The sequence below is a fragment of the Qipengyuania sp. SM2507 genome (assembly GCF_053714505.1).
Genome location: NZ_CM132307.1, coordinates 2,426,178 through 2,654,660 on the forward strand (window position 1 = coordinate 2,426,178; position 228,483 = coordinate 2,654,660).

Annotated in this window: 207 protein-coding genes and 4 pseudogenes (2 of these 211 running past the window's edge); 88 read left to right on the forward strand and 123 right to left on the reverse strand. The window is 62.8% G+C overall.

Translation table 11 applies throughout. The features are described 5' to 3' along the window. A protein-coding gene (locus ACWIKC_RS11820) for a complex I NDUFA9 subunit family protein (protein ID WP_454597694.1) crosses the window boundary here: on the forward strand, positions 1–513 show its 3' portion. The gene continues 438 nt to the left of window position 1, outside the view; the window shows 513 of its 951 coding nt (coding positions 439–951); its start codon lies off the left edge, out of view; it ends in the stop codon at positions 511–513. 15 nt (positions 514–528) lie between these two features. Here the strand turns inward: ACWIKC_RS11820 and ACWIKC_RS11825 are convergent, their stop codons facing one another. Both ACWIKC_RS11825 and ACWIKC_RS11830 read right to left on the reverse strand, forming a co-directional pair. Beyond that, the gene (locus tag ACWIKC_RS11825; protein WP_454597695.1) at positions 529–999 is read right to left on the reverse strand and encodes an NfeD family protein; all 471 of its coding nucleotides are present in this window, start codon (positions 997–999) and stop codon (positions 529–531) included. A gap of 7 nt (positions 1,000–1,006) precedes the next feature. After that, on the reverse strand, positions 1,007–2,026 hold the full coding sequence (locus tag ACWIKC_RS11830) for an SPFH domain-containing protein (protein WP_454597696.1): 1,020 nt from the start codon (positions 2,024–2,026) through the stop codon (positions 1,007–1,009). A 181-nt stretch (positions 2,027–2,207) separates the two neighbouring features. Between ACWIKC_RS11830 and ACWIKC_RS11835 the strand changes: the two genes are divergently transcribed. After that, positions 2,208–4,349 (forward strand): PQQ-dependent dehydrogenase, methanol/ethanol family, encoded by a 2,142-nt coding sequence (locus tag ACWIKC_RS11835; protein ID WP_454599494.1) that lies wholly within the window; start codon positions 2,208–2,210, stop codon positions 4,347–4,349. A gap of 39 nt (positions 4,350–4,388) precedes the next feature. On the opposite strand, the gene ACWIKC_RS11840 is transcribed toward ACWIKC_RS11835, so the two are convergent. From ACWIKC_RS11840 to ACWIKC_RS11860, 5 genes are all read right to left on the reverse strand, one after another. After that, complete coding sequence (locus ACWIKC_RS11840; protein ID WP_454597697.1) at positions 4,389–5,276, reverse strand: dienelactone hydrolase family protein; 888 nt, start codon at positions 5,274–5,276, stop codon at positions 4,389–4,391. Between the two features lie 55 nt (positions 5,277–5,331). Then, the gene (locus ACWIKC_RS11845; protein WP_454597698.1) at positions 5,332–6,348 is read right to left on the reverse strand and encodes an NAD(P)H-dependent flavin oxidoreductase; all 1,017 of its coding nucleotides are present in this window, start codon (positions 6,346–6,348) and stop codon (positions 5,332–5,334) included. 49 nt (positions 6,349–6,397) lie between these two features. Next, entirely contained in the window at positions 6,398–7,549 is a 1,152-nt protein-coding gene (locus ACWIKC_RS11850) for a DUF3089 domain-containing protein (RefSeq protein WP_454597699.1), read from the reverse strand. 189 nt (positions 7,550–7,738) lie between these two features. After that, entirely contained in the window at positions 7,739–8,899 is a 1,161-nt protein-coding gene (gene purT, locus ACWIKC_RS11855; RefSeq protein WP_454597700.1) for a formate-dependent phosphoribosylglycinamide formyltransferase, read from the reverse strand. A 10-nt stretch (positions 8,900–8,909) separates the two neighbouring features. Further along, positions 8,910–10,190, reverse strand: a complete 1,281-nt coding sequence (locus ACWIKC_RS11860; RefSeq protein ID WP_454597701.1) for an aspartate kinase — start codon at positions 10,188–10,190, stop codon at positions 8,910–8,912. A gap of 50 nt (positions 10,191–10,240) precedes the next feature. Between ACWIKC_RS11860 and ubiG the strand changes: the two genes are divergently transcribed. Then, positions 10,241–11,002 carry a bifunctional 2-polyprenyl-6-hydroxyphenol methylase/3-demethylubiquinol 3-O-methyltransferase UbiG gene (gene ubiG, locus ACWIKC_RS11865; protein WP_454597702.1) on the forward strand — a complete coding sequence of 254 codons (762 nt, stop codon included), beginning with the start codon at positions 10,241–10,243 and terminating at the stop codon, positions 11,000–11,002. On the opposite strand, the gene ACWIKC_RS11870 is transcribed toward ubiG, so the two are convergent. The 4 genes from ACWIKC_RS11870 to ACWIKC_RS11885 form a co-directional block, all read right to left on the reverse strand. Then, positions 10,980–12,068, reverse strand: a complete 1,089-nt coding sequence (locus ACWIKC_RS11870; protein ID WP_454597703.1) for a glycerophosphodiester phosphodiesterase family protein — start codon at positions 12,066–12,068, stop codon at positions 10,980–10,982. The genes ubiG and ACWIKC_RS11870 overlap by 23 nt on opposite strands. After that, entirely contained in the window at positions 12,050–12,406 is a 357-nt protein-coding gene (locus ACWIKC_RS11875; RefSeq protein WP_454597704.1) for an arsenate reductase, read from the reverse strand. Before ACWIKC_RS11875 ends, ACWIKC_RS11870 begins: the two co-directional genes overlap by 19 nt. A 10-nt stretch (positions 12,407–12,416) precedes the next feature. After that, positions 12,417–12,890 (reverse strand): crossover junction endodeoxyribonuclease RuvC, encoded by a 474-nt coding sequence (gene ruvC / locus ACWIKC_RS11880; RefSeq protein WP_454597705.1) that lies wholly within the window; start codon positions 12,888–12,890, stop codon positions 12,417–12,419. Positions 12,891–13,012: 122 nt separating this feature from the next. After that, positions 13,013–13,759, reverse strand: coding sequence for a YebC/PmpR family DNA-binding transcriptional regulator (locus tag ACWIKC_RS11885; protein WP_454597706.1), 747 nt, complete (start codon positions 13,757–13,759; stop codon positions 13,013–13,015). A 49-nt stretch (positions 13,760–13,808) separates the two neighbouring features. Between ACWIKC_RS11885 and ACWIKC_RS11890 the strand changes: the two genes are divergently transcribed. Further along, positions 13,809–14,567 (forward strand): CPBP family glutamic-type intramembrane protease, encoded by a 759-nt coding sequence (locus ACWIKC_RS11890; protein WP_454597707.1) that lies wholly within the window; start codon positions 13,809–13,811, stop codon positions 14,565–14,567. Here the strand turns inward: ACWIKC_RS11890 and ACWIKC_RS11895 are convergent, their stop codons facing one another. The 3 genes from ACWIKC_RS11895 to ACWIKC_RS11905 all read right to left on the reverse strand — a co-directional run bounded on the left by ACWIKC_RS11895 (position 14,568) and on the right by ACWIKC_RS11905 (position 15,655). Continuing rightward, on the reverse strand, positions 14,568–14,915 hold the full coding sequence (locus tag ACWIKC_RS11895) for a heavy metal-binding domain-containing protein (RefSeq protein WP_454597708.1): 348 nt from the start codon (positions 14,913–14,915) through the stop codon (positions 14,568–14,570). Positions 14,916–15,026: 111 nt separating this feature from the next. After that, entirely contained in the window at positions 15,027–15,263 is a 237-nt protein-coding gene (locus ACWIKC_RS11900; protein WP_454597709.1) for a DUF2312 domain-containing protein, read from the reverse strand. Positions 15,264–15,343: 80 nt separating this feature from the next. Next, entirely contained in the window at positions 15,344–15,655 is a 312-nt protein-coding gene (locus ACWIKC_RS11905) for a DUF1244 domain-containing protein (protein ID WP_454597710.1), read from the reverse strand. A gap of 50 nt (positions 15,656–15,705) precedes the next feature. Between ACWIKC_RS11905 and pyk the strand changes: the two genes are divergently transcribed. After that, positions 15,706–17,160 (forward strand): pyruvate kinase, encoded by a 1,455-nt coding sequence (pyk, locus tag ACWIKC_RS11910; protein WP_454597711.1) that lies wholly within the window; start codon positions 15,706–15,708, stop codon positions 17,158–17,160. Between the two features lie 20 nt (positions 17,161–17,180). Here the strand turns inward: pyk and ACWIKC_RS11915 are convergent, their stop codons facing one another. The 4 genes from ACWIKC_RS11915 to rpoB form a co-directional block, all read right to left on the reverse strand. Further along, positions 17,181–18,548 (reverse strand): glutamate--tRNA ligase, encoded by a 1,368-nt coding sequence (locus ACWIKC_RS11915; RefSeq protein ID WP_454597712.1) that lies wholly within the window; start codon positions 18,546–18,548, stop codon positions 17,181–17,183. 79 nt (positions 18,549–18,627) lie between these two features. Then, positions 18,628–20,952: a putative bifunctional diguanylate cyclase/phosphodiesterase gene (locus tag ACWIKC_RS11920; RefSeq protein WP_454597713.1), complete on the reverse strand. Its 2,325-nt coding sequence runs from the start codon at positions 20,950–20,952 to the stop codon at positions 18,628–18,630. A 271-nt stretch (positions 20,953–21,223) separates the two neighbouring features. Continuing rightward, positions 21,224–25,549: a DNA-directed RNA polymerase subunit beta' gene (gene rpoC, locus ACWIKC_RS11925; protein ID WP_454597714.1), complete on the reverse strand. Its 4,326-nt coding sequence runs from the start codon at positions 25,547–25,549 to the stop codon at positions 21,224–21,226. Between the two features lie 127 nt (positions 25,550–25,676). Further along, a complete protein-coding gene (rpoB, locus tag ACWIKC_RS11930) occupies positions 25,677–29,876 on the reverse strand; it encodes a DNA-directed RNA polymerase subunit beta (protein WP_454597715.1) in 4,200 nt (1,399 codons plus the stop codon). Positions 29,877–30,551: 675 nt separating this feature from the next. Between rpoB and ACWIKC_RS11935 the strand changes: the two genes are divergently transcribed. The 6 genes from ACWIKC_RS11935 (at position 30,552) to ACWIKC_RS11960 (ending at position 33,520) form a co-directional block, all read left to right on the forward strand. After that, positions 30,552–31,133 (forward strand): DUF2975 domain-containing protein, encoded by a 582-nt coding sequence (locus tag ACWIKC_RS11935; RefSeq protein ID WP_454597716.1) that lies wholly within the window; start codon positions 30,552–30,554, stop codon positions 31,131–31,133. Next, positions 31,133–31,369: a helix-turn-helix domain-containing protein gene (locus tag ACWIKC_RS11940; protein ID WP_454597717.1), complete on the forward strand. Its 237-nt coding sequence runs from the start codon at positions 31,133–31,135 to the stop codon at positions 31,367–31,369. Before ACWIKC_RS11935 ends, ACWIKC_RS11940 begins: the two co-directional genes overlap by 1 nt. Positions 31,370–31,434: 65 nt before the next feature. Then, a complete protein-coding gene (locus ACWIKC_RS11945) occupies positions 31,435–31,692 on the forward strand; it encodes a hypothetical protein (RefSeq protein WP_454597718.1) in 258 nt (85 codons plus the stop codon). A 326-nt stretch (positions 31,693–32,018) separates the two neighbouring features. Continuing rightward, on the forward strand, positions 32,019–32,534 hold the full coding sequence (gene rplJ / locus ACWIKC_RS11950; RefSeq protein ID WP_454597719.1) for a 50S ribosomal protein L10: 516 nt from the start codon (positions 32,019–32,021) through the stop codon (positions 32,532–32,534). 83 nt (positions 32,535–32,617) lie between these two features. Then, a complete protein-coding gene (gene rplL, locus ACWIKC_RS11955; protein WP_454597720.1) occupies positions 32,618–32,995 on the forward strand; it encodes a 50S ribosomal protein L7/L12 in 378 nt (125 codons plus the stop codon). A 138-nt stretch (positions 32,996–33,133) separates the two neighbouring features. Next, the gene (locus tag ACWIKC_RS11960) at positions 33,134–33,520 is read left to right on the forward strand and encodes a hypothetical protein (RefSeq protein WP_454597721.1); all 387 of its coding nucleotides are present in this window, start codon (positions 33,134–33,136) and stop codon (positions 33,518–33,520) included. 42 nt (positions 33,521–33,562) lie between these two features. Here the strand turns inward: ACWIKC_RS11960 and ACWIKC_RS11965 are convergent, their stop codons facing one another. Further along, on the reverse strand, positions 33,563–34,105 hold the full coding sequence (locus tag ACWIKC_RS11965; protein WP_454597722.1) for an acyloxyacyl hydrolase: 543 nt from the start codon (positions 34,103–34,105) through the stop codon (positions 33,563–33,565). Positions 34,106–34,287: 182 nt separating this feature from the next. Between ACWIKC_RS11965 and ACWIKC_RS11970 the strand changes: the two genes are divergently transcribed. From ACWIKC_RS11970 to ACWIKC_RS11990, 5 genes are all read left to right on the forward strand, one after another. Further along, positions 34,288–35,703: an MATE family efflux transporter gene (locus tag ACWIKC_RS11970; RefSeq protein WP_454597723.1), complete on the forward strand. Its 1,416-nt coding sequence runs from the start codon at positions 34,288–34,290 to the stop codon at positions 35,701–35,703. A gap of 149 nt (positions 35,704–35,852) precedes the next feature. Continuing rightward, a complete protein-coding gene (gene groES, locus ACWIKC_RS11975) occupies positions 35,853–36,140 on the forward strand; it encodes a co-chaperone GroES (RefSeq protein ID WP_067609626.1) in 288 nt (95 codons plus the stop codon). A 53-nt stretch (positions 36,141–36,193) separates the two neighbouring features. Continuing rightward, positions 36,194–37,837 carry a chaperonin GroEL gene (gene groL, locus ACWIKC_RS11980; RefSeq protein ID WP_454597724.1) on the forward strand — a complete coding sequence of 548 codons (1,644 nt, stop codon included), beginning with the start codon at positions 36,194–36,196 and terminating at the stop codon, positions 37,835–37,837. Between the two features lie 178 nt (positions 37,838–38,015). After that, a complete protein-coding gene (locus ACWIKC_RS11985) occupies positions 38,016–39,827 on the forward strand; it encodes a copper resistance system multicopper oxidase (RefSeq protein WP_454597725.1) in 1,812 nt (603 codons plus the stop codon). Further along, the gene (locus ACWIKC_RS11990; protein ID WP_454597726.1) at positions 39,824–40,786 is read left to right on the forward strand and encodes a copper resistance protein B; all 963 of its coding nucleotides are present in this window, start codon (positions 39,824–39,826) and stop codon (positions 40,784–40,786) included. The genes ACWIKC_RS11985 and ACWIKC_RS11990 overlap by 4 nt, the downstream gene beginning before the upstream one ends. Before the next feature lie 55 nt (positions 40,787–40,841). On the opposite strand, the gene ACWIKC_RS11995 is transcribed toward ACWIKC_RS11990, so the two are convergent. The 6 genes from ACWIKC_RS11995 to ACWIKC_RS12020 all read right to left on the reverse strand — a co-directional run bounded on the left by ACWIKC_RS11995 (position 40,842) and on the right by ACWIKC_RS12020 (position 48,304). Beyond that, a complete protein-coding gene (locus tag ACWIKC_RS11995; protein ID WP_454597727.1) occupies positions 40,842–40,970 on the reverse strand; it encodes a hypothetical protein in 129 nt (42 codons plus the stop codon). A 138-nt stretch (positions 40,971–41,108) separates the two neighbouring features. Further along, a complete protein-coding gene (locus ACWIKC_RS12000; RefSeq protein ID WP_454597728.1) occupies positions 41,109–42,149 on the reverse strand; it encodes an endonuclease/exonuclease/phosphatase family protein in 1,041 nt (346 codons plus the stop codon). Between the two features lie 26 nt (positions 42,150–42,175). Beyond that, positions 42,176–44,431 carry a DUF305 domain-containing protein gene (locus ACWIKC_RS12005; protein ID WP_454597729.1) on the reverse strand — a complete coding sequence of 752 codons (2,256 nt, stop codon included), beginning with the start codon at positions 44,429–44,431 and terminating at the stop codon, positions 42,176–42,178. Between the two features lie 95 nt (positions 44,432–44,526). After that, the gene (locus ACWIKC_RS12010) at positions 44,527–45,516 is read right to left on the reverse strand and encodes a L,D-transpeptidase family protein (protein ID WP_454597730.1); all 990 of its coding nucleotides are present in this window, start codon (positions 45,514–45,516) and stop codon (positions 44,527–44,529) included. Positions 45,517–45,632: 116 nt separating this feature from the next. Continuing rightward, positions 45,633–46,919 (reverse strand): acyl-CoA dehydrogenase family protein, encoded by a 1,287-nt coding sequence (locus ACWIKC_RS12015; protein WP_454597731.1) that lies wholly within the window; start codon positions 46,917–46,919, stop codon positions 45,633–45,635. After that, positions 46,919–48,304 (reverse strand): phosphotransferase, encoded by a 1,386-nt coding sequence (locus tag ACWIKC_RS12020; protein WP_454597732.1) that lies wholly within the window; start codon positions 48,302–48,304, stop codon positions 46,919–46,921. Before ACWIKC_RS12020 ends, ACWIKC_RS12015 begins: the two co-directional genes overlap by 1 nt. A gap of 65 nt (positions 48,305–48,369) precedes the next feature. On the opposite strand from ACWIKC_RS12020, the gene ACWIKC_RS12025 reads away from it, so the two are divergent. Together ACWIKC_RS12025 and ACWIKC_RS12030 are read left to right on the forward strand one after the other, a co-directional pair. Further along, on the forward strand, positions 48,370–48,780 hold the full coding sequence (locus ACWIKC_RS12025; RefSeq protein WP_454597733.1) for a baeRF12 domain-containing protein: 411 nt from the start codon (positions 48,370–48,372) through the stop codon (positions 48,778–48,780). Between the two features lie 175 nt (positions 48,781–48,955). After that, entirely contained in the window at positions 48,956–49,975 is a 1,020-nt protein-coding gene (locus tag ACWIKC_RS12030; protein WP_454597734.1) for a serine hydrolase, read from the forward strand. A gap of 92 nt (positions 49,976–50,067) precedes the next feature. On the opposite strand, the gene ACWIKC_RS12035 is transcribed toward ACWIKC_RS12030, so the two are convergent. After that, positions 50,068–50,319 carry a hypothetical protein gene (locus ACWIKC_RS12035; RefSeq protein WP_454597735.1) on the reverse strand — a complete coding sequence of 84 codons (252 nt, stop codon included), beginning with the start codon at positions 50,317–50,319 and terminating at the stop codon, positions 50,068–50,070. Between the two features lie 209 nt (positions 50,320–50,528). Here ACWIKC_RS12035 and polA point away from each other — a divergent pair, with 209 nt between their 5' ends. Genes polA through ACWIKC_RS12050 form a run of 3 tightly spaced genes read left to right on the forward strand, consistent with a single transcriptional unit; the run spans position 50,529 to position 55,767 of the window. Next, a complete protein-coding gene (gene polA, locus ACWIKC_RS12040) occupies positions 50,529–53,363 on the forward strand; it encodes a DNA polymerase I (RefSeq protein WP_454597736.1) in 2,835 nt (944 codons plus the stop codon). Beyond that, on the forward strand, positions 53,360–54,640 hold the full coding sequence (locus tag ACWIKC_RS12045; RefSeq protein ID WP_454597737.1) for a CHASE3 domain-containing protein: 1,281 nt from the start codon (positions 53,360–53,362) through the stop codon (positions 54,638–54,640). The genes polA and ACWIKC_RS12045 overlap by 4 nt, the downstream gene beginning before the upstream one ends. Before the next feature lie 50 nt (positions 54,641–54,690). Further along, on the forward strand, positions 54,691–55,767 hold the full coding sequence (locus ACWIKC_RS12050; RefSeq protein WP_454597738.1) for a mechanosensitive ion channel family protein: 1,077 nt from the start codon (positions 54,691–54,693) through the stop codon (positions 55,765–55,767). Between the two features lie 43 nt (positions 55,768–55,810). On the opposite strand, the gene ACWIKC_RS12055 is transcribed toward ACWIKC_RS12050, so the two are convergent. Then, positions 55,811–58,117, reverse strand: a complete 2,307-nt coding sequence (locus ACWIKC_RS12055; RefSeq protein ID WP_454597739.1) for a CDC48 family AAA ATPase — start codon at positions 58,115–58,117, stop codon at positions 55,811–55,813. A 340-nt stretch (positions 58,118–58,457) separates the two neighbouring features. Between ACWIKC_RS12055 and ACWIKC_RS12060 the strand changes: the two genes are divergently transcribed. The 5 genes from ACWIKC_RS12060 (at position 58,458) to ACWIKC_RS12080 (ending at position 63,153) form a co-directional block, all read left to right on the forward strand. After that, positions 58,458–59,165, forward strand: a complete 708-nt coding sequence (locus tag ACWIKC_RS12060; protein WP_454597740.1) for a CoA transferase subunit A — start codon at positions 58,458–58,460, stop codon at positions 59,163–59,165. Further along, the gene (locus ACWIKC_RS12065) at positions 59,162–60,103 is read left to right on the forward strand and encodes a hypothetical protein (RefSeq protein WP_454597741.1); all 942 of its coding nucleotides are present in this window, start codon (positions 59,162–59,164) and stop codon (positions 60,101–60,103) included. The genes ACWIKC_RS12060 and ACWIKC_RS12065 overlap by 4 nt, the downstream gene beginning before the upstream one ends. After that, positions 60,103–60,753 carry a CoA transferase subunit B gene (locus tag ACWIKC_RS12070; protein WP_454597742.1) on the forward strand — a complete coding sequence of 217 codons (651 nt, stop codon included), beginning with the start codon at positions 60,103–60,105 and terminating at the stop codon, positions 60,751–60,753. The genes ACWIKC_RS12065 and ACWIKC_RS12070 overlap by 1 nt, the downstream gene beginning before the upstream one ends. 79 nt (positions 60,754–60,832) lie before the next feature. Next, the gene (locus tag ACWIKC_RS12075; protein WP_454597743.1) at positions 60,833–61,972 is read left to right on the forward strand and encodes an NAD(P)H-dependent flavin oxidoreductase; all 1,140 of its coding nucleotides are present in this window, start codon (positions 60,833–60,835) and stop codon (positions 61,970–61,972) included. Between the two features lie 38 nt (positions 61,973–62,010). Further along, positions 62,011–63,153 (forward strand): CaiB/BaiF CoA transferase family protein, encoded by a 1,143-nt coding sequence (locus ACWIKC_RS12080; RefSeq protein WP_454597744.1) that lies wholly within the window; start codon positions 62,011–62,013, stop codon positions 63,151–63,153. A gap of 27 nt (positions 63,154–63,180) precedes the next feature. On the opposite strand, the gene metK is transcribed toward ACWIKC_RS12080, so the two are convergent. The 6 genes from metK to hisS all read right to left on the reverse strand — a co-directional run bounded on the left by metK (position 63,181) and on the right by hisS (position 70,742). Further along, the gene (gene metK, locus ACWIKC_RS12085) at positions 63,181–64,392 is read right to left on the reverse strand and encodes a methionine adenosyltransferase (protein WP_454597745.1); all 1,212 of its coding nucleotides are present in this window, start codon (positions 64,390–64,392) and stop codon (positions 63,181–63,183) included. 41 nt (positions 64,393–64,433) lie between these two features. Then, complete coding sequence (lnt, locus tag ACWIKC_RS12090) at positions 64,434–66,014, reverse strand: apolipoprotein N-acyltransferase (RefSeq protein WP_454597746.1); 1,581 nt, start codon at positions 66,012–66,014, stop codon at positions 64,434–64,436. A gap of 38 nt (positions 66,015–66,052) precedes the next feature. After that, on the reverse strand, positions 66,053–66,919 hold the full coding sequence (locus tag ACWIKC_RS12095; protein WP_454597747.1) for a DUF4167 domain-containing protein: 867 nt from the start codon (positions 66,917–66,919) through the stop codon (positions 66,053–66,055). Positions 66,920–67,153: 234 nt separating this feature from the next. Beyond that, complete coding sequence (gene prmC, locus ACWIKC_RS12100) at positions 67,154–68,014, reverse strand: peptide chain release factor N(5)-glutamine methyltransferase (RefSeq protein WP_454597748.1); 861 nt, start codon at positions 68,012–68,014, stop codon at positions 67,154–67,156. Further along, complete coding sequence (prfA, locus tag ACWIKC_RS12105) at positions 68,011–69,078, reverse strand: peptide chain release factor 1 (protein WP_454597749.1); 1,068 nt, start codon at positions 69,076–69,078, stop codon at positions 68,011–68,013. The genes prmC and prfA overlap by 4 nt, the downstream gene beginning before the upstream one ends. A gap of 386 nt (positions 69,079–69,464) precedes the next feature. Beyond that, positions 69,465–70,742 (reverse strand): histidine--tRNA ligase, encoded by a 1,278-nt coding sequence (gene hisS / locus ACWIKC_RS12110; RefSeq protein WP_454597750.1) that lies wholly within the window; start codon positions 70,740–70,742, stop codon positions 69,465–69,467. Positions 70,743–70,950: 208 nt separating this feature from the next. Between hisS and ppa the strand changes: the two genes are divergently transcribed. Continuing rightward, on the forward strand, positions 70,951–71,514 hold the full coding sequence (ppa, locus tag ACWIKC_RS12115; protein WP_454597751.1) for an inorganic diphosphatase: 564 nt from the start codon (positions 70,951–70,953) through the stop codon (positions 71,512–71,514). Between the two features lie 12 nt (positions 71,515–71,526). On the opposite strand, the gene ACWIKC_RS12120 is transcribed toward ppa, so the two are convergent. The 3 genes from ACWIKC_RS12120 to ACWIKC_RS12130 form a co-directional block, all read right to left on the reverse strand. After that, positions 71,527–72,924, reverse strand: coding sequence for a mechanosensitive ion channel domain-containing protein (locus tag ACWIKC_RS12120; RefSeq protein WP_454597752.1), 1,398 nt, complete (start codon positions 72,922–72,924; stop codon positions 71,527–71,529). Then, positions 72,921–74,267 (reverse strand): TldD/PmbA family protein, encoded by a 1,347-nt coding sequence (locus ACWIKC_RS12125; RefSeq protein WP_454597753.1) that lies wholly within the window; start codon positions 74,265–74,267, stop codon positions 72,921–72,923. The genes ACWIKC_RS12120 and ACWIKC_RS12125 overlap by 4 nt, the downstream gene beginning before the upstream one ends. Positions 74,268–74,362: 95 nt before the next feature. Continuing rightward, on the reverse strand, positions 74,363–74,755 hold the full coding sequence (locus ACWIKC_RS12130; RefSeq protein ID WP_454597754.1) for a hypothetical protein: 393 nt from the start codon (positions 74,753–74,755) through the stop codon (positions 74,363–74,365). Positions 74,756–74,965: 210 nt separating this feature from the next. Between ACWIKC_RS12130 and lptB the strand changes: the two genes are divergently transcribed. The 5 genes from lptB (at position 74,966) to ACWIKC_RS12155 (ending at position 80,391) form a co-directional block, all read left to right on the forward strand. Beyond that, positions 74,966–75,781: an LPS export ABC transporter ATP-binding protein gene (gene lptB, locus ACWIKC_RS12135; RefSeq protein WP_454597755.1), complete on the forward strand. Its 816-nt coding sequence runs from the start codon at positions 74,966–74,968 to the stop codon at positions 75,779–75,781. Positions 75,782–75,816: 35 nt separating this feature from the next. After that, the gene (rpoN, locus tag ACWIKC_RS12140; RefSeq protein WP_454597756.1) at positions 75,817–77,301 is read left to right on the forward strand and encodes an RNA polymerase factor sigma-54; all 1,485 of its coding nucleotides are present in this window, start codon (positions 75,817–75,819) and stop codon (positions 77,299–77,301) included. Positions 77,302–77,529: 228 nt separating this feature from the next. After that, positions 77,530–78,225, forward strand: coding sequence for a response regulator transcription factor CtrA (ctrA, locus tag ACWIKC_RS12145; RefSeq protein ID WP_454597757.1), 696 nt, complete (start codon positions 77,530–77,532; stop codon positions 78,223–78,225). Between the two features lie 95 nt (positions 78,226–78,320). Next, the gene (gene trmB / locus ACWIKC_RS12150) at positions 78,321–79,034 is read left to right on the forward strand and encodes a tRNA (guanine(46)-N(7))-methyltransferase TrmB (protein WP_454597758.1); all 714 of its coding nucleotides are present in this window, start codon (positions 78,321–78,323) and stop codon (positions 79,032–79,034) included. A gap of 127 nt (positions 79,035–79,161) precedes the next feature. After that, positions 79,162–80,391: a tyrosine-type recombinase/integrase gene (locus ACWIKC_RS12155; RefSeq protein WP_454597759.1), complete on the forward strand. Its 1,230-nt coding sequence runs from the start codon at positions 79,162–79,164 to the stop codon at positions 80,389–80,391. Here the strand turns inward: ACWIKC_RS12155 and ACWIKC_RS12160 are convergent. Both ACWIKC_RS12160 and ACWIKC_RS12165 read right to left on the reverse strand, forming a co-directional pair. Continuing rightward, positions 80,369–80,596, reverse strand: a complete 228-nt coding sequence (locus ACWIKC_RS12160) for a GDCCVxC domain-containing (seleno)protein (RefSeq protein ID WP_454597760.1) — start codon at positions 80,594–80,596, stop codon at positions 80,369–80,371. The two genes, ACWIKC_RS12155 and ACWIKC_RS12160, sit on opposite strands and share 23 nt — an antisense overlap. After that, the gene (locus ACWIKC_RS12165) at positions 80,596–80,991 is read right to left on the reverse strand and encodes a hypothetical protein (protein WP_454597761.1); all 396 of its coding nucleotides are present in this window, start codon (positions 80,989–80,991) and stop codon (positions 80,596–80,598) included. The genes ACWIKC_RS12160 and ACWIKC_RS12165 overlap by 1 nt, the downstream gene beginning before the upstream one ends. 67 nt (positions 80,992–81,058) lie before the next feature. Here ACWIKC_RS12165 and ACWIKC_RS12170 point away from each other — a divergent pair, with 67 nt between their 5' ends. Continuing rightward, entirely contained in the window at positions 81,059–81,463 is a 405-nt protein-coding gene (locus ACWIKC_RS12170; RefSeq protein ID WP_454597762.1) for a MerR family transcriptional regulator, read from the forward strand. Between the two features lie 9 nt (positions 81,464–81,472). Here the strand turns inward: ACWIKC_RS12170 and ACWIKC_RS12175 are convergent, their stop codons facing one another. Then, entirely contained in the window at positions 81,473–82,813 is a 1,341-nt protein-coding gene (locus ACWIKC_RS12175) for a dihydrolipoyl dehydrogenase family protein (protein WP_454597763.1), read from the reverse strand. 238 nt (positions 82,814–83,051) lie between these two features. On the opposite strand from ACWIKC_RS12175, the gene ACWIKC_RS12180 reads away from it, so the two are divergent. Together ACWIKC_RS12180 and ACWIKC_RS12185 are read left to right on the forward strand one after the other, a co-directional pair. Continuing rightward, positions 83,052–85,187: a TonB-dependent receptor gene (locus ACWIKC_RS12180; RefSeq protein WP_454597764.1), complete on the forward strand. Its 2,136-nt coding sequence runs from the start codon at positions 83,052–83,054 to the stop codon at positions 85,185–85,187. Next, entirely contained in the window at positions 85,187–86,281 is a 1,095-nt protein-coding gene (locus tag ACWIKC_RS12185; RefSeq protein WP_454597765.1) for a PepSY-associated TM helix domain-containing protein, read from the forward strand. Before ACWIKC_RS12180 ends, ACWIKC_RS12185 begins: the two co-directional genes overlap by 1 nt. 56 nt (positions 86,282–86,337) lie before the next feature. Here the strand turns inward: ACWIKC_RS12185 and ACWIKC_RS12190 are convergent, their stop codons facing one another. The 6 genes from ACWIKC_RS12190 to ACWIKC_RS12215 form a co-directional block, all read right to left on the reverse strand. Then, entirely contained in the window at positions 86,338–86,931 is a 594-nt protein-coding gene (locus ACWIKC_RS12190) for a GntR family transcriptional regulator (RefSeq protein WP_454597766.1), read from the reverse strand. Next, positions 86,928–87,794 (reverse strand): phytanoyl-CoA dioxygenase family protein, encoded by an 867-nt coding sequence (locus tag ACWIKC_RS12195; protein WP_454597767.1) that lies wholly within the window; start codon positions 87,792–87,794, stop codon positions 86,928–86,930. Before ACWIKC_RS12195 ends, ACWIKC_RS12190 begins: the two co-directional genes overlap by 4 nt. Then, on the reverse strand, positions 87,791–88,402 hold the full coding sequence (locus ACWIKC_RS12200; RefSeq protein ID WP_454597768.1) for an acyl-homoserine-lactone synthase: 612 nt from the start codon (positions 88,400–88,402) through the stop codon (positions 87,791–87,793). The genes ACWIKC_RS12195 and ACWIKC_RS12200 overlap by 4 nt, the downstream gene beginning before the upstream one ends. A gap of 122 nt (positions 88,403–88,524) precedes the next feature. Further along, the gene (locus ACWIKC_RS12205) at positions 88,525–89,421 is read right to left on the reverse strand and encodes a LuxR family transcriptional regulator (protein WP_454597769.1); all 897 of its coding nucleotides are present in this window, start codon (positions 89,419–89,421) and stop codon (positions 88,525–88,527) included. A gap of 93 nt (positions 89,422–89,514) precedes the next feature. Beyond that, positions 89,515–90,057, reverse strand: coding sequence for a DUF2285 domain-containing protein (locus tag ACWIKC_RS12210; protein WP_454597770.1), 543 nt, complete (start codon positions 90,055–90,057; stop codon positions 89,515–89,517). Between the two features lie 22 nt (positions 90,058–90,079). Further along, positions 90,080–90,316: a transcriptional regulator domain-containing protein gene (locus ACWIKC_RS12215; RefSeq protein WP_454597771.1), complete on the reverse strand. Its 237-nt coding sequence runs from the start codon at positions 90,314–90,316 to the stop codon at positions 90,080–90,082. Positions 90,317–90,723: 407 nt separating this feature from the next. On the opposite strand from ACWIKC_RS12215, the gene ACWIKC_RS12220 reads away from it, so the two are divergent. From ACWIKC_RS12220 to ACWIKC_RS12230, 3 genes are all read left to right on the forward strand, one after another. After that, the gene (locus tag ACWIKC_RS12220; protein ID WP_454597772.1) at positions 90,724–91,308 is read left to right on the forward strand and encodes an RNA polymerase sigma factor; all 585 of its coding nucleotides are present in this window, start codon (positions 90,724–90,726) and stop codon (positions 91,306–91,308) included. Positions 91,309–91,433: 125 nt separating this feature from the next. After that, positions 91,434–93,788, forward strand: a complete 2,355-nt coding sequence (locus tag ACWIKC_RS12225) for a TonB-dependent receptor plug domain-containing protein (protein WP_454597773.1) — start codon at positions 91,434–91,436, stop codon at positions 93,786–93,788. Next, positions 93,788–95,935 carry an Atxe2 family lasso peptide isopeptidase gene (locus ACWIKC_RS12230; RefSeq protein ID WP_454597774.1) on the forward strand — a complete coding sequence of 716 codons (2,148 nt, stop codon included), beginning with the start codon at positions 93,788–93,790 and terminating at the stop codon, positions 95,933–95,935. Before ACWIKC_RS12225 ends, ACWIKC_RS12230 begins: the two co-directional genes overlap by 1 nt. Here the strand turns inward: ACWIKC_RS12230 and ACWIKC_RS12235 are convergent. From ACWIKC_RS12235 to trbB, 14 genes are all read right to left on the reverse strand, one after another. Next, positions 95,921–97,648, reverse strand: coding sequence for an asparagine synthase-related protein (locus tag ACWIKC_RS12235; protein WP_454597775.1), 1,728 nt, complete (start codon positions 97,646–97,648; stop codon positions 95,921–95,923). The genes ACWIKC_RS12230 and ACWIKC_RS12235 overlap by 15 nt on opposite strands. Beyond that, positions 97,645–98,259 carry a lasso peptide biosynthesis B2 protein gene (locus tag ACWIKC_RS12240; protein ID WP_454597776.1) on the reverse strand — a complete coding sequence of 205 codons (615 nt, stop codon included), beginning with the start codon at positions 98,257–98,259 and terminating at the stop codon, positions 97,645–97,647. The genes ACWIKC_RS12235 and ACWIKC_RS12240 overlap by 4 nt, the downstream gene beginning before the upstream one ends. Positions 98,260–98,322: 63 nt before the next feature. Continuing rightward, positions 98,323–98,460 (reverse strand): benenodin family lasso peptide, encoded by a 138-nt coding sequence (locus ACWIKC_RS12245; protein ID WP_305930824.1) that lies wholly within the window; start codon positions 98,458–98,460, stop codon positions 98,323–98,325. Positions 98,461–98,754: 294 nt separating this feature from the next. Next, positions 98,755–98,997, reverse strand: a complete 243-nt coding sequence (locus ACWIKC_RS12250) for a DUF2274 domain-containing protein (protein ID WP_454597777.1) — start codon at positions 98,995–98,997, stop codon at positions 98,755–98,757. Beyond that, on the reverse strand, positions 98,994–100,163 hold the full coding sequence (locus ACWIKC_RS12255) for a TrbI/VirB10 family protein (protein WP_454597778.1): 1,170 nt from the start codon (positions 100,161–100,163) through the stop codon (positions 98,994–98,996). The genes ACWIKC_RS12250 and ACWIKC_RS12255 overlap by 4 nt, the downstream gene beginning before the upstream one ends. After that, a complete protein-coding gene (gene trbG / locus ACWIKC_RS12260; protein ID WP_454597779.1) occupies positions 100,160–101,146 on the reverse strand; it encodes a P-type conjugative transfer protein TrbG in 987 nt (328 codons plus the stop codon). Before trbG ends, ACWIKC_RS12255 begins: the two co-directional genes overlap by 4 nt. After that, entirely contained in the window at positions 101,146–101,826 is a 681-nt protein-coding gene (trbF, locus tag ACWIKC_RS12265) for a conjugal transfer protein TrbF (protein WP_454597780.1), read from the reverse strand. Before trbF ends, trbG begins: the two co-directional genes overlap by 1 nt. 6 nt (positions 101,827–101,832) lie before the next feature. Continuing rightward, a complete protein-coding gene (trbL, locus tag ACWIKC_RS12270) occupies positions 101,833–103,155 on the reverse strand; it encodes a P-type conjugative transfer protein TrbL (RefSeq protein WP_454597781.1) in 1,323 nt (440 codons plus the stop codon). 1 nt (position 103,156) lies between these two features. Continuing rightward, positions 103,157–103,465, reverse strand: coding sequence for a putative entry exclusion protein TrbK-alt (gene trbK-alt / locus ACWIKC_RS12275; RefSeq protein WP_454597782.1), 309 nt, complete (start codon positions 103,463–103,465; stop codon positions 103,157–103,159). A 6-nt stretch (positions 103,466–103,471) separates the two neighbouring features. Further along, positions 103,472–104,218 (reverse strand): P-type conjugative transfer protein TrbJ, encoded by a 747-nt coding sequence (gene trbJ, locus ACWIKC_RS12280; protein WP_454597783.1) that lies wholly within the window; start codon positions 104,216–104,218, stop codon positions 103,472–103,474. Continuing rightward, positions 104,215–106,677, reverse strand: a complete 2,463-nt coding sequence (trbE, locus tag ACWIKC_RS12285) for a conjugal transfer protein TrbE (RefSeq protein WP_454597784.1) — start codon at positions 106,675–106,677, stop codon at positions 104,215–104,217. The genes trbJ and trbE overlap by 4 nt, the downstream gene beginning before the upstream one ends. 3 nt (positions 106,678–106,680) lie before the next feature. Next, positions 106,681–106,956 carry a VirB3 family type IV secretion system protein gene (locus tag ACWIKC_RS12290; RefSeq protein WP_454597785.1) on the reverse strand — a complete coding sequence of 92 codons (276 nt, stop codon included), beginning with the start codon at positions 106,954–106,956 and terminating at the stop codon, positions 106,681–106,683. After that, positions 106,956–107,276: a TrbC/VirB2 family protein gene (locus tag ACWIKC_RS12295; RefSeq protein WP_305930870.1), complete on the reverse strand. Its 321-nt coding sequence runs from the start codon at positions 107,274–107,276 to the stop codon at positions 106,956–106,958. Before ACWIKC_RS12295 ends, ACWIKC_RS12290 begins: the two co-directional genes overlap by 1 nt. A gap of 8 nt (positions 107,277–107,284) precedes the next feature. Further along, positions 107,285–108,265, reverse strand: coding sequence for a P-type conjugative transfer ATPase TrbB (gene trbB, locus ACWIKC_RS12300; protein WP_454597786.1), 981 nt, complete (start codon positions 108,263–108,265; stop codon positions 107,285–107,287). A 414-nt stretch (positions 108,266–108,679) separates the two neighbouring features. On the opposite strand from trbB, the gene ACWIKC_RS12305 reads away from it, so the two are divergent. Continuing rightward, positions 108,680–109,135 carry a BsuBI/PstI family type II restriction endonuclease gene (locus ACWIKC_RS12305; RefSeq protein ID WP_454597787.1) on the forward strand — a complete coding sequence of 152 codons (456 nt, stop codon included), beginning with the start codon at positions 108,680–108,682 and terminating at the stop codon, positions 109,133–109,135. Between the two features lie 149 nt (positions 109,136–109,284). Here ACWIKC_RS12305 and ACWIKC_RS12310 read toward each other — a convergent pair whose 3' ends face one another. From ACWIKC_RS12310 to ACWIKC_RS12320, 3 genes are read right to left on the reverse strand one after another with little or no spacing between them, the layout of a single operon-like run. Next, positions 109,285–110,151 carry an Eco29kI family restriction endonuclease gene (locus ACWIKC_RS12310; protein WP_454597788.1) on the reverse strand — a complete coding sequence of 289 codons (867 nt, stop codon included), beginning with the start codon at positions 110,149–110,151 and terminating at the stop codon, positions 109,285–109,287. Positions 110,152–110,153: 2 nt separating this feature from the next. After that, positions 110,154–111,335, reverse strand: a complete 1,182-nt coding sequence (locus ACWIKC_RS12315; protein ID WP_454597789.1) for a DNA cytosine methyltransferase — start codon at positions 111,333–111,335, stop codon at positions 110,154–110,156. Beyond that, on the reverse strand, positions 111,332–111,775 hold the full coding sequence (locus ACWIKC_RS12320) for a very short patch repair endonuclease (protein ID WP_454599495.1): 444 nt from the start codon (positions 111,773–111,775) through the stop codon (positions 111,332–111,334). Before ACWIKC_RS12320 ends, ACWIKC_RS12315 begins: the two co-directional genes overlap by 4 nt. A gap of 271 nt (positions 111,776–112,046) precedes the next feature. Between ACWIKC_RS12320 and ACWIKC_RS12325 the strand changes: the two genes are divergently transcribed. From ACWIKC_RS12325 to ACWIKC_RS12340, 4 genes are all read left to right on the forward strand, one after another. Then, positions 112,047–113,150 (forward strand): hypothetical protein, encoded by a 1,104-nt coding sequence (locus tag ACWIKC_RS12325; protein WP_454597790.1) that lies wholly within the window; start codon positions 112,047–112,049, stop codon positions 113,148–113,150. Positions 113,151–113,221: 71 nt separating this feature from the next. Further along, on the forward strand, positions 113,222–115,384 hold the full coding sequence (locus ACWIKC_RS12330) for a Mov34/MPN/PAD-1 family protein (protein WP_454597791.1): 2,163 nt from the start codon (positions 113,222–113,224) through the stop codon (positions 115,382–115,384). Next, entirely contained in the window at positions 115,377–116,567 is a 1,191-nt protein-coding gene (locus ACWIKC_RS12335; RefSeq protein WP_454597792.1) for a patatin-like phospholipase family protein, read from the forward strand. The genes ACWIKC_RS12330 and ACWIKC_RS12335 overlap by 8 nt, the downstream gene beginning before the upstream one ends. An 11-nt stretch (positions 116,568–116,578) precedes the next feature. Then, positions 116,579–117,406 carry a ComEC/Rec2 family competence protein gene (locus ACWIKC_RS12340; protein ID WP_454597793.1) on the forward strand — a complete coding sequence of 276 codons (828 nt, stop codon included), beginning with the start codon at positions 116,579–116,581 and terminating at the stop codon, positions 117,404–117,406. Between the two features lie 208 nt (positions 117,407–117,614). On the opposite strand, the gene ACWIKC_RS12345 is transcribed toward ACWIKC_RS12340, so the two are convergent. The 24 genes from ACWIKC_RS12345 to ACWIKC_RS12460 form a co-directional block, all read right to left on the reverse strand. Continuing rightward, entirely contained in the window at positions 117,615–118,535 is a 921-nt protein-coding gene (locus ACWIKC_RS12345; RefSeq protein WP_454599496.1) for a HEPN domain-containing protein, read from the reverse strand. Between the two features lie 178 nt (positions 118,536–118,713). Then, on the reverse strand, positions 118,714–119,145 hold the full coding sequence (locus ACWIKC_RS12350; RefSeq protein WP_454597794.1) for a CopG family transcriptional regulator: 432 nt from the start codon (positions 119,143–119,145) through the stop codon (positions 118,714–118,716). After that, complete coding sequence (locus tag ACWIKC_RS12355) at positions 119,142–121,139, reverse strand: conjugal transfer protein TraG (RefSeq protein WP_454597795.1); 1,998 nt, start codon at positions 121,137–121,139, stop codon at positions 119,142–119,144. The genes ACWIKC_RS12350 and ACWIKC_RS12355 overlap by 4 nt, the downstream gene beginning before the upstream one ends. A 98-nt stretch (positions 121,140–121,237) precedes the next feature. Beyond that, the gene (locus ACWIKC_RS12360; RefSeq protein ID WP_454597796.1) at positions 121,238–121,921 is read right to left on the reverse strand and encodes an RES family NAD+ phosphorylase; all 684 of its coding nucleotides are present in this window, start codon (positions 121,919–121,921) and stop codon (positions 121,238–121,240) included. A gap of 19 nt (positions 121,922–121,940) precedes the next feature. Continuing rightward, positions 121,941–122,372, reverse strand: coding sequence for an antitoxin Xre-like helix-turn-helix domain-containing protein (locus ACWIKC_RS12365; RefSeq protein ID WP_454597797.1), 432 nt, complete (start codon positions 122,370–122,372; stop codon positions 121,941–121,943). 72 nt (positions 122,373–122,444) lie between these two features. Next, positions 122,445–124,214 (reverse strand): relaxase/mobilization nuclease domain-containing protein, encoded by a 1,770-nt coding sequence (locus ACWIKC_RS12370; RefSeq protein WP_454597798.1) that lies wholly within the window; start codon positions 124,212–124,214, stop codon positions 122,445–122,447. 213 nt (positions 124,215–124,427) lie between these two features. After that, a complete protein-coding gene (locus ACWIKC_RS12375; protein ID WP_348336210.1) occupies positions 124,428–125,108 on the reverse strand; it encodes a lytic transglycosylase domain-containing protein in 681 nt (226 codons plus the stop codon). A gap of 4 nt (positions 125,109–125,112) precedes the next feature. Beyond that, on the reverse strand, positions 125,113–125,445 hold the full coding sequence (locus ACWIKC_RS12380; protein ID WP_348336209.1) for a DUF736 domain-containing protein: 333 nt from the start codon (positions 125,443–125,445) through the stop codon (positions 125,113–125,115). Then, complete coding sequence (locus ACWIKC_RS12385; RefSeq protein ID WP_348336208.1) at positions 125,442–126,023, reverse strand: S26 family signal peptidase; 582 nt, start codon at positions 126,021–126,023, stop codon at positions 125,442–125,444. The genes ACWIKC_RS12380 and ACWIKC_RS12385 overlap by 4 nt, the downstream gene beginning before the upstream one ends. Continuing rightward, a complete protein-coding gene (locus ACWIKC_RS12390; protein ID WP_454599497.1) occupies positions 126,020–126,703 on the reverse strand; it encodes a DUF2840 domain-containing protein in 684 nt (227 codons plus the stop codon). Before ACWIKC_RS12390 ends, ACWIKC_RS12385 begins: the two co-directional genes overlap by 4 nt. Next, positions 126,703–127,584: a replication initiator protein A gene (locus tag ACWIKC_RS12395; RefSeq protein WP_348336206.1), complete on the reverse strand. Its 882-nt coding sequence runs from the start codon at positions 127,582–127,584 to the stop codon at positions 126,703–126,705. The genes ACWIKC_RS12390 and ACWIKC_RS12395 overlap by 1 nt, the downstream gene beginning before the upstream one ends. Before the next feature lie 6 nt (positions 127,585–127,590). After that, complete coding sequence (locus ACWIKC_RS12400) at positions 127,591–127,863, reverse strand: helix-turn-helix transcriptional regulator (RefSeq protein WP_348336205.1); 273 nt, start codon at positions 127,861–127,863, stop codon at positions 127,591–127,593. A gap of 525 nt (positions 127,864–128,388) precedes the next feature. Continuing rightward, positions 128,389–128,610, reverse strand: coding sequence for a hypothetical protein (locus ACWIKC_RS12405; RefSeq protein WP_454597799.1), 222 nt, complete (start codon positions 128,608–128,610; stop codon positions 128,389–128,391). Positions 128,611–129,088: 478 nt separating this feature from the next. Further along, positions 129,089–129,475 carry a single-stranded DNA-binding protein gene (locus ACWIKC_RS12410; protein WP_348336203.1) on the reverse strand — a complete coding sequence of 129 codons (387 nt, stop codon included), beginning with the start codon at positions 129,473–129,475 and terminating at the stop codon, positions 129,089–129,091. A gap of 279 nt (positions 129,476–129,754) precedes the next feature. Beyond that, positions 129,755–130,024 carry a hypothetical protein gene (locus tag ACWIKC_RS12415; RefSeq protein WP_454597800.1) on the reverse strand — a complete coding sequence of 90 codons (270 nt, stop codon included), beginning with the start codon at positions 130,022–130,024 and terminating at the stop codon, positions 129,755–129,757. A gap of 60 nt (positions 130,025–130,084) precedes the next feature. Then, positions 130,085–130,438, reverse strand: a complete 354-nt coding sequence (locus ACWIKC_RS12420; RefSeq protein WP_348336200.1) for a hypothetical protein — start codon at positions 130,436–130,438, stop codon at positions 130,085–130,087. 709 nt (positions 130,439–131,147) lie between these two features. Beyond that, positions 131,148–131,819, reverse strand: coding sequence for a DUF2231 domain-containing protein (locus ACWIKC_RS12425; protein ID WP_454597801.1), 672 nt, complete (start codon positions 131,817–131,819; stop codon positions 131,148–131,150). Positions 131,820–132,046: 227 nt separating this feature from the next. Beyond that, a complete protein-coding gene (locus ACWIKC_RS12430; RefSeq protein WP_454597802.1) occupies positions 132,047–132,763 on the reverse strand; it encodes a PepSY domain-containing protein in 717 nt (238 codons plus the stop codon). 42 nt (positions 132,764–132,805) lie between these two features. Further along, entirely contained in the window at positions 132,806–133,246 is a 441-nt protein-coding gene (locus ACWIKC_RS12435) for a YybH family protein (protein ID WP_454597803.1), read from the reverse strand. A gap of 103 nt (positions 133,247–133,349) precedes the next feature. Next, positions 133,350–134,696, reverse strand: coding sequence for a copper resistance protein B (locus tag ACWIKC_RS12440; protein ID WP_454597804.1), 1,347 nt, complete (start codon positions 134,694–134,696; stop codon positions 133,350–133,352). Then, on the reverse strand, positions 134,693–136,501 hold the full coding sequence (locus ACWIKC_RS12445) for a copper resistance system multicopper oxidase (RefSeq protein ID WP_454597805.1): 1,809 nt from the start codon (positions 136,499–136,501) through the stop codon (positions 134,693–134,695). Before ACWIKC_RS12445 ends, ACWIKC_RS12440 begins: the two co-directional genes overlap by 4 nt. 56 nt (positions 136,502–136,557) lie before the next feature. After that, complete coding sequence (locus ACWIKC_RS12450) at positions 136,558–137,118, reverse strand: RNA polymerase sigma factor (protein ID WP_454597806.1); 561 nt, start codon at positions 137,116–137,118, stop codon at positions 136,558–136,560. 5 nt (positions 137,119–137,123) lie between these two features. Continuing rightward, positions 137,124–137,558 (reverse strand): periplasmic heavy metal sensor, encoded by a 435-nt coding sequence (locus ACWIKC_RS12455; protein ID WP_454597807.1) that lies wholly within the window; start codon positions 137,556–137,558, stop codon positions 137,124–137,126. A 3-nt stretch (positions 137,559–137,561) separates the two neighbouring features. Then, positions 137,562–137,858 carry a hypothetical protein gene (locus ACWIKC_RS12460; RefSeq protein ID WP_348336190.1) on the reverse strand — a complete coding sequence of 99 codons (297 nt, stop codon included), beginning with the start codon at positions 137,856–137,858 and terminating at the stop codon, positions 137,562–137,564. Positions 137,859–138,054: 196 nt separating this feature from the next. Between ACWIKC_RS12460 and ACWIKC_RS12465 the strand changes: the two genes are divergently transcribed. Together ACWIKC_RS12465 and ACWIKC_RS12470 are read left to right on the forward strand one after the other, a co-directional pair. Next, entirely contained in the window at positions 138,055–138,696 is a 642-nt protein-coding gene (locus ACWIKC_RS12465) for a class I SAM-dependent methyltransferase (RefSeq protein WP_454597808.1), read from the forward strand. Further along, positions 138,693–139,157: a DUF411 domain-containing protein gene (locus ACWIKC_RS12470; RefSeq protein ID WP_348336187.1), complete on the forward strand. Its 465-nt coding sequence runs from the start codon at positions 138,693–138,695 to the stop codon at positions 139,155–139,157. Before ACWIKC_RS12465 ends, ACWIKC_RS12470 begins: the two co-directional genes overlap by 4 nt. Before the next feature lie 260 nt (positions 139,158–139,417). Here the strand turns inward: ACWIKC_RS12470 and ACWIKC_RS12475 are convergent, their stop codons facing one another. Beyond that, positions 139,418–139,660 (reverse strand): hypothetical protein, encoded by a 243-nt coding sequence (locus ACWIKC_RS12475; RefSeq protein WP_454597809.1) that lies wholly within the window; start codon positions 139,658–139,660, stop codon positions 139,418–139,420. Between the two features lie 57 nt (positions 139,661–139,717). On the opposite strand from ACWIKC_RS12475, the gene ACWIKC_RS12480 reads away from it, so the two are divergent. The 11 genes from ACWIKC_RS12480 to ACWIKC_RS12530 all read left to right on the forward strand — a co-directional run bounded on the left by ACWIKC_RS12480 (position 139,718) and on the right by ACWIKC_RS12530 (position 147,909). Beyond that, positions 139,718–140,101: an AlbA family DNA-binding domain-containing protein gene (locus ACWIKC_RS12480; RefSeq protein ID WP_454597810.1), complete on the forward strand. Its 384-nt coding sequence runs from the start codon at positions 139,718–139,720 to the stop codon at positions 140,099–140,101. A gap of 336 nt (positions 140,102–140,437) precedes the next feature. After that, complete coding sequence (locus tag ACWIKC_RS12485) at positions 140,438–141,721, forward strand: APC family permease (protein ID WP_454599498.1); 1,284 nt, start codon at positions 140,438–140,440, stop codon at positions 141,719–141,721. A gap of 112 nt (positions 141,722–141,833) precedes the next feature. Further along, positions 141,834–142,580 carry a glutaredoxin family protein gene (locus ACWIKC_RS12490; RefSeq protein ID WP_348336182.1) on the forward strand — a complete coding sequence of 249 codons (747 nt, stop codon included), beginning with the start codon at positions 141,834–141,836 and terminating at the stop codon, positions 142,578–142,580. Beyond that, positions 142,577–142,990: a potassium channel family protein gene (locus ACWIKC_RS12495; RefSeq protein ID WP_348336180.1), complete on the forward strand. Its 414-nt coding sequence runs from the start codon at positions 142,577–142,579 to the stop codon at positions 142,988–142,990. Before ACWIKC_RS12490 ends, ACWIKC_RS12495 begins: the two co-directional genes overlap by 4 nt. Beyond that, positions 142,987–143,532, forward strand: coding sequence for a DUF305 domain-containing protein (locus tag ACWIKC_RS12500; RefSeq protein WP_454597811.1), 546 nt, complete (start codon positions 142,987–142,989; stop codon positions 143,530–143,532). Before ACWIKC_RS12495 ends, ACWIKC_RS12500 begins: the two co-directional genes overlap by 4 nt. After that, positions 143,529–144,017 (forward strand): DUF6692 family protein, encoded by a 489-nt coding sequence (locus ACWIKC_RS12505; protein ID WP_454597812.1) that lies wholly within the window; start codon positions 143,529–143,531, stop codon positions 144,015–144,017. Before ACWIKC_RS12500 ends, ACWIKC_RS12505 begins: the two co-directional genes overlap by 4 nt. A 109-nt stretch (positions 144,018–144,126) precedes the next feature. Beyond that, the gene (locus ACWIKC_RS12510) at positions 144,127–144,831 is read left to right on the forward strand and encodes an NAD(P)-dependent oxidoreductase (RefSeq protein WP_454597813.1); all 705 of its coding nucleotides are present in this window, start codon (positions 144,127–144,129) and stop codon (positions 144,829–144,831) included. A 125-nt stretch (positions 144,832–144,956) separates the two neighbouring features. Further along, entirely contained in the window at positions 144,957–145,952 is a 996-nt protein-coding gene (locus tag ACWIKC_RS12515; RefSeq protein WP_454597814.1) for an FAD-dependent oxidoreductase, read from the forward strand. Between the two features lie 4 nt (positions 145,953–145,956). Further along, complete coding sequence (locus ACWIKC_RS12520) at positions 145,957–146,646, forward strand: FAD-dependent oxidoreductase (protein ID WP_454597815.1); 690 nt, start codon at positions 145,957–145,959, stop codon at positions 146,644–146,646. 70 nt (positions 146,647–146,716) lie between these two features. Beyond that, positions 146,717–147,160, forward strand: coding sequence for a beta-lactamase hydrolase domain-containing protein (locus ACWIKC_RS12525; protein WP_454597816.1), 444 nt, complete (start codon positions 146,717–146,719; stop codon positions 147,158–147,160). Continuing rightward, positions 147,157–147,909: an MBL fold metallo-hydrolase gene (locus ACWIKC_RS12530; protein WP_454597817.1), complete on the forward strand. Its 753-nt coding sequence runs from the start codon at positions 147,157–147,159 to the stop codon at positions 147,907–147,909. The genes ACWIKC_RS12525 and ACWIKC_RS12530 overlap by 4 nt, the downstream gene beginning before the upstream one ends. A 38-nt stretch (positions 147,910–147,947) precedes the next feature. Here the strand turns inward: ACWIKC_RS12530 and ACWIKC_RS12535 are convergent, their stop codons facing one another. The 4 genes from ACWIKC_RS12535 to ACWIKC_RS12550 all read right to left on the reverse strand — a co-directional run bounded on the left by ACWIKC_RS12535 (position 147,948) and on the right by ACWIKC_RS12550 (position 153,661). Next, positions 147,948–149,465 (reverse strand): multicopper oxidase family protein, encoded by a 1,518-nt coding sequence (locus tag ACWIKC_RS12535; RefSeq protein ID WP_454597818.1) that lies wholly within the window; start codon positions 149,463–149,465, stop codon positions 147,948–147,950. 85 nt (positions 149,466–149,550) lie between these two features. After that, on the reverse strand, positions 149,551–152,115 hold the full coding sequence (locus tag ACWIKC_RS12540) for a vitamin K epoxide reductase family protein (RefSeq protein WP_454597819.1): 2,565 nt from the start codon (positions 152,113–152,115) through the stop codon (positions 149,551–149,553). A gap of 85 nt (positions 152,116–152,200) precedes the next feature. Beyond that, on the reverse strand, positions 152,201–152,644 hold the full coding sequence (locus tag ACWIKC_RS12545; RefSeq protein WP_120108371.1) for a CBS domain-containing protein: 444 nt from the start codon (positions 152,642–152,644) through the stop codon (positions 152,201–152,203). 558 nt (positions 152,645–153,202) lie between these two features. Continuing rightward, entirely contained in the window at positions 153,203–153,661 is a 459-nt protein-coding gene (locus tag ACWIKC_RS12550) for a MerR family DNA-binding protein (protein WP_120108368.1), read from the reverse strand. A gap of 322 nt (positions 153,662–153,983) precedes the next feature. Here ACWIKC_RS12550 and ACWIKC_RS12555 point away from each other — a divergent pair, with 322 nt between their 5' ends. The 9 genes from ACWIKC_RS12555 to ACWIKC_RS12595 all read left to right on the forward strand — a co-directional run bounded on the left by ACWIKC_RS12555 (position 153,984) and on the right by ACWIKC_RS12595 (position 165,242). Then, on the forward strand, positions 153,984–154,346 hold the full coding sequence (locus ACWIKC_RS12555; RefSeq protein WP_133305250.1) for a hypothetical protein: 363 nt from the start codon (positions 153,984–153,986) through the stop codon (positions 154,344–154,346). A 673-nt stretch (positions 154,347–155,019) separates the two neighbouring features. Beyond that, a complete protein-coding gene (locus ACWIKC_RS12560) occupies positions 155,020–156,255 on the forward strand; it encodes a TolC family protein (RefSeq protein ID WP_454597820.1) in 1,236 nt (411 codons plus the stop codon). Between the two features lie 8 nt (positions 156,256–156,263). Then, a complete protein-coding gene (locus tag ACWIKC_RS12565) occupies positions 156,264–157,760 on the forward strand; it encodes an efflux RND transporter periplasmic adaptor subunit (RefSeq protein WP_454597821.1) in 1,497 nt (498 codons plus the stop codon). Beyond that, on the forward strand, positions 157,757–160,924 hold the full coding sequence (locus ACWIKC_RS12570) for an efflux RND transporter permease subunit (RefSeq protein WP_454597822.1): 3,168 nt from the start codon (positions 157,757–157,759) through the stop codon (positions 160,922–160,924). Before ACWIKC_RS12565 ends, ACWIKC_RS12570 begins: the two co-directional genes overlap by 4 nt. Beyond that, positions 160,903–161,298 (forward strand): copper-binding protein, encoded by a 396-nt coding sequence (locus tag ACWIKC_RS12575; RefSeq protein ID WP_454597823.1) that lies wholly within the window; start codon positions 160,903–160,905, stop codon positions 161,296–161,298. Before ACWIKC_RS12570 ends, ACWIKC_RS12575 begins: the two co-directional genes overlap by 22 nt. 327 nt (positions 161,299–161,625) lie before the next feature. After that, positions 161,626–163,983: a heavy metal translocating P-type ATPase gene (locus ACWIKC_RS12580; protein WP_454597824.1), complete on the forward strand. Its 2,358-nt coding sequence runs from the start codon at positions 161,626–161,628 to the stop codon at positions 163,981–163,983. A 48-nt stretch (positions 163,984–164,031) separates the two neighbouring features. Then, positions 164,032–164,511: a hypothetical protein gene (locus ACWIKC_RS12585; protein ID WP_454597825.1), complete on the forward strand. Its 480-nt coding sequence runs from the start codon at positions 164,032–164,034 to the stop codon at positions 164,509–164,511. 197 nt (positions 164,512–164,708) lie between these two features. After that, the gene (locus ACWIKC_RS12590; RefSeq protein ID WP_454597826.1) at positions 164,709–164,906 is read left to right on the forward strand and encodes a hypothetical protein; all 198 of its coding nucleotides are present in this window, start codon (positions 164,709–164,711) and stop codon (positions 164,904–164,906) included. An 18-nt stretch (positions 164,907–164,924) separates the two neighbouring features. Beyond that, positions 164,925–165,242, forward strand: coding sequence for an SPW repeat domain-containing protein (locus ACWIKC_RS12595; protein WP_348336154.1), 318 nt, complete (start codon positions 164,925–164,927; stop codon positions 165,240–165,242). A gap of 428 nt (positions 165,243–165,670) precedes the next feature. On the opposite strand, the gene ACWIKC_RS12600 is transcribed toward ACWIKC_RS12595, so the two are convergent. From ACWIKC_RS12600 to ACWIKC_RS12640, 9 genes are all read right to left on the reverse strand, one after another. Continuing rightward, the gene (locus tag ACWIKC_RS12600; protein WP_454597827.1) at positions 165,671–167,632 is read right to left on the reverse strand and encodes an FTR1 family protein; all 1,962 of its coding nucleotides are present in this window, start codon (positions 167,630–167,632) and stop codon (positions 165,671–165,673) included. A gap of 105 nt (positions 167,633–167,737) precedes the next feature. Continuing rightward, positions 167,738–169,063 carry a cytochrome P450 gene (locus ACWIKC_RS12605; RefSeq protein ID WP_454597828.1) on the reverse strand — a complete coding sequence of 442 codons (1,326 nt, stop codon included), beginning with the start codon at positions 169,061–169,063 and terminating at the stop codon, positions 167,738–167,740. Between the two features lie 20 nt (positions 169,064–169,083). Next, positions 169,084–169,824: an MBL fold metallo-hydrolase gene (locus ACWIKC_RS12610; RefSeq protein WP_454597829.1), complete on the reverse strand. Its 741-nt coding sequence runs from the start codon at positions 169,822–169,824 to the stop codon at positions 169,084–169,086. A 280-nt stretch (positions 169,825–170,104) separates the two neighbouring features. Then, positions 170,105–170,545: a DUF411 domain-containing protein gene (locus tag ACWIKC_RS12615; protein ID WP_454597830.1), complete on the reverse strand. Its 441-nt coding sequence runs from the start codon at positions 170,543–170,545 to the stop codon at positions 170,105–170,107. Positions 170,546–170,600: 55 nt separating this feature from the next. Further along, the gene (locus ACWIKC_RS12620) at positions 170,601–171,254 is read right to left on the reverse strand and encodes a peroxiredoxin (RefSeq protein ID WP_454597831.1); all 654 of its coding nucleotides are present in this window, start codon (positions 171,252–171,254) and stop codon (positions 170,601–170,603) included. Between the two features lie 223 nt (positions 171,255–171,477). After that, complete coding sequence (locus tag ACWIKC_RS12625) at positions 171,478–172,524, reverse strand: cysteine synthase A (protein ID WP_454597832.1); 1,047 nt, start codon at positions 172,522–172,524, stop codon at positions 171,478–171,480. Then, a complete protein-coding gene (gene lspA / locus ACWIKC_RS12630) occupies positions 172,521–173,009 on the reverse strand; it encodes a signal peptidase II (RefSeq protein WP_454597833.1) in 489 nt (162 codons plus the stop codon). Before lspA ends, ACWIKC_RS12625 begins: the two co-directional genes overlap by 4 nt. Positions 173,010–173,464: 455 nt before the next feature. Further along, the gene (locus ACWIKC_RS12635) at positions 173,465–174,103 is read right to left on the reverse strand and encodes a cation transporter (RefSeq protein ID WP_454597834.1); all 639 of its coding nucleotides are present in this window, start codon (positions 174,101–174,103) and stop codon (positions 173,465–173,467) included. Then, on the reverse strand, positions 174,100–174,807 hold the full coding sequence (locus tag ACWIKC_RS12640; protein WP_454597835.1) for a class I SAM-dependent methyltransferase: 708 nt from the start codon (positions 174,805–174,807) through the stop codon (positions 174,100–174,102). The genes ACWIKC_RS12635 and ACWIKC_RS12640 overlap by 4 nt, the downstream gene beginning before the upstream one ends. Before the next feature lie 69 nt (positions 174,808–174,876). Between ACWIKC_RS12640 and ACWIKC_RS12645 the strand changes: the two genes are divergently transcribed. The 3 genes from ACWIKC_RS12645 (at position 174,877) to ACWIKC_RS12655 (ending at position 178,770) form a co-directional block, all read left to right on the forward strand. After that, entirely contained in the window at positions 174,877–175,284 is a 408-nt protein-coding gene (locus ACWIKC_RS12645) for a MerR family transcriptional regulator (RefSeq protein WP_454597836.1), read from the forward strand. A 454-nt stretch (positions 175,285–175,738) separates the two neighbouring features. Then, positions 175,739–177,379, forward strand: a complete 1,641-nt coding sequence (locus ACWIKC_RS12650; RefSeq protein WP_454599499.1) for an acetolactate synthase large subunit — start codon at positions 175,739–175,741, stop codon at positions 177,377–177,379. Beyond that, a complete protein-coding gene (locus tag ACWIKC_RS12655; protein ID WP_454597837.1) occupies positions 177,376–178,770 on the forward strand; it encodes an aldehyde dehydrogenase family protein in 1,395 nt (464 codons plus the stop codon). Before ACWIKC_RS12650 ends, ACWIKC_RS12655 begins: the two co-directional genes overlap by 4 nt. A 185-nt stretch (positions 178,771–178,955) precedes the next feature. Here ACWIKC_RS12655 and ACWIKC_RS12660 read toward each other — a convergent pair whose 3' ends face one another. The 13 genes from ACWIKC_RS12660 to ACWIKC_RS12720 form a co-directional block, all read right to left on the reverse strand. Then, complete coding sequence (locus tag ACWIKC_RS12660; protein WP_454597838.1) at positions 178,956–179,897, reverse strand: cation diffusion facilitator family transporter; 942 nt, start codon at positions 179,895–179,897, stop codon at positions 178,956–178,958. A gap of 9 nt (positions 179,898–179,906) precedes the next feature. Next, the gene (locus ACWIKC_RS12665; RefSeq protein WP_454597839.1) at positions 179,907–180,788 is read right to left on the reverse strand and encodes a hypothetical protein; all 882 of its coding nucleotides are present in this window, start codon (positions 180,786–180,788) and stop codon (positions 179,907–179,909) included. 14 nt (positions 180,789–180,802) lie between these two features. Then, on the reverse strand, positions 180,803–180,964 hold the full coding sequence (locus tag ACWIKC_RS12670) for a hypothetical protein (protein ID WP_454597840.1): 162 nt from the start codon (positions 180,962–180,964) through the stop codon (positions 180,803–180,805). Beyond that, positions 180,961–181,986 (reverse strand): sodium:calcium antiporter, encoded by a 1,026-nt coding sequence (locus ACWIKC_RS12675; protein ID WP_454597841.1) that lies wholly within the window; start codon positions 181,984–181,986, stop codon positions 180,961–180,963. The genes ACWIKC_RS12670 and ACWIKC_RS12675 overlap by 4 nt, the downstream gene beginning before the upstream one ends. Beyond that, positions 181,983–182,612 carry a cation diffusion facilitator family transporter gene (locus ACWIKC_RS12680; protein WP_454597842.1) on the reverse strand — a complete coding sequence of 210 codons (630 nt, stop codon included), beginning with the start codon at positions 182,610–182,612 and terminating at the stop codon, positions 181,983–181,985. The genes ACWIKC_RS12675 and ACWIKC_RS12680 overlap by 4 nt, the downstream gene beginning before the upstream one ends. After that, the gene (locus tag ACWIKC_RS12685) at positions 182,609–182,995 is read right to left on the reverse strand and encodes an STAS/SEC14 domain-containing protein (protein WP_454597843.1); all 387 of its coding nucleotides are present in this window, start codon (positions 182,993–182,995) and stop codon (positions 182,609–182,611) included. The genes ACWIKC_RS12680 and ACWIKC_RS12685 overlap by 4 nt, the downstream gene beginning before the upstream one ends. Positions 182,996–183,034: 39 nt before the next feature. Beyond that, the gene (locus tag ACWIKC_RS12690; RefSeq protein WP_454599500.1) at positions 183,035–186,289 is read right to left on the reverse strand and encodes a CusA/CzcA family heavy metal efflux RND transporter; all 3,255 of its coding nucleotides are present in this window, start codon (positions 186,287–186,289) and stop codon (positions 183,035–183,037) included. A 64-nt stretch (positions 186,290–186,353) separates the two neighbouring features. Then, the gene (locus ACWIKC_RS12695) at positions 186,354–187,538 is read right to left on the reverse strand and encodes an efflux RND transporter periplasmic adaptor subunit (protein WP_454597844.1); all 1,185 of its coding nucleotides are present in this window, start codon (positions 187,536–187,538) and stop codon (positions 186,354–186,356) included. Positions 187,539–187,549: 11 nt separating this feature from the next. Next, positions 187,550–188,803: a TolC family protein gene (locus tag ACWIKC_RS12700; protein ID WP_454597845.1), complete on the reverse strand. Its 1,254-nt coding sequence runs from the start codon at positions 188,801–188,803 to the stop codon at positions 187,550–187,552. A gap of 63 nt (positions 188,804–188,866) precedes the next feature. After that, complete coding sequence (locus ACWIKC_RS12705; protein WP_454597846.1) at positions 188,867–189,319, reverse strand: hypothetical protein; 453 nt, start codon at positions 189,317–189,319, stop codon at positions 188,867–188,869. Positions 189,320–189,440: 121 nt separating this feature from the next. Continuing rightward, entirely contained in the window at positions 189,441–190,382 is a 942-nt protein-coding gene (locus ACWIKC_RS12710) for a DUF2493 domain-containing protein (RefSeq protein ID WP_454597847.1), read from the reverse strand. A gap of 297 nt (positions 190,383–190,679) precedes the next feature. Further along, on the reverse strand, positions 190,680–191,105 hold the full coding sequence (locus ACWIKC_RS12715; protein ID WP_454597848.1) for a hypothetical protein: 426 nt from the start codon (positions 191,103–191,105) through the stop codon (positions 190,680–190,682). Positions 191,106–191,116: 11 nt separating this feature from the next. After that, the gene (locus tag ACWIKC_RS12720) at positions 191,117–192,052 is read right to left on the reverse strand and encodes an ArdC family protein (protein ID WP_454597849.1); all 936 of its coding nucleotides are present in this window, start codon (positions 192,050–192,052) and stop codon (positions 191,117–191,119) included. Positions 192,053–192,286: 234 nt separating this feature from the next. Between ACWIKC_RS12720 and ACWIKC_RS12725 the strand changes: the two genes are divergently transcribed. From ACWIKC_RS12725 to ACWIKC_RS12755, 7 genes are all read left to right on the forward strand, one after another. Then, entirely contained in the window at positions 192,287–192,640 is a 354-nt protein-coding gene (locus ACWIKC_RS12725) for a hypothetical protein (protein WP_454597850.1), read from the forward strand. A 66-nt stretch (positions 192,641–192,706) separates the two neighbouring features. Further along, entirely contained in the window at positions 192,707–193,930 is a 1,224-nt protein-coding gene (locus ACWIKC_RS12730) for a TolC family protein (RefSeq protein WP_454597851.1), read from the forward strand. A gap of 1 nt (position 193,931) precedes the next feature. Then, a complete protein-coding gene (locus tag ACWIKC_RS12735) occupies positions 193,932–195,173 on the forward strand; it encodes an efflux RND transporter periplasmic adaptor subunit (RefSeq protein ID WP_454597852.1) in 1,242 nt (413 codons plus the stop codon). A 13-nt stretch (positions 195,174–195,186) separates the two neighbouring features. Beyond that, on the forward strand, positions 195,187–198,336 hold the full coding sequence (locus ACWIKC_RS12740) for an efflux RND transporter permease subunit (RefSeq protein ID WP_454597853.1): 3,150 nt from the start codon (positions 195,187–195,189) through the stop codon (positions 198,334–198,336). Positions 198,337–198,438: 102 nt separating this feature from the next. Next, positions 198,439–199,095, forward strand: a complete 657-nt coding sequence (locus ACWIKC_RS12745) for a HupE/UreJ family protein (RefSeq protein WP_348336366.1) — start codon at positions 198,439–198,441, stop codon at positions 199,093–199,095. Positions 199,096–199,119: 24 nt separating this feature from the next. Then, positions 199,120–199,737: a transmembrane anchor protein gene (locus ACWIKC_RS12750; protein WP_454597854.1), complete on the forward strand. Its 618-nt coding sequence runs from the start codon at positions 199,120–199,122 to the stop codon at positions 199,735–199,737. Positions 199,738–199,767: 30 nt separating this feature from the next. Next, on the forward strand, positions 199,768–201,102 hold the full coding sequence (locus ACWIKC_RS12755; protein ID WP_454597855.1) for an MFS transporter: 1,335 nt from the start codon (positions 199,768–199,770) through the stop codon (positions 201,100–201,102). A gap of 81 nt (positions 201,103–201,183) precedes the next feature. On the opposite strand, the gene ACWIKC_RS12760 is transcribed toward ACWIKC_RS12755, so the two are convergent. The 3 genes from ACWIKC_RS12760 to ACWIKC_RS12770 form a co-directional block, all read right to left on the reverse strand. Beyond that, the gene (locus tag ACWIKC_RS12760) at positions 201,184–203,154 is read right to left on the reverse strand and encodes a ParB/RepB/Spo0J family partition protein (protein ID WP_454597856.1); all 1,971 of its coding nucleotides are present in this window, start codon (positions 203,152–203,154) and stop codon (positions 201,184–201,186) included. Positions 203,155–203,259: 105 nt separating this feature from the next. Further along, entirely contained in the window at positions 203,260–207,507 is a 4,248-nt protein-coding gene (locus tag ACWIKC_RS12765) for a strawberry notch-like NTP hydrolase domain-containing protein (RefSeq protein WP_454597857.1), read from the reverse strand. Between the two features lie 75 nt (positions 207,508–207,582). Continuing rightward, positions 207,583–208,497 (reverse strand): DUF7146 domain-containing protein, encoded by a 915-nt coding sequence (locus ACWIKC_RS12770; RefSeq protein WP_454597858.1) that lies wholly within the window; start codon positions 208,495–208,497, stop codon positions 207,583–207,585. A gap of 198 nt (positions 208,498–208,695) precedes the next feature. On the opposite strand from ACWIKC_RS12770, the gene ACWIKC_RS12775 reads away from it, so the two are divergent. Beyond that, the gene (locus ACWIKC_RS12775; RefSeq protein WP_454597859.1) at positions 208,696–209,037 is read left to right on the forward strand and encodes a helix-turn-helix domain-containing protein; all 342 of its coding nucleotides are present in this window, start codon (positions 208,696–208,698) and stop codon (positions 209,035–209,037) included. 75 nt (positions 209,038–209,112) lie between these two features. Next, the gene (locus ACWIKC_RS12780) at positions 209,113–210,300 is read left to right on the forward strand and encodes a type II toxin-antitoxin system HipA family toxin (RefSeq protein ID WP_454597860.1); all 1,188 of its coding nucleotides are present in this window, start codon (positions 209,113–209,115) and stop codon (positions 210,298–210,300) included. 337 nt (positions 210,301–210,637) lie between these two features. On the opposite strand, the gene ACWIKC_RS12785 is transcribed toward ACWIKC_RS12780, so the two are convergent. Beyond that, a complete protein-coding gene (locus ACWIKC_RS12785) occupies positions 210,638–211,075 on the reverse strand; it encodes a hypothetical protein (protein ID WP_454599501.1) in 438 nt (145 codons plus the stop codon). Positions 211,076–211,087: 12 nt separating this feature from the next. Beyond that, positions 211,088–211,390 carry a hypothetical protein gene (locus ACWIKC_RS12790; RefSeq protein ID WP_454597861.1) on the reverse strand — a complete coding sequence of 101 codons (303 nt, stop codon included), beginning with the start codon at positions 211,388–211,390 and terminating at the stop codon, positions 211,088–211,090. An 86-nt stretch (positions 211,391–211,476) separates the two neighbouring features. Here ACWIKC_RS12790 and ACWIKC_RS12795 point away from each other — a divergent pair, with 86 nt between their 5' ends. After that, positions 211,477–212,484, forward strand: a complete 1,008-nt coding sequence (locus ACWIKC_RS12795) for an IS110 family transposase (protein ID WP_454597862.1) — start codon at positions 211,477–211,479, stop codon at positions 212,482–212,484. 299 nt (positions 212,485–212,783) lie between these two features. After that, on the forward strand, positions 212,784–213,386 hold the full coding sequence (locus tag ACWIKC_RS12800) for a YggS family pyridoxal phosphate-dependent enzyme (protein WP_305930760.1): 603 nt from the start codon (positions 212,784–212,786) through the stop codon (positions 213,384–213,386). Between the two features lie 85 nt (positions 213,387–213,471). On the opposite strand, the gene ACWIKC_RS12805 is transcribed toward ACWIKC_RS12800, so the two are convergent. Then, complete coding sequence (locus tag ACWIKC_RS12805) at positions 213,472–216,231, reverse strand: TonB-dependent receptor (RefSeq protein WP_305930750.1); 2,760 nt, start codon at positions 216,229–216,231, stop codon at positions 213,472–213,474. Positions 216,232–216,332: 101 nt separating this feature from the next. After that, a pseudogene (locus ACWIKC_RS12810) lies at positions 216,333–216,853 on the reverse strand ([protein-PII] uridylyltransferase); the annotation flags it as partial. A 117-nt stretch (positions 216,854–216,970) separates the two neighbouring features. Here ACWIKC_RS12810 and ACWIKC_RS12815 point away from each other — a divergent pair. The 5 genes and pseudogenes from ACWIKC_RS12815 to ACWIKC_RS12835 form a co-directional block, all read left to right on the forward strand. Then, the gene (locus ACWIKC_RS12815; RefSeq protein ID WP_340324280.1) at positions 216,971–217,252 is read left to right on the forward strand and encodes a phage integrase N-terminal SAM-like domain-containing protein; all 282 of its coding nucleotides are present in this window, start codon (positions 216,971–216,973) and stop codon (positions 217,250–217,252) included. Further along, positions 217,230–217,841: a tyrosine-type recombinase/integrase gene (locus ACWIKC_RS12820; RefSeq protein WP_340324279.1), complete on the forward strand. Its 612-nt coding sequence runs from the start codon at positions 217,230–217,232 to the stop codon at positions 217,839–217,841. The genes ACWIKC_RS12815 and ACWIKC_RS12820 overlap by 23 nt, the downstream gene beginning before the upstream one ends. Positions 217,842–217,850: 9 nt before the next feature. Beyond that, positions 217,851–219,038, forward strand: a pseudogene (locus ACWIKC_RS12825) (IS91 family transposase). 409 nt (positions 219,039–219,447) lie between these two features. Next, positions 219,448–219,552, forward strand: a pseudogene (locus ACWIKC_RS12830) (IS630 family transposase); the annotation flags it as partial. Positions 219,553–219,710: 158 nt separating this feature from the next. Then, positions 219,711–220,127: pseudogene (locus tag ACWIKC_RS12835) on the forward strand (integrase core domain-containing protein); the annotation flags it as partial. A 173-nt stretch (positions 220,128–220,300) separates the two neighbouring features. Here the strand turns inward: ACWIKC_RS12835 and ACWIKC_RS12840 are convergent. Beyond that, positions 220,301–221,053, reverse strand: a complete 753-nt coding sequence (locus ACWIKC_RS12840; RefSeq protein ID WP_454597863.1) for a class I SAM-dependent methyltransferase — start codon at positions 221,051–221,053, stop codon at positions 220,301–220,303. 175 nt (positions 221,054–221,228) lie between these two features. Continuing rightward, positions 221,229–221,717 (reverse strand): VTT domain-containing protein, encoded by a 489-nt coding sequence (locus ACWIKC_RS12845; RefSeq protein ID WP_305930748.1) that lies wholly within the window; start codon positions 221,715–221,717, stop codon positions 221,229–221,231. A gap of 396 nt (positions 221,718–222,113) precedes the next feature. On the opposite strand from ACWIKC_RS12845, the gene ACWIKC_RS12850 reads away from it, so the two are divergent. The 4 genes from ACWIKC_RS12850 to ACWIKC_RS12865 all read left to right on the forward strand — a co-directional run bounded on the left by ACWIKC_RS12850 (position 222,114) and on the right by ACWIKC_RS12865 (position 227,295). Continuing rightward, on the forward strand, positions 222,114–225,065 hold the full coding sequence (locus ACWIKC_RS12850; protein WP_305930747.1) for a TonB-dependent receptor: 2,952 nt from the start codon (positions 222,114–222,116) through the stop codon (positions 225,063–225,065). A 216-nt stretch (positions 225,066–225,281) separates the two neighbouring features. Then, positions 225,282–225,890 carry a TetR/AcrR family transcriptional regulator gene (locus tag ACWIKC_RS12855; RefSeq protein WP_305930746.1) on the forward strand — a complete coding sequence of 203 codons (609 nt, stop codon included), beginning with the start codon at positions 225,282–225,284 and terminating at the stop codon, positions 225,888–225,890. A 107-nt stretch (positions 225,891–225,997) separates the two neighbouring features. Further along, the gene (locus ACWIKC_RS12860) at positions 225,998–226,903 is read left to right on the forward strand and encodes an alpha/beta fold hydrolase (protein ID WP_305930745.1); all 906 of its coding nucleotides are present in this window, start codon (positions 225,998–226,000) and stop codon (positions 226,901–226,903) included. Next, positions 226,900–227,295 (forward strand): hotdog fold thioesterase, encoded by a 396-nt coding sequence (locus ACWIKC_RS12865; protein ID WP_305930744.1) that lies wholly within the window; start codon positions 226,900–226,902, stop codon positions 227,293–227,295. Before ACWIKC_RS12860 ends, ACWIKC_RS12865 begins: the two co-directional genes overlap by 4 nt. 40 nt (positions 227,296–227,335) lie before the next feature. Here ACWIKC_RS12865 and ACWIKC_RS12870 read toward each other — a convergent pair whose 3' ends face one another. Then, on the reverse strand, positions 227,336–228,483 hold the 3' portion of the coding sequence (locus ACWIKC_RS12870; protein WP_454597864.1) for an efflux transporter outer membrane subunit. The gene runs 328 nt beyond the window's last position; the window shows 1,148 of its 1,476 coding nt (coding positions 329–1,476); the start codon falls outside the window, past its right edge; it ends in the stop codon at positions 227,336–227,338.

Here is a 228,483-nt window from a genome sequence, read left to right on the forward strand (position 1 = left end):
GCCTTCCCGCAGGCGACGATCCTGCGACCCTCGATCCTGTTCGGCAAGGACGACGCCTTCCTCTCGATGTTCGCGCAGATGATCCGCTTCGTGCCGGTGCTGCCGGTGTTCGGCCCCGAGGCCGAGCTGCAGCTGGTCTATGTCGACGACGTCGCCGAAGCGGTCGCGGTGGCGCTCGAGGATCCCGGCCAGCACGGCGGCCAGATCTTCGAGCTGGGTGGCCCCGAGCGGCTGACCATGATGGAGATCAACCGCCGGATCGCCGCCGCGCAGCGGCGCAAGCGCACCTTCCTGGCGATGCCCGATGCGGTCTCGGGCGCCTTCGCCGCGCTCCCCGGCACGCCGATGGGCAGCGATCAGTGGGAATTGCTCAAACAGGGCAGCGTGGTCTCGGGCAAGCAGCCCGGCTTCGAGCAGCTCGGGATCACACCCAAGCCGCTGGACCTGTTCCTCGACAAATGGATGGTGCGCTATCGCCGCCAGGGGCGCTTTTCCGACCGCGCCGCCTCCTGACCATCGCGCCCGGCGTCAGGCCTTGCCCGCGGGGTCCTGGTCGATAATCAGCCCGACAGGCTCGACCAGCAGCTCCGACCCGTCGCTGCCGGTGATCCGCACCCGCTCGCCTACCGCCATGTCCGGGCCGCGCGCGATCCATTCGCTGTCGCCGACCTTTATCCGCCCGCTGCCCGAGACCAGCGCCTGCGTGACCAGCGCGGTCTGGCCGGTCAGCCGCCCGCCGCGATTGTTGAGCAGCGGATCCGAGCTGACGATCGGACGGTCGCGCAGCATCCGCCGCGCGGAGAAGGCGAAGATCAGCGAGAGGAAAATGAAGCTGGTGACCTGAACGGCGAGCGAAGGCAGCGCGACCAGCGTGATCACCCCGGTCGCCAGCGCGGCCATCGCCAGCCACATCAGATATACCCCCGGCACGACCATCTCGAGCCCCGCCAGGATCAGCCCCGCAGCGAACCAGAACCAATGGGCCTCGATCCCGTCCACTTGGCCCTCAGCCCTGCGAGGGGTCGTTGGAGGAAGGCACGCTCGCGCGGCGTACCGGCTGCGGGCGTTGCGGGCGCGGCTGGGGTATCGGGGTCCCGGTATCGACCGTGCCCTGATTGTCGCCGAATGTGCCGCGCACCAGCTCGCCGATCCCGCCCAGCGAGCCGATCAGCTGGGTCGCCTCGACCGGGAACAGGATGGTCTTGGCGTTGGGGCTGTCGGCGAATTTGCCGATCGCCTTGGTGTATTCCTGCGCGACGAAATAATTGATCGCCTGGTTGCCCGACTGGGCGATGGCATCGGAAACCAGCTCGGTCGCCTTGGCCTCGGCCTGCGCCGCACGCTCGCGCGCCTCGGCGTCGCGGAAGGCCGCCTCGCGCTTGCCCTCGGCCTTGAGGATCGCAGACTGCTTGTCGCCCTCGGCGCGCAGGATGCTCGACGCGCGGTCGCCCTCGGCCTCGAGGATTTCGGCGCGCTTCAAACGCTCGGCCTTCATCTGCCGCGCCATCGCCTCGGAGATGTCGAGCGGCGGGCGGATGTCCTTGATCTCGACGCGGGTGATCTTGACTCCCCAGGGCGAGGTCGCGTGATCGACCACCGAGAGCAGCCGCGCGTTGATCTCGTCGCGCTTGGACAGCGTCTCGTCGAGATCCATGCTGCCCATCACCGTGCGCAGATTGGTCGTGGTGAGCGCCATGATCGCCTGGTAGAGATTGGAGACTTCATAGGCGGCCTTGCCCGCATCGAGCACCTGGAAGAAGACCACCGCATCGACCCCGACCATGGCGTTGTCGGCGGTGATGATTTCCTGACCGGGGATGTCGAGCACTTGCTCCATCACATTGACCTTGCGCCCGACGCGATCGATCAGCGGGATGATCAGGTGGAGGCCCGGCTCGGCCGCGATGGTGTATTTGCCCAGCCGTTCGATGGTGTAGACGTAGCCCTGTTTGACGACCGTGACCGCCATCACCAGGAAGATGAACAGCACCAGCACCGCCAGCGCCATAAAAATCAGACCACCCATCGCATTCGCTCTCCTTGTTGAAGGCGAGCCTACCCCATCGCGCGCCTCGGGCATAATCGAAAACGTTTCGGCCTGATGGACAAGTCCTGCGCGTCGCGGCAGGGTGGCAACCGAGAGGCGACCGGACACCGGCGCCCGGGGAGAGGGTGACATGCGAAATCTGGGATACGCCGCTCTGGCGATGCTCGCGCTGGCGGGCTGCGGCGACATGCTATCGCAGGAAAGCGACGGCGGGATCGACGCCATCAGCCTCGTCAATGCGGGCGACGACTGGGCCAATTGGATCACCCACGGGCGCACCTATTCCGAACAGCGCTTCTCGCCGCTCGACCAGGTGAACCGCGACAATGTGGGCGAGCTGGGTCTCGCCTGGTTCGCCGATATGGACACCGCGCGCGGGCAGGAGGCCACACCGCTGGTGATGGATGGCAAGCTCTACGTCACCACCGCCTGGAGCAAAGTAAAAGCCTACGACGCGGCGACGGGCGAACCCCTGTGGGAGTATGATCCCGAGGTGCCCGGCGAAACCGCGGTCAAGGCCTGCTGCGACGTGGTCAATCGCGGGCTTGCCGCCTGGGGCGACCGGTTGTTCCTGGGCACGCTCGACGGGCGGCTGGTCGCGCTCGACCGCGACACCGGGGCGGTCGAATGGGAGAAGGTCACCGTCGATCAGGACCAGTCCTACACCATCACCGGCGCGCCGCGCGTGATCGATGGCAAGGTGCTGATCGGCAATGGCGGCGCCGAATTCGGCGTGCGCGGCTATATCGCCGCCTATGACGCGGCCGATGGCGCGGAACTGTGGCGCTTCTACACCGTGCCCGAAGGCGACGAGGACGAGGATTCCGAGGCGCCCGAATATCTCAAAGCCGCCGCCGCCACCTGGAGCGGCGATGTGCTCGGCAGCGATACCGGAATCGGCGGTGGCGGTACGGTATGGGATTCGATGGCCTACGACCCCGAACTCGACCTGCTCTACATCGGCGTCGGCAATGGCAGCCCGTGGAACCGCGCCTATCGCAGCCCCGGTCCCGATGGCCGCGGCGAGGGCGACAATCTCTATCTCTCCAGCATCGTCGCGATCCGCCCAGATACCGGCGAATATGTCTGGCACTACCAGACGACGCCGGGCGAAACCTGGGACTACACCGCCACCCAGCACATCATCCTCGCGGATATCGCAATCGATGGCGAGGAGCGGCAGGTGCTGATGCAGGCGCCCAAGAACGGCTTCTTCTACGTGCTCGACCGCGCGACCGGCGAATTCATCTCCGCCAAGGCCTATATCCCGCAGAACTGGGCTTCGGGGATCGATGCCGAGGGGCGTCCGATCCAGAACGAGGCGGCGCGGATCGATGTGACCGGCAAGCCCGCGATGGTCATGCCCGGCCCGCTGGGCGGCCACAATTGGCACCCGATGGCCTGGCACCCCGGCGAAGGGCTGGTCTATATCCCGGCGTTCGAGGCGGCGACGATCTACGCCCCCGAGGCCAACTGGAAGCCCGACCGCGCGCGCGGCTTCAACGTCGGCTTCGATCTGGGCGCGGGCGATCTGCCGCCCGATCTGGGCATCCGCCGCGAGGTCTATGGCACGGTCAAGGGCAAGCTGCTCGCCTGGGACCCGGTCAAACAGGAGGCGCGCTGGGAGGTGGAATTCCCCGGTCCGTGGAACGGCGGCCTGCTCGCCACCGGCGGGGGCCTCGTGTTCCAGGGCAATTCCTCGAGCGAATTCAGCGCCTATGACGCCGCCGACGGCAGCAAGCTGTGGAGCTTTGCGGCGCAGACCGGGATCGTCGCTCCGCCGATCACCTATACCGTTGCAGGCGAGCAATATGTCGCGGTGCTTGCCGGCTGGGGCGGCGCCTATTCCATTTCCGCCGATGGCGGGCTGATCGACGATCAGGGCCCGGTGCGCAACATCAGCCGGCTGCTGGTGTTCAAGCTGGGCGCCGACGGCGCGCTGCCCGAGATGCCCGAGCTAGCCAGCCTGCCGCTCGATCCGCCGCCCAGCCGCGCCAGCGCCGCCACCATTGCCGAGGGCGGCAAGCATTATGCCCGCTATTGCGCGGTGTGCCACGCGCCCGCCGCAGTGGGCTCGACCGTGCTGCCCGATCTGCGGCGCAGCGGCACGCTGTCGAACCGGGACGCCTTCCTCGCGGTGGTCCACGACGGCGTACTGTCGAGAAACGGCATGGCCAGCTTCGCGCAATCGCTGACCAAGGAACAGATCGACGCGATCCGCGCCTACATCATCTTCCGCGCCAACCAGGACAAGGCGATGGAAGCGGAAACGGCGAAAAGCGAACGGGTGGCGGCGCGCTAGCCCCCAAATTTCGGGCTTAGGCCTGCGCGCCGCCCCGCGTCAGCCGAGCCGGGCGGTGTAGAGCGCCAGCAGGTTAGCCCAGGCCCGCTCGGCCTGCGTCCGGTCGTAGGCCGGGGAATCAGGCACGGTCCAGCCGTGGTCGGCGGGATAGACCTCGACCTCGGCGCTGACGTTCGCCGCCTGCGCGGTCTGGCGCAGCACCGTCTTGACCTCGGGGCCTTCCGCATCGTCGTCCTGCGAAATGGCGAAGATATAGCCGGTCTCGGGGGTGCCCTCGAGCAGCGCATGCGGGCTCATGGGATTGTCCTCGACGACCAGACCGCCGCCGTGGAAGCTCGCCGCCGCCTCGACCCGCGAAGGCACAGCCGCTGCGGTCCACACCGTGAACGGTCCGCCCATGCAATAACCCTGCGTGCCGATGCCGCGCGCGGTATCGACGCTGGCCTGCCGGTCGAGCCAGCCGACGATCGCGCGCGCATCGCGCATGATCGGTTCGGCGGTGAGCTTGCCCCGCCACGGGCCGACCTTGCCGAAACCGCCGCCTGCGCGGAAAGCGGCGAAATCCTCGAACTGCTCGCCAGCGACATCGCGGTAATAGGGATTGACCACCAGCACCGCATAGCCGCGCTCGGCCAGCCGCCGCGCCATCATCCGGAAGGCGTCGCGCAGGCCAGCGATATCCGGCCAGACCACCACCGCCGGATGGCGACCGCTGGCGGGGTGGACGAAGAAGGCATCGGCCTGGCCATCGGGGGTCGCGATCGTCACCGAGCTTTCGGCCAGCCCGCCGCCGCCCAGCGCGGCATCGCCGACGCCGCCGTCCATCCCGGTGCAGGCGGCGAGCGCCGCGGAGCCGCTCAGCACGGCGAATTGCCGCCTGTTGAAGCGCGGCAGGTTGCGTCCGTCGAATTCACCGTCCTTGCACATCGTCACTCTCCTCGTGTTGTCGTCAGCCTTTAGCGTCGGCCCCTATCTCCGGCCACTATCTCCGGCTTAGGGCACCCTCGCTCTGCGCCATCAGCTTGGCGATGATGTCGGCCACCGGTTCTTCTTCCTTGAGCATCCCGACCGACTGGCCCGCCATCAGGCTGCCGTTCTCGACATCGCCATCGATCACCGCGCGGCGCAAGGCGCCGGCCCAGTAATGCTCGATCTGCAATTGCGCCTCGCCCATCGCGATTTCCTCGCGGTCGAGCGTGCCGGCGACTTCGCGCTGCTTGTCGGTGAAGGCCTCGCTGCCCTTGTTCTTGAGCGCGCGCACCGAGATCACCGGGAGCCGCGGATCGAGCTGGACGCTGGCCACGGCATCGCGCGCATTGGCGCGGAAGAAGGCCTTCTTGAAATTGGGATGCGCGATGCTCTCGGTGGCGCAGGCGAAGCGCGTGCCCAGCTGGACCCCGGCCGCGCCCATTTCCAGATAGCCCGCGATCGCCTGCCCGCGCCCGATCCCGCCGGCGACGAAAACCACGTGGTCTTCGGCCAGCTCGGGGAGCATTTCCTGCGCCAGCACGCTGGTCGAGACCGGGCCGATATGGCCGCCCGCCTCCATCCCCTCGATCACCAGCGCATCGCCGCCCGAGCGCAGCAACTTCTTGGCCAGCGCCAGCGTCGGCGCAAAGACGATGACCTTGGCGGGGTTCTTGCCACCCTTGATCGCCTCGACGCTGCCCTTGGGCGGGATCCCGCCCGCGAGCACGATGTGGCCCACGCCGTGGCGTTCACAAACCTCGATGAGGTCGAACAACCCGGGGTGCATGGTGATGAGGTTGACGCCGAAGGGCTTGTCGGTGCGCTTTTTCGTCTCGGCGATCTCGGTGTCGAGCAGCTCGGGGGTCATCGCGCCGCAGGCGATCACGCCGAAGCCGCCGGCGTTGGAGATGGCGGCAACGAGATTGCGCTCGGACACCCAGCTCATCGCCCCGCACATGATGGCGTATTCGGTGCCAAGGAATTCTGCGCCGCGCTGCATCAACCGGTTGGTTCTGGGAAAGTCGTTCATGCTGCGCGCACTTAAGGGCGCACGCGGCACGGGGCAAGTGCATGCCGGATCAGCGCGCCGCTGCCCAGCTTGCGTGCTGTCGCCGAGTCAGCTCCACCAGGTCGCCCATGACCACCGGCATGTCGAGCAGGTGCAGCCCCCAGTCATCGAGCCGCATCCCGCCCGCGAATACATCGCCGGTGATGTCATCGACGCGCCGGTCGACCGGATCGCCGCGGACTGTCACCGCGAGATAGTTCGCGCCGTCCCGATTGGCGCAGCTCGCCTCAATCAGTCCCGGCACCGAAACGAAATTGGTCGTCGGCAGCGGCTCGCCCACGACCCATTCGGTCATCGGCCTGCTCGCGGTGCCGACCCCTTCGGTCGAGAAGATCGCATCGGCCTCTGCGCCCTTGCCGAGCAGTGCGGCGGGGTTGACGCAGAGCGTTTGCATCCCGGCATTTTGCGCCCGCCCGAAACGGCTTCCGGCGGGCGGCGGTACATTGTCGCGGAAGGTGACGTAGGTCACCACGCAGCCGTGCTGCTCGGCGCTGGCGCAAGGCGGCATCCAAGCGAAGTCGCCCACCGCCGGGTCGTTCGCCGAGCGCTCGACATTGGTGCCAATGAGCAGGGCCGAAACTACCTTGGCGCGCTCCTCCGCCGAAGTCATCGTCTTGAGCAATTGGCCGAGCATCCCGCTGCCTTGGCTGTGTCCGATCAGCACCACCCCGCGCCCGTCGTTGTCGTTGGCGAGGTAGCTCTTCCACGCGGCCTGCACGTCGCCAAAGCCAAGCGCCCGGTCGGGAACCGGCTCGGTGCCGCCGGCCATCAGGTTGCGCAATGCGGTCAGCGTGACCTGGCGGTAGAGCGGCGCGAACACCCGGCAATGTTTGCGGAACCTCGCGGCCTGCGCGTGCGCCACCGATAGCTCTTCGGCACCTGCGATCATGTCGCTGTTGCCGCCCGGATCGTTCGAAACGGTCGGGTAAACATAGAAGCAATCGAACGCACGGTCCGCATCGGGCACCAGCGGTTCGGCGCGCATCGCGCCGTTCGCCTCGATCACCGTGAGCGATTGGTCGGTGGCGCAGGCGTCGATCCGATCCGGCTTGCACAACCAAGCGGTATCCTGCGAATAATCGGGGGCTTGGCTCTCATCAGCCAAGGCTGGCGCGGCCGTGAGCGCGAGCACCGCAGCGGACATCCATGCGAGTTTCATCATACCTCTCCTCCTGCTGATTAGAGGATGCGGTATGCCGCGGCGACAGTAAAGCGCAATTTCACCGGACGCGCGGGCACGCTGCATTCGCGCCGGCTCTTGCCCGCGCCCGCCGATCTGTTTCAGCTAAAAGCCCGTCGCTTTTCCGGTACCGGGCCGCCTCATGAACGTGATGATGTTCGGTGGATGGCTTCAGTCGCCGTAGACGATTCGCACCCGTCCCGCCGCAGCACAGGCCTTGCGGCGGGCGGTGTCGATATCGCCAGCCGCCGCCAGCGCGACGCCCATCCGGCGGTAGGGGCGCGCCTCGGGCTTGCCGAAGATGCGGATGTCCGCGCCCTCGGCCATCGCCTCCGCCAGTGATTCATAGCGCAGGCTCGCGCTGTCGCGCTCGGCCAGGATGACCGCCGAGGCCGCGGGGCGCGCACGGATCGATTCGGGGATCGGCAGCCCCATCACCGCTCGGGCGTGGAGATCGAATTCGGAGAGGTTCTGGCTCAGCAGCGTTACCATCCCGGTGTCGTGCGGGCGCGGCGAAAGTTCGGAGAAAATCACCTCCTCGCCCTTCACGAAGAACTCGACGCCATAGAGCCCGTAGCCGCCAAGCTCCTCGACCACCGCGCGCGCCATCTCCTGCGCGCGGACTATGGTGGCGTCGGCCATGGGCGCAGGCTGCCAGCTTTCGCGATAATCGCCGCGCTCCTGCCGGTGGCCGATCGGCGGACAGAAGCTCACCCCGTCCTTGTGGCGCACGGTCAGCAGCGTGATCTCGTAGTCGAAATCGACGAACTGCTCGACGATCACCCGGGCACGATCGCCGCGCATATTGGCGACCGCGTAATCCCACGCCGCCTCGAGCCCCGCCTCGTCCTGCACCGTGGTCTGGCCCTTGCCCGAGGACGACATGACCGGCTTGACCACGCAAGGGAAACCGGTGTGCTCGGCTGCAGTGCGAACCTCCTTGAGGTTCTTGGCGTAAAGATAGCGCGAGGTCGCCAGCCCCAGTTGCTGCGCGGCGAGATCGCGGATCGCATCGCGGTTCATCGTCAGCTGCGCGGCGCGCGCCGACGGCACCACGGTGAAGCCTTCGGCTTCCAGTTCGGCCAGCACCTCGGTGCGGATCGCCTCGACCTCGGGAACGATATAATCGGGCCGGTGCCGCAAGGCCGCCTCGCGCAGCTTCTCGCCGTCGAGCATCGAGAACACCTCGCGCGCATCGGCCATCTGCATCGCGGGCGCGTCGTCATAGGCGTCGCAGGCGATCACATAAGCGCCCAGCCGCTTGGCCGAGATCACGAATTCGCGCCCCAGCTCGCCCGAGCCGAGCAGGAGGATTTTGGCGGTGTGGCTCATCGCGTTACCCTCAGGCCGCCTCATCCGGCGCATCCAGCCCGTAGGCGGTGTGCAGCACGCGCACCGCGAGCTCGGTCTCGTCCTCGTCGATCATCACGCTGACCTTGATCTCGCTGGTGGTGATCGCCTGGATGTTGATCCCGCGATCGGCGAGCGACCGGAACATCGTCGCCGCGACACCCGCGTGGCTCTTCATGCCGACGCCGACCACCGAGATCTTGGCGATCTTGCTGTCGGTGATGATGCGGTTGAAGCCGATTTCTTCGCGGCGGTCCTCGAGCAGCGCCTGCGCGCGCGCCAGATCGGACTGCGGCACGGTGAAGGTGACATCGGTCTCGCCCTTGTCGCGGCCGACGTTCTGGATGATCATGTCGACATTGATGCTCGCCTTGGCGAGCGGGTCGAAGATATGCGCCACCGAGCCGGGCCGGTCGGGGACGCGGGTGAGGATGATCTTGGCTTCGTTCTTGTCGTGCGCGATGCCGGTCACGTGCTGGCGTTCCATTTCGCCCTTCTCCACCAATGCGTTCATTTCTTCTTCCGAGACGATCATCGTCCCGGGGTAATCGTCGGCCGAGGCCGCATCGTCGTCGACGAAGCTGGAGAGCACCTGGACGCGGACATTCTCCTTCATCGCCAGCCCGACCGAGCGGGTCTGGAGCACCTTGGCCCCGACGCTCGCCAGCTCGAGCATTTCCTCGTAGGTCACCGCGCGCAGCTTGCGCGCCTTGGCGACGATCCGCGGATCGGTGGTGTAGACGCCATCGACATCGGTGTAGATGTCGCAGCGGTCGGCCTGCACCGCCGCGGCCACCGCCACCGCCGAGGTGTCCGAGCCGCCGCGCCCCATGGTGGTGATGCGGTTGTGGTCGGAAACCCCCTGGAAACCGGGGATGACCGCGATCTCGCCGCGCTCCATCGCCGCGATCAGCCCCTCGCCATCGATGCTCTCGACCCGCGCGCTGGCGTGGCTTTCGATGGTCTTCAGCGGCAATTGCCAGCCCAGCCAGCTGCGCGCCGGGCAGCCGATCGACTGCAGCGTCAGCGCCAGCAGACCGGCGGTCACCTGTTCGCCGCTGGCGACCACGACATCGTATTCCGCGGGATCGTAAAGCGCGTTGGCCTCGCGGCAGAAATTGATCAGCCGGTCGGTCTCGCCCGCCATCGCGGAAACCACTACCGCGACCTGGTTGCCGCCCGCGGCCTGCTTGCGCACGATATTGGCGACCCGGCGGATCCGCTCGGTCCCCGCCATCGACGTGCCGCCGAATTTCATCACGATCCGTGCCAAGCGCGCACCTCTTGCTGGTAAGCTTCGTTGCGCGCTGTTACGGATCGCGCATGAGCGATGCAACAGCGCGGACGCGAAGCAATCCTTTCGGCGCGGCAACCATCCGCCCCGAAGAGGCGGCGCATTTCGGTCGGCTGGCCGCCGACTGGTGGAACCCCAGGGGCAGTTCGGCGATGCTTCACCGGCTCAATCCGGTGCGGCTGCGCTTCATCCGCGCCGGGATCGACCTGCACTGGGGCGGCGATGTCCGCGACCGGCAGCCGCTGGCGGGTAAAGCCGCGCTCGATGTCGGCTGCGGCGCGGGGCTGCTGTGCGAACCGCTGGCGCGGCTGGGCGCGGAAGTGACCGGGGTCGATGCCGCTCCGGAGAACGTCTCCGCGGCGGCGCTTCATGCCGAGGGCACGGGGCTCGATATCCGCTATCTGTCCGGCGAACTGGCCAGCCTCGATCTGGGGCAGTTCGATCTTGTCACCTGTCTCGAAGTGCTCGAGCATGTTGCCGACAAAAGCGCCTTTATTGTCGAACTCGCTTCGACATTGGCGCCCGGTGGGCTGTTGGTCGTGTCGACACCCAATCGCACCGCGCAATCGCGGGTCTTGCTGGTCGAGGGCGCCGAACGCCTCGGCATGGTCCCGCGCGGGACGCATCACTGGGACGATTTCATCACCCCCGAGGAGCTGGAACCCCTGCTGGCCGACGCCGGGCTCGAGGTGGTGACGACCAGCGGGATCGGTTTCCGCCCCGACAAGGGGCTGCACCTGTCCGAAGACACAGCGCTCAACTACATCCTCACCGCGCGCCACCGGGAATAGCGCAGCCGGGCTGCACCGCCCCGCCCCGCCAGTCGAGCGCGCGCGCGGGATCGTCGGCGAAGACTCCGTCCACACCCGCCGCCGCGAGCATGGCGTAGAGCGTCGCATCGCAGCCCACCGCCCCCTCGTTGGTGCCGAGCCGCAGCGGCGCAGGGAGAAAGACGTTCTCCTTGCGCAACGTCCAGGCGTGGACCGCCAGCCCTGCCGCCTTCGCGTCGGCGATCACCGCGGTCGCGCTGCCATCGGGCGAGAGCAGCAGCGGGATCGCCGCGCCGATCCCGTCGGCATAGGTGGCGATCTCTGCGAGCCCGGCGGGCGCGAGCATGTCGGCATAGCGCATATCGGGCTCGTCCGCCGGTCCGCCCTCGGCCGCAACCAGCTGGATCAGCCGGAAATCGGTTCGCTGGGCCAGCCGCCGCAGAGGGGCGATCTCGAAGCTCTGCAGGAACACCGGGGCATCGGCGCCCGCATAGCCTGCCTCGCGCAGCGCCAACACCAAAAGGTCGACCGTATCGATCCCGGCGTTCTGCAGCAGGAAATTGGGGTGCTTGAGCTCGGGATAGATACCGATGCGGCGGCCTGTTTCGGCCTCCTTGGCGCGCACCAGCCGCACGATCTCGGCGAAGGTCGGGATCTGGTAAAGCCCGTCGTAACGGACATTGCCCGGGCGCACCGAGGGCAGCCGCTCGACGACGCGCAGCGTGCGCAGTTCGGCCAGCGTGAAATCCTCCGCGAACCAGCCCGAGACCATCTGCCCGTCGATCTCCTTGCTCCGGCGGCGATCCTCGAACTCTTCGCGCGTGGCGACATCGGTGGTGTCGGACAGCTCGTTCTCGTGCCGCGCGACCAGCACCAGATCGCTGGTCGCGACCAGATCGGGTTCGATGTAGTCCGCGCCCGCATCGATCGCGCGCTCATAGGCGGCCAGCGTGTGCTCGGGCCGCTCGCCGCTCGCCCCGCGATGGGCGATCACGAGCATGCCCTCGCTCGTCGGTTGTGCAGCCAGCGGCGGTGCGACCAGCGCGGCAAACGCCGCGGCGGCGGCGATCAGAAAGCGGCGTCCCATTCATCCTCCTTGAACCCGACCAGCAGGCCGCCCGCATGCTCGACCCCATATTCGACTATCGGGCGCTTGATCATGCTCGGATGGGATTGCAGCAATGTGACGGCCTTGGCCGCATCGATATCCGCCTTGTCGGTCTCGTCCAGCTTGCGGAAGGTGGTCCCGCGCCGGTTGAGCACCGTGTCGACCCCTTCGGTCTCGATCCAGCGCGCGAGCTGCACGGGATCGGCGCCCTCCTTTTTGAAGTCGTGAAAGACATGGTCGAGCCCGCGCGCATCGAGATATTTGCGCGCCTTCTTCACCGTGTCGCAATTGGGAATACCGTAGAGGTGGATGGTCATCGAAGCTCCGTCAGCCTGGTCTGGTCAGATTTGCATCGGCGATCGCCACCGCCAGCGCGTCGGCGGCGTCGGCGCCCGCGATCGCTGCGCCTGGCAGCAGGATCTTGAGCATCGCCTGAACCTGAGATTTTTCCGCCGCACCGGTACCGACCACCGCCTTCTTCACCGCGCGTGCGGCGTGTTCGCTGACCGACAGCCCGGACGCCCCGCACGCCGCCAGCACACACCCGCGCGCCTGCGCCAGCTTGAGCGTGGACTGCGGGTTCTTGTTGACGAACACCTCCTCCGCCGCGGCGCGGTCGGGGGAATGCGCGGCGATCACCGCTGCGATCTCGCGATAGAGGTGGGCCAGCCGCTCGGCCATCGGCGCCTTGGGATCGGTCTTCACCTGCCCGTTGGCGAGATGAATCAGCCGCGATCCCTGAGCGCGGATCAGCCCCCAGCCGGTGCAGGACAACGAGGGGTCGAGGCCGAGTATAATCATGATGCCTCTCTGCCCGCACCTAGATGCCCACTGGGTTGCAGTATGGTTATCATCGAAGGCAGGGAAAACGGGCTACCGAGCAGCTTTGGAAGCCCATTTTCGCCAAGGATCCGCCGCGCAGATCACCCCTCGAGCTTCTCCATCACCTCGTCGGAAATGTCGTAATTGCCCCACACCGTCTGGACATCGTCGTCGTCGTCGAGCGCATCGATCAGCTTGAGCAGCGTGCCCGCGCTTTTCTCGTCCATATCGACGGTGAGGTTGGGTTTCCACGCGAGCTTGACCGTCTCGGCCTCGCCCAGCGCCTTTTCCAGATCGGTGGCGACCTGGTGAAGATCTTCCGCCGCGGTCCAGATTTCGTGGCCGTCCTCGGTCGAGGCGATGTCGTCGGCGCCCGCTTCCATCGCCGCCTCGAGGACCTTTTCCTCGCTGCCGGCATCCGCGGGGTAGACGATGTAGCCGAGCCGTTCGAAGCCATGCTGGACGCTGCCCTCGGTGCCCAGATTGCCGCCATGCTTGCTGAACGCGGTGCGGACCGAGGTCGCGGTGCGATTGCGGTTGTCGGTCAATGCCTCGACGATGATCGCGCTGCCGCCCGGGCCGTAGCCTTCGTAGCGCACTTCCTCGTAATTATCCTCGTCGCTGCCGCTGGCCTTGTCGATCGCGCGCTGGATATTGTCCTTGGGCATCGACTGCGACTTGGCGGCGTTGACCGCCAGCCGCAGCCGCGGGTTCATGTCCGGATCGGGCGTCCCCATCTTGGCCGCGACGGTGATTTCGCGGCTGAGCTTGGAAAACAGGTTGGACCGTTTCTTGTCCTGCGCACCCTTGCGGTGCATGATGTTCTTGAATTTGGAATGGCCTGCCATGGGTATCGCTTGATAGTTGTGGGAGGGATCAGAAGGTCGCAATAGCCGCATGACAAGCGTGACGACAAGCCTTGGCGAGGCGAATTCCGCCCGCGAGGAGTGGCGGCGTTTCGCCGCCTTCCTCAAGCGCCCCGCCCTGCCCGCCCGCGCCCGCCCGCGGAGCGGCGCGAGCCTGCGCGCGGTGCTGCGCATGCTGGGGCTCGATTTCGCGATGATGGCGGTGTTGATGGCGCTCGCGACGGCGGTGGTCGCCGCCGGCGTCGACCTGCCCGAAACCGCGCTCGAGACTATCGACATCTCGTTCCTGATCGTGGCGCTGGTGGTGATCGGCGCGCCGTTGCTGGAGGAGATCGCCTTCCGAGGCTGGCTGTCGGGTCGGCCGGGTCATGTCTTCGGGCTGCTGGCGCTCGTAGCGGGCCTGGGCGCCCTCGCGGCGATGCCGGCGCTGGGCGATACGACCGGAGTGGCGACGGGCATTGTGATCATTGCATGCCTGGTGTTTTTCCCCGGCCTCGCCCTGCTGATCCTCTGGCGCTTGCGGCGCCGCGACGCGATGGGCTGGTTTACCCGAGCATTCCCGCTGTTCTTCTGGCTCAGCACCGCGGCGTTTGCCTGCGTCCACCTGTTCAATTTCGACCGGGGCAGCCTCTATGTCCTGCTGCCGCTGGTGCTGCCGCAATTCGTGACGGGGTCGATCCTGGGCTATCTGCGCGTGCACTATGGGCTGTGGGCGGCCATGCTGCTCCACGCCCTCCACAACGGCACGGCCATTGCGCTGGTCCTGGCCGGCACCCTCCTGGCAGGTTGATCAGATGCGCACAGCGGTCCCGCTGGCGCTGACCATCAGCATCGAACCGGTATCGCCGATGACCTCGTAATCGAGATCGACCCCGACGATGGCATTACCGCCGCGGCTGCCACATTCGGCTTGCAGCTCCTGGATCGCCTTCTCGCGCGCCTCGGCCAGAATACGCTCGTAGCTTCCCGAGCGCCCGCCCACGATGTCGCGAATATTGGCGAACAGATCGCGAAACAGGTTCGCACCGACGATCACCTCGCCGGTCACGATCCCGAGATATTCCTGAATCGGACTGCCTTCGATCGTCGGGGTGGTGGTGACGATGATCCCGCGTGCATCTTTCCAGGGGCTTGCCATGGACTGTCTCCTCTTGCCTGATCGCGTGCCGCCTACCTTTAGCGATAACTGCGGCCTTACACCGTGTTGCTAAGGTAGAGCACGCCCCCGATCAAGCCTCACCCACCGCCATCAGCCCATGCCGAGTGCGGCCTTGTAAGTCTCGAGGATGGTTTCCTGTTCGGAACGATCGTCGGGCTTCATCTTACGCAGCCGGACGACCTGCCGCATGATCTTGGGATCGTAGCCGACCGCCTTGGATTCGGCGTAGACGTCGCGGATATCGTCGGCGATGCCTTTCTTTTCCTCTTCGAGGCGTTCGATGCGCTCGATCAGCAGGCGCAGGCGGTCGTCGGTGGCTTCGGCCATGGTTGAATGCTCCAATGGAAATGAGAATCGGTTGCGGGCCTGCTAGCCGACCGCACCGGGTCGGTGAAGCCGCGGCCGCGCTATTCCACGCGATTCTTCGCCACGCTCTCCTCCATCCGCCGCAATTGCTCTTCGGTCGCGGGCGTCTGGCGGGTCGCTTTCCACTCCTCCACCGGCATCCCGTGGATCAGCGCGCGCGCTTCAGCCTTGTCGCCGGCATAGCCTGCATCGCGGATCCAGTCGGACAGGCAGTTGCGGCAGAAGCCCGACAATCCCATCAGTTCGATATTCTGGGCGTCGTGGCGGTGTTGCAGATGCCGGACCAGCCGGCGGAATGCGGCGGCGGCGACATCGTCGGGGAGGGCATCGAGCGGATCGGCATTCGTGGTCATGGCGCGGCTTCATCCTTGAGTTGCAACAGAGGCCTGTCATAGCGAAGCCTATGAGAAAATTCGATCCGCGCGGCCGCAAGGTCAAGATCCTCGCCACCCTCGGCCCCGCTTGCAGCGACCCCGACGTCATGCGTCGGCTGTTCGAAGCCGGGGCCGACGCTTTCCGCGTCAACATGAGCCATGGCGAGCATGAAACGCACGCCGAGGCCATCCGCAACATCCGCGCGCTGGAGAAGCAATTCGGCCGCCCGATCCCGATCTTCGCGGACCTTCAGGGCCCCAAATTGCGCGTTGGCAAGTTCAAGAATGGCAAGGCGGTCATCCGCCATTCCGGCCATTTCACGCTCGACCGCGATCCCACGCCCGGCGACGAGACGCGGGTCGAGCTACCCCACCCCGAACTGTTCGGCCTGCTGGAAAAGGGCCAGCGGCTGTTGATCAACGACGGCAAGATCCGCTTGCGGGTGATCCGCGCCGATAAGGACGCGATCCTGTGTTCGGCCGAGGTCGGCGGGGTCATTTCCGACCGCAAGGGCGTCAACGTGCCCGACGCGGAGATTCCCATCCCCGCGCTTACCGAAAAGGATCGCAGGGACCTCGCCTTCGCCTTGTCGCAAGGCGTGGACTGGATCGGGTTGAGCTTCGTCCAGCGACCCGAAGATATCGCCGAGGCGCGCAAGCTGATCGGCGGCAAGGCGGCGCTCTGCGCCAAGATCGAGAAGCCGATGGCGATCCGGCGGCTCGACGAGATCGTCGAGCTGGCCGACGGGATCATGGTGGCGCGCGGCGATCTCGGGGTCGAACTTGAACCGCAGGAGGTGCCGCCGTTGCAGAAGCGGATCGTCAACACCGCGCGGCTGGTCGGCAAGCCGGTGATCGTGGCGACGCAGATGCTCGAATCGATGATCGAAAGCCCCGCCCCGACCCGCGCCGAAGTCTCCGACGTGGCCAATGCGGTCTATGACGGCGCCGATGCGGTCATGCTCTCGGCGGAAACCGCCGCGGGCGAATGGCCCGAAGAGGCGGTCACCATCATGCATCGCATCGCGGTCCAGGTGGAACGCGACGAAGGCTATATCGAGCGGGTGCGCTTTCTCGATACCCCGCCCGACCGGACCACCGCCGATGCGCTGGCGCATTCCTGCATGACCGTGGCCGACACGGTTTCCATCAAGGCGATCACGGTGTTCACGGGATCGGGTTCGACCGCTCGCCGCGTCGCCCGCGAACGGCCCTCGGTGCCGATGATGGTGCTGACGCCGTCTTACGAAACCGCCCGCCGCGTGGGCCTGCTATGGGGTGCGCATGCGGTCGTCACCCGCGATATCGGCAGCTTCGAGGAGATGATCGCCAAGGGCAAGCGCATGGCTTTGCGCCATCGTTTTGCCACCGGCGGCGACAAGCTGATCGTACTGGCGGGAGTTCCCTTCGGCACGCCGGGATCGACCAACCTGCTCCACGTCGTCACGCTGACCGGCAACGAGCTGGAGAAATACGAGGGCTGAGCCCCGCGCCTGCGAGCCGGTTACCCTCGCGCGGCGCTCTCCAGCCTCACTCTCGCTTCGGCCTCGCCGATCAGCGGCAGAAGCTCGCCCATATCGGGGCCGTGGCCCTTGCCGGTGAGCGCCAGCCGCAGCGGGAGGAACAGCGGCTTGCCCTTGCGCCCGGTACTCTCCTTGAGCCGGGCGGTCAGCGCGTGCCAGGGATCCTCGCCCCATTCGAGCGCCGTAGCCGCCTGGTCGAGAAACGCCTTGTCCTCCGGCGAGAAGTCGCAGGGCTCGATGGGCCCGGTGACCAGTTGCCACCAGTCCCGCGCCTGTGAGATTGTCTCCAGATTCGGCCTGATGGCGTGCCACCCAGCCTCGTCCATTCCCTCGGGAAGACGATCGGCTATCTTACTATAGGGCATCTGGTGGAGGATCGCGGTGTTGACCCGCTCGAGATCGGCCTCGTCGAACCGGGCCGGTGCGCGGCCGAATGTACCCAGATCGAAGGTCTCGAGCAGCGCCTCGCGATCGGCAATCGGCTCGACGGGTAGCGAGGTTCCGAGCCTTGCCAGCAAGGCGATAAGCGCCTCGGGCTCAATTCCGCGCTCGCGAAACGCATCGCAGCCGAGCGAGCCCAGGCGCTTGGACAGTTTCCCTTCCTTGCCGACCAGCAGCGCCTCATGCGCGAAACCCGGATGCTGCCGATTTGCTGCAGCCGAGCCAGACGCCATGCCCGCAGCATAAAGTGCGGTAAACATCTGAATTTGAACGGCGGTGTTGGAAACGTGATCCTCGCCGCGGAGCACCTGGGTGACGCCCATCTCGATATCGTCGACCGCGCTCGGCAGCATATAGAGCCACGAGCCGTCGGCCCGGCGGACGACCGGATCGGAAAGCTGGGAGGGATCGAATTTCTGCTTCCCCCGGACGCCGTCGTCCCATTCGATCGGGGCGGAATGGTCGAGGCGGAAGCGCCAGTGCGGTGCGATGCCCTCGGCCTCTTTCCCGGCGCGCTGCTGGTCCGTCAGATCGAGCGCGGCGCGGTCGTAGACCGGCGGTAGCCCCCGCCCGAGCTGGATTTTGCGCTTGAGATCGAGCTCCTGCGCGGTTTCATAGGCGGGATAGACCCGGCCCGCCTGCCGCAGCCGCTCGAAAGCGGCTTCGTAGATAGGCAATCGGGCGGACTGCCGCTCTTCGCCATCCGGTTCCAGGCCGAGCCAGGCGAGATCCTCGCGGATCGCCTCGACATATTCCTCGCGGCTGCGCTCGGCATCGGTGTCGTCGATCCGCAGCAGGAAGCGCCCGTCGGTCTTTCGCGCCAGCATCCAATTGTGCAGCGCGGTGCGGATATTGCCGACATGGAGGCGGCCGGTCGGCGAGGGGGCGAAACGGGTTACTTTTGTCATGGCTTCGCGGATAGCGCGCAGGCGAACCGATAGCGAGAGGGCTTCCACGCTCGACCGGGAAGCGAAGGCGCCGAAGTCGCTAGGCCGATCGCTTTCGGCGGCGCGCCAATACCACCCGCCGCGCCTTGCGGTAGTCGAGCACGCTGCCGCATAGCTCGGGCATGCGGCTCGCCTCATCGTGCGGGTCGCCGAGACGGTCGGCTGCTACCGGTTCGAGAATGAGATAGCCCTGTGCTTCGTTGCAGCCCAGTTTGCGCAGCAGATCGAGCTGCTCGGGCAGTTCGACTCCCTCGGCGGTCGTCGGGATGCCCATCGCGTCGGCGAGCCTGGTGATGGCCGAGACGATCGCCCGCGCAGAGACGCTGTCGCACAGATCCTTGACGAACTCGCGATCGATCTTGATCCGGTCGAGCGGGAAGCGGCGCAGATAGCTGAGCGAGGAATAGCCGGTTCCGAAATCGTCGAGCGCGATGCTCATCCCCATTTCGCGCAGCTTGATCAGCGTGGCCAGCGCCACGTCATTGTGCTCGAGGATGACGTGTTCGGTAATCTCGAACTCGACCCGGCAGGGGTCCATCCCCGATTCCGCCAGCGCATCGGTGATCGAGTTCAGCAGATGGGCCGAGCGGATCTGGCTGGGAGAAAGATTGATCGATACACGGAAATCGCCGTCCCATTTCGCCATTTCGTTGAGCGCGCGACGAATGACCCAATCGCCCAGCGGGATGATCAGGCCGGTGTTCTCGGCGACGGTCAGGAATTGCAGCGGCGGGAGCATGCCGCGTTGCGGGTGTTCCCAGCGAACCAGCGCTTCGTAGGCGACGGTCGCACCATTATCGAGATCGATTACGGGCTGGTAGTGTACCCTTAGCTCGTCGTGCCTGATCGCATCGCGCAACTCATGCTCGATGCGCCGCCGCTCCTGCATCTCACTATCGAGCCGCTGGTCGAAGAGCGCGACCTGATCTCGCCCCTTGGCCTTTGCAGCGTGCAAGGCGAGGTCGGCGCGGCGCATGAGCTCGTCCGCCTCGCAGGTCTTTTCGCTGCAGCGGGCCACGCCCACGCTGGCGGTCGAGATCACCGTCTGACCGTCGATTTCGAACGGTTCGCGCAGGATCGACAAAAACCGGTGCGCGCGCTCGATCAACATGCCGTCGCCGGAATTGGTCACGACGACCACCGCGAACTCATCCCCACCCAGCCGCGCGACGAGATCTTCGCAGCGGACATCCTGCTCCAGCCGCGCGCCGACCTCGCGCAACAGCCTGTCGCCGAACATATGTCCCTGAGTGTCGTTGATGCCCTTGAAATCGTCGAGATCGAGATAAAACAGCGCGACCCGCATCGAATTCGTGCCGTGCTTGTCCAAAGCATCCCGCAGCCGTTCGTTGAACATGTAGCGGTTGGCGAGGCCGGTGAGACTGTCGAAATGCGCCATGTAGCTGACGCGTTCCTCGATGATCTGGGTGTCGGTAACGTCGCGCGCGACTCCGGTCATCCTGCCATCGATGCGTGGCCGGGCCGACAGGCGCCAGAAACGGATTTCGCCGTCCAGTTCGAGTCTGACCAGCTTGTCGCGGAACGCCTGCCGCTGCGCCAGCGCTTCCGCGAACAGGTCACGCCTCTCGCCTTCGCTGAGCTGATCGATGAACGGCTGTCCTTCGAGTTCTTCTGCAGGCCGGCCGAAGGCGTCCGCCAGCCGGTCGGACACTTCGCGCAGATTGCCCCGCGGCCCCACGGTCCACAACCAGTCGTTTGCCTGCACCTCGTATTCGCTGAGTAGCATCCGCACGGTCGCCTCGCTCTCGACGCGCTCGAGCTCGTTCGTGATGGCGGCGACGAAAAGCCTGTCATGCGCCAGTACCGAGCGCATCAGCACCGCCGCATAAACAAGGATCAGCACAATCGCGATCCAGGCGTTCCATTCGGCGATCAGCCAGGCCGCGACGATCAGCCCCGCTGCCAGCACGGCAGTGTGGAATAGCGCTGCGGAGGGGATGGCGCGGTTCATCAGCAATACGCCGACGAACATGGCCGTACCGACGAGAGCAAGGACCGTGAGTTCGAGCCCCGAACCATAATAGGCGAACATGGGAATGCCGAAGGCCCAGGTCAGGCTGCTGCCCGCCATGAGCGCCTGGACAAGTCTGAAACTCCGCCGGGAACGCAACGGGTCGGCTTCCTCCCGGCTGATCCGCCGCATGACGGCAAGGCGCGCGGCGAGGATCAATAGCGCGCCGAGTGTCCAGGCGGCGAGCGGCTCCGAAGGCACATCGTCGCCGAAGGTCGCGAAGAGAAAGGCGATCGAGAAGACCGCTGCGACCAGAACGAAAGGCGAAGCGGAGGCCAATGCGTCGATGCGACGCCCCAGAAGGAGTCCTTCGATGTCGCCGCGATCATCCACCTTGGTACATCATGCCTTCCCGACCGGACGACCGACCGCTCGAACCGATCAGCCGTGTGCGGATTGGCATCCACGGCCCCGAAACTTTTGGATAACGGGCAAAACCCCTGCACCGCAACCCCTTATCAGGAGCAGGTGTCCCCTTGAATCGCGGTGCGCCGGAGGGAATAGTCGGTCCGGCTGCCAATCGCATGGCGGACTCAGGACCAAGAAAAACCCCGCCGGAGCTGGGCTCCGGCGGGGTCGATCCTTGTGCCTGCCAGAAGGGCGCTCAGCTCTCGGCTTCGCCATCCTTCAGATAGTCGCCGGCATCGGCGTCGGTGCCGTGGGTCTCGCCTTCCATCGTGGCGAGCGGCGAATCGCCGGTCGCGGCCTCGGCCCCTTGCGCGAGTTCGGCCTTGCGCTCTTCCTCGGCGGTCTGGGCGGCGATGATCGCATCCTGCGCCTTCTTCCATTGCGCCCGCAGCGCGACATCGCGCCCCGAGGCGGTGACGCGCATCCGGTTCATGCCCGCGCCGGTCCCGGCGGGGATGAGACGACCCACGATCACGTTCTCCTTGAGACCGACCAGCGTGTCCTTCTTGCCCTCGACCGAAGCCTGGGTGAGCACACGGGTCGTTTCCTGGAAGGAAGCCGCCGAGATGAAGCTGCGGGTCTGCAGCGACGCCTTGGTGATGCCCAAGAGGATCGGCACGCCCGCGGCCTTCTTCTTGCTGCGCGTCAGCTTCGAATTGGCCTCGTTCATTTCCTCCAGATCGACCTGTTCGCCCGGCAGCAGCGTGGTGTCGCCGCCATCGGTGATCTCGACCTTCTGCAGCATCTGGCGAACGATCACCTCGATGTGCTTGTCGTTGATCTTAACGCCCTGCAGTCGGTAAACTTCCTGGATTTCGTTGACCATGTACTCGGACAGTGCCTCGACACCCATGACCTCGAGAATGTCGTGCGGGTTGGGCGAGCCCGAGATGAGCGTATCGCCCTTCTTGACGAAATCGCCTTCCTGCACGTCGATCACCTTGGTCTTGGGGACCAGATATTCCACCGGTGCGCCCTCTTCCGGGACGATCGCGATCTTGCGCTTGGCCTTGTACTCGCGAACAAATTCGATCCGGCCCGAAATCTTGGCGATGACCGAAATGTCCTTGGGCAGACGCGCCTCGAACAGCTCCGCAACGCGCGGCAGACCGCCGGTGATGTCGCGGGTCTTGGCGGCTTCGCGGCTGGCACGCGCGAGAATGTCGCCCGCATCGACCCGCTGGCCGTCCTCGACCGACATCGTCGTCCCCGGGGCGAGCATATAACGCGCCGCCTCGGTCTCGTCGCCGGCATCGTTGAGCAGCGTAAGCCGCGGACGCAGGTCCTCGTTGCGCTTGCGGCCGGTGGCACGGTTCTCGGTCACCACGCGCTGGGCGATACCGGTGGCATCGTCGACGCGCTCTTCCAGGGTCGTGCCTTCGACCAGATCCTGGAAGCGGACCACGCCGCTCTGCTCGGTGATGATCGGCAGCGAGAACGGATCCCATTCCGCCAGACGATCGCCTTCGGTGACCTTGTCGCCATCCTTGTGCATCAGCACGGTACCATAGGGCACCTTGTGGATCTCGCGCTCGCGACCCTCGGCATCGATCACCGCCAGCTCGCCATTGCGGGCGAGGCTGAGGATGCGACCCTTCTTGTCGACGATGGTCGGCATGTCGCGATAGACGATCTTGCCCGAGGAGATGCTCTCCAGATGGCTGGTTTCGTTGAGCTGGGCGGCGCCGCCGATGTGGAATGTCCGCATCGTCAGCTGAGTGCCCGGTTCACCGATCGACTGCGCCGCGATGACGCCGACAGCCTCGCCGATATTGACCGGCGTACCGCGGGCGAGATCGCGCCCGTAGCACTTGCCGCAGACGCCCTGGTCGGCTTCGCAGACCAGCGGCGAACGGATCTTGGCGACCTGCGTTTCGGCAGCCTCGATCTCTTTCACCATGGGCTCGTCGAGCAGCGTGCCGGCCTTGACGATCACTTCGCCGGTGGCAGCGTTGACGATGTCCTCGGCGATGGTCCGGCCCAGGATACGCTCGCCGAGCGAGGCGATGACCGAGCCGCCCTGGACGATCGCACGCATGTCGAGCGCGTTCTGCGTCTTGCAATCCTCTTCGACGATGACGCAGTCCTGCGACACGTCGACGAGGCGGCGGGTGAGATAGCCCGAGTTCGCCGTCTTCAACGCCGTATCCGCGAGACCCTTGCGGGCGCCGTGGGTGGAGTTGAAGTATTCGAGGACGTTGAGGCCTTCCTTGAAGTTCGAGATGATCGGGTTCTCGATGATCTCGCCCGACGGCTTGGCCATCAGCCCGCGCATACCGGCGAGCTGCTTCATCTGCGCGGGGCTACCACGCGCACCGGAGTGGCTCATCATGTAGATCGAGTTGATCTGGGCCTGCTTGCCGTCTTCGCCGATCGGCTGCGAGCGGATTTCCTCCATCATGGCCTCGGCCACCACGTCGCCGCAACGGCTCCAGGCGTCGATCACCTTGTTGTACTTCTCTTGCTGGGTGATCAGACCGTCCTGATACTGCTGCTCGTAATCGGCAACCAGATCCTTGGTGTCCTCGACCGTCTTGATCTTGGAATCGGGGATGATCATGTCATCCTTGCCGAAGGAGATGCCGGCCTTGAACGCGTGGCGGAAGCCCAGCACCATGATGGCGTCGGCGAACAGCACCGTGTCCTTCTGACCGGTGTGACGATAGACCTGATCGATGACGTCGCCGATTTCCTTCTTGGTCAGAAGGCGGTTGACGATGTCGTAGGGAACCTTGTGGTTCTTGGGCAGGCATTCGCCGATCAGCATGCGGCCCGGAGTGGTCTCGAACCGGGTCATCGACACATTGCCCTTTTCATCGGCCTGCGGGACGCGGGCGATGACCTTGGTGTGCAGCGTGACCGCCTTGGTCTCGAGCGCGTGGTGCACTTCGGCCATGTCCGAGAACATCTGGAGCTTCTCGACCTTGGTGCCGTCGGCGTTATCGATGAACTCGGGGGTCTTCTCCTGCCGCTCCATCGAGAGGTAGTAGAGACCCAGCACCATGTCCTGCGAAGGCACGATGATCGGCTTGCCGTTGGCGGGCGAGAGGATGTTGTTGGTCGACATCATCAGCACGCGCGCTTCCAGCTGGGCCTCGAGGCTCAGCGGAACGTGGACGGCCATCTGATCGCCGTCGAAGTCGGCGTTGAAGGCCGAGCAGACCAGCGGGTGAAGCTGGATCGCCTTGCCCTCGATCAGCACGGGCTCGAACGCCTGGATGCCGAGGCGGTGAAGCGTCGGCGCGCGGTTGAGGAGGACCGGGTGCTCGCGGATGACTTCATCCAGGATGTCCCAGACTTCCTTGCGCTCCTTCTCGACCCACTTCTTGGCCTGCTTCAAGGTCATCGACAGACCCTTGGCGTCGAGGCGGGCGTAGATGAACGGCTTGAACAGCTCGAGCGCCATCTTCTTGGGCAGGCCGCATTGGTGCAGCTTGAGTTCGGGACCGGTGACGATCACCGAACGGCCTGAATAGTCGACGCGCTTGCCGAGCAGGTTCTGGCGGAAGCGGCCCTGCTTGCCCTTGAGCATGTCGGAGAGCGACTTCAGCGGACGCTTGTTGGCGCCGGTGATGACACGGCCACGACGGCCGTTGTCGAACAATGCGTCGACGGCTTCCTGCAGCATGCGCTTTTCGTTGCGGACGATGATGTCCGGAGCGCGCAGCTCGATCAGCCGCTTGAGGCGGTTGTTGCGGTTGATGACGCGGCGATAGAGATCGTTGAGATCCGAGGTCGCGAACCGGCCGCCATCCAGCGGCACCAGCGGGCGCAGCTCGGGCGGGATCACGGGGATCACCTCGAGGATCATCCACTCGGGGCGGTTGCCCGAATCGATGAAGCTCTCAACGACCTTCAGGCGCTTGATGATCTTCTTGGGCTTGAGCGTGGACTTGGTGGTCTCGAGCTCGTGCAGCAGATCGGCGCGCTCCTGCTCGAGATCGAGATCCATGAGCATGGTCTTGACCGCGGCAGCGCCGATATCGGCGGTGAAGGCGTCCTCGCCGTACTCGTCCTGCGCGTCGAGGAGCTCGTCCTCGGTCATCAGCTGGAACTTCTCGAGCGGGGTCAGGCCCGGCTCGGTGACGATGTAGCTCTCGAAATAGAGCACGCGCTCGAGCTGCTTCAACTGCATGTCGAGCAGCAGGCCGATGCGCGAGGGCAGCGACTTCAGGAACCAGATATGCGCGACCGGCGCGGCCAGTTCGATGTGGCCCATCCGCTCGCGGCGGACCTTGGTCACGGTGACTTCGACGCCGCACTTCTCGCAGACAACGCCCTTGTATTTCATACGCTTGTACTTGCCGCACAGGCACTCGTAATCCTTCACCGGACCGAAGATGCGCGCGCAGAACAGACCGTCACGCTCGGGCTTGAACGTGCGGTAGTTGATGGTCTCGGGCTTCTTGATCTCGCCGAAGCTCCACGAGCGGATCCGCTCGGGGGAAGCGATCCCGATCTGGATCTGGTCGAAGGTTTCCGGCTTGGCGAGCTGGTTGGTGAATTTGGTCAGTTCGTTCATGTCTGTTCCGCTTTCCTTAGCCGCTCCCCCTCAGGGGAGGGTTGGGGTGGGGCCTGTCATTTCCGCGCGGAGCGGGGGACTGCCCCCACTCCGCGACCCTCTCCCCCGAGGGGAAGAGGAAGATTGCCTATTGCGCCGCGATCTTCAGGCCGTCGTCGTCCTCGCTACCGTCGTCGAGCGAGGTCAGTTCGACATTGAGGCCGAGGCTGCGCATTTCCTTGACGAGCACGTTGAAGCTCTCGGGAATGCCGGCTTCGAAGGTGTCGTCACCCTTGACGATCGCCTCGTAGACCTTGGTCCGGCCGATCACGTCGTCGGACTTCACGGTGAGGATTTCCTGCAGCGTGTAGGCGGCGCCGTAGGCCTGGAGCGCCCAGACCTCCATCTCGCCGAAGCGCTGGCCGCCGAACTGCGCCTTACCGCCCAGCGGCTGCTGGGTGACGAGGCTGTAGGGACCGATCGAACGCGCGTGGATCTTGTCGTCCACAAGGTGGTGCAGCTTGAGCATGTAGATGATGCCCACGGTGACCTTGCGGTCGAAAGCCTCGCCGGTGCGGCCGTCGTAAAGGACCGACTGGCCCGAACTGTCGAGCCCGGCTTGGAGGAGTTGCGAGGTAACGTCGCCTTCGCGGGCACCGTCGAACACCGGGGTGCCCATGGGCACGCCGAGGTAGAGATTGCTGGCGAGTTCGACCACTTCCTCGTCCGATCGCGTGTCGATCGTCTCGTGGTAGTTTTCGCCATAGACCTCTTTCAACTTGTCGCGGACGGCCTCGGGCGGCTGGGCCGCCTCCGGATCCGGATTGGCTTCGCGCCATTCCGCCAGCGACGCGGTGACCTGCTGGCCGAACGCGCGCGCCGCCATGCCAAGGTGCGTCTCGAAGATCTGACCGACGTTCATGCGCGAGGGCACGCCGAGCGGGTTGAGCACGACATCGACCGGGGTCCCGTCCTCGAGGAACGGCATGTCCTCCTGCGGCAGGATCCGGCTGATGACGCCCTTGTTGCCGTGACGGCCGGCCATCTTGTCGCCCGGCTGCAGCTTGCGCTTCACCGCGACGAAGACCTTGACCATCTTGAGCACGCCCGGGGCGAGTTCGTCACCGCGTTCGAGCTTCTCCTTGCGATCGTCGAACTTGGCATCGATGATGTTGACGGCTTCGTCGTACTGCGACTTGACCGCCTCGATCTGGATCTGGCGCTGATCGTCGGCAACCGCGAACTTGAACCATTCGTGCTGTTCGATGCCTTCGAGCAGTGCTTCGTCGATCTCGCCACCCTTCTTGACGCCCTTGGGAGCGGCCGAAGCAATCTGGCCCATCAGCATGTCGCGCAGACGGTTGTAGGTCGCGCGGTTGAGGATGGCGCGTTCGTCCGCGGCATCCTTGCGCAGATGCTCGATTTCCTCGTTCTGGATCGCGCGGGTACGGTCGTCGATCTCGATACCGTGACGGTTGAACACCCGCACTTCGACCACCGTGCCGGCAACGCCGGGCGGCAGACGCAGCGAGGTGTCGCGCACGTCGGAGGCCTTCTCGCCGAAGATCGCGCGGAGGAGCTTTTCCTCAGGCGTCATCGGGCTTTCGCCCTTGGGCGTGATCTTGCCCGCCAGGATATCGCCGGGGTGAACTTCGGCGCCGATGTAGACGATGCCCGCTTCGTCGAGGTTGCGCAGCGCTTCCTCGCCGACATTGGGAATGTCGCGGGTGATGTCTTCCGGGCCCAGCTTGGTGTCGCGCGCCATCACTTCGAATTCCTCGATATGGATCGAGGTGAAGACGTCGTCCTTCACGATGCGCTCGGAGATGAGGATGGAATCCTCGTAGTTGTAGCCGTTCCAGGGCATGAAGGCGACGAGGCTGTTCTTGCCCAGCGCCAGCTCGCCCAGATCGGTCGAGGGACCGTCGGCGATAACGTCGCCCGGCTCGACCGTCTCGCCCACCTTCACCAGCGGACGCTGGTTGATGCAGGTGTTCTGGTTCGAACGCTGGAACTTCTGAAGCGTGTAGATATCGACGCCCGACTGGCCGGGTTCGACATCGCCGATCGCCCGGATGACGATACGCGTGGCATCGACCTGGTCGACCACACCGCCGCGCGTGGCGGCGATGGCGGCACCCGAATCGCGCGCCACGGTCTCTTCCATGCCGGTGCCCACGAAGGGCGCCTCGGCCTTGACCAGCGGCACGGCCTGGCGCTGCATGTTCGAGCCCATCAGCGCGCGGTTGGCGTCATCGTTTTCCAGGAAGGGAATGAGCGATGCGGCGACCGAGACGAGCTGCTTGGGGCTGACGTCCATCAGCGTGATGCTCTCGCGCGGCGCCATGAGGTTGTCCCCGTTCTGGCGCGAGGAGATCAGCTCTTCGGCAAAGCTGCCATCGTCGTTGAGCTCGGCAGATGCCTGCGCGACGGTGTGCTTCTGCTCTTCCATCGCGGAGAGGTAGATCACCTCGCTGGAGACCTTGCCGTCCTTCACGACGCGATAGGGCGTCTCGATGAAGCCGTATTTGTTGACGCGGGCAAAGGTCGAGAGCGAGTTGATCAGGCCGATGTTCGGACCTTCGGGCGTCTCGATCGGGCAGATCCGGCCGTAGTGGGTCGGGTGAACGTCGCGGACTTCGAAGCCAGCACGCTCGCGGGTGAGACCGCCCGGGCCCAAGGCCGAAACGCGGCGCTTGTGGGTGACTTCCGACAGCGGGTTGGTCTGATCCATGAACTGCGAGAGCTGCGACGATCCGAAGAACTCGCGCACCGCGGCGACCGCAGGCTTGGCGTTGATCAGGTCGTTGGGCATCACGGTCGAGACATCGACCGAGCTCATCCGCTCCTTCACGGCGCGCTCCATGCGGAGCAGGCCGACGCGGTACTGGTTCTCGAGCAGTTCGCCGACCGAACGCACCCGCCGGTTGCCGAGATTGTCGATGTCGTCGACATCGCCCTTGCCGTCCTTGAGGTTCACCAGCTCCTTGACCACCGCGAGGATGTCTTCCTTGCGCAGCGTCGTGACGGTGTCCTCGGCATCGAGCTCGAGACGCATGTTGAGCTTCACGCGACCGACGGCGGAAAGGTCGTAGCGGTCGGCATCGAAGAACAGGCCTTCGAACAGCGCTTCGGCGGTTTCCTTCGTCGGCGGTTCGCCCGGACGCATGACCTTGTAGATCGCTTCCAGGCCTTCTTCGCGGTTCTCGGCCTTGTCGACCTGGAGCGTGTTGCGCATCCACGGGCCGACGTTGACGTGGTCGATGTCGAGCAGCTCGATGCTGTCGATCCCGGCCTTGTCGATCGCCTCGAGGTTCTCGGCGGTGACTTCGTCGCCCGCCTCGATGTAGATGCGACCGGTCTTCTCGTCGATCAGGTCGTGAGCGGAATAGCGCGAGAAAATCTCTTCGGTCGGCAGCAGCAACGTCTCGAGACCGTCCTTGGCCGCCTTGTTGGCCGCGCGCGGGCTGATCTTCTGGCTGGCGGGGAAGACTTCTTCGCCGGTCTTGGCATCGATCAGCGCGAAGGCCGGCTTCTGGCCGCGCCACTGGTCGGGCTGGAAGGGAATCTGCCAGCCATCCTTGGCGCGCTTCCAGGTCACCTTGTCATAAAAGATATCGAGGATTTCCTCGCTGTCGAGCCCGAGGCCGAACAGCAGCGAGGTGACGGGCAGCTTGCGCTTGCGGTCGATACGGACGTTGACGACGTCCTTGGCATCGAACTCGAAGTCGAGCCAGCTGCCGCGATAGGGAATGATCCGCGCCGCGAACAGCAACTTGCCCGAGCTGTGGGTCTTGCCGCGGTCGTGGTCGAACAGCACACCGGGCGAACGGTGCATCTGGCTGACGATGACGCGCTCGGTGCCATTGACGATGAAGGTGCCGTTGCCGGTCATGAGCGGCATGTCGCCCATGTAGACGTCCTGCTCCTTGATATCGAGCACGGAGCGGGTCTCGGTTTCCTGGTCCACCTCGAACACGATCAGGCGCAGCGTCACCTTCATCGGCGCAGCGTAGGTGATCCCGCGCTGGCGGCATTCGGTGGTGTCGTATTTCGGCGGCTCGAGTTCGTAATGGACGAAGTCGAGCTCGGCGGTGCCGGCGAAGTCGCGAATCGGGAAGACCGAGCGAAGGGTCTTTTCCAGGCCGGAGACGTAGTCCTTCTCCTTGTCGGAGCGCAGGAACTGCTCGTAGCTCTCGCGCTGGACCTCGATCAGGTTCGGCATCTCGACGACTTCGTGCGCATCGCCGAAGATCTTGCGGATGCGGCGCTTGGCCGTACCCTCGGTTGCCGAACGGGTCGTGGTCTTGCCGGCGCTCTTCTGGGGCGCCTTCGCCTTGGTAGCCATAAGGGGGGTATCGCCTTTGCCTGGATGCCGGACCTGCGCAGGATGCGCGCCGGCTGATTTCATGTCTCGTGGGCGTTGAGCACCATAGCGACGCCGAAAGGCCGCAGCGAAGGCGCACCGGCTCCGGTGCTGCTGCAGCTCCTGTCTGGACGTCGCGATATGGAAACGCCGCTTCCAATCCCGTGGCCGATCCCCGCGCATGAATCGGCCCTGCTCGAAGCGGGCGGTCGGGGGTGCATATAGGGGGGCAGGCCGGTCTCGTCAACGGGGCCGGCGATACGCCCTACCCGCCGCTTTTCGCTTTCCTACACGGCCGCGGGCGAGGAAGGATAGCCACCCCGTCCACCCCATCACCGGGGGTCTCCGATCAGAAACCCGACCGCACCGGACCGCGAGGATCACGACCCGCCCCCCTCTTGCCCCGCCCCCTTACCCCGGATCTGTCACCCGGTATCACACAAGCAATTGAAATACCGAATGTTATCTATCTCCCGATGGGTGACACCCCTGTCACCTAGTGTCACCCTCGCTCTCCTGACTGATAATCGATGCGGTGAATATTGTTTTTCAATAATATTGATTGACAATAAACTGCGCGCGGGGGCATATCAAACTGCGCGCGGGGGCATATCGCAGTTCGAAATCCTGGAGGATAGTCATGCTCACATTCGGCCAATGGACCAACGCCGCTGTAAATCGGTCAGCGTGATGCGTTATTCCCTCCGCAACCGTCTCGCCTTCACAATCGCAAAGACTATCTTGTCAGCGACGATCGGTTTCATGATTCTGGGCGCTGCATTATTCCTGTGGTTTGGTTATGTTCCGGCAGACTATGATGCCGCAACTGGCGAAACAACCTATCGTGTGCTGCTCGGCAGCCTTCAGCTGGACTATGCGATTAGCAGGGCGCTTGGCATTTCGCTGTTTGCTGCCCGCTTTGTCGGTCACGCCATGGTGGCAGCGATCTTTTTGCTGCTCGCTGCGTTCTTTTTGCAATTGTTTTTGATCGTCCGGGCGGCATCAAGCGGGTTCCCCTTTACAAGCCGAAATGCGATCAGGCTCGCGCGTATGGGATGGTTCCTTATCGTTGCCTTCGGACCCGTCCAATGGATGATGTGGTGGCTGGGAGGCACTCCCGGATCGGACCAGGTGATTCTCGATGTCCTGTTCCTTTTGCTTGGCTTGGTCTTCCTCATCCTTGCCGAGGTCTTCCGCCATGGCATCGTCCTGCGCGAAGACCTGGAGGGCACCATCTGATGGCGCCACCGCAAGAGGCCGAGGGTAAGCGCATAAGGGTCAAACTCGACGACCTGCTCCACGAGCGGCGGATGACGCTGACCGAGCTGGCCGAGCGGGTCGGGCTGACGCTCGCCAATCTGTCGATCCTCAAGACCGGCAAGGCGCGCGCGATCCGCTTCTCCACGCTCGAGGCGATCTGCCGCGAATTGCAATGCCAGCCCGGCGACCTGCTGGGCTATGACGAGCCAGTCTAGGTCTGCGATCGGGAACCATCGGTAATTGTGGCCATTTTATGGTCGAACCCCAAGGAGGTTTTAACATGAGAAAGACCATTTTCGCCGCCGCCGCCCTGCCCTTCGCGCTCACGCTCGCCGCCTGCGACAGCGGCGAGGAAATCGACGGCACCGACACCACTTCGATGGAAGCCGATGCAGTTCAGCCGATGGATGTCGGCACCAGCGATCCGACCGTCACCAACGACGGTATGATGGCGGACGACACCATGATGGCCGAAGAGCCGATGGCGGATGACGTAGAGACCGATCCCATGACGATGGAACCTGTCGAAACGGAATGATCGAAGGATGTGAGCCGGGGCGCGTTCGACCGCGATCCCGGTTGACAAACCCCCTCAATCCCCTAGAGGCCCGCCACTGATCGGCGGGCCTTTTTGTGCGCCGGTCGTCCGTCCGAGACCGTTGGTGAAGGCAGTTCGGCCTTCTTAATTTCCAGCCTAGACGGGGAAACGAGATTTTCGCGTCGCCATCGGCGGCGTTCCGGTATGTTTCACATGCCCTCCTTCCCCATCAACGGACTGCCCTCATGTCGATGTTCGGCATGGGGAAACGTGAGCCGGTCGCGCGGTCGTCTATGCGGCGCGCGGCCATAGTGAAGGAGTAAGGCATGGATCGTTCGCAGAAAGCCGATTCGGTCGCCCAGCTCAACGAGGTCTTCAGCGAGGCCGGCGTGGTGGTAGTCACCCGCAACCTCGGGCTTTCGGTGGAGCAATCCACCGCATTGCGGATGAAGATGCGTGAAGCCGGTGCGTCCTACAAGGTTGCGAAGAACCGCCTCGCCAGGCTCGCCCTGAAAGACACCGATTACACCGGTATCGACGAATATCTCGTGGGCCCAACCGCCCTCGCCTATTCGACCGATCCGGTGACGGCTGCCAAGGTTGCGGTGGATTTCGCCAAGACCAACGACAGGCTGGAAATCGTCGGTGGTTCCATGGGCGCGACTGTGCTGGACGAAGCCGGTATCAAGGCACTCGCCTCGATGCCGAGCCTCGATCAGCTGCGTGGCACGATCGTGGGTCTCGTCAATGCCCCGGCGACCAAAATCGCCCGGGTCGTCAACGAGCCCGCATCCAAGCTTGCCCGCGTCTTCGGCGTCTACGGCGCCAAAGAAGCGGCATAAGCGGTTCGACGCGATTGCACGAATTCAAATGGGGCCGTTCCGGAATAGTCCGCGGCCCCGCCATATAATTGGAGTGAAACATCATGGCCGATATCGCCAAGCTGGTTGAAGAACTGAGCAAACTGACCGTCATGGAAGCCGCCGAGCTTGCCAAGGCACTTGAAGAAGAGTGGGGCGTTTCCGCTGCCGCAGCTGTTGCTGTGGCCGGTCCCGCCGCAGGTGGCGGCGACGCCGCCGCTGCCGAAGAGCAGACCGAATTCGACGTGATCCTCACCGGCGACGGTGGCAAGAAGATCCAGGTCATCAAGGAAGTCCGCGCCATCACCGGTCTGGGCCTGGGCGAAGCCAAGGCGCTCGTCGAAGGCGCGCCCAAGCCGGTCAAGGAAGGCGTCAACAAGGCGGAAGCCGACGAGATCAAGGGCAAGATCGAAGCCGCCGGCGGTACCGTCGAGCTCAAGTAAGCTTTTCAAGCTTTTGCGGATGTCTTGAAGCATCCGTGATCGGGAGGGCGGTGCCGCAAGGCGCCGCCCTTTTCGTATCCAGAGTATGACCGCAACCGACCCACTTGCGGACATTGACCCCGCTGCCATACTCAGCCCATGGAGCAACTCGCACTGGCAGGGACCGCGGCCGCGGGACTGTGGTTGATTGGCGTCGGCGCATTGATGGCGCTTTTGCCAGACACTGCTCTGCGAGTACTTCGCCTCACAGCCTCCACTCGAACCATCAACAATTCTGAGCAAGGGCTTCGGCTGATTGCCGGCCTCGCCATTCTCCTCAGCTCTCCGGCTTCCAAGCTACCGCAGGTCTTCGAGATTGTCGGATGGTTCATCATCCTCTCTTCGCTGGTGCTGCTTGTCCTGCCGCTGAGATGGCACTCCGCTTACGCAATATGGTGGGCTGACCGCTTCAAACCTGCGGCGGTCCGGCTTGTAGCGCCAATGTCCTCGCTTGCCGGGATCGGCCTGATATACGCTGCCGTGTAAGCTGCTTCGGCTGTCCGCTACCCACCCAATAATCGACACCGCTCAGAACTTCACTCCCGCCCGCACCCCGATCATGTCGATGCCCGGGTTCTGTTCGCGGTTGAACAGGCGGGCGTTGCTGATGTGGACCCAGCTCGCTTCCAGCGAGACGCGCTCCGACACTTGCACGCCAAGGGCAATCTCAGGCTCGAACAGGACCCGACTGCCAAGGTCGGTCCGGATGCGGGTCGCCGGATCGACGCGCAGCTCGGGCGCGTTGTGCAGCGCGAGGCCGACGCCCGGGCGGATGTAGACCGGGCCGAGATCCACTTTCCAGGACAGGCCGGCGGCGACGAAATCGGTCCCGCCCGCTTGCGAATTGAGCGAACCGAAGACATGCGCGGCGGGTTTGCCGAGGAAGGACAGCGCCTCGATCGGCTCGCTGCGCACGCCGATCTGGATGTCCACCCCGCCCTCCCCGGTGTCGAAGGTGAAGGGGGTGTCGACCGCATGGGCGTAGCCCCCGCCGAACAGCTCCCCCGCTTGGGCGGGCGCGGCGACGCCTGCGCCAACAAGCAGGACGATGGTGGCGAGCGAAAGGCGCATCGGGTTATGGTCTCCGGACAAGGGGGATGTGCCCCTGCTGCATCGCATCTTGCCCCAAGCTGAAGCGATTTGACCATACGGATTGCGCCGGCCTGTCGCCGCGCCTAACCGGTCCGGCTGTCCTGACCGGGCGGCGCGGCGCGCCCCCGCCGCCATTCCAAAACAGGCTTCCAACGACCAACGTGACCCTGACGCACACCCCCAAGCCCCTGCCCACGGCACGCGAAGGCTGGAGCGGCGAAATCGCTGCGACGCTGCGGCTGAGCTGGCCGCTGGCGGCGGCGAACCTGTTGCAGATGCTGACCTATGCGGTCGACGTGATCTTCATCGCCCGGCTGGGCGAGGCGCAGCTCGCGGCTTCGGCGCTGGCGGTGGCGCTGTTCGGCATGGTGCTTTGGGCGCTCTCGGGGCTGACCGGCGCGGTCGCCCCGGTGATCGCCGCCGAGCTCGGCGAGCGCGCACCCGCGCTGCGCACTGTGCGCCGCGCCACGCGGATGGGATTGTGGATCTCGGTCATCAGCGGGCTGCTGGGGATGGGGATCTGCCTGCTGCTCGGCCCGCTGATGCGCGTCACCGGTCAGGACGAGAACATCATCGGCCTCGCGAACCAGTACAACGGGGTGATCATCTTCTCGATGATCCCGATGCTGTTCAACAATGTGCTGCGCAATTTCGTTTCCGCGCTGGGGCGGCCGGTGTTCGCCACCGCGATCACCGCGCTGGGGATCGGAATCAACGCGCTGGCCAATTACGCCTTCATCTTCGGCAATCTGGGCGCGCCTGAGTTGGGCCTGCGCGGCGCGGCGATCGCCACGATCCTCACCTCGCTGTTCACCTTCGGCGCCTATGTGTTGGCGATCAGGATGGACCGGCGGTTGCACCGTTATCACGTCTTCGGGCGCTGGTGGGCGCCCGACTGGGCGCGCGCCTGGACGATCACCAAGATCGGCACTCCGATCTCGCTGACCATCACCGCCGAAGCCGGCATTTTCGGCGCCGCGGCCTTCCTGATGGGCAATATCGGCGCCAGCCAGCTCGCCGCGCACACCGTGGCGCTGCAGATTGCCGCGCTCGCCTTCCAGGTGCCCTTCGGCATCGGCCAGGCGGCGACGATCCGCGTGGGCTATTTCTATGGCGCGCGCGACCCGGTGGGGATGCAGCGAGCAGGCTGGTGCGCGATCGTCATCGGCACCGGCTTCATGGCCCTGACCGCGCTGGCGATGGTGATCGCCCCCAAGCCGCTGATCGCGATCTATCTCGATCCCTGGGACCCGGCCAATGCGGTGCTGGTCGGCTTCGCGCTCAAATACATCGTGATCGCCGCGGGGTTCCAGTTGTTCGACGGGATGCAGGCGGTGGCCGCCGGCGCGCTGCGCGGCTTGCAGGACACGCGCGTGCCGATGTGGATTGCCGGCTTCGCATATTGGGTTCCCGGCTTCGGCACCGCGATGGTGCTGGGTTTCGCCACCCCGCTCGAGGGCGTCGGGGTGTGGATCGGGCTCGCCATCGGGCTTACCTGCGCGGCGCTGCTGTTAACCTGGCGCTGGCATCGCCGCGACCCGCTGGGGTTGACGCAGCGCCCCGAGCGGGAAGCCTGACCGGCGCACGAACGGGTCGGCTCTCGGGTCAGTTTTTTGGCTGAACCCCCGTTGACTAACCGGGGGCGCATACACATATGCGGCTCGCTGGCACTCCGACACCGTGAGTGCCAACTTGCAATTCAACCCTCTTAAAGGAAGGTCACAATATGGCATTTCGTCCGCTGCACGACCGCGTACTGGTCCGTCGCATCGAAGCCGATGAGAAGACCGCAGGCGGTATCATCATCCCCGACAGCGCCAAGGAAAAGCCCAGCGAAGGCGAGATCATCGCCGTCGGTGAAGGCGCCTACAACGAGGACGGCGATCGCATCAAGCCCGACGTCAAGACCGGCGACCGCATCCTGTTTGGCAAATGGTCCGGCACCGAGGTCAAGCTCGATGGCGAAGACCTTCTGATCATGAAGGAAAGCGACATCATGGGGATCATTTCCTGATCCGCTGATCGCACCGCTTTCCACTACGAAATCAAATTCCAGGAGAAAACACAATGGCTGCCAAGGACGTGAAATTCTCGCGTGACGCACGCGAAGGCATCCTCCGGGGTGTCGATATCCTCGCCAACGCCGTCAAGGTCACGCTGGGCCCCAAGGGCCGCAACGTCGTGATCGAGAAGAGCTTCGGCTCGCCGCGCATCACCAAGGACGGCGTCACCGTCGCCAAGGAAATCGAACTGTCCGACCGGTTCGAGAACATGGGCGCGCAGATGATCAAGGAAGTCGCATCGAAGGCGAACGACGCCGCCGGTGACGGCACCACCACCGCCACCGTGCTCGCGCAGTCGATCGTGACCGAGGGCATGAAGTCGGTTTCGGCCGGCATGAACCCGATGGATCTCAAGCGCGGCATTGATCTCGCCGTGACCAAGGTCGTCGCCGATCTCAAGAGCCGTTCCAAGGACGTCTCGGGTTCCGCCGAAATCGCCCAGGTCGGGATCATCTCGGCCAATGGCGACCGCGAAGTCGGCGAGAAGATCGCCGAGGCGATGGAGAAGGTCGGCAAGGAAGGCGTGATCACCGTCGACGAGAGCAAGGGCCTCGAATTCGAGCTCGAGACCGTCGAAGGCATGCAGTTCGACCGCGGCTATCTCAGCCCCTACTTCATCACCAACCCCGAGAAGATGTCGGTCGAGCTCGACAACCCCTACATCCTGATCTTCGAGAAGAAGCTCGCCAATCTCCAGGCGATGCTGCCGATCCTCGAAGCGGCGGTCCAGTCGGGTCGTCCGCTGCTGATCATCGCGGAAGACATCGAAGGCGAGGCCCTGGCCACGCTGGTGGTCAACAAGCTGCGCGGCGGCCTCAAGGTCGCAGCGGTCAAGGCTCCCGGGTTCGGCGATCGTCGCAAGGCGATGCTGCAGGACATCGCGATCCTGACCAAGGGCGAGATGATCTCCGAGGACCTCGGTATCAAGCTCGAGAACGTCACGCTGGGCATGCTCGGCGAAGCCAAGCGCGTCACCATCGACAAGGACAACACCACCATCGTCGACGGCGCCGGTGACGAGGCCGACATCAAGGCCCGCGTCAACGAGATCCGCACCCAGATCGACAACACCTCGAGCGATTACGACAAGGAGAAGCTCCAGGAGCGTCTTGCCAAGCTCGCTGGCGGTGTTGCGGTCATCAAGGTCGGTGGCGCTACCGAGGTCGAGGTCAAGGAACGCAAGGACCGTGTCGACGACGCGCTCCACGCGACCCGCGCCGCGGTCGAAGAAGGCATCGTCCCGGGCGGCGGTACCGCACTGCTCTATGCCGCCAAGGCGCTCGACGGTCTCGAAGGCGAGAACGACGACCAGACCCGCGGCATCGACATTGTCCGCCGTGCGCTGCAGGCTCCGATCCGTCAGATCGCCGAGAACGCCGGTCACGACGGTGCGGTGGTCGCGGGCAAGCTCAACGACGGCAACGACCAGTCGATGGGCTTCAACGCGCAGACCGACACCTACGAGAACCTGGTCAAGGCCGGCGTGATCGACCCGACCAAGGTCGTCCGCATCGCGCTGCAGGACGCCGCCTCTGTGGCCGGCCTGCTGATCACCACCGAAGCGGCCATCGCCGACAAGCCCGAAGACAAGTCCTCGGGCGGCGGCATGCCCGACATGGGCGGCATGGGCGGCGGCATGGGCTTCTAGGCCAGCCGAAGCCTGCGCTCCCGCCCCGGCGGGATTGCACGAGAAACAAGGCCCGGCGGGAGCGATCCTGCCGGGCCTTTTTCACGCGCTGCGCCAGCGCCGACAAGGGCTGTGGCCGAAAACCGACACCGAGCGTTCGCTGCTTGTAATACCCCTGATGGGTATCTAGGTCACACCCATGAAACTTCAGCCCATGATATCGCCGCAGTTCACCCGCCGCTCGCTGCTCGGATCCGCCGGTCTGCTGGCGGGCGCCGGGCTGATGATCCCCGCCTGGGCGCGCGGTGCCTCGCTCAGCCATGCGCGCAACGGCTTCGGCGAGTTGTCGGGCGAGGTGATCGACCTGTCGATTGCCGATCACCATTTCACCACCGGCGGCCGGAGCGGCCACGCGATCGCGGTCAACGGCACCGTCCCCGGCCCGCTGATCCGGCTGCGCGAGGGCCAGAACGTCCGGCTCAACGTGACCAATGGCCTGACCGAAGACAGCTCGATCCACTGGCACGGGTTGCTGCTGCCATTCCAGTTCGACGGCGTGCCCGGCGTAAGTTTTCCCGGGATCAAGCCCGGCGAGACCTTCACCTATGAATTCCCGATCCGCCAGAACGGCACCTATTGGTGGCACAGCCATTCGGGGCTGCAGGAACAGGCCGGTCACTACGGCCCGATCGTGATCGAGAGCGCGGAGCCCGATCCGCGCTACGATCGCGACTATGTGGTGTTGCTGAGCGAATTCTCGCCGCTCCATCCGCATGAAATCGCGCGCAAACTGAAAGTCGGCGAGCACTATTTCAACCGACAGATGCTGACCGCGACCGAGGGCGAGATGCCGGGCGAGGAACGCCGGATGTGGGCCGAAATGCGGATGAACCCGCGCGATATCGCCGATGTCACCGGCTCCACCTACACCTATCTGATCAACGGCCACGGCCCGGCGGACGCGCTGGAATATCTCTTCACCCCCGGCGAGCGAATCCGGCTGCGGATCATCAACGGTTCGGCCATGTCGTTCTTCAATGTCCGCATCCCCGGCGTGCCGATGACGGTGATCGCCGCCGACGGGCAGGAAGTGGCGGAGGTCGAGGTGGACGAGTTCCAGATCGGTACCGCCGAGACCTACGACGTGATCGTGACGCCCGGCCCTGGCAGCCACGCGCTGGTCGCCGAAGCGATGGACCGCTCGGGCATGGGCGTCGCCAGCCTGACCTCGCACCCCGGCCACCGTGCCACGCCGCCGCCTCTGCGCCAGACTCCGACGCTCACTATGGCCGATATGGGCATGGGCCATTCGATGGAAAGTGGGGCGGCGGAGAGCGCCGCGATGGATCATGGCGGCGTCGACCATGCCGCCATGGGGCACGATATGGGCGGCGCTGAGACGGGCGCGGGATCCGGTGCAGCGATGGATCATTCCATGCGCGACCTCTCGAAACTGCCGCCCGATGTGAAGACCGGCCCCGGCATCGATATGGTCAGCCCCATGCCGATGGACCGGATGGGTTTCCCCGGCCTCGGGCTCGACAATGTCGACCACCGGGTGCTGCGCTACACCGATCTGGCGGCCAAGACCGCCAATCCGCACCGCATGCCCGAACGGCAGATGGAGATCCATCTGACCGGCAATATGGAGCGCTATATGTGGTCCTTCGACGGGAAAAAGTTCTCCGCGGTGACCGACGATCCGATCCGCTTCGCCTTCGACGAACGGGTGCGCGTGAAGCTGGTCAACGACACGATGATGGCGCATCCGATCCATCTGCACGGCCATTTCTTCGAACTGGTCAACGGCGCAGGGATGATGAACCAGCCGCTCAAGCACACGGTGATCGTCCAACCGGGCGGTACCGCCACTTTCGACCTGACCGCCAACGAGCCGGGCGACTGGGCCTTCCACTGCCACCTGCTCTACCACATGCACGCCGGCATGATGCAGACCGTCACCGTCCGTCCCTTTCCCGACCGGGGGCCCGACCGGGTGACGGGAGCATGATTGTGCGCGCGACATATCTCGCCCTGGGATTGGCTCTGTGGGTTCAGCCGCTGGCGGCACAGGACCACTCGGATCATTCCGGCCACGAGACCCCGCCAGCGCAGGTCGAACCGACCGACCATTCGCAGCACCAAGCGCCTCCCACCAGGTCGCCCGCCGCACCGACGCCCGAGCCACCCGCGATGGACCATTCGGCGCATGCCATGAAACCGGCCCCGGTCGCACCGCCGCCGCCCGCGGCATTCGAGGGCCCGCGCCATGCCGCCGACGCCATCTTCGGCGAGCGGGTGATGGCCGAGGCCCGCGCGCAGAACCACGCGACCCATGGCGCCATGAAGACGGGCATGCTGATGATCGAGCGGCTCGAGGCGCGCGTCGCCAACGGTCATGACGCCTATCTGTGGGATCTGCAGGGCTGGTACGGCGGCGATATCGACCGGCTGGTGGTCAAATCCGAAGGCGAAGGCGCGTTCGGCGGTGTGCTCGACGATGCCGAAGTGCAAGTGCTGTGGAGCCGTGCGATCGGCCCCTATTTCGACCTGCAGGGTGGCGTGCGTCTCGATGCCGAGCCCGAACTGCGCAGCCACCTCGTCCTCGGGCTACAGGGACTCGCGCCCTATATGTGGCATGTCGATGGCGCGCTTTTCCTGTCGGATCGCGGCGATCTCACCGCGCGGATCGAGGGCGAGCACGACTGGAAGCTGACCCAGCGCCTGATCCTCCAGCCGCGCGCCGAACTCGAACTTGCGGCGCAGGACATTCCCGAGCGCGGCATCGGCGCCGGACCGACCAAGCTAGAAGCCGGGCTGCGCCTGCGCTACGAAATTGCGCGCGAGTTCGCGCCCTATGTGGGGGTGGGATATGAGGCGAAGCTGGGAGAAACAGCGGATCTGGCCCGCGCTGCTGGCGAGGACCCCGATGGACTGGCCGTGGTGATCGGACTGCGCGCCTGGTTCTGATTCCGGCCGCTTCGATCAATACAAGCCCATCGGAACGACGCCTCCGCCATGGCCTTCAACGCATGAAAAGCAGTGCCCATGCGCCGAGCACGGTCAGCGTAACAAGAATTATGCCGAAGCGAATTTGCAGCGCTCTGCGCCGGCGACGCTTCTCCGCGCTGCGGCGCTTGATTTCTTTCGTCATCTGAAGGTCATAGTGGGCCATGTCGTATTTTTACAAGTCAGCCGCTTACGGTCAAGCTGATACTCGCTGGCTGTCCATCCGACCCGATGAGCGGGATCAGGACGGGCGCAAAGAACTCGCCGACAACAACTCGTCGCATCAGGGCGCATCGGTCTGCGACGATGGCGGGACGACGCTGGCGCCACCGGGTACATTGCCATCGGTGGCCATCGGATCGATGCAAACCCGCGCGAGCAGCGGGCGGTGGTCCGAGCCGACGCTTTCGCCGATCTCGAGGCTTTCCACCTTCACCCCGTCCCTGATGAAAATCTGGTCGAGCGGCCAGCCCAGCGCAAGCATGTCAGCCGGGAAACTGGCGAAGCTACCGCGACCGGCGCGCGGATCGAAATAGCCGCCCTCGCGGACGAAGCCCCGCGTCGTGCTCGACCACGGCACATCGTTGAAATCGCCGATGGCGAGCACATTGCCAAGCCCGTCGGGAGTCTGCGCTCCGGCACGGGCGATATTGGCGTCGCGTGTTTCGGTGGTCTGGCCAGGCAGTGGCGGGCGAGGATGCAGTCCGATCACTTCGAACCGAGCCCCGTCGTCCATCCGCAAGGTGGCGTAGAGCGTCGGAGTGTCGGCACCGATGGTGTCCACCATTTGCGCCCGCTCCACCTCCAGCCGCGTCGCGAAGGCCATTCCGTATTTGTTGCCGAGCGGGCGATCGAGCCGATAGCCATAGCGCGACAATTGCGGCTCCAGCGCATCGAGCCACGCCTGATCGGTTTCCATCAGCAGCAGGATATCGGGGTCGCTCCGCTCAATCAGTACCGCGGTCTCGCCGTAGCGATCATTGGTCTGCAGGACGTTGAGAGAGAGTACGCGCGCGCAGCTCATCCCGTCGACATCGTCGGGCAGCGGCATGCTCGAACCGGCAAGGAAGGTGTAGGGCCAGATCCGCCACAGATTGATCGCGATGGTTGCGACCAGCATGGCGATCACCAGCAGGCGCCGCGGCCGGGCCAGGAACAACGCCAGCACCGCGAGCAGCGCCGCCAGATAGATCGTCGGCTCGCGGACGAAATCCAGCACTCGAACCACGCCGCGATTGGTCCCGATCAGCGAGACCAGCGTCGCGACCAACAGGATTGCGGCGAGGACGAGCAGGATCCAGCCCGCCCAGGACAGCGATTTCACCGCACGGCCTGTTCTTCCCCGGCGCATTACCCGCCTTGGCGGCTCGCCACTGCGGCTTCGACCACTTCGGCGGGCCAGGTCACCTGCGTCTGGGTCTGCGGGTTGAAGACCTCGCCTTCATATTGCGCGGCTTCGGCGGCGGCGATTTCTTCCTTCGTCAGGAATTCGCTCGGCTCGAGCGCGAAGATGTCGAGCCCGCGGCTGATCTCGGTGCCGTAGATCCGGCCCTGGTACCAATAGGCGGACCAATAGCCGCCGGTGACCAGCTGGTCGGCATCGACCGGGCCGCGATCGAAATAGGCGATCTCGAACGGGTTTTCCGCATCGGTGAAATCGATCACGCTGATGCCGCCCTGATACCAGGCCTGCACGAAGATATCGCGGCCCGGGACAGGGATGATCGAGCCATTGTGTGCGACGCAGTTTTCCATGTCGCTCTGCGGCGCGGGCAGCTTGTAGAGGCTGCGGAACTCCAGCTTGCCGTTCTCGATCTCGTAGATCGCATTGGCGCCCCAGTTCATCGGATCGCCCGCCTGGCAGCGCGGCCGCCCGCCGCCACCCCATTCATCGGTGAACAGCACCTTGGTGCCGTCGTTGTTGAAGGTAGCCGAGTGCCAATAAGCGAAACCGGAGTCGACGACATCGTCGATCCGCACCGGCTTGAGCGGATCGGAAATGTCGAGGATGATGCCATTGCCCGAACAGGCGCCGGCGGCGAGCTGCTTGGCGGGGAAGACGGTGATGTCGTGGCACTGGTCGGTTTCGCGGGTATCCTGCGTCCCGTCGCCATGATCGCCGCCGCGCCACAGACCGGAGATCTGGCCCTCGGCGGCGAAGATGCGCGGGCGATCGACCACGCGCGCGGCGGAAGGATTGGCCACCGGGATCTCGATCACGTCGATGCTGAACATCGCAGTGCGATTGTCGCCCGGCGCATCGATGCAGCCAGCCAGCTCGTCTTCCTCGCGCACATAGGATGTGCCCGAATTGTAGAGCACGATGCGGTCGGCATCGGCCGAAACGATCGAATGGGTGTGGCTGCCGCGGCAGGTCTGCACCTGGCCGACCTGCATCGGCCGGGCGGGGTTGGAAATGTCGAAGACGCGGATACCGCGGAAGCGCTCCTCGCTGACCCGGTCGGCCACACCCTGCAGCCCGCAATCCACGCGCGCGCGGCTGTCCTGCACGCTCATCACCAGCAGGTCGCCGACGATCGAGACATCGCCCTGCCCGCCGGGGCAGACGGTCGAGCTGACGAGCTGCGGCACGCCGTCCTCACCCAGCCGATAGGCGTTGAAGCCGTGGTAATTGCCCGCCACCAGCAAATCGCCAGAAAAGGCCATGTCGGTGTTGGCGAAGGACAATAGCGAGCCACGCTGGCCGAAGCGGGGTTCTTCTTCCTCGTCGCCGTCGCGCGTGTCCGCCTTTGCTTCTTCGGCCTTCGCGTCCTCGTCTTCATCCTCGAGGATCGCGGGCTGGAGCTGCGCCGGGTTTTGCGGATCGAAGAAACCGGCGGGCTTGGGCATCGCACTCACCAGCCGCAAATTGCTGATCGCCTCGCCCGCATCACGGAAGCCCGCCGCGAGCGTCGCGCGCGGATCGGTGGAGAGCCCCGCGGCGACCTCGTTCATCCGCTCGATCTCGGTCTTCTGGTCGCTGACGACATCGTTGGAGAATTCGAACATGACCGGATCGTAGGCGGTGCCCGGCTGGTCGTGGAGCTGTTCGACCATCTCGATCGCGCCCATGTGGTGGGCGATCATCAATTGCAGGAACTGGCGGTCGAATTCGGTCCCGTTGGCAGCCGCCAGTGCTTCCATCTGCGCGGGCGTCGCCATGCCCTTCATCAGCGAATGGCCGGCGTGCATGTCCGCTCCCGGTGCCATGCCGTGTTCGGCGTGGTTGCCCATGGTCATCGCCATGGCAGCCTTCTCGGCCTGACCGCGCGTCGCCAGCCAGTCGCGCATGAACTCGATCTCGTCCGCCTGGCTGGCATCGATCCGGCCCGCGATGGCAACGATATCCTCGTTGTTGGTCCGGCCCTCGACCAGCGCGGCCATGGCGACCGCCTGCGCGTGGTGGACCGTCATATCCTGCATGAAGCGGACATCGCCCGGCGCATAGCTGGTGTCCGAGAGCTGCAGCGCTTCCTCCGCGCCGATCACCCGGCTCTGCTCGCCCGGCGCGCCGGGCAGCACGATCGGCGCGTCCTGCGCGAAAGCGAAGGTCGATGTGCCGAGCAGCAGCGTGGCGCCGATGGCGCGGGCGAGGGTCGATGTCATGCGTGTCTCTCCGAAATCCCGAAATTCAGTCGGCGCCATCGTCGTCAATCGGGCGCAGGGGTCAAGTCAAATCGGGGCGGAGCGACGCCGCCGGTCTAGTCGAAAGCGACCTTGGTCGATCCGCTCTGCACTGCGCGGGCAAGCGCGCGCGCATCCCAATTGGTCAGCCGGACGCAGCCATGGCTGGCGGTCTTGGCGATCGAGGAGGGGTCGCTGGTGCCGTGGATGCCGTAGCCATCCTTGCCCAGATCGATCCACACCCCGCCGATCGGGTTGTTGGGGCCGGGCGGGATAACCAGAGCTTCGTCGCCACCCCAATCCTGGCTGCCGGGGGCGAAGGTGTAGTTCGCCTCCATAGCGATGGCGCTGACCTCCATCGTGCCCGAGGGCGAGGGGAATTCGGAACTGCCCACGGTCGCGGGGAAGGTCGCGAGCAACGTGTCGCTGGCATCATAGGCGCGCACTTCGCTGGCGGATTTGTCGATTGCGATCCGCGCGACCGTGCCTTCGATTTCGGCAGAACCGCCCTGAACGACGAGGATCTCGGTGCCGGCGGAGCCGAAATCCGCCTCGGGGTTGAGCACGGCGAGCATGCCCTCGCTCATGTGGAATTTCTCGGCGAGCAATTCGGAGGCGCTGGAATAGCCGATGCGATCGCGCTCCGCCATCGCCGCCATATCTGCAGGCACCGAACGAAATGTGCCCGAAACATCCTCCTGCGTCACCGTGTAGCGCGTCACCAGCGGGTCCGAACCGACCTGCTCGCGCAGCGCGGAGAGGACCTCGTCGTCGAGTTCGCCGTCGGTATCGAGCCCCTTGGCCTTCTCGAAGGCGCGCAGCGCGCGGGCGGTGTTGCCGCCGCCATAGCCATCGATGACGCCGGGCGAATGGCCCGCGCGGTCGAGCAGGATCTGTGCGGTCATGAGCAGCCTGCTCCGCTCGCCGGTGAAGGCCGCATCGGGCACCTCGGCCTCGAAACTCGCGGATGAGGATTGCTCCGCCTGGTCCTGCGCGGTCGCGGGTGCGGCTAGGGTCAGCAGCGAGACGCCGCAGGCGAGCAGAGCGGGTCGGATGATGGTGAGCATGGGTTTCCTGCGGCTGACGGGACCGAACCTCGTCCCGCGAGCATCCCCAACGGATCGTCGCGCCGGTCGGCTACACGATCAAAACCCGCACCGCGCGCCGCCGTTCCGAAACAGCGCTAGTCGAACATCCCCTTGCGAGGGCCGAGATAGCCGAACAGGTAAGCACCGACCTTGCGCATCTGGATCTCCTCCGCGCCCTCGGTGATGCGGTAGCGCCGGTGGTGGCGATAGATGTGCTCGAAGGGCTTCTCGCGGCTGTAGCCGATCCCGCCATGGACCTGCATCGCGCGGTCGGCGGCCTCGCACACCAGCCGGTTGGCCCAATAATTGCACATCGAGACCTTGTCCGAGAGCTGGCGTTCGATCTCGGCATGGCGCAGGCGGTCCATCTCCCAGGCGGTCTTGTAGATGAGCAGCCGGAGCATCTCGCATTGGGTGGCGAGCTCGACCAGCGGAAACTGGATCGCCTGATTGCGCGCCAACTCCTGGCCGAAGGGCTTGCGCTCGCGGGCGTAGCGCACGCTCTCCTCGATGCAGAACTGCGCCGCGCCGAGGCTGGATGCCGCCTGGCGGATGCGGTTCTGGTGGACGAAGCTCTGCGCCAGCGCGAGCCCGCGCCCTTCCTCGCCAAGGATCGCCGCGTCCGGCACCCACACCCCCTTGAGGAAGAACCGCGCGTGGTCGGTCGGCATATTGAAGGTCCAGACATATTCGTCGATCTCCAGCCCCTCGGCGGGGTTGGGGACGAGGAAACAGCTGATACCCTTCGCGTCGCCGGCACCGCCCGAGGTCCGCGCGAACACCGCGACATGGGTCGCGTGATGCATCCCGGTGATCCACATCTTGGCCCCGTCGATCCGCCAGCCGGACTGCCCGCCGCGCTCCTCGCGCACCGCGACGGTATCCATATGGGTGGCGTCGGAACCATGCTCGGGTTCGGTCAGCCCGAAGGCGACGCGCCGCTCGCGCGCGAAACCGCCGAGGATGAACTCCTCCTTCTGCGCCTCGGTGCCGAAGGTTTCGAACATGGCGACGAAGGGGAAGTTGCCGACGATCGAATGCTCGTTCTGGAGATCGTTGTGGAGCCCCAGCCCGCGCTGGGCGAAGCGGTCGCGGATCACCGCCATCCACAGGTTGGAACCGTCCTTGCCGCCGTATTTCCTGGGTGCCGAGAAGCGCCAGTGGCCCGCCTCGTCGGCGCGAGTAGCGGCCTCGACCAGCAATTGCTCCCATTCGCGGTTTGGCAGGCCCTGGCGGTCCCAGTCGGTGCGCGCATCTTCGCGGCGGTGGTCGAAGAAGCGGATGTTGTCGCCTTGCGCCACCAGCGGCTCGATCTCGGCGGCGATGAAGCGTTCGAGCTCGGCGTAATAATCTTCCAGTTCCTGCGGTATCGCGAAGTCCATCAAGCCTCTCCAGTCCATTGCGCCTTCGCCGATGCGAGGGCGGGGTATTTGGGAATATCGGCGGCCAGCTTGTCGAGCGCGGTGCGGCGCAGAAGCGCCAGCAGTCCGGGTTCGGCAAGGTCGCGCTCGCCCGCCAGCAGCGCCTGCGCCAGTTCGCGGTCGCCGGCCGAAACACCGGAAGCCTCTTCACGCGCGATCATGCCGAGCGCGTTGCGCGCCACCGCCAGCTGGAAGCGATCATGGCCTTCCATGCGATGCTTCACCGTGGCCAGCCATTCGGCGATGGCGGTGGCGATTTCGCCGGAAGAGGCCTCGCCGTTGCGTTCCATTGCAGGTGCTGGAGAAGGCAGTGGCCGGTCGCGTTCTACCTGCGGCGCCTCCTCTTCGAGAAGCAGCAGCAGGTCCAGTTCCTGCTCGCTGGTCCGGCGCGAAATGACCACGCGTTCGAGCATGCGGTCGTGGCCTTCGCGCCAGACCTTCGCCATCCGCAGGCAGCCCAGCGCCCACCATACCGTGCGATAGATCAGCCAATAGCGGAAGCGGTCGCGATCGACCGTCACCCCGCTTTCTTCCTCATAGGCGGCGAACCATTGCTTGAGCGATCCCAGCCCCAGCGCCGGGCGGTCGATCCGGGCGAAACGCCACACCGTCATGCAGGCGAAGGCCATATCCTCGTGGCGATCGCCCCAATGCGCCAGCTCCCAGTCGAGCACCCCGGTCAGCGCGCCATCCTGGGCGAGGATATTGCCCAGCCGGTAATCGCCATGCGCAAGCACCGGCGCGACCCGTTCGGGCAGGTGATCGCCCAGCCATTTGAGCCCCAGCGCGATGATCGGCCGATCACCGCCCGCCTCGTCGAACTGGATGCGCAAGCCTTCGAGCGCCTCGGCATAATTCATTTCGGGAATATCCGCAGGCAGCGCGGACCTGTCGAGCGCATGGATTCGCGCAAGGTCGCGCGCGCATTGCGCCAGCAGTTCGCCGGGGCGGTCCATCGCCAGGATCGCCCCGGGATCGGGCGTGCCGGGCAAGGCGCGCATCACGAAACCGCTGCCGATCGCGTCTTCCGGCTCAAGCTCGACCACCACTTCGGGCGCGGTCACTCCCGCGCCAAAAGCCGTTCGGATGATCGCCGCCTCGGTATCGTGGCCAAAGGGCCGGTCCGCCATGAAGGCGAGGCTGGGCGCGCGGCGCAGCACATAGGCACCCTCGCCCGATTCGAACCGCCAACTCTCCATCGTGGCGCCGCCGGTCAACCGGGTCAGCTCCCCGGGCGGCGGCAGCCCGACGCGTGCCAGCGCCCGCGCGAGCCCTGCGCGCAATTCCCCGCTGTCAGATGTCCCTCCCATCGCCAGCACTGTCGCACCGGTGTGGATTTCGCTCAAGCCCCGGAGCAAACTGCGATGCGGCGCGTTAGAGAACGATAGCAAAAACCATGAAGGAGATGCCCATGAAACTACCGCACAAGGCCCATGTTGCCCTGGTCGACGGAAAGACCTTCACCGTGATGCGCAACGGCGGAAACCCGTTCGAACCCAAGCTCGAAGGCGCGACCAAGCCCGATCTTTCCGCCACCAATTACAGCGCCGGGGTGCGGCATCAGGACGATGGCGGTCGCGAGAAAGGCACCAGCACCCAGCTGGACGAACTGGCCCATGCGGCAGCCGCCACCGAATGGATCAACGCCAAGTCGATCGCCGGCGAGATCGACAATGTGCTGATCATCGCCGATCCCAAATCGCTGGGCGAAATGCGGCGCCACTATCACAGCGAGCTCAAGCAGCGGCTGGTCGGCGAGATCGACAAGACCCTGACCGGAGAAACCACCGATCGCATCGAACAGGCGATCACCGCCGCCTGATCGTTCTTCCACAAGCATTCCGGGCCGGGGCCCGTCGATTGCGTTAGCGTCGACTGGTTCCCGGCCCGCGTAATCTTCTATCGCTTCGGCGACACTTGTCGTCGCAATTCAGCTTGTTGCACGATCGATAAGCGCGTTAAGTATCTGCCAACCTAAGACATGATAGGTAGGGCGCATGCGGATCAGAACATTAGCTACCACCATCGGGGCCGCACTGCTGGGAATGGCAGCGCCCGCCCTTGCCAACTCCAATTCGGCCGAATCATCGCCGCTCGAAGCGACTTTCGACGCGACTTTGGGAACGCAGGTTCGCCCGCTTCCGAGTTACCAGGCGGTCTACGAAACCGGGTTCGAGCGGCGAATTGCCGAACTCGCGGATGGCAGCAACGGCCGTATCGGCGTGGCGGCGATCGACCTCACCACCGGACAGCAAATCGCCATTCTGGGTGACCAGCGCTTTCCGCTGGCCAGCACCAGCAAGATCGCCATCGCGGCCACCTTCCTCGAAGGCGTCGAGCAGGGGCGCTGGAGCCTGACCAGCGAATTCCCGCTGCTGTGGGCGCGCAAATCGGCACGCTTTTCCTCCCCCGTCGCTCCGGTGAGCGAAGGCAAGCACATGAAGGCGATCGACCTGATCGAGATCATGATCAGCCGCTCGAGCAATCCCGCCACCGATGCGCTGCTGCGCGTGGTGGGCGGGCCCGATGCGGTCAATTCCTGGATGCGTCGCAACGGCATGACCGAATTCAGCATCGATCGCGACATCGCCACGTTGGTGCGTGATGATGGCGAATACGATCCCGCGCACCATATCGACCGCCGCGACAGCGCGACCCCGGGCGAAATGGTCGAACTGCTGACCGGATTGTACCAGGGCAAGTTCCTCGGCGCCGAAAGCCGGCGCGTCGTCCTGGGCGCAATGAGCCGCACCCGCACCGGCACGCGCCGGATTCCGGCGATGATGCCCGCCAGCGTGCGGGTCAGCCACAAGACCGGGTCGCTCAACAACACTTCGAGCGATGTCGGTTTTCTCGAGATGCCCGACGGGCGCACCGTGGCGCTGGCGATCTATGTCACCGGTCAGGGTTCGCGCCCCGCGCGCGAGGCCAAGATTGCGGCGATCGCCCGCGCAATCCACGATGGCTATGATGCCCGTGCGCAGGTCTGGACCAACGCGCAATACGGCGGTCAATAAGACCCGGCGCTCGCGGGTTCTACAGACCGACAAACGAAAAGGGCGGCACCTCGCGGTGCCGCCCTTCGTTTCAATCCGCAAAGGGGATCGAATTAGTCAACCTGAGCTTCGGTGACGGTTTCGTCCTGAAGTTCGGCTTCGGCTTCGGCAGCGACGGCGTCGGCTTCGGCAGTAACTTCTTCAGCGCCGGCTTCCATTTCGGTGCCCATCGCGTCCATGTTGGTTTCGGTGTCAGCCACGGCGCTTTCGGTGGTGACTTCGGCGCTGTCTTCGGTTGCTTCCGAGCAAGCGGCGAGGGTCAGAGCGGCGGCCGAAGCGGCGGCGACGAGAGCGATCTTACGCATAGATGAAATCCTTGATCAGTGAGTTCTGAGCGGGCCTTTCTGGGGCACCGCGCGAGGCCTCAATGTGGCCTCACAATGTCCAAATAATGGCGACAATGTGACCGTGCAAGCGAAATCGACTCATTTGGCCTCATTCTGCCGCATTTTTGCCTTATTTCCCTTTCTCAAACCGCTCCCCAATCCCGCGACCCGCTGCTAGACCCCGCCGAATGTCAGCAAAGCAGCATCTCTATCTGGTCGACGGGTCGGCCTATATCTTCCGGGCGTATCACCGCCTCCCGCCGCTCACCGATCCGCAGGGGACCCCGGTGGGCGCGGTCTATGGCTACACCACCATGCTGTGGAAGCTCGCCGACGATCTCGACCGCGCCGACGGGCCCACTCATCTGGCGGTGATCCTCGACAAGGACAGCAAGTCGTTCCGCAACGAGATCTACCCCGAATACAAGGCCAACCGCCCCGAACCGCCCGAGGACCTGCGCCCGCAATTCCCGCTGATCCGCGATGCCACCCGCGCCTTCAGCCTGCCCTGCATCGAGGAACAGGGGCTCGAGGCGGACGATCTCATCGCCTCCTACGCCCGCGCGGCGCAGGCGCAGGGATGGGATGTCACCATCGTCTCCTCGGACAAGGATCTGATGCAGCTGGTCGGTGAGCGCGATGGCGCCAGGATCGACATGCTCGACACGATGAAGAGCCAGCGGATCTACATCGAGGAGGTCGAGGCCAAATTCGGCGTCGCACCCGAACTGGTGGGCGACGTGCTCGCGCTGATGGGCGATTCGGTCGACAATATTCCCGGCATCTACGGCGTCGGCCCCAAGACCGCGAGCAAACTCATCGCCGAACACGGTTCGCTCACCGCCGCGCTCGATTCGGCGGATGGGATGAAGACCTCCAAGCTTAAGGAGCGGCTGATCGAGCACCGCGGCGATGCGGAGATGAGCCGGGTGCTGGTGACGCTCAAGGAGGATTGCACGCTTCCCCAGCCGCTCGACGAGTTCAAGCTCGACGGCGTGCCCCCCGAACCGCTGGCGGTGTTTCTCGAGAAGCACGGCTTCACCAGCCTGCTGCGCCGACTCGGCGCAGGCAGCGGCAGCCCGGATCGGCCCAACAATCTCGACCGCGAAAAGGCGCAAACCGCCGGGGCGCAGGGCGATGTCGAGGGCAACCGACAGCCGCCGCCCGAGCTGCCGGAGCTCGACCGCTCGACCTATGCCACCGTGACCACCCGCGCGCAGCTCGACGAGTGGATCCACCGCGCCTTCGCCGCGCGGACCATCGCGGTCGACACCGAGACCAGCAGCCTCGACGCGATCCAGGCCGATCTGGTCGGGGTCAGCCTCGCGCTCGGCCCCAACGACGCCTGCTACATCCCGCTCGGCCATGGCGGCAGCGACATGTTCGCCGAGCGCCCCGAGCAGATCGACCGCGCCGAAGCCCTCGCCGCTCTCAAGCCGCTGCTCGAAAGCGATGCGGTGCTGAAAATCTTTCAGAACGCCAAATACGATCTCAACGTGCTGGCGAAACACGATATCGCGGTGGCACCGATCGACGACACGATGGTCGTAAGCTTCGCGCTCGACGCCGGGCGCTCCGAACAGGGCATCGGAGGCGGCCACGGGATGGACGAGCTGGCCGACCGCCACCTCGGCCACAAATGCCTCACCTTCAAGGAGCTGTGCGGCACCGGCAAGAAGGCGATCCCCTTTGGCGAGGTCCCACTCGACAAGGCGACCCAATACGCCGCCGAGGATGCCGACGTCACCTGGCGCCTCCACCGCCTGCTCAAGCCGCGGCTCGCAGTAGAAGGCGGGACCAAGATCTACGAGCGGGTCGACCGCCCCCTGATTCCAGTGGTCGCGCGCATGGAGCGGCGCGGTATCAAGGTCGATCGCGCGCAGCTGTCGCGATTGTCGGATGAATTCGCCGGCGAGACCGCGCGGCTCGAGGGTGAGATCCACACGCTCGCGGGCCGCGAATTCGCGGTCGGCAGCCCCAAGCAGCTTGGCGACGTGCTGTTCGAGGAGCTGGGCCATCGGGGCGGGCGCAAGGGCAAGAGCGGGCAGTATTCGACCGATCAGGCGGTGCTCGAGCGGCTCTCGGGCGAAGGCGCTCCCATCGCCGCAAAGGTGCTCGAATGGCGCCAGCTGGCCAAGCTCAAATCGACCTATACCGATGCGCTGCAGCAAGCGATCAACCCCGATACGGGCCGCGTCCACACCAGCTACAGCCTGGTGGGCGCGCAGACCGGGCGGCTGTCCTCGACCGATCCGAACCTGCAGAACATCCCGATCCGCACCGCGATCGGGCGGCAGATCCGCGAGGCCTTCGTGCCCGCGGAGGGCCATGTGCTGCTCGCCGCCGACTATTCGCAGATCGAACTGCGGCTGGCCGCGCATATGGCCGATGTCGGCGCGCTGAAGGAGGCCTTCGCCGCGGGCGAGGACATCCACAACCGCACCGCGCTCGAAATGTTCGGCAGCGTCGATCGCGAGACCCGCGCGCGTGCCAAGACGATCAATTTCGCGATCCTCTACGGCATCTCGCGCTGGGGCCTGGCCGGACGGCTGGGAGTCGAGCCCGACGAGGCGCAGGCGATGATCGACACCTATTTCCTGCGCTTCCCGGGAATCCAGCGCTACATCCTCGAAACGCTCGAGCAGGTGCGCGGCTGCGGCTATTCGGAGACGCTGTTCGGTCGCAAGACCTGGTTCCCGCGCATCAATTCCAAGAACCAGGCCGAGCGCCAGGGCAGCGAGCGCGCCGCGATCAATGCGCCGATCCAGGGCACCAGCGCCGATATCATCAAGCGCGCAATGGTCCGCATGGACCCGGCGCTGGAAGCAGCCGGGCTGGGCAAGGTCCGCATGCTGCTGCAGGTCCACGACGAACTGGTGTTCGAAGTGCCCGAGGGCGATGTCGCAGCCGCATCTCCGGTGATCGAACGAGTGATGGCCGAAGCCGCGCTGCCCTCGGTCGAACTGTCTGTACCGCTGGGAATCGATATCGGCAGCGGCATGAGCTGGGATGCCGCGCATTGAAACGCTATCTTTCCTTTATCAGCCGGGAGCGCACCTTCCGCTGGGTCAATGTCGCGCTGCTCGCAATCACCGCAGCGGCGATGTTCGGGCTGATCTTCTCGGTCTATCAGACCGTCGAGAGCGAGCGCGAGGAGCGCGAGCAGGTCCGCATGACCAACGAGGTGCTGACCGATCTGCGCAGCGTCAGCCAGGCGGTGCTCAACGCAGAGACCGGGCAGCGCGGCTATCTGATCACGCTCGATCGTCGCTATCTGGAATCCTACCTCGCCGGGCGCGAGCAGATCGATCCCGCGCTCAACCGGCTCGAAGCCTCGCTGTCGTTCGGGGCGACCGCACGACAGGAGGAATTGTTCGACCGGATCGAGACGATGGCGGGGGCCAAGTTCGCCGAGCTCGATTCCTCCGTCAGGCTGCTCGACAACGGCCGGCTGATCGATGCCCGCCGCGCCGTGCTGACCGACGAGGGGCACGAGACGATGGCGCGGCTGCGCCGGGCGATCAACGAGATGGAGCGGATCGAGCTTGAACTGCTCGCACTCGCGACCGCAGAGACCGCGCGCGCCGAGGCCCGGGTCCTGCCGCTGCTGGGCGGGCTTGTACTGCTGCTGATCCTCGCGATGGTCTCAACCGCGCGGCTGGTGGCGCGCACCGCGCGAGCCGAGGCCGAAGCGGCGCAGGCGACGGCGCTTGGCGAGGCGCGCGACCGCGCCGACCTGCTGGCGCGCGAGCTCAACCACCGGGTCAAGAACCTGTTCGCGGTGGTGCTGGCGATCGTCCAGCTGAGCGCGCGCGACAAGCCCGAGGCCAAGCCGGTGACCGATGCCATCGGCGAGCGCATCCGCGCGCTGCTGACCGCGCATGAGGTCTCTCAGGGTGAGCTCGACCGGCCGGTGGCCTCGCTGCGGGCGCTGGTCGAGACCTCGCTCGCGCCCTACCGCTCCGAACGACTGCAGGCCACGATAGAGGGCGAGGAGATCATGCTCCCCGCGGCGCAGGTCACCCCGCTGGGGCTGGTTCTGCACGAGCTGACCACCAATGCGGTGAAATACGGCGCCTGGTCGCAGGGCGGCACGATCGAGGTGCGCTGGCAGCGTGAGGGAAGTGAAGTACAGATGGTATGGCGCGAACGCGGCGTCACCCTCGAACAGCAGCCCGAGCGGCGCGGCTTCGGCAGCATGCTCATGATCAGCGCCGCGCGCCAGTTCGGCGGATCGCTCGATCGCAACTTCCACGCCGACGGGCTCGAGGTCGTGATCGTGCTTCCGCTCAAGGACTAGCGCGTTGCGCCCGGTTGTCTTCCGCAGCTCTGGAGGTTAGGCGCGGCACCATGTTCGAACGCTACGATCCGCGCAATTGGGACCTCTCCTGGGAGCCCGTGATCCACACCGCGATTGCGATCGGCGTACCCGTGCTGATCGCGCTGGTTCTCCACGCCGTCCTGTTCAAGATGCTGCGGCGTATCGCGCGCATGTCGAGCACCTGGCTCGACGATGTCATCCTCGACACGGTGCGCCGGCCGATGCGCTGGGCAATGGTCGGCTGGGCCATCTCGATCGCCGTGCATAGCGACGCAGAGATCGGCGGCGGATGGGAAATGGCGATGAGCTATGTCGCCCCCGCGCTGATGGGCTGGGTGCTCTTTGCGCTGGTCAAGGGCGTCGCCGCCGGGCTCGAGCGCGAAGCCGAGGATGCCGAGGATCCGGTGGCGATGCGGACACGACGCACGCGTATTGCGATCCTCAGCCGCACGGTCGGTTTCGCGATCATCCTGATCACTATCTCGCTGATCATGCTCAACATCCCCGGCGTGCGCGATATCGGGGTGACGTTGATGGCCTCCGCCGGTCTGGCCGCCCTGGCGGTCGGTGCGGCCGCGCAGCCGGCGCTCAAATCGCTGATCGCGGGCCTGCAAATGGCGCTGACCCAGCCACTCAGGCTTGGCGATATGGTCAAGGTCGATGGCGAGGTCGGGCGCGTCGAAGAGATCCGCATGAGCTTCGTCACGGTGCGCAGCTGGGACGAACGGGTGCTGGTGGTGCCGACCGCGCGCTTCCTCGACGAAAGCTTCGAGAACTGGTCGCGGGTGAGCGAGCGGCTGACGGGGCCTGTCTATCTCCATCTCGATCCGGCGACAGAGGTCCAGCCGATCCGCGAGGAGTTCGAGCGCTTCGTCACGGCGCACGACCTGTTCGACGGGCGCAATCTGGCGCTGCTGATGACCGAGGCGCATCCCGAAAGCATGGAACTGCGGCTGTCGGTCAGCGCCGCCAGCATCGGCGATCTATGGAACCTGCGTTGCGCCACGCGCGAGCACATGGTCTCCTGGCTGCAGAAGAACATGCCCGATGCGCTGATCCGCCACCGGCTCGAAGTCCAGGCCGCGAACGAACGCACCCAGGGCTAGTGGGCGACGGGTGGGCGGGACCTCGCCCCTGCCCGGCGCTGCGTCACTCGTGCTTGGCGTCGCGGGTCGAGGCGACCATGCCTTCGTGGATGAAGCCGATCGGCAGAACCTCGGCGGCGCGCTTCTTGAGTTCGCCCTGCATCTTTTCGTATTCGGCTTCCATCTTCTGCGTCACCGTGGCGCGCGAATCGCCGAGCGCTTCCTCGAAATCAATACCCGAGACTTCGGTGACGTCGTTGCCGACGCGGCGCAGCGCATTGAGCCCGGCGCGGCGGACGACATCCTCGAGGTCAGCCCCGGTGAAGCGGTTGGTCTTGCTCGCGACCATCGCGAGATCGACATCCTTGGCCATCGGCATGTCGCGGGTGTGGATCTTGAGGATATGCTCGCGGCCTTCCTTGTCGGGGGTGCCGACATAGACCAGCTCGTCGAAGCGGCCCGGGCGCAGCAGCGCGGGGTCGACCAGCATCGGGCGGTTGGTCGCGCCGATCACCACCACCGATTGCAGTTCCTCCAGCCCGTCCATCTCGGACAGGATAGTGTTGACCACCCTTCCGGTAACCTGCGGCTCGTTGCCGCCGCTGCCGCGCGCCGGGACCAGGCTGTCGATCTCGTCGATGAAGATGATGCAGGGCGCCACCGCGCGCGCTCGGCGGAACATGCGCGCGATCTGCTGCTCGCTCTCGCCATACCATTTGGACAAAAGGTCGCTCGATTTCATCGAAATGAAATTGGCCTCCGCCTCCTTGGCGACCGCCTTGGCGAGCAGCGTCTTGCCGGTTCCGGGCGGGCCGTAGAGAAGAAAGCCTTTGGCCGGACGGATACCCAGGCGGTGGAACGCCTCGGGGTTCTTCATCGGCAGCTCGATGCCTTCCTTGAGCTTGTCGACCGCCTCGGAAACGCCACCAATATCGCCCCATTCGACATTGGGTACCTGCACCATCACTTCGCGCATGGCCGAAGGCTGGACCCGTTTGAGCGCCGAGATGAAATCCTCGCGGCTGACATAGAGATCGTCGAGCACTTCGGGCGGGATGGTACGCTCGTCGAGATCGAGCCTCGGCATGATCCGCCGCACCGCATCGATCGCCGCCTCGCGCGCCAACGCGGCGATGTCCGCGCCGACGAAGCCATGCGTGGTCCGCGCCAGTTCCCTCAGGTCGACCTTTTCGCCCAGCGGCATGCCGCGGGTGTGGATGCCGATGATCTCGCGGCGGCCGTTCTCGTCGGGTACGCCGATCACGATCTCGCGATCGAAGCGGCCGGGGCGGCGCAGCGCCTCGTCGATGGCATCGGGGCGGTTGGTCGCCGCGATCACCACCACGTTGGTGCGCGCCTCGAGCCCGTCCATCAGCGTCAGCAGCTGCGCGACGAGGCGCTTCTCCGCCTCGCCCGGCACGCGGTCGCGCTTGGGGGCGATCGAATCGATCTCGTCGATGAAGATGATGGCGGGGGCGTTTCGGCTGGCATCCTCGAACACCTCGCGCAGGCGCTTTTCGCTCTCGCCATAGCCAGATCCCATGATTTCCGGGCCATTGATGATCGAGAAATAGGCGTCGCTCTCGTTGGCGACCGCCTGCGCCAGCCTCGTCTTGCCGGTTCCGGGCGGGCCGTGGAGCAACACCCCCTTGGGCGGGTCGACGCCCAGCCGGGTGAACAGTTCGGGATAGCGCAGCGGCAGTTCGACCATCTCGCGCAATTGCTTGATGGTGTCCTCCATCCCGCCGACATCGTCGTAATTGACCGTCGCACGGCCACCCGCGGGTTCCTCGAACTCGGCGCGCAGCTCGACCTCGGTGTTCTCGTCGATATGAACGATGCCCTTGGGCGCGGTCGACACCACGGTCAGGCGGATTTGAGTGAGCGCATAGGCCGGCGCGTTGAACATTCGGCGCACTTCGGGCGGCATGTTCTGGACCGGTTGCTGCCCGGTGGTGGCGACCAGATCGCCCGCGACCAGCGGCTTCTGGAAGAAATTGCGCTTCAGCGCCTGGGTCGGGCCCTGCAACCGCATCTCGCGGCTGGCGGGCGCGAACACCACCCGTGTCGCGGGGCGCGATTCGGCGACCGCGATATGGACATGCTCACCCGAGCCGACCTCGGCATTGCCGCGCTGGAGCCCGTCGAGCCGGACCACGTCGAGCGCCTGGTCCTCGTCGTAGGCGGGCATCGCGAGCGCAGCGGTGACGCGCTTGCCGGTGATCTGGACGACATCGCCCTCGGTTATTCCGAGCGCCTGGAAGGCGGTCCGCGGGAGCCGGGCGATGCCCTGCCCGCTTTCTTCCTGCCGCGCCGCCGCGACCTGTAGCCGGACGGTCTTGTCGTCGATCGCTGCTTCCGCTTCTGCCATGCCCGGTCCCGTTCCTTTGCGTTCTGTCGAGGAAGCGCAGATTGGGTGCGCCCCTCAGAGATGCAACCGAGGACGAGGCCGTTGGGGTCCGAACAGCTTGGCCGTCAAAGGTGCGGCATCCGGATTGCGGACAGAAAAAAGCCCGGCTGGATGAACCGGCCGGGCTTGGAAGTCTTGGGAGAGGATGCCTAAAAGGCAGGGAGACATATGCAGTTGCAGCATTTTTTGTGCAAGTGCGAAAAGAACATTGCGAGTTGCATGGAGCGCAACCGAAACTTGCATTCGGCGCTGCATTCTCCCCCCGTGACAGTGCGCGCGCGCCTCGCTAAGCGACAGCGCCATGAACAAGCTCTATCCCGATGCCGCCGCCGCCCTCGACGGGCTGCTCAAGGACGACATGCTGATCGCCAGCGGAGGTTTCGGCCTGTGCGGCCTCCCCGAACGGCTGCTCGACGCGATTCGCGACAGCGGGATGAAGAACCTCACCTTCGCGAGCAACAACGCCGGGATCGACAATGAGGGCATCGGCAAGCTGCTGCGGACGCGGCAGGTGAAGAAGATGATCTCGTCCTATGTCGGCGAGAATAAGGAGTTCGAACGCCAGTTCCTTGCCGGCGAGCTCGAGGTCGAATTCTGCCCGCAGGGCACGCTGGCCGAGCGCATGCGCGCCGGCGGCGCGGGCATCCCCGGTTTCTACACCAAGACCGGCGTCGGCACCCAAGTCGCCGAGGGCAAAGAGGTGAAATCTTTCGCCGGAGAGGATTACATCCTCGAGCACGGCATCTTCGCCGATCTCGCCATCGTCAAGGCGTGGAAGGCCGACGAGACCGGCAATGTGGTGTTCCGCAAGACCGCGCGCAATTTCAACGCGCCCGCGGCGACCTGCGGCAATGTCTGCGTGGTCGAGGTCGAGGAAATCGTCCCCGCCGGCAGCCTAGACCCCGACTGCATCCACCTGCCCGGCGTCTACGTCAACCGGATGATCCTGGGCGCGCCCTACGACAAAAAGATCGAGTTCCGCACCGTGCGGGAGCGCGCCGAGGCGTGAGCCTGGGGCGGAGCCTGCTTGCGCTCGGCGCGCTGGGCTCTGCGCTCTCGCTGTCGGGTTGCGTCGCGGTGGTGATCCCGCTGGCGGCGGGCACGCTGATGGCGACTTCGGCGAAGACCAGCGGCGGCACCAGGGCCAATGAGACCGTGGCCGCCGATGCCGCGCCGCCGCCCGTCGTCATCACTCCGGTGGCGTCGGGTCAGGCTAAAGCGATCACCACAACGACCGTTGCACCCGGGGCGCTACCCGATTCGACCGCTGCTCTGGCCGCCGAAACCGCCTCCGCCGAGCTCGCACCCTTGCCGACAAGGACGTCCGAAGGCTTGACCGTTCTGCGCGGGCCGGCCCCGCCTCCCACGTCCGGAAGCGGGCGCATTGTCGAAGGCTTCCTCGCCCACGCGCTGGATCAGGCCGAACGCAATCCCACCCTCGCCCCCCGCCAGAGCGCGCTGCTCGCCGGGCCGGGGCTGCTCAGGCCCGAGCGGATGGACTGCGGAAACAGGCCGCCCGCGGTGATTATCGATCTCGACCCCGGCAAGGAGAGCTTCGACCCGCTCGCGCCCGCAGCGGCCGACCCCCGCCTAGCCGCGGCGCTGGCCGAGCTGCGCGCGCGCGAGGTCACCGTGTTCTGGACCTCGCACCTTGGCGAAGGCTTCGAGGAGAGCTTGCGCAGCGTGTTGGCGCAGACCGGGCTCGATCCGCGGGGCCAGGACCGGCTGCTGCTGCTGCGCTCGCTCGACCAGCGCAAGCACACGCGGCGCACCGAGATCGCGGGCACATATTGCGTGGTCGCCATGATGGGCGACGAGCGCGCCGATTTCGACGAACTCTTTCACTACCTCAGGCAGCCCGAGACGGCGCTGCGGCTCGACGCAATGCTGGGCAGCGGCTGGTTTCTGACCGACCCGATCCCTGCGCAGATTATTGGAGACGAATGATGGCAGACCAGACCGCGGGCTGGGACCGCAACCAGATGGCCGCGCGCGCGGCGCATGAGCTCGAGGACGGCTATTACGTCAATCTGGGCATCGGCATCCCGACGCTGGTGGCGAACCACATCCCAGAGGGCATGCATGTCACGCTGCAGAGCGAGAACGGTATGCTCGGCATCGGGCCCTTCCCTTATGAGGGCGAGGAGGATGCCGATCTCATCAACGCCGGCAAGCAGACCATCAGCGAACTGCCGCACTCGGCCTATTTCGACAGCGCCACCAGTTTCGGCATGATCCGCGGCGGGCATATCGACCTGACTGTGCTGGGCGCCATGGAAGTGGCCGAGAACGGCGACATCGCCAACTGGATGATCCCGGGCAAGATGATCAAGGGCATGGGCGGGGCCATGGATCTGGTCGCCGGGGTCAAGAAGATCATCGTGGTGATGGACCACACCGCCAAGGACGGCAGCCCCAAGTTCATCCCCCAGTGCACGCTGCCGCTGACCGGGACCAATGTCGTCGACATGGTGGTCACCAATCTCGCGGTGTTCCGCCGCCCCGACCATTCCAGCCCGTTCAGGCTGGTCGAGTTGGCGCCGGGCGTCAGCGCCGAAGAGGTCGCCGCCAAGACTACCGCTCAATACGACAACTGATTTCGCCAGCCCTGCTGCAGGGCTTGCGCCGCGTAGCCTCCGCCATCACTGTGGCTCCTCTGGAGAGAGGAACACATTGATGGCGATGAACAGGGTCTGCGAACTGACCGGCGCGGAGTTTCCACTGTTCGCCTTTTCGCATTGCCGCGACGTGGTTGCGGCGGTGAGCAGGGCGGGCGGTTTCGGAGTGCTGGGGGCGACGCGTTTCACCCCCGCACAGCTCGAGGAGGAGCTTGCCTGGATCGATGCGCATGTCGATGGCGCGCCCTATGGGGTGGATGTGCTGGTCCCCGAGGTGATCGACCCCGGCGTCGCCGCGCTGTCCGACAACCGGATGCGCGCCGCGGCGATCGATCCCGCCTATCAGGGCTTCACCAACGAAATCCTCGCCCGCTACGGCATCGCGCCCGAGCCCGAAATGCCGATCCTCAAGGAACGGATGGGGATCACACCGGAGAACGGGCTGGCGCTGATGGAGGTGGCCTTCCGCCACCCGATCAAGCTGATCGCCAACGCACTGGGGATCGCGCCCGCGGCAATGATCGCGCGCGGCAAGGAACTGGGCGTGCCGGTGGCGGCGCTGGTCGGCGCGAGGGAGCATGCGATCCGCCAGGCAGAGGCCGGGGTCGACATCATCGTCGCGCAGGGCACCGAGGCCGGCGGCCATTGCGGCGAGGTCACCACGCTGGTGCTCATCCCCGAAGTGGTCCGCGCACTGGCCAAGGCCGGGCACGATATCCCCGTGCTGGCCGCGGGCGGCATCATGACCGGCGGGCAGATGGCGGGGATGATGGCGGCGGGCGCGCAGGGCGCCTGGACCGGCTCGATCTGGTTGGCGACCCCCGAGGCCGAAACCAGCGAGGCCTTCCGCGCCAAGATGGTAGCGGCGCGCAGCCGCGACACGATCCGTTCGCGCAGCCGTACCGGCAAGCCCGCGCGCCAGCTGCGCACCCCCTGGCACGAAGCCTGGGACGATACCGGCGGCCCCGGAACGCTGCCGATGCCGCTGATGGGGATGGTCTCCGAACCCGCCTTCGCGCGGATCGAGCGCGCTGCGGCTGCGGGTAATGGCGAGGCGCGCGAGTTGGTGAGCTATTTCGTCGGTCAGGGCGTCGGGCTGGTCGAGCAGGTCCGCTCGAGCCGCCAGGTGGTCCAGGATTTCCGCGAGGAATTCCTCGAATCCGTCACCGGACTAGCGGCGAGCGTCGGGATCGAGTGACTTGACCGCGCGGCGGTGCTGCCCCAGCAGCGCCTCCCATGTGGCTCGATGCACCCCGCAATCCCAACGCCCCGCTCGCCGGGCTCAAGGTCCTCGAACTCGCGCGCGTGCTGGCCGGACCATGGACCGGGCAGATCCTCGCCGATCTGGGCGCCGATGTGATCAAGGTGGAGAGCCCCGAGGGCGATTCGACCCGCCAGTGGGGCCCGCCCTGGGTCGAGCACGGGGGCGAGCGCACCGCCGCCTATTATCACGCCTGCAACCGCGGCAAGCGAGGGATCGTCGCCGATTTCCGCAACGTCGACGACCTCGCCCGGCTCAAGCGTCTGGCTGCCGAGGCGGATGTCGTGATCGAGAATTTCAAGCCCGGCACGCTGGTCAAGTTCGGGCTCGATTACGAGGCGCTGGCAGAGGCGAACTCCGCATTGGTCTATTGCTCGATCACCGGTTTCGGTCAGGACGGCCCGCGCCGCGATGAACCGGGCTACGACTTCGTCGTTCAGGGAATGAGCGGCTTCATGGCGCTGACGGGCGAGCCCGAGGGCGCGCCGATGAAGATGGGGATCTCGGTCAGCGACCTGTCCTGCGGGGTCTGGGCGGCCAATGCGATCCAGGCCGCGCTGCTGATGCGCCATCGCACCGGCAAGGGCCAGTGGATCGATATGGCGCTGATGGATTGCTCGGTCGCGCTGCTGGCCAATCAGGCGCTGAGCTATTTCGCCACCGGTGACAATCCGCCGCGGATGGGCAATTCGCACGCGCAGGTCGGACCCTATGGCGTCTATCCGGTCACCGATGGCCATGTGATCCTCGCGCCCGCGAACGACGGATTGTTCTACAAGCTCATGAAGCTGCTCGACCGCGCCGAACTGGCGCAGGATCCGCGCTTCGCCAGCAATGGCGGGCGGATCGAGCACCGCGCACCGCTGGAAAGCGCAATCGCCGAGGCGACGCGCGTCTGGAGCCAGGCCGAGCTGCTCGCGGCCTGTCGCGAGGCCGGAGTCCCGGCGGGGCCGATCAACGATCTCGATGCAGTGTTCGCCGATCCGCAAGTGCAGGCGCGCGGATTGAAGATCGAGCTGGGCGGGATGCCCGGCGTGCGCAGCCCGTTCAATTTCTCCGATGCCGAACTCGCGCTGGATCGCCCCAGCCCGCGCCACGGCGAGCATCAGCGCGACTGAGCACCCGCGCCAGGCGGATGTGCCGGGTCAGACCTTCAGAGCCGCCTTCAGCGCATCGACCAGATCGGTCCGCTCCCAGGGGAACAGATCGCCCTCGGGGTTACGCCCGAAATGACCATAGGCGGCGGTCTGGCGATAGATCGGCTTGTTGAGCCCCAGATGCGTGCGGATGCCGCGCGGGGTCAGCCCGCCCAGCGTCTCGAGCGAGCGGATCGCCTCTTCGAGCGCGATTTCGTCCACCGTCCCGGTCCCATGCGTATCGACATAGAGCGACAGCGGCTGCGACACGCCGATGGCGTAGGACAGCTGGATCGTGCAGCGCGTGGCAAGCCCCGCAGCGACGATGTTCTTGGCCAGGTAGCGGGTGATATAGGCGGCCGAGCGGTCGACCTTGGTCGGGTCCTTGCCGCTGAAGGCACCGCCGCCATGCGGCGCCGCGCCGCCATAGGTATCGACGATGATCTTGCGCCCGGTCAGCCCGGCGTCGCCATCGGGTCCGCCGATCTCGAAAGCGCCGGTGGGGTTGATGTGCCACACGGTCTCGTCGGTCAGCCAGCCCTCGGGGAGAATCTCACACACGACGCGCTTCACATAGGCTTTGAGCTCGGCTTCCTTCGCGCCCTCATGATAGCCGGTGGCGTGCTGGGTCGACACCACCACCGCGGTGCAGGCGACCGGCTTGCCATCGCGGTAGAGCAGCGTCAGCTGGCTCTTGGAATCGGGTTCGAGAAAGGGGGCCTCCCCGCTCTTGCGGTCGCGCGCCAGCCGGTGGAGGATCTTGTGGCTGTAATCGAGCGGTGCCGGCATCAGGTCCGGGGTCTCGTCGCAGGCGAAGCCGAACATGATCCCCTGGTCGCCCGCGCCTTCGTCCTTGTTGCCAGCGGCATCGACGCCCTGAGCGATCTCGCTCGACTGGCCGTGGAGGCGGTTTTCCAGCACCAGCGTTTCCCAGTGGAAGCCGTCCTGGCGATAGCCGATGTCGCGCACCGTCTGGCGCACCGCCTGCTCGATCTCCTCGCGGGCGCCATCGACCCACTCGCCGTTCTCGAACACGCCGCGACAGCGGATCTCGCCCGCCAGCACCACGCGCTGGGTGGTGGTCAGCGTCTCGCAGGCGATGCGCGCCTCGGAATCCTTGGACAGCAGCAGATCGACGATCGCGTCGGAAATCTGGTCGGAAACCTTGTCGGGATGGCCTTCCGAGACGCTCTCGGAGGTGAAGAGATGTTCGCTACGCATGGGATCTCGATATAAGGAAAGCTTTATGTCTGGCTTTCTACCTAGCCCCGCCGCCGCCGGGTCGCAACCAGCCAGATCAGGAAAAAGCCCAGCGCCCAGAAACCGGTCAGCCAGTGGCCGGCGCGCGCGAACGGGGTCGGCGATTTTGCCTGCGGCACCTGCCCGTCGATCCGGTCGGCGCGCTCCATGCCGATATGGCTGCGCACCACGCCATTGGCGTCGATCACCGCGCTGATCCCGGTGGTGGTCGAGCGCAGCACCGGCAGACCCTCCTCGATCGCGCGCATCCGCGCCTGCGCGAGATGCTGCGGCGGGCCCCAGTAGCCGAACCAGCCGTCGTTGGAGGGGTTGAAGATGTAGTCGGGCCGGTTGGCGGGATCGACCGTCTCGCCCGAGAACACGATCTCGTAGCAGATCTGCATCCCCGCCTCGCCCCAAGGGCCGAGATCGATCGTGCGCGCGCCCGGGCCGGGAATGAAGTCGAGCGTCCCCGCCACCAGCCGGGTCAGGCCGAGCGGTTCGAGCAGCCCGCGCAGGGGCAGGTATTCGCCGCCGGGCACCAGATGCGCCTTGGCGTAGCTGCCGACGATCGCGCCCTCGTCATCGATCGCGGTGATCGAATTGTAGGCCCCGATCGCGCGCGTATAGTCGTTTTCGTCCTCGCCGATCTCGAGATCGACCGCGCCGGTCAGCAGCAGCGAATCGGGTCCGATCGCGCGCGCGATCCGGCGGCGCGCGAACAGCGGATCGCCGCCCGCGGTCATGCGGTCGTAATAGCGCTGCGGATAGTCGGGCTCGAGATAGTCGGGCACCGCGCTCTCGGGCCACAGCACCAGCCGCTGCTCGAAGGTGCGCTCCGGACGGCTGAGCCGGGCGAGTCGCAGGAACTGTTCTTCGTATTTGCTCGCATCGTTCATCTCGGCCTGCCGCAGATCGGGCTGGACCAGAGTGAGCGCCAGCGGGCCGGGTTTCGCGGCAGGCTGGGGGAGGTACATCGCCGCAGCGACGGCCAGCGCGGCGCCGCCCAACGGCAACCATTTGCGCGTGGTCGCGAGCCACAAGGCCAGCCCCGCCAGCAGGATGATCAGCGCGGAGAGCGCGTAGGTTCCGGTGTAGGGAAGTAGCAAGGCGATGCCAGGCCGCTCGTAGGGTCCCAGCAACATCAGTGACAGCGGCCCCCAGGCATAGCCGGAGAAAACCCAGCTTCTCAGCCATTCTCCCACGATCCAGCTCGCGGCCAGCAAAAGCGTGACAGGGAGGGTGCCAGGCTGGCGAACCAGCGCGCGGGCCACGCCCGCAGCGAGTGCGGGATAGAGCGCGAGATAGAGCGAGAGCAGCGGCACCGCGACCCAGCCCAGCACCGCAGGCATTTCCGCCTGATGGGTAAAGGCGGTGGCTATCCAGTTGTTCGTAAGCGAGAAATGCGCGACGCCGAACAGCCAGCCGCGCATCGCCGCCTCGCGCCAGCCTGCTGCCCCGAGCAGCAGCCAGAGCAGCCCCGCCACGCCGGCGATACCGACCGGCCAAAGCCCCAGCGGCGGATAGCCCAGCGCCGCGAGGGCGCCGCACAGCAGCGCCACCCAGCGCGGGTGCTCGCTAAAGATACGGACAATCCGCTCCATCGCCCTGACGGTCGCGCGAGTGGCCGAAACGGGCCGGCTTAGCCCGCCACGCTCAGCTTGGTGTTGCCGCCGGCCGCCGGTTTGCGGCGGCGGCGCGGCGCGGGCTTGTCTTCGGAAGCAGCGTCATCGTCGGCCGAGAAGGACGGCGGAAGCGCCGCGGCGTCGATCTCGCCGCCGTCGTTGCCGCTGGTGGCCCCGCCGCTGCCGGCAGCGCTGGCAGCGCCACTGCTGGCGGCATCCGGCTTGCGGCGACGCGCGACGCGCTTCTTGGAGCGCTCGGCCTGCTCTTCCCTGTCGTCGTCGCGGGTGAAGGGGTTGTCGTCCGCTTCGTAGCTGTCGCCCTCATCGCGGTTGTTGTCGCTGCGATCGTCACGATCATTGTCGTTGTTGCGCTCGTTGCGATCCTGGCCCGAGCGTGGCGAGCCGTCCTGCTCGTCGCGCCCCTGTTCGTCGCGCCCCTGTTCGTCGCGCCCCTGTTCGTCCCTGCGGCCGCGCGGGCGACGGTTGCTGGTGTTGCCAGGGGTGTTGCGGCGGCGGCTGTCGTTCTCGCCGTCGGAATCGTCGCTGTCGTTGTCGTTGTCGTCCGACTGGCTGCGCTCGTCGGAGCGCTTGCCGCGCGCTTCGTCCTGGCGCGCCTTGTTGTCGGCGATGACGCGGAAATAGTGATCGGCGAACTGGAGATAATACTCCGCCTGCACCCGATCGTCATTGTGCTGGGCGTCCTGCGCCAGCTTCTTGTACTTGTCGAGCATCTGCGGCGCATTGCCGCGCGCACGGCTGTCGATCCGGTTGGACTGGTTGCCGCCGCCACCGCCGCCGCCCTGGCCGCGGTTGGAATTGTTGTTGTTGCGACCGCGACGCCGATTGTTGTTACTGTTGCGGTTGTTATTGTGATTGCTGTTCAAGGGTATCCGTCCTCAATTGTGGCGCGGCGCGAACCCCCGGGTTCGCCTATGGCCGCATGCCCCCTTGCGCACTTGCCCTCGAGCAAGCCGCCTCTCCCTTCTCATGCATGGTATGCGGGGCCTGAACCTCGCACCAGAACTGCAATTTAGGAGCTTGAACCACCGGGACGAACATGCCGCGCTCCGGAGGTCTGATTAGAGAGGTAAGGGGTGCGAGCACCTTTGCCAAGCCTTTTATGTCAACAACAGGGCACGAGGGCGACCCGCGAGGTCATGATGGAGGGCGGCATCAAAACCGGCGGCGGTGGCGAGGCGCCCGACCGCTTCGGCCTGGGTCGCGCCGATTTCGAGGATTGCGGGCGCGCCCTTGGCCAGCAATCCGCGCAGGGCGGGGATCAGCACGCGGTAATCGTCGAGACCTTCCGCGCCTGCGAACAGCGCGCGGGCCGGTTCGTGGTCGCGGACCGAGGGGGCGAGATCGGCATCGGTCTCGACATAGGGCGGGTTGCACAGGACGAGGTCGAAACGGCCGAGACCATCCGCCCAGCCGGGCTGTCGCCAGTCCGCGTGGCGCAAGGTGACCCGGTCGGCCATCCCCAGCGCAGTCGCATTCTCCTGCGCGACCGCCAGCGCCGCTTCGCTCGCATCAAGCCCAATGCCCTCAGCCTCAGGCCAAAGCGAGAGCGCGGCGAGCAGCAGCGCGCCGGTGCCGGTGCCGAGATCGAGAATCCGCGCAGGGTGCGGGCGGGCGGCGAACCATTCGCGCGCCGCCTCGATCAGCGTCTCGCTGTCGCCACGCGGGATCAGCGTGTCGCGCGTGACCCTGAGATCGAGCCCGTAGAACTCCTGCCGCCCAAGGATATGCGCGACCGGCTCGTGCCCGGCGCGGCGTTCGACGAGCGGTGCGAAACCCGCCGGTTCGGGCTCGCGCAGATGGCGCAGCAGCAGGTCGGAGCGCGTGACGCCAAGCGCATGCGCCATCAGCAGTTCGGCATCGAGCCGGGCGGTGTCCGAACTCGCCGCCAATTGCTCCGCTGCCTGCCGGATCGCCGCCCCGACGATCGCCTCGCCCGCGCTGGCCGCGCCTTCGCTCACTCGCTCATCGCCGCGAGCCGCTTGGCCTCGTCCTCGCCGATCAGCGCATCGATCAGTTCGGCGAGCCCCGGACCCGCCATGATCTCGGGCAGCTTGTGCAGCGTCAGCCCGATGCGATGATCGGTGACGCGCCCTTGCGGGAAATTGTAGGTGCGGATGCGTTCGGAGCGATCGCCGCTGCCGACCATCGCCTTGCGCGCCTCAGCCTCGGCACCCTGCGTCGCCTCGCGCTGCGCCTCGTAGAGCCGGGCGCGCAGGACCTGCAGCGCCTTTTCCTTGTTCTTGTGCTGGCTGCGCCCGTCCTGACAGGTGACGACGGTGCCGGTGGGAAGATGGGTGATGCGGATCGCGGAATCGGTGGTGTTGACGTGCTGCCCGCCGGCCCCGCTGGCGCGATAGGTGTCGATCTTGAGGTCCTTGTCCTCGATCTGGACATCGACTTCGTCGGCTTGCGGCAGCACCGCGACGGTCGCCGCCGAGGTGTGGATCCGCCCGCCGCTCTCGGTCTCGGGAACGCGCTGGACGCGGTGCACACCGCTCTCGAACTTGAGCTTGGCGAACACCCCGGTACCGGCGACATTGGCGACGATTTCCTTGAAGCCGCCGACCTCGCTCGCGCTCATGCTGACCGGCTCGACCTTCCAGCCGTTCTCGGCGGCGTAGCGTTCGTACATGCGGAACAGATCGCCCGCGAACAGCGCCGCCTCGTCGCCGCCGGTGCCGGCGCGGATTTCGAGCATGGCGGGCTTGGCATCGGCAGAGTCGCGCGGGAGCATGGCCAGCGCCAGCTCGCGTTCGGCTTCGGGCAGGCGCGCGCGGATCGTCTCGAGCTCATCCTCGGCCATGGCCTTCATCTCGGGATCGCCGAGCATCGCTTGCAGTCCGGCGATCTCGTCGCGCGCGGCGCGGACCTCGGCGGCGATCCGGGCGATCGGCTCGAGCTCGGCATAATCGCGGCTGGCGGCGACGAATTCCTCGCCCGCCAGCGTCCCCGACGCCAATCGCGCCTCGATCTCGGCGAGGCGGCGACCGATCTGGTCGAGCCGTTCGGCGGGGATGGTCATGCTTGAGCGGCCATATCTGGGTGACACGCGGTGACACGGCTGTCACCCGCGTCCCAGCGGAGAGGGTGACAAGGGGTGACAGGGGTGTCACCCTTGTCCAACAACAACATATTCTTGTAAAACAGCAACATAATCAGGGTTTTCATGGGCGTGGGTGACAGATCGGGGGGTGACGGTTCCTCCGCAGGCGAGCGAGGGATCGGAATGCACCCGGCATGCCAAACCTGCCGCGTGTAGGAAAGGTGTTTCGCCGCCCCCTCACAATCGTCATCCCGGCCCCCGAGCCGGGATCGCGCGGCTTTCGGCGCTGCACCCGAAGAAAGCTCGATCCCGGATCAAGTCCGGGGTGACGGGTGGGTGGGCGCAATGACGATCGGGTGGAGCAGTTACGCTTGCAGCCTGTCCAGCACGGCCTGCACCCGCGCGTGCTCGGGCACTCCCTCTGCGGCGCGCAGATTGTAGACGGTCTTGCCGTCGCGAACGGAGAGGCTGACGAGGACGCTGGCGTTGAGTTTTGCCGCCTTGTCGAAGCGCTTTTTTGGCGAGCCGCTGGCGATCGTTTCGACCGAAAGTCCCGCGGCGCGCAGCTCAGCGGCGGCGGTGATCCCGGTGCCGAGCAAGTCGTCGTCCTCGACCGCTAGCGCGACCGCAGGCGCGTCTTCGCCCTTCTCCCCCACCAGCATCGCCAGACGCTCGATCCCCGCCGCCCAGCCCACGGCAGGGGTTGGCGATCCGCCGAGCGATTCCATCAAGCCGTCGTAGCGCCCGCCGCCGAGAATCGTGCTCTGGCTGCCGAGCGCGGCGGCGGCGGGGCTGCCCTCGTCGGGGACGAATTCGAAGGCGGTGTGGCGGTAATAGTCGAGCCCGCGGACAAGGCTTTCAGCGCGTTGCCACCTTACCCCGGCGGCATCCAGCCCGCTGGTGACCTGTTCGAAGAACACCAGCGCCTCGTCCGAGAGGAAGGCGTCGATCTTCGGCGCATCGGCGACGAAAGCGCGGTCGCGCGGGTCCTTGCTGTCGAGAATGCGCAGCGGGTTCTTCTCGAGCCGCTCCTGCGAATCCTCGCTCAATTCGCCCTTCACGCTTCGGAAATGCGTCACCAGCGCGGCGCGCCAGGCGTCGCGGCTGTCGGCATCGCCCAGCGTGTTGAGCTGCAGCGTGACGCCGGTGATCCCGAGTTCGCGCAGCAGCTGGTCGGCCATCGCCAGCAACTCGACATCGGCCTGCGGCTCGGCCGCGCCGATGATCTCGGCGTCGACCTGGTGGAACTGGCGGTAGCGGCCCTTCTGCGGGCGCTCGTAGCGGAACAGCGGGCCGTGGCTCGCGAGCTTGAGCGGCGCGTGCTGCTGCCAACCATTGGTGAGGTAGGCGCGCGCGATCCCGGCGGTGAATTCGGGCCGCAGGGTGAGCGAATCGCCGCCGCGATCCTCGAAGGAATACATCTCCTTGGAGACGATATCGGTGGTCTCGCCGATCGAGCGGGCGAAGACCTCGGTCTTTTCGAACACCGGCATCTCGGCACGGCGGAAGCGGTAGAGCTTGCGGACGCGCTCGAAGGTCTCGACCACGAAGGCGAAGGCTTCGGCGTCGGGTCCGAAGATGTCCTGCGTGCCGCGGATCGCGTGCGGGGTGCCGGGGGAGGTGCTGGAGGATGTTTTCGCCATGGCGCGCGATTAGGCGGCGATTGGTTCTTTCGCAATCCCGCTGCGCCCGCTAGAGGCGCGGCGATTCAGCAGCCATGTCGGCTGGGGGGCGGCTCCGGCCCACTCCCCCCTCCCAATCATCCGAAATGGCCAGCCACCCGAGATGGTCCCGGTCGCGCGATCGGGTGGCTAAGCGGGCGAGCGGGCCGGAACCGAAGCGAGCAGAACCATGCGTATCGACAAGATTCCCACCGGCGACAACGTGCCCGACACCCTCAATGTGATCATCGAGGTGCCGACCGGCGGCGAACCGGTGAAGTATGAATTCGACAAGGAATCGGGCGCGCTGTTCGTCGACCGCATCCTCCACACGCCGATGCGCTATCCCGCGAATTACGGCTTCGTGCCGCACACGCTCTCGCCCGATGGCGACCCGCTCGACGCGCTGGTGATCGCGCGCAGCCCCTTCATTCCCGGCTGCGTGGTCCGCGCCCGGCCGATCGGCGTGCTCAACCTCGAGGACGAGCACGGCGGCGACGAGAAGCTGATCTGCGTGCCGGTGGACACGACCTTCCCCTATTATTCCGATGTCGCCGAAACCAAGGACCTGCCCTCGATCATCTTCGAGCAGATCGAACACTTCTTCACCCACTACAAGGATCTCGAGAAGGAGAAGTGGGTGCGGGTCGGCAAGTGGGGCGATGCCGCCGAAGCCAAGCAGATCGTGCTGGAAGCAGTCGAGCGCGCGACCGAAGCAGCCAAGCCGGACGCCAAGCCAGACGGCGCCGACTGAACCGAGCCGCGGTTACTCGACCGGGCGGGAGGAATCGAGCAGGTCGGTCTCGCCCGCTCCGGCAGCGCGTTCGGCATCGACCATCTGCGCGACTTCATCGGTGGGGCGCAGATCTTCTTGAGGAGGCGCAGGCCTGGCGGGCGCGTCGGATGCGTCGGGCGACGGCACGGAACGCGATGAGTCGCGGTCGCGCCGGACATCGTTGATGTTCTCGAACGGCACCGTGGCCGAACGCGGATCGAAGCGCAGGCGATAGATCGGCTCGGGCAGAGCGAACCCGCCCGCCTCCAGTGCGTGCTTGACCGCGGGAATCGCCTGGCTCTGGGTCTTGAACCAGTCGCTTTCGTTCTGGTCGATCCAGGCGAGGAACCGGATCACAACATTCGATTCGCCGACCTCGATAATCCGCGCCTCGGGCGGCGGGTCGTTCAGCACGAAGGGCAGCGCGGCCAGCGTATCGCGGCCCAGCAGGCGCGCCGCGCTGGCGTCGTCATCGGCATCGACTCCCAGATCGAACTGGAACCGACGCTGCGGATTGCGGGTAAAGTTGATGATGACCGCCTTGAACACCTGCGAATTGGGGATGCGCAGATGGTTGCCGTCGAGCGTCATCAGCACGGTCGCGCGGCTGGTCAGGCGGATCACCCGCCCCTCCAGATCCCCGATCTGCACCAGTTCATTGGCGCGGAAGGGCTGGCGCAGGCTGAGCATCAGCGAGGCGACGTAATTCTCGATCGTGTCGCGCATCGCGAAACCCAGCGCGATGCCGATCACGCCCGCGCCGCCCAGCACCGCGCCCATCAGCGCGCCCGCCCCGATCATGTCGAGCGCGATGACCACGCCCAGCACCACCGCGACGAAGCGGATCGCGCTGGCGATCAATTCGGCGAGGAAGGGATTGGGCGCGATACGGCGCCACAGACCCGTCAGCCCGGCGAGCAGGTAGCCCAGCACGATGATCACCAGCGCCACGGTAAAGGCGATGGCGAGCAGCGGGAGCATTCTCGCCAGACCGTCCAGCCGCTCGCCGATGCTCGTCAGGCCGCCCAGCGAGGCATCGACCGAGACATCGCGATCAATCGCATTCTCGACCGTGACCACCCCGGAGACGCGCCCGGCGATCGCTTCGGCGCGGGCGATATCGTCTTTCGTCGGGACCGTTCCCGAAAGCGCGACCACGCCCTGGTTCGTGGCGACATCGACATCCGAGAAGGCCGGCAGTTCGCGGAAAATGCCGCGGATGCGCGCGGCGATCCGCGCGTCCGAGCCGCTCTCCTGCGTGTCCTCGATCGTCTGCGCCGGTGCCGGAGCCTCGGCGGCGGGCGTTGCGGGAGCCTCCAGCGTCGGCAGCATGGCCGAGGCGGGACTCGCGGCGAGCAGGAGCAGCAGCGCGAAGAGGCGGCGGATCATTCGCCCGCCACCGTCATCCCGTCCACCCGCAGGGTGGGCGCGTTGATCGCATGGATCATCTCGAGATCGTTTGCTGGCACCAGCGCGCGGAACATGGCGAGCAGATTGCCGGCGATGGTGATTTCGGCCACCGGCCCGGCGATCTGCCCGTCGATGATGCGAAAGCCGGTGGCGCCGCGGCTGTAATCGCCCGTAACCATGTTCACCCCCTGCCCGAAGACGCTGGTGATCAACACGCCATCCGCGATATCCGCGATCAATTCATCGCGCGACAGTATGCCGGGCGCGAGGTGGATATTGCTGGCCGAGACGCCGGGCGCCCCGCCCCCGCCGCGCGCGGCATGGCCGCTGAGCGGCGCATCGAGCTGGCGCGCCGCGGCGGAATTGGTCAGCCAGCCGAAGATGCGCCCGTTTTCGACCAGTGCGCGGGCCGTCGTCGGCAGTCCCTCGCCATCGAAGGGACGCGAGCGTAGGCCGCGCGGGCGATGCGGATCCTCAAGAATGCGGATCGCCGGATCGAACAGCTCGTCGTCCTCTTTGCCGAGCAGGAAGCTGGATTTGCGCGCCACCGAAGGCCCGCTCATCGCACCCAGCAGATGGCCGATCAGCCCCCCGCCCACGCGCGGATCGAACACCACCGGGACAGGGCCGCTGGGCATCGAGACCGGGTCGAGCTTGGCGACGGTGCGCCGCCCGGCCTCGGCGCCGATCTCTGCAGGTGCGGGGAGATCAGCGCGGTGGCGTGCGGTGCGATAATCAAAATCGGTCTGCATCCGGCTGCCCTCGCCCGCGACCACGCTGGCGGACAGGCTGTGCCCGGTCGCCTCGTAGCCGCGCGCGAAACCGTGCGAGGTGACTAGCGCGGCGACCGAATGCGAGAAGCTGGCGCTGCCGCCGTTGGAATTGGTGACGCCTTGAATCGCGCGCGCCGCATCCTCGGCCTCGAGCGCGGCTTCGCGCAAGGCTTGGGGGGCGGGTTCGTGGGGGTCGCGCAATTCGAGATCGGGGATCGCGCCGGTAAACAGGCGGTCCTGCGGCGCGAGGCCGGAATACGGGTCGTCGGGCGCGAGCCGCGCCATGGTCAGCGCGCGCTCGGCCAGTTCCTCGAAGCTGGCGCGGGAGAAATCGCTGGTCTGGATCGAGGCGGAGCGCTGGCCGACCATGACCCGCAAGCCGATCGACTCGCCCTCGGAACGCTCGACCTCCTCGAGCTTGCCCAGCCGGATCGCGACGCTTTCGGAAGCCTGGGCGCTGGTCACCGCATCGGCGGCGTCGGCGCCCAGCCGGCGCGCGGTCTCGACCAGATCGGCGCAGCGCGCGATCGCTGTTTCGGCGTCGATCATGGATTGAGTGTTCCGGAACCTGTCATGCCGGTTCGGGTAGGTGCCTGCGCAGCGCTTGGCAATTGCCGCAGGGTTCGAGCCCCTGCGGGTTGCAGTCAGAACATCGTCTTGAACGCCGCCGTCATCAGCACCGGCAGGCCGATCGCCAGCACCCACAGCGCGATCTGGTCGCGGCGGAAGGCACCGCCGAGCTGCGGATCGTGCGCTTCGCTGTCGTCGAGATTGAGCCAGCGGCGCTCGAACCAGCGGCAGCCGGGGATGACCGCGCCGACGAGGAAGACCAGCGCGACATAGGGCAGGATCGAGGAGAAGCCCGCTTTGAGCGCGTTGACCGTCATGAAGATCTGCAGGCCGGTGTAGACGATCAGAGCCAGCGCGACATTGTCGCTCATCGACTTGCGCCAGTCGCGTGCCTGCGCTGCGTGGTGGCTTGTTGTGCGCGCGGTGACCTTGGGGTCCTGCGCGCCGCTCTCGATCGCCCTGTTCATCGGTGCGACTCCCTTTTTTTCCTGTCCCGCGAGGATTTATTCCAGAATTGCGCGGATAGCGCAAGTTGTGCGCTGCGTACTGTCCGGTTCCGACACGATATTGCGCGCGCCTGCTCGCCCCCCGGCATGGCATGGTCGCTATCCTCCCAAACGCACAAGGCGCACGACCAGCGGGGTTTTCACTACCGCCTGCCATGCTAAAGCCTTCCCATGGCCGATACTGCCCCCCCAACCCTGCAACCCGACCACCTCGCCGAGGAGGCGCTGGTCGAGGCCGCGCCGCCGCTACCCGATGGCGGGCTGGGGGGCGGGCTCGAGGTGGTGTCGATAGCCAAGAGCTACGACAAGACCGTGGTGCTGTCGGACATCTCGCTGACCGTCGCCAAGGGCGAGGTGCTGGGCCTGCTCGGCCCCAATGGCGCGGGCAAGACCACCTGCTTCTATTCGATCATGGGCCTGGTGCGCCCCGATGCCGGACGCATCCTGATGGATGGCGAGGATGTCACCAAGCTGCCGATGTATCGCCGCGCGATCCTGGGGCTGGGCTATCTGCCGCAGGAGACGAGCATCTTTCGCGGGATGACGGTCGAGCAGAACATCGCCTGCGTGCTCGAGATGGTCGAGCCGGACAAGGCCGTGCGCAGCCAGGAACTCGAGCGGTTGCTCGAGGAATTCGGGCTGACCCGGCTCCGCTCCAGCCCCGCGATGGCGCTGTCGGGCGGCGAACGGCGCCGCTGCGAGATCGCCCGCGCGCTCGCCGCCAAGCCCTCTATCATGCTGCTCGACGAGCCTTTTGCCGGGATCGATCCGCTGTCGATCAACGACATCCGCGATCTGATCAAGGATCTCAAAACGCGCGGCATCGGGGTGCTGATCACCGATCACAACGTCCGCGAGACGCTCGAGATCGTCGATCGCGCCTGCATCATCTACGGCGGGCAGGTGCTGTTCGCGGGCACCCCCGAAGCGCTGGTCGCCGACGAGAACGTGCGGCGGCTCTATCTCGGCGAGGGCTTCACCTTGTGAGCGCGCTATCGCCCCTTGAGCTTTAGGACGCGGCCATGGCCCTGAGCCCGCGTCTCGATCTGCGCCAGACGCAATCGCTGGTGATGACGCCGCAATTGCAGCAGGCGATCAAGCTGCTGGCGCTGTCGAATCTCGAGATCGAGACCTTTGTCGGCGAGGCGCTCGAGACCAATCCGCTGCTCGAGATGGGCGAGACCAGCCACGAGCGCGGCGATAGCCAGGGCGGGGCCGATGGAGGGGGAGACGAACCCGCCCCCGAACCGCGCGAGCACGAGAGCGACGGCGGTTTCGACGGCACCGAGGCGCTCGATATCGCGCCAGGCGCGCTCGACCCCGATGCCGCGCCTGGCGATCAGGGAGACTGGGGCCGCGCGGCGAGTTCGGGCGGGATGTCGGACGAAGGCCCGCCCGACCTCGAAAACCGCGCCAATGGCGAGCCCACGCTGGCCGAATATCTCGCCGATCAGATCGGCGCGGTCGCGCATGACGAACGCGAAGCCTTCGTCGCGGCGCGGCTGATCGGCGAACTCGACGAGGCTGGCTATTTCACCGGCGATCTCTTCGCGCTCGCCGACGAGCTGGGCATCGCGCTGGCCGAGATCGAACGCGCGCTCGAATTGATCCAGACGCTCGATCCCACCGGGGTCGGCGCGCGCACGCTGGGCGAATGCCTGGCGCTGCAGGCCCGCGAGGCGGACCGCTACGACCCGTGCATGGCGCGGCTGATCGACAATCTCGATCTGGTCGCGGCGGGCGAATTCGCGCGGCTCAAGCGGATGTGCGAGGTCGACGACGAGGATTTCGCCGACATGCTCGCCGAGCTCCGCAGCTACGACCCCAAGCCCGGCTGCCGCTTCGGCGGCGCGGCGCAATCCTCGGTGGTCCCCGATGTGCTGATGGCATCGGATGGCGCGGATGGCTGGACGATCCGCATCAACGAGGCGAGCCTGCCGCGGCTGGTGGTCAATCGCGAGTATTTCCTCGAATTGAAGGGAGGCGCGCGCGACAAGCAGTCGCTGTCCTGGCTCAACGAGCAATTGTCCGAGGCCGACTGGCTGATCCGCGCGCTCGACCAACGGCAGAAGACCATCCTCAAGACCGCCGCCGAGATCGTCAAGCGCCAGGCAGGCTTCTTCCGGCGCGGGGTGGCGGCGATGAAGCCGCTGACCTTGCGCGAAGTGGCCGAGGCGATCGAGATGCACGAAAGCACGGTCAGCCGGGTCACCAGCAACAAATACCTCTCCTGCCCGCGCGGCACCTTCGAGCTCAAATATTTCTTCTCGAGCGGGGTCGCGGCGGCCGATGGCGAAGGCGCGTCTTCCGAAGCGATCAAGGCGCGAATCCGCGCGCTGTGCGACGGCGAGGACACCAAATCGGTGCTCTCCGACCAGAAGCTGGTCGATCTGCTCAAGGGCGAAGGTTTCGACCTCGCCCGCCGTACGGTGGCCAAATATCGCGAGGCGATCGGCATCGGTTCGAGCGCGCAGAGGCGGCGCGCGAAGAAGCTGGCGAACTATTAGGCGCGCGCGGGACAAGCCCCCAGGCCCGCCGGATCCGGATGGCCTTCAAACCGCCCGCTTGTCTCGTTACAATGCCCCTTAACGGCGAAAAGCCCCTGAACGGCGAAAAAAGTTAACGCGTTTTACCCCTCGTTAACCTTTTTCATTCAGAGCTTGTGTGGTTAATAAGGCGCAACACTCCTTACCGACAGGTTGCGAAATCTTTGGGGTCAAGCCGGGGGACCACCCATGCGTGTATTGCTGATCGAAGACGAACCCACGACCGCCAAGGCGATCGAGCTGATGCTCACCACCGAGGGGTTCAACGTCTACCAGACCGATCTCGGCGAAGAAGGCCTCGATCTGGGCAAGCTGTATGATTACGATATCATCCTGCTCGATCTCAACCTTCCCGACATGCATGGTTACGACGTGCTCAAGAAACTGCGCGTCGCCAAGGTGCAGACCCCGGTGCTGATCCTGTCGGGTGTCGCCGAGATGGATTCCAAGATCCGCAGCTTCGGCTTCGGTGCCGACGACTACGTCACCAAGCCGTTCCACCGCGAGGAACTGGTTGCGCGCATCCACGCTGTGGTGCGCCGTTCCAAGGGCCACAGCCAGTCGGTCATCCGCACCGGCAAGCTGGCGGTGAACCTCGATGCCAAGACCGTCGAGGTCGATGGCGCGCGGGTCCACCTGACCGGCAAGGAATATGCGATGCTCGAGCTGTTGAGCCTGCGCAAGGGCACCACGCTGACCAAGGAAATGTTCCTCAACCACCTTTATGGCGGTATGGACGAACCCGAATTGAAGATCATCGATGTGTTTATCTGCAAGCTGCGCAAGAAGCTGAGCCACGCCTGCGCGGGCGAGAATTACATCGAGACCGTCTGGGGCCGCGGCTATGTACTGCGCGATCCCGACGAAGAGGCCGAAGCGGCTTAATCCGCAGCGCCAACCCCATTTGAAATTCGTCTCCTGGACGAGAACAGACGCCCGGGGCCTTTCGGTCTCGGGCGTTTCCCGTTAACGGCGCGCGCATGACGGCATTCAAGGAAGGCGACCCGACCACGTTGAAGCGGCTTTATGGCCGCTCGATCGGCAAGCCGCTGCGCACCCACCAGCAGGGCCTGGTCGACAATCTGCTGCCCCGCATCGCGGTGCCGGACGATGGCCCGGTGACCGCCGAGCGCCTGTTCGGCGACGCCGAAGGGCGTGGGCGCCCGCTGCATTTCGAGATCGGCTTCGGCGGCGGCGAGCATCTCGCCTATCGCGCCGATCTGCTGCCCGACCACGGTTTCATCGGGGCCGAGCCCTATATGAACGGCGTGGCGCAGGCGCTGGCGCATATCGAGGAACAGAAGCTCGCCAATATCCGGCTGCACGACGGCAATGCGCTCGAAGTGCTCGAGCGGGTCCCCGATGGCGCGCTGACGATGCTCTACCTGCTCCACCCCGACCCGTGGCCCAAGAACAAGCACGCCAAGCGGCGGATGATGAACGACGGACCGGTGCAGATGTTCGCCGACAAGCTGAAGCCTGGCGGCGAATTCCGCTTCGGGACCGATCACGCGATCTACCTGCGCCACGCGCTGATGGTGATGCGGCGCTTCACCGACGTCTTCGAATGGGTGACCGACGGGCCGACAAGCTGGCAGCAACGCCCCTCGGGCTGGCCCGAAACCCGCTACGAGAAAAAGGCCCGCGACGTGTTCGGCCACGAGGTCTGGTACTTTCGATTTAGACGACGCTAGAGTACGATATTCTTGTATTACCAAGTACTTAGATGACTCGGCTTACGCCAGAATAGCCTCCATTTCGCTCCTTTTTCCGCTTGCGTGATTACCCGGTGATTGCCAGAAAAGGGACACGAGGTTTCGGATGGCAACAGGAAAAATCACGAAAAAATCGATAGACGCGGTTGAGGCTGGCAGCTCGAGCCAATTTTTATGGGACACTGATCTCAAAGGTTTTGGTGCCAAGATCACGCCTTCAGGAAGCATCTCTTACGTCCTTCAATTCAGGATGGGAGGGCGTGAGACAATCGCACGGCGTTATACGATCGGCTCACATGGGTCTCCATGGACACCTACGACCGCCCGCTCGGAAGCCGAACGCCTGCTCTTGATCGTCGGCCAGGGCATTGATCCTGTGGAGGCTGACAAACAGAGGCGTCGGGAGGCAATCGATCTGGCGTTCGACAATTACGCGCGGCATTTCACCCGTTCCTGCAAAGGCGAGGGATGGCGTCGTCTGGTCGAGCGTGTGATCAGGCTCCATCTTGAGCCAGTTCTACGCAAGAAGCCGCTGCCTTCGATCACCAGGGCAGATATCGTATCAGTTCTCGACCAGATGCCGGAAGAGCAGGTCGCCAATCGTCGGAACGTCTTTGCGGTAATGCGGCGCCTATTCCGCTGGGCTGTAAGTCGTGGCGATCTCGAACGCAGCCCTATGGAGGGCATGGAGACGCCGCCGCCGGTAAGGCCGCGGGATCGCTGGCTTTCTGACAAGGAGCTGCGCTTGATCTGGCATGCCACGCCCGAATGCCACCCCTGTTTCGGGCCGATTGTCCGCTTATTGATTTTGACCGGACAGCGCCGCGAAGAAGTTTGCGGGATGCACTGGCAGGAACTCGACAGAGCGGAAAGACTATGGACCCTGCCCGGCCAGCGCACGAAAAACAGCGAGTTCAACACCATTCCATTGAACCAACTCGCCATGATCGAACTTGATCGGTTGGCTGGCGGAGAGAAATGGCCGCGCAATGGCAGAGTGTTTGCGACCGCGAGTGGGGCAGGCTTCGCAGGCTACCATAAAGGCAAAATGAAGCTGGATAGCGCCATCGAGGAAACCGAAGGCGAACCTTTGCCTCCCTGGCGCCTTCACGATTTGCGACGAACGCTCGCGACGAATTTCCAGCGTTTAGGTGTAAGGTTCGAGGTTACCGAAGCGGTATTGAATCATGTAAGCGGTTCACGTGCGGGCGTGGCGGGAGTTTACCAGCGCCACGATTGGAAAGAGGAGAAACGCCATGCTCTTGATGACTGGAACAAGCATCTCGATTGCGTTTTGCATGATGCGACCCCCTCTACTGCGGTAGACAGCAAGTAGTACCGCCACCATTTTCCCGCGCCTTCTGAATAGGCGGGCACGGGACATCACCATAAGAGCAAAAGACACAACAGTCCCCTGGCAGTGGCTGCAGTCTTTTCTGGCAATGCTGGCATTCATAAAAAAACCAGCATGCGTTGGTCGGCATGGTTTCGGTGGTGGCCGCTTGGCAATGAGGGCACGTGATCGTGGAAACAGTCTGCATCAGGCTCCTCCGAGCGCGCGCATCAGCGGTTGTTCAATAAAGCTCCATAAGGCAGACAGAACGATCATCGCGGTGGCAATCAGCAATGTCAGTCGCGCAGTGCTGCCGCGGGCAGGCTTCTCACAGCCATCAGCACCGCAGCTGCGCACTTTTCGCAAGTGGAGGAACCACCCAAAGGCCACGATTAGGAAGGCTGCGACTGTAAGCGGCAAGTGGTAGGGAACAAACCAAGCCAGCCCTCCAGCGCCGAGTCCGACAGCAACGAGTACCAAGGGCAGAACGCAGCAAGCAGCCGCGGAGAGTAGCGCCGCTGCACTCGCCAGCACTCCAACGCCTGCAACCCCGCGATCGCTCACGCTTTTCGGCTCGTCGTATTGGATAGCGTGCTCAGTCATCTTTGCCTCTATTCGATTCGATCCCTATGTACTTCCTGTAGTGGATACAGGTTCAAGGAGATTCGGCATGGGCGGCCTTTCGATAGGTGAATTGGCACGCAAGACGGGCGTCCATATCGAGACAATCCGGTACTTCGAGAAGATCGGAATGCTCGGTGCGCCGGATCGCACAGCAGGCGGACACCGGGTTTTCGACGACAGTCATCTCCGCACGCTCAAATTCATCAAGCGGGCGCGCGAGCTGGGTTTTGCGCCGAAAGAGGTGCGGACACTTCTCGACCTGGGCGGTCCTGCCAAAGCATGCTGCGACGAAGTGCGCAAGATTGCAGTTCATCACCTCGAAGACGTGCGGCGCAAGATTGACGATCTCACTCGCCTGGAACGGCACCTGTCCGCTACCGTCGAGCAGTGTTCGGGCGGTCATGTGCCCGACTGCGCAGTCATAGACATGCTGGAGTCCGCTCGGCCCTAAACCCCACCCCTAGACCATGTATCCGATGTCAGACGCACCGGTTGGATAGGCGAACATTGTAGTCTTCAGATCGTGAGCGGTGAGCCCATGGCGAATCGCCAGTCCGAAAATATTAATGGCCTGGTCTGCGCCGGGTCCGACGAGATGCGCGCCTAGTATCCTCCCTGTCTCCTCCTCAACCAGTGTCTTGAAGCCGTAGACAGCTTCGGCGACCCGCCTGGCAGTAAACCAGTCAGAGGCGCGCTCGCACTTGAGACGAAATTTCAACCCCGCGTTATTCGCTTCGGCCTCGGTGAGACCAACCCGGGCGATAGGCGGAAGAGTGAAGGCAACGCTCGGCACCCCTTTGTAATCGGGCTTGCGGTGATTGCCGTCGACAAGATTGGCCGCGACGACTTTTGCATCATGGCTGGAAACCGGCGTGAGTGGGGGGCCGTTCGCGGCAGCATCACCGGCAGCATAGACGGCCGGATTGCTCACGCTTTGCAGAAACTCGTTGAGCTTCGGCTTTCCGTTTTCGACTGCGATACCGCCCTTTTCGAGATCGAGCCGCTCGATGGCGGGAGCTCGTCCAGCCGCGTGGACGACGAGATCGGCTTCGACCTCGATCGGTTCGCCCTCACCGCTCGCGTGGACCACATACGCTCCGCCCCGTTCCCGAATTGAGTCGACAGTCGTATCGGTGATCACGCGAACACCGATCCGGTCGAAAGCATCCATAAGCCAGTTCACCAGTTCGGGTTCGAACTGCGTCAACATGCGCGGTCCCCGCTGGAGGATCGTGACGTCGGCTCCTGCACGGGCGGCGATATGAGAAAACTCGGCAGCGATATATCCACCCCCGACCAGAACGATGCGCTTCGGCAGCGAAGGCAGTTCGAGAAAGCCCTCATTATCGATCAGGTGCTCTTCGCCCGGAATGTCTAACGGTATCGGTCTGGCTCCCGACGCGATCAGGATTTTGCGGTATTCGATTTCCTGGTCGCCTACGGAGAGCCGATCAGGACCCGTGAATTTTGCCGTTCCATGCAAGGTCACGATGCCCTCCTTTTCATACCGGCGCTCGTGCTTTTCAGGTACCGGATCGGTAAAGCTGCGCTTGAAGCGGATAAGGTCGGGCCAATCGATGCGCAGATCCCCCTTTACCCCGTGACGAGCCATTCGCTGTTTCGCGTCGATTGCTTCTGCGCCTGCTACCAGCATCTTCTTGGGATCGCAGCCGCGTAGCGCGCAGGTGCCGCCGAACGGCTTTTCGTCGACAACCGCGACTTTCCAACCCGCCTTCGCCACGCGCATGGCGCAAACCATGGCTGCTGTGCCCGTGCCGATAACAACCAAATCGAATTCCATATCCATTCTCCTGTATCTTCAACGAAGCTGGAGTGGCTACGGGTTCCGACGCACCTCAATCAGGGTAATCGTCCATTCGAACCTCGTGAATGGTACCGGAGCCAAGCGAAGGGTGGCCTTTCGGACTGATTCTGATCTCAATACCGCCCCGACCCGCTCAGATTAAAATCTCCTTTTTGCTATTGCGAGTTATTTGCACGCGCCTTAATGGCGCCGATCAGAAATGGAAGGAAAGTTCATGCATAGGCACCTCACCGGCGTTATTTCACTCGTTCTCGCAACGCCGGCACTGGCTCAAACCGCAACGCCAGAAATCGACGAAAGCGTACCGCATGCGAGCGAAGATGTGGCGATCATCGTCACTGCCGCTCGATCGCAACTACCGGCTAGCGCCCTTCCCCTTACCGTCGATGTTATCGATAGCGAGACACTTGACCGGCAGGTCCTGATTTCGGGCTCAACAATCGATGCAGTGTCCGCACTTCTTCCATCCTTTTCGCCCACGCGCGAAAAACTGAGCGGGGCAGGCGAAAGCCTGCGCGGTCGCTCGCCGCTCTACGCGATCAACGGCATCCCGCAGTCGACACCGGTTCGCGACGGTTCCCGCGATGGCTACACCATCGATCCCTTCTTCATTGATCGCGTCGAGGTCATCTACGGCTCCAACGCCTTGCAGGGCATCGGCGCGACTGGCGGTGTGGTGAACCAGGTCACGATCGGCGCCCCGCGTGAAGATGGCGTGGCCGTTCAGGCCCTTGCACAAGTAACCGTGCCGGACGGCTTCGACGGCGAAGGGATTGGCGCCAAGACCGGCGCCCTTATCGGCTACCGGGCGGGCCGCTTCGATGCGAGCTTCGGAGCGACGCTGGAGCGCAGAGGCGCCTTTTTCGATGGGGCGGGCAACCGGATCGGAGTCGATGGCACCCAAGGCGAAATCCAGGACAGCGACAGCTGGTCGGTGTTCGGACGGCTGGGTTACGAGCTGGCAAGCGGTGCGCGGCTCGAGCTGGTCGCCAACCGCTATGAACTGCAAGGCAACGCGAACTATGTACTCGTTCCGGGGGACCGGCCGGCCGGGATTCCGGCAACCAGCGAAGGAGGCGTTACTCAAGGCGATCCACCATCGAACACATCTGAGCTGCTGTCCGCATCGCTCATCGATCCCGATCTTGCCGGAGGCACCTTCGTTCTCCAGGGATTTTACAGCCGAACCGACGATGTATTCGGTGGCGGGGTGTTCGGCGTGTTCCAGGATCCTGCCATCGATCCGACGGGCTCGCTGTTCGACCAGTCGGCCAATCGTTCGCGCAAGCTTGGCGGCAAGGTCAGTTACGAACGCGTCGTTCCCGGCATCGAAGACCTTGTCCTGACAACCGGCTTCGATGCGCTGTTCGATCGCACCGAACAATCGCTGGTCCAGACCGACCGGGTATGGGTGCCGCGCAGCGATTTTCGCAGTCTGGCACCCTTTGTCCAAGGCAACCTTGCGCTTGCCGACGGGCTTTTCCGTCTGGCGGGCGGCCTGCGCTACGAGAACGTGCAATTGTCGGTCGATGATTTCCAGACCCTGGCAAGTTACGGCCCCGTCCAGGTCGATGGCGGCGCGCCCTCCTTCAAGGACCTGCTCTGGAACGCCGGGGTTATCGTCGAGCCGATTGAAGGCCTGCGCGCCTATGGCAGTTATGCCGAAGGCTTCACGATCGCCGATGTCGGCCGGATCCTGCGCGGCATCACCCAGCCGGATGTCGATATCGACGATTTCCTCTCGCTCGAACCGGTCGTCTCGAACAATCGCGAGCTGGGCCTCGAATGGGACCGTGGACCCTTGAAAGCGTCGGCCAGCTACTTCTGGTCATCGAGCGATTTCGGGTCGCTGCTCGTCCTTCGCGGCGGCGTGTTCGAGGTGGAACGCCAGCCGATCGAGATCGAAGGGTTCGAAGCCAGTCTCGACTGGGAGACACCTGTGCCCGGCCTGTCGCTCAGCGGCGGCTATGCCAATCTGTCCGGTCGGACGGACGGCGACGGCGATGGCCGGATCGATGACGATCTCGACGGGGCGAACATTTCGCCCGACCGGGTCAATCTCGCCGCGGATTACACGACCGGACCGTTCAGCGCCCGCGCACAGGCACGCTTCTACCTGGCGCGTGAGTTCAACGACATCGCGACGCAGACGGACTTCGAAGGCTACACACTGCTCGATGCCTTCATCTCCTATCGGACCGACATCGGCGAATTCTCGCTCGCGGCGCAGAACCTCACCGATGCGTTCTACATCACTTATGACAGCGATACCGTGCGCGTCACGGACAACAGCCGCTTCTTCGCGGGACGTGGCCGCACCTTCACGCTGGCATGGCGCGGCGAATTCTGATGAAGCTGCTCTCGTGGCTGCATCGCTGGACAGGCGGGATCGCGGGGCTGCTACTCGCCATTCTCGGCCTGTCCGGGACGGTGCTGCTATGGGAAGATAGCTGGATCCTGCTGCCCGGTGCGGAAGAGCCCGCGATCACCGATCCCGCAATGCTTGGCGAGACGGTCTCGGCTGCGCTGGAGGAAGGTCCGGGCCTCTCCCGGATTACGTTCGCCAGCGACGAAATCGGCCTTCATCAGGCCGTCTACGCGGATGGAAGCGGAGCCTATTTCGCGCAGGATGGCGCGCTCGTCGATCGCTGGACGAGCATCTGGGGTAGGCCCGAGCTGTGGCTTTTCGACCTTCACCACTATTTGCTGGTCGGCGAGACAGGCAAGACCATCACCGGCATTCTTGGCCTGCTGCTCCTTGGTTTCAGCATCAGCGGGCTGGTCCTGTGGTGGCGTACCCGAAAAACCTTCCGCTTGCGCCTCTGGCCCGCGCGCTTCACGACGAGCGCCGTGATACGCCATCACCGCGATCTCGGGGCCGTCGCATCGCCGCTCTTGACCCTGACGGCGCTGACCGGCGCGATGATGGTATTCCCGTCCATCGCCAATATCCTCCTCTCACCGCTGGCAAGCGACAAGCAGGACATTGTCCTGCCCGACGACCTGGCCGGGTACTCGAACAGCACCGACTGGACCATGGTCATGACGCGGGCACAAGCTGCCTTCCCAGATGCGCTGCCGCGCAGGATCATGCTGCCCGGCGAAGCTGGAGCACCGATTGCTCTGCGTCTCCGGCAGGAGTTCGAATGGACGCCCAACGGTCGCACCTACGTCTGGCTCGATCCGGCAGACGCCAGCATCGTTGGAACGGACGATCCCGCGATGCAGGATCTGGCTTCGGCAGTGACCGAAAAATTCTACCCGGTGCATGCCGCCAAGGTGGGCGGTCTTGCCTGGCGACTGCTCATGACCGCGGGAGGATTGGCGCTGGTACTGCTCGGCTCCCTGGCGACCTGGAGCTTCTGGGCAAGGAGAGCCGGCGGAACGCCGCGCCAGAGGTCCGGAAAGGCGCAAGCCGCAGCTTCCGCAAAGGCGGAGAACTGATAGCATTCCTTGGTTTTTTGGATCGACCGCCTCGTAAAACTGCTTGTACATGCCGCCTAGCCGGGAAGACGATTGACCAATCGGGACACTTGGTTCTGACATTGCGCGTGATAGTGGTCGAGAGCGTTGCGGCGCTCGTTTCGCGAACCGTGAAGACAAGCCTCGATCCGCTCCAGGAGATGCCGCGAGTCAGGCAAAACCTGCGGTTCGCGCAAACGAACCGTATGGAGCCGCTCGCTGATCCAGTCGATCGCGTCGACGAGAAGCCGGTTGCCGGACCCCCTTGCGAGAGCTGAAAACGCCCCGGCCAATCGATGGGCGTAGCCGTTCATACTAGCAACGGTATCGAACCCGCCGGGCAGACGCCATTCGCCACGTATCGCTGCTTCGAGCAGGACCGCATTGACCTCCAGTATGTCGCGCAGGGCTTGTTCGGTCAGAACAGGCACTCTGAAGCCTTCGCCAGGGGTGAGGTCGACCAACCCCTCGCCAACCAGCTGGTTGAGGCTGTCCCGCACAGGGGTCATGCTGACCCCGAAGTCATCGGCAAGCCGCATCGCCTCGAGTTTTGCGCCGTCCGGCCAGGTGCCCTCCATCAGCGCACGTTTGAGACGGCGATAGGTGGGCTCGAGGACATGGGCCGGGCTCATCGCTTGCCGCGCTGCGCCTCGGCGAACTCGCGCACCGCCAATATCTGATCGTCGCGAAGTGCATCGGTCGCCTGCGGAAATTCGGGCACCCCATCGCGCAGCAGGATCGAGGGGCATTGCCCTTCGTAATTGCCGAGGTTGGGCCGATGCTGGCAATAGCCAGCAAGTTCGGCAAGTTCAGCCGGAAATCCACGCGCCACTTCCGGCGGATAGGCCAGCCAGAGGTTCTCGTACGGCTTGAGCCAGCCAAGACTGTAGCCGATAACGGCCGCACGGCGCACGTCATGCGTCTGATTTGGCCCAGCCCCGTGAACCGTCGAGCCGAGAAAGCAGATCGCATCGCCCGGCTGACATTCGGCCGCGATGGGCGCGCCGAGCTGGTCGAGCGCCTCGACCGTCTGCCGGTGCGTGCCAGGATATATCCGCGTCGCGCCGTTTGCCGCTGTAAACTCGGTCAGCGGCCACATGACGTTGAGCAGATATTCGTGAGCGCCCTTCTCGCCAGCCCACATGTCGTGGTCGCAATGCGGAAACTGCGCGATCTCTCCGGGATGGATGGCGATCGCCTGCGCGACATTGAGCTGGATTCGCTCGCACGCATCGCCCAGGATTTCCCGCGCCAGGGAAAGGATAGCTGGCTGTAGCACAAGGTCGGCGGCCCAGCGCGAACGGCGCAGGAGACTGCCGAAGCGCTTGGTCCTGAAACCGTAGAAATCGCCACTGCCGAACGGAGCCTCCGCAAAGGCCTCGGCAAGGTCGGCATCGAGCGCCTCAACGCTCGCGCGCGGCAGCGCATCGGGAATGATGCAGTAGCCGTCCTGCCTGATCTGGCCCAACCACGGCGAATGCGCAGCGTCGGTCATGCCGCGATTTCCAGCGCCTGGCTGGCGATGCGACAGGAAGGCTGGCGATAGATGCCGCCGCGTGCGAGAGCGGCCGGTGTCTCGCGGTCGATATCGATCTGAAGCGCGACAAGATCGTCCGCACCAATCCGGCAGCCGTCCCCGAGAGCCCGGCACCGCCAGCCGAAACCGGAAATCTGGCGGTACCAGCTTCGCGTCGCGACCGCGGTGTAACCTGCGATCGCGTTGGCGAGCGCATGCTCCGCAAGAGCTGTTACCAGCTCATCGCGCGCCGCGCGGCGTTCGCTGCGGGGAAGGGTCGGTTCTATGCAGAAACGGGTGATCTCGCGAAAATCATCGCGCACCGGTACGGGTCCGTCGCAAAGGCACGCAAAGAGTTCGCCGAGAATATGCGCTCGATCCGTCCGCAGCAGTCGCGCCGACGCGCGGTGGCTGCCTTCTTCATCGGCAAGGATGACATAGGTCGCCTCACGCGTGTCGAACTGGTCGATCTCGTAAGCTCCTTCGAGCACGGGGACATCCCATTTGAGGAGATCGACGAAGACACGCTTGCGAGCCTCGAACATTGTCCGAAGCAGCCGATCGTCTGGACTGGTCTGGTTCTGCATTGTTGCCGCCTGTGATTGAAAGGACAGGCACCAACTGACCGATCCGGACCGGTACGGACATACCAAGAACAGGGGATGGCAAGCTTTCGAGAAGGCTCCCCCCCGATTGCCGGCCGCAGAATTCAGTCCGCGTCTCGCCAGCGAATGATGTCGGCAAAGCCGATCAGTCCGTCGAAGAGCGCGGCGACAACGAGCGATTGCTTGCAATGAACCTGGTAGCGTTCGCGGGCCATCTTGAGATGCTGGATGACGGTTTCGGTGCCGATACCCAAGATGATCGCGGTCTCGGCGGCGGTCTTGCCGCGCGCGGTCCACACAAGACACTCGCGCTGGCGATCGCTGAGCACGGGAACAGTTTCCGCCTCGCGAGAGGGACCAAGGGCAAGGGCGCAACTGAGCGCGAGCGTGCCGACGATCTCGGCAAGGGCGAGGCGGCAACGTGGCAGATCCTTGTCCGGACTGACGGCAAAGGTGCAGGTTCCGCGCGCGAGCCCGGGCAGGTGTCGCGGTACGGTATAGCCGTTGCCAATACCGCATTCCTTCCCGACGGTGAGCATCTGCCGGTCCCCGCGGGTTAGCGGAACCATCTGCTCGAGCATTTCCCAAGCGAAGCCAATGAAGCTCTTGTCGCAGGCACGCCTGACCGGGTCCTGGCCCGCCAGATCAAAGGCCACATAGACCTTGGCCCACTCGTCCGGATAGTCATGCAGCAGCAGACCCGGCGCCTCACGCGATCCCGAGCGCAATTCGAGACTAAGGGCAAAATGGTCGAACCCGAGGCGCCGTGACACCTCGGCAAGCGCTTCGCTCAGTTCAGTGTCCGATTGTACGTTGATGAGTTCGGTAGCGAATTCCTCCGCGAAGTTGGCATACATAATCCCGCCTGTTCGATCGGCAGGGCGCCATCCAACACGCCCCTGCGCGAACGCCTGCTGGATGTCTCGACAGGCGGTTTCATTCCACCGGCCTCGACAGTTGCTGTTGCGACCTGGATGGTTCTGTCCTTGGTCGTGCTGCAAATTTCAAAATGTTGCGGCCGCAAAAACATAACGACTCAAGCAACTTTGGAAAGGTCTCGAGGATTTTCATCGCACTTTTGCGGCGCTGGCATTTCACCGATGGGTATTTGAGGAAATGGACGAAGAGGCTGGCGCTAGCAGGGCTCTATACCCTTCGTCCCTCATATGCCGGGCTTCCGCGACGAGGCGCTGGGTCTGTCGCCGACGCGAGGACGTCTTCCAGTCGATTGCTCGACCACCGCTTGTGCCGGGGTAGATCAGGTCCGAGGCGATCTGCCTCATTGTCGGCTGAGCGCCAGAAGGATGATCGAGCCGATCGAGGATCGCAAGCAGCAGCTGCAATCGATAGGCTTGGTAAACGGAAGGCTTCAGTGCGGCGCGCGCTACAACGGCCCTCGGGCAAGACGGATGCGCAAGAAAGGCGCTCAGAGCAGCCAGACGCAGGTCCAGCGGTCCGTCAGCCGCGACAAGATAGCCGCCCGGAGAAGGAACAACGCATTTCGCCACTAGCACGCGGTGGCGGGCGCGAGGACCGGCAATTACCAGATGGCGTCCTCGTTCGGTTTGCGCTTCGGCAATTATTTTGCGTCTGCCCAAAGTCGCTTCGAGCAAAGCATCGCCGTCGTGCGCTTGCACGACGACGACACCGGGGTTGTCTTCATGGCGCCAGATAGCCGGCGAGTGAGCCGTGGGCAGGCAGGGGTCGAAAAGAAAATTCGAGGCCCCACGAACGGGCCATTCGCCTGGCGGCGAATGATTGCATCTTCTCGGGAGTTTCCAGGCGAGCGCCGGCGAATTGTTCACGATAGACCGTGTTGCGCCGCAGGAATTCCTGCGCGAACTCGGAAAAATCGTGATCGACACTGCGCTCCTGAGAGATCGTAGATCGGTCCATGGAGCACCTCCTTTCTACTTCAGCGTGCTAGCGAAGCGGACCGGAAGGCGGCATCCCAAGGCCGAGGGTACCGCATCCCCAGTAATGGGAAGTCGACAAAAAGGGACGCGCGGGTTCGGCGCGCCAGATTGGATTGTACGAACCTCGGATCGAGCGGCCTGTCCCCGCACACACTGCGCACTTGCATACAGATTCGGACTTCGGCACACTTGTCGAGCGCGGACCGGAAAGCTGGCGCAGGCCGCGTGGACAATTCCGCCAGACATCATGCACGCCGGTCCGACAGCGGCCCGGCGGTCGCACCGGGCAAGGGGCGAGACTTCGTCCTGAACGGCGACACAGACCTGGAACCTGTATTCGGCTCGCGCTGACGAGCTTGCGGGTGTGCACGCCGCCCAGATCGATGCATGACCGATATAACGACCGCTTGCCGGCCCGTTTCTCTTCTTTCAACGCGAATCTCGAAAGCTCGAACACCACCGGGTAAGCCGGCTTGCGCGCGCCGATCCGCATTCGAGGTACTCTACCGGGAAGAGCGAAAATCCCTGCTTGCCTATCTTGCCAGTAAGGTTGGCAAAGAGCAGGCCAAAGACCTGGCACAGGAAGTGTTCCTTCGCGCTGCGGCCAGCCCCCAGCTGACCGAGCTCGGCAATCCCGGAGGCTTTCTTCGCCGCATCGCGCGCAATTTGCTCATTGACGCCGCGCGCAGGCGGAATTGCCGGATCCGGACACAGCCACTGTTCGAAGACAGCCATGCTTGCTGCGACCCTGAACAGGAAGAGCGGATACACGCTCAGGAAACTGCCTTTCTTCTTGAGAAGCTGCTGGCTGGTCTGCCCGAAAGGACAGCCCGGATTTTCGCGATGAACCGGTTCGAGCAGAAGTCCTATCGGCAGATTCATGCCGAATTGGGAATCGCTTTGCAGACAGTCGACTATCACATGATGAAAGCGCTCGCCCTTCTACGCGCGGAGCTGAATGATCGATACTGATCGGCTCCAAATTCCCTCATGGTTCCGTAAAAAATAATTTCTTTTGAAACTAAGGTGGCCTCCATTCCGTGCGTCATCCCCTGCATCGGCAAACCTCAAGGTGCGCCGCGATCAGGGAGACGACAATGAAATTTGGGATGACGGGCCTTTCGGGATTTCTCGCGGGGACTGCTTTGGTGGGCTGCTCCGCGCAAGCGCTTGCCCAGGTCGCTGAGCCGGCAGATAGAGATACTGGTCAGGACGAACCGATAGCAGGCGAGGCAAGCGACGAGAGCGAAGCCATCGTCGTTACCGGTACACGGATCCGGGGGGCCCGCGTGATTGGCGAAGTCACCTCAATCGATCGCGAAGCAATCATCGAGACCGGTCAGGTCGATCTTGGTGAAGCCATCAGGTCTTTGCCGCAGAACTTCTCCGGCGGTCAGAATCCCGGTGTCGGTTCGGGCGGCGGCATAGCGAATGAGAATGTCAATTCGGCATCGACGCCCAATTTGCGCGGACTCGGCCCGGATGCGACGCTGACACTGCTCAACGGGCACCGGCTACCCTACAGCTCGTCATCGCAGGGGGTGGATATCTCAGCGATCCCGCTCGCGATTGTCGATCGGATCGAGGTTGTCCCCGATGGAGCTTCGGCGCTGTACGGGTCAGATGCCGTCGGAGGGGTCGTGAACGTCATTTTGCGCCGTGACTTCGAGGGTGTGACGACATCGGCTCAACTCGGAGCGAGCACCGACGGGGGCAATTTCCGCCAGCAGGCCGATATCGTCGCAGGGACGAGATGGAACAGCGGCGGTCTCGTCGTCGCCTACGACTTCGCGAACAACTCCGGGATCGAAGCCGGCCAGCGTTCCTATGCGGGCTCGCTTGAACCGGAAACCCTGCTTTATCCATCGTTACAGCGTCACGCGATCACATTTTCCGCGCACCAGAACCTGACACCAGGTGTCGAAGCCAGTCTCGATGCTCTTTATTCCCACCGCGATTCAACCTCGCTCGACGCCACCCCTGAACAGCAAATCCTGCGCGAGCCCGAAGTGAAATCCTATGCCCTGTCTCCTTCGCTCGCGTTCGACCTCGGCCCGCGCTGGAAAGCCAATCTTGCGGGTGTTTTCGGGCGCGACCGGACGCGCTTCAAGACCAGTTTCATTCCGGGCACCGGGCCGTCCCGCGTTTCCACCGGGCGCTACTTTCACGAAATAACGTCGATCGAGATCGGAGCGGAAGGTCCGATCTTCACCCTGCCAGGCGGCGATACGCGTCTCGCAGTCGGCATAGGGTTGCGCAACAATGACCTCGACTACTCACTGGAAAGCGCTGCCCTGAATGCGGAATTCGACGCGGCGCAACGGTCTCGTTTTGCCTATGCGGAACTCTATCTTCCTTTGGTGTCGCGCCAAAATGCAATCGACGGTATCGCGCAGCTCACGCTGTCTGCGGCGGTCCGTTACGAGGACTATGAAGAGCTCGACCGACTTGCGACGCCGCGAATCGGGCTCAATTATTCGCCCGGTGCCGGCGTGCTTTTCAGGGCAAGCTGGGCGCGCTCATTCAAGGCGCCCACACTTTTTCAGCAGAACATCTTTTCACAAGCCATTCTCGTTCCCGCTGCAGCGTTTGGAGCGGGAACGGGCACCGATACCGTGTTTCTCAGCGGAGGCGGCAATCCCAACCTCCAGCCCGAGCGCGCCCGCAGCTGGACTGCGGGAGTGGAATTCGAGCCCGTTGCCCTCCCTGAGCTGACGCTATCGGCGACCTGGTACGACATCCGGTACGATGACCGCGTCGTCGCGCCCATTGCCGGATCGATCGCGGCCGCGATCAACAATCCAGGCTATGCTAGCCTGATCGATTTTTCTCCCGATCCGGCGGAACTGGCAAACCTCATCGCGGGCGCGCAGTTCGGCCTGGAGAACTTCACGGGCCGGCCCTTCGATCCGGCGGACGTGATTGTCCTGTTCGACAACCGAAATATCAACGTCGCGGCATGGCGCGTGGAAGGGCTGGACGCCAGAATCGCATGGAACCGCGATTTCAGCGGTGACCGGTCGGTAGGATTGGATTTCAACGGAAGTTGGCTGCGCAGCAGACAGACGATCACACCCGAACTTGGCGAGGTCCAGCTTGCCGGCACTACTTTCAACCCGCCGCGCTATCGCGCGCGTGCAACGGCAAGATATCAGGTCGGTGGTTTCATCGCCAATGCTGCGGTCAACTACACCGGAGCCTTGGTCGACAGGCGCTTGGCAGAAGTGCAGCGTCTGTCGCCGAGTGCAACGGTTGATCTTGGCGTGCGCTATGCGGTAATTCGCGGCGAAGATCGCGATCCGGGACTTGAGTTCTCCCTGACCGTCCAGAACCTGTTCAACGACAAGCCGGAAATCATAGGACAGACAGGCCCGACCGCTACACCCTACGATTCAACGAACTATTCGCCAATCGGCCGTTTCATTGCCTTCGGCGTGCGGAGGCACTGGTGATGTCGGTGCTCCTGGCATTGGCGCTCGGTCAAACCATCGTACCCACAGCCGACCTGCCCTCGGCGAGCGAAGATCCATGTACCGCATTCCCGGTTCGAACGAGCCAACCGAAAAGCAGGCCAAGCGTGTGGACCACCGACGAACTGGTCGGGATCACGGATATCGGCGCACCGGTTGGCACACCCAATCAGAGCGTGTTCGATGTATCCCCCGATGGAAGACAGATCGCTTTCATTGTCCATAGCGCCAATCCTGCTGCGAACGCCTACTGCCTGAAATTGCTGGTCGCGCCGATCACGGGTGAAGGTCCTGCAATCGAGGTGGCGCGCGGCGGTGAATTCATTCGCGACGATTTTCCGCTCCGGGGCTTCACCGCTATTCTTGCCGGATGGCCAAAAACACATGCGCCGCAATGGTCGCCCGATGGCAAGAAAATTGCCTTTCTACGCCGTGAAGACGGGACAACCCAGGTCTGGCTGGCTGGGCCATCGGGTCGAACTGAGGCGGTGCAATCGTCTCATCTGCCGGACGACGTCGATGCATTCGCATGGAGCGAGGACGGTTCGGCTCTCGTACTCAGCACCCGGCCCTCCATCCGGCTCGCAGCCGAAGCAATCGCCAGCGAAGGGAAGCGCGGGTTTCTCTTCGATGACCGATTTGCGCCGCAGGCGGCCAACCGCCCGATTCCGACCGGAAGCGCAGCACCTCAGTATCGCTGGGTTTCGCTTCGAGATGGTTCATCGCGGCCCGCGACCGAGGAAGAGGCGGCGCTGCTCGTTCCTCCGCGCGGGGCAGGAGTGCCCGAGAATGCACGCGGCTTTCAAGCCGGACGGGACGGATATTCGGCCTGGCTCGAGCCCGATTTTCCGGCGCGTATCCTCAGTCCGAACCGGCTTGTTCTCCGCGCTCCTGACGGCCGCCGCGAGGTCTGTGACAGCGCGCGGTGCGATGGTCTTCGGAGCCTGTTCTGGTCGTCTTCGGAGCGCGCGCTCTTCATGGTCCAGCGTACAGGCTGGGCCGATAGCCAGACAGCGTTGCTGCGCTGGGATATTGGCGACAGCGCGCCGAAGGAAGTCTTGCTTTCCGACGACGTTTTCGTAGGCTGCGCGGCCAACGCAAATGAACTCATCTGTGGACGCGAGGGTGCCACGCGGCCCCGACGTCTGATCGCGATCGATATGCGTACCGGGCGGGAACGCGTCATTCACGATCCCAACCCCCATCTTGCGAACATCCGCTATGGCTTCGTGCAGCGGTTCCAGTTGCGCTTGGCCAATGGTGTCGAGAGTTTTGCGGATCTGGTCCTGCCGCCGGATCATCGCTCTGGCGAACAACATCCGCTCATCGTGGTCCAATACCGAAGCCGGGGTTTTCTGCGCGGCGGAACAGGAGACGAGGTCCCCATTCAGCCCCTTGCTGCGCGCGGGTTCGCCGTGCTGAGCTTCGACCGCCCCGATTTCCCCCCAGAGGCATATCTGGCAACCAGCGAAGCCGAGCTTCGAACATTGAGCGACGATGCATGGGCGGATCGCGGGCAGGTCCAGTCGGCTTTGGAAATGGCAGTCCAGCATGCCATCGGGACCGGGGCGGTCGATTCGGCTCGAATGGGAATTAGCGGGTTCAGCGACGGCGGTTCCACAGTGCAGTTCGCCTTGATCAATTCCGATCTGTTCAAGGCCGCCTCCATGGGATCGTGCTGCGAGGATCTTTATGCCTTCGCCCTGGCAGCAGGCCCGCAATTCACCGATTATCTCCGCGACATGGGTTACCGCTACTTCGAGCCAGATGCAGAGACCTTCTGGCAGCCCATGTCGCTTATCCTCAATGTGGATCAGGTGGATGTTCCGCTGCTGATCCAGGCGGCGGACAGCGAGTACGAAGGAGGCCTCGATGTCGTCGAAACCTTCTCACACAATGACAAGGCAATCGAGCTCTACGTCTTTCCCGGCGAATCCCACGTCAAATGGCAGCCTGCGCATCGCCGTGCGATGTACGAGCGCGTGACGGAATGGTTCGAGTTCTGGCTGATGAACAGAGCGAATTGCGATCCGTCTCGCAAACCGCAATACGCCCGGTGGAGGGCCATGGAGGGCGCTCCGGCAGCACAACAGTTGCTGTGTTCTGCCGCCTTGTCAGCCGATCCATGAGCGCGCCCAATTCTCGGCTTCGAGGAGGTCGAGCACGCGTCCGAACCTGCTGTCATCGTCAGTTTCGTCGGTTCGCAGAGCTGTCTCCAGTGCTTTCCGGTCGATCAGGCCGTTCGCGGCCAGCAACCCGTCGAGCAGCCGCTCACCAATCGCGGCCCGGTTCCGCGCAAAAGCCTGTCGCACAAAGCTGTCGGGGCCGGCCTTCGAGGTTCTCGCCAACACCGAACGAGGGAGACAGTCGGCGAAGGCCGCGCGAGCCAGCGCGCGGTTCTTCCCGCCACTCGCCCATATCCATGTCGGGACGCCGAGACAAAATTCGACAAGCGGCTGACTTGCCAGCGGCGAAAATCGAGGCAGGCCTGCGGAAAGACCGTGAATGTGATTCTGAGCCCGCATGATTAGGGCAAGATGGTCCCTCTTCCCCGAGACCGCCTGCGGCGCATTGCTCAGCCAGGGCACAAGGGCCTCCGTAGAAACCTTTCCCGTCTGAGGGACCAGGAGGCTCGTATCGTCGCGCCAGGTTTCCTTCCTGCGTTTGCGAGAATACCTGCGAAATGCGGCTGCGCCCATGCTTGGGATCGAGCAGCCGGTAATGCGGCACATGTCGACAAGGGTGCGGCACGCACCTGCGCCGAGACCCTCCGCGGCCAACCTGTCGACCACCGGTGCGGAGGAGTGCAGAAAGCAGAACAGATTGTCGCCGCCATTGCCGTCATAGATGGTCGAGGCCCCGAGTTCCGTCATCGCATCGAGGAGCAAGGTGTCGAGAACCTGCTGGAATGACCGGCGAGCCGGTCTTGGCAAACCCTCAGACGCTGATCGGTTTGGATCATAGAGTGCAGGGTCGTATACCCGTTCGGCGCAGCGCACATCGAACCAGTCCGCGACGCGGCGGGCGTAGATACGCTCGTCGCCCGTAGGATCCAAAGTCGCAAGGGTCACGCAATCGAAGCGCTGCTCCGCATGGGTCAGAGCCGCGCAGATGAGAGACGAATCGACACCTCCCGATGCAGACACGCTGGCCATGCCCAAGCTTTCGCTCCAGCAATGGATCACCGCGGTGCTCAGACCCTTCAACTGGTCGGCATACTCTTCGAAATCCAGGATTTCACCGCTCGGTAGAAAGTCGGTCGCGTGCCAGATCGCTTGAGGCGGCCCTTCGGGCATGCCGGGAAAATGCAGCACGCCAGGCGCGAGCTCGTCAACGCCTTCGAGGCAGGTCACGCGGCGGCGAAGTTCAGGCTTGAGCAGATGAGCGTGTAGCGCGAGGTATGACACCGGCGGCTCTGGCATACCGCTTCTCGCAAACAGGCACGGGTCGCTCGCATACAGATCATGGTCCGGCGTGGTGAGATGGTAGACCGGCAGAAGCCCGGACGGATCGACAAGCAAACCGATGTGCCCGTTGCTATGGTCCTCTATTATTGCGAAGTATCCACCCCAAAACTTGGTGACGAGATATCTGGCTGTAGCGCCAGCAGTGGCGCGATCCGGCACCGGCTCGACGACTGAGGAGACCCGGCGAAACGTACCTCGCGAAAATGCAATGCCGATCACGCAGCATCGCCCGTTCGCGAAATGCCAAGGCGTCTCGCTGTCACACCACAAGGCGGGAACAGCGGTACAAACCTGTTCCGGGGTTTCCACAATCGAGGGCATGGCAAGGTTTGCCGCGCGGCGGGGAACGGCAAGGACAAACCGAAGCGGTTTCATACCACCAGAATCGGCTGATAGCGCAGCACTTCCTCGATATTGTCGTTCAGGACGGTATCCGCGTGCTGCGCCCAGCAATGGGCAGCGAAAGGCGGCGAATGGACGCCGAGAACAACCCGGGCCTGGTCCCCGCATGCCGCGAGACACGCTGCAAGCGCGATCGAGTGGGCGAGGCAGCGGTCGGCCGCAGTGCGCAACAACCGTGCATCCTCGAAAGCGCCAATGAATCGGAGACCTTTCTCGCTGATCTCGGTCCGTTTCTCCGACCTCATTTCTACCACGCTACGCAATTGAGAAAGAACGACCGACAGAGGGAACTTCGAGAGGCGTGCTTCGACGCGGCGCTGGGTCCAAAACGCCCTTGCAATCGCAGGAAGACTGAAATCGTGCCGGCCGATCGCCGGACTTGATCGGCTCGGGGCACTCCAGTCCGCAGGCCGCGCAAGGCAGTCAGGCTGGTGCCAAAGCTCTTTCGAATTCCGGCCGAGTTGTTCGACAGATTCTCGATTGTCCTTTTCGGACAGTCGAAAGTAACGGTCCTTCGCCACGTCGAGAAAGATGATGTGATCATCCAGAACGCGCCAGGCGAGGCCTTCGCGGTTGAGGTCCATCGGTTGAAAGCCCGGATTGGCGGGCTGGGCGGTAAAGATTGGCCGCCACAGCCCGCCGGGGGATCAGTCGTCGAGCAGACCCGGGCTGTTGGCCAACTGTCCGCCGCTGGCATCGATATAGAAGCCGACGGCGCCCTTGGTTTCGACCGAGGCCTTGCCGAGGTCGATGACTTCATCGTGGTTTTCTTCGAACTCTTTCATCTTTCATTCCTCTTGCTGGTTTCGCGACTCAATCAGTCGCAAATGCAAGAGTGGCGAGGCGCCAGGGACACCGCCAACTTATAATCGCATTATAAGTTGGCGCGGAACCCCGAGCACGAAACCGGGCGATGAAAGCACCTGTTGGCAGGCACATCGATACCTTTAGCGAACCGCCTGGACATACGTACCGACACCCGGTCTTCAGCAACACTCGCGCGGTTGCATTGTATATTGCGTTAATTCGTAGGGGAATAGCCAACACTACGTGCCCGTCAAAGCGGCAACGCCGATCGGTCAGGTGCTGCTGTTTTCAGCAGACCTCGCCCTCCGCCTTGCCTTTGAAAATTCACGGTCGCTGGCGATGAACCGTTCCAGCATGGGCGCGACAAGCGCGGCTGGTTGCGGCGCGTCCTTGGTCACTCCGCCGTTAAGAACGATGCCGTAATCAACCAGCCTGCGGTGCAGACGGGCTGGGATTTCGATCGACAGCCGGACCGGCTTTTCATCGGAAATATCGGACAGCTTCAAACGGGTCATACGCCCTTCTCCATGACGATGTCGCGCGTCACCAGCACCCGCACCGGGTAGCCGGGGCGGATGGTGAGCGTAGGGCGAATATCGAGCTCGCGCGCGACGATCTGCTCGCCTGCACGGTTTACGCTGTCCTGGCTGCCGCGGCGCAGCGCGCGAACGAGCTCGCTGTCGCCGCCCGAACCGAGTTCGCTGCCGACGCCAAGCAGGGTCGAGACGAGCGCGGCCTTGACCACCCCGCCCCAGTGATAGTCGACTCCGTCCTCGAGCCCGGCATAGCCCGAAGGATCGGCGGCGGGTTGGCGGTCCAGGACGATGGAACGACCATCGGGCAGGATGAGGCGAATCCAAGCGAGCAGGACGCGGCGCTGGCCGAAGCCGACATCGGACGCATAGTCGCCGATCAGCCGCGCGCCCTGCGGAATCAGCAGCCGGCGCCCCGAAAGACTGTCGTAAACATTCTGGGTCACTTGCGCGGTTACGAGGCCGGGCTGGTCGGAACGAATTCCAGTAATGAGGGCGGCCGGAATGATCGAACCGGCCTGCAGGACAGCAGTGGATGGTGACGCTACGAGACCCTGCGCCGAAGCGGTACGAAGTTCTGACGGGCGATCGAGAAAGGCAGGCGGCGGCGATGGCGTGATCGTCGATGGATCGCTTGCCGCTACGGTTTCCGCAGCGGCTGCGGGACCAGGGGCGGCCGGACGAGCGCTACCGCCAAAGAACAGGCGGCTGCCCCTGGCCGCGTCGCGCTCCTGTTCGATACGCTGGCGGCGAGCCTCTTCGGGGCTGATCGCTTGGGGCGGGGGAGGTGGCTGGGCGCCCACGGGCGGCAATGCGGCAACGGCTCCCCGGTCCTGCGCGTCGAGTATCGGTCGGCCGAGATCGCCGGGTAGCGGGGGCCCGAGCCTTGGCACCTGCGAGTAGTCCTGCGGTGCCGATGCGAGACCGTCGGCTACAGCGATGCCCGCAGTCTTGAAGACCTCTTCGCCCTCGTCCTGCGACGCTGGTTGCAGCGCGAAAAGCACGGCTGCGCCCACAAGGGCCAGTGCGGCGGCGCTGGCAAGGGCGACGGCCTTGCGCGAGAGCCGTACGACGCGCGGGCCTTCACCGCGCAGGCGGACGATCTTCTCGGCATCGTCAGGATGGTGATCGACGGTTTGCTCGGTCATGACCGGAACCGCGCGCGATTGCTGATCTGGACCTTCACCTGTCTGCGACCGGCGCCAAGGCGCAACTCCGCTCGTTCGAACAAGCGATCGACGATGATGTAGCGACCGGACACACGGTAATTGGCGAGCTCGGCCTCGCCGTCCTCGCCAAGTATGAAGAACGGCGGCATTTCACCCTGCGCGATGTCAGGCGAAAATTCGATCAGCGTGCGCTGCCCGTCGTCGAACACGCGGAGCGGTCGCCACTCGGGCCGGTCGCCCGATATCCGGTATGAAAAATTCAGTCGTTCGAGCGTGAAGCCGTCTGCCACGGGTGCGGCGCGCGCCGCCTCGGCTTCGGCCTGCCGCAGGGCGATCAGCTCGTCCTGGGGATAGATCCAGCTGACCGATGCCATGTAGATGCGAGGACTGGCGCGCAGCTCGACATGGTAGGTGCGCCGGTCGGTGTTGATCACGAGGTTGGTCGCGATATCGGGCCGGGTCGGCTTTACGAGAATATGCACCCTGGCAGTCGCGCCGCGACCGCTGATCGTGTCGCCGATCATCCAGCGCACGGTATCGCCTGCGGCGACCGGCCCGGGGCCGACCAGCGTCTCGCCTTCCTGCAAGGCGATGTCGGTCACCTGCCCCGGCTTGGCATAGACCTGGAACAATGCGCCTTCGCTATAGGCATAGCGCTGGATCGCGTTCTGGAAACCGGCATCCTCGGGCTGGATACGGGCGGCATCGTTCGCCGCCCCCACATGCCCCTCGGGGTCAGAGGCAGGGGAGCGGCGCGCGGCAGTGGGGGAGGCCTGCCGCGATGGGGAAGAGTCTCTGGCCAGGAATGACAGGACAGCGATTGGGGAGATTTGCACGATCGCGCGAACCGCCGCCGCAGCCGCCCGCGATTGGGGGGCAGGCGTTGCCGAAGCGGGCACGGCGAACGCGAGCGAGAGAATGCCGACGAGGCCGGAACGAATGAGGGTTTGCGGGCGGGACATCAGCCGAGCTCCTTTGACCAGTTGATGGAAGTGACGAAAATGCCGAGCGGATTGCGGGTCAGCGCGTCGGGATCGCGCGGTGGCTGGACCGTGATGCCGAGGATCGCCGTCCAGCGGCTCGTCTCGGCAAGCGCACCGTCGCGGTAGCGCCGCTCGACCCAGGCCACGCGGAAACTCTTCGCCGATGCACGGATCACGCTGGTGACCTCGACCGCCACCTGTTCACGGCCGACCACAGCGAAGGGATCGTTGGCGCGCGCATATTCGTTGAGTGCGAGCGCGCCGCGATCGCTCGCGAAGTCGTAAGCGCGCAGCCAGTTCTCGCGCACGACGATGGCATCGTCGGGAATGGACCGGACGTTCTCGATGAATCGCGCGATATGGAAAGCAATCTGCGGTTCGGTTGGACGGAAAGCCGCATCGGCGGGCGCGACGCTGCGCGCTTCGCCCAGCTTGTCGACCTCGACCACCCAGGGAACGATCGTGCCGCGCGCATTCTGCCAGATGAGACCGCCGGTCAGCGCCGCCGACAGACCGAGCGCGCCAAAAAAGGCATAGCGCCAGCTCTTCGCCTGGACCCGTGCCGAACCGATGCGTTCGTCCCAGACCTGCGCCGCGCGCTGGTATGGCGTCTCTGCCTGCGGCGTCTTGCCGTACCGCGTGGAAGGGCGTTTGAACATTCGCCGTCAGTCCTTTTCTCGTGTGTCTATGGATGATCCCGCACCGTGGCCGTCACCGCCGCGCACGGTGTGCGCGGCGAGCGAGGCGGAGTGGCCGAGGCTCTGGCGCTGCTTCATGGCTCTGGCCCAGGATGGCGGACCGTCGCTTCCCGCTGCCTGTCCGCTATCGGAGGGCGGGGAACCTGGGGCAGGCACGATACGCCCGCCCATGTGACCGACAGCCGAGCGCGCACCCTCCCGGAAATTGCCTCGGGCACTGTCGGTTGCGGCGCGCAGCGGGGACATCGCAGCGCCGCCCGCGGCGCGCCCGACACCGGCCATACCGCCCGCGACAGCTGCTCCGCCGCTCCTGCCCGCCGAACCCGTGGCATAGGCCATGGTCGCACCGCCGGCAGCGCGCGAGGTACCGCGCGCGACCGAAGAGGCGGCGCTGGCAACCGCACCGCCGGCCAGTTTGGCCCCGGCGACGCCGCCAACCGCCGCACCACCTGCGAGAAGGGCAGTCCCGGCCGCCGCGCCGGCACCCAGTTGCGGCCCGCCCGCGACGATCCCGTTGGCAATACCGGGGCCGAAGATGCCGAGGCCGAGAAGGGTCAGGCTGGCAAGCACGATGGCGAGCGCATCCTCGATGGTCGGCTCGCCCGGAATGGCGCTGGTGAACTCGGCGAAGAGGGTCGAGCCGATGCCGATGATCACGGCGAGCACCAGCACCTTGATCCCCGAGGAGACCACATTGCCGAGCACGCGCTCGGCCATGAAGGCGGTCTTGCCGAACAGGCCGAAAGGAATGAGCACGAAACCTGCAAGCGTCGTAAGCTTGAACTCGATGAGGGTGACGAACAGCTGGATCGCGAGGATGAAAAACGCGATGATGACCACCGCCCATGCGACGAGCAGGATGACGATCTGCAGGAAATTCTCGAAGAAACTCACATAGCCGAGCAGATCCTGCATGGATTCGAGCAGCGGCCAGGCGGCATCGATACCGACCTGCGCGACCCGGCCCGGCTGAAGAAGGTCCGCGGCACCAAGCCCGGAGCCGCTCGCCTTGAGGCCAAGACCGGCGAAACTGTTGAAGACGATGTTGGCGAGCGTGCTCCAGTTGCCGATGATGTAGGCGAAGATGCCGACGAAGAGCGTCTTCTTCACCAGCCGGGCGATGATGTCGTCCTGCTCGCCCCAGCTCCAGAACAGGGCGGCGAGCGTCACGTCGATCACGATCAGCGTGGTCGCTATGAACGCGACCTCGCCCGACAGCAGCCCGAAGCCGCTGTCGATATATTGCGAGAAGATCGCGAGGAAGCGATCGACGACGCCGGTCCCGCCCATCTCAGTTGTCCCTCGACATCGGTGGGTCCGGGAGGACCGGCTCGGGATAGGCGTCCGGATGGTCGACACCGAAGAAACGGCGGCGTTTCTCTGCCCAGGCTGCCCGGCAATCGGACGAGGACAGCGCCAGCTCACCCATCCGGGCGCAGACCCTGAGCTGGGCCGGCAAGGGATCGCCATCCGGGATCCAGAGGGTCGCTGCCTCCTCCACGCGCGGCTCAGGGTCCTTGTGCAGCTGCACGAGAGTCATGGCGACCGCGATACCGACGAAAACGGCAGCACCGATCCGCGCAGGGAGCTTGCCGTCCATGGCGGATCACCTCGATCCGCCGGGCAGGTAGCGCGGCCGGGTCGCGAGGAAGCGCCTCAGCTGTTCGCGCGCCTGGGCCTTGGCTGTAGCGCGCTCGGCCGCATCGAGTGCCTGCGCCCGGCTTGATGCCGCAAGCGTTGCGGTCAGATCGGCCAGCTGGCGCGCCTGCAGGGCGAGCAGCTGGTTTCCAGCCTGGGCTGCTTGCAGCGCGCCCGCGGCGGACTGGCTCGCGCCGACCAGCGTGCCGATCGCCTCGCGCGAGCCTTCGATATTGGCGACCGCGCTCGCCTGCACCTTCAGCGCGTCCTCGAAGCCGGCGATACTGTTCTTCCAGCGCGTCTCGGCGCCGGTCACCAAGGCCTGCTGGGAAGCGCCTAGCGGGACATTCCTGTATTGGGCCTCGAACGCCGCCTCGATCTCGCCCACATCATAGGCGATGCGCTGGGCCTGGTTGAGAAGCTGCTGGGTCTGCCGGATCTGGTCCTGCAATGGCTGTATGATGTCGGTCGGCAGCCGTTCGAGATTCCTCGCTTCGTTGATCAACGAATTCGCCTGGTTCTGCAGCATCCGAATCTGGTTGTTGATCTGCTCGAGCGTGCGCGCCGCAGTGAGCACGTTCTGGGCGTAATTGGACGGATCGTAGACGATCCCGCCGAACTGGGCCTGTGCGGGCGTCGATGCGAACGCGGTCGCGCCGGCGATGCCGAGCGCTGCCGTCATGGCAAGGGTTCTGAGTGATCGGTGCAAGGTCATGGGATTGCTCCTTCCGGGGGGCTGGGTTGAACGGTGGACGGTGCGTCAGCGCCAAGCAGCTGCGCAGCCCATTCGTGGCCGCGATGCCGCAGCCATGCGGCCGCGAAACCGGCCGCGCCCTCACTTTCGACAAGGCGGGCAATGGCGAGCTGATCGCCTTTCGAGGATGCTCCGGCAAAGGCGAGCGCGACCTCTCCCAGTCCCAGTTCGAACAGACGATTGCCGCGCGCCGACTGGCAGTAATAGTCGCGCTTGGGCGTCGCCCGGCTGAGGATCTCGATCTGCCGATCGTTCAGTCCGAAGCGCCGGTAGATGCTGAGGATCTGCGGCTCGATCGCGCGCTCGTTGGGCAGGAAAATGCGGGTCGGACAGCTCTCGATGATGGTCGGCGCAATCGCCGAACTCTCGATATCGGCAAGGCTTTGGGTCGCGAAGACGACGCTCGCGTTCTTCTTGCGCAGGGTCTTGAGCCACTCGCGCAGCTGACCGGCGAAGCCGGGGCTGTCGAGCACCAGCCAGCCCTCGTCGATGATAATCATCGTCGGCGAACCGTCTAGCCGTCCCTCGATGCGGTGGAAGAGATAGGAGAGGACGGCAGGCGCGGCAGCCGAACCGGTCAGACCCTCGGTCTCGAAGGCCTGGAAGCGCGCGTCGCCAAGCCGCTCGCATTCGGCATCGAGCAGCCGCCCGAACGGTCCGCCGATGCAGTAGGGCGCAAGCGCCTGCTTGAGCGGCTGCGACTGGAGCAGGACGGCAAGTCCGGTCAGCGTACGCTCGGCCACCGGCGCGGTGGCAAGCGACGTTAGCGCCGACCAGAGATGCTCCTTGGTAGCCGGATCGACCGACACGCCTTCGGATGCGAGAATTGCCTGGAGCCATTGCGCGGCCCAAGCCATCTCCGCCGGCTCGTCGATGCGCGCCAGCGGCTGCAACGAGACGCCTTCATCGCCCTCTTCGGAAAGGCTTGAGCCCAGATCCTGCCAGTCGCCGCCGCAGGCAAGCGCGGCGGCGCGGATGGAACCGCCGAAATCGAACGCGAAGATCTGCGCATCCGTGTAGCGGCGGAACTGCATCGCCATGAAGGCGAGCAGCACCGATTTACCGGCACCTGTGGGGCCGACGACGAGGCCATGGCCGACATCGCCGACATGGAGCGCGAAGCGAAACGGGGTCGTGCCCTCGGTCCGCGCGTAGAACAGCGGCGGCGCGTCGAAGTGATCGTCGCGCTCCGGGCCTGCCCAGATGGCGGATAGCGGTATCATGTGCGCCAGATTGAGCGTCGAGAGGGGCGGCTGCCGGACGTTCGCGTAGACGTGTCCGGGAAGCGAGCCGAGCCATGCCTCGATCGCATTCATGCCTTCGGTGACGCAGGTGAAGTCGCGGCCCTGAACAACCTTCTCGACCAGGCGCAGCTTTTCGGCAGCGAGCCGAGCGTTCTCGTCCCAGACCGTGATCGTCGCGGTAACCAGCGCCATGCCGACATGATCGGCACCCAGTTCCTGCAAGGCGGTATCGGCGTCCTCGGCCTTGTTGGCCGCATCGCTGTCGACCAGCACCGAGGCCTCGTTAGTCATCACCTCCTTGAGGATGGCGGCGACCGACTTGCGCTTGGCGAACCATTGGCGGCGAATCTTGCCGAGCAGGCGCGTGGCATCGGTCTTGTCGAGCATGACCGCGCGGGTCGACCAGCGATAGGCAAACCCTTGCGCGTTCAATTCATCGAGCAGGCCGGGAAAGGTGGCACTCGGAAAGCCGACCACGGTCAGGGTGCGCAGATGCGCCGTGCCAAGACGCGGCTCCAGACCACCGGCAAGCGGCTCGTCGGCGAGCAGCGCATCGAGATGCATCGGCGTTTCGGGGACGCGCACCTCCTGCCCGCGCGTTGAGATGCAGCCGTGCAGATAGGTCAGCGTCTCGCCGTCATCGAGCCAGGCTATCTCGGGAAAGAACCCTTCGAACAGCCGGAGCAGCCGGTCGGTGCGATCGGCAAATCCATCGCGCAGTTCGCGCGGGTTCACGCCCTTGTGCGTCTTGCCTTCGTAGAGCCAGCTTTCGGCGCGCGCGCCGTCTTCGACGGGCGGAAGCCACACGAATGTAAGGAAATAGCGGCTTTCGAAATGCACGCCTTCCTCGGCAAACTGCTCCGCGCGCTCGCGCTCGACGAGGGCGGACGCCGGATCGGGAAAGTCGCACACTGGATAGCCCAGCGCGGGACGACGCACGGCCTCGACGAAGATGGCCCAGCCCGATCCCAGCCGGCGCAGCGCGCTGTTTAGCCGCGCAGTCGTGGCAACGAGCTCGGCAGGGGTTGCGCTGTCGAGGTCCGGGCCTCGGAAGCGTGCGGTGCGCTGGAAACTGCCGTCCTTGTTGAGGACGATACCCGGCGCCACCAGCACGGCCCAGGGCAGGAAGTCGCTGAGCCGGTCGGCGTTGTTCCGATATTCGCGAAGCGAGAACATCCGTCAGACCTCGAAATGTGCGGGAAAGCGCAGGTGCCGCCGCGCGACGTCGACGAACTGCGGATCGCGCCGCGCGGCCCAGACCGCGATCACGTGCCCGGCAGCGAAGACGGCAACGCCCGCCACCCACAGCTGCAAGCCGAGCCCGATCGCGCCTGCCAGGGTCGCATTGGCGATGGCGAGCCCGCGCGGCGCTCCGCCGAGCAGGATATGCTCGATCAGGGCCCGGTGGACCGGGACGGCGAAGCCGTGCGGCAGGCCGGATGCACTGTCTTCCATCAGACCAGAGCTCCGCCGCCGAACGAAAAGAACGACAGGAAGAAGGACGAGGCGGCAAAGGCGATCGACAAGCCGAAGACGATCTGGATCAGTCGCCGGAAGCCGCCCGAGGTATCGCCGAAGGCGAGCGCCAGCCCGGTCGCGATAATGATGATCACAGCGACGATCTTGGCAACCGGTCCCTGGATCGATTCCAGGATCGCCTGCAGCGGCGCCTCCCACGGCATCGATGAGCCGGCGGCGTGCGCTGGAGCGGCGACTGCCAGTGCGACAATGCCACAGACAATCAAGGCAGGCAGGCGCGGGCGCGCCCGTAACAGAGTGTGGGTCACAGGGAATCTCCTTGGATTGGGCAAAGGGGCGCGAGCACATAATTGCCCCGCGCATCGAGCGGGCGGACCTCGGCCAGTTCGGCAAGCCGCCGTACCGTACCGTCGCGCACCAGCACCGCGATCACGTCGATGGTCTCGGCGATGAGAGCGCGCGGCACGGTCACCACGCTCTCCTGGATCAGCTGCTCGAGCCGTCTCAGCGTGCCGAGCGCGGTTCCGGCGTGGATCGTGCCGATCCCGCCGGGATGACCGGTGCCCCATGCTTTCAGCAGATCGAGTGCTTCCGCGCCGCGCACCTCGCCGATGGGGATGCGATCGGGCCGCAACCGCAGCGCCGAACGAACGAGATCGGACAGCGAAGCCACGCCGTCCTTGGTCCGCAGCGACACGAGATTGGGGGCAGCGCACTGGAGCTCGCGCGTGTCCTCGATCAGGACCACGCGGTCGGTCGAGGAAGCGACCTCGGCAAGCAGGGCGTTCGTGAGAGTCGTCTTGCCAGTCGATGTGCCACCGGCGACGAGGATATTCCTGCGCACGGCAACCGCGGCAGAGAGCGCCTCGGCTTGGCTGGAAGACATCACCCCCGCCGCGACATAATCGTCGAGCGTGAACACGGCGACAGCGGGCTTGCGAATGGCAAAGCTTGGCGCAGCCACAACGGGCGGCAGCAAACCTTCGAAACGTTCTCCGCCTTCGGGCAATTCGGCGGAGACGCGCGGCGCTCCGCCATGCACTTCGGCTCCCACATGGTGCGCCACCAGACGGACGATCCGCTCCCCGTCGGCAGCGCTCATCGTCCGCTCGGTGGCCGCAAGGCCTTCGCCCAGCCGATCGATCCAGAGGCGTCCGTCCGGGTTGAGCATGACCTCGATCACCGACGGGTCTTCAAGCCAGGCCGCGATCTCCCCGCCCAGAGCGGTACGCAGCATGCGCGCGCCGCGCGACAATGCTTCGGATCGGATCGGAACTACGCTCATGCCAGGCCTCGGAACACCGCGACCGACGGCCGGTCGCGTTCTGAGGCACATCAAGAAGACAGGATTTCAGGGCACCGCAACAGGAAGTGGCAGGTGTCGAACGGCAGCGCGGAAAAGGTAAGCCGGGCGTAGCGAGCCGCATCCGGTGACCCCAGCGCAAGAAGGCTGACCGGCGGGCCGACCAGGTGCGTGTCCTCCCGAAACCCGGCTGCATTTTATCTATGAGAACAGGATTGCATTGAGAACACAATGGCAACAGGTAGTTCAGTGCCTGACTGCGTCACACTCGCAAGAAACAAGCGTAAGGAGAGAACTTTGCGATCAAGTTTGACACGAAAATCGGCGTCCGCCTCCTGCAATGCACCTCAACAGACATACACACTTGTGAGGTTCCCGAACGGCGAGACGCGGCGAATGACCGCTGGCACGCGTACCGATATCTCCAAGGCGGTGATCGAGGCCTTTGCCCCCACATTTCTTGCCAAGCCGAGCGTCATTTTCTGTAGACAATCTTGCAACGAGGCGATCACCGACGGCGTGGAACTCCTTAAAACGCTAGGACTGATTTTTCCAGCCGACGTAGCTCTGCCGTACATTATCCTGGTCGATATTGGGCCGGCCCATCCGCTCCTCGTATGCGTGGATATCGGCCTTTCCGATAGGGCCATCGATGATGCGCGCGAGACAGCCTTGATAAAGATCGCCGACCAGGCAGGTTTCGCGTCGCGGAATGTCGCTCTGGTAGCGGCCTTTGTTGATCGCGAAAAGGCTCTCCCCGGGGAAGCCACGGGCAGGCTTGCTGGGGGCAGCTACGCCTGGTTCGCCTCGGAGCCCGATAATCTGATAGCGACATGGCCGGTTCGCGGATGAGGGAAAGTTCGAAAACAACCTGTGCAAAGGTGTTCGCGGGAAGATGACGAAAGGAAACGCACAAGGTCAAGTCTCCGGGTGATGACTGAACGCCCAGTCCGCCGAGCGAAACCGCAGTTTGACCGCTCGTGCGAATCTTCAACACCATCTCAGTCGGACGGTTCTGGACGTGCCGCCTCATCGTCGCTGTCGAGCCGATCCTCTCGCCGGATATTATCCACGAATGCCTGCAGCACGGCGTTCCTGTCGGAGAAAATCGTCGCATCCGCGAAGTGCTGGCGCACCTTCTCCTCTATTTCCGCGACAGTCTGGTTTTCTGGGTTGCCCTCGGCCCATTTGCGACCGGGATGGACGGTGCCGAACGGTGATTTGTTATTCGCCCGAGTGGTTGCCGCATCGCCGTGCTTGCCGAGCCCGTAAAGAATGCCAGTCTCGTTGTTCCAGATGGGACGAAACATTCGGATGAGATGGCTCTCGGCGGCCGCCTGATACCCTGTCTGGACCGCCAGCGCCCGGCAATCGAAGTCCTCGATCGCGATACCATCGACCTTCTCGATGTTGCGACGATGCTCATTGAGTCGATCGGCGAGTTTCGTGCCCTGATCGATCGCGGTCTTCGGATTTCCCTTTGGGTCCGCCTTGCCAACATAAATGGGCGTCTCGCTGCCGCTAATGGGCGCGTAGAGCGAATTATCGCCCGTGTAGTAGATCGCGTAGACACCCGAGCCATAAAAGCGCCCCAGCTCACCCAGACTCTTCCTGTCCTGAGCGACAAGAGCGAGGGCCACGAAGTTGCCGATAAGGCTAGGTTCCGCTGGATCGAAGAATGCGTCGGGCAACTCGTTGGGGTCGATCTTGCGCGTCAAACGCTCCAGCCGGTCGCGCATGTCATCGACCCGGTTAACCAGCTGCCTGCGCGCGGGATTCGTCAGACCATCGGCCTCGGTAGCGGCGAGCAGTTCCTCGATCTCCGCGAGTATGGTGCTCGCCTTCGTAACGGACGGATTGCGGGCCATGTCTATTGCTTGGTGGTGTCGGAGTTTTCGAGCGCGACGGCGACGCTGCGAGCTACACGCTCGGCCAGGGTGACCGGTACCGCGTTGCCAAGCTGCCGCATCGCTTCCGACCAAACGCCCTCGATCCGATAACTGTCGGGGAAGGTCTGGAGGCGCGCACTTTCCCGCACCGTGAAATATCGTACCGATCCATCCGCGCGCGCAAGCATGTTCTCGCCACCCGGGACGCCGTGCACGCCCGCCTTCAAGGCCTTCGCGGCGTCATCCAGGGGGCTGCCGGTATGTCCGGGGTAGCTTTTGGCGCCTGGCTGGAACCGATGCCCTGTCAGCCTCGGACTGTCTCCAATTCCATGTTCTGGATCGGGCAGGGTGGCAAGCGCGTCCCGTACTGTGACCCACGGCAGGGCAGTTGGTCGTTCGGTCATTCTTTCCGCTCGCGCCCTAATGCGCTCGGCATTGCACCACCTTTCCCGCCTGGGAACCCCATGGCGATCGAAATACTGGCCATGCGCCTGTTCCCAAAGCAAGGCATCTTGCGAATGCGTCGCTTCCGGGAACGACCATTCGATCGCCTTGTCCTTACGGAAGCCCACGAAGAAGACTCGATGCCTCTTTTGGGGCACACCGTAATCGGCCGCATTCAGCACCTCGGCGACAAGGCTGTACTCAAGGCCTCGGTCCGCGCGAGAGCCGGTATGGTGCCGCTCCAGCCTGCGGAGATGGGCGGACCAGTCTTCCTCGCCCTTCGCCACGAGCTCAGGGTATTGCATCTGCAGCTTGATGTACTCGTAATAGGAGCTGAACCGCTCCCGGGTGAGGCCCCGCACATTCTCGAAGATGAAGGTTCTTGGCTTCGCCTCGCGCACGGCCCTCACCGCTTCCGGGAACATGTCGCGCCTGTCGGCATGCGCCAGATGGCGACCTCCAACGGAGAAAGGTTGGCAGGGCGGCCCTCCGGAAATCAGCTCGACTCTCCCCTCATGCGCGGTGAAGTCCGCGTCACGGACATCGCTCTCGATATCCAATGGCCATCCCTTGGTGTCGCGCTGGCGTGCGCGTCGGTTGGCCAGAAGGGTCCGCTGACAATTGGGCTCCCACTCGACAATGCGCTCGGGCCTGAATCCAGCCCGGCCGATACCGATGCCAAGGCCACCAGCGCCCGCGAAAAGCTCGATTGCCTTCACGACGTGTGGTCCAGAAACTGAGTGACTAGTCGTTCCATCGTGTCATCGTTCCTAGTTTGGCACTCCCAGATTACCAAGACATCCCAACCAAGTTTCCGCAGATCAAGCACATTCCGTCGATCTCGTGCCTTGTTGGCCTCCAGCTTGGGAACCCAAAAATCCAGCCGTGACTTTGGAAGACGCGCTAGTTTGCAATCCGGATCGTCGTGCCGATGCCAAAAGCATCCATTAACGAAGATGACTTTCCTGCGAGGGCCGAAGACAAGGTCAGGGGTGCCCGGAAGTGATCTACGATGTAGACGATAGCGATAACCCAGGCGATGGACCAACCGGCGGACCCGAAGTTCGGGTTTCGTATCCTTCGCCTTAATCTTGCTCATTCGGACGGAGCGCGAGGCCGGATCCAGGATATCAACCACGCTTTGAGCATACTGCAACATGTCGGCGACCGTAAAGGGGCCGGTTGGAGACTGTCCGCTTCGGAGCAATATGCTGATCAAGCGGACATTCACTCGCACCGCGAGACGAAGAACTCTTGACTCATTCCCTGCGCGCTTCAGAATCCATTTCAATCCAATTCGGGATTAAAATTCTTAAGCGATTCCGTAACCTTGCGTAAATTGTCTGCGAAAGCCATCCGACGATGTTGAAATGCGCCGATGTTCTCCCCATGTTCCCCAAAAGTTAAAAGCGAATTAGGGAGGATATCCAATGCATAGCGTGCGTTTTTTCCCGATCGGCAATGCCGACAGTTGCCTCATTGAGCTCGAGAACGGCCGACGAGCGCTATTCGATTTCGCGGACATGCGAGACCCCAACAATCAGTACGATCTGCGCTGCGACCTTGAAAAGGAACTGCGCGACCGGATGGGAACTGACAAGCAGATCGATGTGGTCGCCTTCACCCATCTCGACACTGATCATTGCAAGCGCGCAAAGGATGTCTTCTATCTCGAACACGCAGAGAAATACCAGGACGACGAACGCATCAAGATCAAGACGATGTGGGTGCCTGCGGCCGCCATTCTTGAAGTAGGCGTCGAGGGACAGGCGCGGACGTTGCGCGCCGAAGCGCGCCATCGTTTCATCGAGGGGAAAGGCATCCGTGTATTCTCGCGCCCCGATCAGCTGGATGACTTCCTGATTGAGCGCGGCATCGATCCTGCAACGCGGCGTAACCTAATCACAGATGCCGGCAATCTCTGCCCCGAGTTTAATATTGCTGCTGACGGGTTGGAGTTCTTCGCGCATTCGCCGTTCGCCGAGCATTGCGACGGCAAGCTCATTGTTCGCAATCAGTCTGCACTGTTCATGCAAGCCACATTTAACGTCAATGGTCGGGAAACGAAGCTCATCCTCTCAGCAGACGTCGACCATGCGACGATCGATGACATCGTTCGCGTTACCCGCTTTCACGAGAATGACGCACGGCTTGAATGGGACATCAACAACATCCCGCATCATTGCAGCTACACCTCACTCGCGGCGGAGAAGGGCAGCGACGAGACCGAACCGAGCGATCGCCTGAAATGGCTCTATGAGGAGCAAGCCCGCGCGAATGCGATCGCGGTCTCGACAAGCGATCCCATACCCTCTGAAGACACGGTGCAGCCGCCCCATCGCCAAGCGGCGAATTATTACAAGCGCGCGGTGAAGGACAACGACGGGCAATTCATTGTGTCGATGGAACATCCCAGCAAGACTAAACCAAAACCGCTGGTGATCGAGATCGGCGGAAATGGCTATACGATCTTGAAGGCAGCTGGAGGTGCCTCGGTGCTGCTCGGCAACTCGGCGCCGCGAGCGGGGCTGTGACGGCAGAGGCAGCGGTACTCACTTCTAAGCTTGCGCAATCGGTTGTCGCCTATCTCACGACATCTGCAGACTTGCCCTTCGCCGAACTCACTGGGATCGAAGTCCGGGAAAGCGCAGACGTGCTTCATATCCGGCTTGAGCCTGAACTTCCCCAGCATCGTAAGGTGCCCATACTGAACCATGAACCGGTTACGGTCCTCTTCGATAAGAGCGACGAGGAACCCCCGCGCGTTTTTTCGGCTCGAGGTGACTTTCCTGTCGATCTCGATCTTATCCACACGAACCGCGACATGGAAGCCGACGGTGTCGCCCTATGTCTTTGGGAAGAGCCCTGGGCGAATTTGTCCCGAACTCTAACTGGGCAATCGTTTGTCGAGCGAATGCGAGATTGGTTCAGTCGAACCGCACGAGGAGATGTTCATCCGGCGGACCAAAGTCTTGAGCCGCTACTTCCCGGCACCTCAAATACCCTCATCATGCCCGCGGGTCTGCCTAAAGGACCATGGCATGTGGTTGGTTCCGTCGAAGTCGATAAGCGATACACACTTCTTCTCGACGCTGCGGCGCCCAAAATTACCCCGCCCCTTTCGTTCGCACTGTTCTCAATACAGCTTGACCCGGTCGTTCATGGCGCACTGAAAAGCCGCCCCTACGACTTCGCAGCGCTCGCCGCCCTCATCGAGGAGTTCGGCGTGGACCTGTTAGAGACACTTCGACCTTGGCTTCTGGAACCCTCGCAAATCGAAGCCGCCCAAAAGTTTCGGGCTCTTATACTCATCGTCATCCCTCTCAAACGCGGTGGGGATGATCCGCCCGAGAGCTATCAGATATTGGCGTATAGTTCGCTCGGGACACTTGCCGAATTTGGCGAACATCTCGGTATCACGATAACCGCAGAAACGGACGGACATATGCAAACGGCGGCCGCCCTTGGGGGACAGCCCGTCGATCTTTCGCAGCTCCTCTTGATGCCATGGCGCGTCGTGCAACAACTCGATCGCTCATTAGCGCGGGAATTTTCCGCCAATCCGCGCGCGACTGACGCCACCCTCGTCGCGATAGGCGCAGGCGCGATAGGGTCGAACCTTGTGATCAACAGCATGAAGGCCGGAGTTGGAAGTTGGACGATCATCGACGATGATCTCGTCTTGCCGCACAACATCGTGCGTCAAACGCAAACGGCACAGGCAGTCGGCGTCCCGAAAGCACTCGCCTTGGCACATGACGCAAGCCTACTGGTTGCGGAAGCTGGCGGCGCTTCGGGCATCATCGCGAACGTATTGAAACCCGGCGAACATGCCGACGCTATCGAATCCGCATTGACGGACGCGGATTTCGTGATCGACCTTAGCGCCTCCCCCGCTGTGGTAGGATACATCGCCGACCATAGCGCTGTAAGACGCGCCGCGAGTTTCTTCTTCAATCCCGACGGCTCGGATCTAGTCGTTCTCGTCGAAGACGCCGACCGCAAGCTGCAGCTCGACGAAATCGAGGCGCAGTATTTTCTCGCCAGTGGTGCGGATCCTTGTCTCGCCAGACATTTCGCGTCTGCGCGTGTCGATCGGTTGCGCTATGCGAACGCGTGCCAAGATTTGACGCGGCCACTGCCGCCTTGGCAAGTCCAGACTCTCTCGGGAATTGCGACCGGTAGGCTCCTTGCAATCTTGGGCGATAAAGCCGCATCGGCCCGCGTATGGCGAATGGATCCTGCGACCGCGCTCATTGTCCCCATCGATCTCGCTTTGAGCCCGACCAAGCGGGTCGAGCATGAGGCAATGCGGGTCTCCATCTCGAACAAGGTGGTGCATGCGATGCAGGTCCTTCGCGAGGAGCGCTCGCCCAACGAAACGGGCGGGATTCTCGTCGGCACCTTCGATCTTCGGCGAAACATTCTCCATGTCGTTGCGGCATTGCCAGCGCCACCAGATAGCCGCCAGTCGCCCACCTATTTCATTCGTGGCGCCCTCAACCTTCGTCCAATTATGGACGCACTCACTCAGGGTAGCGCGGGACAACTTCAATACGTCGGGGAATGGCATAGCCATCCCGATGGTGCTGCGGCTCGACCTAGCCGTGACGATGAAGGGGTCTTTTCCCATCTTGCTGCACAGATCGAACCGACGGGTTCGCCGTTCGCCGTGATGATCTGTGGCGCGGAAGACAGCTGGATCCGTGTTGGATGGGCAGGTCGCGGACGAATTGAGGGGGTAATTGCCTATGGCGACGATGAATAAGGCCTCCCCTGCTGGAACAGCAATTGCGCTCTCGGGCGGCGGATCGCGCGCAATGGCTTTCCATCTGGGATGTTTGCGTGCGCTCCACTCGGCCGGCGTTCTCCAACATGTCGAAACAATCTCTTCGGTTTCGGGAGGAAGCGTTCTGGCTGCGCTATACTGTGCAACGCCGGGGGATTTTTCTCATTTCGAGGTAAAGGCTCGCGCAATGCTAGCAAAAGGCCTCGTCAAGCCGTCGATCGGAGTTGCGTTATCGACCCCCGAAGGCATCAAGGCCCTTCTACAATTTCTCGTCATCGGCGCTGATCGTATGTTGGCGATGCTTCTTCGTGCTGCGCGCCGTCTCGTGGGATTTGCTCCCTCTCCTCCGACAGGATGGCTACGTAAGAGCCGCCTAAAACGCCGTTTCAGCCGCACCACAATCCTTCGCCGCGCGCTCGATCAATCTTTCGATGGTGCCAAACTATCCGACCTTCGTGCGGACCGGCCGCGCCTCATCATTGTATCCTGCGAGCTGCAAACGAAATCGGCTTTCTATTTTTCGCGAGACGGCATCGCTTCGTGGAGATTTGGTTCGGCCAAAGCGGACGGGATCTCGCTAGCACATGCTGTCGTCGCGTCGGCCGCGTACCCACTACTCCTGCCAGCTCTCGACGAAGAATTCATCTTCAGCAAAGGCGGTGAGGAAGCACTTCGATCAGTCATACTCACTGACGGCGGGGTATATGACAATAGCGGCCTCTCGCCGCTCTGGCCCGACCGCGACCCGAATGTCAGTTTTTTCGTACGGCCGCACGATCGGCTCATTGCCTGCCGCGCGGGTTATGGATTGGGCCACGACCCCGCTCCGACGTTCATCGGATCTCGCATGCGGGCGTCTTTCTTCGCCGTGCATGCGCGCGCGCAGAATGCGGCCGTGCAGCGGCTTTTCGACGTCCAAGTGAACGGCAAGGTCAAGGCCGTGCTCCTGCCTTACATCGATCAACCAGATGAACAGCTTCTGAAAGCGCCCGAAGACCTCGTCGCTCGCTCGCATGTAAGCGCGTATCCGACGGACTTCTATGCGATGTCGGAAGAATGGGCTGATCGTCTGATCCGTCGTGGCGAGCAGGTGACTAAGGCGCTTCTTGACCAGCATTGGGGACATGAAGCTTCGATCTCGTCGACTGCGGGGGATGGCTAGTCTTGTCGTTGTTGGAAATCTTCGATGTGGCACACGGCCAATGTTCGCTGTTGACCAGTTCCTCCGGGGCACATCTTCTTATCGATTGCGGACATAACGGCGGAACAGGATGGCGCCCCTCTGAAATGCTTCGTTACCGGGGCATTGGTCACCTCGACGAACTCATCATCACGAACTGCGACGAAGATCATGTGAGCGACCTACCCGGGGTGCTCAATGAGGTCAGCGTCGGGATTCTAAATCGAAACCCGACCGTCAGCGGGGCTGATCTCTATCGATTGAAAGAACAACGGGGGATGGGACGCGGGATCGCGGCCCTTGCTGATATGACGAAGGATTATGGGACCGCGGTCTCGTACTGGCCGGACTATGACGGCATGACCTATCGTCAATTCTGGAATCGCTACCCCGACGACTTTGAGGACGAGAACAATCTGAGTCTCGTCACAGTCATGCGCTGGCCGGGGTACAACCGCGATACTGGCTTTTCCATTTTGTACGCTGGCGACATGGAACGCGCAGGATGGCAAGCGTTGCTTCGGCGGGAAGACTTTCGCGATGAGATGCGAGACATCAGCGTGTTCGTAGCGTCTCATCACGGCAGGCTAAACGGATATTGCCGTGAGCTTTTCGAATGGACCGATCTCAAACCAGAACTTTTTGTCATATCGGACTGCGGCATCCAATATGCGACGCAGGAGACCATTGCGCTCTACCGCAGGCATGCGTCAGGGGTAGACCATAATGGCCAGTACCGGCGCGTTATCACCACCCGCCGAGACGGCTATGTCAGTTTCAGGATCGGCCCTGATGGCGCGTCGCTGTGGACTGCTCGCTGATTGCCGCGACGATACGGCGTCATGATTTGCAGCGGCGCTTTGCGGATGTATTCCTCGGCCCCGCGACGTTCAGCGCCGGTGATCCGATGCTACGATGCCATTGATCGTCAGAAATCCTTATGTCTGCTTTCGGGCCGAGCCAGCACCAACTCTTAACGGCCGACATTGAGGCGCAAAGCGGACAACATGTAGCCTTGAAGAGAGACCCCTAGAGCGTCTCGCAGCGTAGCGCCTCAAGGCGCTCCGAACATATCTCGTGAACGACGCGGCCGAGTTCTTCGACCTGCCTGCCCAGCCATTCGAGTTCTTCCTTCGTGATCCGGTAGTGCTTTGAGTAGCGTGCCTTGACGTAGGCTTCCTTGAGCTTCTCGAAGCGAGCGCGGTCGCGCTTCGTGTCGCGTGGCCAGATATAGGTCAGGCGCGGATCGATGCGCTCGGCTTGTGTGCGCAGGAATCCGAGGTTGTGATTATGCGGTGTGTAGAAGGTACAAACCAGCAAGACGCTGTGATACAGACTCTCGACTGCCTGATGAAACTCGAACGCAGCGTGTTTATTCATTCCTTCCTGTATCGCGTATAGAGCAAGCTTCACTCTGCCCTGGGCAGCTGGCATCCACTCGGCGAAATATTCCTGCGCCATCGCCAGCGCTTGTTCGGGCGTCTTGGGCTTGGGCTGGTGGAGTTCAGTGTCATCGCACTGGTAGAGCGCGATCCCGTCCTTGGCGATATCCATGAAGAAGTAGCGCCCATGCGCCAGGCCATCGTTCACTTCCTGCAGCGTATGGACGATGAAATTGACAGGCGTCCGCAGCGCACCGGTGATCGCCAGTTCCCGGTCGAGCCGCTCCTCGAGCTTGAGCCAATAGGCCACGCGATCGGCGATCCGCTTGTCGTTGACAATGATGAGCAGATCGTAGTCCGACTGGTAGCCCTTGGCGGTGTGGGGCTCGTCGACCCATCCCCCACGCGCGTAGCTGCCATAGAGGATGATCTTGAGGATCCGGGCCTTCTTCTTCCACTCGTGTTTGGCAAGCGCCAGCGCATCGCCGAATTCGTCGAACACAATCTCGACGACGCGTTCCAGTTCGCGCTGCTTGGTGGGAGGAAGATGATCGAGATCGGTGCGCATTGATTCATCCTTAGCAAGCTGCTGGAATGGTTGCACCCTTACAATACTGCACGGTGCGATGACCGGCTCCAACAAGCGCCCTCTGCTCTTCGAAACCCGCCGAGCGGGAACTTCAAACGGCGCGGCCGACGAGAACTTCGCCAAGCCGCTACCGATCTTTCCTGTCCCGAGATCGTCTTCAGCCATGGTCCTCACCAAGCTCGCCCACCCGTATCAGATCGTCCGCCAGATGCGGATCGCGCTCCATGTGCCGGGCAAGCGCCTCGACAAAATTCTCGAACCGCTTCTCGACGCCTGCCCGGACCGCAGCCGAAGGCTGGCTTGCAGGCGGCGGCGTGGCGGCGAGCCATGTCCGAAGATACAGCGCGAAGGCTTCGTTGCCGACTTCCACATGATAATCGAGCTTCTGCAATTGCCGCGTGATCCGGTCGAGGCGCCGGCTGAATGCGGCCTCCATCCGCTCGGATCCGTCAGGCGAAAGAAACGAGGCGATCGCCGCTTCAACCACCGATGCCTGCGATACCCGCTTGCGACCCGCATAGTCGGCCAGCTGCCGCGACAGGTCGGGCGGGAGCCGGAAGGTGTGCTTGATCCGGTTGCCCTTTCTCACAGATCGATCCCATCGCCGGGATCGAGCGCGGCCCGCCGCGCATTGGCGCGCATCCGGTCCGTAATCTGCCTGTTTCTGACGGCATCGTCGTCATCCCGCCGATCGGTGAAATCAAACTCGTTGGGAGGCGGTGACCGGGGCGGCAACACGTCCTCGTGTTCCGGCAAGTCGGGCTCACGGCGAATGCCGCCCTCGCCCGCGGTGTCTAATGCTTCCTCCTCTTCCGGGACCACCACCGCCGCAGGATCGGGCCGGACATTCGGCGAGGCGATTACATCGCCCCAGTCGTCGCTCCGGGTGCTGTTGCCCGATTGCTTCACGACAGGTGGCCGATCGATCCGCGTCTTCAGTCTCGGATCGGCATAATAGCGCGCCTTCTTCGCGCGGATCGGATGAGCACCTGCGAGCATGACGATCTCGTCGGTATCGGGCAGCTGCATGATCTCGCCCTGGGTGAGCAGAGCCCGGGCGGTTTCGGTCCGGGATACCATCAGGTGCCCGAGCCAGGGCGACAGGCGGTGCCCGGCATAATTCTTCATCGCGCGCAGCTCGGTGGCCGTGCCGAGCGACTCCGAGATGCGCTTGGCGGTGCGTTCGTCGTTGGTGGCGAAGCAGACGCGGACATGACAATTGTCGAGGATGGCATTGTTCTGGCCGTAGGCCTTCTCGATCTGGTTAAGCGATTGCGCGATCAGGAACGCCTTGATGCCGTAGCCCGCCATGAAGGCGAGCGCGCTTTCGAAGAAGTCGAGGCGGCCCAGAGCGGGAAACTCATCGAGCATCAGGAGCAGTCGCCGACGATCCGATCCTTCGTCGAGGTCTTCGGTGAGGCGGCGCCCCAGCTGGTTGAGGATCAGGCGAACGAGCGGTTTGGTCCGGCTGATGTCCGACGGCGGAACGACGAGGTACAGCGTCGCCGGGCGCTTTGGATCAATGAGGTCGGCAATGCGCCAGTCGCACTGCCGTGTAACACTGGCGATTACGGGGTCGCGGTACAGGCCTAGGAACGACATGGCGGTCGAGAGCACGCCCGAACGCTCGTTCTCCGATTTGTTGAGCAGTTCGCGCGCGGCGCTCGCCACGACCGGATGAACGCCGTCCTCGCCCAGATGCGGCGTCTGCATCATCGCGGCGAGTGTCGCCTCGATCGACCGCTTCGGATCAGAAAGGAAGGACGCGACACCTGCGAGCGTCTTGTCCTCTTCGGCATAGAGAACGTGGAGGATCGCGCCGACCAGTAGCGCATGGCTGGTCTTTTCCCAGTGGTTGCGCCGCTCGAGCGAGCCTTCGGGATCGACCAGCACGTCGGCGATGTTCTGCACGTCCCGCACTTCGCCGACGCCGCGCCGCACTTCCATCAACGGATTGAAGGCGGCCGAAGCCTCGTTGGTCGGATCGAACAGGAGGACGCGGCTGAACTTGGCGCGAAAACCGGCGGTCAGTTCCCAGTTCTCGCCCTTGATGTCATGCACAACGGCCGAGTGCGGCCAGGTCAGCAGCGTCGGCACGACGAGGCCGACGCCCTTGCCGCTGCGCGTCGGCGCGAAGCACAGCACATGTTCGGGCCCGTCGTGACGCAGATAGAGATTGGCGCACTGGCCGATCACCACGCCCTTGCCAGCGAGGAGGCCGGCATCGGCGATGTCGGAGCGCGTTGCCCAGCGCGCCGAGCCGTAGGTCGCGCTGTTGCGTTGTTCGCGGGCGCGCCACACCGACATGGCGATCGCGACCACCACCGAGATCAGCCCGCCCGACGCTGCGATCATGCCGCCGGTCTCGAATATGCGCGGGGCATAGGCCTCGTAGCTGAACCACCACCAGAAGATCGCATAGGGCGGGTAGACCGGCATGCCGAAAGCGGTGAACCACGCCCGGCCAAGCTCGGTCTGATATCCAAGCTCGGCAGCTGTCCATTGCGTACCGGCCCAGATGCCGGCCAGCGTCAGGGTGAATACGGCGAGGATCTGGCCCCACAGGATTCTGGTTGCCGACATGGTGTCTCCTTTGCAGGAGGCAGCAGGCCGAACGGGAACGTCATTTCAAGCGCGGTGCCGGGCGAATCGCGGTCTGGCGCAGGCAAAGAAGCGGGCGGCTAGAGAGCCTCGCAAGCGAACGCGGGTTCCCCGGACCATGTCAGACGGTACATGCTCCCTTGCGCGACCGACTGCACGACATTGGGCCACAAAGCGGCGATGCAGGTCCCGTCCGCGTGGCGGACCGAGGGATAGATGATCCCGTTATGCCCTTCGCCGCGCGCCTGAGCCGCAAGAGCATTGCCGGCCGGATAGCCCTTCGCCGTATCGTGCTCGAGGCCGGGATGATCGGGAAGACCGCGCAGATCGACAAACACGCCCGACATGCTGGCGATCATCTCGCCATATTCGACGACGGCATGGAAATCGCCCGCATCGGCCAGGGCTCTCGTCAGGTGATGGCCAACTTCGGCAATGCAGGTCTCAGCCGCCAGGGCGGCGTACCAGGCACCGCGATTGGCGGGATTGAAACGGCCCGGCTCGCGCGGCTTGGCATAGGCGAAGCTCGCATTGATAAAACGGGCATGGGGCACGCCGTGAACGAGCTCATCGGCGGTCAGCGCGCCAAGCCCGCGTTCCTCGGCGATCAGCCGCCCGCTGGTCGCGCCCTCGATCTCGGCCAGAAGGGCAAGATCGTCATCGTCGTCGGCCAGGGATGCCATGACCGCAGCGCGCAGCCGCGCGCTCGGCACAAGCCTGATGGTGCGCTCGAAGGCCTCGCGGATCGTCGGAAGGTCGGACAAAGACAGGTCGGCCGACTCCTCAGAGCCCGCCACGAAGCGCGTCGATATACTGCCGGGTTTCCAGCATGCGCGGGATGCCGCCGGCGATCATCGCCTGCACCGGGGAAAGCCGGTCGAACACCGGCGCTGTGTTCGCCAGCTTCGGCCAGCGATCCGCCATGTCGTCGGCGAACAGGAGGTGCAGCCCCTTGAACAGGCCGATCAGCGCCGAGGCGCGGGTCAGCTGGTCCTGGCTGAGCGTGCCGTCCCACGTCTCGGCCTTCATCCGGTCCCAGGTGCTCTCCGACACACCGAGCAGTGCCGCACCTTCCGCATTGCTGCCGTCCCAGGCATCGACGAGCCGAAGCACGGCCTTGACCGCTGCGCCTGTTAGGCGGCGGCGGTCATCATCCCCTGCAAAAGTCTGAAGTCCGCGCCGGGGTTCAATGTGCTCGAACACTGCACTGGCCATATCGCATCTCCTGATGCTTCTATATGCATCATGTGACGCGACTGTCAAGATTTGGGTCATTGGGACTTATCCTCAAAGGGCCGGGCCGCGCGAGCGGGCAAAACTCCAGTCGACGCCGCCGCGCTGATTGATCCGGCCGCTCACTTCCTGGCCCAGATGGCGTTCGAGATCTTGCCGCCAGGGGACAAGCTGGAACCCCATGCCGTTGTCGATCATGGCGAAACGGCCCGAAGCGAGCGATACGCGCTCGCGGTAGATGCCGGCCACATGATCCCCGGCCTCGGTCGGCTGCGCGACACCACCATGGCGTGCGGCCAGGGCCTTCCCTGTTTCCGCGAGTTCGCGATCGCGCAGGGTATCAAGGAGACCTCGCGCAAAGACGATGCGCTGCCCGTGTCGCTTGGCGAGCCCCTCATCGATCAGAACTTCCGCGCGCCGGGCCAGGGCATTGCGAACCTCCGAACCGAACCCGCCTGCCAGCGGATGCGGCTCAGGCGAGACGAGCTGGCGGTCGAGCCATGTCGCGCCGCGCGCCCTGATCTGGCTGGCAATCGAGAGGTCCGACCGCGTCAGCAGGCTGGCCTGCTGTCGTCCCTTGCGATCGGTCCATGTGCCGGTCTCGACGATCGCGCCGGGTGTGGCATCGCCGGTCCGCTCGAAGTCGGGAAAGCGCAGATGATGCGCGCGGCCGTCGATCCCGTCGACGATGGCATAGGCCTCGCCGGTGAGCTCGTCGTGCAGTCCGCGTTCGACCAGCCTTCCGGTCACGCGCTCGCCGCCGGATCGCGCGTGCACAGAGAAGCGTCCAGCATCGCCGCCATGCTCCTGTGTAGCCATCGCCCGGTGCATGGTTCTGATGATGTCTCCGCGATCGCCGAGCTCGCGAAGCGTCGGCTCCAGGTCATGCGCCAGCGTCCAGCTGGCGGCTCCGACTTTTTCGGCCAGCCCCATGCGTTCGAGCACCTGCGCACGGCCCAACAGGAATGTGCGATCCTTGCGCTTGCCCGATTCGCCCTCGGGCCGGAGATCGACGACACCGTGCGCGTCCCACTCTTTCTGAAGACGGCGGTCGAGACCGGTCCAGCGCTCGGCGTCGACCTCGCGGCGAAGCGCTTGTCTGATATCGCGCTCGCTGCGCGGACCCAGCTCGAGGGTCGCGCGCTCTTCGGCGCGGGCGCGCAGCCCTTCGCTGATGTAGCCACGATCGATGACGAGGTCCCTCCCATCGTCGGCTATCCCGCGGACCAGGACATGGATGTGAGGGTTGTCGGTGTTCCAGTGATCCACCGCCACCCAGTCGAGACGCGTATCGAGGTCGCTGGCCATGTCCTCCATCAGCTCGCGGGCGAAAGTGCGCAGATCGGCCAGATCGTTCGCGTCCTCCGGCGAGACGATGAAGCGGAAGTGATGCCGGTCGTCCTCGCAGCGCTGCGCGAAGACGTCGCCATCGGCGCGTTCGGACCGCGCATCGAACATCTGTCCTGACGATCCATCGCGGGTGACTCCGTCGCGTTCGAGATAGGTGACATGGCGGGCGAGCGGCGCCGAACGAAATCGGGCACCCCGGTGCCGCACGACCCGCGCCTTGATGACGACGCGCCTGCGAAACGCGTCGCGGCGGGACCGGAGCGCGGCGCGCCCGCCGCGTCCGAGATGCCCGGTGCCCCGGCCGGCTCTGCCGCGTCCAAGCGGCGTAAAGCCTGCCCTGCGCGAGACCTGGAGCACGCGCCCGACAAGCGAGTTGGCCTTGCGCCAGGACCCCGCTCCGCTGTCGCGCGAACGGCCCGGCCTGATATCGAAATCATCGCCCGACACGGATGGCAGATCCGGGCGACGGCGCATTTGCCGCTGAATTCAGGAGGGAATTTCGGTGTGGCGACGACAGGGCCAGAGGCGCGACGGCGCTGAATGTCGAAGAAAACCAACCACCTGCAGCCCGGCCGACGGCGCTGCTTTTATCTCGCCATCCTCTCTTTCCTTTTCTGATGGTTCCGCCTGTCCTTCGCCACGCTTCGCCAGTCGACGAAGTCGCGCGCTGCGATGCGCAAACCGGCGTCATCGGGCGCTTGCCGTTGAGACAGGCGCGAAAAGGTCGTGCATCGGCTCGGCCGGGCGGGCAAAGGGGTTTGCGGGCAAGTCGGTTTCGCCCTGCTCGAGCGGCAAGGGCGCCGTGCCCGCAAGGGCTATACGCCCGGGCAACACCGCGTCCACCTGCGGCTCCGCATCTGCCAGGAAAATGCGGTCGGCTTGCAGGAGCGGAGCAATTCTCGCGACATAATCGCGCGTTTCGCGCGGGAGCGGACGGCCTGCGGAGAGCCACTGCTCGTAACGACCGGGACCTGCATTGTAGGCCGCGAGGAAGCCCTCGCGACCGTAGCGATCGAACATCTCGCGCAGATAGGATGTACCAGCCAGAATGTTGTCGCGCGGATCGAACGGGTCGCTGCCGAGCGCGAACCGGGCGCGCTGGCGCGCCCAGGTTCCCGGCATCAGCTGCATCAGACCCATCGCTCCGGCGGCCGAGACGGCGCGCGTGCGCCCGGCGCTTTCGAACCGAATGACCGCATAGATCCAGTGCTCGGGAAGGCCGAAGCGCTGCGCGGCCTCACGCACATGCATCGAGATGTCCATGCGTTGCGCGCCCCGGTCGTTGGTATCCGCCTGTGGGGATGCCAGTGTCGGGCAGATTAGTGCGAGCGCCGCGAACGCGGCGAGCATGCGCCGTGAACCGCGCACGGGCTCAGTCCTTCGCCTTGCGGCGCGCGGGCCGCGACCACATCAGGACATGCGAACTGGAATCGGACCGGAAGAGATTGGCACGCAGCGGCTGGACCAGGGCCGGATCATCGATCACGACCGCGACAAAGGGTCCGGCCTTGTCGCCCACGTGTTTCCAGCCGGCCCCGACCTCGCAGGCGGCATCGCCTTCGCCGGACATGATGCGGTAATCGGGCGCGTTGTCAGTATCGCCGGGCTCGGTCGCCACGATGGTCAGCGCGCTGTCGATCGTGAGCGTCCGCAATCGCCCCTCGAAGCCATCCGGGGTCGCGACAAAGGTGCCGATGCAGTTCATTGAATATCTCCTTCAGTTACGGTGGGGTGGGAATTTCGTGGGAGTCTGGCGAACCAGACGTGGTCGCCGTCAGCGGCCTCGTCGGTCCAGACCGGGCGCGCCCCGCCGATGACGTGATCACGCGGCACCGGACCGAAATAGCGTCCGTCGAAGCTGGCCGGCGCGCGCAGGTTCATCACGAATATTTCGTGCGCGGCGATGGTCCGGCATCCGTTCCAGACAGGCAGGTCTCGCCCCATCCGGTCGCGTGCGTGCGCCGATCCGGCCCGGCTTCCATTGATCGTGATCGCAAGGCCGTCGCGGCATACGGTGTCGCCGGGCAGCGCCGCGACCTCCTTGATGAGCGGAACGCCCGCAGGAAGATAGCCGCGCTTGGCGAGGTAATCGCGCAGCCCGGGTGGAGGATCGAGTGCGACCCGCTCGCCGATCTGCAGGCCGGCTGCCTCGCCGATGTAATAGAGCCCGGTCGGGATGCTCGCCGTCACATTCCACACCAGCACGCGCGAGAGCGGCAGGACGGCGCTCAGCAGAGCCGCCGCGGCGGCCGTGCCAGCAAAAAGGATCGTGCCGCGCCTCACGGCCAGAGCTTTCGGCGCCGGAGCCAGGCGCGATGCCGTCCTGGCGCATAGGCGCGCGGCGGCAGGCCCGCTGCGAGACGATTGTGGACATGGCGCCAGTAATCGGGCGCTGCTTCGCACGGGTCGGTGGCGGCCGCTTCGACCGCATCGATCAGCGCCAGGACGCGGCGAACGCGTGTCCAGCCCCGAACCGAGAGCAGCAGTTCTCCGCCCGGATCGATCTGCGGCACGGTCGTATAGGCCTCGTTTCGACCGACCGCGCGCACGATGTCGAGTGTCGAACGCACGGTTCCGTGATCGTTCGCCGCCCAGCGGACGAGGGCGAAGAGCTGCCCCGGCGCATAGCTTTCGATGCGGGTTCGGCGATCGACGATGCGCTCGTCGACCGGTTTGCCGAAGCGCAGCCACTCCTCGCGAATGCCCTCTCGCCATACCAGCGTGACATGGGTCAGCGGCAGGTCGTCAAGGCATGTGCTCGATCCGGTCGCGGGCGGAGCCGAACCGCCGCCCGTGCACAGGCGCAGCGCCGTTAGCAGGAATCCACAGGATTCCTTGTTAGGATAGTTAAGGGGCGCGCAAGCCCAGCAATTCCGCCGATTCGCGCACGATTTCGGTTCCCGATAGTCCGAACTTCCGGTTCCCGATAGTCCGAACGGCGCGGTTCCTGATAGTCCGAACATCACCCGCACTTTTCCACAGGGGCCATGCCGATCCGGCGCTTGGCGGCTTCGAAGGGATCGACCGGCAATGGAGTGAAGTTCAGGCGTTCGCGGCCGAGTTCATGGCCGAGCGCCAGCCGATAGCCCGGGAGCGGTTGTCGCCGGACGATTTCGCGGATGTCGAAGGCGAACCGCTTCAGCGGCGAGAGCGCGCCCGATTTGAGATGCAGATGGGCGATATCGAAGCTCCACCCGCCCTTCTGCCTGCCGCCATGCTTGCGCACGATGCGGTACAGCCAGCGCTCGAGCCCGCCGGTAAGCTGGAAGTAGGCGGGGTCGATCGTCAGCACGAGCGCCCGGTCGAGCACACCCTCATAGAACCAGTCGGGCACGATCATCTCGATGCCGAGGGCGCGGCCGTTCCCATCGAGGCATTCGCGCCACTCGTTGATCCAGGAGAAGCGATGACGCCGGCGCGCACCGCGCTGGCGGATCGATGTGGCGATGCTCGTCGATTGCAGCCGGTCGAGCGCTGCTCTCAGCCGTTCATATCCGGCCTTGCCAGTTCCGCGCCCGGTAAAGGCGAGTATCTCGTGCGGGCTTGCGGCAATCAGCCGCGAGGTCGGCCTGCCGGTATCGCGCGCCTCGACGATCTGGCTGGCCACCCAGATCAGCACGTCGGCGTCCCAGATGGTCGCCATGCCGTGCTCGGCCGTCGCCTCAACCAGGATCGAGACCTCGCCCATGCGAAAGTCGATCGGCCTGATTCGCTTCGACTTGGCGAGGCTGAAGAAGGGCCAGGCCATCAGGTCCTGCGCATCGCGCGCGGCGATGTCGCCTCCGACCCCCATGAAGAGGTCGAGCTGCTCGGCGGCGCGGGCGAATGTCCGGCGGGCACGCATCGGGCCTCAGCGCCGGACCGGGCCGGTGTAGCCGTCGATCCGCTTGGCGGGATGGACGATGCCCCGGCCGGGATCGCTGGTCGAACGACGCAGGCCCTGCTCGGCCCATGCATCGAGATCCTCGCGCCGGTAGACGATGCGCCCGCCCAGCTTGTGATAGACCGGGCCGGTGCCATAGCACCTGTGCTTCTCGAGCGTGCGGGGCGATAGCCCCAGATGTACCGCGGCATCGGGTGTGCGCAGAAACCGGGGACGGACGGGGTCGGGAACAGTTGGCATTGGACATTCTCCGCAAGGCGTGGGCGGCCGCGGCAAGCTGCCGCCGGTTGCAGAGGGGGATGGCGCATGCGGGGGTCGGGGGAGGAGCGACAGATTCACAGATTCGTATTTGTCGCCCCCCGCGCGCGGCACTTCGGACACATCCGATCGTCGGCAGAAAAGGATTGCCGCCGCGGGCCAAACAAGGACTGCACCTGTGAGCAAGGCGTCGGCCAAGGTCCGCGTGCGAAGCAAGGGAGCGGGGCCTGTCGCTTCCGCGGCTTCGCGCCGGTCCGACCCGGCGGCGGTTCGCAAGTGCATGCGGGGCCCCGGGACCGATAAACGCCGCACCCTCAGGAGCGCATCGCCAGATGCGCGGGACAGAGTGCGTCCGAAGCCCCGCTCGAATTGCGCGGGAGCCGGTTGGATCGTCCGACCTCACTGCGGATCCGACGGGGGTCATGGTGCGTCCGGGCAGGCTGAAGACTCGGGGCGAACACGAAGAAAGGAGCGGGAACCGCTAGCCGGTTCCCGCTCCGCCGAGAGTCAGTAATCCTCGAGCATGCCTCCATGAACGGTGTGAACCACGCGCGACGCCAGATGCGCGGGCAGCGCATTGTAGTCGCCTTCGTCGAGCGCGAAGTATCCCAGCTCCACATCCTCGACGACATGCTGGTCGAAGAAGCTGTGAAGCGCCCTTTTCTCGGCGGTTTCCAGAGCCTCGAAATAGTTGCGAGACGGCAGCGGGCAATGCGTTGAACAAGCCATGATATTCCTCCTGAAACTGTCGTGAGACGACAGGAGGTCGGCCGATGGTCCGGGGCCTTTCGGGTCACAGGATCGCTCCGCAGGAGCGACCGTGCGAGCGGCGGTGGGGGCAACGATTTTGTACGCGGCCGGATACGATCCGGCAGCGGGCAAAATGGTGGGGCCCCGCACGTCCTTGAGGCGGAAGGAACCGGGCCATCATGCTGGAATAGCCGTGAGCCAGGACCTCACACCCACCTCGCGTCAGGAACCAACGCGCCGCGTATCGGGAAGCTAAGGAGCGCCAACGGACCAGAACAGATGTGTTCTGCTCGCTACCTGAACTGGGAACAGGGCTTCCGGTGTCGTTGCTCAACGAGGGTCTGCCGAGCTGCGGGACCGTCCATTCATCCGGCTGCAAAATTTCGAACCTGATGGATCACGAAAAAAGAGGCCCTGCCGCTAAAGGCAGGGCCTCTGAGAGGGGACGTCCGGTCGGTCAGTCGATCGGAGGAGCGTCCTGGTTGTCGCCGCCAGCGGCGCGGGAGAGGAAGTCGACCTTGTCGGCGAGAACCTCGCAGCCGTACCGCTTGATGCCGTCCTGGTCTTCCCACTGGGTGTAGTGCAGGCGGCCCTGGACCGAAACCAGCTGACCCTTGGAGCAATACTGGCCGACGGTCTTGGCGAGACCGTTGAAGCAGGTCACGCGGTGGAATTCGCTGTCCTTGGCGGTGTATCCGCTTTCGTCCTTGTAGGTCTTGCCGTCCTTGTCACGCGCGGGGCGGTCGGTGACCACGGTGATGCCTGTAACGCTGGTGCCGCCCTGGGTTTCGCGGGACTCCGGATCGCGGGCGATGCGGCCGGTGAGGATTACGAGATTGGTCATGGTATTTCTCCTTCAGCTCTCAAACCGGAAACCACTTCCGGCTTGCGAACGTCGATGAGAAACAGGTCATGGGAGGGCTGCACCGCAGGCCCGCAAACTCCCGTTTGGGGGCCGAAGGGAAACCTGTTCGTGACGGGTGGTGCGGGCAGGCAGCGCAGCTGCCAACACGGCCGGAAAGGAACGGGTTGCTGCCCTCAGCTGACCTGGTTCAGGACTGTTCGCGAAAAAAGCCGGATGGGTATCTGGCGTGGGTCTGAAGATGCCAGGACCTTGCTGCAATCAACCTACCCCATCGCCTTCCGATGCCGCCAGGAGATCCATGAAATTGCGGGCTGAATCTCGATCATCTGCCTTGTCGAACACGGCCTCGAGGTCGGGGGCAGACCCGAGCAGGTAGAGCATGGCCCACAAGGCAAAGCGCTTGCCCCGGTCCTGCTCGAGACCGAGATCGACCTGGCACCGTTCGATCCCCGATGCCAATGTCTCTGCGCCTACCATTCCGAGATCGGCAGTGCGGAAATAGCGGACAAGGAGCGTATCGAGATCCATCGCAGTCTCTTCAGGTCAGCGATCCAGCCGCAGGCAGGAGAGCCAGGGTTCGAGGGCCGGTCAATCGGCTGAAGGTTCCTCGCGAAACCGTCGAGCGCGCTCGACAAAGTGCTCCATTTGTGTGGCAGCGTGCAAGGTTAGCGGATGCTGCGTCGCGTCGGCGCGTGGGGAGATGAACTCGGCCAGTTGTTCGATCGCAGTGAGCTGATGATCGCTTGCCGTGGACAATAAGCCTAGCACCATGTTTTCGAGCGCGATCACCCTTATGCGTAGCTGGATGATTTCGGCATCAGTGAGCGGAGGAATGTCCCATTTCTCGCAATCGGCCGCGAGGGCTTCCTGGGGCCCGCAAGGGAGCGCACCGCCTTCGTCTTCCCAGCGCGACAGCGCACCGCCCTTTCTTTTTTCGGTCATTGGCAGTTCCTTTCCATGTCCCACCAGGCGATTGGCAGCGCAATGCTTGCATAGCACGAAGCTATGCCTGAACGTGTATGACACGACGACAACGAAGGCGAAGAGACGGAACCCCGCGCGTTGGGTTGGTCTTCACGCGGGGTTCCAGAACGGCCCCATGGGCACCTGCGACCCGCAGGGGTTCCGGGGGGGAGGTGGGGCCGTCCTTTTCTGATATCCGGATTTTCGTCGCGATTGCTTGCAGACGATATCTCCTGACTATCCTGACTGATGGGCCATGCGCCGGATTACATGCCTTCCATATCGTGATCGGTCATAGAGGACATGTCATGGCTGGCATGGGGATCGGCGGGCGGGGTCGCCTCGCTCTCGGGTTGCGCGCGCGGTGCCGGCGCGGCGGATGTGGCAGTTACACGTGGTGCCGGTGAGGCGGCTCGCCGTGACGCGGGCGCGGCTGCATCGCCTGTCGAAAGAGCGTCCTGCCGCGCAGCCACTGACTCACTTTCGGAGGGAGAGGTTGCCGGGTCTGCAAGACCACCCTCGGGTGCCGTGCCGGGCATCACCGTCGCTTCGCCCATCGGCGACACCTCTGAGGTCGGTGTGCTCTCCTGCGCTTCGTTGCAAGCAGCAAGAGCGGACGCTAGTGGGACGATCGCGAGAACCCCGAACGCCGCTTTTAATCTGGAAGTACGCATGCTCTTCAACTCCTTCAGAGCCAGGAAATTCCAAGATGGTTTGGCCCATGCGCGAGCTCGCCGCCAAGGAAGCCCTGCACCAGAATAAGTGCCGCCATCGAGAAGATAGCCGTACGCAGCCATGCGCGGCTCTGGCTCGGCCTGCTCGCGAGGTATGCCATCGCACTACCGAGAACCGCGATCAGCATACCGTTCCATCGATGCACCTGCATGACGGTATCGCCGCCGAACCACAGCCCTGTGTGGATCCATCCGAACAGTGCGGCTATCACCGCACCGGCCGCTCCGCCGTAGACGAGTACGCGCACCGCACTTTCCAGGCCCGCTCCTTTCCGGCGCATCACGAACAATTCGGTGGCCGCAGCCATGAGAAACAAGGCGACCGGAAAGTGGATGGTAGCTGGGTGCATCTTCTTCAGGACGGCAATGACGCCGGTTTCGCCTTCACCTGAATGGCCACCGACTTCGTCATGACCCCCGCTCGCTTCATCGTGCGCGCCGGAGGGTTCGCCAGCAACTGCGGTCTCACCCATCTGCGCCATGTCCGCCTGGTCGTGCGCATCGCCATTGGTGGCAGCAGGCGCGGCGCTCGTCTCTTCGCCGTGCTTTTCGTCGCCATGAGCCTGAACGGGTCCGACGAAGAGCAGGCTGGCGGCGAGCAGCGCCAAAAATGAGGGGGCTTTCATGTCTCGTATGTCTCCCGGCCCGGCAATTGTAGTAAGACCTATGTGCCTGATACGCGCGGCAGCTTCCCGCCCCTCATATTTATTTGGCAATATGTTGTCCGAGCTGATCGTCCGCCAGATCACGCATATCGGACCTCATCGCGAGAACTGGCAACGCCGGAAAGGAGTCTTCACGGCTTGCGTGGCGGAGCGAGATGAATTCTGCCTATACTCGCAGGATGTGAGGTTCAGGCGGCTTTTCGCCGCTTTGCGCGGCGGCGGATCCGGGGCATCCGGTTGGCGAGCAACACAAAGCCCGAGAGGGCGATGATTGTACCACCGATGCCGAACAAGAGTAGCCACCAGCTGTTGATACGGTCGCGCTCGGTCCAGTCCATGATGTGAAGGCCCCAGATGAAATCGAACAGGCGCCAGGTATCGCTGCGCGCCGCCCCGAGGGTACCGCTGGCAGCATCGATGTAGATGCGCGTCGAAGCCTCGTCAGTATAGGTGACCTGCCAGGCTGGAAAGGGTCCGCGGAACTCGGTCCCGACCGGCTCATCGATAATCCGCGCGGCCTCGATCGTCGTTCGTGGTCCGGTCCAGGCGCGCAGGGCAATGGATTTGGCCTCTTCAGCCGAAATGGGAGAGAGCTTTTGTCCCGACGAGGGATCGTGAAGGCTAACAGTCCCGTCGATCTTTCGGACCTCGGTGACCGCCTTGCCGTCGAGCGAACGCATCGTTACCGCCGCAAGAGTGCCGTCATTTGCGACCCAGGCCGGGAGCGGGGCGTCGGCGGGCAGCGCTTCTTGTTCACGCAAGACGACATGTTCGGAGCGAACCTCTTCCAGGTCGAGAAACGACATGAGGGCGCCGGTGCCCATCCACAAGAGAACCTGGACACCGACGAAAATCGCCAGCCACCTATGGATCTTGCTGCCGAGCACATGCAGGCGCAGCTTCAAGGACGGCGTTGCCAACCGGTGCTACCTCTTCGAAAACCTTGGTCAGTTGCGCGGTGCGCGCGACGAGGAATGGTACTGAACGATCTTCCAGCCATCGGCATCGTGAGCGAGAACCGATGTCGCCACGCCGTCGCGCTCGATCACCCGGCCATCGGCGAGTTCGATGCGGTAACCGTAAGTCTCGTAGGCATAGGCCATGTGTCCCATCCGCGTGACGGTCAGGGTAGGATCGGAGAACGTAAAGCTCACGATCGCGTCGAGCTCGGGCCCGAGGTGATGCTCCATGTAATTTGTAAAACTGCCTTCGGCCTTGCCGTTCTCGAAAATCGCCGATTCCTCGGCAAAGAGCGCGCCCATCGCTTGCGCATCGCGCGCTTCAAGAGCGGTGCGATAGGCCTTGATGGCGTTCTCCGCGCCCGCCACGTCATCGGCGGAGGCTTCCATGTCCTGCATCTGATGGCCTGCATGGGATGAATGATCCATTTGCTGGGCCCATGCGGGCGCAGGTATCAGCGCAAGGGCGAGCGCGGTCGACGCAATACGTGTAAAAGTCTTGGTCATTTTGTTGTAATCCTTTTCTCAAAAGTCAGAACCAGAACCGCACACCGACGACATAGTTGGTGACGCTCGGATCCTCTCCGGCGGCACGCGCGTAATCGGCGCTGTCGCCGATGCGCCATTCCTGCGAAACGCCGACATAGGGCGCGAATTCGCGTGCGAACTCGTAGCGAAGACGCAGACCTGCCTCGATCCGGTCGAGGCCGGCGCCGATACCCAGTTCGGGAATGTCCTGTGCCGAAAGCGCGATTTCGGCACGCGGCTGAAGGATCAACCGCTGGGTGATACGTTGGTCAAGTTCGCCTTCGATCCGCGCCGTCACATCCCCCTTGGTGGAGACAAAGGCTGCGGCATCGACCTCGAAACGGTACGGCATGAGGCCCTGAATACCGATGACCGCGTGAGTGCGTTCGGGGCCGGTCAAATCCTGGCGAACACCCGCTTGAAAATCGAAGAAGGGCGCGATGGCGCGGCTCCAGAGAGCCTGGACCTCCGCGCCCTCGACGGGCTCCCCGAAGCTGCCTTCGCCCTCGGACTTGAACCAGAATTTGTCGATATCGCCGCCATAATAGCCCTGGATGTCCCACAGATATCCATCCGCACCCTCGCGGGCGCGGTATTCAAGCCGGTCGCCCTGGAACCAGAAGCGCATACCGCCGTCGGTCTCGCGGATGAGTTCGCGACGCGCTTCGTTCATGGCCTCCTCGCCCCAGATTGCGACCGCCGCTCGGGCGGCACCACTTCCAGCCTCGGGAGGAGGCGGCAGCAGCGGAATATGATCGTCCGAGCCCATCTGCATCGCCGAATGATCCATGCCCTGCATGTCCTGCGAACCAGTCTGCCCATGGTTCATCTGGCTGTGATTGATTTGTCCAGGGCCCATCGGCGGGTTGCCGGCTTCTGCCTGCCCCATCTCCCCGTGGTTCATCTGCGAATGTTCGATCGCGCCCTCGGCAGGCTTGTCTTGCTGCACCGAGCCATGATCCATTCCGCCGCGGCCTTCGAGCGACGACTCCTGGCCGGCAGCCTCCATCGGCATCGTCATGCCCCCATGAGCATCACCCTCGGTCATCGAACCATGATTCATGGTCGCCTGATCCATCTCGGAGTGATCCATGGTGGAGTGGTCCATCGTCGAATGGTCCATGGCAGTTTCAGATTGGGCCGCTGGTTCGCATGCCCCTTCGGTTACCGGATGCCCCATCGCGCGATGGCGCTCGGCTTCCTCCTCGCACTTTGTCTTGACATCAGCCTGCGCCTCGGCACTCTGCTGCGGCTCCGCCGCCGAGTGACCGGCGTGCTGCGCCGTGGCGGGAGAGGCGAGAACCGAGCCGGCTGCGACCGAGGCGAGCAGGCTGGAAATAACTATCTTCATGCGCCTTCTCCGACCGGGTTGGCAACCGTGACGATCTGAAACATCCCGGCATGCATGTGATAAAGAAGGTGGCAATGGAAGGCCCAGTCGCCCGGCTCGTCCGCCGTCAGGTCGAACTGCGCGCTGCCACCCGGTTGCAGGATTACCGTGTGCTTGAGCGGCTGACGATCCGCCGGCGCGCCATTGACCAGCTCGAAGAAATGACCGTGCAGGTGAATCGGGTGCGCCATCATCGTGTCGTTGACGAGCTTCACGCGCACGCGCTCATTATAGGCGAAACGGATCGGCTCGTCGGAGACGGCGGAGAACTTCTTGCCGTCGAACGACCACATGTAGCGCTCCATATTGCCGGTCAGATGGATTTCCATCCGCCGCGAGGGAGTCCGGCCCTCCTTATGAGGTGTCAGCGAGCGTAGCTTGCGATAATCAAGCGTGCGGTGGGGGACATCGGCGAGACCGATGCCGGGGTCGCCCATACGGTCGACCGGGTTCATCGAGACCATGTCGAGACCAGGCCCGACCTTCACATCGGGAGGCAGGAGCGAGGTATCACGCATCTGCATACCCGACATTCCGGCCATGCTTGCCATATCGGATTCGCCGGACGAACCATGATCCATCCCTGCCATATCGCCGCCACTGCTGTGGTCCATTCCGGACATGCCGGCATCGTCGCCGGAGCCATGGTCCATGCCGCTCATGCCCATGTCGGCCATGGTCAGAAGCGGGGGATCGCGCAGCGGCGGAATGGCCGCGCGCGCGCCAGGCGCGCTCGCAAGCGTTGCGATGCCCATGCCCGAGCGGTCCATCGACTCGGCGACCAGCGTGTAGGCCTGTTGCGCGCCCGGCGTCACGACGACGTCATAGGTTTCGGCCACACCGATCTGGAACTCGTCGACCTCGACCGGCTCGACGTTCTGCCCGTCCGCCTGAACAACGGTCATCGGCAGGCCTGGAATGCGAATATTGAAGAATGTCATGGCCCCGGCATTGATGAAGCGCAGCCGCACGCGTTCGCCTGGACGGAAGAGGTATTCAAGATTGTCGAGCGGACCATGGCCATTCAGCAGATATGTATAGGCCGCGCTCGACACGTCGAGGATGTCGGTCGGCATCATGCGCATTCTGGCCCACATCCGGCGATCCTCGCCCGAAAGCGGGTAGTCGTCGGTCCAGGTATTCTGGTTGTAATTGAAGTAGCCTTCGCCCTTCTTGAGCTTGTCGAAAATCGTGTGGGGCGACATTTCGCTGAATTCGCTGAGCACCACGATATATTCGCGGTCGGCCTGTACAGGATCGGGTCCCGCCGGATCCACCACGATAGCGCCGTAGTGTCCAGCCTGCTCCTGCAGGCCGCTATGCGAGTGCCACCAGTAGGTGCCCGACTGGCGCACCGGGAATTCCGCAGTGAAGGTTTCGCCCGGTTTGACGCCGGGAAAACTCACACCTGGCACCCCGTCGAGTTCGAACGGTACAAGCAATCCGTGCCAGTGGATCGATGTGTCTTCCTCGAGCTGGTTATGGACGTTCAATCGGACGGTCGTGCCTTCCTTCAAACGCAACAACGGGCCGGGGATCGTGCCGTTAACGGCGATGGCGCCGCCGCGTCTGTTGCCGGTCGCGAAGGCAGACCGCGCGACAGTGAGGTCGATGTTCGGGCCAGCCACCTCGTCGAGCCCCTTGCGGGCATTTCCCGCAAGGAGGTCCGCCCCGCGGGCCCAGGCCGGCATTGCCCCGGCAAGGCCGAGCAAGCCCATTCCCCCTGCTCCGGCTCCGAGAAACTTGCGTCGATTGACGACAATCATAAAGAGGCTCCTGACATCACGTTTACCGTCCCTTACGCGCGCGGAAGTCTCACCCCTCAAAGTTTCTCGAAGCGCTCTTTCAATCTGTTGCGCGCGCGGTAGACGCGCGTTTCGATCGCTTTTTCGGTCGTGCCGAGAAGGTCGGCCGCCTCGGCCTGGCTGCGCCCCTCGATACTCACAAGCACGAGCGCTTCGCGCAGGCGCACCGGCATACGCGCGATCTCGGCAAGGACGAGACTGAGCTCTTCCCTGGAGCCGGCCAGGGCTTCAGGTCCAGGATGCTCGTCCGCAATGGTGTAAAGCTCATCGCTACCCGAGAAGCCGAAGAAGCCGGCGACCCTGCGCCTGCGCAAACGGTCCCGGCAGCGGTTGAGGACCACGGTCGTCAAATAGGGTGCGATCGGCTTGTCAGGGTCAAGACGATGGCGCGTCAGCCACACTGATGCGAGACTGTCCTGAACCACGTCCTCGGCCTCGGAAGGAGAGGAAAGCATGCGTGTCGCCAACGCAAGCAGCCGCCCGGTCTCGTGTTCGACCAGCTGGCTGAAGGCCCGCTTGCTTCCGGCCCGTGCCTGGGAAACAAGGGTTTCGTCAGGATTGTCGTCCGCCCCTGCCACGCGTTTCAGTCGCGCGGGTTGCGGGTGAGGGCTTCGGACACCTTGCGGTCGAACTGGCGTTGCTGGTCCGGATCGAGAATCTCGCGCATATCGAAGACGTGGCGCACGGTCGCTTTCTGCAAATCGCCCATGCGCGCATGCACCTCGTCGATCGCGGCCGAAACCTCGGGGCCGTACTCATGCTCATTTTCCATAGCCTGGGCGAGCCGGGCATTTGCGGCGCGCGCCGATCCTTCAAGCCGCGCCCGCTCGACAGCGAAACGCGCTTCGAGCGTATCAAGACGCTGCTCCTGATCGGCGGTGAGAGCGAGCTCGTCATGCACGAAATCGTGCAGTCCAGAGCCGGCTTCGTGATTGGCCCAGCGATCCGCGGCAAGAGCGCCGAGGGACCCTGCGAGCGCTGCCAGCAGCACCGCTAGAATAATATGCGTCGTCTTCAAATCTTATGGCTCCACGTGGAGGAGCGCTGATGGCGACAGCTGCTCGCCCAGGATCAGACTCTCGCCGAACGGCGCCGGTGATGCACCAAAGCCCCCGGGCCATTCGCTGGCTCCCGCGCCCGCCCCGAGCCCCACGACGAAAAGACCGGCAAACAAAGCCGCCCGCCGACGGCGATCGGCAATTTCACCGAGCTGTCCGGCGCGTTGCCAGACACCATCCATGAAGTCAGCAGGGACTTCGCTGGCAGCGGTGGCGGACAGCGACCCGAGCACCGCATCAAGAGACTGATTGTCACGCATCCGAAAAACTCCTGTGGGTTGCACCTGTCCTATACGCGCTCGTCTGCACAAACCCTTAAACTTCTTTTTTTGAGGGAATGACCGCAGTCGTACGTAATCGAGATGGGTCTGTCAGAAACGGGGCGCATCCGGGATGAATGGGAGCCAAGTCGTGAATAATGCCGCCGCGCCCGAAAATCGCCGCGATTTCACACCTTTGCTGGGCAAGAGCTTCCTTACGCCGCTCTACGACCGGGCAATCGGTATATTCACCCGCGAAAATCTCTGGCGACAAAAGATCGTCGAACATCTGCATCTCGCGCCGGGCGACCGGGTCATCGATGTGGGCAGCGGGACCGGCACCCTTCTCAAGGCCTTGATGACGGATTGTCCGGAAGCCGGGCTGATCGGTGTCGAACCCGACCCGGCTGCGCTCGCGATTGCCCGCCGCAAATTCGGCGCAGGAGCCGATCTCATCAAATGGCACAACGGTTTTCTCGGCAACCTCGAGTTGCCCAAAGGATGGCGACCCAACAAGATCGTGAGCAGCCTGGTTCTCCACCAGGTCCCCTTGCGCGAGAAACAGGCTATCCTCGAAACCATCGAGACCCTGCTCGTGCCGGGCGGGACAGTCTTGATTGCAGATTACATGAAACAGGACAGCCACCTCATGCGCGCTCTCTTCAGGGCGACGGTCCAGTCGCTCGATGGTGTCAGCGACACGCAACCAAGCGCAGACGGCGAAGTCGAAAAACTGTTTGCCGAGATTTTCTCGGAGCCCCGGTTGCTTGACCGGATTCCCACAGTGACCGGGGCAATCTCGCTCTGGCGCGGGTACAAGAAAGGAATTGCGCAATGATTTCAAGGAAGGCTTCGGTGCTCCGGCGGCCGGTCGCCGTCGCGGCGCTGCTGGTGCTGGCAGCCTGTTCCAACGTGGCACAGGCGGCGACCTATACGATGTACCGCGATCCCGGATGCGGTTGCTGCCTCAGCTGGGCAGGCCATGTTGAAGAAGGTATGGAAGCCAAGGTCGCATCGGTCGACAGCAACGACATGGCGGCAATCAAGACCGCGCGGGGCGTACCCCAGGAGTTGTGGTCATGCCACACGATGGAAGTCGACGGATACATCATCGAAGGCCACGTGCCTACCGAAGCCGTTGCCAAGCTGCTGCGCGAACGTCCCGCCGGTGTTGCAGGCCTATCGGTTCCGGGAATGCCATTGGGATCGCCCGGCATGGAGGCCGGAGGGCGGAACCAGCCCTACGAGGTCATTGCCTTTGGCCCGGGGGGACAGCGCGTCTTTGCATCTTATCCGTGACTGTGGGGAGCCTGCAACGGAGGTCTCAGGAACCATCGCGCCAACGATGTGCAGCGGATTGCTTGCGGGGGACCGACACAAACCCGGGTGGACCGGGATGGGCGCAACGACGCCTGCCGATTATCCCGCCGGGCCTGGGGTTGGCTGCCCCCACCAGCCCCAGACCCTTCAATTTGTGACTGTGCGACAATCGCGAAAGAGGAGAAAAACGTTGGAACAACGATCGATCAAGAGTTCGATACTCGTATGGGGCTGGACGCTCAGCCTGCTACCTGCTTCTCAGCTATCTCCTTTGCGTCGCTTTCGGACTGCTCGCGCCCGAGCGATTTCACATGCATGAAGCCTGGGCGCCGCTCCTTCCGTGGTTCGAATGGCTGACCCTGTCGGGGTTCCTCGCAGGCGCGGCGGGTAGCTTTCTCTATGGCTGGTACATCGCTCTCATCGCGGTTCCGCTTCACCGGTTTTTCCAGAATCGATATGCATAATTCGGCCTGATCGAGCATAGCGCGCCCACACAAAGAGGCATGCATAGCAAGTGAAAGCTGACCCAATTGGGCGGGTTGTCAGAATTACTAAAGAAAGAGACCACGCGATTTTCAAGACATGGAGGCACGCTTCTTATCGGGGTCGACGACGATGGAAGCTTCGCCGGCATCGAAGAGGATATGCAGACGCTCAAGCATGCCAATCGGGACGGTTTCGAGCGCATCCTGATGGACCTTGCGAAGGATGGGTTCGGAGGTCACGCGTGTGCTTTGATCCATTGCCGGTTTCATCAAGTGGACGAGAAGACGGTATGCAGGATTATCGTCGAACGGAGTGTCGACCCCGTCTATCTCGTGGAGGGCGGCATCGCACGCCTTATGTTGCGTGTCGGCAACAGCACCCGAGAGCTCGACGTGCGCGAGGCGCAGGCGCACCTCCGCAACCGGACTCCCGGTTAACCCTGATGTGTCTTCACGCCATTCGATAAAGATCGCTAAACGGTTTTCGATATTTCTCGTGGTGCTTCGAGGTTCTCGTGCTGCAGTTGGTCGTAGCCGTCGACGCGAGATTGGTTGCAACCTGTGTCGCAAATCGCATGTTCTAGTCACAAAGCCCGCCCGAAGACGGCTCGCGCCCCTCTAAATTTTTTTGAGGGATAGGCCGCTTCCCAACGTACTGTCTGGCATGATGTTTCTCGGATGGGAGGACGTCGACAGGGGAACGACTTGCAGACAGATGGCGCCAATCAACACGGCGAGAGTGCGGACTCGATAACACTGCTGGGCGGTGTCGCGATGGGAACCGGCGTCATGATCGGCGCGGGGATCTTCGCCCTGACCGGACAAATCGCCGAACTCGCTGGACCCCTGTTTCCGCTCTCTTTTATAGCCGGCGCGCTTGTCACTTCGCTGGCTGCTTACAGCTACATCAAGATGTCGAATAAATGGCCTTCATCTGGCGGCATCGCGATGATTTTGCAAAAGGCATACGGGCCCGGCGTCATAGCGGCGTCAGCCTCGCTGCTGATGGCCCTTTCGATGGTAATCAATGAAAGCCTGGTTGCCCGGACTTTCGCGACATATGCGCTGCGTCCATTCAGCCTCGAGAGCACCGGATGGCTTGTTTCTCTAGCGGCGCTAGCGCTCATCATCTTCGCTTATTTCGTCAACGCGGCAGGCAACAGATCGGTAAGCGGGTTTTCACTTGTCATGTCGGCGATCAAGATCGGCGGCATCGCCGTGTTCGCAGTCGCGGCGATCTGGGCCAGCGGCTTTTCGTCAGGCGCTTTCTCGGGACCTGTAGCGCTCACAAATGCGGAAGCTCTGCTGGCCTCAGTTGCCTTTTCGATCCTGGCATTCAAAGGCTTCACCACGATCACCAATAGCGGTGGCGAAATCGTTGCTCCGCATAAGAACGTCGGTCGCACGATCATGATCTCGATCGCCGTGTGCATCGTGGTCTATCTGCTCGTCGCGGTAGCCGTGGGCTCGAGCCTCAGTATTTCCGACATCGTCGTGGCCCGCGATTACTCGCTGGCAGCAGCGGCGCGCCCGGCACTGGGCGAACTGGGCTTTTATTTCACCGTGGCGATCGCCATCGCTGCCACCACTTCGGGTGTGATCGCGAGCGTTTTTGCCGTGTCACGCATGCTTACAATGCTGACGGACATGAAGATGATCCCGCACAGCCATTTCGGCATGAGCGGCGGGATCCGCAGCCATATGCTGGTTTACACCGTTGTCGTCGCAGGCACGCTCGCCGTCCTGTTCGACCTGTCGAGGATCGCCTCGCTGGGGGCCTTTTTCTATCTGGTGATGGATATGCTGGTCCATTGGGGCGTCTTCCGGCACCTGCGCGAGGAAGTCGGTGCGCGCGCCTCGATACTCCTTGCAGCGCTCGCGGCAGACGGCGTTGTCCTTGTCGCCTTTACTGTCGCCAAGCTGCGCAGCGATCCTGCTGTCGTTATCTACGCAGTGATCGGCATCGCCGCCGTCTTCGTGGGCGAGTGGATATTTCTTTCGCGCAAGTCAGGAGCGTCCGCTTCCCCCGACAGCAATCAATCAGGAAAGGCGGGATGATCGCAATTTTTCTTTCCAGTTGGGGAGCTTTTGAAGCGAGCTCATTCCGCGACAATGCCTGGTTGTCGGCGTCAGTCATGATTTTCAAGCCAACTCGAGGGAGCGGTTTATCATGAGCCGAGCGGCGACAGTTTACCGGATGGTAATGGACGAACATGTCTGTCCCTACGGGCTTAAGACCATCGACCTTCTCAAACGGCAAGGTTTCGAAGTTAACGACCACCATCTTACCAGCAGGGAAGAGACCGACGCCTTCAAGGAAAGACACGACGTCGAAACCACGCCGCAGACCTTTATCAAGGATGAGCGTATCGGCGGCTATGACGACGTTCGCGAGTTTTTCGGAAAAAGCCGCTCTTTGCCCAAGGATGGCGATACCAGCTACCAGCCGGTCATCGCGATTTTTGCAGTAGCGCTGCTTCTCGCGCTGGGGCTGAGCTGGGCCTTTCTTGACAACCTCTTTACCGTGCGCGCTGCGGAATGGTTCGTGAGTCTGTCGATGACCCTCCTGGCTGTCCAGAAGCTGCAAGACGTGCGCAGCTTTTCGACGATGTTTCTCAATTACGACCTGCTGGCCAAACGCTGGGTGCCGTACGGCTTCGTCTATCCGTTCGGAGAAGCCGCCGCCGGTATTCTCATGACGGCGGGCGCGCTTACCTGGCTTTCGGCTCCTCTGGCGTTGATTATCGGCACAATCGGCGCAACCAGTGTCTTCAAAGCTGTCTACATCGACAAGCGCGAGCTCAAATGCGCGTGCGCTGGTGGGAGCAGCAATGTTCCACTCGGCTTCGTCTCGCTAACCGAAAATCTGTTTATGATCGGGATGGGTCTGTGGATGGGCACGAAGGTGTTCTCATGATCGCTGCGCTCCTTCTGGCGACCGCCCTGTTCTTATTATCGGTAGCATCCCACCTCGTATTCCTCAAAGGCGGCACTGCGCTACTTGAGCGTCGACGAAACCTGCTCGCCAAGCTGGGCATTTCACTCCTTGTATTATGCTCGCACCTGCTGGTTGCGATCTACTTTGCCGTCGGTCTCTGGCTCGGCAGTGAATGGGGAATGGGGGGATTTAAAGATATCCCGTCGATGGGCTGGATGGATTATTTCTACTTTTCCCTGGTCAACATGACGACGCTTGGTCTCGGGGACATCTATCCAACTGAACATCTGCGCGCGGTTACGGGCATCCAGGCCTTAGCTGGTTTTGCGCTGATCAGCTGCTCGGCGCAGCTATTCTGGAAAATGATGACGAAAGGAGACGATGAATGACTGAAAAGACATCCCACTCGGGCGGGGGCGGGGGCGGGGGCGGGGGCGGGGGCGGCAACTATTGGCGGTTTATGGCCATGGTGTCGACCTCGACCGTGATCATGTTCTTCCTGATGTATGCCAACAGTTTCGACATGGATGATGTTTTCTGGAGCGAGACGCGCTTCTGGATGATGTTCGTCATGGGCGCGATTATGATGGTGGTCATGCTGCTCTTCATGTGGGGCATGTACAAGGACCGAACCAAGAACTTCATCATTCTGGGGGTCGGCGCGTTTGTCTTTGCGCTCGCGCTGTGGCTCGTGCGCAGCCAGACTACGGTTGATGACGCCGAATACATGGCCGCCATGATCCCGCACCATTCGATCGCGATCATGACCAGCGAAAGGGCGAGCCTGAAAGATCCGCGTGTCCGCGAACTCGCGCAGGCCATCATCGTCGCCCAGCGCCGTGAAATTGCTGAGATGAAATATCTCATCCAGGACATTGAGCAGAACGGTCCGCGAACCGAAGAACGCCTGCCTCAGGAGATGCAGCAATGAACAAGATCGTAATTCTCGCGCTTGCAGCCCTCCCGCTGGCGGCCTGCAACACAAACACTTCAATCGGCAATGATCGCGAAGCGCAGCTCGATCCTCCGGCTACCGCGGCTCCTATAGAGAGTGCCGCGAACGCTCTTGCCAATCTCAGCCCCGGCCTAATGCTGCCTGAGACCATGAGCGACGCGGACATCGCCGCTCTCGGCGCGGAGAACGCATGCCAGTTCCGCTTGACCGAAGTCGCCTTCCCCTCATTCGTTTATGATAACAGCGGTCGCGGCGCGATAAAGATTAACGGCAAATTGATTCCCGTCACCGCAAGCGCGACCGGAAATTATGCGAGCGGCGAGCTTCGCATCGGCACGCGCTTACTCGAAGACGAAGGGGATGCGGGCCTTCAGATGCAGGAACTTATCGTTGCCGGCCCTGGGATGAAGGACGAGTTCGGGTTCTGGGGCTACACGACTTGCGGCAACAGCGAGGCCTAAAGGCGAACCAGCGGGCGCCGACGATCGTCGGTGCCCGCTGCATGATATCGGTCGGCCCGGCACGGATCGCCATACTTTATAATGAGGTAATCGAGTGGAAGCTCAGTCTGTGAACGACACATCGCCTATTGCCGTCTTCGGCGCAGGAGGAAAGACCGGGAGGGAAATCCTGCGTCATGCGGTTCACAAGGGCATTGAAGTGCGCGCGTTCGAACATACACTGCCCGAACCGTCGGACCGAGTGGACGGTGCCGAGTATTTCCAGTGTGACGTTCTCAATGATGATTTCAACAAAGAGCTACAAGGCTGCCGTGCCATCATCTCCGCGCTCGGAATAGGGTTCAGTCCTTCAACGGCCATCGATCCGCCGCCCCTCTATACCGAGGGAACCTCCAAGCTGGTCGAAGCGATGTCGGCGACCGGCATTTCCCGGATCGTCGTGATATCGGCAGCGTTTGTCGAGCCGCAGCCCAGCGTTCCAATGTGGTTCGAGCTCACAGCGAAGCCTGCCTTGCACAATTTTCTCGAACAGATGCGCGCAATGGAAGATTTGCTGGAGCGCGCGAAGGGACTGGAATGGACGGCTGCGCGACCGGGCTGGCTCTTGGACGAACCCTATACGGGTGAAGCCGTCATTACCGACGAGCGCCTTGCCGAAGGTTGCTTTCGCTGCAGGCACTCGGACCTCGCGGCCGCCATGCTCGAATTCGTGTGCGAAGGCAGCTGGATAGCTGGAAGGCCAGCGATCGGCGGACCCGAGGCGGAGCACTATGAAAACCCGGCGGCCATTAAAGCGGAACTCGGGATAGATTGAACGACGCACAATCGCCCGAAGCGCGATGGACCTGAGGGTTTTGAGCTCTTGAAGTCAGCCACTTGGTCGCAAGGCGATTGCGCCCGCCCACGGATCGAAGCTGACAGACCGATGGAATAGACAATTTGCCCGCAACAGAAAGCACTTCAGTGGCCAGCAAGGTAGCAATCTTCGGTGCAGGTGTTGCCGGTCTGACGGCAGCGCACGAACTTGTGCGGCGCGGCTATCAGGTTGCCGTATATGAAAGCAACGATATCGCGGGCGGCTTTTTCCGCAGCGCGCGCCGCGAAAGTGACAACTTGCCAACCGAATATTCTTGGCATGGCTTTGGGCCATGGTACCACAACACTTTCGATATTCTTCGCCAGATACCCTTCGATGACGAGGCATCACTGTACGACCGCATACTATCGCGCCCGATGGAATATGCCGTTGTCCCGAACCGCGTTGAAGGTGATAAGGAGACCGCCGACTTCTTTGAAAAGCCCACGGCCTTTCGCATGACGGCGTCCGACAAGATCTCACTCGCCTGGGGGATAATCAAGGCCTGGTCGGCCAATCACCGGTCGAAGCGTAACTATTCTCACGCCAACGCCGCAGCTTACTGGCAACCGCGGATGACGCCGACTGGACACAGAACGTGGAAAGCGCTGTTTGGTCCATGGATTGGGGCAGACTGGCCATATGCATCGCTGCATCACGTGGGTTTGTTTTTTGGCCGAAACATCAGGTCCGGCCCTCCGCATAAGCATCCCGCTGATGACGACGGCCCTGCCTGGGAACACCGATCGATGGGAGGATGGTCGCTTCTCAATGGGCCAAGCAATGAAGTGTGGTTCGACAGGTGGGTCGAGCATCTTGAAGATCGAGGCGTGGTGTTTCATTGGCAGTCGCCCCTCGAAACGTTGCACTTCGATGGAGCCCAAATAGCTGGCGCAAGCCTATCTTCGGGTGATGAATTGCGTGCGGATATCTATGTCTTGGCCAGCACTCCGTTCGCGTCTTCTGAAATCGTAGAGCGAACGCCTGTCTTGTTGGTTGACCCCCAGTTGGCGAAACTGAGGCCCGCTAGTCCAGGACGGCCCGCACACTCAGGTTTCCTTTCGTATCGCCTTTGCTGAACGCATGGCCTGGCCGCGCGAACGGACCGCGATCGCGCTGACTGATTCTCCCTTCAACATCACGCTCTTCGCAAATGAGCAATCTTGGCCTTCCCACATCGATCTAGGCGAGGAGGTGCAATCGCTCTGGACGTGCACCGCCTGTGTCGCGACCGTTCCGGGCATTGTCCACGGCAAGCCGCTTCGCAACTGTACCAAAAGCGAATTCATGGACGAAGTTCTCGCGCAGATACGCGCATCGGAAGCGCTGGAAGGAATGATCCGAGGGGCGAATGGCGGTCGCGGCCTTGAGGAGTTTGCAATCCTTAAGGCCGAAGTCTGGGACGAATGGGAATTCGACCCTTCCGGCATCACGCCAGAGCAGCCCAAATGGGTGACCACCACGAACACCCGGGACCATCGGCCCTGTCAGGCGACATCGATACCAAACCTTGTCTTGGCGGGTGCCCATACGGAAACAGAGGCAGATATCTGGAGCATTGAGGGAGCGGTTGAAAGTGGTCGCCGTGCTGCGAAAATCTTCGAGCCTGAAGTAGTAGTTAAGCCGCAGCACAAGCCTCTCGCGCTCAAGTTCACATCATGGGTCGACGATGCATTTTTTGCCTTGCGGCTGCCACATGTGCTGTCTGTGATCGGAGCCCTCGTCGGCGCTGGCCTCGTGATCGGTTTGTATGAGCTGATTGTGCGGAGTTGATTGCAAGTGGAACCCGGCTGCGAGGCATAGGTTCGAAAGATATAACTAGAACGCTCAGAGGAGAGCTACCATGGATCGCGCCAAGATTGACAATGACCTTTCAGTACTGAATTTTCCGCCTGAAGCGCACGACATGCAAAATCTTGCGGAGGCTGGCTTCAAGGCGGTCGTCAATCTGAGACAGGCAGGCGAGCAAGGGGAAAAGCTTAGCCCGCAGGCCGAAGCGGAAGTAGCGCGCGAAGCTGGCCTCGAATATCTTCACTATCCCGTCTCGCCGCCCGATCTGACGGCGGCAAAGGCGAAGGGTCTTGCAGTTCGGCTCGAACAGCTTCCCGGTCCCGTGGCCATTCATTGTGCAAGTGGCCGCCGGGCCAGCTTGATGGGGCTTGCATCGTGGGCGCATCAGAACAATTGCGATGCATCCGCCGCTACGGATCGCGGGCGGGAATCGGGCTTGGACATCAGCGAAGCCGAGCTGTCGCCAATGCTCGTAGAAAGCGAGGCCCAAGGGTGATTTTCAGACAGCTTATCGAGCGGGAGTCCTCTACCTATACCTATCTGATCGGATGCGAGAACACGGGTGAGGCGGTTCTGCTCGACCCCGTCATCGAGACGTGCGACAGGGATCTGAAAGCCGTCGCGGCATTGGGTCTCAACCTGTCCTTCACGCTCGACACGCATATCCACGCTGACCACATCACGGGTGCATGCCGACTGCGCAGTCTGACAGGGTGCAAGGTCGCTTACCCTGCCGATGACAATATCTCATGTGCGGATGTGGAAGTGAGCGAAGAGGCGCCCCTAGCGGTAGGTGACCTGACCATCCGCGCGCTGTTCACGCCCGGCCACACCGACAAGCATCACTGCTATCTGATAGAGCACGGCGGCCATACGCAGGTCTTCACGGGCGACGCGTTGCTGATTGATGGCTGCGGTCGCACCGATTTCCAGAACGGCGATTCAGAAACCCTTTACAGGTCAGTCCGCGAAAAACTGTTCGCCCTACCGGAAGACACGCTGGTCTATCCTGCGCATGACTATTCAGGGCGCCGCGTCTCGACGATCATGCAGGAACGCACACGTAACCCCCGCTTGAATGACGATGTCTCGCTTGCCGAATTCCAGCAAATCATGGCCGATCTTGATCTGCCTTATCCCAAGAAGATCGACGTGGCCGTGCCTGCCAATCGGAAATGCGGAGATTGTGTCGAAGAAGCTGTCGAGCACATGCATGAGATCGGCGGAAAATCCCCGCAGGGATAGCTTGGTTACCGAGGATAGCGCGCAACCACCGCCTTCCCTTACACGACCACGAACTGCCCCATCATCCCTGCGTCCTCATGTTCGAGGATGTGGCAGTGATACATGTATGGCAGATCGGGATCGGTATTTTCTTCGAAGCGCAGAAGTACGCGAACCTGTTCGCGCGGATTGACGACAATCGTATCCTTGAAGCCAGTTTCCAGTGGCGGGGGAACCTGACCATCGCGGTCTAGCACCTGGAACTGGACGTTATGGATGTGGAACGGGTGCGCCATCATGGAGGCATTGGCAATTTCCCAGATCTCCCATTGTCCGACCGGCACGCGTTCGTTGATCACATTCATGTCCATCGTGGCGCCATTGATCGACATGCCACCGCCCATCATGCCCATGTCGAGAACGAACCGGCGCGTGCGGATCGCGAGCGACGGGTCGGGCGGAGTAAGCGATGCCAGTTGAGCGGGTAGCGGCAAGGCGCTCGCCGAGCCTGCGGGCCTGATGTCCAGAATTTTGGATGTTTGTTCGGAGCTGCCAGCATCGTTACGGCGGCCCATCATGCCCCCGCCCATCATGCCCCCGCCCATCATGTCCATGCCATTCTCAGGGCTATTGGCGATCAAGCGAAGCGGACGCCCTTCTGAGAGATCGAGAACGACCTGGGCACGTTCGCCCGGAGCCAGTTTGAGCGATCGTATGGAATGTGCGCGATCAAGCAAGCCGCCGTCGCTCGCGATCAATTGCATCGGCCGATTTCCCTCGAGCGAGAAATTGTAGAAACGGGCGTTCGATCCGTTGAGGATACGTAGCCGCAATCGGCTGCTCTGTGCCTCGAACACGGCATTTTGCGTGCCGTTCACGAACATGTGATCACCACGTACGCCCATCATCTGTGCATGCATCCCACTGGGGTAAATCAAGCGACCGGATTTATCGAGCATGCGATCCTGAACGATCAAGGGTATGTCATCGACGCCGTAGTCGCTGGGCAAGTCAAGGCGGTCTTCCTCGTCGTCGCGGACGTAGATCGGGGCTGCCAGACCGGCATAAACCTGAGGGCCCGCCCCGCGATGCAGATGCGAATGGTACCAGTAGAGCGACGCGCGCTGGCGCACCTCGAATGACGGGCTCCACCGTTCGCCCGGAGCGATAAGTTGATGCGGCCCACCATCTGCCGCAGCAGGAAGTTCGAAACCGTGCCAGTGGACGGTCGCTCCCTCCGGCAGCGAGTTATCGATATGGAACCGTACAGTTTCCCCACGGCGCATCTCCAGTGTCGGTCCGAGATAAGGCGCGTCGATGCCGATCGTAGGCGAAGCTACCCCCGGGACGAACTCCTTCTCGCCTGGCGTCAGGGAAAGGCGAAAAACGCGTTCACCCTTATCAATCTCGCCTCTACGCAAGGGCGGTATGGAAAGGGGGATGGGCTCTCGGGTGCTGCCCAAGAGCGAGGTATTCTGCGCTTTGCATCCCGTCAGAGGGAAAACCGTGAAGGCTGCCGTTGCCAGTCCTGCACTTTTGATCAGCGCTCGACGGGGGATGAGTAGATCCTTGCTCATGCCAGCTGTGTTTGTCCTCTTTCATATTGGCTCGTGCCGGATCGATTTGAAACCAGCCAGGCTTCGCTAGAGCGATTGCGGATCTTCACATTACGAACCGGTCCCAGCCCGCATAATGCTCACGGCTACGCTTGCCTTGAGGCAGGCTCAGTCCGATCAAGAGCAGTCCGACCCCAACCGATGCCACCGTTCCGGCAGACGACGCCCCCGCAAGGAGGAATGGCGATGCGACAAGCCAGGCGCCAAATGCTGCGTTGAGGAAGCGCAGGGCGCGCGCGACTTCCGCAGTCGCGATAATGGCAACCGTAATTACCAAAGCGCCGACCACATGATCGCTGTTGGCCATCGCCCCCTCGCTGCCAAGCGTGATCCTTGTTAGCATCAGCCACGCTCCCAGAGCCGTGCTGGCCATCAGGGTCCAGGGGAAGGTCACGCCGCGCACCGTGTTGTTCCAGATCGAGCGCGCATCGGTCATATAGTCGGTATCGTCGATCTCGCCGTGTGCCACTGCACCGCCCTTGAAGAAGGTACGGACAAGCGGTTTGCCTTCCTTTCTCGACCAGTAGAGATACTGCCCCATGGCGATGACTTCATCGAGAGAGAACGGGATCATGATGAGCATCGCAAGGGCAGCAATCAGCGCCGGCGTGCTCCACGTTCCGATCACGATCGGCTGAATGATCACGAAATAGATACTGACCACACCCAGTGGAATGACCAGAATGCCGAAGAAGGTGACCATCCACGGCATGGTGCGCCAGCGCGCGCGGGTTCCCATGACCGCCATCAGGATTTCAAGCACATAGCTGACCGCTCCAAGCCCGGCATCGGGGATCGGCCAGGCCTTGGATACATCCGAAGTGATGATTTCCTCGGTACCGTTCTTGGGATCGGCAAGCGATCCGGAGAAGAACGGTTCCCACGCCACATCGATATGACCAAGCTGGTAGGAGGTGAGCATACGCGATATCAAAAGGCCGATTATGCCCATCGCAACGATCGGGAAACGCTGGGCATCGGTCGAGGGACTGTAGGTCCACCCGGGCGGGATGGACTTCTTGTCCATCATGCCTTCCATGCTCATGCCGGGCATCATGGGCACTAGCACCGAAAATGCGATTGCCAATGTACCGACAAGCAGATTGGTCAGATATTGTGCCGCGCTCGGACTCCAGAAGAACAAGGGCGCGAAAAGCAGCCAGATGCCGATGAAGGCTGTCGCCCACTGTCCGAACCAGGCGGTGCGCTTCGAAAGCGACATGGCGCCGAAGATCATCAACGCGATCCCGCTCAGCATATCGCTTAAGGCAAGAGCATTGGCCCGCCATTCGATCGACGGCAAACCCCGCTCGAGAGTGACCGCTACGACCGAAGCCCGGGCAGTATCGGCGGATACGACGTCATAGACACCCGGACTTGCAGCAAGCCACAGGCCGAGCCCGATGACAGCAAACTGCGTCCAGCGGGTACCGCGTTGGGGTCCGTCCATGTCGTGCATTTCCCCGTCCACCTGGTGCCCGTTATGCGGCATATCGGTGTCATGCGACTGAGGCTGCATCCGTTCGGATTTCAATGCGTCAGAACGCTTCGGATGCCAGGCCACCCTGGCGGTATTTAGCTTGTTCGTTTCGTACCAGTCCTGCGGGTCGGCTTTCAACGCGTCGATGATGGTCGGAAGCGTGTCGCGGAGCGAATGCTCTGGCTCCCACCCCAGCAGGTTCCGGGCCCGGGAGATATCAAGGATGTAGTGAGCATTGGCGTCATCGACCATCCATTGCTTGACGAAGCCGTCATGGCCAAGGACTTCTTCCTCGATCCACGTGCCCAGTTTCGCCACGCTCTTTGGAATGCGGACAGTCGTCCATTCTTCTCCATGGATCTGACAATGAACGATGTCTTGAATTTCGGCATAGCCCAGCGTTTCGGGCTCTCCGACAAGAATCGGCGTCTCGCCCTCGAGGTCAGCGCGATTTGCAATTGTACGCTCTACCGCTCTGGTCAGATCTTCGAGGTGCAGTGCCGATTGCGCTGCGCACAACATGCCGGGATACAGATGCGCCGACACGCGGTGCTCATAGACACCGGCAATTTGTTCGGCGAGAAAGGCGGAGTGCCCCTTATCGTCATAGACTCCGGCGAACCGCAGGAACACAACCGGAATGTCGCCACGGTTCTCGCGCAGTACCTGCTCGGCGTCGGCTTTCGACTGAGGGTATGGCCAGGTAGGTCCGAGCGGACTGGATTCGTCGATACGCTCGTCGGGGAGCGGCTTGGGCTCGTGTACAAGCATCGAGCTTGCATAGATGAACTGTTCAACGTCGAAGTCCTGCAGCCCCGTGATCAGCCTGCGCGACCCTTCAACGTTGACGTCATTGTACAGAGGGTTCGGGTCGCCCGTGATGTCGAAATAGGCAGCTAGGTGTACACACGCCGCAATCGCGTTGCCGTGCGCGGCTCGCACCCTGGCCAGGGCATCGGCAATCGAAGCGTCGTCCGCGAGGTCAACGGCGTATGAGGCGTCGAGCCCAGGGATGTCTTCCGCGACCGCGCGATCGAGGCCGATGATGCGATATTGACCGCTTAATCGATCAACCAAAGAGCGTCCGATGTATCCTCTTGCACCGGTTATCAGGACGACGCCTTCAGCCATTGTCTACTCCATCGCGTTGTTCTTGGGTTTACTCTTCAAGACAGGACCGTCCTCAAAGGAAGACGGTCCTGCAGCGGCCCTCGGACTAGCAACAACCCGATGAGTCCTTTTCCTGAGATGGCTTGGAGATTTCCTCGACGAGTTCTGCAGTTTTTGCATCAGCACCGGACCGTGCAATATCGGCCTGGGAAACCATACCGCAGCAATTCCCTTCGTCATCAATCACGGGAACGCGCCGGACCTGGTTGCTCTCCATCGTGGAGCAACATGCATCTACCTCGGTGTCCGGCGTGACAGTAACAACCGACCGGGTCATGATGTCCCCCACCGGTGTGTCGGGCGACTTGCCTTCAGCTACGACGCGACAGCAAATGTCTCGATCTGTGACCACTCCCACCAGACCGCCTTCGCCATCAACAACTGGAATTTCTCCGCAGTCATTTCCCACCATGAGCTTCGCTGCGTCCTGTGCGCTCGCATTTTCGTCGCAGCAGGCGGGATTCTTCGTCATAATGTCCTTAACATGCATAGCTTTACTCCTTCATTGGTCGATCTGCGCGAAAGCACTTCCCATCAGGGCTGCTTCGCTCGAATCATTGGAAGTAATAAGGTAACGGTTCCCATCGTTGGAAGGTCAAGCATCCTCCTTGCGGCGCATTGGGTCTCCGCCGCCGACCTGGACCGCTCAAGGTGGTCGCGAAGGTGCTTTTCTTGCGAGGTTCTTTGATGGGTCACGCTTGCAGTACGAGCCAACTGCTCAAGCCCCTCAAATTTGCTGAACGGTAAAGGCGGGGAGCTTGGAAAAACATCGGCTCAGCGAATGGATAGCTCCCACTCAACATCGAGCTGATATCGGGATTAGTCCCAAATCAATGTTCGCAAGCGGGCTGACCACGCCTTGGCCAAAAACTGCAATCGCGAAACTGGCCAAGCTTGAGGTCTTGCGGACATCGACGCAGCACCTTCGAACCCGCTCCAGGAGTCTTAAGTTTCTCGACGGTCAAATGTCGGACGTGTCCTGAACCAATTGCTGGTCCAACCCAAAAATGAAGCTGACCATGACAACAGACCAGTGCCAACTCTGTTTTTAGCAGACCCGCTGGTATCCGAACTTGTGACCGACTTCCTTTGCTAAGGCAGGATTGGCATCGTCGGACAGATCTTTGAGGATAGGACAATCTGGCTTGTCATCGTTCGTGCAACCCTCGATAAGATGCTCGAGGGCGTCGATCATGGAATGAATTTCTGCAGCCTTGGCGCGCAGAGCACCCAGATGTCCATCGGCAACCTCCCGAACATCCTTGCTGGCTCTTTTCTCGTCGTGCCACAGACCGAGCAATTCGCCGATATCATCTACCGAGAAGCCCAGGTTGCGGGCGCGGCGGATGAACCGCAGCGTATGTATTTCGGCAGGGCCGTAAAGCCGATAGCCAGCTTCGGTGCGCTCGGCCGCTCCGATCAGACCGATTTTCTCATAATGCCTGATCATCTTGGCCGACACGCCACTGTCTGCGGCGGCCTCACCAATTGTGTGTAGATGGTTCATGCATGCTGGATAACTTTCCCACGATGGGAATGCAAATAACCTCCGCCGCCGGAATATTTATTCTGACGCCCCTCTTGACCTTCCCATGATGGGAAGCCTTATCTTTCGGGTGATGTTTGATTCGCGGAGGAAGATTTGAAGAAAGCGCACTCCCGCGCATTGGCGCCGACATGCCCAGACGCTGCACCACCCTGGAAAGACGCAAGCCATATATGCGCAGCTAACCTGGGCAGGTAACTTGAGCGGCAAGTTCGCGCGCTTCCAAGTCTTGCGCATGATGACGCAAAACTGAATTTAGCGGAACAATGAAAGGAACTCTTTGATGAATAGTTTGAAACTAGCCGCCCTCGGAGCCTTGGCAACCGCCGGTCTCGCAACAGCTGCGGCCGCGCAACCCCAAGTTGATCATCAGCCCGCTCCGCAAGAGAGTTCGCAAAGTCAGGAGAGCAGCCATGAGCATGGTACAATGCAGGGCGAAATGTCGGGCTTGGAAGGCGACATGCGGGGCATGGATGGTGACATGTCCGGCATGATGGCGATGATGAACAATCCCGAGATGCGCGCTGAAATGATGGCGATGATGAACGATCCGGAAATGCGCGCCCAAATGATGGACATGATGCGCAACTGCAGCGAAATGATGAGAATGAAACAGGAACAGACGTCAGATGAAGAAGCAGGGTAATCCTGATCATCACACGTCACCTTGACGGATTGCCTTCGCAAAAACCTACCCCGCACACCCGAACGGGGCAGGCCTCGTCCGAATAACGATCGATAAATCCTGCCGACCTCATGTACCATGCAAGCGAACCATATTTATGATTGCTACCACGACAGATCACGAAGGCTTGTCGAGACTCGCTTGCGCTCGTAGAGAAAGATGATGCGGTTACTGCGCTCTCTTGGAATTTTTCTGATTGCTTGCGGACTCTTTGTCCAGTCGGCCGCTCATGCCTCGGCGCTTCCACAGGCGCCGGCGACGATCGACGGGCCGTGCGATGAGATGCGCATGGAGGCTGGTTCTTCGACCGCTCCGGAAGACCAACACGGACCGTGCAAAAATCTTCGCCTGGATTGCCTTGTAGCCCTCGGCTGTATCGCTCCGCTGGTGATGGCCGGAGCCCCATCAGGAGAGCGTGTAACACTTGCTGCGCGTCCCTTGTTCACCCCGTTTGCCGCTTATTCTTTGGCTCTCGTTGGTCAAGGATCCGAGCCGCCCCCTCCGCAATAGCGATTCTGAGTTTTGCCAGGGACTACCCTGCATACTGAAGCTGGACGAATTTTCCGTCGCGCCTAGCGATGGTCGTTTGTTCCGTCCGCGCTTACGTCGCGCGCTCTAGCGGAATCTAGAACTCATGCAGAAAATTTGCTGGACCGCATTTCCGGTCCTGCTGGCTTTGGCGCCAGCTAGTTACGCCCAGTCGATCGGCTACGAGGAGGCCTTGAGAGCGGCCGTTAGCGAGCAGCCGCAGGTGCGGGCGCGGGAGTTGCAGCTCGAGGCACGTCGCAGCGTCGCTGACGCAGCTGACGAACTACCTGATCCTCGGCTCCGCGCTGGAATTCAGAACCTTCCGGTGACAGGCCCGGCAGCCTTCGAGATCGACCGGCAGCTGCCCACCCAGATCCAGGTCGGTGTGGAGCAGGACATCCCCAATCTCGCCGAGCGCCATGCGAGAGCGCGCGTGGCAGCGGCCGATATAGATCTGGCTTCCGCGCAGCTGACACGCGCGCAGCTCATGGCTCGGCTTGGAGCAGGCGAGGCCTGGATCTCGCTCGCTTACACCCAACAGGCCCTGAATGTTACCGATGACGCACTTAGGCAGATTGAAAGACTGGTGCCTCTGGCGCGGAGCGCTGTTGCCGCGGGATCGGCCAGGCCGGCTGAGAGCCTCGAGATCCGCCGTGCGGTACTGGAAGTCGAGGACGTGCGGACGCGCCTAGAAGGCGACCTTGACGCGGCACAAGCCATGTTGGCGCGATATGCTGCTGTGCAAGACGCAGTTGCCACCGGGGCGATCCCCGGGGCGGATGTCGATGCCGAGCGACTTCGGGCGACCCTAGAGCTTAATCCCGACATCATTCTCGCTATCGCACAGGTCCGACAGGCAGATGCGAGGATCGATCTTGCCCGGTCGGAGAAGCGGCCCGATTTCGGCATCAATCTCAGCTATGGCAGGCGCGATCCGATGTTCGGCGATGTCGTCTCGGTCATGGGCTCAATTACGCTCCCCATCTTTGCGGGCAGGCGACAGAACCCGAGGATTGCCGCTGCTGAAGCCGAAGCAAGCGCAGCGCAAGCGATTCAGCTTGATCGGTTGCGCGAACTGCAAGCGCAATTCGAAGCCGACCTTGCAGCCTGGCGCAGCGCATACCGCCAGTGGCAGCGGGCCACGGAGGAGTTGCTACCCCTCGCCCAAAGCCGAGCTGATCTCGAAAGTGCGAGCTTCGCGGCAAACCGCGCCGAACTGCTCGACGTCATCGAAGCGATCAAGGCCCTGGCGCTCCTACAAATCGAGATCCTTGAGCGTGAGGAGGCGACAGTCGAAGCCGCTACGACCTTGCGACTGACCTATACGGAGTTCCAGCCATGAGAGCGAAAATGGGAGCCGCGTGGGGCAAACTGTCGCCGCGCCAGAAATCCTGGACCATGGCAGCAACGGTCGCGCTGATCAGCGCCACCGCAGGATACGGGTTATCGCAGCTGGGTGAGGGCGGAAGTCAGACAAATGGCGATGGGGGATCATCCAGCGCCGAATGTGAGGACGTGCTTTACTGGTACGATCCGATGGTGCCGGGACAGCGCTTCGACGAGCCTGGAAAGTCGCCGTTCATGGATATGGAACTTGTCCCTAAATGCGCCGGCGAGGAGGCTACCTCCGGGGTCCAGATCGACGCAGGGCTTGTCCAGAACTTCGGCATCCGCACCGCCGACGCCGAATACGGCGTACTTGAGCCGGAAGTGTCCGTTACCGGTGTTCTTGCTTACAACGGGCGTGACGTTGCGATTGTCCAGCCAAGGGCTGGCGGCTTTGTACAACGCACCTATGGGCGTGCTCCAGACGATGTGGTGGGCCGAGGCGCGCCGCTGGCCGATATTCTCGTACCCGAATGGGGTGGAGCGCAGCAGGAATATCTGGCCGTCCTGAACAGCGGCGATGAGCAGCTTGCACAGGCAATGCGCGAGCGCATGCGGTTGCTCGGCATGTCGAATGGGCAGATTTCCTCGGTGAGCCGGACCGGCCGCGCCCAAGCGACGATCACAGTCACCGCTCCGACTGGCGGGGCCATCACCATGCTCGGCGTGCGACCCGGCATGACCGTGATGGCAGGCCAGACCCTGGCAGAAATAACCGGATTTTCGCCGATCTGGCTCGAGGCATCGGTGCCCGAAACACAAGCAGCGAATATCCGGGTTGGCCAACCTGTCAGCGCAACTTTGACCGCATTTCCCGATGAGAGGTTTTCCGGACCGATCATCGCGATCTTGCCGAGTGCACAGGACGCGAGCCGGACAATCACCGTCCGCGCGCAATTGCCCAATCCGTCCGGACGGCTCAAGCCAGGCATGTTCGCGCAGGTCTCGCTGACCCCCGACACCCGGCGCGCCCTGCTGGTGCCGTCCGAAGCGGTGATCCGGACCGGGCGCCGCACGATCGTGATGATCAAACAGGACGAGGGCGGGTTCATGCCTGCCGAAGTCCGGATCGGTCGTGAGGCGGGAGGCAGGACCGAAGTGCTGGCCGGCCTTTCGCAAGGCGAAGAAGTCGTGACTTCGGGCCAGTTCCTGCTCGATTCCGAGGCAAGCCTGGCAGGGCTCGATGTTCGTGCGATTGATCAGGCAGGCCCAGACCGGGACCGTGACGACCAACCAGCGACATTCAGCGCAATCGGCACGATCGAGAAGATTGCCGATGGCTCTGTCACGCTGCGACACGGGCCCGTCCCGCGGCTAGACTGGCCTGCCATGACGATGACCTTCCGCACGAAGAATGCAGCGCAGATCAGTGGGTTCGAGAAGGGCGACAGAGTACGCTTTACCTTCACCCAGCAGGACGCCGGCCCCCGTATCGAGACCATCAGGAGTGCCGGGCAATGATCGCGCGCATTATCGATGCCTCGATCGCCAATCGACTTTTCATCGTCCTCGCCGCCATAGCTGTGACGCTTGGCGGGTTCTGGGCCGTACGCACAACTCCGGTTGATGCTTTGCCCGATCTGTCCGATGTCCAGGTTGTTGTCCGATCCAACTATCCTGGACAGGCGCCGCGGATTGTCGAGGACCAGGTGACCTACCCAATGGCGACGACCATGCTGTCGGTGCCCGGAGCAAAGACCGTACGCGGCTACTCGATGTTCGGTGACAGCTACGTCTACATCATTTTCGAGGATGGCACCGACCTTTACTGGGCGCGGTCGCGTGTGCTCGAGTACCTCAACCAGGTCCAAAATCGCTTGCCCGAGGGTGTTACGAGCACGCTCGGTCCGGATGCGACGGGCGTGGGATGGATTTACGAATATGCCCTTGTCGACCGCACCGGCGGACATGATCTGGCGGGCCTGAGAAGCATTCAGGACTGGTTCCTGCGATACGAGCTCAAGACCATTCCCGGCATCGCGGAAGTGGCGAGTGTCGGAGGCATGGTCAAACAGTACCAGGTCGTGCTCGATCCTTACCGGATGGCTTCGTTTGGCGTCACCCATGCCGAAATAGTGAACGCCATCCAGTCATCCAATCAAGAAGCCGGTGGTTCGATCGTCGAAATGGGCGAGGCCGAATACATGGTCCGCGCATCAGGCTATCTGACGACGCTCGACGACTTCCGTCAGATCCCCCTCAGGGCCGCAGCAGGAGGTGTGCCTGTCACTGTGGGAGATGTCGCCACAATCCAGGTCGGACCAGAACTGCGTCGCGGCATTGCCGAGCTCAACGGGGAAGGAGAGGTTGCCGGCGGCATTATCGTTCTCAGACAGGGCGCGGACGCTCGCAGTGCAATTCAGGCTGTCGAGGAAAAACTGGACGAGTTGCAGGCGAGCCTTCCCGAAGGTGTCGAAATCGTCACGACCTACGACCGTTCGCAACTTATCGACGCCTCGGTGGAGAATTTGACGACCAAGCTGATCGAGGAGTTCATCGTCGTCGCGCTCGTATGCGCGCTTTTCCTGTGGCACGCGCGCTCGGCGCTGGTCGCGATCATAACCCTTCCCCTGGGCGTGCTGGCGGCGTTCATCGTGATGCGTTTCCAGGGGGTGAATGCCAATATCATGTCGCTGGGCGGGATCGCGATTGCGGTCGGCGCCATGGTCGATGCCGCCGTTGTGATGATCGAAAACGCGCACAAGCATCTCGAGCGGTGGGAGCATGAAAACCCCGACACAGTGCTTTCGGTCAAGGAGCGCTGGCGCATCATTGCTGATGCTTCGAAGGAGGTCGGACCCGCGCTGTTTTTCAGCCTTCTGATCATAACCCTGTCCTTCCTGCCTGTGTTCACTCTGCAAGCTCAGGAAGGTCGCCTCTTTGCTCCGCTTGCCTTCACAAAGACCTATGCCATGGCGGCCGCGGCTCTGCTCTCGATAACGCTGGTTCCGGTGATGATGGGTTGGCTGATCAGGGGTAAAATCCCGTCAGAGGATTCCAACTTCCTCAATCGCGGATTGACCAAGATTTACCGACCGGGTCTTAATTGGGTCATGCGCTGGCCCAAAGCCACGCTCGCGATTGCTGGCGCTATCTTCCTTACCACGCTGATTCCCTTCTCGCAGCTCGGCGGGGAGTTTCTTCCGCCGCTCGACGAGGGTGATCTGCTTTACATGCCCAGCGCCCTTCCCGGTCTTTCACCGGGCGAGGCCTCAGCGCTGCTGCAGCGTACCGACAGGCTTATCAAGTCGGTACCGGAGGTTGAGACAGTTTTCGGCAAGGCCGGTCGCGCGGATACCGCCACCGATCCGGCACCACTTACCATGTTCGAAACCACGATCCGTTTCCGGCCGCGTGAGGAATGGCGTGAAGGCATGACCTCGGACTTGCTGATTGAAGAACTCGACAGAATTGTACAGGTGCCCGGTCTCGCCAACGTCTGGGTACCACCGATCCGTAACCGCATCGATATGCTTGCGACCGGGATCAAGAGCCCGATCGGGGTCAAGGTGTCGGGCGAGGATCTTGCCGAGATTGAACGTGTAGCGCTCGAGGTAGAGGGTGTCGCCAAAACGATTCCCGGCGTCAGTTCGGCACTAGCCGAGAGACTTTCGGGCGGACGCTACGTTGATGTCGATATCGATCGTTCCGCAGCGGCAAGATACGGCCTCAACATCACCGACATCCAGCAGATCGTCTCGGGCGCCATTGGCGGGGCCAATATTGGCCGAACGGTTGAAGGTCTGGCGCGCTATCCGATCAATGTGCGCTACCCCCGTGAAATTCGCGACAGCGTCGACGAACTGCGAACCTTGCCCCTGCTGACCCCTTCGGGACAACAGATTACACTCGGCACGGTCGCACGGATCGGCGTCAGCGATGGCCCCCCCATGCTCAAGAGCGAGCAGGGCCGATTGACCAGCTACATCTATGTGGATGTGCGCGACCGCGATCTTACATCGGTGGTCGCCGACCTCCAGGAAGCCGTTGCCGCGGGCGTCAATCTCCCGGCCGGCGTCAGTCTGTCCTACGCGGGTCAGTTCGAATATCTCACCCGGGCGTACGAGCGGTTGCAGATTGTCGTACCCGCCACACTCGTGATTATCTTCCTGCTGCTCTATCTGATCTTCAGAAGATGGGACGAGGCAATGCTCATTATGGGTACGCTGCCATTCGCCCTGTCCGGTGGCTACTGGCTCCTTTACCTGATGGGCTACAACCAGTCTGTAGCCACTGCCGTCGGGTTCATTGCGCTGGCCGGTGTATCGGCAGAGTTCGGCGTGATCATGCTGATCTATCTCAAGGCAGCCCTCGAGAGACGAAGTGGCGATATGAGCGCCGAGGAAGTGGATCAGGCGATCCGCGAAGGGGCGCTCTTGCGTGTCCGACCCAAGGCGATGACCGTAGCGGTGATCCTTGCGGGTCTGTTCCCGATCTTGATCGGAACCGGAGCTGGCTCGGAGGTGATGAGCCGGATCGCGGCACCGATGATCGGCGGTATGATTACCGCGCCGCTCCTGTCCATGTTCGTGCTTCCCGCCGCATATTTGTTGTTGCGGCGGCCCCGTCCGGAAAAACCGGTCAATCCCCAAGGAGAAGAAGAATGCGTACCACAACTTACCTGACTCTATTGGCTGCTCCACTGGCCCTTGCTGCCTGCGACAATGCCAGCGAAACAGCCGAGCCGTCCGAAACGATGATGTCCGAGGGCATGGCGGATGCCGACAGCATGCCGATGGGGGATGACATGGCGATGATGGATCCCGCCGGAGCGGGTCAAGCGGGAAGCGGCGAAGGCTCTGTTACGGAAATCGACGAAGCCGAAGGCAAGGTTACGATCGACCACGGTCCGATCGCTGCGGTTGGCTGGCCAGCGATGACAATGGCCTTCTCCGCAGACGAGGCCACCATCGACAAGGTCGCAGTCGGCGATCGTGTCACCTTTGAATTTCGAACCACAGAAGGCGGCGGCGAACTGACCGCGATCTCCAAGCAGTAATGGGTGGCCTGCGCTGCACCGGAAGTTGGCGCGGCGCAGGCTCCGGAGCTTCTTGAGCATGAAGCAGTTAACGATACGAAAGATGATGATGAACTGCGATGGAGTGATGCAAAACCCCGTGATGATGCCTGCAGTGGGTGTGGTCTGGATTGGTTTGCTGGGACTAATAACACTCGGGATCTTCGCATTCATAAAATATCTCAAGTCATGAGCGGACTTCGTGTGTCTACGGGCAAACCTTTGGCGGGCTCAGCTATTCGGCCATTGTCGAAGACCTGGTGCTCCGACAGAGTATCCAAACGACGCGCTCTTATTAGGGAATAGCAAATGACCGAGACTTTTTCCGACGCGGCTGACAAGCCGGTCCCCAGCGGAACTGCCGTCGATCCGGTCTGCGGCATGAGCGTAGCAATCGAGGGCGCCAGCTTCGTCCACGAGCACGATGCTTCACAGCATTATTTCTGCTCTTCGCGCTGCCTTGACAAATTTCGGGCCGATCCAGAGCTGTATCTTTCGAACGCGCACCTCGATGCGGTCGAAGATGTTCCGGAAGGCGCAATCTACACCTGCCCGATGCACCCTGAAATCCGCCAGCCGGGTCCGGGCTCCTGTCCGATCTGCGGAATGGCGCTTGAACCCGAGACGGTTACCCTCGACGAAGGGCCCGATCCAGAGCTTGTGGACATGCGTCGCCGATTCTGGTGGAGCACGCTCTTTACCGTCCCGTTATTTGCCTATGCTATGGGCGATCTCATTCCCTCCAGGCCGTTCGACAGCCTGATCGAGCCTGCCTGGGCACAATGGATCCAACTTCTGCTCGCAACGCCAGTCGTCCTTTGGGGAGGCTGGCCGTTCTTCGTGCGAGCGATCCAGTCGGTGCGAACGATGAACCTTAACATGTTCACGCTGATCGGATTCGGTGTCGCGATCGCCTATTTCTTCAGTGTGGTGGCTACGCTGGTCCCCGGTATCTTTCCCGATGCCTTCCGGGACGAGGGAGGCCGGGTCGCGGTATATTTCGAGGCTGCGGCGGTGATCACGACGCTCGTCTTGCTCGGACAGGTGCTCGAATTGAAGGCGCGCGGCTCCACCTCGAGCGCGCTGCGAGCGCTTCTCGAACTGGCGCCTCCAACCGCGATGAAGATCTTCGGAAGGGGGGACGAGCGCGAAGTGCCGCTCGATCAGTTGTCATCTAATGACCTTCTACGCGTCCGGCCCGGCGACAAGGTCCCCGTGGACGGCACAATCGAAGACGGTAGCAGCGCGGTCGACGAATCAATGATCAGCGGCGAACCTCTTCCCGTCAGGAAGGGCGCAGGTGACACGGTCATCGGCGGTACCGTCAACCAGACGGGTAGCTTCACCATGCGCGCAACCCGGGTTGGCGCGGACACCATGCTGTCGAAAATTGTCCAGATGGTTGCAGAGGCACAGCGCAGCCGGGCACCGATCCAGCGCCTGGCCGACCAGGTAACCTCATGGTTCGTGCCGGTCGTCGTTGTGGTCGCAGTGATTGCCTTCATCGTGTGGGCTATATGGGGGCCCGCTCCGGCGCTCGCCTATGCACTGATCAACGCTATCGCCGTCCTGATCATCGCCTGTCCGTGTGCCCTGGGGCTCGCCACGCCGATGTCGATCATGACGGGCACCGGTAAGGGGGCGCAGCACGGTATTCTGATCAAGAACGCCGAGGCCCTCGAAACTCTGGAGAAGATCGACACGCTGGTCGTGGACAAGACCGGTACGCTTACACTGGGCAAGCCGGACCTTGTCAGCGTCAACGTGCAGCCGGGTTACGACGAAACCGAGATGCTTGGGTTGGTCGCCGCAGTAGAAAGAGGAAGCGAACACCCGCTCGCGCATGCGATTGTCGAAGGCGCGAAGAAGCGAGGTGCTCCAGTTCAGGACGCCTCCGAGATCGATACCGTGACCGGAGAAGGTATCCAGGGCTTCGTCAATGATCGAAAGGTTGCCATTGGCAATGACAAGCTGATGCAGCGCATCGGTGCCCTGAACGAGGAATGGCGTTCATCTGCAGAGAAAGGGAGGCACCTTGGCCACACTGTCATGTTTGTTGCGGTCGATGGAAAGCCGGCAGGTCTGATTGCAGTCGCCGATCCGATCAAGGAGACTAGTCGCACCGCAATTGCAGAGCTCCACGCCCGAGGAATACGCGTCGTCATGCTTACCGGGGACAGCCGAGCGACTGCGCAGGCGGTCGCTGAGCAGGTCGATATCGATGAGGTTCATGCAAATGTCTCTCCCGAGGAGAAGCACAGCAAGGTCGAGGAGCTGAAGAACGCCGGTCGACGCGTCGCAATGGCCGGCGACGGTATCAACGATGCACCGGCCCTTGCCGCAGCGCATGCCGGGATTGCCATGGGAACAGGCACCGACGTTGCCATTGAGAGCGCCGGAGTAACTCTTGTCCGCGGCGATCTCGTGGGCGTGGTACAGGCCATTGTCTTGTCGCGCGCAACGATGCGCAATATCAGACAGAATCTGTTCTTCGCCTTCGGATACAATGCGATCGGCATACCGATCGCAGCTGGGGTTCTCTATCCGTGGTTCGGGTTACTTCTCAGTCCGATGATTGCCGCTGCCGCGATGAGCCTGTCATCGGTCTCGGTAATCGGAAATGCATTGAGACTGCGGGCCGTTACCCTACCCCGCTTCGAAACATGACACAGAGGCGACCAAGCAGATGAGATACAAAGTGCTGAACGGACGACAATGAACTCAGACCAGACTTCGTATGAAGAGGATCGTCGTATCTGGCTCGGTGCGCATCCCGCCCTGTGGATCGCGATTTTTGGGGCGTTGATCGCCTTTGCTTGGGAGATGCTCCAGCTACCGTTCTACGGCACCGGGGAGCTCAGTCCCGCGGAAGCAGCCTATCGATGTGGACTCGCCTCGTTGGGCGACGCCGGGATCATGGTAACTGCCTATTTGGGCGCCTCGTTGGGAAACGGTCGAACGCCCTGGATCGTAAAATGGCCGATCTCTCGCTTTCTCGTCTACCTAGCCATCGGCTTGGGCATTACCTCTGCCGTCGAACTTCTGGCTGTGGGAGCCGACTGGGGGTGGACATACAGCTCTCTGATGCCGCTGTTACCTGGAACCGGCATCGGTCTGGTCCCCATCATAATGTGGATTATCGTTCCTTCCGCGACCTTGTGGCTTGCGCGCAGAATGAGCGTCGGACCCAGTTAGGAAGGAGCACCTGAGCCAATGATCGCTAGTGTGCAGATTCTGTCGACCCACGTCCACGCGGACGGGGGCCTGCACGAAATCCGAATCACAGGCATGAGCAGGGCCACGAGCTGAGCTGCAACGGTTTCGACCGAAGAATAGAGCCCGAGTTCTGCAAACCGGGGCAATCCCTAGACAAGCGTGGTGGGAATCATGCGATGCTGATCATGATCCCCTATTCGCTCGACGTGCTGGTCGCGATGGGCCAACTCCTCGTTCTGAACACGCGGCGAGGGCGACCGTTCTGGCGCTCCTTCTTCCGCGGCGATGCGCTGCCGGGCGGTGGCAAGGGCACCCATCCTGGCTTCGATGTACCGCTCGCCGGCTCTGCCGCGCGCGGCGCCACTATCCCGTAGACTTTGGCTGTCAACGTGATGATCGGCGTCTTCCTCATGTTTTCAAGGCTCGTTCTCGGCACAGAACCACCTCTCGCCGACAGCGATCATCTGGTGGGGGCGCTTGTCGTCACGGTCGCCGTGATAGCGATGGCGGAAGTCGCGAGACCGCTTCGTTTTCTGAACGCAGCGTTTGGCCTGTGGCTGATCGCCGCTCCCTGGCTGATGGATGGCGGCACCGGCATCACGGGCGGCATCGTTGGTTCTGTGCTCGGAGCATTGCTGATAGGCTTGAGCCTGCCGAGAGGGCGCCGGAGCCACGAGCATTACGGGAGCTGGGATCGGTTCGTCGTGTAAGATGTCTGTAGAAACAGCCTAGAGATCGTGGATCGAACTTTCGCGAACTCGTCAGAACACCTGGAGAGGAGACACCAGCTCTGAACCGCAGTATCCCAGGCACGAAGCGCATGATCTGGCGCGGCGAATCCCGCTCTTTGGCGGGCCATATTCGGACTGCTCATCGCGTTCGCGTGGCAAGTGCCGCAGCTCCCCCTCTATGAGAAGGGCGATCCTCGTCCGGCTCAGGCTGGTCTTAGGACCCGGCACCGCTTTTCTCCTTCTTTTGCAACGCGCCAACCCATGGCCGCTGCACGCCGCATCAGAGGAAGCTCATCGCGGCACGGCGCCGATCCAAAGTAATCGTTCGCGCGACAAGCCTGCGCACGCAGATTAGCACCCGCCAAGCTCGCACCGATGTACCGAGCGCCGCCAATCCATCGACTTGACTAGGCTTGCATTGCGGCAGCTCTTCGCTGGCCTCCGCCGCTCCTAAACCCGAAAAACAGGATTCCTGCGGCGATCACCTGCGCAGCAATCGGCTCGACGGCTGGATAGAACCCAATCAAATCGACCCGTGGGAGACCTTCGAGGAGGGTTACGCCCAGCATTCCCGCTTCTTGAAGCGCACCGATACCTTTGCCGGCCAGGACAACGGCGAGGACTGCGATCAGCCACGCACTGTACCTGAAGAACTGGGTAATTGGGAGTTTCCGGCTGTAGCGGAGCATGATCCAGGCGAGGACCGCGAGGACGACGAGTGCCGACAGCGCACCGGCAAGAATGGTCCCGCTGTTCTGGGGGTTCCACAAGGCCGCGTAGAACAGGATCGTCTCAAATACTTCGCGGTAGACCACCACGAAGGCGAGCCCGAACAGGAACCAGGCAGACCGGCGCGAAAGAGCCTTGCCCATCTTTTCCTGGATGTACCGCCGCCACTCGTCGGCCTGGCTTTTTCCGTGCATCCAGATGCCGACCGAGACGAGCACCACAGCCGCCAGTAGCGCGCCAAATCCTTCGGTAAGCTCACGGCTGGCGCCGCTTATGGTCACGAAGTAGGTTGCAACGGACCAGGTGACCACACCGGCGAGCAGGGCAGCAATCCACCCACCGTGGACGTAAGGCATGACCTCGGTTCGCTCCGACTTCCGGACAAACGCAATCATCGCTATCACCACCAGAAGCGCCTCGAGCCCCTCGCGCAGCAGGATCGTGAAGGCGCCGAGGAACGTCGAAATGTCTGTCGCCGCTTCGGGCGACAGGGCGGTCTCCGCCCGGTCCAGCAGTGGATCCATCTCCATGAGCTCGCTGCGTAGGTCCGCTGGCCGAACACCCGAGTTGATGCTCGCGCGAAAGCCGCTAAGCGCTTGCTCAACCTGCATCATCAGATCTCCGTCCCGTGTGGACAGAACCGCCTCAAGCGGCTCGAACCCATCGAGATAGGCGGAAAGGGCAAGCTCGTTGGCTTGCGCGCGGTCCCCACGCTCGTACGCGGCAAGGCTTTCGCGCAGTTTGTTACGCACAAAATCCAGTGACCCCGAGCCTTCGGCGGTTGCTACGATCTGCGGATTGGCTCGCAAGTAAGCCATGACGGCAAATGCCCGGTCCTCCCCGATCTGCTGCGCCAACGCCGCTGGCGTCAAGGCGACCAGCGCTTCGAGATCGGGTATGAGACGGCGGATCTCGGCGTTCTCCTCCCAGAGGCGCTGGCCTTCTGCTTCGTGCGGGAAGGCTATGCCGCCAGCGTAGAGAGCCAGCGCCCATCGGTCCTGATCCGGGAGGGAAGCAAAGCTCGGCATGGTCGTGCCTTCAAGACCCTGGGTGATGACCTGGTAGAGCCCGAACGCGCTGCGCTCCTGCGCGCGCTCCTGATCGGTGAAGTCGATCGGCGGGGGATCGATGTCCATCAGCTGCGACGGCGGAGACTCGCCAGCCGCTCCGTGGCACGAGGCGCAGTTCTGGGCGAACAAAGTCGTTGCCCGCGTCAGGTCAGGCGCCTCGCTGGGGGCGAGCGGGACCGGGTGTTCCGCGAGCAGGGCGGCCGCAAGTCCGCGTGCCAGTTGCGCGACTTCGCCGGCCGGCTGCTTTGCCGCAATGGCTTCCCTCAATTCTCTGGCGCGTTCCTGGAGAACGCTCTTGTTCCGACTGGCCGGTAGGCTGCCGATCCGCTCGGCGACCGACGCAGAGAACTCGATCATCTCGTCGTATTCGAACTGGTTCGACACCTCCCCGTCGGTAACCGCTGCCCCATAGTCGACAGCCACATAGTCGAGCATTCGCCAGGTAGTGGGGACTCCGGGTGCGCCAGCACTGGCTGCACCAGAAGCCATTACCATGCTTAGGAGAAGGGCAATGACCACGACGAACAAACGGCCATCGCGGCCCTGGGAAGGCATTCTGCGATCAAACATGAAACGCTCTTATGTTCGATGCGACTAATAATCAATTGCAAATGCGTGAGCGCGTTGCGTACCCATTCGGGCATCAAGAGCTAAGCGCATTGAATATCTCCGCACTCAACTCTGCCAAGTCGCGTCATCGTTCGCTCCATCGGGCAGTAGGCGGTCAATGCTGACGTGAAATTGGCTCATCGGCAGCGCCGGCAGACGCGTACGATCAATGCGCAGATTCTGTGGCGGGACATGGTAGGCAATCCGCGAGGTCAGCAGCCGCAGCGCCACCTTCATCAATGCCAGCGTGATCGGCTCGCCAGGACAGCGGTGGTGCCGGTGATGGTCGCCGCCGCCCTGGGGAATGAACATGAAGAGATCGCGGGGCGCGTCGATGAAGCGCTCCGGTCGGAATTCCTCCGGATCGCTCCACGGCTCGGAGCAATTGGTGCCATGCAGATCCAGAAGGACCTGCCGGCCCTTTGGGAAAGCCACGCCTTTCCATCTGAACGCCCGCCGCGTCCGCGCGATCAGAGCGGGGAAGAAGGGATAGAAGCGGCGCACCTCCTGTACGAACCGCACCGCGCAATCGCCGTTGGCGCTCTCCGGGACGTTCTCAGGAAAGCGGTGCAGTGCGTGAGCCACGAAGACGATATACACCGAAACTGCCACCGTCGGGCGAAGCACGTTGAGCAACTCCACCGCGGCGATCCGCGGCGGGAGCAACTCCCCGGACGCGTCGCGATGTCCCGCAACTACGGCCAACGCGCTTTCGTTCGCCGGACAGATGCGCCCAGTCCTAGTTTCTTCGATGACCGCCGCCAGCCACCGTTCGCTGCGTCGGCGAGCGATCCTCGCTTTCAGGTGCCCGAGGCCGAGTGCCGCCGCTTGATCAAATAGCGCTACCACATCGCGCGTGCGCTTAACCTCTTCGGCGGATGACAGCGGAACGGCGGCCCATTTGCAAACGGCTCTCATCAGAATCGGTTGGATGGCGTGATAGAGCATCACCTCTTCTTCGGACGCCCAGGAGGAGATTGCTTTTAACCATTCGCGCTCGACGAGCCTGGCGAGCTTCTCGACCCGTTCGTCACTCATCAGCGACATGAACATTGCCTTACGAAGGCGGTGCGCCTCATCGTCGAGACCTTGGACACCGCCTTTTCCCAGCAGGGTTGCGCGCACCGGTTCGGGCATTGCCCCGCGCCGCTTGAAACGAGACTCGTCGTAGAACAACTCCGCCGCCTCGGGTCCTCTCATGCAAATCGTCCTGCGCAGCAGGAGCCGTGACTCGAACAGATCCGATCCGAGCAGAGCACAGGTTTCCCGGACGTAGTCATAGGGCTTGGCGAGGAGGGCTGCCGTGCTATCGATGCGGCCGTCTCGGAAAAGGTGCAGCGGCACCCTTCGCTTACCGGGCTTCGCATCCCGCTGATGATCGCTGTCAGTCATACTCGGGCATCGCAGAGTACCTAGCCTTGCGGGGCCTTGCCGCCGATGTCAGCGGCATGCACAAGAGTATCGCCACACTGCAGATTCGCCGGCACCGCCACATCTATCTTCTCGGGGTATGGCAGATCGAGCTCATCCATGATCTTGACAAACTCGGGCAACGTCTTGCCGCCGCCAAGACGAGGATTGCGCTCCCGCTCCTGGGCGATCGTGGAGACGTGGCGATGTTGATAGTCATGCGCCGGGTAGACGAGCGTGTCTTCGGGCAAGGGAAAGATCTTGGCGTGAATCGACCGGTAAAGAGCTTCGGCGCTCCCATTCTGGAAATCCGTCCGCCCGCACCCGTCGATGAGCAATGCATCGCCGGTAAAGATGCGCGCCTGCCCGCCTTCCTCGAGAAAGAGGCAATGATGAGTGTCGGTGTGTCCGGGGGTAAACAGCGCCCGCAGCGACAGGCTGCCCACGACCAGGGGCTCCTCTTCCGTGATGCCGAGATCGGCGCAGGCCAATCCTTCGATCGCGGGATAGGCGACCTTACAGCCGGTGAGCGACCTCAGCCGGCTCGCCGAACTGACGTGGTCGGCATGGATGTGGGTTTCGAGGGTCAATTCCAGCGTCAGGCCGAACTCGCGCACCAGCGCGAGGTCGCGTTCCGCAGCCTCGATCACAGGATCGATGAGCGCGCATTTCCCCGATTCCTGACAGCCGACCAGATAGGTGTAGGTGGAGGATTCCGGCTCGAACAGCTGCCTGAAGATCACCGTCCGCTCCATCCTTTGCAAGCATGTCTGATTTCCCGTGCTCGATCTGCGACGGGTTCGGCGCGCTCCGCGCCCACCGGCTCGTCTGCGCTTTCCACGCTTGATGGAGCGGCCCTCTTGGCTTCGATTCGCTCGAGAGAGACCGCAGCGAGTTCGTAGTGGGCGGCCGTTACTTCTGACAGGGTGGAACGTTGCGCCGTTTCCAGTTCCTCCTCCGCGCGCCGTTGAAGACACTGCAGGTCCTCAACGGATCCGGGTCCGATCGCTTCGTCCATGCCGATCACTTCACCGCGAAGAGTTGCGTGCCTTGCGCGCCGAAACTCATCACCCTGAACGGAGCAGTCTGGATGCCGCCCATGCCGGGTGATCCGGCGGGCATTCCCGGAAGGGCAATTCCGCGGACGGCGGGTTTCTGGGCGAGCAATCGCTCGACCGCAGCGACCGGGACATGCCCTTCCACCGCGTAGCCGCCGATCAGGACTGTATGGCAGCCCTGGAGCTCGGCGGGAACGCCGGCGCGCGCCTTCAAGGCAGCGAGGTTCTCGCTCGCCACCACGCGGAGGTTGATGCCGACCCGCCGAAGCGCTTCGGCATGTCCGTCACAGCATTCACATCCAGGGTTTTTATACATGACGCCGGCGGGCCGGTCCGCGGCGGTCGCCGTTCCTGATGCCAGCAGGAGAGCAGGTCCGACCGCCAGCTTCATCAGTTTCTTCAGCATTTGTGCCACTCCATCTCTGGCTTTCGCCTGACCACTCATCGTACGAATGTGGCCTTCAATCCACCGGCTGCGGGATCGTGCGCAGGTACGACTTCACCGTCTTCCAGCCGCCCGGAAATTTCTCCTTCGCCTGCTCATCGGCGAGCGAAGGGGCAATGATGCACTCCCCGCCCGGGTTCCAGTTCACCGGCGTAGCGACGGGATGCTTCGCCGTCAGCTGGATCGAGTCGAGCAGCCGTAGGATTTCAGCCAAATTGCGGCCTGAACTCATCGGATAGATCAGCATCGCTTTGATCTTCTTGTCCGGGCCGATGATATAGACGGTGCGGACGGTCGCGTTGGTGGCGGCCGTGCGGCCCTCGGTCTCCGTTTCATCGGCGGGCAGCATGTTATAGAGCTTCGAAACCTTGAGGTCGTAATCACCGATCATGGGGAAGTTCACATCATGGCCGCTGACATCCTTGATGTCCTGCGACCAGCCGTGATGGTCACCCACCTTGTCAACGCTGAGGCCGATCAGCTTCGTGTCCCTCCGGTCGAATTCAGGCTTCTGGCGTGCAAACTCGCCCAGTTCAGTCGTACAGACCGGAGTGAAGTCCTTGGGGTGAGAGAAAAGCACGGCCCAGCTGTCGCCGAGCCACTCATGGAAGCGGATGGGGCCTTCGGTTGTATCAGCTTCAAAATCGGGAGCGATTTCGCCAAGCTTCATTGTTCTTCTCCTTTATCGAAAGTTGGGCGGGTATCCACGAATCAAGTGCCCCCTCCAGTCACTGTAGCTTCAAGTCTTTTTCGACGAGCAGGCGCGCCCCTGCGTTGTGCTGCACAATTCGATTGCAGCCGCAGGTGTTTGACGATCGGACTGGTCTCGCCAGCATGCTGCGGATCTTCGAACAGCCAAGCCTCATGTATCTTAGACATCAATGGCACAGCGCTCAGTTCCACGATCGCTCGAATGCTTCACCAACCAGTGGGTTGCGGTGCTCGAGCCAGGCAGGGACGGGCAGTTCCTTCGAACGCAGAAAGTCCGCGTTGAAGAGCTTGGACTGGTAACGCGTGCCATAGTCGCAGAGGACGGTGACGATGATCCGGCCCGGACCAAGATCCCTTGCAAGTCGAACTGCCCCGGCCACATTGATGCCTGTCGAAGGACCCACGCAGAGTCCTTCGTGCTCAAGCAGGTCGAAAACTACGGAAACAGCCTCATCGTCCGGTATTTGATAGGAGTAATCGGGAGCAAAGCCTTCGAGATTCGCGGTTATCCGCCCTTGCCCTATCCCCTCGGTGATCGAGGACCCTTCGGACCTCAGTTCGCCGCTCGTGTAGTAATTGAAGAGAGCTGCTCCCATCGGATCGGCAAGCGCGATGACGACATTGGAATTGCGGGCCTTGAGAGCCATGCTGACGCCGGCGAGCGTGCCGCCGGTGCCAACCGCGCTCACGAAACCATCTACCTTGCCGTCGGTCTGCCGCCATATCTCTGGGCCGGTCGTCTCGACATGCGCTTGCCGGTTGGCGATGTTGTCGAACTGATTGGCCCAGACGGCACCGCTCGGCTCGGTTTGCCCGAGTTCGCGGGCGAGCCGGGCCGACAGCTTCACATAATTGTTTTCGTTCGAATAGGGCACGGCCGGCACTTCCACGACTTCCGCTCCCACCAGCCGCAGCATGTCCTTCTTCTCGGCTGACTGCGTATCCGGGATCACGATCACCGTACGGTAGCCAAGGGCATTCGCGACCAGCGTGAGCCCGATGCCCGTATTCCCGGCCGTTCCCTCGACAATGGTGCCGCCGCGGCGGATCTCCCCTGAGCGTTCAGCCTCGCGGATGACGTTTAGCGCCGCGCGGTCTTTTACGGACTGCCCCGGATTCATGAACTCGGCCTTGCCGAGGATCTCGCAGCCGGTGAGCTTTGAAACACGATCGAGCCTGATGAGGGGCGTATTTCCGATAGCATCGAGAATGCCGTGGTGAATGCTCATTGCGTCCTGCTCCCGCCAGATCCTTGCTCATCTATGGAAAGCGTCGAGTTCTCGTGCTTGTTCCGGTTTGTCGGATCGGGAACGAAGAGAAGGATCAGCACGCCGATGGTGATGAATGCGTCGGCCAGGTTGAAGGTCGGCCAATGCCAGCCGTTCCAGTGGAGGTCGATCACATCACGAACCGCGCCGAACCGGAGCCGGTCGGCAATGTTCCCGAACGCGCCGCCGAGGATCATCCCGAAGGCGATCCGTTGGAGGATGCTTTCCGTGCGCCAGATGCACACCAGGAGAACCAGCGAGATGGCTGCGGCAACCGCGACGAGCAAGAGGGGCTGCGCTTGCGTGGCGAGGCCGAAGGCGATGCCGGGGTTCATACCGGCCCGGATGGTGAGAAACGGCGTCACGTAGATGACACCGTGCTCAGCGACATGGTCGAATGCGGCTGTTTTCCCGACCTGATCCGCAGCAACGGCCAGCGCTGTCACAACCGCCCATGCATAAAGGCCTATTGGTCCGATGGAACTATCCGCAGCTTTAGCTCTCAGCGGCTTTTCAGAAGATGTCCGAACCATGATATTATCCCTTCTGAAAAGACTCAGCCCGCCCGACCCCGTGTAGTCGCCAGCAGCGTGGTTCCTGCCGAGAAGATCTGCGAAACAAACCGGCCTGAGGTTGCAAAGCGCTTTAAGAGTGCTTGCGCACTGAATTTCGGCGGGTTTCGATATTCTGGTAGGGTCAACACTGATGATCCTCAGAATTCGACCATCTGGTACATTTGCCGGCGTTTATGTTTGTCCGAAACTGCGCCGACATAACCGACGGCGATATAGTCGAACAGGCTTCAGATAGTCTTCCTCGGCGTTGGCTGCGCATGTACGAGGGTTGTCGTGCCGCAGACGAGCAGCAGGCCCAGACCGCTCAGGCAGCATCCTTCTGAGGCTCATCGTCGCTCCGCAAGCTCCCGCCTGGCGTCGCGGATGATCTCCCAAGCCGAATGGAGAAAAACGACGGCGATGATGGCTGCGACGACTAGATCCGGCCAAGCGCTCTGCAGCCAAGAGACCAGGCCGGCGGCTATGATGACCGCGACATTGTTGATCGCATCGTTGCGCGAGAACAGCCAAATTGCTCGCGCTTGGGCATCGCCGCTGTCCCGGAAGCGGGCCAGGACGATAGCAGCCGTGACGTTAACAGCCAGAGCCGCGATCCCGATGCCGCCCATCAGCTCCGCTTCGGGCGGGACGGCGTTCATCGCGCGCCAGGCGGCCATCCCGAGCACCCATACACCGAGCAACGCGAGGAATAGGCCTTGGGTGAGCGCAACCTTCGCGCGAGTGGACGCGGACCAGGCCAGCGCGAGCAGCCCGATAAAGGTGATCGACCCGTCGCCCAGGAAATCGAGCGAATCCGCCTTCAGTGCCTGACTGTTCGCAAGGAAGCCGCCAAACAGTTCAATGATTCCGAACCCGGCATTGAGGATGACGACAATCCAGAGCGCGCGGCGATAGGCGGGATCGACGGCAGCTCTATTTGTATCCCCGTGGCAGCCGCAGCCGGTTTCTCCTTTCGATTCTGTCATGACGCCTCTCTAGAACCTCCAGTCACTGGAGGAGCAAGCCTGTTTTGCAACGCCGGTGCTACTTTGAGGCGAAACAGGCTGATCTCCCCCGTCGGCGTGCGGACGACCCGGCGCGGGCGGCCGCTGTCAGGCTCGAGATCAGCGAGGATCGCTTCCATCGCTCCGCGAGCGTTCGGCTCTGTGTTCTCAAACCCGTCCAGGCGCTGCACCAAGCCGAACAATGCGCGCATCAGTCTGGAGCGCTGTCGCGCATAGTCGGCGATATGGACTTCGCCGCCGGATCTTACCGCACCGACCATGGCTGCGATCCCGCGCCTCTTTTCCTCCATTGGCACTTGATGGAAGACAAGGCTCGAGACGACCTTTGTGAAGGGGTCGCCATATCGATCCGCTTCATGCGCGAACGCCTGTCGCCACTCAATCTCGACGCCCGCTTGACATGCCTTGCCGGCGGCGATCTCCAGCACCGCGGGATCCGGATCTAGTCCGACAACTCGCGCGTTCGGCACCGCCTCCTTGACGAGCAAAGCAAACGTCCCGGTGCCGCAGCCGACGTCCAGGATCACATCGTCCCCGGAGGGAGCGAGCTGGTCGAGCAGGGCTGAGCGCCATGTCTTTTCGCGCGTGAGCAGTCTGATGGCGAGATCGTATGCGCCGGTCAGTTGCGGCCAGCCCAGTGCCGGCGTGAAGTTCGTGGGGTGCATTCGGCCTTCCTGACGATTGACTCAAGAAGGCACAGAATACATCCTCCAGTCACTGGAGGATCAAGACTTATGGCGATGCTGATGATCGGCGAGCTGGCGAGGCGCACTGGCGTCAAGGTCAACACCATCCGCTTTTACGAGGATATCGCCTTGATGCCGAAGGCGGCGCGTACCGATTCCGGCCGCCGCACCTATAGCGAAGCGGATGTAAAGCGCCTGACGTTCATACGGAACGGGCGTGACCTTGGTTTTTCAACGGAGGAATTGAAGTCACTGATTGGTCTTTCGGAGCACCCGGACCTCGATTGCGGAGCGGCGGCTGCGATCGCTCGCCGCCATCTTCTCGCTGTAGAAGCGAGGATGTCTCGTCTGATGCTGATGCGGCGTGAGCTGGAGCGGGTGGCCGCCAACTGCGACGGGGGCCGCATGGCCGATTGCCAGGTCATCGGTGCCATCGCGGAGGCCCCATCACATTGAGCATCGAACTGTCCGCTTCACCCGGCGATTTAGCGGTCAGGCACTATTCTTCAGCCACCTTAGACTGCTGACGCTTTCCGGCCCGAAATTACCATATCGGGGCGCCTGATGATCTCTCTTACCATCCATCCAAGCCTTGACGGTCGTTGCACCCTATCAAGGAAGCGGGTTCGAATGGTCTAGAATTCGGGCTGCGCGCTGACCATTGGTGGAGGCGGTCTGCCCCGCATCGGCGAAATCAGACCGGTTGCCGCGCTTCCTGAGCTGAAACAGCGGTCCGGTGGCGTTAGCGGAACGGTGATCCGATGGCACCGTTAGTATCGACTCGGACGACTCATGGCGGCTTCTCCAGCAGTTGGTGAAGGGGCCTCGTAGCTGTTGCTCAATCAAGTCAACTACCTGAAGGCAATTGCAGCAGGCCTATAAGCGGAAAAATCAAGGAAAGTTTTTGCAGATGAAAGCATCCGATCTCCTGGTCGCCGCCCTGGAAGCCGAAGGGGTCGAATACATCTTTGCCGTGCCCGGTGAGGAGAATTTGGATTTGCTTGAATCGCTTCGGACATCTCCGATCAGATTGATCGTCACCCGCCATGAACAGGGAGCGGGCTTCATGGCAGCGACATATGGTCGCCTCACCGGAAAACCCGGCGTCTGTCTGGCGACGCTGGGACCGGGGGCGACCAACCTTACAACGCCGGCTGCCTACGCTGCGTTGGGCGCTTTCCCCCTCGTCATCATTACCGGGCAGAAGCCCATCAAGGTCTCGAAGCAGGCCCAGTTTCAGATCGTCGATGTCGTCGCGCTCTTCACCCCATTATGCAAAATGGCGAAGCAGATCGTGAACGGTAATCGCATTCCGTCCTTAATACGCGAGGGCTTCCGAAGGGCGCAGGAAGAACGACCCGGCGCAGTACTGCTGGAGTTGCCCGAGGATATCGCGGAGGAAAAGACCTCGGAACCCGTCGTCGCGCCTCACCCGCGCCACTATGCCGTGGCGGGCGATGCCGCGCTCGATGAGGCGGCCGAGCGGATCGTCGCAGCCGAACGCCCGCTCCTTCTGGTCGGAGCCGGAGCCAACCGGCGCAGCGCCTGCAAGGCGCTCCGCAAGTTCGTCGACGAAACCCAGTTTCCGTTCTTCGATACCCAGATGGGCAAGGGGGTGCTCGACGAAGCGAGTCCGCTCTATCTCGGCACCGCGGCGCTGTCCTCCGACGACTATGTTCATTGCGCCATTGAGCGCGCCGATCTGATCGTCAATATCGGCCATGACGTTGTCGAGAAGCCCCCCTTCTTCATGGAGCCCGGCGGGCAAACCGTCATTCACATCAATTACAAGGCCGCCGAAGTCGACCAGGTCTATTTTCCGCAGCTGGAGGTTATCGGCGATATTGCCGGGTCGGTGGAACGTCTGGGAGAGCGGCTTCGCGGGAAGCGGCCGTGCGACCTGACAGCTTATGCCGGCGTGCACGAAGAAATCGCCGCGCATATCCGTCGCGGCAGTGACGATGAACGGTTCCCGGTCATACCCCAACGCGTTGTCGCCGATGTGCGCCAGGTCATGGGGCGGGACGACATCGTGGCGCTCGATAATGGTATCTACAAGATCTGGTTCGCCCGCAATTATATCGCGCATGAGCCCAACACTCTTCTGGTCGACAACGCACTGGCGACTATGGGAGCCGGGCTGCCCTCGGCCATGATGGCGGCGATGCTCTCGCCAGAACGCCGTGTGCTGGCCGTTTGCGGCGATGGCGGGTTCATGATGAATTCGCAGGAAGTGGAAACCGCGGTCCGGCTTGGCCTCGATCTGGTTGTGCTCATTCTCAACGATGCCGCTTACGGGATGATCCGGTGGAAGCAGGAGCAACTTGGCTTTCCCGATTACGGCCTGAGCTTCGCCAACCCCGACTTTGTCACCTACGCAAAAAGTTATGGCGCGACGGGCCACCGGATCGACAGCAGCCAAGCGCTGCTTCCAACCTTGAATGACGCATTCGAAAGCGGCGGCGTTCACCTCGTGGATCTGCCGGTGGATTATTCGGAGAACCGAAAAGTTCTGATCGAAGAGCTGAGCGCGATGGAGTGCCCCCAATGACCTGGCAGGTCCTCAATCCTTACGACCAGAAGTGCATCGGCAGCGTGGATCTGGTCGACTGGCCGAAGATCGACCGCTGGCTGGACGAGGCGCGGACGTTGCACGAAGACCGGCAGGCCTGGATTCCGGTTCACGAGCGGATTGCCATCTTGCAGCGTGCGAGCTCGCTCATGCGCGAGCGTGCAGAGAGCCTCGCAATGCAGATCGCGCGCGAGGGCGGAAAACCGCTTGTCGACGCCCGTGCGGAAACGAGCCGCGCCGTTCAGAGCGTCAAACTCTGCGTGCATGAACTGTTCGCGAGCGGCGGACGCCAGATTCCGATGGAGCTGACCGAGGCGGGCGCAGGCCGTACAGCCTACACCTTTCGGGAGCCGATCGGGCCGGTGGTCGCGATTTCGGCGTTCAACCATCCCCTTAATCTGATCGCCCATCAGGTTGGCCCCGCTGTCGCGACGGGGTGTCCCGTTCTGGTGAAACCGGCCAAGGATACTCCGTTGTCCTGCAAGAGTTTCGTGGAAATCCTGTACGAGGCAGGCCTCGACGAACACTGGTGCCGCTTTGTGCCCTGCACGGACGATGTCGCCGAACAAATGGTCACGGATCCGCGAACGGCGTTCTTTTCCTTCGTCGGCTCAGCCAAGGTAGGCTGGATGCTCCGTTCGAGGCTCGCACCCGGTACACGCGTGGCGCTGGAACATGGGGGCGCGGCCCCGGTCATCGTCGATGAGAATATACCACGCGAAAACGTCATTCCGTCGCTCCTGAAAGGGGGGTTTTATCATTCCGGTCAGGTCTGCGTATCGGTCCAGCGGGTGTTCGTTCCGCGTGCCGAACTGCCGGACTTCGCTGCCGCGCTCGCTGCGGGCGCAAAGGCACTGAAGGTGGGAGACCCCACCAAAAAGGAAACTCAGTGCGGTCCTCTCATCCGCCCTGCCGAGGTCGACCGGATCGAAGCCTGGGTCGCGGCCGCCGTCGAGAGCGGCGCCGAGCTAGCCGCAGGTGGCAAGCGCATCGGCCCGACGCTGTATCATCCCACCGTTCTTATCGATCCGCCTCGCGCCGCCAAGGTCTCGCGAGAGGAGGTGTTCGGGCCCGTTGTGTGCCTCTACGGATACGACAGTATCGATGCAGCCATTTCCCAAGCGAACGAGCTGCCTTATTCCTTTCAGGCCGCCGTATTTACCGAGCGACAGCACATTGCCGATCATTGCGTCGAGCGCCTGTCGGGCTCCACGGTGCTGGTCAACGACCATACCGCCTTCCGGGTCGATTGGATGCCCTTCGCAGGTCGACGGCACTCCGGTCTCGGAACAGGCGGTATCGGATATACAATGTCCGATATGAGCCCGGAAAAGATGGTGATAACGAGGAGCTCGTCCGGCCTCGATTAGCATCGGCTGCAATCAAACCGACGAATCACACCGCTTTCAGCGCGCTTCTGCCTCTGACAGCTTTCAAGTTTTGAGCGAAGATACCAAGGCTGTGCCGGTTGCGCTCGGAGTTGCCCAGTACAAGCGCAAGCTGGGCCAGCGCCGTGTTTACTGCCGGCATCCCGCCCGCGCATTTCCGCGGTGGATCAGTGATCGGGGTCGCTAGCCGGAGGATGCGTCGGTATCAGCTGATCGTCGCATTCGGTCGCGAGGCATGCCTCGAGGGTTGCATGAGCGATGCCGAACTTTTCCAGCAGCATATCCCTTATCGGTTGCTTGAGCCTCTCGAACGCCTGAAGTGAGGATGTCGAGGGAGTGAGATGTACTTCCAGAGCGCGGTGGTGCTCGCCCAGGTTCCAGACATGAACATGATGCACCCCAGCGATCCCATCGTGCTCCTGCAGGGCGTGAACGATCTGGTCGAACTCCACCTCATCAGGGACGGCTCCCATCAGCAGGCGAACCGTCCTCGGCATCAGCGACAGACCCTGCCAGATCACATAGCCGGCAATAACCACGGTGATGATCAGGTCCGCGAGGTAGAAATCGTACAGGAGAATCAGAACCCCTGCCGCGATCACGCCAACGGAAGCCATCGCGTCAGACACGTTGTGAAGGAACGCCGCCTTCATGTTTATGCTGTCGCTCGCGCCGCGATGAGTAATGAAGGCGGTGACGAGATCGATCACCAAGGCAATTCCCGCCACGCCAATGACGGTCCAGCCCTCAACAGGCTGCGGATCGGCGAAGCGATTGATGGCCTCCACGAGCAGGTAAAAGCCGATGATGAGCAACGTGGTCAGGTTGATGAGCGCTGCGACAACTTCCCCTTGGGCATAGCCGAAGGTCATGAGCTTGTCGGCGGGCCGACGTCCGATGCGGCGTGCGAACCACGCAAGGCCAAGCGACGCTGCATCACTGAAATTGTGCAAGGCATCCGCGATTAGCGCGAGTGAGCCAGACAGGACCCCGCCGATGATCTGCGCCACCGTCAGCAGAACGTTGATTGCCACGGCGAAAATGAGCTGGCGATCGCTCAGGTTCTCTTCGCCATGACTATGGCCGCCGTGATCGTGGGAGTGACCCATGTTGCTTCCCTATTCTCTCGCTTGACGGATATTTGATTGAGCAGACGCTTGCTCCACTGGATGCTCGAAGCCCGAACTCCGGATGCCAGCAGCGTTCAGAACCTCGCCAAGCGCTGTTGCGACCAGGGCGACGGCGACAAAACCACCGAGAAAGGCGAGAGCCGACCATATCGTTCGTCCTGCGGCAATAGCCTGCCCGTGAGAGAGCAGCATCCTGGCCGCCGCAGCGAGCATAAATCCTCCGAAGAACGCAAGAAGCTCTGGCGTTCCCTTGGTGCCGAAGCTGTGCACTGTCCAGAACGCGAGGAGTGCGAAGCCGTTGAGCGCCAAGATGAGACCAAGCTGCAAAGCAACGCGGTCCATCCGGCTCATCGTCGCCGTCAGAAGACCGGTGCCGAGCTGACGGGATACATGGACATTTGCTGCAGCAAGGCCGGTGGCCAGAGCTATGCCCATGGTTGCCGACGCGGCGGCTGCTACGCCGATAGCCATGCCGTACCCAAGCAGGTCGACGATGGAGAAAACGGAGTTTTCGGCGACAGCCGATTGGCGACCGGTGGGCTCAGTGCTCCTGTTCGGAGTCCTGGCGCGACGAAGTGCAAGATTTCGAGCTGCCGCGCACAGGATAAGAGAAGCTGCCGCGCCAGCCAGATACAGGAAGGGAATGAGCCACTGGTCGACGGTCCGCTCGACAAATGGCATGATTGTGACTGCAACGAGCGCAAAGAGAACGCCCGAGACAGCGGGCATGAGCAGGTCAGATCGGCGCAATTCCGATGCAGCGCGCTCGGCCCATACTGCGCTCACGATCAAGCCGGCGCTGGCGAGCATCGACAGGAGTAAGGTGTGCGACCGGCTTTGCGTCGCAAAAAGGGTGTCGATGATTGTCACTCGGCGGTCCTGACCTAATCAGCCCGATGCAGACAGGCAAAACCATTGAGTGCGAACATCATGGCGGCGCCATCTCCCGCTGCCGCGGCGAAGTCAGGCTGCCGATCACCCGGCGCTCCACTGCGATGAGACGGGCCGGCGTAGCTGGCACCGGCTTGCTGATGTTCGCTGCTCATGCTCCGCCTCCCGAGCCTTGGAACGGCTGCACCCAAAACACGATGACCGCGACGAACGCCGCGTAGGCGGCTGCGAAGCCGAAAATTGTCCAGCGATGAAACCCCCTCGCCTGCTCGCCCGAAAAGTGGATGAACATCGCGTAGAGGACAGGCATCAGCGCCACGAACGCCAGGCTGACCGAGAAGAGGCGAAAGTCCTCTATCGGCGTACCGATGATCGTGAGCGGTATGAAGGCGAGCGTCATCGTCACCGCATGATCGCCGATCACGCTGGTGCTGGCCGAGGTGACCTGGCCGGAGCGGGCGACGCTCCACGTTGCGAAGACCTCCGGCAAAGCTGCGACAGTGGCGGTGATGAACAAACCGCCGACTACGTTGGGAATACCGAGAGCGCTGATGATCTTCTCACTGGAGAAAACGGTGAAATAGGCACCGACTGCGAGAGCGCTGACGCCTGCGATCGCCATCCACCGTTCCTTGCGGCTCCAGTCGACATTCTCTCCTTGCTTGCGGCCGCGCACCAGAGCCTGGACGAGGTACGCCAGGTAGGCGAGCAGCAGGAGCCAGCCGTCGATCGGTTGCAGGCCTCGCCACGGGGCGGGCAGCGTCAGCAGCGCGAAGACCGCGAGGATCGCCAGGTAGGGTAGCGCCTGAACGGTGACGGCACCTTTGTCGACCGCGACGTAGTGCTTTCGCCGGTGCTCTTGGTGGTCTTTGTTACCCGATTCCTTCAGACCCGACTTGCGGGTTGCGACATAAGCTGTCGCCACCATCAGCGGGATGGCGAGGACGTTGGAGCCGAGCATGGCGCCCAGTCCAATATCGGAGACGCCGCGCGCCGCGCTCGTGACGTTGATGCCAATTTCTGGCGAGGCTGCCGCGATGCCCAGAAAGGAGCCACCTGCGGCAACCGAAAAGCCCCATTGCTTGCGAAGCTTCTTGAGCGGCTCAGATAGCCGCTCCGCCCCCCAGTGCGCTGCCCAGACGGCGGCGAGAAGAACCGCTGCCCAGACCGCTGTCATTTCTTCCCGATCCCCCGGTGTTCGGTCCCCTTCTCCTCGTGGATGTCCATGTGCGCATCGCGGAGGATCTCGATGCCGCCATACAGCGCGATGCAGGCAACCGCGATGCCGACGACGAGGTCGGGCCAGTTGGCACCGGTGAAGAGCACGATGATCCCAGCAATGATAATACCGCCGTTGGCCACGAAATCGTTGAAACTGAAAGTAGTGGCCGCGCGCAGGTTCACATCTTGGTTCTGCAGTTTCTTGAGCAGGTAGAGCGAGAGAAGGTTAACGACCGCCGCGACGGCAGCCATCGCCATCATCATGATGCCGGCAGGCTCCGATCCTTCGAGGAAACGGCGTATGGCATCCAGGACGACGCCGACCGCAAAGATCAGGAGCATGAAACCGGAAACGCGCGCCGCCCCGCGCTTCCACACCCGCGAGCGGGTGAGGGCGAATAAGGTCAGCCCATAGACGACCGCGTCGGACGTATTATCCAGGCCGTTCGCAATCAGGGCGTTGGAATCCCCTATCGCGCCGGTGATGAAGAAGCCGACTGCAATGGCAACGTTGAGCCAAAGCACGATCCACAGAGTACGGCGCTTGTCGGCGGAGGCGAGATCAAGGTCGGTTTCGCTCATTCGGCGTTCCCTTCGCCTTCGGCACCGGTCCGCGCCCAGCGTTCGGCGCGCCCTCCGGCATCCGGATCGAAAAAGCGCATCTGGGCCGGCGGGAAGAGAACGTCGGACAGTTTGGCGGCCCATTCGTGCCAGACTCTTGTGCCGAGAACGGCGATACGGCCGAACTGGTCCTTGTGCTTCACGTCGAAGCGGAGGTCGCGCCAGATTCCGCCAAGATCCCAGCCCGAGAAATCCGGCGCGAGCTCGATGACCATCGGCACCGTGCCCTGCTCGAGCGCGGCAATGCGCTCGAACAGGGGTACGAAGCGGTCGTAGTCCGAGCTTTCGAGAGTTCCCCCGGCTTTAACCCGGATCAGCCCATTCTCTTCTTCGATCTCCAGCACAATAGCCTCTTCCGTCAGGTTCTTTGAGAACCCTTTCCTTTATGTAACCTCCCGCAATTCGTCCCGTTCCTCCCGCGTCACATTGCGGCGCAGGCGATCCCACCATTTCTCGCGCCAGCTGCGCTCATCGTCGGAACGATGCAGCACGAGCCGCGCAATCGCAGGCAGGACGAACAGGGTCAGAATGGTTGCGGTGATCAGCCCTCCGATGACGACGGTGGCCAGCGGACGTTGCACTTCGGAGCCGGTGCCGGTCGCGATCGCCATCGGCACGAAGCCAAGCGAAGCGACCAGCGCGGTCATCAGCACGGGGCGCATGCGCGCCAGAGCGCCATCCTCGATCGCCTCGTCGAGAGCCATGCCCTTCTCAAGGCGCTGTTTGATCGCCGTCATCATGACTAGACCGTTGAGCACCGCCACGCCCGAAAGCGCGATGAAGCCCACTGCCGCCGATACCGAAAAAGGCAGGTCCCTCAGCGCGAGTGCGAAGATGCCGCCGGCGAGCGCCATCGGAATGGCGCTGAACACCGCCAGCGCCGGAACCCAGCCACCAAGCGCCATGAACAGCAGGAACAGAACCAGGGCAAAGCAGACAGGCACGACGATTGCGAGCCGTGCCTGAGCCGCCTGCAGGTTCTGATACTGTCCACCCCATTCGATGAACGAGGCGGGCGGCATGTCGACCTGTGCCGCGACCCCTTCCTGAGCCTCTTCCACGAAGGAGCCGAGATCGCGTTCGCGCACGTTTGCCGAGACGATCACCAGCCTGCGTCCCTGTTCACGACGCACTTCGGCGAGGCCATCGACCACGCGGAAATCGGCCAGTGCCCGAAGCGGTACCGTAACGCCGTTCTCGAGAACGATCGGGAGCGCCCCGAGCTGGTCGAAATCGTCCCGCGCCGCAGCTTCCAGACGAACGATGACCTCGAACCTGCGATCGCCTTCGAAGACTAGACCCGCAGGTCTTCCGCCGAGCGCGATGGCCACCGATTGCGCCACGTCCTCGACAGTCAGCCCATATCGCGCAATGGTCGGGCGATCGAAGGCGATGTCGAGCGTCGGGAAACCCGTCACCTGCTGCACCTTCACATCGGCGGCGCCTTCGACGCCCTGCAGGACGCCCGCGACATCGCCCGCTGCTTCGGTCAGTGCCGTGAGGTCGTCCCCGTAGAGCTTGACCGCCACATCGCCGCGCACGCCCGCGATCAGTTCGTTGAAACGCAGTTCGATGGGCTGGCTGAACTCGTAGAGATTGCCGACCAGCTCGCCGAGGCCTTCCTCCATCTGAGCAACGAGCTCATCTTTCGACAGATCCGGATCGGGCCACTCCTCGCGGGGTTTGAGAATGACGTAGGCATCCGAGGCGTTGGGCGGCATCGGGTCGCTGGCGACCTCGGCCGTGCCCGTCCGCGAAAACACCAGCTCCACCTGCGGGAACTCTTCCAGCCTGTCTTCCACGCGTCGCTGCATCGACAACGAGCGTTCGAGAGAGGTGGACGGAATCCGCAGCGACTGCACCGCAAGATCGGTTTCATCGAGTTGCGGGGTGAACTCGCTGCCAAGGAAGCCGAACACGAATGCCGCCACGGCGAACACGCCAACGCCACCACCGATTACCGGCCAGGGTCGCGCAATGGCCTTGCGCAAGGCGGGGCCATAGCGGTCCTTCGTCCAGCGGATGGGTTTCACTTCCGTCTCGGTCAGCTTCTTGTTGAGCAGGACCGCGATCATCGCCGGCACGAAGGTCAGCGACAGCACGAAAGCAGAGGCGAGCGCGAGCATCATCGTGATAGCCATGGGCGAGAACGTCTTGCCCTCGACTCCGGTGAAAGTGAGCAGCGGCGCAAACACGAGGAAGATGATCGCCTGTCCGTAAACGGTCGGTTTAATCATCTCCTGTGCCGCAAGCCGTGTTTCAGTCAGGCGCTCGCCCAGAGTGAGCAGCCGCCCTTCGCGATGCTGCCGCATGGCGAGACGCGCAACGCTGTTCTCGACGATAATCACTGCGCCATCGACGATCAGGCCGAAGTCCAGCGCCCCCAGACTCATCAGATTGCCGGAGACGCCGAGCCGGTTCATTCCGATCGCCGCCATGAGCATCGAGATCGGGATAACGAGCGCCGTTATGATCGCGGCCCGAATGTTGCCGAGCAGGAGGAACAGCACGGCGATGACCAGCAAGGCGCCTTCGAGCAGGTTCTTCTCGACCGTGGCGATGGTCGCGTCCACCAGCGAAGAGCGGTTGTAGACGATGTCGGCGACGATCCCTTCGGGAAGCGACGCACGAACTTCCTCGAGCCGCTCGGCAGAGCCGGCCGCGACCGTTCTGCTGTTTTCGCCGGCGCGCATCAGAACCGTGCCGACCACGGCTTCTTCGCCGTTCAGAGAAGCCGCGCCAGTCCGGAGATCGCCCCCAACTTCAACTGTTGCCACGTCGCCGATGCGAATGGGGACGCCTTCGCGAGTAGCGACGACCGCCTCCTCGATATCCGCGATGCTGCCCAGCCTGGCATCGACCCGAACCAGAAGAGCCTCGTCAGCGCGGTCAACGAAATTGGCACCAGCGGCGAGATTGGCGGCCTCGAGCGCATCGATCAGCGAATCGAAGGACAGCCCATAGCCGGTAAGGCGGGCCGGGTCGGGCTGGACGAGGAATTGCTTCTCGTAGCCGCCGATCGAATCGACCCCGGCGACGCCATCGATCGAGCGCATCAGCGGCGCCACGACCCAGTCCTGCACGGTGCGCAGATAGGCCGCCTTGGCCACTTCGCTTTCGAGGCGGTCGCCACGTTCGGTGATGAAGCTGCCATCGGCCTGCCAACCTGTACTTCGGCCAGTGGGCGCCCCCCGCCCGCCAGGATGTTCGTACTCGATCGTGTACATCAGCACTTCGCCAAGGCCGGTGGAGATCGGGCCCATCGTGGGCTCCGCGCCCTCGGGCAGCGAGGCGCCGATCGGGGAAAGCCGCTCGTTGACCTGCTGGCGCGCGAAATAGAGGTCGGTGCCTTCCTCGAAGATCGCGGTCACCTGGCTGAATCCATTGCGCGAGATCGAGCGGGTCATTTCCAGCCCTTCGATCCCGGCGAGCCCGGTCTCGATCGGAAAGGTCACCTGCGTCTCCACCTGCGAGGGCGAAAGCGCGGGCGCGCTGGTGTTGATCTGGACCTGCGTATTGGTGATGTCGGGAACGGCATCGATCGGCAGGCGCACAAGATTGAATGCACCGTAAATTGCCGCGAACACGGTCAGGACGATGATCGCCCAGCGAAAGCGCACGGAAATATCGAGAACCATCCCGACAAGACCGTGGCGATGGCTTTCCTCGTGTGCGTCCTCGGCTGCGGGAGAGGCGGTCTGATCAATGGCCATGAGTCGCACCCTCCTTCTCGAGTTCGGCCTTCAGCAGGAAGGCATTGTCGGTCGCGATGCGCCAGCCAGGCTGGAGACCGGACAGGATCGTCACCATTCCGGCGGTACGGCTGCCCGTTTCCACCTCGCGCGCCTGGAAGCCGCGCTGCGTGCGCACGAAGACGACATCGCGTCCCTCGAGCACTTGCACGGCGTCCTCGGGGACTGCGATACGGTCGCGATCGACTTCTCCCGAGGGACGAATACGCGCCTGGAGGAAAGCGCCGGGCTGGAGCCCGGGTATCGGTCGCGTCAGATTCAGTACGGCGGTTGCACTGCGGCTTTCCGGATCGAGCGAAGGCGTCACCGATCGCACACGCGCGCCGATCTCGCGGCCATCGCCGACGATCAGCGCAGCTTCGTCGCCCGGCTGGATGCGCGAGGCATCTTCGGACGGCAAGGCGACTTCGACCTGAAGAGCGTTGGGGTTGACCACACGGTAGAGTTCCTCGCCGGCATCGACGAAGGAACCAAGCACGATCGGTGCGGCCGTCACGCGGCCCGCCAGGGGACTGGTCACCGCCAGCGAACGGCCATCACCGCTGACACCGGCTGCGGCGACGGCAGCCTGCGACCGGTTCAGTTCGGAGCGGGCCACGTCGAGATTGGCGCGGGCAGCCTCGAGGTCCTGCCGCGCGGTGACATTCTCCTCGAACAGGCGGCGTTCGCGTTCGTAGGCTGACGACAGCTCGGTTACCCGAGCGCGGGCGGCACTTAGCTGCGAGGCCAGCGCCGAAGCATCGGCGCTTTCGATTCGCGCGACGGTTTCGCCTTCCCGAACATAGTCGCCCAGCGTCTTGCCGATGCTGCGCACGACGCCCGAGGCACGCGCATCGATCCGCGCGCTGGCGGTCGGGCTGGCGGCAACGGTCGCGGGGAAGACGAGCTCGACCGCGGCGCCTGTCCGGACGGTGGCAAGTTCGATTTCCGCGGTACGGATCTGCTCGTCACTGAGCAGGACCAGTCCTTCAGGCTGTTCTGTTTCGCCGCCTTCTTCTCCGGCGTGCGCTTCGCCCTCGGCATGTTCCTCACCCTCGGCGTGGGTCTCGGCTTCGCTGTCGGGCCAGAGCAAAATCAGCAGCGCGGCAGCAAGAATGGCAATCCCGGCGATGATCGCCAGCTTTCTGCGGTTCATGAATATATTCCTCATTGTGCGGCCAGCCTGATGAGCTCGGCGGCTGCCTGTCCCTGGTCTTCCTGCGCGGCAATCAGGGCCTCGCGGATGTCATCGCGAGCCTCGGCCGCGCTCAGCACCTCGATCAGTGGGAAGCGGCCGTTGCGGTAGCCGATGCGGACGAGGCGTAGTGCTTCCTCGGCCTGGGGGAGCGACGTGGCGGAAAGGGTTTCGACGCGGGCTTCGGCAGCGAGATATTCCGCCCGGGAGCGGGTCACCGCCTGCTCGAAATCGGCAAGCACTACCGCCTCGCGGGCATTGGCTGCGCGCAGTCTGGCTTCGGCAGCGGCGATATTGCCCTGGTTACGATTGGAGAAGGGAAGCGGGATCGAGACGCCCACCAGGAATGCATTGTCGTTGCTTTCCTCGAAACGCCGCACGCCGGCCGAAACGACCGGATCGGGAATGCGCAGGCTGCGTTCGCGATCGATTTCGGCTTCGGCCGCTCTGCTCTCGGCTCGAGCCACCTCCAGTTGAAGACCTGTTGCAGAGGCGAGCACCGCGCCTGGTGGATCGATGTCGGGGAAGTCGCTCGGGATAAGCGGCGGCGCGCCTTCCCCCGACCAGAGCGCCGCGAGCGCGGTCCGCGCGGCCAAACTGGCTGCCTCGGCCCCCTGTAGCTCTGCTCGCGCTTCCGCCAGCGTCGCCTCGGCGCGTAGCGCCCGAAGCGGGGGCTCGCGGCCAACCTCGACGAGTACACCGGCAATGCGGGCAAGCTCTTCGTTCCGCTCGACCACATCGCGGGCGAGTTCGACACGCGCGGCAGCAGCAGCCGCCGTAACGTAACGATCGCGAACAAGGAACCCGAGTTCGGCCCCGGCAAGGCCTGCCCGCAGATCTGCCAGTCGCGCCTGCGCCTGGGCCGCCTCGACGCGCGCCCCGCGCTTGCCACCGAGCTCGATCCGTTGACCGACAGCCAGCGTGTATTCGGTGGCGCTGAGCCCGGAGAAGGCGCCGCTGCCGGCGATGTTCTCGACCTCGAGCGAAACCTCCGGATTAGGCCGCAGACGCGCCTGGCCGACGAGCGAGCGCGCAGCATCCGCATCCGCACGCGGACCGACGATGCGCGGGTTCGCCTCTGTTTCAGTGGACTCGCCGGTTACGCCCGTACGATTCAAGGCTTCTTCGAGCGTCAGAAGCTCTCGCTCCTGCGCAGCCGTGGGAGCGGCGCTTGCGGCGAGAGCGAGCCCTGCAATCAGGGCGCCTCGCCATCTAATGGCTGACATTTCTGGAAATTTCCTCTGCTAACGATCCGAAATGCGCTGCGCCAGGCAGCGCGATGTCGGTCGTCAGGTGCGAGGGGGGCGTTTCACTCTATCGCTCACATCCGAAGCAAAAATCACGGGAGCGGAGGGCGCGAGAATGACAGCAGGATGTGAAAGCTGGTACTTTTGGACTTCACCGGCAAAGCTGGCACCGTGATGACAGTGACCATGAGCACACATTCCGTGTTGCTCGGCGGGGGCGCCAGTATCGTCCTGATCCTGATCAGATTCGGAAGCGGCGTGACCCGCGTCTGCGGTTGTCCAGGGAATCGCATTCTCTGGCGCCACTTCCCCGCCACAGGCAGCAGCATCCGCCGCAGTCGCAAACACCATCGCGACCAGCAGAAGCAGGACGACAAACGGGTTCAGGACAAGGCGGCGATAGCTGGAGGTCATGATTTCGGTCCGCCCCGTAGCAAAAGAAATCCAGGCTGCATAGGCATTCTCGGTCATCGATACGGAGAAGGCCTTGATCACGATATAACACACTGCGTGAACAAGCTGGTCCCTGAAAGAGGCTAATCAAACCGCGACCATCGAATGCTCATGCCGGCGCACCAGCGCCGTGATGACTGCTGGTGCGCCAGAGTTCTGAAATTTACCCGTCCGATTTCGAAATGTTCGCGATCGGGCGGCGCCGGTCGACGACGGTAATTCGCCGCGCCTTGGCTTCGATCACGAGCCGCTCGAGCACGCCATTTCCAGGGAAGGCAATCACGTACCGGGGGTTAAGTCCGAGCATCTGGTCGTTACGCTTGAAGCCGGCACGGGCACCAAGCCTTCTGTCGAGAGAAAATACGAGCTGCTGGACATGGTGGCGTTCCGCCCAGCTCGCTGCGAGCCGGTCGACACCCTTGCTGTCACCGCCATGGGCGATGAACATGTCCGGGACCTGGTCGCGCACCTTGTCAAGCGTTCCCCAGACGTTTGCGGCGAAGGTTTTAGCCTCTTCGGAAGTGGCAAAGGACCTTCTGCCACCGGCAAAGACGATCGGTGTGCCTTCGGGCGTAGTGGCCGCACGGTGACGTTCGGCTCGGCTTCTGAGGAAATCGCGAGCATTGACGACGGCCGATGTGAGACTGGCGGAATGGTTCGACCGGGACCCCGTCATGGGGCGCCACGAAGTTCCGATCTCGTCGAGATAGAGGGCCGCCGCCGTCTCCCGCATCTGTTCGAATGCGGTCATGCTGGCCTGTGCCGCCTGCGCGCGCTCGATCTGTTCTTCCAGATTTCCCGAATGAATTTCCGATCCATCGGCGCAAGCAAGCAATGCGCGAATTTCATCGCTTGCCCGGTCGAGCTGGGACGACTTGCGACTGGCTGCGCGATGGAAGAGATTGACGAAGCCCCAGGCGATATCCTCCGCATCGGCCTCGAGGGCCGTATCGGCGAACATCGCAAATAGGTCTGACCAGACGCCTGCCAGCGTTTGCTCGATGGCATCGCCGCAAGGGAAGTCGGTGCTGTTGTACGGCGCGGGTTTGATGCTGAAGCCCGACAAGTCGAGGCCGGCAAGCTGTTCAATGAAGCTGTCATACATGGTTTTGTCTCCTGATTTTGAGCCAGGGATCGGAGACGCGATTGAACTGCCTCGTCGCCGATCCGCCGGAGCCCGATCAGGGCCGGGACAAGGGGGGGAGGCGCACTGCGCAGCAGGAAACCTGAGACCCTAGGCTGGCGCGGGTCACACGGGCCGACGGGACTCAGGTTGCGCCTGCCCCCGACCGGCCCAGGGCCTCTCCCGGCGGACCGGTCTGCGAGGCAGCTCGACTGGCCGCATTCACTCAAAGCTGAAGCAATTCCAGGAAAGCGAATGAAGGACAGCAGGTCGGCGTTGTTACGGTGAGGAGCCAACTCGCTCAAAGATCGCTTCTCCATTCGAGAACCGTCCAACCAGACGCAGATCTCCGAAGGCCTTGGTGAACCTGTCGGACACCTGGGCAAGCCATTGCCGGGCGCAGCCTGATCTCGCCTGCCGGGAATCGGCTTCCCAATACTGTGCGTCGTCGCGTTCCACGAGCCAGATGGCAGCAAGACCGCAGTAGATTGAAACGCCGCAATCGGCAAAGGCCTTGCGGAGCAGGATACGGTCTTCACCGCCCCGCCAACCGTCAAAAAGTTGCAGCGAAGGGAAAAGCAATCTTGCCGTGTCGACGACATCGTCAACGAGAAATTCGTAACCCCAGTCCCATCCGTCGTCCGGCTCGTCCATCAGACGAAAGGCGGCGATGGCGCCGCTCGGGTAGCTGACAGAGCGTCCCATGGTTTTCTCCCTCAGGCAGCTTGTTCGAGATCGTCGTCGACTTCGAACGATTTCCGCTCTTCGACACCGCCCCGGCGCAGGAGCAGGCTTGCAGCCTCCTCGGCCTTCGCAGCGGCTGTCAAAATCGCCCGCTCATCGGATTTCAGCAGTTCCAGCCAGGAAGCGATATAGCTCGCATGATGGTCCAGGTGAGCAACCGGTAGACCGAGCTCGGCACCGAGAATTGCCGAGGACAATTCGGCGACGAGCTCTTCGGCGGCGTAGGCCTCGGTACCGAAGCGGTTTCTCAGATCGCGATCGAGGCGCGAGGGATGGCCTGTCCAATGGGACAGCTCGTGCGCAAGCGTTGCGTAGTAGTGCTCATAGGTATCGAAGAGGTCGCTAGGTGGCATCGTGACCCGATCGCGAACCGGTTCGTAGTAGGCCTCGCTGCCGTGGTGGCGCAGGTCTGCTCCGACCGCATCGAAGAAACGGTCGAGGCGTCCCTGTCGTCCTTCCGGTTCGACGGGCGCAAGCAGCGGTTTCGGATAATACATTTGCGGGAGGCCGTCGCACTGGTCGGCATTGAAGACTGCATAGGCCTTCAGGAAACGGCGGGTTACGGTGTCATCGTCACCAGCGGGATCTTCGACTGCATTTTCGTATGTCTTGTAGAAGATCGCGATCGCCGACTTCTCGCCCTTGCAAACCTGCCCACCGAGTTTCTGACACTGTCGATAGGTCATCCAGTAGGGCGACGCATAGCCGCAGGCGTCTGCGACCATCCACAGCCAGAAGGTGTTCATCCCGCGGTAGGGCGTTCCGCAGGCGCGAAGCGGACGCGAGACCGGCATACCGCGCCACGGCTTGACCCACGGCCTGGTCCCCTGCTCGAGCTTCTCGATGATGGCCGCGGTGATGCGCTGCGCAGGCGATTGCGATGCGTCTGAGCGCTTGTATTTTGGCATGGGAGTTCTCCTGAACGCCAGGACGATATTGTCCCGGTTCGATCAGGTCAGAGCCCTCTCTCCTCTCTGCCGAAGAGATGGCGGAATTACTTTTTACTCCTGGCCATTTCGACAGGCCAACTTACGCAGGTTGGCTTCAATTAGCTGCGCCGTCCCTGTGCGATCCTTGATTGCCAGGTGCCTTTGCCATTGCCAACTTGCGCATCGCACCACGCTGCGCTAGCAGCGCTCGCTATGCGCCAATGGCTCGGTTTCCTGTTGCTTGCCATTATACTCGTCTCCCACGGGGGGTTTTCGGGCGCGGTGCCGCATGCGGAGCAGGCTCACAGTCATGCTGCGGGCAGTTCCCACCATGCTCCCGCACCCGTCGAGGAAGCCATGGAGATCAACTCCGTAGCTGCGGAAACCGCGAATCCCGGAGAAACCGCACCCCACGCGTCCGCGCACAGTCATGTATCCGTTGGGCTGCCCGAGACTGCTTCGCCGTTCGCTTCCTACCTGGCGGAGCGATCGCTTCTGCTGCCCGGCGAAGCAGCAGCCTTGGTCGGCAGCAGCACCGCGCCCCTTACAGAGCCACCACTAGCCTGAACGCACAAACTTGGCGCCCGGAATCCCGGGCTGCGCAATAGGTTTTGAAGTTCAGGAGTTTCCAAAATGAACGCGATTTCGCGTGCCGCCTTGCTGGCGGTCACGGTCATGTCGGCGAATGCGGCTCAGGCCCAGTCGCTGACCCTGGAAGAGGCCATTGAGCAATCGGTCTCGAGCTCGCCGCAAGGCGCTGCGACAGCAGCGAGGATAGAAGGGCTCAATGCAGCCCGTGCCGCTGCTGATACGAAGCCAGCCGCTACGATCGAGGGTTCGATCGAAAACATCGGCACCTCAGGGTTCAACGAGTTCCAGATAGATGGAACCTATAACCAGAGGCTCGAGCGGGGCGGCAAGCGGCTGGCAAGGATCGAACTCGCCGAGAGCGAAATTGGTATTGCGCAGGCAGAGGCGCTGGTCCGTCGTCTGGACCTGGCCCGGCAGGTGCAGGAGCTCTACGTCGAAACGCAGGCGGCTGCGCTGGATCTGGAACTCGCGCGCAGTCGGGTGGAGATCGCCGCGGCGCTTCAATCCGAGGTGCAGCGCCGTGTGGACGGTGCACGCGACCCTCTGTTTGCGGGGACCAGGGCGAGAACCGAGCTGGCAGAGGCAGAGGTCGATCTGGAGCTGGCAGATCACGCCCTCGACGCAGCCAAGGCTCGCCTCGGTTTATTGACAGGCGTTGACCCGGCAGAGCTTGCGGTCGTCACCGAGGGATTTCTCGAAATGGAGACGCCCGACATCGACCTGCGAGAGCTCCCCTCGATCGATCTCGCCCTGTACGAAGCGAGGCGCGAACGGGCGAATGCCAACTATCGCCTTCAGCAAGCCTACAGCCGGACCGACCCCACAGTTTACGCCGGCCCGCGAGTATTTGGCTCAGGTGATGTTGCCGTCGTAGCAGGGTTTTCGCTTCCCTTACCCAATCGCGCCTTGAACCGCGCGAATATCGATCGGGCGACCGCCGAGCAGCGGCAGGTGGAGGCAGATTTGGCGGTGGAACGCTTCCAGCGTCAGCGCGAAGTCGCTCTTGCCGCCGAGCGCGTCGAGGAAGCCCGACATGAAGCCGAGGCGATTCAAAGTCGGGTGATCCCAAGCGCTGAACAGACCCTGCGCGAAGTTCGCGCAGGCTACAATCGCGGCGGCTTCACCTTTCTCGACGTCTCGACCGCGCAGTCTGCACTGCACGACGCGCGCGTCCGCTTCGTCGATGCCGTTTCCGAATATCACCAGGCGAAAGTCGAACTCGACCGGTTGACCGGTCGTTTCGCCGACCTCGTTGGGAGAATTTAAGATGCGCAAGATCAACATACTGATCGCTGCCCTGCTGGCCGCACCGCTGGTAGCCTGCGGCCAATCAGGCAACGAAACCGAAGCGTCGGAAAGCGTAGAGGCCGCCGCTGACGATTACGAGCGCGGCCCGCATAATGGCCGGATGCTCCGCGACGGTGATTTCGCGATCGAGGTCACCGTGTTCGAAGACGGCGTGCCGCCCGAATATCGGCTCTACGCCTATCGTGCCGGCGAGCCGATCGATCCCGACACGGTTCGCGCACGCGTCATGATCACGCGTCTTGACGGCGAAAAGACGACCTTCAACTTCGAACCGCAGGAGGACTTTCTTCGCGGCCAGGGAGTACTTGTCGAACCACACAGCTTCGATGTGGTGGTCGCGGCCAGTGTCGGCGACGAAACGCATAGATGGGCTTTCGAATCCTACGAGGGTCGCGTCACCATCGCGGATGAGGCAGCGCGTGCCGCCGGGATCGAGACCGCAACGGTCGGCCCGCAGCAGGTCGGCGAAACCGTGGAGATCATCGGCCGGGTCGAACTCGATCCTTCAGGGAGTGCAGAGGTCGGCGCCAAGTATCCGGGCCCTGTCGTTTCCGTCCATCGCAATGTCGGCGATCGCGTTGCGAGAGGCGCGCTGCTAGCCCGGGTGGAGAGCAGCTACTCGCTTCAGACCTACTCGATCTACGCACCAATTTCCGGTGTAATCACAGAGCGCAACACCAATGTTGGCGACATCGCCGATAGCGATCCCATGTTCGTTATTGCCGATCCATCGCGAACCGTCGCGACTTTCCCGATTTTCCCACGCGACATCGAGCGTGTCCGTCCGGGCCAATCGGTCCAGATTCGCGGCCTTGAGGGACAGCGGTCACAGGGCTCGAACCTTCGCGACTTCCTGCCGCTCGCCGAAGTCAGCAACCAGGCTGTCACAGCCAGGGCCCCGCTACCCAACCGGGACGGGTACTGGCGCCCGGGCATGGCGGTGCGCGGACTTGTGTCGGTCGATCAGCGGACGGTTCCGCTGGCGGTGCGCACCGACGCGATCCAGCAGTTCCGCGATTTCCGCGTGGTCTTCGCGAAGATCGGCGAAACCTACGAAGTTCGTATGCTCGAACTGGGCCAGGAAGGCCCTGAATGGACCGAGGTCATCAGCGGGATCGAACCTGGAACGGTCTACGCAACCGAGAACAGCTACGTGATCAAGGCCGACATCGAGAAGTCGGGCGCGAGCCACGATCACTAAGGGGCGCCAGAACATGCTTGAACGGATCATCCAGCTGTCGATCAGACAGCGCTTCGCAGTCCTCGCTGCCGTCATTCTTCTGGCAGCGCTGGGCATCTACAATTTCGGCCGGCTCAAGATCGATGCCGTTCCCGACATCACCAACGTCCAGGTGCAGATCAACACCTCGGCCCCCGGCTTTTCCCCGCTTGAAGCGGAACAGCGGATCACCTTCCCGGTGGAGACGGCGATCGCCGGTCTGCCTGGGCTCGACTATACTCGCTCGGTATCGCGCTACGGTCTGAGCCAGGTCACGGTGGTCTTCGAGGACGGGACCGATATCTTCTTCGCCCGTCAGCTGGTCAACGAACGGCTTCAGAGTGTCCGATCAAGTCTGCCCGAAACCGTCGAACCCGAGCTGGGTCCGATCGCAACCGGGCTTGGCGAAATCTTCATGTACACCATCGAAGCCGAGCCGGGCGCAGTCAAGGCGGACGGTTCACGCTACACGCCGCAGGATTTGCGGACCCTCCATGACTGGGTGGTAAGGCCGCAGCTGCGCACAGTACCAGGCGTCACCGAAGTCAATTCGGTGGGCGGCTACCGCAAGCAATATGTCGTCGCACCGGTGCCCACCCGGCTCGCAGGCTTCGGTCTCACGGTCGAGGACGTGATCGAGGCGCTTGAGAGCAACAACGCCAATGTCGGTGCCGGTTACGTCGAGCGTTCGGGATCGCAATATCTGATCCGTGTGCCCGGACAGGCTGAAGACCAAGGCGATCTTTCCGGGATCATCGTCGCGTGGCGCGAAGGTGTGCCGGTGAGGATCGCGGACGTTGCCGATGTCAGCATCGGCTCCGAAATCCGCGATGGCGCGGCAACCAAGGACGGTCAGGAAGTCGTCCTCGGCACGATCTACATGCTCGTAGGAGAAAACGCGCGCGACGTCAGCGTTGCGGTTGCCGAGCGCATGGAGGAGGTGAACCGCTCCCTGCCCGGCGGCGTCATAGCCAATACGGTCTACGATCGGTCCAAGCTGGTCGAAGCAACCGTCTGGACGGTCGAGAAAAACCTCGCCGAAGGAGCGCTGCTCGTCATCGTCGTGCTGTTCCTGCTGCTCGGCAACATACGTGCGGCATTGATAACCGCCGCTGTCATCCCGCTGTCCTTCCTGATGACGATCACTGGCATGGTCGAAAGCAACATATCGGGCAATCTGATGAGCCTGGGTGCACTCGACTTCGGCCTAATCGTCGATGGCGCAGTGATCATCGTGGAGAACTGCCTGAGGCGGTTTGGAGAAGCACAGCATTCGCTTGGCCGGATGCTCAATCGGGAGGAACGGTTCAAGCTGACCTCGTCAGCCTCGGCAGAAGTCATCCGCCCGAGCCTGTTCGGAATCCTGATTATCACGATCGTCTATGTGCCAATTTTCGCCCTCGAAGGTGTGGAAGGCAAGACTTTCCATCCCATGGCGCTGACAGTCGTGATCGCGCTGACCGCAGCCCTTCTGCTTTCGCTGACCTTCGTTCCCGCCGCCGTGGCGACGTTCGTAACCGGCCGGGTCGAAGAGAAGGAGAACCGGGTCATGCGCGCTGCCAAATCGCGCTATGTTCCCATGCTCGACTTTGCGATGCGCAAGCGCAAGCTTGTGCTGGCAGTTGCTACAGCGCTTGTGGTTCTGAGCGGTTTTGCAGCGACCCGCCTGGGTTCGGAATTCATCCCGAACCTCGATGAGGGCGACATCGCTCTTCATGCCCTGCGCATTCCGGGCACCAGCCTGTCGCAGGCCGTGTCGATGCAAGGCGCACTGGAGGAACGGATCAAAACGTTTCCCGAAGTCGACACCGTCTTCGCCAAGATCGGCACCGCCGATGTGGCCACGGATGCGGTGCCGCCTTCGGTCGCGGATACCTTCATCATCATGAAGCCACGCAGCGAGTGGCCCGATCCGCGCAAGCCCAAGGCGCAACTGGTCGCGGAGATGAACGAGGCGGTCCAACAGGTCCCCGGCTCGCGCTACGAGTTCATCCAACCGATCCAGATGCGGTTCAACGAACTGATAGCCGGGGTCCGCTCGGACGTCGCGATCAAGGTGTATGGCGACGATCTCGAACAGCTTGCCGCTACGGCCGCGGAAATCGAAAGCGTGGTGTCTGCCATCGAAGGATCGGTGGACGCCCAGACCGAGCAGGTTACGGGACTGCCGTTCATCGAGGTCGTGCCGGACCGCATCAAGCTGACCCAGCTCGGCCTGAATGTCGATGATGTGCAGATGGTCGTCTCGACCGCGATCGGCGGAGCCGAAGCGGGGCAGATCTTCGAGGGTGACAGACGGTTCGACATCGTTGTGCGTTTGTCCGAGGAGCTGCGAGAGGATCCCCAGGTTCTCGAACGGCTACCGATCCCGCTTCCGGGTGGCGGATCGGTTCCATTGTCGGAAGTAGCATCAATCGAACGCACCCAGGGCCCGAACCAGATCAGCCGGGAGTCGGGCAAGCGCCGTGCGGTGGTGACCACCAATGTACGCGAGCGTGATCTGGGCTCGTTCATAGCGGAAGCGCAGGAGCGGGTCGCTATGCAGGTCGAGCTGCCCGAGGGGTACTGGATCGAATATGGCGGCACATTCGAACAACTCCAGTCAGCAGCGACGCGTCTGCAGATCGTTGTTCCGCTCGCCCTGTTGTTGATCTTCGGCCTTCTGATGGCGCTGTTCCGATCAGCGAAGGACGCGCTGGTGGTATTTTCCGGTGTTCCCCTGGCCCTGACGGGCGGCATCGCGGCTTTGCTGCTTCGCGGTATCCCCTTCTCGATCTCGGCCGGCGTCGGCTTCATCGCGCTTTCGGGCGTCGCCGTGCTCAATGGCCTCGTGATGCTGACTTTCATCAAGCAATTGTTGGAAGAGGGTCGCCCGCTCGACGAAGCGATCAGGGAGGGCGCACTGGCGCGCCTTCGACCGGTGCTGATGACAGCGCTGGTTGCCAGCCTGGGGTTCGTCCCGATGGCCCTCAATGTCGGCCTTGGTTCGGAAGTGCAGAGACCGCTCGCAACGGTCGTGATCGGCGGAATCGTATCCTCGACCATCCTCACGCTTCTCGTCCTGCCCGCGCTCTACCGCGTGGTGCGTGGCCGGGGCGAAAGGACAGCTGAAGAAACGCCTGGCGAGGCCCCCACAACAGCGTGACCTGTGAACGCGCTTACCATCCATCGGAGTAAACGAATGAATTTATCGGCAATTTCTAAACCAGGCGGTATCCCGTCGCGCTACCTGATCGCCGTCGCATTGATGGTCCTGCTACTGTGCTCAGGCGTCGAAGCCTGGGCACACAATGTGGCTGAGGGCGACAAGGGCTACATACAGGAAAGCAGCGGGGTGCTCTTCTTCCCCTTCATTTACCTCGGTGCGAAGCACATGGTGACCGGATACGATCACTTGCTGTTCCTGTTCGGGGTTATCTTCTTCCTTTATCGCATGAAGGACATCGGCATTTATGTGACGCTGTTCGCGATCGGCCATTCGACGACATTGCTTTTTGGCGTGCTAACGGGGATTTCCGCAAACGCCTATGTGATCGATGCGATCATCGGGCTGTCGGTCGTCTACAAGGCGCTCGATAATCTGGGCGCTTACCAGCGCTGGTTCGGGTTTCAGCCCAACACCAAGATCGCGACGCTCGTGTTCGGCTTTTTCCATGGTTTCGGTCTGGCAACCAAGATCATCGAATTCCAGATCGCGAAAGACGGATTGGTCCCCAATCTCATCGCCTTCAACATCGGTGTCGAGATTGGCCAGCTTCTCGCGCTAGGCGGCATCTTGATCGCCATGGGCTTCTGGCGCCGAACCAGCAGTTTCATGCGTCACGCCTTTGCTGCCAACGTCCTGCTCATGACCGCGGGCTTCGTTCTCGTCGGTTACCAACTCGCCGGCCTCACCGTCAGCTGAGCCCCTTCCAAGGAGACCAATACAATGTTCAATTCACAACGACCATCGACCGACGATCTGCCAACCAACGGGCAGCTTCTGCGCGCGACCGCAATTGCTGCTATCGCTGCAGGTGCCATTCTCGTGACCGTGGTTCTACCCAGCGAATACGGCATCGACCCAACGGGCGTGGGACGTGTGGCTGGTTTCACGCAAATGGGTGAAATCAAGCAGCAACTCGCGCTTGAGGCGGCTGCCGACGAGGCAAGAGTGTCTGCCGAGGCTGAAGCGCCGCAGACAGTACTGGCAGGCAACCCGGACAGTACGGCAAGTGACGCGTCGGGGCCCAGTTCGGATGTCACCACACTCACTCTCGCTCCTGGCGAGGGGGCCGAAATCAAGCTGGTCATGGCAAAAGACAATACCGTGAAATACGACTGGTCGGCTTCTGGCGGCGCGGTCAATTTCGATACCCATGCCGATGCCCCAGGCATTTCCTACCATGGCTATGGAAAGGGCAGCAATTCGGGCGGCGAGCAGGGAACGCTCGTTGCCGCCTTCGACGGGAGTCATGGGTGGTTCTGGCGCAACCGTTCGGGTGGAGCGGTAACGATAACCCTGCGCACTCAGGGAAATTACACCGAAATCAAGCGCGTGGTCTGACCCGCGTAGGTTTGTGAAAGAGATATCTCCATGCTCGCCGTCCTCGCCAATCGTACATATCGGCTTCTGTTCTTCGCGCAGGTGATCGCGCTTATCGGAACGGGTCTGGCAACCGTCGCACTGGGACTTCTTGCCTACGATATTGCCGGGGCCGACGCTGGCGCGGTTCTGGGAACGGCGCTGGCAATCAAGATGGTAGCCTACGTCGGCATCGCACCGATCGCCGGGGCTTACGCTGACCGGTTGCCCCGCAAGAGCCTCCTCGTGGCGATGGACGTTGTCCGAGGGGCTGTGGCGCTGGTGCTCCCGTTCGTAGATGCCGTGTGGCAGGTCTATGTGCTTATCTTCGTGCTACAGTCGGCCTCGGCGGTATTCACTCCAACCTTTCAGGCGACCATTCCCGAAATCCTCCCGGACGAAGAGGATTATACGCAAGCGCTGTCGCTTTCGCGGCTGGCCTATGATCTTGAAAGTCTGTTGAGCCCGATGCTGGCGGCCGCATTGCTAGCCATCATCAATTTTCACTGGCTCTTCGCGGGCACGTCGGTCGGGTTCATTGCGTCAGCCCTGCTGGTAACGACCACCGTGCTGCCCCATCGGAAAGCAGCGGCTAAGAAAGTGGAAGGCATATGGCTCAAGACTACACGTGGCATGCGAATTTATCTCAATACGCCGCGCCTGGTCGGTTTGTTGGCAGTGACACTGGCGGCCGCGTCGGGCAGCGCCATGGTGATAGTCAACACTGTCGTGCTCGTAAAAGAGATGGGCCGCACGCAGGGCGAGGTTGCACTGGCGCTGGCGGCCTATGGCGGCGGCTCCATGCTTGCTGCATTGGCACTTCCCAGACTGCTGAAGCGGGCGAACGATCGTAACGTTATGATACTGGGCGCCGGATTGCTGACGCTGACGCTGGCCGGGCTAGGAGTGGCATTGCCTGGTATCGGCAACCCAGCTCTTTGGTCCGTGCTTCTTGTCGGCTGGTTGGCGATGGGAGTTGCCTATTCGGTCTGCGTGACGCCAGGCGGACGGCTTCTGAAGCGGTCTTCGGATGAAGCGGATCGTCCGGCTCTATTTGCCGCACAATTTGCGCTTAGCCATGTCTGTTGGTTGATCGCCTATCCGGTGGCAGGGCAGGTTGGGGCGCGATTCGGGATGGCACCCGCTTTCTTGCTGCTCGCTGTCTTGGCCGGGTTCGGATTTGTGCTTGCGCTGTGGATTTGGCCGCGATCCGATCCCTCGTCGTTAGTGCATACCCATCCCGATCTTTCGCCCGATCATCCGCACTTGGCGAAACACGGTTCACAAGCGCACGCGCACGATTTCGTTATCGATGAACTGCATACAGCGTGGCCGGGCAAGGTTTAGCTCTTCGTGCAAGCGCAAAGGAGCGGCCCGTCCCCGAAGGAACGGACCGCCCGCCGATTGACCTGAACCTGTCAGGAGGGATCAGGCAGCTCGCTCGGCAATTGCGTCTTCCGGCCCATTGATGGCAATTTTATCATCTTCTTCGTCGACCGGCTTTTCTGCAGTGACAAAACGCATGATCTCAGGGACCCAGCTCTGCGCCCGTTTTTTGACCTCGGTCTCGCCGATGAAGTTGCCCGAAAAGATGCGCTCGGCAGCGCTCGCCAGTTCGGTCTTCTTTGAGGCCGCATAGCGACTGACCAGTTCGGGACCGCCCGCAGCATCGAGCGCTTCGAGCGTGCGAGCCTTGGCCACGCGGTCGAAGTAGTTCGCAGCCGTGGGACGCCACCAATGCGCGGTCTCGATTTCGAGGAGCGAGCCGAGTGCCTCGTGCATCGGCACCGATCGTTCGCCTTCGCAGGCAAGGCTGGCAACCAGTGTGCGCGAGACGACATGGCCAAGCCAGGCCGAGCGCGCCTCGTCGGAAAGCGCCCGGAATTTCGCAAACCGCTCAACATCGCTTGTCCCCGAGCGCCAGCTCTCATCGAGGGCGCCAGCGAACTCGGCTAGCGCGGCACTCGCTGGTGCATCCTTGGCTTCAAACCCGGTAACCGGGCCCGACGCCGCCGAGCCGACAAGTGTCGACGCCTTCTTGGCGCGCCAATCGTGCCCATCGGCATCGGCGAGCGTGAACACCATGAAGTCGAGCGCGAGCGCCGGATCGTTGGCGAGATGGATTGCAAGGATGTCGCGGCGCTGCATGGCAAGCTCGTCGAGTAGGCGCTGCGAGAGCGAACTGCCCATGGACCTTGCCCCACCGCTCTCCTTGACTGCCTCGATCGCGCCATCGTCGTCGGTAATGACCTCCGTCTCCGTATAATACTGCGGGACCAATGTCGGCTCGCCATTGCGCGAAAGGACAAGGAAGGCACCAGCCTCGGATTTCAGCTCGTCGGCAAGCACAGGGGGACGATCATTGAGCTCGCGCATGGCGCGGTCGATGACGACCAGTTCGCGTTCGGCTTTGGCGATCTCCTCTTCGTCGCTGTCCTCGTCTTCGAGCACGGCGGCGACGCGGTCGTAGTCGGCCTCAAGTTCTCCGAGTTCCCGTACTTCCTTTTCGGTCATCGGCGCAGGTTCGCAAGGCAAGCGGCTCATACCTTCGACAAGGTCATGGCTGACATAATTGCCAAGCGTCGGACGCACCCAGGCAAGGCCAAATTCGAGCGCGGCCTTTCCTGCGGCTTCTTCCATGGCTTTGTGCGCGAGATCCTCGAGCAGCGCGACATCGATCCAGCTTTCACTGGCATCATCGTCGAACAGTTCGCGCTCGATCCGGCCACCTGCAGCGAGGTAGACATCGCGTCCGACGAGCACAGCGCGCGGATCGGAACCGCGCACTGTCGCCTCAAGCACCATGCGGCGGATCGTGTCGGGCGTGATCTGATACCAGGCATCCTGCAGCTCGGCATAGACATGCGCCTGGCGATCGATGTCGGAAATCGCGCCATAGGCCTTGGCCATGTCGAGCGTGATCGTGCCTTCTGCGAGCGCTTCGAAGACGCAGGGTGCGAGGCTTGCCAGGCGCAGGCGCCCTTCAACGAAACGGACGGTGAGGCCGAAGCGGCGCGCCACGTCTTCGACCGTGGCACCCGCGTCGATGATCGATGCGAAGGCCTGCGCCTCATCGGCCGGGTTCATCGCGAGACGCTGGAAATTCTCGGCAAGGCTGGCTTCGCGCACTTCGCTTTCCTCGCCTTCGATGACAAGGCAGGTGACCTCGTGCGTTCCAGGCAACGTGCCTTCTTCGGCGAGCGCTTGCAGCGCGGCGAGGCGGCGCCCGCCGGCTTCCACCTCGAACTTGCCGCGCTTTGCTTTGCGCACGACGAGGTTCTGCAGCAAGCCGCGCGCGGCGATGTCCGCCCGCAGCTGGAGATCAGCAAGATCGTCGCTCGACTTGCGGACGTTGCGCGGGCTCGGGACGAGCTTCTTCAAGGAAATGGACTGGATCATGGGTGTTCTCCTGATGGAATGAAGGCGCAGGTGAGGATCACGAGGCCCACAAGCCCAAAGGGCTCCCTCACCTCTCATTCTTGTGATCGGGGTCATCTCGAGGGATCAGGCGGCAAGCGCGGGGAGGACCGACGAGGCTCTCGACACCGGGACGAATAGCCGCGTGCGGTAGCGGATAATCTCGGTGAAGCAGCCCTTGCCCTTGTACCAGTCGAGCCTATCGGGCGAGAACCCGGTCAGTTCGAGGCGCTGTTCGCCGCCGACCAGCGATCGCTTCACGGTGAGTGGATCGTGGCTGGTAAGGCTCAGCGGTTTGCCGCTGTCGATGACCAGGTCGCCGATCTGCTCGGCCGATGGTCCGGTAACTCCGGAGAGGCCAAAGGTCTCGGCGATGGCGGCGAGATCGATATCGAGCACTTCGCGTCCAATGATCGACTGGCCGTCTTCAGTGACGAGCCGGGTGACCCGCACATGATCACCAGGGAAGCGTTTCCAGACCGGAAGCAACAGCCCGGTGGCAAGATGGACGTGCTCGGTCACTGGCGAGGTGGCCAACTCCTCCTCCTCGGCACTCCAACCGCTCGTGAACTCGGTGATGCCGATCCCTTCCCACAGGCTTTCATCAAGCGCCTCAAGTGTCCAGTTCGCGGACTTGAGCGGACGCAGAAGGCGTCGGCGTTCGACCACGGCCCCGTCGTCGGCGATGAGGCGCCGGGCCGGAACCGACAGCGCGACCTTGCCCGAGCGCGCATTGCGCAAGGGGATCGCGTGCGCGCTGACGATCTCGTGCATCCGCACCAGGCGTTGCAAGCGCAGAGGCCGAAGGTGCCTGGCTACTTCGAGCGAGACGAGGCGGGTCTCGGCACCGGTCACGGGGTCTGTACGAAGGAGCTCATCGGCGAGGACCGTGAAGTGATCGACCCTAACAGTTTCCAGTCCCTGGTCGAGCGTTCCGGCTTCACGCGCAGCTTCGATCCGCGTTTCGACGAGGCCAAGATATTCCTCGAATATGGCGTTCTGGAGCGTGATCGGCAGCGCGAGGATGCGGTTGAGCCAGCGCTGGATCGTGGGGAGATTATCGATCAGCCCGCCATCGGGGCTTTCAAGCCGGAGGCCGGTGCGCTCGACGAAGTTGCCGAAGCTCGTGGCCTCCAGCTTGCCGTCATAGAGCAGCTGAAACCAGCGGCTGAGCGCGTCGCGCGCGTAATCGCTTTCGAGATTGTCTGCCGGGTCGAACAGGTTCTGTCCGCCGGTCTGGCGCTGGCCGCGCGTGAGCGCGCCCAATGCATCGAGCCTCCTCGCAATGGTCGAGATGAACCGGCGCTCGCCCTTCACGTCGGTGGTTACCGGGCGGAACAGTGGGGCGGAGGCCTGGTTGGTGCGGTTGGTGCGACCGAGCCCCTGGATCGCATTGTCGGCGCGCCAGCCCGGCTCGAGCAGGAAATGGACCCGGCGCTGCTGGTTCCTGGCGCCCAGGTCGGCATGATAGGAACGCCCCGTGCCGCCCGCATCCGAGAAGACCAGGATGCGCTTGGTTCCTTCCATGAAGCTTTGCGCTTCGGCGACATTGGCGCTGGGGCTGCGACGTTCGAGGCGTTGTTGACCATCGCGCCCCAAGACCAGCCTTCGGGTCCGACCCGTGACCTCGGCCACGGCCTCGGTTCCGAAGTGCTCGATGATGGCGTCGAGCGCGGTAGCGATGGGCGGCAGCGCGCAGAGCTGTTCGATCAGCGCATCACGCGCGGCAATGGCGCGGGGACAGAAAACGGGATTGCCCTCGGCGTCGCTCATGGGCTCGGATCGAAGATTGCCATCCTCGTCTGAAAAGACCTGCATCAGGCGCACCGGGAAGCTCTTGGCAAGGTAGTCGATGACGTATTCGCGAGGGGACAGATCGATATCGAGCGCTTCGCGTTCTTCCACGGTAAGGTCAGCAAGGCGCCGGTCGAGCATGGCCTCGGCGGTCGAGACCAGCTGCACGACCACCGAATGGTCCTCGCCAAGCGCCGCTTCCATCGCGGGGATCAGGCTCGGTAGTTTCATCGAGAGCAGGAGCTGGGCAAAAAACCGCTGCTTGGTGCCTTCGAAGATCGACAGCGCCGCAGCCTTGGCATTGCGGTTTAGGGCATCGCCGCTGTCCTCGTCGACCACCCGCGTTGCCTCCAGTGCCGCTTCGAGATTGCGGTGAATGATCGCCCAGGCATCAGCATAGGCATCGTAAATCCGCACCTGCGCGTCGGTCAGGCAGTGTTCGAGGATCTCGTACTCGACGCCTGCAAAGGACAATGCGCGAGCGAGATAAAGACCCTGGGCCTTGAGGTCGCGGGCGACGAGTTCCATCGCCGCGACCCCGCCAGCGCGGATTTCGGTCATGAAGGCCTCGTGGGTCGGGAAAGCCGTCTCGGGTCCCCAGAGGCCAAGCCGGGACGTGTAGCCGAGGTTGGCGATATCCGAAGCGCCGGTGGCCGATGCGTAGAGCACACGGGCGCGCGGGAGATGGTTCTGCAGCCTGAGGCCCGCCATCCCTTGTTCGGAGCCCTTGACCTTGCCGCGGGTTGAATAGCCCCCGAGCGCATTGGCCATGGCGTGGGCTTCGTCGAAGGCGATCACTCCGTCGAAATCCTCGCCCGCCCAAGCAAGGATCTGGTCGAGCCGAGTATCCTCGGCGCGGCCCGAGCGCAGCGTCGGGTAGGTGACGAAAAGGATGCCTTCGGACATCGTTACAGGGTGGCTGAGTTTCCAGCGCGAGAGCGGCTGGAGATCGAGTGGCAGCCCGCCTAGCGCTTCCCAGTCGCGGCGCGCATCTTCGAGCAGCGCCTCGTTCTTGGTGATCCACACATGACGACGCTCGCCGACGAGCCAGCGGTCCATGATGACTGCTGCGATCTGCCGTCCCTTGCCTGCTCCGGTCCCGTCGCCAAGGAAGAAGCCCTGTCGGTAGGCGTGCCCATCCTCGGACAGTTCCAGCATGGTGCCTTCCTGGCTGACCTTGAAGCGACCGGGGAGATCGCGCGCGAATGCCTGGGCTGCGTAGACCAATGTCTCGCACTGGGCCTCGGATAGAAGGCCATCGGCCTGCCAGCGAGCAGGGAGACGCGGACTAACCTCCGGCGGGGGTGCCGCGACCGAGCCCATCGCGACCGATTCCACGAGCGGGGTCGGATGGATCGGCGCGCCCTCGAACGCGATGCGGCTAGGCCGGTAAGGTAAGTAGATGCCTGCCTGTTCGGGCACCGGCGCGGGTTCGGCGAGGACCGAATAGGCCAGATCGATCGCATTCGCTGTAGCTCTTGGTGTCGCAGCAAAAGGCGCCACCGGCCGGACCGGCGTGCGTTGGGTCGAAGCCTTGCCAGCAAGGCGCACTGGCGTGCCGACTGGCAGGTGATGGAGGCTGGCGGATATCTTCGCCCTTGGCGGAAGGGCGGTGATCAGCTCGTGGAGCGCGATCAGGTCGCAGGTATCTCCGATGATCGCTGACGAGGACGCAGTCGGAGTCTTGTCGATCACGACCAGACGAACGGCGATCGCCGTCCCTGTCCGGCGAAACATCTGTTGCAACCGGACATTGAGGAGCAGTGAAGCTTCGACCTGTGTTTTGGCGAAGGAAGTAGCATCGAAGCCTTCGGGCATGATCGCGACAATCCTCGCGGCATTGGCAGCGGCCCGTATCACACTGCGCAGGTGGCGATGCGCGGTATCGCCGTCCTTGCCGCGCTCCTGGCTACGAGCGAACGGCGGGTTCATCAGCACGACCGAGGGAACAGGGCCGCGATGCAGGTCGGCGATCAGTTCGCCATCATGCGCGCTTATAGTGGCCCTTGGGAAGATGTGGCTCAGGCTGTCTCGTCTTGCAGTGTCGGTCTCGTTGATCAGCAATGACGCGCTTTGGATGCTTGCCCAGACCATCAGGGCACCATTACCGGCGGATGGTTCGAGCACCGCGTCCCGCGAAGACAGGTTGGCAGCCTTCGCCATCAACCAGGCCAGCATCGGCGGGGTCGAGAACTGCTGGAGCTCGATTTGCGCTTCGCTGCGAACATGCCGGGGCGGCAGTGCTGTCTCGAGCCAGTCAAAACGCGCTTCTGCTTCGTGCACGCTTGTCGTCAGATCGATGCGCGAGAACCTTTGCAGCCAGAGCAGAGCGCCGATTTCGACCGCGTTGTTGTAGTCGTCGATCGTCCAGGCACTTCCCCAGTCCATGACACCGGTTTTCTCGGCGAACAGGCCCGAAATATCGGCTCGGGAGGGATGACGTCCCGAGGCGAGAAGTTCGGCAATCCTTGTGCCGATGGCGTAGGCAAGGGGTCCTGATAGCGACCGCCCGCTGGCGGGAAACAGGTCTAAATGTAACATGGCAATTCGTCCTCCTGATGGGAGCATCGGGACACGCCCTCTGCCGGATCAGGAATTCGAGAAGCCCTCTCTCCTCTACCGCGTCGCCTTGCGGCGCAGCCACGCTGTCAATTCATCATTCCAGTCGGTTTCGCGTGCCGACGGCTTGCGAACCTGGATCGTCCGTCCTTCGCATTTGTAAGCTCCCAGGCCACGCGACGCGGCGAGTTCTCCGCCAGCGTCGTGATCGACGAAGAGATGAAGTTCGGCAATGCTCTCGGGCAGGCTGACTAGGCCGAAGCGCTCATTGCCCAAGGTTGCCCAGACAGGAATGCCTGTGAGCGCGTAGGCTGACATCGCGCTTTCGATTCCCTCGGCAAGGCCGAGCTTCCCGGCAACCGGAGCAAAGAGGCGGACAGCAGCTTCACCGATTGAGCCGAGCGCGCGCTTCGGCTTGTCGAAGGCAGCCTTGGTTGCGGCCTCGGTCGACAAAAACGTGCGGTGGATCGCGATCGGCCCCGCGTCGAGGCTGACCGCCGCGATCATGGCTGGAAGAAAGCGGGTTCGTCCTTTCGGTCCGAGCGGCGCTCGTGGATGAAAGCGAAGCGCCGACGATGCTGCAAGGATACCGCGGCCTTCAAGGTAGGCTTTGACCGGACTGGCACCCAACTGCTCCGCTTCGCGCCAGATCCGCAGCGCTGCTGCCGAGCGTTTGCGCACCTTCACTGGCTCGAGCTGATCAGCAGCCGAAGAGCCGGAGAAAAGCATAGCTGCGTCGAAACCGTCGCGTGCCAGAGCGGATAGCACGCTCTGCTGATCACATCCCGCGAAACAGTGGAAGAGGATGGCCTGTCGGCCGAGCGACACACCGAGTGACGGCGTGCGGTCATCATGCGCAGGGCAGCAGGCCATGCCCTTTGTGCCGGACCATTTGCCCCCTCGCGATTCGCAGATGCGGCGGGCTGTATATTCGAGAGAAGAAACATGATGTGCAGGGATGCAGACGGACATTCTTGGCTCCTTCGCAAAGCAGTTGCCGTCCTCCGACGCAGCCTCTCCTCCTGCCTGTGATCCTCGCCCGTCCATTGTTCGAGATGGCTGTACATTTCCGGGCATATTAATGTTCGATTTTGCTCTGCCGCCAGCATATTTCACATGACATATCATGTCTATTTGCATAATCTCGCATGATATGTCATCTAATCGCCCATGCCACGTGCTTCCCGAGCTGCAAGCGGACTGCCGCCCCAGAGCCAGCGCGCGATTGCGCGACTGGGCAAGGACATCGCGCTCGCGCGTCGTCGCAGAAAGCTCCCCCAGCGCCTGATGGCCGAGCGCATGCTCGTTTCAATTCAGACGCTCCAGCGTCTCGAGGCTGGCGATCCCACCGTCGGCCTGGCGGTCCTCGCCAGCGCGCTCCACGTCTTGGGAATGACCGAACGGCTCGCCGGGCTGATCGCGCCCGACAGCGACCGGGCGGGGATCAGCGAGGATCTTTCGCGTCTGCCCAAGACCACGCACGCAGCCAGCGATGACGAGTTGGACTTCTAGCCTGCCATGTCGACGGTCCGCACCTATGTGTTCGTCTACCTTGCTGAGGGTCCGGTCCCCGCCGGGCTCCTCACGATGACCGATGAACCGCGCAATAAGTACGCGACCTTTGCCTATGGGCGTCGTTATCTTGAGCGGGCCGACAGGGTTGCCGTCGACCCGGTGGCCCTTCCCCTCCATGATGCGGGAACGGCCCGGTCTTACCAGACCGAAGAAGGCTTTGCCGTCTTCAACGGAATCCGTGATGCAGCGCCGGACGGTTGGGGCCAGTACCTCATGTACAAGGCAATGGGTGACCGCCTGCCCGGCGACGCTGATCTTATTCTTGCTTCTGGTGATCACCGGGTGGGCGCGCTCGCCTTCGGTTCTACTCCCGAGCGACCGGAGCGCATTACCCCGTGGGGGGACGGCCCAGCTCCGGGGGAAGAGTTCACTCTTGCCGAACTCGCGGAAGCCGCCGAGCGTGCGCAGCACGTTGACGTGCTGGATGAGAACCTGCGCGCGCTCCTGGCGGCCGGCTCCTCGCTCGGCGGAGCACGCCCCAAGGCCGCGACCACGATCGGCGAACAACCATGGATCGCCAAGTTCCAGAAGCGTGGCGACAGTTTCCCCGAGTGCCGGGTGGAACTTGCGACGATGCGTCTTGCTGCCGAATGTGGTCTCGATGTGCCGCCGCTCGATTTTCGCTGCGTCCTCGATCGCGACATCTATCTGATCGAGAGGTTCGATCGAATTCCCCGTGGCAATCGGCTTGAGCGCCTGCCGTTCGCTTCGGGCCTGACCATGCTTGGAGCGCATGAGAGCGAGGTCAGCCGCTACAGCTATGCGGATCTGGCCGGATCAATCCGGCAGTTCGGCACTAAGGTGCGCAGGGATCTCCACGAGCTGTTTCGACGCATGGTGCTCAACATCCTCGTCACGAACGACGATGATCACCTGCGCAACCATGGCTTCCTGTTCGATGGAACGGGTTGGCGACTGTCGCCGCTCTACGACGTCGTGCCGAAGCCCCAGGTTGGCCTGGAGCGCCGGCTCGTTCTCGGAGTGGGTCCAGAAGGGCGCAATGCCACGCTTGAGAACGCCCTCGCCGGGGCTGCCATCTTCGATCTGGGAGCCGACGAGGCCGCTGCGGTTGTGAACGAGGTAAAGCAAATCGTGAGCGCCAGGTGGGAGGCACTTTTCGCCCAGGCGGGTATCAGCGCAGCGGACCGCAAGCGTTTTGCAACCTGTTTCCGGCTCGCAAATGTAGATCCGCACTCCTGAATCTTTGCGCGCTCTGAGGAGAAACACGCTCTCGCCGCGTGGTGATTACCCACTGAAATCTGATAGAATTCCGGTTACTGCGACTTAAAGTCAGCAAGCAGGGAGCGATGGCTTTGGTGCCTGCGCTGTGATCGCGAAAACCGCGCATAGCGGAAAAAAGCGTCTTTGCCATGTGATGTCATGTCATCGCACCCAGCGTCTCCACTCTTCTTGAACCGACAGCAATCTACGACCGGCGGGCATTAGCCAACTATCCTCTTCTGCAAGGCGTACTGAAGAAAAGGATCCGCATGCAACCCGGAAGCTTTCAGGCGGTATCTCGAAACCGTTGATCGGCTTAAACTCTCTCAAAGGACTTGCGACCGATGAGCAATCTTTTGGATCCTTCACTTTCGAAGTTGAAGCTGAACTCAGGCCAATCGCGACGCCACCGGCGGGCAATTAAGCGTTCACCGGGCCTTGCAGCATCGTCCAGCATTATTATGCCGCCTGGAGAAATCCTGTCGAAGAGACAGTCTGCAATTCCTCGCACAAAGGGATGTACAGACCAAGGCGGCCCGTCGATTACAAGCAGATCGATTTCATCTGGAAGCTGTGAAAGGGCATACCATATTCCGGGCCAGCTGTCGCTGCGATAAAGAAGGGGTGCATAGTGAAAGGCCGCATCCAGGTCGTAATCGGAAAGCCACTTCATCATTTCTCCAACGAACGGCAAGTGCTGGTCGTAACTATGCAGCCTGCCCTTCCCGTTCTTCTTAAGCGCACTTGAAATGATAAGGGATGTGGCTCAAGAGCCGAGCTCGTCGACATTTGCGGGTTGCCGCTCTTCAACCAGATCGACAACGCGATTGAGGAAGTGAGTGTCCGCCTTCCAGCTGCCAAGATGAGGAAGTGCATCATGGTCTAGCCTGAGTCGCTCCAGGAGAGCGAACTTGGAGTGGCGAGTTCCGCCATAAAGGCTTTTGAGCAACCAGGGCCATTGCATCGCCCCAAAGCCAATCTGGAAAGCCCGTTCGGTAAGGGTCAGCCGAGCTTGCGAACTCGATTCGACTGGCTTCGATAAAATACCTGTTAGAAGTTTTGTTGTCATTCTGACGTGATGTCGTGGACGGCTCTCGCACCAGCCTAAGTATGGCAAGGTGCAGTCGTTGTAGGTCCACGTCTAGGAGTCGTTCCATGGAGAAAGAGGTTGTCACCGTCGGATTGGATCTGGCGAAAAACGTATTTCAGATACACGCAATTGGGAGTGACGGTGAAGTGCTTGTCCGGCGCAAGCTGCGGCGGGCTGAGGTGATCCGCTTCTTCACCGATTTGCCGGCGTGCCTGGTCGGCATGGAAGCCTGCGCATCGGCGCATCACTGGGGCCGCGAGCTTATGGCTCTGGGCCATGAGGTGCGATTGATGCCACCAGCCTACGTCAAACCATACGTGAAGCGCGGGAAGACCGATGCGGCAGATGCCGAGGCGATCTGTGAGGCGGTAACCCGACCAACGATGCGCTGCGTTGCTGTGAAAACGGTCGAACAGCAAGCGGTGTTGATGCTCCATAAGAGCCGAGATTTTCTGGTCCGGCAACGAACGATGTTGATCAACGGACTGCGAGGGCACCTTGCTGAATACGGGATCGTCACTCGCGTGGGCGCCGGAGGGGTTACCGCATCATTGAAGGCGCTCCACGACGAGCAAAGCAGACTGCCGGCTCATGCCAGATCAGCGCTTCACGGCATCGCCGCACAGCTGAGAGCGCTTTCCAGCGAGATCGATCGGCTCGAGACACAGATCCTTGCATGGCAGACGAGCCGCCGTCTCGCGACGATCCCGGGCATCGGCCCAATTACCGCATCAGCCATTGCAGCTGCTGTCCCAGATGCATCGTTGTTCCGATCGGGACGACAGTTTGCAGCGTGGCTTGGGCTCACACCACGACCGCACAGCTCCGGTGGTAAGGAGCGACTTGGCGGCATCACGAAACAGGGCGATGGTTACCTGCGAAGACTTCTCGTTGTTGGAGCGACCGCAGTCATGCGCGTGGCGCGCAAGGATGCGTCTCCCCAACCCTGGATGGCGCAGCTCCTCGAGCGCAAGCCAACAAAGATCGCGACGGTGGCACTCGCGAACAAGACAGCGCGCATCGCCTGGGCGGTGATGGCGCGTAAGGAGGTCTACACGCCCACGGCCGTGTAAAAGTTATCCTCGCCGCTCGCTCAACCGCGAACGGCAGGATCGCGCAAGGGCAGCTCAGTAGTGATGACGAACCGGTCAGACCGGGGGTTGGTGAAACCCAGGGGGTCACAGCGCTTCGAGCGCGATGACGTGATTAGGGAGCCAATCTGCGGACTTCATCAGGGCCAGCAGCCATACGGTGCTGCGCGAACAGGCCGAACACATGGATGCACCCGACCGATATCATCACCGCAGAAAAACTCTTGCGCAGCGGGGGCCGTCCACACATGAGGGCGCCGCCGCCCCTCTAGCGCGAGACCCTGGTCGCGGCGAGCAAGACGCATCCCGCAGAGCGGATCGAGCCGCTGCTCGAACAGGGCCAGCGCGTCTTCGGCGAGAACCGGGTGCAGGAGGCGCAGAACAAATGGCCTGGCCTGCGCGAACGCTATCCCGATGCGGAGCTGCATCTGATTGACCAGCTGCCGTCGAACAAGGCGGAGGAAGCGGCCGCGCTGTTGGACTGTATCCATTCGCTCGACCGGCCCAGCCTGCTCAAGGCGCTGGCCAAGGCCTTCGACAAGACCGGCCGCCGCGTGCCCTGCTTCGTCCAGGTCGATGTCGGCGAGGAAGACCAGAAGGGCGGCTGCCCGATCGGCCAGCTGCCCGATTTTCTGGCGCAGGCGCGCGCTGCGGATATTCCGCTCGCCGGGCTGATGTGCCTGCCGCCGCAGGATATCGAGCCCGCGCCGTTCTTCGCGCTGCTCGACAAGCTGGCGCGCGATCACGGGCTGGCCGGGGAACAGTCTTCAGGTCGCAGCATGGGCCTGAGCATGGGAATGAGCGGCGATTTCGAAACCGCGATCCAGCTCGGCGCGACGCATATCCGCGTCGGCAGCGCGCTGTTCGGCGCGCGCGGGCTCTGAGCGAGCTTCGCAACACGCAGAACTCGCAAACAAAAAGGGGCGCCCGAGAGCGCCCCCTTTCGTGTTGTGCCTGTGAGGCCCTGCGTCAGAACTCGCCGCGCAGCGTGATCCCGTAGGTGCGCGGTTCGGCGAGGAAAGCCGAATAGGTCTGCTGCTCGGCGACGAAGGGCGTGTTGAACGCGACCTGCGTGTAGTCCTTGTCGAAGATGTTCTGGACCCAGCCCTCGATCGCGAAGCGGCCGGCGATATTGGTAAGGCCGATCCGACCGTTGGCGATCATGAAGCTGTCCTGCTCCTTGCCGTACAGCAGATCCGAACCGGTGTTGTAGTCGCTCACCAGACGGGTGTTGAAAAACACCAGCCCCCGCATCCCGCTGTTGCCGATCGGCGGGGTCCAAGAGACCGAGCTGGTCACCGTGATTTCCGGCGCGTTCGACATATTGTCGCCCGGCAGCAGACGCAGCGCAGGATCGAGCGGTGCGCCGCTGTCATTGCCGATCAGATCGTTCTCGAAGCTGGTGTCGGCATAAGTTAGCCCCAGGGTGACGTTGAAATCGGGCGAGGGGTTCAGCGTGCCCTCGATCTCGACCCCCTGCGCCACCACGCCGGGAATGACATTGTCCGCGGCGCAGGCACCGGTGGCGACGCTGCCATCCCGGTCGGCCCCGCCCAGATCATCGCTGCAGCCGTTGACGTTTTGCACCAAGTAGACCGTCCCGTTGAAGGTGTTTAACTGGAAGTTCGTGAACTCCTGGCGGAAGGCCGCGACGCTCAGCCCGAATTCGCGGGTCGAGTATTTCGCGCCCAGTTCGAAAGCGTCGACCGTTTCTTGGTCGAACTGCAGCCGGCTGATGTCGATATTGTTGACGTTGAGGAACACCGGCTCGGCCAGCGCGGAACGGTCGAGGTTGAAGCCGCCCGCCTTGTAGCCGCGCGAGTAGGAGGCGTAGACCATCAGGTCGTCGGTCGGCTTGTAGCTGAGCACCGCGGTGCCGGTGAACTCGTTCTCGTCGCGGCTGTCCGACAGCGAGACACCATCGAGCTCTGCGGTCGAATTGCCTTGGCACGACAGACCGAGGATGCCGCCCGCGAAGGCCGCCAGCGATGGCACGCCCAGCAGCGGACCGAGAATCGCGCGGTTGGTCGGGCAGACGGTATTGTCATTGCCGAAGGTGGCGTCGAAATCCTTGGTCTCGTTGGTGTAGCGAAGCCCCAGCGTCAGATCGAGATTGTCGGTGATGTGGAAGATGTTGTGCGTGAAGACCGCAAAGCTCTCGCTCTGCTGGTTGTAGACATCGCCGGTTCCGCCCCGATCGTTGAGCGTCGCCAGATTGGTGAGCCCGGCGACGATCGCCGGGGTTGCCGCACCGAACACAGCGCCGCTCTGGATCGCACCGAAGGCAGTCGGGTTGAAGCAGTTGGCGCGCGAAGGATCGGCGACGGTTTGCCCGATCAGCGCCCCCAGCGTGGGCTGAAGCGCATTGGCGAGGCGGCAATTGGCGAACGTGCCGTATTGCGTGCCGAAGCGCAGATTGTCGCGCGATTCCAGCTTCTCATTGGCGTAGAAGCCGCCGACCAGCCACTCGAGGCGATCGTCGAAGGCCGAACCGGAGAGGCGCAGTTCCTGGGTGAAGGTCTTGAACTCGCGCGCACCGGCATCCTCGGTCGGGGCGCGGTAGAGGATATCGACTTGGGTGTAGTCGGTATCCGAGGCCTGGAAGTTGGAATATTCGCGATAGCCGGTGATCGAGGTCAACGTGGTGTCGCCGAAGCTCCAGTTCAGCTCGCCCGAGACGCCGAAATCCTCGGTCTCGCCCTGATAGGTGCGGCCCGGGGTGACGTAGATGTCGCGGTTGAAGGTACCGCCGTTGAGCGCGATCGGGTTCTGCCCGAGACCGAGCAGGACCGGGATGATCGGGTTGGCGGTGCTGGTCAGCGCCGGGGTAGCGGAGCCGGGATAGTCGAACTTCGCTTCGGCCGAGAGCGGCGAGATGTCGTCGCTCAGCCGTGCCAGCGGAGCGAAATCGGTCTGGACGAAGGTCGCTGCGCAGCAGGCCTCGTCCTTCTTGGAATAGTCGCCGACGAGGCGGAAGCTGATGTCCTCGGTCGGTTCGAACAGCAATTGCGCGCGGACCAGATAGCGGTCGCGATTGTTGACGTCGGTGTCGTTGACGACATCATTGTAGAAGCCGTCGCGGCGCGAATAGACCCCGTCGACGCGCGCGGCGATCGTGTCGCTGAGCGGGCCGGTCAGGCCGCCCTCGACGCGGATAGCGTCGTAATTGCCGTAGGAAATCGAGCCGTGGCCGCCGAAGGTGAATTCGGGCTGCGCGGTGTAGATCGAGATGAGGCCGGCGGAGGAATTACGGCCGCCAAGCGTGCCCTGCGGACCGCGCAGGATCTCGATCCGGTCGAGCGGGCCGAGCTCGCTCAGCGCATTGCCCGAGCGCGAACGATAGACCCCGTCGACGAAGACCGCGACCGAGCTTTCGAGCCCGGCGTTGTCGCCCACCGTGCCGATGCCGCGGATCCGCGCGGAGCCATTGGCTTCATTGCCGGTCGAGGAGACCAGCAGCGAGGGCGCGACCTGGGTCAGTTCGCGGATGTCGTTGGTGCCCGAACGCTCGAGCTGTTCGGCGGAAACCGCGTTGATCGCGACTGGAACGTCGGCGAGCACCTGCGCGCGGCCCTGCGCGGTCACGACGATCACATTGTCGTCCACCACATCGGCGTTCTCGATCAGATCGGTGTCGGTCTGATCCTGCGCCATCGCGGCGGCCGGGGCGAGCGCGGCGCCCGCACCGAGAAGGGCGAGCACGCGCAGTGATGCATAACGGGTTTTCATGGGCTTCTCTCTCTTGGTTCAACTTTTATGCTTTTATCTTTTGTGACGCGCATCCCTAGCTACGCGCATGGAAGTTGCAAGACTCCCCCGACAAACGGGTGTTACGCATCTTCCAACCGTGCCTGTAATGCATCACTTGCCGCTTCGAGCAGCGCATCCTCTATCCGCGTCAGCCGTGCTTCGGAGGTGATCTTCGAGCCGGTGACGTCGGTGACGTAGAAGGTAACGACCGCGCGCTAGCCATAGGCGGTGATATGCGCCGAATGGACCACCAGCCCCTCCTCGAACAGCGTGCGCGCCAGCCGGTTGAGCAGCGCCGAGCGATCGCCGGCGTGGACCTCGATCACGGTGAAGCGGTTCGAGGCCTTGTTGTCGAACACCACCCTCGGGTCGACATCGAAAGCCTTGGAGCGGTGGTGCGGCAGCGGACGCTGCGCCAGCCGCGGCTCGAGTGCGATCCGGTGGCGAGCGCATCCTCGATCGAGCGTTCGATCCGCTCGAGCTGCGCCGCTTCGCGGAACGGCCGCCCGTGCGGGTCCTGGCTCAGGAAATTGTCGACCGCCCAGCCGGACCTCGTGGCGTGGATGCGCGCATCGATGATGTTGGCGCCGGCGAGATGGATCATTAAAACGATTGAACGAACCCGCTGACGCGGGAGAGGCGTGCGTATAGGCCGGAATGGTCGCTCCTGATGAGTTGGTTTGGTTGCTGGACCAGCTCTCAACCAGGAGACCACCCCATGGCTGAGACCACAACAGGGGCGAGCCCGCTGCGCCGCCGTATGATCGACGATATGATGTTGCGCAACTTGTCGCCCGCCACCCAGCGTTCCTACCTTCACGCCGTCACGAAGTTCAGTCGCCAATTCGGACGCTCACTGGATCGGCTTGGGCTGGAGGATGTCCGGGCATTTCAGGTCTATCTCGTGTCGCAGGGGATTTCCTGGCCATCGCTGAACCAGACCGTGTGCGCATTGCGCTTTTTTCTATGGCGTGACGTTGAACCGGGGCGAGATACCTGAGCGGATCGCCTATGCGCGCACGCCTCGCAAGCTGCCGGCGATCTTGAGCCCTGACGAGGTGGTACGCTTTCTTGAAGCGGTGCCGTCCTTGAAGTCGCGTGCCGCGCTGACCACTGCCTATGCTGCGGGACTGCGCGTATCGGAGGCGGTGAGCCTGAAGGTCGGCGATATCGACAGCGACCGGATGCTGCTGCAGGTTCGCCACGGCAAGGGCGCCAGGGATCGCACGGTTATGCTCTCGGCCCAGTTGCTCGATATCCTGAGGACGTATTGGCGCCTGACGCGCCCGACTGGCTGGTTATTTCCCGGCCGGGGCGAGAGGCCGATCAACGTGACTGTGCTCCATTCGGCTTGCCGGTCAGCCACCAAGGCGGCTGGATTGACCAAGAAGGTCAGCGTGCACACGCTGCGCCACAGCTTCGCCACCCATCTGCTCGAGAGCGGCGTCGATATCCGCATCATCCAGGTGCTGTTAGGGCACAACAGTCTCTCGACGACTGCGCGCTACACCCAGGTTACCGCGACTACGATCGCTGCAGCGCAGAGCCCGTTTGATCGTTTGACCCTTGAGGTGGTGCCGCCCGCCTGAGCCGGGACCATGCGTTCCGATCTGGAAGTGGCGGATATTTTCCGCCGCCATGGCCATGCCTATGCGCAAGCCCATGACGGCCATCTTGGCCGCATCGAGCGGCGCGTCATGTCGGCGATCGAGCTGTGCCGAACCGCTGCGCTTGGGGGTCATGTCGAGGCCTGCGAGGACTGCGCGCATGTCCGCGTCGCTTACAACTCTTGCCGCAACCGGCATTGTCCGAAGTGCCAGAGTGCGAAGCGCGAACGGTGACTCGCTGACCGTCAAGGCGATCTGTTGCCAGTGTCCTATTTCCACGTCGTGTTCACGGTCCCGAGCGAAGTCGCCGAGATCGCGTTCAACAACAAGGCGGTCGTCTATGCGATCTTGTTCGACGCCGTCGCGCCGACACCCAAGACCATCGCTGCCGATCCCAGGCACCTCGGCGGCGAGATCGGATTTCTGGCCATTCTTCACACGTGGGGCCAGGCTCTAACTCACCATCCTCGCATTCATTGCCTCGTCCCCGGCGGAGCGCTTTCATCGGATGGCCGGTGGCTCGGCTGCCGACCCAACTTCTTCTTGCCCGTCCATGTCCTCTCACGCCTGTTCCGGCGACTGTTTCTCGAGCGGCTTCAGGCGGCACATGCAGCCGGGCGACTACGCTTCTCCGGCAAGCTGGATGGATTTGATGATGCCGATGTCTTCACCGCAGCGATCGGCAAGCTGCGGCGCAAGAACTGGATCGTCTATGCCAAGCCGCCCTTCGGATCGCCCGAGCATGTCCTCGCCTATCTTGGCCGCTACACACACCGGGTCGCCATCTCCAACAGTCGCCTGGTCAGCGCTGACGAGACCATCGTGACCTTCCGCTGGCGCGACTACCGTCATGGCAACGCGCCCAGGCTGATGTCGCTTCATCCCCACGAGTTCATTCGCCGCTTCCTCATCCACAGCCTGTCGGACGGCTTTCATCGCATTCGCCACTATGGCTTCCTTGCCAACGGCTGCCGCCGGGCACGGCTCGCCACCATAAGGCAGCTCCTGATCCGGGCGGAGACGATTGCGGCGGTCGCCGCCGAGATCGGCGATACCACAAAGCGGCTACCGCACTTTGATCCATCCCAGTGCCCATGCTGTGGCGGCATTCTGCGTGTCACCGCCACGCTCCCGCGATGGCGCGCCGGGCAACCCCGACCTTGGTCCGATACGTCATGATCAGGGGCGCGATCGAACGTAAGACGTGGCAGCGGCGCGGCATTTGCGCCGACGATCCCCCATCTCTGCCATCCTGCAAATCCACTCGCAGGACAGCAGTGCCACCCCGCAGCCTGCGCAGATATCCGTGGGGCGCGTCGATTATCTCGACCAATGCGGCCAATACGCCATCGTCCTCACTTGCTTGGTGGCATCCGATCAAACAAGCTCGGTCACCAGCAACCAGCGGCGCAGCACTAATCCCATAGGTCGCGAGCGCGTCAGCGGGTTCGCTCAATCCGGCTTCAATGAGGTCGCGCACAGCGCCATGATACCCGCGTTTCGGCGCGCGACCTCACAGAACCCTCCAGATTCCCAATCGGTTCGATTTCTGATTCAACCTGCTGGCTGGGAATGGAGGCTAGCAGGTATGGCAAGACCCTATTCGAATGATTTGCGTGAGCGGGCAGCAACGTTGGTGGCTTCGGGTCGCAGTTGCCGAGAGGTGGCGTCCTTGTTCGGGGTGAGCGTTGCGAGCGTAGTGAGGTGGTCACAACGTCAGCGATTGACGGGGACGGCGGCATCGCGGCGTATGGGCGGCCATCGCAAGCGGCTGCTCGAACCGCACCGGGCACTGGTGATCGATCAGGTGAAAGCTGTGCCGGACATCACTCAAGGCGCTGGTGGCGGAGCTGGCCGAACGACTACGTCGAGGGGCGCACCCATGATGGTCGCAAGCGCGGTCCACCAGCTCACATCCGGTCCGACAATGGCCCGGAGTTTATCGCTACTGCCGTGCAGGAGTGGCTCGCCCGCATCGGGGTGAAGACGCTCTACATCGCGCCGGGCTCGCCATGGGAGAATGGCTACAACGAAAGCTTCAACGGCTCACTGCGTGACGAGCTGCTCAATGGGGAGATCTTCTACAGCCTCGCCGAGGCCAAGGTCCTGATCGAAGCCTGGCGCGGCCACTACAACACCGTGCGTCCGCACAGCAGCCTTGGCTATCGGCCGCCTGCCCCGGAAACTGTAAGATCGCCATTGCCGCCTTCCGGTTCCGCTTCGCTCCACCTCCAGCCGGCAATGGCGCAGGAGGCGACAATCCACTAACAATCAACACGGACCACTCGGTGGGGGCCGGTCATCTCCACTCTTCTCGAACCGACAGCAATCTACGACCGGCGGGCATCAGCCAACTATCCTCTTCTGCAAGGCGTACTGAAGAAAAGGATCCGCATGCAACCCGGAAGCTTTCAGGCGGTATCTCGAAACCGTTGATCGGCTTAAGCTCTCTCAAAGGACTTGCGACCGATCAGCAATCCTTTGGATCCTTCACTTTCGAAGTTGAAGCTGAACTCAGGCCAATCGCGACGCCACCGGCGGGCAATTAAGCGTTCACCGGGCCTTGCAGCATCGTCCAGCATTATTATGCCGCCTGGAGAAATCCTGTCGAAGAGACAGTCTGCAATTCCTCGCGCAAAGGGATGTACAGACCAAGGCGGCCCGTCGATTACAAGCAGGTCGATTTCATCTGGAAGCTGTGAAAGGGCATACCATATTCCGGGCCAGCTGTCGCTGCGATAAAGAAGGGGTGCATAGTGAAAGGCCGCATCCAGGTCGTAATCGGAAAGCCACTTCGCCATTTCTCCAACGAACGGCAAGTGCTGGTCGTAACTATGCAGCCTGCCCTTCCCGTTCTTCTTAAGCGCACTTGAAATGATGAGGGATGTGGCTCCAGAGCCGAGTTCGACCACATTTGCGGGTTGGCGCTCTTCAGCCAGGTCAACAATGCGATGGAGGAAGTGAGTGTCCGCCTTCCAGCTGCCAAGATGAGGAAGTGCATCATGGTCTAGCCTGAGTCGCTCCAGGAGAGCGAACTTGGAATGGCGTGTTCCGCCATAAAGGCTTTTGAGCAACCAGGGCCATTGAATCGCCCCAAAACCAATCTGGAATGCCCGTTCGGTAAGGGTCAGCCGAGCTTGCGAACTCGATTCGACCGACTTGGATAAAATACCTGTGAGAAGCTTTGTCGTCATTCTGTGCGTCCCGAATCCGTTGAGCAGATGCCTGGCGGCTGCGGCCCCTCTCAAACGAGGTGGAAAATGGATCTTCTGCGCCGGAATCGAGGGCGATACAGCCTGACAGCGTGTATTGGCCCCTGGTTTGGCATTTGATACGCAGGTTTTCAGGTTCGGCGATCGTCCAGTGCGACTAGAGCGCAGCCCCGGCAGTCGCCGCTATCGCAATCGCGGGAAGAATTCCAACAAGCGTCGAAATGGCATAACGCCGCAGGCTTAGAGAGGCCAATGCGGAAACTCCCGTCACGGCCAGATGCGGGACGCCAATCAGGCGAAGTCCAATAATCGGTAAAATCCCACCCCTTGAAACTGCGTGATCCAACCTCTTGATGTGGCGGCCATACCGATGCTGCGAGATAGAACTCGTTCCCCGCACGAGCCCGCAGAAAAGGATGACCGATCCAAAAAGCGCGCCTGCGGCGACCGCTGCGATGGCAAGCGTTTCGCCTAGAAGCGCACCCGAGGAAAAGGAAACCGGCACGAGTGCGCCGGGTATGCCAGTAGCGTAAATACAAGCTGCCAAGCCCAAGAATGCCATAGCCAGCCAGACTTCTGCCAAGGGCATTGCGAGGATTATCTCGGTCTTGTCGAGTGTTAATAAGGGGGAGACGTGAAAATCCATAAACAAGACTCGCCTGAAAATCGTTTAGCGTTCTCACGGATCCATGTGTGGGAAATAGGGGAACTTTCCCAGTGGAGGGTACCGGTGAAGCAGCGGGGTGCCAGAGACCGTTCCTCGGGTATCAAACTGCCGTATCATCATATGTCGCGGATCGAACGCGGCCTTGGCATTTTTCGCTGCCCAACTTGGGTCCGTTTCCGCGTTCTCCCTTGCCTGACAATAAACTACTTTACTAGATTTTCCGAAAAGCATAACCTCTGCCCCAGAGGCGCATGAGATTGTTTCTCATTTAACCTCTCCTCAGACTAGGGGCAGCTCGCCGAGCTGCCCCCATTTTGGGGCAATAGGGAGCAGGCCCAAAAATGGGTAAATTTCTATGGAGAGAGGGGAACGAGCATGCAGAAAAAATCCTACTGGCTGGCGGGCGCCGCATTATTGGTGTTGCCACAAGTATTGAGTGCTCAACCGGTTGCATCCGGCCAGGATGCCGATGACGGGCAGGTTGTAACGGGCAACGTCATTATTGTGACGGCCCAGCGCCAGTCGCAGAGCTTGCAAGAGGTGCCGATCGCAGTCAGCGCGTTCGACGCCGAAGCGCTCGAAAGCCAGCAGATCGAAAACGCATCCGATCTCCAGTTGACCCTGCCTAATGTGTCGTTTTCGAAAGGCAATTTCACCTCCGCCTCCTTCACTATCCGCGGCATCGGCGACTTATGCGTCGGCGTGACCTGCGACGCCGCGACCGCCATACATGTCAACGGATCGCCCCTTTTTGGAACCCGATTGTTCGAAACGGAATATTTCGACCTTGAACGCATCGAAGTCCTTCGTGGACCCCAGGGAACGCTCTTTGGCAGGAACGCGACCTCCGGTGTTGTGAACGTGGTCACCGCAAAACCCGACCTGTCAGGATTCGGCGCTGAAGCCGAATTCGAATATGGCAACTTCAACAGCATAAGAGCAGAGGGAATGGTAAACATTCCGATCGGAGATACGATCGGCGTCAGGCTGGCCGGCGTATATCTGAACCGCGATGGCTATACCACGAACTTGTACGACGGTTCCGACATCGATGATCGCGACATGTATGCTGTGCGCGGGTCCCTGCGTTTCGAGCCCGGCCCGAACACAACTTTCGATATGATGGGATATTACTTCCGCGAGAACGATACGCGATTGAGGAACCAGAAGCAGGCCTGCCAGCGAGATCCACTGGGGGTACTGGGCTGTCTTAACAATCGTCTTGACTACGACATCACCAATGCAAATTCCACGGTGGGGGCCACGCTTAGTTCCTCTGAATTCTTCGCCATTCAGGGCATTCCCGGAGTGCTCGGGCTCGGGAGTTTGTATGGCCCTGATGCATTCGCCGGGTTCGACAAGCCCGACGATGTCAGGGTGGTGAACACTCCCTATACGCCCTTCTACTTGGCGGATGAACTGCAGATTCAGGCGCGACTGGAGCAAAGCTTTGGCGCGATGACGTTAACTGCCACGGGCCTGTATCAGGATACCCAGGTGGATTCGCGGCAGGATTACTTTCTCGGGGTTCAGGACCGAGCTGGCTTCGCCCCGGCATTGAACACACTTGCCTTTTTCGGAGCAAATGGTCTGCCAACTGGCCTCGCTCCTCCGGCTCCCGCATTTATTCCGGGATCCTCAGGCTATTTCTCGCCCATAGTCGCCGCACTCTTTCCAGGCGGACCGCAGGGGCCACTATGTACTTCTGACAATGACGACGGCAACCGTGGTGCTTTCGAGGGGAATTCGCTTTGTTCCGAGTCTCCCCTCTCCTTCGACCGTTCTGCTGAACAGCGAGAGTCCTGGAGTGGCGAGCTAATCCTCACAAGCGACTTTGATGGACCGTTCAATTTTCTGGTCGGCGGAATTTATGCAAAATCCAAAACCACTGACAACAGCTATTACGTTAATTCGTTTGCGCTAGATTATGCGAGCGCAATCCTGGGATCTTTCGGTTCCCTGTCGGGCGGGCTTCCACCTTCCTATTTCGCGACTTCGATGTATCGGAACAATTCTCTGGAAGCCAATCTTGAGAGCTACGGAATATTCGGCGAGGTATATTTTGACTTGACCGATCGGCTCACCCTTACGGGCGGCCTACGTTATAACAACGACAAGAAAGATGTAACCGCACGCACCACCTTGATTAGTTTCCTGAATCCCTATTCGAACGATGGAGATCCCTTCGAAAGCCCTATAACCCCTCTGGTAAGTCCATCAGGGCTTTTCGACGCTGACCCCGGCCAGCCTGGCCTTCAGCTCACTCAGTTTCGCGAAGTCGGCTTTGACGACATTACGGGAAGAGCTGTTCTGGACTTCGCGATCACACCCGATAATACCATCTACGCCTCTTATTCCAGGGGATACAAATCGGGCGGGATAAATCCGCCACTCTCTCCGATTTTTGAAGTGAGCGAAAGCTTTGGGTCCGAATCGATCGATGCATTTGAAATCGGTTCAAAGAACGTCTTTGCAAACGGGGCGTTGCAGTTGAATGCGACGGCTTTTTATTATAAATATAGCGGGCTTCAGCTAAGCCGGATCGTTGCTAGAACTTCAGTGAACGATACAATCGATGCCGATATTTGGGGCCTCGAACTGGAAACTGTGATACGGCCGGACCGTAATCTGCTGGTGAATTTGAACTTCAGCTACCTGAACGCTGAGGTCGCTGGCGATCAATTCTTTTCCAATCCGCGTGATCCCGGCGGCGGCGATCCCGATGCGGTGATCATCAAGGACATCAGCAATGGCGCCCATTGCGCTGTCACGGGGCCTGCTCCCGGAGTCGCTGATGGATTCGTTGCAGTAGTCAATGCAGCTTTGGGACTCCGGGGCCCCGAGGAATTTCCTGCTGACGGCAATATCGCCTCCAGCGGTGCATTCGGCATCTGCGATGTCCTCGAAAATGCCATTCCCGAGAATAGCGGAATTCAAGTTCTCAGTCCGGGTGTCGAGGTGAACATTAAAGGCAACACCCTGCCTCAGGCCCCCAATCTAAAGGTTTCGATGGGTGCGCAGTACACAGTCGAACTCAGTAATGGCATGACTTTGGTGCCTAGGATGGATCTTGCTTTAACCGGCAAGCAGTACGGGAACATCTTTAACGGGAGGGTCAATCGCATCGAGCCCTTCGTTCAAGCGAATGCCGTGGTCCAACTGAACAGTGCTGATGATCGCTGGTTTGTTCGGGGATTCGTCCAAAACCTCTTTGATAGTGATTCCATAACCGGATTGTATGTTACCGATGCATCTTCCGGTAATTTTACAAATATCTATACCCTAGATCCGCGGCGTTATGGAATCGCAGTTGGAGCCAAATTCTGAAATCCGATTGCTGACGGGAATGTCTCGTAGCTATAGGATGTTACTTCGGGGGAACAGGATAGTGCAGTTATACAGCATGAGCGGAAGATCCGTGCCGGTCATGCTGCCAAATTCCCGGACAAGCCACCAAACTGCCGGGTTGGTCAACGGCTGCGAACGTCGTACCTCGGGGTGCTGATATTAGTAACGTAACGATTTGGTGCTGGTAGCAGACTGATGAGTGGAGCCGTTAAAGCCCGAAAGCATGAGGCGATCCTCTCAGCCGCCACCCGGGTGTTCGTGAGGGAAGGCTTTGATGGCGCCAGCATGGAGCAGGTGGCACGGGAAGCAAAAGTTGCTAAGCCCACACTTTACAATCACTTTCCAGACAAGGGCGCACTCTATGTCACGGTTGTAGAAAACGCACTTAAGAATGTTAACAACGAAATCGCCAAGCCAAGGCTGGCGGAATTGCCTGCGCGACAAGGCTTGCTCGTAGTTGCAAATCAGTTGACTGATCTATTTGGGCGGCACGACAGTGCTGTGCATTTGTGTCGTATTGCAGTGGGGGGGGGCGGACGCTTCCCACTCGCGACGGCGACGATTATGGACGCCGGTCCGCGCCGAGGGACGGAAAAGATCAGGGTGCTTCTGCGCGTATGGTGCGGACGTGGCGAACTGACCGTGGATGATGAGCAAATCGCTGCACAGCAGCTCGTCGAACTGTGCAAAGTGTCTATTTTTGACAACCGCCTATTCGGTTCGCATGAGAAAGTGCCTGTCGCGCAATGCGAGCGTGTCGCCCGCGCGGCTCACGACACCTTCATGGCGCGCTATGGTGCCTGAATGACTGAGAGGATAACGGCGGAGGGGCAGCCAGTAAGCGATCGCTGTCTCGGATGCACGGTTCCCAATTAAGGAAGAGCCGATATAGTATAAAAGGTGATACTCCAGTGCAGATCGAAGCAATGATCTTATACGGTGAGGCAGGAATTGCTCTTGCCGCTGACGCCTGCGGGGAACAGAACGCGATGCCGGTCCTGCTCGCTCATGGGGGCGGTCAGACCCGGCGGGCGTGGAAGCGCGTAATGTGCGATCTCGCTCAAGAAGGCTTTCGCGCGATTGCGGTCGATCTTCGAGGGCATGGAGATAGCGACTGGGCTCTTGAGGGCGCTTACGATGTCCGAAATTTTGCGGCTGACTTGGTCAACATCGCGTCGCTTATGGAGCGTCGCCCAGCCCTGGTCGGGGCTTCGCTTGGCGGAATGGCAGGAATTCTAGCCGAAGGCGAGCTCGCACCCGGCACCTTTGCCTCGCTTACCTTGGTCGACGTAGTTCCGCGAATGGAGCCCGCCGGCGTGATGCGAGTAGTCGGTTTCATGGAAGAGCACGTCGATAGTGGCTTCGCTTCACCGCAGGAGGCGGCGGACGTGATCGCTCGCTATATGCCGCATCGTGCCAGACGCGGCGCAAGCGATGGCCTCAAGAGCTATCTGCGGAAAAAGGAGGATGGCCGCTTTTACTGGCATTGGGACCCCGCTTTCATCCGCAATATCGCGGCTACCAAACGAAGCGACCCTGGCAGTCAGGACCGGCAGTCGGCACAGTTGAGCCAAGCCGCGGCGAATCTCGCACTTCCGCTGCATCTCATCCGCGGCGCTTCGAGTGATCTTGTTTCCGACGAGGCCGTTTCGCATCTGCGACAACTTGCCCCTCATGCAGAATACACGGACATCGCAGATGCCACGCATATGGTCGTGGGCGATGCGAACGACGCCTTTTCCGCCGCTATCGTCGATTTCCTGAGGGGCCATCACTCTTCCGATACGGCTCAGCTGGAGGGGATGAAGGAAGCATGATCGATCGAGAGCGCTTGCAAGAGATGCTGCACCTGGCCCCTTTTCACCGATGGCTCGGGCTGGAGATTGCTGCCTGGTCTGAGAATGGAATCGAGATCACCATGCCGTGGCGCGAGGAGATCGTGTCGAACCCCATGGTGGGGTCGGCGCATGGAGGGATCCTGGCGTCACTGGTCGACCTCACCGGACTTTATGCTTTGCTTGCGAGAGGCGCCGCCGCGAAAGCGACGGCCGATCTGCGCGTCGATTATCACCGTCCTGCAACCTCAGGCCCTCTCACTGCTCACGGACAGATCGTGAAGATCGGGCGGCAGATTTCGGTGGCGCAGACGCGTATTGTCGGACCCGACGGCAAGTTGGTCGCCAGCGGCAGGGGCGCGTATTTCTCGTGAACCGAACGAACTGACGCAGGACTCCTCGTCAGCTACGACTTCACGGCGCGGCAACTGCCCCCTCGGCGGGCTCTTGCCACCCCAGGCCCAGCGACTTCTGCAGCGCGATCCAGGCCAGGGTAAGCGCCGCTTTCGTCCGAACCAGGTCTGCCGAAGCCTGCTGCTTGTCGCGCAGCGCAAGATTGAGGTCAGCCCTCGAGATCGCTCCTGCCGCAAAGCGCTGGCGATTCAGATCAGCGGCGCTATCGGCCTGGCTCTTGATCTGTGCGGTGGCTGCCAGTGCGACCCGTTGTTGGCCAAATCGTGCCAGAGCTCGCTCGGCATCCTGTAGCGCCGAGAGGACGGTTTGACGGTAGTTAGCGACAGCTTCGTCGCGGACCGCCCCGGCTCGATCTACTGACGCGTCGACCCTTCCAAAATCGAGAAAATTCCATTCCAGGCGAGGGATCGCCAATGCCGATAATTCACCCACATCGAAGATGTCGTCGGGGGAGGATCCGCCAAGGCCCAGAATCCCCATGAAGGACAGCTTCGGGAACCTTGCCGCTTCAGCCACACCGATCCTGGCCGTTGCGGCGGCGAGAGTGCGCTCAGCCGCCCTGATGTCGGGCCGACGCGCGAACAGACTCGCCGGATCGCCGACAGTAACCTGATCCGGGGGCAAAGGGATATCACGCGGCGTCGAAAGGTCTTCGGCAGTCGATCCGGGAATCCGGCCGGACAGTATGGCAAGCGCGTCGAGCAGGACCGCAATGTCGGCCTCCGCCTCGGCGAACTGGGACTTGAGCACCTCCAGCTCGGCGTTCGCGTTACCCACCGGGAACAGCGGCAGCGCGCCCTGCTGATACCGCTGATAAGTCAGGGCCAGGATTTCCTCCTGCAGCTTGATCTGCGTCCGGTATTGGTCGGCGCGGAACTGGGCCTCCCGCAAGTTGACGTAGTTATTGGCAACTTCGGCGGTCAGCTGGACCTTTGCGTCCTCCGCGTTGGCGACCGTTGCAGCGGCCTGCGCGTTGCCGGCCTCGATACGCCTCCGGGAGCCGCCCGCAAACTCCAGCTCCCAGTTTGCATTGAGACCAACATTGTAAAAGCTGAGGGCGTCGTCGCTTCCCGCCTCCGGATCGGGTTGCTGTGAGGACGGGGGTGGCCCCCCCTGGATGTCCAGGCCGGGAAGCCGGCCCTGAATAG

Bases quoted from the DNA above. Each gene is read 5' to 3' on its own strand.
- ACWIKC_RS12025 (WP_454597733.1), top strand. From the start codon at position 48,370: ATGAAACTACCGCACAAGGCCCATGTTGCCCTGGTCGACGGAAAGACC.
- ACWIKC_RS12290 (WP_454597785.1), bottom strand. From the start codon at position 106,956: ATGGAAGACAGTGCATCCGGCCTGCCGCACGGCTTCGCCGTCCCGGTC.
- rpoB (WP_454597715.1), bottom strand. From the start codon at position 29,876: ATGGCTACCAAGGCGAAGGCGCCCCAGAAGAGCGCCGGCAAGACCACG.
- ACWIKC_RS12175 (WP_454597763.1), bottom strand. From the start codon at position 82,813: ATGGAATTCGATTTGGTTGTTATCGGCACGGGCACAGCAGCCATGGTT.
- ACWIKC_RS12420 (WP_348336200.1), bottom strand. From the start codon at position 130,438: ATGACCGAAAAAAGAAAGGGCGGTGCGCTGTCGCGCTGGGAAGACGAA.
- trbF (WP_454597780.1), bottom strand. From the start codon at position 101,826: ATGTTCAAACGCCCTTCCACGCGGTACGGCAAGACGCCGCAGGCAGAG.
- trbB (WP_454597786.1), bottom strand. From the start codon at position 108,265: ATGAGCGTAGTTCCGATCCGATCCGAAGCATTGTCGCGCGGCGCGCGC.
- ACWIKC_RS11885 (WP_454597706.1), bottom strand. From the start codon at position 13,759: ATGGCAGGCCATTCCAAATTCAAGAACATCATGCACCGCAAGGGTGCG.
- ACWIKC_RS12320 (WP_454599495.1), bottom strand. From the start codon at position 111,775: ATGTTGCAGTATGCTCAAAGCGTGGTTGATATCCTGGATCCGGCCTCG.
- ACWIKC_RS11875 (WP_454597704.1), bottom strand. From the start codon at position 12,406: ATGACCATCCACCTCTACGGTATTCCCAATTGCGACACGGTGAAGAAG.
- ACWIKC_RS12120 (WP_454597752.1), bottom strand. From the start codon at position 72,924: ATGATCCGCCGCCTCTTCGCGCTGCTGCTCCTGCTCGCCGCGAGTCCC.
- ACWIKC_RS12235 (WP_454597775.1), bottom strand. From the start codon at position 97,648: ATGAAACCGCTTCGGTTTGTCCTTGCCGTTCCCCGCCGCGCGGCAAAC.
- ruvC (WP_454597705.1), bottom strand. From the start codon at position 12,890: ATGATTATACTCGGCCTCGACCCCTCGTTGTCCTGCACCGGCTGGGGG.
- ACWIKC_RS12520 (WP_454597815.1), top strand. From the start codon at position 145,957: ATGGCCTGGCCGCGCGAACGGACCGCGATCGCGCTGACTGATTCTCCC.
- ACWIKC_RS12540 (WP_454597819.1), bottom strand. From the start codon at position 152,115: ATGGCTGAAGGCGTCGTCCTGATAACCGGTGCAAGAGGATACATCGGA.
- ACWIKC_RS12680 (WP_454597842.1), bottom strand. From the start codon at position 182,612: ATGAGCGAAACCGACCTTGATCTCGCCTCCGCCGACAAGCGCCGTACT.
- ACWIKC_RS12615 (WP_454597830.1), bottom strand. From the start codon at position 170,545: ATGCTGAAGAAACTGATGAAGCTGGCGGTCGGACCTGCTCTCCTGCTG.
- ACWIKC_RS12675 (WP_454597841.1), bottom strand. From the start codon at position 181,986: ATGACAGCGGTCTGGGCAGCGGTTCTTCTCGCCGCCGTCTGGGCAGCG.
- purT (WP_454597700.1), bottom strand. From the start codon at position 8,899: ATGAGCCACACCGCCAAAATCCTCCTGCTCGGCTCGGGCGAGCTGGGG.
- ACWIKC_RS12760 (WP_454597856.1), bottom strand. From the start codon at position 203,154: ATGATCCAGTCCATTTCCTTGAAGAAGCTCGTCCCGAGCCCGCGCAAC.
- ACWIKC_RS12580 (WP_454597824.1), top strand. From the start codon at position 161,626: ATGACCGAGACTTTTTCCGACGCGGCTGACAAGCCGGTCCCCAGCGGA.
- ACWIKC_RS12250 (WP_454597777.1), bottom strand. From the start codon at position 98,997: ATGACCCGTTTGAAGCTGTCCGATATTTCCGATGAAAAGCCGGTCCGG.
- ACWIKC_RS12195 (WP_454597767.1), bottom strand. From the start codon at position 87,794: ATGACCGACGCTGCGCATTCGCCGTGGTTGGGCCAGATCAGGCAGGAC.
- ACWIKC_RS12865 (WP_305930744.1), top strand. From the start codon at position 226,900: ATGATCGATCGAGAGCGCTTGCAAGAGATGCTGCACCTGGCCCCTTTT.
- ACWIKC_RS11960 (WP_454597721.1), top strand. From the start codon at position 33,134: ATGGAGCAACTCGCACTGGCAGGGACCGCGGCCGCGGGACTGTGGTTG.
- ACWIKC_RS12060 (WP_454597740.1), top strand. From the start codon at position 58,458: ATGAACAAGCTCTATCCCGATGCCGCCGCCGCCCTCGACGGGCTGCTC.
- ACWIKC_RS12625 (WP_454597832.1), bottom strand. From the start codon at position 172,524: ATGAGCATTCACCACGGCATTCTCGATGCTATCGGAAATACGCCCCTC.
- groL (WP_454597724.1), top strand. From the start codon at position 36,194: ATGGCTGCCAAGGACGTGAAATTCTCGCGTGACGCACGCGAAGGCATC.
- ACWIKC_RS11905 (WP_454597710.1), bottom strand. From the start codon at position 15,655: ATGACCACGAATGCCGATCCGCTCGATGCCCTCCCCGACGATGTCGCC.
- ACWIKC_RS12640 (WP_454597835.1), bottom strand. From the start codon at position 174,807: ATGCACCCCACGAACTTCACGCCGGCACTGGGCTGGCCGCAACTGACC.
- ACWIKC_RS12310 (WP_454597788.1), bottom strand. From the start codon at position 110,151: ATGGCCCGCAATCCGTCCGTTACGAAGGCGAGCACCATACTCGCGGAG.
- ACWIKC_RS12595 (WP_348336154.1), top strand. From the start codon at position 164,925: ATGATCGGCGTCTTCCTCATGTTTTCAAGGCTCGTTCTCGGCACAGAA.
- ACWIKC_RS12425 (WP_454597801.1), bottom strand. From the start codon at position 131,819: ATGAAAGCCCCCTCATTTTTGGCGCTGCTCGCCGCCAGCCTGCTCTTC.
- ACWIKC_RS11830 (WP_454597696.1), bottom strand. From the start codon at position 2,026: ATGGGTGGTCTGATTTTTATGGCGCTGGCGGTGCTGGTGCTGTTCATC.
- ACWIKC_RS11935 (WP_454597716.1), top strand. From the start codon at position 30,552: ATGGACCAACGCCGCTGTAAATCGGTCAGCGTGATGCGTTATTCCCTC.
- ACWIKC_RS12405 (WP_454597799.1), bottom strand. From the start codon at position 128,610: ATGGCTTGTTCAACGCATTGCCCGCTGCCGTCTCGCAACTATTTCGAG.
- ACWIKC_RS12695 (WP_454597844.1), bottom strand. From the start codon at position 187,538: ATGAACCGCAGAAAGCTGGCGATCATCGCCGGGATTGCCATTCTTGCT.
- ACWIKC_RS12645 (WP_454597836.1), top strand. From the start codon at position 174,877: ATGGCGATGCTGATGATCGGCGAGCTGGCGAGGCGCACTGGCGTCAAG.
- hisS (WP_454597750.1), bottom strand. From the start codon at position 70,742: ATGGCGAAAACATCCTCCAGCACCTCCCCCGGCACCCCGCACGCGATC.
- ACWIKC_RS12670 (WP_454597840.1), bottom strand. From the start codon at position 180,964: ATGAGCAGCGAACATCAGCAAGCCGGTGCCAGCTACGCCGGCCCGTCT.
- ACWIKC_RS12490 (WP_348336182.1), top strand. From the start codon at position 141,834: ATGAGCCGAGCGGCGACAGTTTACCGGATGGTAATGGACGAACATGTC.
- ACWIKC_RS12725 (WP_454597850.1), top strand. From the start codon at position 192,287: ATGCGCCAATGGCTCGGTTTCCTGTTGCTTGCCATTATACTCGTCTCC.
- ACWIKC_RS12245 (WP_305930824.1), bottom strand. From the start codon at position 98,460: ATGAAAGAGTTCGAAGAAAACCACGATGAAGTCATCGACCTCGGCAAG.
- ACWIKC_RS11900 (WP_454597709.1), bottom strand. From the start codon at position 15,263: ATGGCCGAAGCCACCGACGACCGCCTGCGCCTGCTGATCGAGCGCATC.
- ACWIKC_RS12390 (WP_454599497.1), bottom strand. From the start codon at position 126,703: ATGTTCGGACTATCAGGAACCGCGCCGTTCGGACTATCGGGAACCGGA.
- ACWIKC_RS12225 (WP_454597773.1), top strand. From the start codon at position 91,434: ATGAAATTTGGGATGACGGGCCTTTCGGGATTTCTCGCGGGGACTGCT.
- ACWIKC_RS12765 (WP_454597857.1), bottom strand. From the start codon at position 207,507: ATGTTACATTTAGACCTGTTTCCCGCCAGCGGGCGGTCGCTATCAGGA.
- ACWIKC_RS12545 (WP_120108371.1), bottom strand. From the start codon at position 152,644: ATGCATGTTAAGGACATTATGACGAAGAATCCCGCCTGCTGCGACGAA.
- ACWIKC_RS12585 (WP_454597825.1), top strand. From the start codon at position 164,032: ATGAACTCAGACCAGACTTCGTATGAAGAGGATCGTCGTATCTGGCTC.
- ACWIKC_RS12230 (WP_454597774.1), top strand. From the start codon at position 93,788: ATGTCGGTGCTCCTGGCATTGGCGCTCGGTCAAACCATCGTACCCACA.
- ACWIKC_RS12570 (WP_454597822.1), top strand. From the start codon at position 157,757: ATGATCGCGCGCATTATCGATGCCTCGATCGCCAATCGACTTTTCATC.
- ACWIKC_RS12190 (WP_454597766.1), bottom strand. From the start codon at position 86,931: ATGAGCCCGGCCCATGTCCTCGAGCCCACCTATCGCCGTCTCAAACGT.
- ACWIKC_RS12700 (WP_454597845.1), bottom strand. From the start codon at position 188,803: ATGTCAGCCATTAGATGGCGAGGCGCCCTGATTGCAGGGCTCGCTCTC.
- ACWIKC_RS12495 (WP_348336180.1), top strand. From the start codon at position 142,577: ATGATCGCTGCGCTCCTTCTGGCGACCGCCCTGTTCTTATTATCGGTA.
- ACWIKC_RS12755 (WP_454597855.1), top strand. From the start codon at position 199,768: ATGCTCGCCGTCCTCGCCAATCGTACATATCGGCTTCTGTTCTTCGCG.
- ACWIKC_RS11895 (WP_454597708.1), bottom strand. From the start codon at position 14,915: ATGGCAAGCCCCTGGAAAGATGCACGCGGGATCATCGTCACCACCACC.
- ACWIKC_RS11990 (WP_454597726.1), top strand. From the start codon at position 39,824: ATGATTGTGCGCGCGACATATCTCGCCCTGGGATTGGCTCTGTGGGTT.
- ACWIKC_RS12165 (WP_454597761.1), bottom strand. From the start codon at position 80,991: ATGACTGAGCACGCTATCCAATACGACGAGCCGAAAAGCGTGAGCGAT.
- ACWIKC_RS12730 (WP_454597851.1), top strand. From the start codon at position 192,707: ATGAACGCGATTTCGCGTGCCGCCTTGCTGGCGGTCACGGTCATGTCG.
- ACWIKC_RS12335 (WP_454597792.1), top strand. From the start codon at position 115,377: ATGAATAAGGCCTCCCCTGCTGGAACAGCAATTGCGCTCTCGGGCGGC.
- ACWIKC_RS12180 (WP_454597764.1), top strand. From the start codon at position 83,052: ATGCATAGGCACCTCACCGGCGTTATTTCACTCGTTCTCGCAACGCCG.
- ACWIKC_RS12780 (WP_454597860.1), top strand. From the start codon at position 209,113: ATGACCGATGAACCGCGCAATAAGTACGCGACCTTTGCCTATGGGCGT.
- ACWIKC_RS12460 (WP_348336190.1), bottom strand. From the start codon at position 137,858: ATGCGTGACAATCAGTCTCTTGATGCGGTGCTCGGGTCGCTGTCCGCC.
- ACWIKC_RS12790 (WP_454597861.1), bottom strand. From the start codon at position 211,390: ATGACAACAAAACTTCTAACAGGTATTTTATCGAAGCCAGTCGAATCG.
- ACWIKC_RS12470 (WP_348336187.1), top strand. From the start codon at position 138,693: ATGATTTCAAGGAAGGCTTCGGTGCTCCGGCGGCCGGTCGCCGTCGCG.
- ACWIKC_RS11940 (WP_454597717.1), top strand. From the start codon at position 31,133: ATGGCGCCACCGCAAGAGGCCGAGGGTAAGCGCATAAGGGTCAAACTC.
- ACWIKC_RS12395 (WP_348336206.1), bottom strand. From the start codon at position 127,584: ATGCGTGCCCGCCGGACATTCGCCCGCGCCGCCGAGCAGCTCGACCTC.
- ACWIKC_RS12750 (WP_454597854.1), top strand. From the start codon at position 199,120: ATGTTCAATTCACAACGACCATCGACCGACGATCTGCCAACCAACGGG.
- ACWIKC_RS12740 (WP_454597853.1), top strand. From the start codon at position 195,187: ATGCTTGAACGGATCATCCAGCTGTCGATCAGACAGCGCTTCGCAGTC.
- ubiG (WP_454597702.1), top strand. From the start codon at position 10,241: ATGAGCGATGCAACAGCGCGGACGCGAAGCAATCCTTTCGGCGCGGCA.
- ACWIKC_RS11965 (WP_454597722.1), bottom strand. From the start codon at position 34,105: ATGCGCCTTTCGCTCGCCACCATCGTCCTGCTTGTTGGCGCAGGCGTC.
- trbK-alt (WP_454597782.1), bottom strand. From the start codon at position 103,465: ATGGACGGCAAGCTCCCTGCGCGGATCGGTGCTGCCGTTTTCGTCGGT.
- rplL (WP_454597720.1), top strand. From the start codon at position 32,618: ATGGCCGATATCGCCAAGCTGGTTGAAGAACTGAGCAAACTGACCGTC.
- ACWIKC_RS11985 (WP_454597725.1), top strand. From the start codon at position 38,016: ATGAAACTTCAGCCCATGATATCGCCGCAGTTCACCCGCCGCTCGCTG.
- ACWIKC_RS12505 (WP_454597812.1), top strand. From the start codon at position 143,529: ATGAACAAGATCGTAATTCTCGCGCTTGCAGCCCTCCCGCTGGCGGCC.
- ACWIKC_RS12690 (WP_454599500.1), bottom strand. From the start codon at position 186,289: ATGGTTCTCGATATTTCCGTGCGCTTTCGCTGGGCGATCATCGTCCTG.
- ACWIKC_RS12075 (WP_454597743.1), top strand. From the start codon at position 60,833: ATGGCGATGAACAGGGTCTGCGAACTGACCGGCGCGGAGTTTCCACTG.
- ACWIKC_RS12400 (WP_348336205.1), bottom strand. From the start codon at position 127,863: ATGCCAACTGTTCCCGACCCCGTCCGTCCCCGGTTTCTGCGCACACCC.
- ACWIKC_RS12070 (WP_454597742.1), top strand. From the start codon at position 60,103: ATGGCAGACCAGACCGCGGGCTGGGACCGCAACCAGATGGCCGCGCGC.
- ACWIKC_RS12655 (WP_454597837.1), top strand. From the start codon at position 177,376: ATGACCTGGCAGGTCCTCAATCCTTACGACCAGAAGTGCATCGGCAGC.
- ACWIKC_RS12035 (WP_454597735.1), bottom strand. From the start codon at position 50,319: ATGCGTAAGATCGCTCTCGTCGCCGCCGCTTCGGCCGCCGCTCTGACC.
- ACWIKC_RS11915 (WP_454597712.1), bottom strand. From the start codon at position 18,548: ATGACAAAAGTAACCCGTTTCGCCCCCTCGCCGACCGGCCGCCTCCAT.
- trmB (WP_454597758.1), top strand. From the start codon at position 78,321: ATGACGGCATTCAAGGAAGGCGACCCGACCACGTTGAAGCGGCTTTAT.
- trbE (WP_454597784.1), bottom strand. From the start codon at position 106,677: ATGTTCTCGCTTCGCGAATATCGGAACAACGCCGACCGGCTCAGCGAC.
- ACWIKC_RS12660 (WP_454597838.1), bottom strand. From the start codon at position 179,897: ATGGGTCACTCCCACGATCACGGCGGCCATAGTCATGGCGAAGAGAAC.
- ACWIKC_RS12255 (WP_454597778.1), bottom strand. From the start codon at position 100,163: ATGACCGAGCAAACCGTCGATCACCATCCTGACGATGCCGAGAAGATC.
- ACWIKC_RS12365 (WP_454597797.1), bottom strand. From the start codon at position 122,372: ATGGCCAGTGCAGTGTTCGAGCACATTGAACCCCGGCGCGGACTTCAG.
- ACWIKC_RS12440 (WP_454597804.1), bottom strand. From the start codon at position 134,696: ATGAAGATAGTTATTTCCAGCCTGCTCGCCTCGGTCGCAGCCGGCTCG.
- ACWIKC_RS12805 (WP_305930750.1), bottom strand. From the start codon at position 216,231: ATGAAAACCCGTTATGCATCACTGCGCGTGCTCGCCCTTCTCGGTGCG.
- metK (WP_454597745.1), bottom strand. From the start codon at position 64,392: ATGCGTAGCGAACATCTCTTCACCTCCGAGAGCGTCTCGGAAGGCCAT.
- ACWIKC_RS12160 (WP_454597760.1), bottom strand. From the start codon at position 80,596: ATGCAGACTGTTTCCACGATCACGTGCCCTCATTGCCAAGCGGCCACC.
- ctrA (WP_454597757.1), top strand. From the start codon at position 77,530: ATGCGTGTATTGCTGATCGAAGACGAACCCACGACCGCCAAGGCGATC.
- trbJ (WP_454597783.1), bottom strand. From the start codon at position 104,218: ATGACCTTGCACCGATCACTCAGAACCCTTGCCATGACGGCAGCGCTC.
- rpoC (WP_454597714.1), bottom strand. From the start codon at position 25,549: ATGAACGAACTGACCAAATTCACCAACCAGCTCGCCAAGCCGGAAACC.
- ACWIKC_RS12575 (WP_454597823.1), top strand. From the start codon at position 160,903: ATGCGTACCACAACTTACCTGACTCTATTGGCTGCTCCACTGGCCCTT.
- ACWIKC_RS12055 (WP_454597739.1), bottom strand. From the start codon at position 58,117: ATGGCAGAAGCGGAAGCAGCGATCGACGACAAGACCGTCCGGCTACAG.
- ACWIKC_RS11835 (WP_454599494.1), top strand. From the start codon at position 2,208: ATGCTCGCGCTGGCGGGCTGCGGCGACATGCTATCGCAGGAAAGCGAC.
- ACWIKC_RS12030 (WP_454597734.1), top strand. From the start codon at position 48,956: ATGCGGATCAGAACATTAGCTACCACCATCGGGGCCGCACTGCTGGGA.
- ACWIKC_RS12840 (WP_454597863.1), bottom strand. From the start codon at position 221,053: ATGACGACAAAGCTTCTCACAGGTATTTTATCCAAGTCGGTCGAATCG.
- ACWIKC_RS11845 (WP_454597698.1), bottom strand. From the start codon at position 6,348: ATGAACGACTTTCCCAGAACCAACCGGTTGATGCAGCGCGGCGCAGAA.
- ACWIKC_RS12155 (WP_454597759.1), top strand. From the start codon at position 79,162: ATGGCAACAGGAAAAATCACGAAAAAATCGATAGACGCGGTTGAGGCT.
- ACWIKC_RS12410 (WP_348336203.1), bottom strand. From the start codon at position 129,475: ATGACCAATCTCGTAATCCTCACCGGCCGCATCGCCCGCGATCCGGAG.
- ACWIKC_RS12795 (WP_454597862.1), top strand. From the start codon at position 211,477: ATGGAGAAAGAGGTTGTCACCGTCGGATTGGATCTGGCGAAAAACGTA.
- polA (WP_454597736.1), top strand. From the start codon at position 50,529: ATGTCAGCAAAGCAGCATCTCTATCTGGTCGACGGGTCGGCCTATATC.
- ACWIKC_RS12845 (WP_305930748.1), bottom strand. From the start codon at position 221,717: ATGGATTTTCACGTCTCCCCCTTATTAACACTCGACAAGACCGAGATA.
- ACWIKC_RS12770 (WP_454597858.1), bottom strand. From the start codon at position 208,497: ATGTCCGTCTGCATCCCTGCACATCATGTTTCTTCTCTCGAATATACA.
- ACWIKC_RS12550 (WP_120108368.1), bottom strand. From the start codon at position 153,661: ATGAACCATCTACACACAATTGGTGAGGCCGCCGCAGACAGTGGCGTG.
- ACWIKC_RS12735 (WP_454597852.1), top strand. From the start codon at position 193,932: ATGCGCAAGATCAACATACTGATCGCTGCCCTGCTGGCCGCACCGCTG.
- ACWIKC_RS12560 (WP_454597820.1), top strand. From the start codon at position 155,020: ATGCAGAAAATTTGCTGGACCGCATTTCCGGTCCTGCTGGCTTTGGCG.
- ACWIKC_RS12010 (WP_454597730.1), bottom strand. From the start codon at position 45,516: ATGCTCACCATCATCCGACCCGCTCTGCTCGCCTGCGGCGTCTCGCTG.
- ACWIKC_RS11890 (WP_454597707.1), top strand. From the start codon at position 13,809: ATGACAAGCGTGACGACAAGCCTTGGCGAGGCGAATTCCGCCCGCGAG.
- pyk (WP_454597711.1), top strand. From the start codon at position 15,706: ATGAGAAAATTCGATCCGCGCGGCCGCAAGGTCAAGATCCTCGCCACC.
- ACWIKC_RS12525 (WP_454597816.1), top strand. From the start codon at position 146,717: ATGGATCGCGCCAAGATTGACAATGACCTTTCAGTACTGAATTTTCCG.
- ACWIKC_RS12600 (WP_454597827.1), bottom strand. From the start codon at position 167,632: ATGTTTGATCGCAGAATGCCTTCCCAGGGCCGCGATGGCCGTTTGTTC.
- ACWIKC_RS12325 (WP_454597790.1), top strand. From the start codon at position 112,047: ATGCATAGCGTGCGTTTTTTCCCGATCGGCAATGCCGACAGTTGCCTC.
- ACWIKC_RS12650 (WP_454599499.1), top strand. From the start codon at position 175,739: ATGAAAGCATCCGATCTCCTGGTCGCCGCCCTGGAAGCCGAAGGGGTC.
- ACWIKC_RS12130 (WP_454597754.1), bottom strand. From the start codon at position 74,755: ATGAACAGGGCGATCGAGAGCGGCGCGCAGGACCCCAAGGTCACCGCG.
- ACWIKC_RS12015 (WP_454597731.1), bottom strand. From the start codon at position 46,919: ATGGACTTCGCGATACCGCAGGAACTGGAAGATTATTACGCCGAGCTC.
- ACWIKC_RS12240 (WP_454597776.1), bottom strand. From the start codon at position 98,259: ATGGACCTCAACCGCGAAGGCCTCGCCTGGCGCGTTCTGGATGATCAC.
- ACWIKC_RS12050 (WP_454597738.1), top strand. From the start codon at position 54,691: ATGTTCGAACGCTACGATCCGCGCAATTGGGACCTCTCCTGGGAGCCC.
- ACWIKC_RS12355 (WP_454597795.1), bottom strand. From the start codon at position 121,139: ATGTCGGCAACCAGAATCCTGTGGGGCCAGATCCTCGCCGTATTCACC.
- ACWIKC_RS12605 (WP_454597828.1), bottom strand. From the start codon at position 169,063: ATGACTGACAGCGATCATCAGCGGGATGCGAAGCCCGGTAAGCGAAGG.
- trbG (WP_454597779.1), bottom strand. From the start codon at position 101,146: ATGTCCCGCCCGCAAACCCTCATTCGTTCCGGCCTCGTCGGCATTCTC.
- ACWIKC_RS12555 (WP_133305250.1), top strand. From the start codon at position 153,984: ATGAATAGTTTGAAACTAGCCGCCCTCGGAGCCTTGGCAACCGCCGGT.
- ACWIKC_RS12415 (WP_454597800.1), bottom strand. From the start codon at position 130,024: ATGGATCTCGATACGCTCCTTGTCCGCTATTTCCGCACTGCCGATCTC.
- ACWIKC_RS12380 (WP_348336209.1), bottom strand. From the start codon at position 125,445: ATGAACTGCATCGGCACCTTTGTCGCGACCCCGGATGGCTTCGAGGGG.
- ACWIKC_RS12200 (WP_454597768.1), bottom strand. From the start codon at position 88,402: ATGCAGAACCAGACCAGTCCAGACGATCGGCTGCTTCGGACAATGTTC.
- ACWIKC_RS11995 (WP_454597727.1), bottom strand. From the start codon at position 40,970: ATGACGAAAGAAATCAAGCGCCGCAGCGCGGAGAAGCGTCGCCGGCGC.
- ACWIKC_RS12170 (WP_454597762.1), top strand. From the start codon at position 81,059: ATGGGCGGCCTTTCGATAGGTGAATTGGCACGCAAGACGGGCGTCCAT.
- groES (WP_067609626.1), top strand. From the start codon at position 35,853: ATGGCATTTCGTCCGCTGCACGACCGCGTACTGGTCCGTCGCATCGAA.
- ACWIKC_RS12185 (WP_454597765.1), top strand. From the start codon at position 85,187: ATGAAGCTGCTCTCGTGGCTGCATCGCTGGACAGGCGGGATCGCGGGG.
- ACWIKC_RS11850 (WP_454597699.1), bottom strand. From the start codon at position 7,549: ATGATGAAACTCGCATGGATGTCCGCTGCGGTGCTCGCGCTCACGGCC.
- rpoN (WP_454597756.1), top strand. From the start codon at position 75,817: ATGGCCCTGAGCCCGCGTCTCGATCTGCGCCAGACGCAATCGCTGGTG.
- trbL (WP_454597781.1), bottom strand. From the start codon at position 103,155: ATGGGCGGGACCGGCGTCGTCGATCGCTTCCTCGCGATCTTCTCGCAA.
- ACWIKC_RS12565 (WP_454597821.1), top strand. From the start codon at position 156,264: ATGGGAGCCGCGTGGGGCAAACTGTCGCCGCGCCAGAAATCCTGGACC.
- ACWIKC_RS12815 (WP_340324280.1), top strand. From the start codon at position 216,971: ATGGCTGAGACCACAACAGGGGCGAGCCCGCTGCGCCGCCGTATGATC.
- ACWIKC_RS12620 (WP_454597831.1), bottom strand. From the start codon at position 171,254: ATGAAGCTTGGCGAAATCGCTCCCGATTTTGAAGCTGATACAACCGAA.
- ACWIKC_RS12445 (WP_454597805.1), bottom strand. From the start codon at position 136,501: ATGATTGTCGTCAATCGACGCAAGTTTCTCGGAGCCGGAGCAGGGGGA.
- ACWIKC_RS11945 (WP_454597718.1), top strand. From the start codon at position 31,435: ATGAGAAAGACCATTTTCGCCGCCGCCGCCCTGCCCTTCGCGCTCACG.
- ACWIKC_RS12710 (WP_454597847.1), bottom strand. From the start codon at position 190,382: ATGTATGACAGCTTCATTGAACAGCTTGCCGGCCTCGACTTGTCGGGC.
- ACWIKC_RS12005 (WP_454597729.1), bottom strand. From the start codon at position 44,431: ATGACATCGACCCTCGCCCGCGCCATCGGCGCCACGCTGCTGCTCGGC.
- ACWIKC_RS12745 (WP_348336366.1), top strand. From the start codon at position 198,439: ATGGTCCTGCTACTGTGCTCAGGCGTCGAAGCCTGGGCACACAATGTG.
- ACWIKC_RS12475 (WP_454597809.1), bottom strand. From the start codon at position 139,660: ATGCTCGATCAGGCCGAATTATGCATATCGATTCTGGAAAAACCGGTG.
- ACWIKC_RS12485 (WP_454599498.1), top strand. From the start codon at position 140,438: ATGGGAACCGGCGTCATGATCGGCGCGGGGATCTTCGCCCTGACCGGA.
- ACWIKC_RS12500 (WP_454597811.1), top strand. From the start codon at position 142,987: ATGACTGAAAAGACATCCCACTCGGGCGGGGGCGGGGGCGGGGGCGGG.
- prfA (WP_454597749.1), bottom strand. From the start codon at position 69,078: ATGACCATCCCCGCCGAACGGCTCGACCAGATCGGTCGCCGCCTCGCC.
- ACWIKC_RS12855 (WP_305930746.1), top strand. From the start codon at position 225,282: ATGAGTGGAGCCGTTAAAGCCCGAAAGCATGAGGCGATCCTCTCAGCC.
- rplJ (WP_454597719.1), top strand. From the start codon at position 32,019: ATGGATCGTTCGCAGAAAGCCGATTCGGTCGCCCAGCTCAACGAGGTC.
- ACWIKC_RS12215 (WP_454597771.1), bottom strand. From the start codon at position 90,316: ATGGACCGATCTACGATCTCTCAGGAGCGCAGTGTCGATCACGATTTT.
- ACWIKC_RS12850 (WP_305930747.1), top strand. From the start codon at position 222,114: ATGCAGAAAAAATCCTACTGGCTGGCGGGCGCCGCATTATTGGTGTTG.
- ACWIKC_RS12635 (WP_454597834.1), bottom strand. From the start codon at position 174,103: ATGACAGAATCGAAAGGAGAAACCGGCTGCGGCTGCCACGGGGATACA.
- ACWIKC_RS12720 (WP_454597849.1), bottom strand. From the start codon at position 192,052: ATGCCAAAATACAAGCGCTCAGACGCATCGCAATCGCCTGCGCAGCGC.
- ACWIKC_RS11870 (WP_454597703.1), bottom strand. From the start codon at position 12,068: ATGGGACGCCGCTTTCTGATCGCCGCCGCCGCGGCGTTTGCCGCGCTG.
- ACWIKC_RS12590 (WP_454597826.1), top strand. From the start codon at position 164,709: ATGCTGATCATGATCCCCTATTCGCTCGACGTGCTGGTCGCGATGGGC.
- ACWIKC_RS12305 (WP_454597787.1), top strand. From the start codon at position 108,680: ATGACCGCTGGCACGCGTACCGATATCTCCAAGGCGGTGATCGAGGCC.
- ACWIKC_RS12080 (WP_454597744.1), top strand. From the start codon at position 62,011: ATGTGGCTCGATGCACCCCGCAATCCCAACGCCCCGCTCGCCGGGCTC.
- ACWIKC_RS11840 (WP_454597697.1), bottom strand. From the start codon at position 5,276: ATGTGCAAGGACGGTGAATTCGACGGACGCAACCTGCCGCGCTTCAAC.
- ppa (WP_454597751.1), top strand. From the start codon at position 70,951: ATGCGTATCGACAAGATTCCCACCGGCGACAACGTGCCCGACACCCTC.
- ACWIKC_RS12125 (WP_454597753.1), bottom strand. From the start codon at position 74,267: ATGATCGACGCCGAAACAGCGATCGCGCGCTGCGCCGATCTGGTCGAG.
- ACWIKC_RS12370 (WP_454597798.1), bottom strand. From the start codon at position 124,214: ATGCGCCGTCGCCCGGATCTGCCATCCGTGTCGGGCGATGATTTCGAT.
- ACWIKC_RS12220 (WP_454597772.1), top strand. From the start codon at position 90,724: ATGACCGATATAACGACCGCTTGCCGGCCCGTTTCTCTTCTTTCAACG.
- ACWIKC_RS12345 (WP_454599496.1), bottom strand. From the start codon at position 118,535: ATGCGCACCGATCTCGATCATCTTCCTCCCACCAAGCAGCGCGAACTG.
- lnt (WP_454597746.1), bottom strand. From the start codon at position 66,014: ATGGAGCGGATTGTCCGTATCTTTAGCGAGCACCCGCGCTGGGTGGCG.
- lptB (WP_454597755.1), top strand. From the start codon at position 74,966: ATGGCCGATACTGCCCCCCCAACCCTGCAACCCGACCACCTCGCCGAG.
- ACWIKC_RS12775 (WP_454597859.1), top strand. From the start codon at position 208,696: ATGCCACGTGCTTCCCGAGCTGCAAGCGGACTGCCGCCCCAGAGCCAG.
- ACWIKC_RS12535 (WP_454597818.1), bottom strand. From the start codon at position 149,465: ATGAGCAAGGATCTACTCATCCCCCGTCGAGCGCTGATCAAAAGTGCA.
- ACWIKC_RS12715 (WP_454597848.1), bottom strand. From the start codon at position 191,105: ATGGGACGCTCTGTCAGCTACCCGAGCGGCGCCATCGCCGCCTTTCGT.
- ACWIKC_RS12435 (WP_454597803.1), bottom strand. From the start codon at position 133,246: ATGGATCATTCATCCCATGCAGGCCATCAGATGCAGGACATGGAAGCC.